This window comes from Flavobacterium sp. IB48 (assembly GCF_016405855.1).
Classification (GTDB): domain Bacteria; phylum Bacteroidota; class Bacteroidia; order Flavobacteriales; family Flavobacteriaceae; genus Flavobacterium; species Flavobacterium ginsengisoli.
The window spans coordinates 1-230,686 of the sequence record NZ_JAEFCA010000002.1; the positions used below are offsets into that span (position 1 = coordinate 1).

Consider the following 230,686-nt stretch of genomic DNA (forward strand, 5'->3'; position numbering starts at 1 on the left):
TATCCCAGTATGTTAAAATATTTGCCCGTCGCGGGCAGGTCGCAAAGCGAAAATTTCAAAGCCTGAAAGTGAAAACTTTAGACTTTATGACCTTCGGCTTTAGACTTAAAAACCTTAAGGTGGTTATTGCGGCGGGGCTCACCTCTTCCCATCCCGAACAGAGAAGTTAAGCCCGCCTGCGCAGATGGTACTGCAGTTATGTGGGAGAGTATGTCGTCGCCTTTCTTTTGAAAACCCTGTTTAAAAACGGGGTTTTTTATTCTAAATTTTGCTTATAGAAATATAAGCATTATGGTACCTTAGCTCAGATGGTAGAGCAATGGACTGAAAATCCATGTGTCCCTGGTTCGATCCCTGGAGGTACCACTTAATGCTCGGATGGTGAAATTGGTAGACACGCTGGACTTAAAATCCAGTGAACAGCAATGTTCGTGCGGGTTCAAGTCCCGCTCTGAGTACTGAAAACTTCAATTAACTTTTGTTAATTGAAGTTTTTTTTTGCATAAAATTGATATCAGAGATTAATTTTATATTTTTACTTCTCTATTCCTTATATTCTACAATACTTAAAAATTATGCAAAACGTTTTTCTTAAAGAAGATTGTGACCAATTTGTGAAGAGAATCAATCATCTTAAATCAGATACACAACCGCTTTGGGGTAAAATGTCTGTAGATCAGATGTTAGCTCATTGTAATGTTACGTATGAAATGGTGTATGATGATATTCATAAGAAGCCAAATGCGTTTATGAGATTTTTATTGAAATCATTTGTTAAGGATAAAGTAGTAGATGAGACTCCTTATCCAAAAAATATACGAACAGCTCCACAATTTATTATAAATGGTAATCGTAACTTTGAGCTTGAAAGACAAAGACTTATAGCTTATATCAATAAAACTTTAGAATTAGGAAAAGATAATTTTGAAGGAAAGGAATCTCTTTCTTTTGGAAAATTATCTTCTAAAGAATGGAATAATATGTTCGCCAAACATTTAGATCATCATTTTTCTCAGTTTGGTGTTTAATAATTTTATGACTATGAAAATTTATATAATTGTTTTTTTTCTTCTTTTTGGATTATCTGCCAATGCTCAAAAAAAAGAAGTTCAGCAATGTATTGAATCATTTTTCGAAGGATTTCATCAAAGAGATTCTATAAAAATAAAATTAGTTTGTTCTGAAAAAATGATATTGCAGTCTATTAGCGAAAGCACTGCAAAAGGGAATAAATTATCTAATGAAACTGCAAATGAATTTTACAAATCCATAGCATCAATTCCCTCAACTTTGAAATTTCAAGAAAAAATATTAAGTTATAATATTCAAATTGATGGATCAATGGCTCATGTTTGGGCTCCTTATGAATTTTATTTGAATGATAAGTTTAGTCATTCTGGTGTGAATACTTTTACTTTGTTTAAAGAGAAAGATTCTTGGAAAATTATTTATTTGATTGATACAAGAAGAAAATAATTAATTTTTGAGGATCTCAGTATTATAATACAAGCAAACATCATTTAGAAGGCATTCTGGACATTTTGGTTTAGGTCTGCAGATTTCACGCCCTAAAAAGGAAATTGCCATTCCTATTTCTGACCAAATATTTTTAGGTAAGACTTGCATTAAATCTTTTTCTACTTTATTTCCATCTTTAGATTCTTTAATTATTCCAATTCTTGGAGCAACTCGTATTACATGTAAATCTGCAATAATTCCTTCTGCAGGTTTGCCAGTTTCTCTTAAAATTACATTTGCAGATTTTCTACCAATCCCTTTTAATGCTGTTAATCCAGCCATTGTTAGAGGAATATCCTTATCCTCTTTTATAGTTGTTGCAATATCTAAAAGCCATTGAGCTTTAGTTCCGTGATTTCGAACTTTCGATATAAAAGGTAAAAAAGTTTCTAAATCGGTTTTTGATAAACTTTTAAGTGTAGGGAACTTTTCAAACAAAGCTGGTGCAATTGAGTTAATATTGGCATCAGAATCTTGAGCAGATAAAACAACCATAACCAATAATTGATATGGATTTTGATAATCTAATGGATGTTTTTTGTTTTTGTACTTTTTTAAAATGGGTTTTAATTTAGTTTCCCAGTTTGATGTTTCTCCAAATAGATCCATTTTAATCTCTTTTAAAGTAATATTGAAATAGTTATCTATAAAGTTAATTGATTTTGATGAATTCTAGAATTTTTTTGATAACATTTTGATTTCCAAGTATTTTTCTATGCCCCAATCCATCGGTTAAAAACAAAGTTCCATTTTTAAGGTTTTCGTGAATGTGTTTACCAGCTTTTACGGACACCTCAGGGTCATCATTATCATGGATAACTAAAACAGGAATATTAATTTTCTGAGCTGCTCTGTAAGCTGAAAAATCATCCATTTTTACTTGGTATTTTTCTTCAAAAGCATCTCTTAAACGATTGCTAATTTCTTTTTGCAAACCTAATTTAAAAGTAAATTCATCTAAAATATCTTGAACAATATCTCCACTTCCTATAATTACTGCCTTTTTTACTCGAAGCCCATCTTTAATTGCGTTTAGAACAGACATTCCACCTAAAGAGTGTCCGATTGCAATTTCAAAAGGTCCAAATTGCTTTTCTATTTCTAAAACAGAAGCAATAAACTCCGACATTATTGTTGTTTTACCTTTTGATTTTCCGTGTGCCGGCGCATCAAAGCTAACTGTGGAATACCCTTTTGCTAAAAGTTCGTCTGCAATTTTAAAAAGTTGTGTCCCTCTTCCAGACCAACCGTGAACCAATAATACTTTACGTTCACTTTGCCCATAAGTATATGTAACAACACTTTTATCAATTGCTGGAACATAAATTAATTCTTGAATGCTTTTGGCATCCATTTCTAATTCTCGTTTAGGAACTTTATGTTTTATTGGTGTTGTGAAAATCTTTGCAGCAAATTTTGTAACTAATTTTGTAGAAATAAAAGCGCAAATTTTCGCAGATATTATAATAATCTTAGGAATTTTTAATGATTTAGTAGGATTGATTGCCTTTTTTGCCATTTCAATAAAACTTATTTTAAGGAAGGATTTTGCTTGTTTTTTTGCTAAATTTAAAAAGCATAAAAGTAGTATATAAATTATTGCTTCTTATGATAATCATAAATTAATTTCTAAAATGGAAATATTTCATATTAGCGCAGAATGTTATCCTGTAGCAAAGGTTGGCGGATTAGGTGATGTTGTGGGTGCGTTGCCTAAATATCAACAATCTGCCGGTCATAATGTTAGAGTTGTAATTCCTTGTTATGACACTAAATTTAGAAAAGAAAATGATTTTGAGTGTGTTCATTGGGGTAATGTTAAATTAGGAAATTTTAATTTCCCGTTTAGTGTCTTAAAAGAGACAACAGACAAATTGGGTTTCGAACTGTATTTAATAGAAATTAATGAATTGTTTAATAGACCAAATGTGTATGGTTATGAAGATGATATCGAAAGATTTTTGTCTTTTCAGATAGCAACACTAGATTGGATAATCGCTAGAAGTGCAATTCCAGACATTGTTAATTGCCATGATCATCATACTGGTGTTATTCCGTTTATGCTGCAGTTTGCTTATAAATATGAAAGTTTAAAGAATGTAAAAACAACTATAACTATTCATAATGGTTTATATCAGGGGTGGTTTGGTTTTGATAAATTATATTATTTGCCAGAATTTAATCTAAAACATGTTGGGTTTTTAGAATGGAGCAATTCGATAAATTCATTGGCCGTTGGCATTAAATGTGCAAATGCCATAACTACTGTTTCTCCGAGCTATTTGAATGAAATTAATATATCAGCAAATGGATTAGAATCACTGTTTAATTCTGTAAGAAATAAATCGAAAGGAATTTTAAACGGAATTGACATCGAAGTTTGGAATCCTATGAAAGATCAAATGATTGCCGAAAATTATTCGATTGAAGATTTTGAAACGGGAAAAAGAAAAAATAAAGAAAAGCTATGCGAAGAATTTGAATTAGATCCGTCAAAACCATTATTTAGTTTTATTGGTCGATTGTTTGAAGAAAAAGGAGGTGATTTACTCCCACATGCTTCTGCTCTGGCATTGTCTGAACATTTCGAAGAAATTAATATTTTGATTTTAGGATCAGGAAATGCAGAAATTGAATCGCAGTTAACTCAACTGCGAAATGATTATAAAGGAAATTACAATGTTTTTATAGGTTATAATGAAGATTTAGCGCATTTGATTTATGCAGGTTCAGATTATATTTTAATGCCTTCTAGGGTTGAACCATGCGGGTTAAATCAAATGTATGCTATGCGTTACGGAACTATTCCGATTGTTAGAAGAACTGGAGGGTTAAGAGACACGGTTGTTGATTTTGGAGATGACGGAAATGGCATTTGTCATGATCAGGCTTCGGTAGCAGATATATGCTATTCAATAAATCGTGCTGTTAGGTTGTATGAGGATAAAATAAATTTCAATAAAGTTTTAACGAAAGGAATGTCAGCAGATCATTCCTGGGAAAGTGTTTGCCAAGAATATATCGAAATATACAACTTAATAATTCAGCAAAATGAAATTTAAAAAGAAAAATGTAGTTGCCATTATTTTAGGAGGTGGACAGGGTTCACGTTTATTTCCATTGACAGAAACAAGATCAAAGCCGGCAGTTCCTATTGGAGGAAAGTACCGTTTGGTCGATATTCCGATTTCGAATTGTATTAATTCTGATATTTTTAAAATATTTGTATTGACACAATTTAATTCTGCATCTCTAAATGCTCATATTAAAAACACTTTTAATTTCAGTATTTTTAGCCAATCTTTCGTTGATATTTTAGCTGCAGAACAAACTCCTGATAATCCGACTTGGTTTCAGGGAACTGCTGATGCAGTAAGACAATGTATGTCACATTTTTTAAAGCACGATTTTGACCATGCTTTAATTCTTTCTGGAGATCAGTTGTATCAAATGGATTTTAATGAAATGCTTGAAGCACATATTGCGGCTGATGCTGAAATTTCTATTGCAACTTTACCAGTAAATGCCAAAGATGCTCCAGAATTTGGTATTCTTAAAACAGATCATGAAAACAACATTCATGCGTTTATAGAAAAACCTCATGCTTCTTTATTGCCAGAATGGGAATCTGAAGTGAGTGAACAGATGCAAGAAAAGGGTAAAAAGTATCTCGCTTCGATGGGAATTTATATTTTCAATAAACCATTGCTAGAAGAATTAATGGCTGACCAAGAAACGAAAGATTTTGGAAAAGAAATTATTCCGCAAGCTGTTGGGAAGCATAAAATCTTAAGTTATCAATATGAAGGATATTGGACAGATATTGGAAATATTGAGTCATTTTTTGAGGCAAATATTGGTTTAACTGCAGATATTCCAGAATTTAATTTATTTGATAACGAAAACAAAATCTTTACTAGGCCAAGATTATTACCTCCTTCTAAATTTAGAAATTCGATTATCAATCAATCTTTAATTTCTGAAGGCTGTATTATTAATGCAAAAGAAATTAAAAGCTCTGTAATTGGTATTCGTTCTAGAATTGGCGAAGGAACTGTTTTGGAGAACTGTTACGTAATGGGTAATGATTTCTATCAGGATCTAGAAGAATTAAATCATGAAAGCAGTATTAATAAAATTCATGTTGGTATTGGAGAGAATTGTTATATCAAAAATGCTTTGGTTGATAAAAATGTTCGTATTGGAAACAATGTGCATATTTCGGGAGGAAAGCATTTAGACAATTTTACTAATGAATTATACAGCATAAAAGACGGAATTGTTGTTGTCAAAAAAGGAGTAACATTATCTGATAATTTTAGAATTGAATAATCTAAATTAAGTTCCAATAAAAATTCCGATAGCTATCGGAACCACCTTCAATTGTCTTAAAAAATAAATATGACTAAAATAATTGCACACTCTCTTTTTACCGATTTTGATATAGACTTATTCAAAGCAGGCAAACATTTCAGATTATATGAAAAACTTGGAGCTCATTTAATTGAAGTGAACGGAGTTAAAGGCGTTTATTTTGCTGTTTGGGCTCCAACGGCTCAAGCTGTTTCTGTAATTGGTGATTTTAATTATTGGACGCAAGGTGAACATAATTTAAATGTTCGCTGGGATTCTTCTGGAATTTGGGAAGGGTTTATTCCAGATATTTCAAAAGGAGCACTTTATAAATACAAAATTCAATCTAATATAAATGGCGTAATTACCGAAAAAGCCGATCCCTTTGCACGTTATTGCGAAAAACCGCCTCATACGGCATCTGTAGTTTGGGACTTGGATTATAAATGGAAAGATGATAATTGGATGCAAAACCGTCAGGATTTTAATGCTCTAGACAAACCCTATTCGGTTTATGAAGTGCATTTAGGTTCTTGGAAACGAGGAGATCATAATCGATTTTTAACCTATCTTGAACTTGCAGATGATTTAGTAAAATATGTAAAAGAAACTGGTTTTACGCATGTTGAGTTTATGCCAATTATGGAGTATCCTTATGATCCCTCATGGGGATATCAATTAACAGGATACTTTGCGCCAACTTCTCGCTTTGGGAAACCGCAGGATTTTATGGTCTTGGTAGATAAATTGCATCAGGAAGGAATTGGTGTAATTCTAGATTGGGTTCCATCACATTTTCCAGATGATGCGCATGGTTTAGGATATTTTGACGGCTCGCATTTATACGAACATCCAGATAGAAGAAAAGGATATCATCCAGATTGGAAAAGTTTAGTGTTTAATTATGGAAGAAATGAAGTTCGAGCTTTCTTAATAAGTAATGCTGTTTTTTGGCTTCAGAATTATCACATCGATGGACTTCGTGTTGATGCTGTTGCTTCGATGCTTTATTTAGATTATTCTCGAAAAGATGGTGAGTGGGAATCTAATATTTTTGGGGGAAGGGAAAATTTAGACTCAATTAGTTTTCTTAAAGAATTTAATGAAGTAATATATTCTAATTTTGATGGTATTCAGACTATTGCAGAAGAGAGTACTTCATTTCCTATGGTTTCAAGACCCACTTCTTTTGGAGGTTTAGGTTTTGGAATGAAATGGATGATGGGTTGGATGCATGATACTTTAAAATATTTCGAGAAAGAGACGGTTTATAGAAAATACCACCAAAATGAATTGACTTTTTCTATGACATATGCGTTTACTGAAAATTTCATGCTTCCATTTTCTCATGACGAAGTAGTTTATGGCAAAAAATCTCTGATTTATAAAATGCCTGGAGACGAATGGCAGCGTTTTGCAAACTTAAGATTGTTGTACGGCTACATGTTTACACATCCAGGAACAAAATTGCTCTTTATGGGTGCTGAATTCGGTCAGACAGGGGAGTGGAATTTCGAACAAAGTTTGGACTGGCATTTGTTACAATATGACTTTCATTCTGGAATAAAGAGATTGATTACCGATTTAAATCAATTGTATAAATCACAGCCTGCTTTGTATGAGAAACAATTTACTGGAGACGGTTTTGAATGGATCAATTATTCCGATCATCAAAATGCTGTTTTGTCTTATATCCGAAAAGGAAATAATCCAGATGATAATATTATTGTAGTGTGCAATTTTACTCAAGTTGTTCGAGAAAATTATAGAATTGGTATTCCTAGAAAAGGCAAACTGCAAGAAATTTTTAATAGCGATGCCAAATTATATGGCGGAAGTGGTATAGAAAATTCTAAAATTCTAAAAACAGATTCAATATCTTATGATGGAAGAGATTTTTCTGCCGAACTAGTTTTGCCACCTTTGAGCGTTACCGTATATATTTTAGTTTAATTTAAAATCTTGAAGTAAGATTTTGTTATTATATCGTTTCAAAATTATCAAATTGTTGATTTTTTGTTTGGTAATTTGTAACTCATTCAGAAAAAACGTTTTCGTGAATAAACCTTTTATTCATAGGGTGTTACAGACTTTTTTTGTATGTTTGAATGAAAGAAAATGTTATAAATTAATTCATTGGAGATATGATTACAAACACATCATTAGAATACAAAGGCGATTTATATCCATCAAAAATTGTCTCGTATGAACATGAAGGAGATTCTATTTTCTTTAATACGGATAATAAGGTAATTTTAAAAGTTACTATTCTTCGTGATAGTTTAATTCGATTCCGTTTTACTACAAAAGGCTATTTCAGCAACGATTTTTCATATGCCATTGATAAAACACAACTTCATGGCTACAACTTTTTGGAAGTTACTGAAGAAGAAACCTACTTTCAAATTAGAACTAGTAAAGTTAAATGTAAAATTCAGAAAGCAGATCTTCGTCTTGCGATTTACGATTTAAATGATTTTCTAATTCTTGAAGATGAACTTGGTTTTCATTGGGAAGAAAGCTACGAATATGGCGGGAATATTGTAAAAATGAGCAAATTCGCTAAAGATGGCGAATGTTATTACGGTTTAGGCGATAAAGCCACTCAAATGAATCTTAAAGGCAAAAGAGTAGAAAATTTTGCTACAGATCAATATGCTTACCAGAAAGATCAAGAACCGTTATATAAAGTGGTTCCTTTTTATATTGGACTTCATAACAAACAGTCTTATGGTATATTTTTCGATAATACTTTCAGAACTTTCTTTGATTTTTGTCAAGAAAGAAGAAATGTTACTAGTTTCTGGGCTGAAGGTGGCGAAATGAACTATTATTTTGTTTATGGTCCTCAAATGCAGGACGTTGTTACCACTTATACCGATTTAACAGGTAAACCAGAATTACCGCCACTTTGGGTTTTAGGATACCATCAATGCAAATGGAGTTATTATCCTGAAAGTAAGGTTAAAGAAATTACATCAAAATTTAGAGAGCTTCAGATTCCTTGTGATGCCATTTATTTGGATATCGATTATATGGACGGATTTAGATGCTTTACTTGGAATAAAAACTATTTTCCTGATCCAAAAAGAATGGTTTCTGAATTAGCAGAAGATGGTTTTAAAACTATTGTAATTATTGATCCAGGAATTAAAATTGATAAAGATTACTGGGTTTATAAAGAAGCTTTAGAAAAAGATTATTTCTGTAAAAGAGCCGACGGTCCTTATATGAAAGGAAAAGTTTGGCCAGGAGAATGTAATTTCCCTGATTATACAAATCCCATAGTTAGAGAATGGTGGGCTGGTTTATTTAAAGAATTAATTGCAGAAATTGGAGTAAAGGGAGTTTGGAATGATATGAATGAACCAGCTGTTATGGAGGTTCCTAATAAAACATTTCCCATGGATGTTCGTCATGTTTACGATGGAAATCCTTGTAGCCATAGAAAAGCTCATAATATTTATGGAACTCAAATGGCGAGAGCCACTTATCATGGTGTAAAACGATTTGCATATCCAAAACGTCCGTTTGTCATTACAAGATCGGCTTATGCTGGCGCGCAGCGTTATACATCATCATGGACAGGTGATAATGTAGCAACTTGGGAACATTTATGGATTGCAAATATTCAGGTTCAGAGATTATCTATTTCTGGAATGGGATTTACAGGCTCTGATATTGGGGGTTTTGCCGAACAGCCAACAGGAGAATTGTATGCACGTTGGATTCAATTAGGTGTTTTTCACCCTTTCTGTAGAACTCATTCTTCTGGAGATCATGGAAATCAAGAACCTTGGGCTTTTGATGAAGAAGTAATTAATATTACTAGAAAATTTGTGAGTCTTCGTTACCAATTGTTGCCTTATTTGTACACTATGTTTTGGCAATATATTGAGGAGGGAGTTCCTATGCTAAAGCCATTGGTTTATTATGATCAAGATGATACGCAAACACATTATCGCAACGACGAGTTTATCTTTGGAAACCAGATTTTAGTCTGCCCTATACTTGAACCTAATGCTGTAGGTAGACGTATGTATATTCCTAGAGGGGAATGGTATAACTATTGGACCAATGAGTTGTTTATCGGAGGAAGAGAAATTTGGATTGATACCAAATTTGATGAGATTCCTGTCTTTGTAAAAGCTGGAGCAATTATTCCAAAATATCCTGTTCAACAGTATGTAGGCGAATTAGAATTTGATGAATTAACATTGGATGTTTACTATAAAAATGGTAAAGAACAGTCGGCTGTATATGAAGATGCTCAAGATGGTTACGATTACAAAAAAGGACGCTACAGTTATTTGTCGTTCCGACATGTTGGAAAAGAAAAGGAATTGATTATTCAACTTCATAAAGAAGGGAAGTATATAACTCCTTACACTAAATATAAAATCAACCTTATTGGATTGCCTTTTAAAGTTGTAGAAATAGAAATTGACAACGAAAAGATTGAATTTGACAAAATTAGTTTTGAGCAAAATAATTTCTTAATAGTTGATAAAGAGTTTAATGAACTTCATATTGTTGGCGAATAGTTAAATTTTGATATTTTTTTATTTTAATGTATAAAATATTTTATTTTTTTTAATCGTATTTTTGTTATAAAAATAGCTCGAATTATGAAAAAATATATGTTTTTAGGAGTTTTTGGGGCGCTTGTTATGGCTTGTGCAACAAATCCAATTACTGGAAAACAAAATTTGAATTTTGTTTCAAATAGCGAATTGTTTCCAACTTCTTTTCAGCAATACAGTACTTTTTTGTCTGAAAATAAAGTTATTACAGGAACGGCAGATGCAAAACTTGTTGAAAATGTTGGATTTAAAATTAAGGCTGCTGCCGAAAAGTATCTAACATATTTAGGACAGTCACAGTATTTAAAAGATTATCGCTGGGAATATAAATTGGTTGATAATAAAGAAGTTAATGCTTGGTGTTTGCCAGGAGGCAAAATTGTTGTTTATTCAGGGATATTACCTGTTACACAAAATGAATCTGGTTTGGCAACAGTTATGGGGCACGAGGTTTCGCACGCTTTAGCCAATCACGGAGCACAAAGAATGAGCGCTGCGCAACTTCAGCAAATTGGGGGAGCCGTTTTAGATGCTGCTACAACAAATAAATCTGCACAAACAAGAGAAATATTTTCACAAGCTTATGGAATGGGAACTGAGGTAGGAGTAATGCTTCCTTTTAGCAGAAGCAATGAAAGCGAAGCAGATAAAATTGGTTTGACATTGATGGCAATTGCAGGCTATAATCCGGACGATGCAGTTGCATTTTGGACAAGAATGTCGTCAAAATCTGGTGGTTCTTCGACTCCAGAATTCATGAGTACTCACCCTTCTGATGCTACAAGGATTGCAAATATTAAAGCTTTAATTCCAGAAGCAAAAGCAATTGCACTAAAAGTAGGAACTATTAAATAAAATATATTTTTAGAACATCAAGAAAAGCTATTCATAACGAATAGCTTTTTTGTTTATAATTTATTAATGAACGAATTGGATAATTTCTATCTGATTATGATAAAAATTAGATAAATTCGTAGCCTATTAACAAAACCATTTCTATGAAAAACCTACAAAAAGGAGATAAGAAGCTTTTAAATGCTTGGGCATTTTATGATTGGGCAAACTCTGTTTATACTTTGACAATTGCTTCTGCTGTTTTTCCAATTTTTTACGAAGCTTTATTCAGTGATCGCGATCATTACATCGATGTTTTCGGAATGCATCTTAAAAATTCGGCTTTAATTAGTTTTATTACTGCAGCTGCGTTTTTAGTAGTTTCCTTCATTTCTCCATTATTATCAGGAATTGCTGATTACGTAGGAAATAAAAAATCCTTCATGAAGTTTTTCTGTTACATGGGAGCTTTATCCTGTATGGGATTATATTGGTTTGATCTGGATAATATATATATCGGATTAGCATTTTATTTTCTTGGGCTATTGGGATATTGGGGAAGTTTGGTTTTCTATAATTCATACTTGCCAGATATTGCTTTTGAAGAACAACAGGATGGAATAAGTGCAAAAGGGTATTCTTTAGGATACTTCGGAAGCGTTCTTTTGTTGGCTATCAATTTATGGATGATAATGGGAGCTGAAAATGATATTGCAAGAATGGAAGCGATGAAATATTCTTTTGTGATGGTGGGAATATGGTGGATTTTATTTAGTCAATATACGTATTATTATTTGCCAAAAGGAAGTAAAGAAACAGGACAGAAACTAACAAAAGCTGTTGTGTTTAATGGTTTTAAAGAACTAAAAAAAGTCTGGGCATTATTACAGGAAAATATTCCCTTAAAGCGTTACTTAGGAGGTTTCTTTGTTTCTAGTATGGCAGTGCAAACTGTAATGCTTGTTGCAACCTATTTTGGAGCACAGGAAATTCAATGGTCTTCAAAAGAAGAAAGTACAATAGGTTTAATAATTTGTATTTTATTAATTCAGATTGTTGCTATTTTTGGAGCACTTTTAACTTCTTATGCTTCTTCTAAGTGGGGAAATGTTCCCACTTTGATATTTATTAATGGAATCTGGGCTGTATTTTGTGCTTTGGCTTATTTCATAACATTACCTACACATTTTTATGTTATGGCAACCGTAGCAGGATTTGTAATGGGAGGAATTCAGTCTTTATCACGCTCTACATATTCAAAACTATTACCAGAAACAGAAGATACGGCATCATTCTTTAGTTTCTATGATGTTGCAGAAAAAATTGGAATCGTGATAGGAATGTGTGTTTACGGAATTATCGATCAAATTACAGGAAGTCCGCGTGCTGCAATTGTAATTTTGGCAATTTTCTTCGTTACATCAATATTTCTACTAAGAAGAGTACATAAAAAAGACGTTTCAAATTAATCGAAACGCCTTTTTATAAAACCAATATCACGAATTGCAAGGATTATTTTGATTGATGATTTTTTTTGTAATTCGTGATATTTTTTTGAATAATTAGCTTTTTGAAATAGTTCCTGATCCAGAAACTTTAGTATCTTTTTTTTCAGGATTACCAACATATCTAATATTTCCAGAACCAGAAACTCTAGCCGTTAAGCTTTCGTCGCAAGCAACTTTACTGTTTCCAGATCCCGAAACATTAGCCTCAACAACCTTCGATTTTAAATCGGCAGCATTAATATCTCCAGAACCAGAAAGTTTAGCTGAGAAATTAGTAGCAGTTCCTTTTAAACGTACATTTCCTGATCCGCTTACGTTCAGTTCTAAATTATTGGTATCAACCGGTAAAGTAAAATTTCCAGAGCCAGATAATTTGATTGAAAATTTATCATTTTTGATCACATCTTTTGATTGAATATCACCAGATCCTGCTAAGCTTAATTCAGAGATTTTTTCAAATGGAACGGTAACTTGAATTTTACCTGAACTTGTACGTATTTGAGTACCTTTCTCCACATAAATTTTTAATGAATTATCTTCAACTTCGACTTTGATAACAGCTAATAAATTTTCTTCTCCTTTGATAGTGATTTTCCCCTCTTTTCCAGACACTAAGTCCACATCAAAAGAACCTGCTACTTTAATACCATCGTAATCTCCAGTAGATCTTGTTTCAGTAACTATCTTTCCGTTACCTTGTACTTTGTTTTGTGCATTAACTGTGCTATTTGTAAAAAAAATAGCTAGCGCTAATAATAAAATTGATTTTTTCATTGTTTTGATTTTTAGATGATTAATTTTTTGTTAGCGAAATATTTCCGTAGTTCGAATTTATATTGATTTTATTCTGACCTTTTTTCTTATAGAAACCTGCAATTCTTTTGCTGTTGCTTTTAATCTCAGTAACAGAAACTTCTAATGAATTATCATGTTTAATGTTTGAATATCTTGCAGAAATATCAAAGTCAAAAGCATAATTGGGAACGTAACCAATTGTAATGTCTGTATATCCTGAGTTTATTGTGATATTTCCAGCTTTTTCTGTTACTGTTCCGATACTGATTTTACTGTAATTGGTATCGTAGCTAAAGTTGCTTGAAATTTCTCCAATAATAAAAGTCAAATAGTTTCCTGAACCACTCAAAGAATTGATTTTTTGAAATTTAAAAGTTCCATAGCTGCAATCAGCTTTAATATTCTGACCATCATTTAAATTAACATCTGTATAGTTTGCACTTAGATTCAAATTACCAGAATCATTAATCTTAAGATTAGAATATCGAGCATCAATATTTCCTGTTTTAATGTAATCTATACTTGAATTTTGGCAATATTGAATAGAGATTTGATTGTTTGATCCGTTTAGTTTGCCTAAAGCAACTTTTCCGTACTTACAGTCAATATCTGTAGAAGATTCTGCATTTGGAACCGAAATATTACCGTATTTATTGACCAATTTCATAGATCCATTTTTTGGAATTTTAATCACATAATTGATCTCAAAACTATTATTGCTTCCTTTACTTTTAACATTAGAGCTTCCAAGTTTTGTCACAGCAGAAACCAATCCCTTAAGAGCAGTAATATCAACGTCTATACTATTTAAACGTTCATTTACCCAATTTTCATTTGGTCCATTTACTTTTATAGTAATATCCAAATCAATTTTGTCTTCGTCCCAAGTTGTAACCGTTATGCTTCCATATTTGTTGTCAACATCTATTCCTGCATTTGAATTGACGATATAAGTTTTTTTGATGTTTTTTTGTTTAGTGATATAAGTGTCATCGTTTGAAAACCCTAATAAAGGAATCAAAAGAAACAAGATTAGTAAGTTATAGTGTTTTTTCATTAGAGTTGTTTTTTAGTTTTTCGTTGTCTTCAATTCTTTTCAGAACGGTTTGCAAAAAAGAAATACGCGTTTGAAGATTGCTAATCATGGCATATATAATTTGTTTGTTCTCACCATTTTTTTGCAGTTCATTTATAATTTTTTGATAATCAGCATCAAAAGTTTTCATCTGATTCATCGCATCATTAATAATCTGCTGATTTTCTGGCGAATTTTTCTCTTTGAGCTTAACCAGTTCGTTGTCAATTAGAATATTGAAAATAGAATCGGTGCGTTTAGTTTCTTTAGAAGCAAATTTGAATTCTTTTGGTTTTTCATTTTTATAAAAAAGCGATACTCCAAGCATCAATACGATCGAAGCGGCAATAGCTGTTGCGAACCAATATCTTTTCTTAGGCTCTTTTTTATTTAATTTTTGTAGAAAATCGACCTGATGATCAGAATTTAATTCCTGAATATCCCATTGGTTTTCAAATCTGTTGAATAATTCGTCTAAATTGTCTTTTTCATTTTTCATAATTCCAATTCATTTTATATCTCTTCCAATTTTTTTCTCAAACTGTCTTTGGCTCTGCTCAAGGTTGTTCTGCAATTTGCATATGTGATGTTTAAAATTTCGCAGATTTCTTCTTGATCATAACCTTCAATGTAAAAAAGCGTCAATACCATTCTGTAATTATCTTTCAGCTGTAAAATGGTATCTAAAACTTGTTTTACTTTAAGTGAGTTCAAGTCAATGTTTTCAGAAATAATTCCATCATTTTCTTCAATTTTATAAAGTTGTTTACTTAAATCTTCTACCTGAAAAGAGTTGTTTTTCTTGTAAAAATCGATGCTATAATTGATGATTATTTTTTTTAACCATGCGCCAAAAGCCACTTCTTGTTTATAGTCATTGATTTTTGTAAAAGCTTTTAAGAAACCTTCCTGCATGACGTCTTGTGCAAAATGTTCGTCTTTTACAATACGAAAAGCCACATTATACATCGCTTTACAATAGCGATTGTATATTTCAAATTGCGCTTTTTGATTGTTGTCTTTACAAAGCGCAATTAGTTCTTCGATATTTTGGTTGTTTATATTCAAGTAGTGGCTTTTGGTTTTTAGTAATGACTGTGCTTTTTTTGGTTTGTTACACTTTTATAAAATTAATTTTATTTTTTTTGAAATGAGTTGATAATTTTGACAATAATAGAGAGTAGGATTTTTATTTCATTTTATAAAATCTATATTTGCAGATAAAACGAATAGCTATGAAAAAAAAATATTTTTTGTTTCTCTTAATTTCCACAATCGGCTTTTTAAGCTCTTGTAATCAAGATTTTGATAGTGGCCTGGATTTTTCGAACTCTGAAAACAATGGAAATGAAAGTGCAGGCGAAAAAGCAATTTTTAGTGCCAAAATTGGAGACGAAGAATTTGTTGCAAATACTACAACTGCTGTTGTAACTGATGACTATGTATTAATAGCCGGGACTAGATCATCAAAAGGAGATTTAATTCAAATAATTTTGCCTAGTAATAAAGTCGGAACATATACATGGGCAGAAAACCAAGAAAATGCAGAAAAATTTGTTTTAGCGTATGTTCAAGGAGTAGATGGGCATGCATTTGTTAGTGCCTCAAACGAAGATGCGGCATTTTTAGGCGTAGAGAATTATACAGATACAGCAATCATTAAAATTACTGGAGTAAATAAAACTAAAAAAACAATTTCTGGCACATTTCAGTTTACAGGATTTAGTGATACAGAAGATGGTTCAACTGCGATAAAAGTTATTACAAAAGGTAATTTTGAAAATATACCTTATACAGATGATATTCCTGCTGAAGATTCTGATGATGTTTTGAAAGCAAAAATAGACGGAGTTGATTATACAAACAATAAAGTTGATGTAAGTAGTGTAATTGCAAGCGGCAGTAATCCGTATTATAGTATAGTAGGTAAAAACAACAATGATAATTCTAGCGTCGGTTTAATGATTAATAAATCATATTCTGTTGGAACCTATGAAGCTTCAAGCAATTTATCAGTTGAAGAAGGCGAGCTTGTAAATGTTATTGGCGCTTCTTACAGAACAAATGACCTTTTGTATAATTCTAAATCAGGGTCACTTACAATAACCTCAAAAACAGAAGAAAGAATGGAAGGGACTTTTAATTTTGTCGTTCATAATTTCACTACAGATGATGAAAAGACTATTACAGGTTCGTTTAGTATAGATATAAAGATTTAGAGCAAAGAGACTATCTACAAATTTAATCCGCCTTGTGCGGATTTTTTTTGGTAATGCAATTTGATTTTATTAGTTTGGCTAATTAAATAGATATCATATCTTCCATTCTTGGCATAGTGATTGTCTGTTTTAATAATATATCTTGCAAATTAAGCGTATAGTCTGTTTTTATTAGAAAAAATTGAATTTTAAACGTTAATTGCAAGTTGTATTAAACTTTTAATGACAAAACGACTTATATATTATTATGTCAAACCATAAAATACTTACTATTGACAATCTGTCACTTCAAGAATTTGACTCAGAGGCAGAATTAATTCCATTGTTGACTCCAGAAGACGAAGAGGAAATGAATAATGAAGAACTTCCTGTTTCGCTTCCAATTTTACCTTTACGTAATACTGTTTTATTTCCAGGAGTTGTTATTCCAATTTCAGCAGGAAGAGATAAGTCAATTAAACTGATTAATGACGCTAATGCAGGTGGAAAAATCATCGGTGTTGTATCTCAAATTAACGAAGAAGACGAAGATCCATCAAAAGATGATATTCATAAAGTAGGAACCGTTGCACGTATTTTACGTGTTTTAAAAATGCCTGACGGAAACGTAACAGTTATCCTTCAAGGAAAAAAACGTTTTGAAATTGACGAAGTGGTTTCGGAAGAACCATACATGACAGCAACTATTAAAGAAGTTACTGAGGAGCGTCCAGACGAAAATGATTCTGAATTTACTGCAATTTTAGATTCTGTAAAAGAATTAGCAATACAAATCATTAAGGAAAGTCCAAATATTCCTTCTGAAGCTACATTTGCAATAAAAAACATTGAAAGCCAGTCGTTTTTGATCAATTTTGTATCTTCAAATATGAATTTATCAGTAAAAGAAAAACAAGGCCTTTTATCGATAAATGGATTAAAAGAACGTGCTTTAGAGACTTTGCGTTACATGAATGTTGAACTTCAAAAATTAGAATTGAAGAACGATATTCAATCAAAAGTTCGTTTTGATTTAGACCAGCAACAACGAGAATATTTCCTTCACCAGCAAATGAAAACCATTCAAGAAGAATTGGGAGGTGTTTCTCAGGAAGAGGAAATGGATGAAATGGGGCAGAAAGCTAAAACAAAAAAATGGGACGAAAAAACGCAGAAACATTTCGAAAAAGAATTGTCTAAAATGCGTCGTATGAATCCGCAGTCTCCTGATTTTGGAATTCAAAGAAATTATTTGGAATTGTTTTTAGAATTGCCTTGGGGTGAATATTCTAAAGATAAATTCGATTTAAAACATGCTCAGAAAATTTTAGATAAAGATCATTTTGGACTTGATGAAGTTAAGAAAAGAATGATCGAGCATTTGGCAGTTTTAAAATTGCGAAATGATATGAAATCGCCAATTATATGTTTAACAGGGCCTCCAGGAGTTGGTAAAACTTCTATTGGGCGTTCTGTGGCGGAAGCTTTAGGACGTGAATATGTTCGTATTTCTTTAGGAGGTTTACGTGATGAAGCGGAGATTCGCGGACACAGAAAAACCTATATTGGAGCAATGCCTGGACGTATTATTCAGAGTTTAAAAAAGGCAGGAACATCAAATCCTGTATTTATTTTAGATGAGATTGATAAACTATCAAATGGCAATAGCGGTGATCCATCTTCGGCTTTATTAGAAGTTTTAGATCCAGAGCAAAATAGTGCTTTTTATGATAATTTCCTTGAAATGGGATACGATTTATCTAAAGTTATGTTCATTGCCACTTCAAATAATATGGCAGCAATTCAACCTGCTTTACGTGACAGAATGGAAGTAATAAAAATGTCAGGCTATACAATTGAAGAAAAGGTTGAAATTGCCAAAAGACATTTATTCCCAAAACAATTAGAAGCTCACGGTTTAACAGCAAAAGATTTGACTATTGGCAAAAAGCAATTAGAAAAAATCATAGAAGGTTATACAAGAGAATCTGGTGTTCGTAACTTAGAAACTAAAATTGCTCAAGTAATCAGAAATGCAGCAAAATCGGTTGCCATGGAAGAGGAGTACAACAAAAAAGTTACGGATGAAGATATCGTAGCAATTTTGGGAGTGCCAAGACTTGAGCGTGATAAATACGAAAACAATGATGTTGCTGGTGTTGTAACAGGTTTAGCTTGGACAAGTGTTGGAGGAGATATTCTGTTTATTGAATCTTTAATTTCTGAAGGAAAAGGTTCATTGACCATCACGGGAAATCTTGGAACTGTAATGAAAGAATCTGCTACAATTGCATTAGAATATATAAAAGCAAATGCTAAGAAATTAGATATTAGCACTGAACTTTTCCAGAAATATAACATTCACTTACACGTTCCGGAAGGAGCGACTCCAAAAGACGGACCAAGTGCTGGTATTGCAATGCTTACTTCATTAGTTTCGCTTTTAACTCAGAAAAAAGTAAAGAAAAACCTTGCTATGACTGGAGAAATTACACTTCGAGGAAAAGTACTGCCAGTTGGCGGTATTAAAGAAAAAATCTTAGCTGCCAAAAGAGCAGGAATTAAAGAAATTATTCTTTGTCACGAAAACAAAAGCGATATCGATGAAATCAAAGCAGAATACTTAGAAGGTTTGAGTTTTCACTATGTTAAAGAAATGAGCGAAGTTTTAGCTTTAGCTTTGACAGATCAGAAAGTAAAAAATGCTAAAGAATTAAAATAAAAATCTTTTAGTTACATATATAAATTCCAAATTCCAATTTAACGATTGGGATTTGGAATTTTTTTATTTGACTTTAATTTAAGTGTTATATAATTTTATATTTGCACTTGCGTTATTCCCATATAGTGCGACAAAAACAAATGCTCAAAAAAGTTGTTTTATTTTTTCTAATCTTAATCTGTTCGTGTTCTTTCGGACAAGTTGGAGGGCGCTACACTTATCAATTTTTAAACTTAACTACTTCGCCAAGACAAGCGGCATTAGGAGGAGACATTATTACAATATATGATGATGATGTTAATCAGGCGATGTCGAATCCTGCTCTTATAAATGCGGACATGGATAATCATTTGGCATTGAATTACGGAAGTTACTATGGTGAGGCTTCTTATGGTACTGGATCGTATGCTTATACTTACGATAGGCATCTTCAAACTTTTTATGCTGGAGTTACTTATGTTAACTATGGTACATTTGAAGGATATGACGAAAATGGCCAGGCAACTTCGAATTTTACAGGAAGTGAAGGTGCTTTATCGCTTGGATACGCATACAATGTTCCTTTTACAGATTTATACATTGGAGCAAGTGCTAAGCTTATAACTTCATCTTTAGAAACATATAATTCAATAGGAGGTGCGGTCGATTTGGGGTTTTTATATGTAGATGAAAAGAACGATTTGAATTTTGCTCTTGTATTTAGAAATATGGGAACTCAGTTTACTACTTATTCAGGGATTAAGGAGAATCTTCCGTTTGAAATTGTTGCGGGTATTTCGCAAGAATTAGAGCATGTGCCTATTCGTTGGCATCTTTCGGTAGAAAATATACAGCAATGGAATATCTCTTTTTCGAATCCTGTTCGCGGAGAAACTAATATCGACGGATCTACTAGTCCAGAGAAAGTCTCTTTTGTAAACAACGCTTTAAGGCACGTAGCTTTTGGAGTTGAGCTTTTTCCTAAAAAAGCATTCAATTTTCGCGTAGGTTATAATTTTAGAAGAGGCGAAGAATTGCGTGTAGAAGAACAGCGTAACTTTTCGGGAGTTTCGTTAGGGTTTGGTTTGAGAATGAATAAACTGAAATTTAATTACTCTTATTCAAGATATACATTAGCAGCAAATACAAGTCTTTTTGGTTTGACCTTAAATTTTCAATAATTGCTCTTGTTTGATTATTTATTCATCAAAAAACAAATAATTTTAATACTTCATATCCAGATAAAGATGGCTACATTTGCAGTAACTTTGATGCCGAAATCTCTATTATTGCGATAAAGTAGTCATAAAAAGAATAAAAATTAAAAAATAAAAAATTGAAAAAAATTACCATTGCTATCGACGGATTTTCATCTACAGGAAAAAGCACGCTTGCAAAACAATTGGCAAAAGAATTAGAATATGTTTATGTAGATACAGGTGCGATGTACCGTGCTGTAGCTTATTTTGCAATGCAACATACTTTAATTGGAGCTGATTTTTTCAAGAAAGAAGCTTTGATTGAAGCTTTATCTGGCATTAAATTAGAATTTAAGTTTAATTCGGATTTAGGTTTTGCAGAAATGTATTTAAATGGTGAAAACGTAGAGAAACAAATTCGAACTATTGAAGTTTCTAATTTTGTTAGTAAAGTGGCAGCCGTTTCAGAAGTTCGTGCTAAATTAGTAGAACAACAGCAAGAAATGGGAGCCAATAAAGCTATTGTAATGGATGGAAGAGATATTGGAACAGTAGTTTTTCCAAACGCAGAATTGAAAATTTTTATGACCGCAAGCGCTGAAACACGCGCACAAAGACGTTTTGATGAATTACAGCAAAAGGGAGACAATGTTTCTTATGAAGAAGTTTTGAAAAACGTAGTTGAAAGAGATCATATGGATACACACCGTGAAGATTCTCCTTTAGTAATCGCAGATGATGCAATTGAGATTGATAATTCTTACTTAAATAAAGAAGAGCAATTTGCCGCAGTTCTGGAATTAGTGAATGATGTTGTTAAAACAGCATAATTTTTTGCAGATATTATTTTAAATGGTAGTTTTACCGCTTCATTTTTACAAAAGAACAAATATATTATATGGGGATTAAAAATAGATTGATTTTAATGAGCTTTCTTCAATTTTTTGTTTGGGGAGCCTGGCTTATAACAATTGGAAATTATTGGTTTGGCACAAAAGCGTGGGAAGGAACTCAATTCGGGCTCGTTTTTGGAACCATGGGAATCGCTTCTCTTTTTATGCCTACACTTACAGGTATTATTGCCGATAGATGGATTAATGCCGAAAAATTATACGGTGCTCTACATATTCTTTACGCGGTAGTTCTATTCGGAATTGCGCAAGTTACTACACCAGATACTTTTATTATTGTAATGCTTTTGGCAATGTGCTGTTATATGCCAACAATCGCTTTAAGTAACTCGATATCTTATACTTCACTTAAATTAAACAACAAAAACATCGTAAAGGATTTTCCGCCAATTCGTGTTTGGGGAACTATCGGATTTATTGTTGCCATGTGGATTACCAATTTAAGCGGAAGTAAGGCAACTGAATATCAATTTTATATTGCTGGAGTTGGAGCTTTAATTCTTGGAATTTACGCTTTTACTTTGCCAAAATGTGAGCCACAGCGTTTGATTAAAGAAAATGCAACTTGGATAGAAACTTTTGGTTTAGAGTCTTTTAAATTGTTTGCAAACTATAAAATGGCTTTGTTTTTTGTGTTTTCTATGTTTTTAGGAGGAGCACTTCAGTTGACAAATGCTTATGGAGATGTGTTTTTGGATGAGTTTAAGCACTTTCCAAAATATGCCGATTCTTTCGTTATTCAATATTCAACTATTATTATGTCAATTTCTCAGGTTTCTGAGACATTGTTTATTCTTGCGATTCCGTTTTTCTTGAGACGTTTTGGAATCAAACAAGTAATGCTGATTAGTATGCTAGCTTGGGTTTTGCGTTTCGGATTATTTGCTTTTGGAGACCCTATAAATGGTTTATGGATGATTATCCTTTCTTGTATCGTTTACGGAATGGCATTTGATTTCTTCAATATTTCAGGTTCTTTATTCGTAGAAAGCAATACCGATTCTAAAATTCGTTCTTCTGCACAAGGTTTATTTATGATGATGACCAATGGAGTAGGAGCTGTTTTGGGAAGTTTGACTTCTGGTTGGGCAATTGATCGTTTCTTTACAAAATCGTTTGCTAATACAACTGAATTAGCGGGATTTTTACAAACGGACGCTTCAAATGAAAAGATGGCAGAATTTGTAAAAAGTCAAGGGAATTCAATTTCTACAGATGGAATTTTTGCAAATCCAGTTCTAATGAAAGATTGGCACACTATATGGCTTTCGTTTGCGCTTTATGCTTTGGTGATTGCGATTGCTTTTGCTGTTTTGTTTAAGCACAAACATGACCCAAAAGAGATAGAAAATTTAAGTCATTAATATTTTAGACTTATAAAAAAATCCCGTTTTCGATTTATTGAAAACGGGATTTTTTTCTTTATGTGTATATTTGAAATAATATTCTTAATTTTTAATATGCACCATCAGCAAAAAAAAATACTTCCTCCTTTTAGACCTGTTAGTTCAAAACCAATGCTTTTCTTAAATGCAGTTTTTGGTTTGTTTTGGATATTCTGTGCACTTTTCTTTTTGGGAGGAATTGTTTTTTTATCAATAAATTCTCGTGAAGAAACTGGACTGGATGAAAAAGGAACTCTTGCCTTATTTTGTATATTCTCTCTAATTATTCTAGCGATAATAGCCTTGATACTATATTCTAGAAAAAAGATGTACACATCAATTATAATTGACGAAAAAGGAATCCGCTATTTGAATGTATTCAATAACAAGGTTAGAAAAGAAATTCGCTGGAGTAATTTTGCGAAAAGAGAGAAGGTTGCTTATTTATTAGAACCTCCAAAATTTGATGTTTCTTATATTCGACAATCAAAATCTTTTTTTGACCAGTTTTTCTGGCCGGTCTTAATAAATAATAAAATAGAAGTTCATAGTGAAATGTTTTTAGGTAAACATTTTTTTGCAATGCTCTATGCAAATCGATTAGAATTGATTAGAACTTTTTTACTTGGATTGGCACATTACAGACCAGATATTACAATAAATCCGGAAATTTTTAGTAATCATTATATTGATAAGGAAAGTTATACTATTGATTATAGTCAACGCAGAAAAATTGGAATTATAGCAGGATTAGTTTGTGCCTTGATTTTTACAATTATATATTTTTTGGTTTTCTAAATAGTAAGCAGTTTTTTAGGATTACAATTTTTTCAATATTTTAGTGTTTTTAACGTCTATGAGCAGCCAAACAAAAAATCTTCCTCCATTTAATTCAGTAACTTCCAGCCCGTCTAAAATCAAAAATTATGGTTTAGGTTTTCTAATGTTGATTTCTTTTCTATTGGTTTTAGGGGTTTTCTTTTTTATTTTGTTTTTTCTGCCTTTTGAACAAAATATGATTTGCATATGCATTTTATTGATTCTTCCTACAATTCTTCAAGTCATTTATTTAAGAAAAACGATGAAGCATACCACTACGATTATTGATAATCGCGGCATTCATTATGTAAATAGATTTAATCATAAAATTGAAAATACAATATCATGGAATAGTTTTGAAAAGAGCACTAAATTTAAAGGAAAAATAACAGGAATTAATTCCTCATCTGAGTCAGATCTCTTGCTATATGATGTTTTTGCAAAAATGGTTGGAAGCGGCAAATATAGTCACGAAGCGTTTTTCTGGTTCATTTCGGCAAACGGAAATATAGAAGCTCACAAAGAAACATTTTCTGGGAATCATATTTTTAGTATGCTTTATTCAAACAAACTTGAATTAGTAAGAGGTTTGTTGTTAGGATTATCACACTTTAGACCTGACTTAAAAATTCATCCTAAAGCTTTTGGTGTGTATTATATAAATCCTGATACTTTTGCCGTAGAATATGAAAAAAGAAAAGAAGATATTAATTCAGCTCTTTTTATAACGGCACTTGTTATTATAGTTACAGTGTTTGTAATGCTTTTTGTTTTCTTTTAAATTTAATATCTATTATATTTAATATAAACGTTATAGGTTTTTGAAATCTACAGCGTTTATTTTTTATTTAATTTTTCCTGAAAAGAAAACTTTTATTTTACTTGGAAAACTTAATTTTAATTCAATTTTGCAGGTTATAGAATATATAGCAGTTAGCAATGAGTTGTCATGATTATTGCTAGATAAATAATAAGTTGCTTATCTGTTTGTAATTACAAAAAAATATATTAATTTTGCAGTCCTTTTGGCAGAGAAGAGTTTCCATTAGGAATCAACCATTTATGTAAAACAACTTCTGTATTTTCTATCGCATAAAGAAACTCAAGAAAAACAGAATACAAATTTTTTTATCAGCATGTCTGAACAAACAAAATCACAAGAAGAGTTTTTAGCAAATTTTAACTGGCACAACTTCCAAGAAGGAATCGATGCAGTAGATGAAAAAAACTTGCAAGAGTTTGAAGAACTAGTATCAAAAACTTTCATCGCTACAGATCAAGAAGAAGTAGTTGAAGGAGTTGTAGTTAGAATTACAGATAGAGACGTTATCGTTGATATCAATGCTAAATCTGAAGGTGTTATTTCTTTAAACGAATTTCGTTACAACCCAAACTTAAAAGTAGGTGACAAAGTAGAAGTATTAATTGACATCCGTGAGGATAAAACAGGTCAATTAGTATTATCTCACAGAAAAGCACGTACTATCAAATCTTGGGATAGAGTTATTGCGGCTAATGAAACTGGAGAAATCGTTAACGGTTTTGTTAAATGTAGAACTAAAGGAGGTATGATTGTTGACGTATTCGGTATCGAAGCGTTCTTACCTGGATCTCAAATTGACGTTAAGCCAATTAGAGACTACGATGTATATGTAAACAAAATGATGGAATTCAAAGTGGTAAAAATCAACCACGAATTCAAAAACGTAGTTGTATCTCATAAAGCTCTTATCGAGGCTGATATTGAAGTACAGAAAAAAGAGATCATCGGTCAATTACAAAAAGGACAAGTATTAGAAGGTGTTGTTAAAAACATTACTTCTTATGGTGTGTTCATTGACTTAGGTGGTGTTGACGGATTAATTCACATTACTGACCTTTCTTGGAGTAGAATCAACCACCCAAGTGAAGTTCTTGAATTAGACCAAAAATTAAACGTTGTAATCCTTGATTTCGATGATGAGAAAACAAGAATTCAATTAGGATTGAAACAATTAAACGCTCACCCATGGGATGCTTTAGATGCTAACTTAACTGTTGGTGATAAAGTTAAAGGTAAAGTAGTTGTAATCGCTGATTACGGTGCATTTATCGAAGTTGCTGAAGGTGTTGAAGGTTTAATCCACGTTTCTGAAATGTCATGGTCAACTCACTTACGTTCTGCTCAGGACTTCGTGAAAGTTGGAGATGTTGTTGAAGCAGTTATCTTAACTCTTGACAGAGATGATCGTAAGATGTCATTAGGTATCAAACAATTGTCTCAAGATCCATGGACTGACATTACTTCTAAATATCCAGTAGGTTCTAAACATACAGGTATCGTTAGAAACTTTACAAACTTTGGTATTTTCGTAGAATTAGAAGAAGGAATTGATGGATTAATCTACATTTCTGACCTTTCTTGGACTAAGAAAATTAAACACCCATCTGAGTTTGTAAACGTTGGTGAAAAACTTGATGTTGTAGTATTAGAATTAGATGTTGAAGGACGTAAATTATCTTTAGGTCACAAACAAACTACTGCTAATCCTTGGGATCAATACGAAGATTCTTTCGCTGTAGGAACTATCCACAACGGTGAGATTTCTGAAATCGTTGACAAAGGAGCTACTGTAGAATTCGGAGATGATATCGTTGCTTTCATTCCTACTCGTCACCTTGAAAAAGAAGACGGAAAGAAATTGAAAAAAGGTGATACAGCTGATTTCAAAGTAATTGAATTCAACAAAGAATTCAAAAGAGTAGTTGCTTCTCACACTGCTATCTTCAGAGAAGAAGAAGAGAAAAATGTGAAAGCTGCAACTGAAAATACTTCATCTAACTCTACTACAAATGCACCAGCTGCAACTTTAGGAGATAACAATGATGTATTAGCTGCATTAAAAGCTAAAATGGAAAAAACTGAGAAAAAATAATTCTTAGTTTTTTATAAATAGAAAGTCCCACAGCAATGTGGGACTTTTTTTTTATCCTTTTTTCTAAATTTTAAGATATTTTAACAAATAAAGTTGTGTTATTATCTTAAAAAGTTATTTTTGTATGAAAATACCACATATGAAAAAACTCTACTTTTTACTTTTATTATTTTGCTTCTTTAATCTAGGTAATGCCCAAATTATCAATATTCCGGATATTAATTTTAAAATGAAATTAATAGCACTTAATGTGGATACAAATTCTAATTTTCAAATAGAGGTTAGTGAAGCATTAAGTTTAAATTTTTTAGATTTAAGCAATTCAAACATTAGTTCTTTTGAAGGATTAGAGAATTTTGTCAATCTTGAGTATTTGAATTGTAGTAACAACCCAGTGAATAGGGATATTGATTTTAATGTTTTAAAAAAACTGGTTTATTTAAATTATTCTTCTATTCAATCAAAGAGGTATTTAAAAATTACAGATCTACCAAATTTAGCTACATTACGAATTGAAGGTCTCACAAACTTAGAATTTTTGGAATGCACAGGTAATCCTAAACTTGCAACATTAAGTGTAAATGGAGCTGTAAATCTAACCGAAATGTGGGCTTCAAATAATGCTTTGACATCGTTAGAGATTGAAGGATTGACAAGTTTAAAAAAAATGTATTGTCAAGTTAATAAATTAGCAACATTAAATATTGACGCTTTAACTAATCTTGAAGATTTAGAATGTGGTGGTAATTTATTAACATCACTAAATTTAACCCAATTAACGAATCTTAAAGGCCTAGCATGTAGTAATAATAAACTATTTAAATTAGATGCCAGCAATTTATCAAACCTTACAACATTAGATTGCAGTTTCAATGAAATTTTTGAGTTAAAATTGAATGGAATAAATAATCTTAAAAATCTAAATTGTCAGTCTAATCAATTGTCAACTTTAAGTTTGAATAATTTAATAAATTTAGAATCTCTTTGGTGCGGCGTAAATCAATTGCAACAATTAGATCTAAATGCTTTAACAAAACTTGTTGATTTAAGATGCGCTGCTAATCAATTTTCATCTTTAGATTTAAAAGGATTAACTAATATTACAATTTTTGAATGCTATCTTAATCAACTTAAAACTTTAGAATTAAGTGATTTAAAAAAAATCAAGCGCTTAAGATGTGATCAGAACCAGCTTAATACATTATTCATTAAAAATGGCAGTAATGAAACAGAGCTAAATTTTTCAAAAAATCCTGACTTAAAGTATATTTGTGTAGATGAAGGCCAATTGTCTCAAATTCAAGATCTTCTAGATAATTATGGTTATGCTAATTGCAATGTTAATACATATTGCTCTTTTAATCCGGTCGGAGAATATTATACTATTCAAGGAGATAATAGAGTAGATGAAGATAACAACGGTTGTGATACTCAAGATTTAAGTTTGCCAAATTTAAAGTTTAATCTATCTGATGGAACTAGCAGTTCTGGTTTTATAGCCAATGGAAATAATTATTCTATTTCTTTACCAACTGGGTCACATTCGATAACTCCTGTTTTAGAAAACCCTACATACTTTTCAATTTCACCATCAGTTGTAAATGTCGATTTTCCATCGCAGATAAGTCCATTGAATCAAAATTTTTGTATTACGCCAAACGGAACACATTCCGATTTAGAAGTTGTCATTTTGCAAATCAATGCTGCAAGACCAGGATTTAATGCTACATATAAAGTTATATATAAAAACAAAGGAAATACAATTCAATCTGGAACAGTAAATTTAACTTTTGATGATTCTGTTTTAGATGTGATTTCAGTAAATCCGTCTGCATCTTCTCAAACCACAAACGTTCTATTGTGGGATTTTTTGAATCTAAAACCATTTGAATCTAAGGAAATTACTTTAACAGTTAAAATAAGTTCACCAACAGAATCTCCTGCTGTAAATAATGGAGATATTTTAAAATTTACAGCTACTGTTTTATTGCAGGGAAATGATGAAACGCCAATAGATAATGTATTTACATTAAATCAAACAGTTGTTGGTTCTTATGATCCAAATGATAAAACTTGTTTAGAAGGTTCTGTGATTACCTCAAAACTAATAGGAGAATACGTGCATTACATGATTCGTTTTGAAAATACAGGAACATATGCGGCTCAAAATATTGTGGTGAAAGACATGATTGATCCAAATAAATTTGATATATCAACTTTAATTCCGACGAGTTCAAGTCATTCGTTCATTACTAAAATTTCAGAAGAAAACAAGGTAGAATTTATTTTTGAAGGAATTAATCTTCCGTTTGACGACGAAAATAATGACGGTTATATTGCTTTTAAGATAAAGACAAAACCAACATTAAAAGTAGGAGATTCGTTTACAAATGATGCAAACATTTATTTTGATTATAATTTCCCTATTTTAACTAATAAGGCTATTTCTACATTTAATTCAACATTATCAAGTGAAGATTTTAATTTTTCTAGATACGTAAGTTTATATCCAAATCCGGCAAGTCAGTTTTTAAATATTTCGCAGCACCAGAATATCGAGATACAATCGTTTGAAATTTACGATATTTTAGGGCAGTTGGTAATTGCAATTCCAAATGCAAAAACAACTTCGAATATTGATATCTCTAAATTAAAAACAGGCAATTATTTCATAAAAGTAAAATCAGATAAAGGAAATTCTAGTTCAAAATTCATTAAAATTTAAATAGAAAGTCCCACAGCAATGTGGGACTTTTTTTTGCTTCAAGTTTCAAGTTTTTTAGTTTGACTGAGTTGAAACCTTAAAATGATTTCTTTATTTCAAAGCTAATAATTTAGATTCTTGTGGTGTAAAATCATTTACAATTACATATGAACTTATATCTGCAATTGCCATTTCATCTAAAATATCAACTAAATTCTTAAAATTGCTTTTTTTGCTAGGTTTAATAATAACAACCATTCCTTGTCCTGGTCTTCCTAATTGAGCAGAATAATTAAGCATGTTTTTATTTTGTTTTAAAAGCTCTTGTCTTATTCCGTCCTTTCCGTATCCAAACTTTTTAGGAGCAACTTTGGGCACTTCTAGTAATCCCATATAAGACACTAATTTATTATCATCTCCCAGTAAAATTGTATAAGATCTATTTTCTCCACAGCCACCTGTCCAGCCACATGTATGTGCATCATAATCTGGCAGACTTAGATGCATAGCTTTGTTTTTTCGCAATTCTATTGTAACCATAAAAAATATAATTAGCAAAAAAGAGACACTAACCATTGCAGTTAAATCAACTCTTGAACTTAGCTTTTTACTTCTGACTTTTTGAGGTAGGTTTTTCATGATAAATTGGTTTTGAATTTAAATTTAAAAAGAAAAAGAATGCCAAAAACATCAGGTTAAAAAAAAAGAAAAATATAGCATTAAAGGCCTATTAATCAGTGTGAATTGAGAATTTTTCAATATTTTTTTTAATTATTTTAAATTTTCTTAAAACCAAAAGGAATTATTAGCCGTAAATGACATTATAACTTAAAAATTAATAATTATGAAAACTAGAAAATTTTTAGCCACTGCAGTTTTAGCTTTAGCATTCGGATTTACATCTTTTGCACAAAAATCAGTTATGGTTGGCGGTGCAGCGATGTACCCAAATAAAAATATAATTGAAAATGCCGTTAATTCAAAAGATCACACAACATTAGTAGCCGCAGTAAAAGCTGCCGATTTAGTTACAACTTTAGAAGGAAAAGGACCATTTACAGTTTTTGCTCCAACAAACGAAGCTTTTGATAAATTGCCAAAAGGAACAGTTGAAACTTTATTAAAACCAGAAAATAAAAAGAAATTGCAAACAATCTTAACCTATCACGTTGCTTCTGGAAAATGGAGTTCTGCTGATATCGCAAAAGCAATAAAAGACGGAAAAGGTAAAGCAACGATTAAAACAGTTAGCGGCGGAACTCTTACTGCATGGATGAAAGGCAAAGATTTATATATTACTGACGAAAACGGTAATAAAGCTAAAGTAACAATTGCAGATGTGAATCAATCAAATGGTGTAATTCACGTAGTTGATGCAGTATTATTGCCTAAAAATTAATAAAAATCTCCAGAATTAGATTTCCTACAATGAAAAGGCCCTGTAATTATTACGGGGCTTTTTTTATTTTTTAGCCGTTAATGTTGCTCCTGCAGAGGCTACAACAACGCAAACTACAGCAAGAATTTCGTGAAAACTTAAATTTTCATGAAGAAATATAAATGCGCAAATAGAAGCCGCTGCTGGCTCTAAGCTCATTAAAATACTAAAAGTACGAGGAGGAAGTTTTCCTAAAGCTTTCATTTCTAAAGTGAATGGAATCGCACTAGATAAAAGAGCAAGTGCAACACCCATTCCGAATAGCTTTGGCGTAAGATTATCTAATCCGCTTTCTAGAAAACCAAATGGCAAGACTAAAAGTGCCGCAAATAGCATTCCTGTTGAAACGGCGTAACCGTCATTCATTATTTTTGAAATTTTTCCTCCCAAAACAATATACGCACTCCAGAACGCTCCAGCCAAAAGCGCACATATAATCCCAATAGGATCTAATCGATCGTTTGTCCAAGGAGCGATAAGTAAAATGCCAATTGCTGCAAGCATAACCCAGCAATAATCAACTAAACGTTTTGAACCTGCTATAGCAAGCAATAACGGACCAACAAACTCTAAAGTCACGGCTAAACCGATTGGAATTTTTTCTATTGCGATATAAAAAATTAAATTCATGGCTCCTAAAGACAAACCATACGGAATTACAATTTTCCACTGTTGGAGAGTTATCGCTTTTAGATTTGGTCTATAAGCCAATAATAAAATTAATGCTGAAATACCAATACGCATAGATGCTGTACCAGCTGCGCCGATTGTAGGAAATAGTGTTTTGGCAATTGCAGCCCCACATTGCACACTAATAATAGCTAATAATACTGCTGGAACAGGAGGAAGGCTGATTTCTCTGTTTTTCATAAAAAATAGGACAGAATTATAAATGAGTATATTTCTGTCGGATAAATAAAATGTATTCTAAATTAATTGCCCAATGCTTTTTTTGTAACATAGGCGCGATAACCAATAATAGCCATTTGCCATTTCTTAGCCTTAGAAATATCTAGACCTTGTTTGGTAAAGCTCGGCAAAAGTAGTTTATTTAGTTTAGCTAATAATTTATACATAGTAGATTTGTTTTGGCAAAGATAAAAAAATAAAAGACTTTGTGATTGAAACAAAGTCTTTTGGGGAGTAAAATGTAAATGTATTTAAATTCTGAGAATCAGGTTTTCATCGCCATCAGTTTCACGATTTATTACATTTTTTGGAGCTTCCATCCATCCCGTTTTATTGATGACAAATTTAAAGAGATGCGTTTTATTTTTTTCAAACTGTGATTTAGGTACCGATAATTCAAATGTATTTTTGCTTTTCTGAATCATTTGAAAATTAGGATCGTTAGGATTCCATTTATCAAAAGAACCTGCAATTGAAACATTTTTAACCAATTTTGGATCTAAATTCTTGTCATGTTCGTACAAGAAGACAACATTGTCGTTAACAATTTTGTAACCGTAAATGCCAGATTGTTTTTTGTTTACACTTAATAAATCATTAGAAAGTCTAATAACGGCTTCACCAAGTGCATTGCCTGTATTTTCGTCACTTATATTTACAATAATTGAAATTCCTAAATGACGTTCGGGATAAATAACTAACATGTTTTGAGTTCCAAATGCACCACCATGTTTCCAGCAGTTTTTTCCGTTTTCATCAACTTGTATATAATCCCAAAAATATCCGTTCCAAGTTGTTTCGCTATTTAGGAGATTTCGTTGTGTTTCTTGAATAATTTTATTTTTTGTATTCAGTTCATAAGCAATAAATTTGGTCAAATCACCTAAACTAGATTTTAGCATTCCAGCAGCGCCCCAAAGATTATCTGAAATGTTTGGCATTAGAACACCTTTTAGATTATAGCCATTTGCAATAACTGCATTTGGATTTAAATTTATGGCACTTGATTGCATGTCAAGTTTTGAAAAAATATTTTCTTTCAAAAGCGTTTCATAACTTTTCTGATAGATATTTTCTAAAATATGAGCCGTAAGGTTGAGACTTCCGTTACTATATTTGAATTTAGTTCCAGGCAAAGTATCTAATTTGATCGTTTTAAGATCTTCGAAAAACTTTTCACGACTATACATTTCATCCATCTTTTTAAAAGCTAAATAACTGCTGTCATTTCTGTTTTTTCTTAATTCAGCATTATCTGGAAGATCTTTATCGAAACCAGTTCTAAAAGAAACCAAATCTTTAATAGTTATAGGCGTTCCATTATATTCTAGGTTTGGATAGGATCCAGTAATGTATTTTCTAATATCATCATCTGGATTTAATTTTCCTTCTACAACAGCTTGCGCAGTAAGTAATCCGGTAAATAATTTGGTTATAGAAGCAACTTCAAAAATAGTATTGTTGTTGGCAACGTTTTCTTTTCCTTTATCAATTTCTCCGTAATGTCTGGTAAAAGTTTTTCCATTTTTAACAACTCCAATTGAAATGGAATTGGCTTTTGACTTTCCCATTAAAAGTGAAGCAGTTTTGTCCATTGCAATGTAGATGTTCTTTTCTGCTGTATTCTTTTGTGCTAGAATTGAAAAGCTAAAACATAAAAACAAGACTATAATGAGCTTTTTCATTTTCGTAAATATGTTTTTTATTTATTAAAGAAGTTGAAATTACTTTGCTAGCATTTTATTAATTTTCTCCAGCATTTCTTTTGCATTATTGTTATCTGGAGAAAGGGCTAATGCTTTTTGATAATTTTCTTTCGAAAGCGTTAATTGATTGTTTCTAAAATAACCATCAGCCAAACTATCAAAAGCATTTCCAGATTTTGGATTCTCTTTAGCATTAAGTTCAAAAACTTTTAGTCCGTCATTCAATCTTCCATGATCCAATAAGCTATAACCAATGACATTCAATCGATATTCGAAATCCCAATCAGGGTGATTCTTTTTTATTGCTAAATAATTCTCTTTAGCTTTTGCAATGTTTGGTTTTAAAAAAACCTGATTGACTTTTTCTCCCGCCAAAAGAAAATCATCTGTAAGAGTTTTGTCTACAATCGAAGCAACATGGTTAATTACTTGACTTTGCACATACAAATTAGAATATTTATGACCATTAGACAAAAAGATTATCGTTAAATCACGATCGATGAATTTTCTAAAAGCAGTTTCATTGCCGCCAGTAAAACCATAAGAAAGGACTTTATTAACTGGTACGATTTCCCAACCGAAAGCAAAACGATCTGTGTTGTTAGCAAACGGAAACGATTTCCACATTTCATATTTGATTTCTTTTTGAAGATAAATGTCTTTGTCTAAATTTTCGTTCCAATAAATGAAATTCTGTAAAGAAATATTTAAACCATTGGCAGAATGAGTGTCGGTACCAAAGTTTGAAGTGTTTTTAACGTATTTTCTTGTTTGATCGTTATAATTGTATCGAAAAGCACTATTGGGTATTGCTTCACCAAAATTGGATGAAAAGTAAACACCAGATTTTATAGAAGAAAATTGATTTTGTAAAATATAATCTTCAAAAGTAAAACCAGTGATTTTCTCTACGATTTTGGCAAGAAACAGATAATTAGTTTGATTGTAACGATATTGATTACCTGTTGTAAAATCCATTGGCTTTTTAGACAGTAAAGCTATTTTTTCGGCAAGTGGCGCAGTTGTCGGAATTTCTTGAAACCTTATAATATCTGGGAGCCCAGAAGAATGAGAAAGAAAATTTTTGATTTTTACATCTTGCCATTCTATTGGAGTATTTTCTAGATATTTTGAAATAGGATCTTCAAGTGATAACTTTCCTTGCTCTATAAGTTGAAATATCCCTACATTGGTAATTAATTTGGTAGTAGAAAAAATTTTAAAAGCAGTGTTTTTATCCACTGCTTTATTATCTTCTATAGAAGCTTTTCCAAAATATTTTTCATAAACAATTTTACCATCTTTTATTACTGCCAATGCCACACCGGGAATTTCATTTATTGCTATTACTTCTTTTATATAATTGTCAATTTTTTGTTCTGTTGATTTGTCAGCTTTTTTTTGACTAAAAGATAAATTAAGAACGAATAGCAAAAAGACGGTAAGAAAGGGCTTCATATAGATTAAGCTTTTTTATTCTGCTTTTCCATTTCCTTCATGTCTTTTGCATGTTGTTTCATGTCCTTAGCATGTTGCTTCATATCTTTTGCATGTTGTTTCATATCAAGCTCATACTGTTTCATGTCTTGCTCATATTGCTTCATGTTGCTTTCGTAGTCTTTAGAGTCATCTCCAAAATCAAACTTAAAGTCATAGCTGAATTTTTCCATGTTAGCATTGAATTTTTCCATTGCTATTTCATATTTCGCCATTTCTTTTTCGTATACCTCTGCTCGTTGTGACATGATAGATTCAATTTGTTTTTCGTAAGCTTTCAATTGTGGCTCAAATGCTTCCATTTGTTTTCCGAAAGCTTCCATGTCTTTTTCAAATTTAGCCATTGCTACTTTGTCTGTTGGGTTTTTAGGAGCAACTGGAGGTTTTGGCATTTTTGACATATCAATTGGTGGAGCAGGAGGAATTGGTCCGCCAGGAAATGTTGGTGGAGTTGGAGGTACTGGTGCCACAACATCAGAATCTGCATGATTGCGAACCACAACTCTTTCGTTTCTGATTATTATTGGCATTCTAAGATTTCTATCAGTATTAATATTGATAGATTTTGCTCCATTCTCGTCTGTTCCAATAGCTAGTTCACAGTCTTTAATAGCGTCGTCACCATCGATTTTGATAGTTTGTTTTTTACCAGAATCTGATTTTACTTTGATTTGAATTGCAGTCAATTCTTCTTTTGTATTTCTTTTTACATCCGAAATTTCGACGTCAAGATTATGGTTTGACTTTAATTTTCCAGGCAATTCATTTAATTCTTTGTCAGTAGTATTTTTAGTGATTTTGATTGTTTCCTCAGCATCTTTTACTGTGTCTCTTTGGATTGTCGGAGTTTCGGTTTGTTTCTTTTCTTGTGCAATGGTCTTTATTTGAAATAAAAGAACAAACGCACCAAGAGCCGGAATTACTGCCGAATACTTCCAGTAATTTCTTTTGTTTGATTGATTTTTGTTTAACATGACAATTCGTTTTTTGATTAATGATTGATAAAAATGATTGGTGATTGCAACGCAAGTTTCATGCGTTGTTATTTTTAATAACGTGTATTGATACGCTTTTTTGTCGGCAATTTTTTTAGAAGCCTCACTGTCTGCAATGAATTCAAGGTTTTGCAAGATGGCTTTTTTATAAAGCCATATAATTGGGTTAAACCAAAATAGTATGCAAAAGATTCTCGAAATCAAAACGTCTATAGTGTGCTTTTGATCGCTATGCACTTTTTCATGTTCTAAAATGCTTTCTAATTCTGCTGAAGTATATAGTGATGAGTTATATACTATGTAATCAAAATAAGAGAAAGGAGCTATATTTTCATTTACATCTATAAATTTAAAATCTTCTTGCTGTTCAATTTTTTTTCCTTTTAGAATAGAATTCAGACTGTAAAAGTCGAGTGCAAACTTGATCATAAAAGCTAGAAAACCCATTCCGTAAGCTACTGCCAAAACCAAACTCCAGTTGATTTCAAAATTTTCTTCTTCAACAACAGATACCTTTGTAGGCGAGTAGTGATCTTGGTATGCGGCTACATTGCTATTAGAAAGTGGAATGTTTTTTACATCCGTTGTCGTAGTTGTGATTATTGGATCTGGTGTTGGCGCAGGTGGCGCTTCAACCCAAATTACTTTTGTGTATACTACAAAAGGCAATATTACAGAAGTAATTAATCCAGCAATTAAAAACCAGCGGCTACTGTTGAAAAAAGTTTCTTTACGAAGTAAAAAAATATAAGCAAAATAAAACATTGCTAATAACCCGCTCGATTTTAGTATAAAAATGAAAAGTGCTTCCATAACTATTTTTATTATTTGCCTTCTGTTGAATTTTCGATCATGTTTAAGATTTCACGTAATTCATCTGCTGAAATTTTTTCTTCTTTAGCAAAAAAAGAAACCATGCTTTTGTATGAGCTATTAAAATAATTATCTATTGCAGTGCTCATGAAACCTTTTCTATAATCTTCTATGCTTACTGCTGGATAATACTGATGTGTATTTCCGAAAGCATTGTGTGCAACATAACCCTTTTCTTCTAGATTGCGAACAATGGTAGATAAAGTGTTATAATGAGGCTGATCTTCTAAAATCTCTGCTTGAATCTCTTTCACAAAAGCTTTTTTAAGCTTCCATAAGATATGCATGATTTCTTCTTCTTTATTGGTCAGTTTTTGCATTTCGTAATTATTTAAAAGATTAAAACGTCTTTATTTCTTAGTTTTAATTTCGACTATGCCATTTTCACCTTTTTCACCAAAAAGAGCTACAGCATCAAGACTTCTATAAACCTTTACCGATTTAATGCTGCTAGGCGGAAGACTATTCATATCAAAATCAGAAGACATATCTATTCCGTCTAGAATTATAAGTGGCGAACTTGTTTTTACATTAGTTTTTGCAGCATTTGAAACAGCAACAGTTGTACCTGCATCAGTTGTTGTTATCACTTTAGTATTATTGTCTTTGTCAACAATTATAGTAGTGCTACTAGTAGATGAGTTAGTATTGCTACTAGTTTTTGTGCTAGTATTAGAATTAGTGTTAACATTGGTTTCTGAATTAGAAGTTAAATTTTTGTTTACCGCAGTTTTAGAAGCTTTGTTTTTTTTGTCATTTACGCTTACTTTCTTGCTTGTAGCGGTTTTTTCTTCAAAAGTTTTTATACCAGCTTTTATAGTGCCGTTTTTATTTAAGATTACAAGGATTCCAAAATCTTTGATGGCTTCATCTCCACTTTGTATAGATTGAGATTTTTGTGTTCCATAGACTACATCAACTTTAAGAGATGTTAATTGATTTTCTGAGTTTCTTTTGATATCAGAAACTTCTAAATCAATGTTGTAAGTTGATTTTAAATCCTTTTTTAGATCTTTAAACTCGGTGTCGGTTGTTTTTTTTGTGATTTTGAAAATATTCACCGATTTAATTTCGTTCGAAACTATTTCTAAATTTTGCTGTCTTTCTTTTGCAACTACTTCTACCTGAAATAAAATTACAAAAGCAGCCAAGGCAGGAATTACGGTATAATACTTCCATGAATTCCTCTTTTTTGATTGATTTTTGTTTAACATGACTATTCGTTTTTTGATTAATGATTGATAAAAATGATTGGTGATTGCAACACAATTTTCGTGCGTTGTTATTTTTAAAAGAGTGTATTGATACGCTTTTTTGTCTGTAAGTTTTTTAGAAGCTTCACTATCAGCAATGAATTCTAAGTTTTGGCTAATTGCTTTTTTGTAAAGCCATACAATTGGATTGAACCAGAAAATAATGCTGAAGATTCTAGAAATCAATACATCAAGAGTATGATTTTGATCGCTATGAACTTTTTCATGTTCCAAAATACTCTCTAATTCTGAAGCAGTGTACAGTGATGAGTTGTACACAATATATTCGAAATAGGAGAAAGGCGCGATGTTTTCGTTTATATCTACAAATTTAAAATCGGCTTGCTGTTTGATTTTTTTTCCTTTTATAATAGCATTCAAACTATAAAAGTCAATTGCTAGTTTTATTGTAAAGATTAGAAAACCAATACCGTATAATCCTAGAATAATATAATTCCAATTAAATTCTGCAGATTCATTTTGAGTAACACTTAATAATGTTGATTGAATATTTGTGTTTAAATCGGGAGCAGCATCAATCCAAATTACTTTCGTGTAAGTCAATAATGGTAAAATTATTGAGACAATCAAACCAGATAACAGAAACCATCTGTTGCTATTAAAAAATGTTTCTTTGCGAAGTAAAAAGTAATAAGCGCAATAAAACATAAGCATTAAACTGCTTGATTTTGCGATGTAAATGAAAACTGCTTCCATAACCGATTATTTTTTTTCGTTTTTATTTTCAATCATTGATAAAATTTCACGTAATTCATCTGCCGAAATTTTTTCTTCTTTGGCAAAAAAGGAAACCATGCTTTTGTAAGAACTATTAAAGTAATTATCAATTGCGGTTTTCATAAATCCTTTTCTGTAATCTTCAATTGCTACAATTGGAAAGTATTGATGTGTATTTCCAAAAGCGTTATGTCCAACATATCCTTTCTCTTCCAGATTACGAACAATTGTCGACAATGTATTGTAATGGGGCTGATCTTCGGTGATTTCTGCCTGAATTTCTTTTACAAAAGCTTTTTTAAGCTTCCATAAAATCATCATAATTTCTTCTTCTTTGTTTGTTAACTTCTGCATCTTCTCTAATTTTAATTCAAACTTACAACTATTTTTCTAGTTACGCAACTATAAAAATAGTTATTTAACTAAAAATTAAGTTTGCTTTCGGTTTTGAGCGCAAAAAGACCATTCAAATTTAATAGTAATAAATTGAATTATAAGGATTTAAAAAGTTAAAAGTTGTTTTTAAGAAATCTTCTCGTTGATTAGAGCATTCTTAATCCAGACGCAGCAGCCAGTTGCAACAACGCCAATACATGCCATGAAAAGCCAGTTGATTTGATAACCAAATCGGGTAATAATTTCAAACCCAAGTTTAGAACTAATAATATGAGCTAGACTAAAACTCATAGTGTATAGTGCCATGTATCTGCCTTCTTGTCCGCGAGGTGCACGACTTAAAGCAAAAGCATTAGAAAATGGAAAAGTAAGAACTTCACCAATAGAAATACATACCATACTTACAACCAAAATTCCTGCCCAGAAATTAATTAGTAATAAAAAGAAACTACTAGCCATTACAAAAGATCCTACAATAATAATTCTGATTTTTGGAAAAGCTTTTCGTTCTAAGAATCCAACAGTTGGCATTTCGAGAGTAAAAATCAATAATCCGTTTAAAGTCATTAATAAGCCTGTTTGAAACTCACTTAGACCAAACTTTTCATTATGATATAAAGGTAGAGTAGTAAATAGTTGGAAGAAAATCATTGCTGTAATGAAGCTTACAAATAAGAAAACCCAGAAAATTTTATCATGAAAAACAGATTTTATATCTGCAGCACTTTCTTCTTTATCATCGTGGGTAACTTTTTTCTTTTCTTTTACTAATAAAGCAAAAATGGAAATGGAAACAATACAAGAAGCTCCATCAACCCAGAAAAGACCAGAATAACCCATTCCCATAATAATTAAACCTCCAAGAGCTGGTCCTGCGGCAAAACCTAAATTTACAGCAAGACGTACAAGTGTGAGTGCACGAGTACGGTTTTCTGGTTTTGCATAAGCGCCAAGAGATACAAACATAGCAGGACGAAACATATCTGCAATTGTCATAAGAACAAACATTGCAGCACAAAGTGACCAGAAAGTGGTAATAAATTGCACAAAAAACAGAGAGACTCCACTGGTAAATAAACTGAAAATCATGATTTTATAAAAACCAATTTTGTCTGATAATTTGCCTCCAAGCCAAGAACCCAACATTGATCCTAATCCAAAAGCAACCATAATCCATCCGACTTGATTGTATGTAAAATGAAGATCTTCCTTTAAATATTTAGATAAAAAAGGAAGAACCATTGTTCCAGCGCGGTTAATAAAAGTGATGATGGCAAGGATCCAAACTTCTCTGGTGAAACCTCGAAAGTTGTTAATGTAATGAGTTAGTGCGGTTTTAAGCATTTTATGTGATAAATTATCGTCACAAAGTTAGCAAACTTTGTCTCGTTAAGTGGTTGTTGTTTTGTTACTTTTGAACTATTTTTGCAGAAAATTTCTAAGATGAAAACTATAAACGCCCTAGCTTTATTGTTGGTATTTAATTTTGGCTTTGCCCAAAAAAAGTTCAATAAAGCCGATGCTCAAAAATTCCAAAAGAAAATCAATGCAGAATATGCTGATCCTAAGACGAGTCCGTTGATGGCTGAAGATTTAAAAACTTTTAAAAGCTTAGATTTTTTTCCAATTTCTGAAACTTATTTTGTGAATGCTACTTTAGTAAAAGCAAAAGGCGGAAAAGTTTTTGAAATGAAAACTTCTGGAACGCGTACTCCTAAATATATCAAATACGGAACTTTAAACTTTAAGATAAACGGAAAAGCTTTTCAGCTTGCAGTTTATCAGAGTTTAGAACTTTTGGTTCAGGAGCAATATAAAAACCATCTTTTTTTGCCTTTTTCAGATTTAACAAGCGGGAAACAAAGTTATATTGGCGGTCGTTATATCGACTTAGAAGTTCCAAAAGGAAATACGATAGCAATCGATTTTAATCAAGCTTATAATCCGTATTGCGCTTATAATTATAAATATTCTTGTCCGCTTGTACCGCAGGAAAATGATTTAAAAATCGAAATTAAAGCAGGTGTAAAAGCTTTTCATTAATGGAATATTTTAATTTTCATACTCATCAATTTACCAATCAATCTAATATTTTAGAACTGGTTAATCAGTATCCAAAAGATTTTGATGCTGAAATTCCATTTTATTCTATTGGGATTCATCCTTGGTATATTGACGAAAGTCGAATTGATGAAGATTTGAAAATTATAGAAGAAAAATTACAAACTCAAAATTGCTTGGCAATTGGCGAATGTGGTTTAGACAAAAAAATTGAGGTTCCTTTTGATTTACAAGTTTCAGTTTTTGAGAAACAATTAGAATTGGCAGAAAAATACAGAAAGCCAGTTGTCATTCATTGTGTTGCCGCTTATCAGGAAGTAATGGCGATCAAGAAAAAAAGGAAAGTGACAGTTCCGTTGATTATTCATGGTTTCTCAAAGAATAATCAATTGGCAGAACAATTAATTACTGCCGGTTTTTTTCTTTCATTTGGAAAGTATTTGTTAAAGAATCCAGATTTGAAATCGGTTTTTCAAAACGTTCCAAACGATCGTTTTTTCTTAGAAACAGATACTATTGAAGAATCGATTCAGCAAGTATACGAATTGGCTTCAGAGTATAAAGAGTTAAATTTAATAGAATTAGAAGAAGTTATTTCAAGTAATTATAGAAATATATTTAAACAATAAAAAGAATAAAAAGTAGATAGTTTTGTGTTCAAAGTTTGTCACCCTGAGCGAAGTCGAAGGGCATTCCAATTAGAAGGGCTTCGACTTCGCTCAGCCTGACAACGGGGAAAAACTTGAAACATTAAACTTGAAACAAAAAATAAAAATCAACAAAAAAGAATATATGGCAGAATGGACAGAAAGAGCTGAGCTTTTGTTTACTAAAGAAGGATTAGAAAATTTACAAAAATCTAATGTATTAGTCGTTGGATTAGGAGGTGTTGGATCTTTTGCAGCAGAATTTTTAGCAAGGGCAGGTGTAGGAAATATGACAATTGTAGATGGAGACGTTGTAGATATTACTAATATCAATCGTCAATTGCCAGCTTTGCATTCAACAGTTGGTCAGCCAAAAATTAAAATTGTAGGTGATCGTTTAATGGATATTAATCCAGAATTAAATCTAACTCGTGTTCAAGAATTTCTTTCTCCAGAACGCGCTTTTGAGATTGTTTCTCCAGAATTTGATTATGTTTTGGACTGTATTGACAGCATTACTCCAAAATTAAATCTAATTATTGCTGCAAAGCGCAAAAGAGTAAAAATCATTAGCAGCATGGGGGCTGGCGGAAAAATGTTGGCTTCTAAAGTAAAAGTAGCTGATATTTCAAAAACTATAAATTGCTATTTTTCTAAAACAATCCGTAAGCGTTTAAAAGAAGTAAAAATTAACAAACTTAAAGTAGTTTTCTCTTCTGAAATTCAAGACGATAAGAGCTTAAAACTAACAGACGGGAAAAACTTCAAAAAATCATTCTACGGAACAAACAGCTATATGCCTGGATTATTTGGTTTACACGCTGCAGAAACAGTGATTAGATATTTGCTTAAAAAGTAAGGTTCTAAGATGCTAAGATTCTAAGGTGCTAAGTTTTTTGTAGCTGGTAGAGTGAATCTTAATTTTTTAGATCTTATAAATAGAACTTAAAGCAAGCTTTGTCAAAGTTTTAAACTTTGACAAAGTCAAATACAAAAAAGAGAAACCTTAGAATCTTAGTATCTCAGAATCTCAGAAACTTAAAAAAAATGATTAAAACAGTAATTTTTGATATGGATGGCGTAATTGTTGACACAGAGCCTGTTCATCGTTATGCCTATTATTTACAATTTTCAGAATTGAATATCGAAGTTCCTGAAGAAATGTATACCACATTTACAGGATTTTCTACTAGAAACACATTTCAAACTTTAAAAAGTTATTTTCCAAGTGTAGAGCAGGAGGTGGAAGATTTAATTCAGAGAAAAAGAACCATTTTTAATGATGCTTTTGATACTAAGGAAGATTTGCATCTTTTGGATGGTGTTGAAGATCTAATTAAAGACTTGTATAACAACGGAATGCAGTTAATTTTAGCTTCTTCGGCTTCAAAAGTAACAATTGATCGTGTTTTTACAAGATTCAATTTACATCAGTACTTTACACATATTGTAAGTGGAGAAGATTTTCCTCAGTCAAAACCAAATCCGGCGATCTTTATTCATGCAGCTTCACTTTCTGTTGCGCCAAAAGAAGAATGTATCATTATTGAAGACAGTACCAATGGCATAAAAGCAGCAAAAGGCGCAGGAATTTACTGTATAGGATATAACAGCGAGCATTCGCATCTTCAAGATTTGTCTGAAGCTGATTTAGTTATCGAACATTTTAATGAACTAAATGCTGAAAAAATATCACAGCTAAAGGGTTGAATTATAGAAAATTTAACATTTGTTCCCTGATTGAATTTGTAAATTTGAATAAAAATAAAACTTAAAATAATGAAGAAACTACTTATTGCTTTAGCCCTGATCTTAGCACCATTAGCATCAGAAGCACAAGTAAAAACGCCACAGGCAAGTCCAAAAGGATATATCAAGCAAACTGTTGGTTTAACCGATGTTGAAGTTACCTATTCAAGACCTGGAGCAAGAGGAAGAGCTGTGTTCGGAAATCTAGTTCCTTTTGGAAAATTATGGAGAACTGGAGCTAACGAAAATACAATCATCAACTTTAGCGATGATGTAGTAATTGACGGAAAAACGCTAAAGAAAGGAAAATATGCAATTTACACAGTTCCAAGAATCGAAAGCTGGGATATCATTTTTTACCTTTCTACAGACAACTGGGGATTACCAGAAAACTGGAGCGATGCTTATGTAGCTTTAAAAACTACTGTAAAAGAAGATGCACTTCCAACTCCTGTTGAAACTTTTACAATTGGCATTAACGGTTTAGATCCTAATTTTGGATATTTGGATATTTCTTGGGAAAACTCTCATGTAGCTTTAAAATTTGAAGTTCCAACAGCTAAAATTGCTGTAGCTAGTATTGATAAAGCTTTAGCTGGTCCAACGTGGAATGATTATTTCAATGCTTCTCAATATTTATTTCAATCAAACGGAAATATTGAAACGGCTAGAACTTATGTAGATAAAGCTCTTGATATGAGTTCAGATAAACCATATTATGTTTCAAGATTGAAATCGTTGATTCAAGCAAAACAAGGCGACAAAAAAGGAGCAATTGAAACTGCAAAAGCTTCTCTAGCATCTGCAGAAGCTGCAAATAACGCTGATTACGTAAAATTGAACAAAGATAGTATCGCTGAATGGAGCAGATAAGACTTTAAGTCTCATTTTATAAAATTTAAAAAATTCCAAAGCTTTCGGGTTTTGGATTTTTTTTTTGTTTTTTTTTTACCGCAAAGAGCGCAAGGTTTTTCGATTTGCTGTTCTTTAACGCAAAGTTCGCAAAGCTATAGTAAATAAACTTTGCGTAATCTTTTGCGTTCTTTGCGGTAAAATAATTTTAATTTAAACTAGGCGGTTCAGGAATTTTTACTGTTTTTTTAATTTTCTTTATTAAAAGATAAAAAGTAATTCCTCCAAGTATGATTAACAAAGCGATCTGAAGCTGGCCAAGTATATTATTTCTATTGTACATTGCATTTGCAGCGGCAAGTTTTGCTTTTCCTTCTTCAATCTGAATTTGCGATAGAGATTCAAGTGTTTTTAAAGCTTCGGCACTAGAATTGGCTATTTTATCCCAATTTTTGCTTTCTACCTGCTTGTTTATTTCTTTACAGGAAAGTAAAAAGGCATCAAAATATTGTTTTTCTTTATTGGTTAAAACCGTTTTAGCGTACAGATCATCAATTGTGTGAATAATGTTTAGCGTATGAATGATTTCATCTTTTTTAATATTATCACTTAGGTTCAATTTTTCGGCTTCAGCTTTTATAAAATGAAGTTCTTTAGAATATTGAAAAATGTAATGCGCTACTACCAATCGGTCTTTATAAATCGCATTAATATTATCGTTTACGTTTTTGGAATTTAGTAAAGTATTAAAATTTCCAAGTAAAATAATCAGCATTACGATTAATAGAATAAAAGCAGCTTTGGTTTTGTTGCTGTATTTTTTTGAATCTCTCATAATGACGATTTTTAGGAGTTAAAATAGCATTCTTGCGATAGACTAAAATAGTGTTTTTTTACTTAAAATAATGGAAACTCCGATCGCAATCTAAGTTTTCAGGATGTTGTTCACTGCATCTTTTGCTTTTCCTACAGTTATCTGATGTTGCTTTTATCGAGGCTAGGTTATGACGTTTTTTAATAGACGAAAAGGAATCTATTTTTAAAACCTATAGAATTTAATTTGTTTTCCATTTGCTTCAAAAATTAGCTCGTTTTTAAGCTGAAAATCAAACTTGTTTCCTTCCCATATATTTTCAAACTCATTTTTTGATGTTGGTTCAAGAAGAAAAAGTGACTGATTATTGAAATTTGCATATAACCTTTTATTATTAAGTGAAATAGTAATAACTTCCTGATTTTCGTGGTTTTTGTAAATACCAGTTATCATTTCTAAATCTTCCTTAACGGGTTCGTAAGCTTCAAAGTTGATTGCATAAGGTTTGTTGAAGTAGTTGCTTAATGCAGCAATTAAAATCTTTTTCTTATCATATATTGCACCGTTTGTAACTATAGCAATAGCTAATTTTTCATTTGGAAAATAGGATAGGAGCGAACTAAAACTATCTATTTGGCCACGATGAACAAAACCATTTTTGTTATAAAAAGGAAGTGCAAAAATTCCCATTCCATATTTGTCTTGAATCTGAGTCATCATTTTTAAACTCTCAGAACTAATAATTTTTCCTTGAAAAAGCTTTTCAATAAAAAAAGTCAAATCTGATGGAGTTGAAACAATTGCGCCTGCTCCTAAAGGAACTGACATATCTCCTTCAGAATCTTTTTCCCATTTATCAGAGAAATAGTAAGAGTAACACTCATTATTCTGAATACTAATTTTGCCACCAAAGTAGGTGTTTTTTAGTTTTAAAGGTTTTATTATTTGTTCTTGTAATAGTTCTGAATACGTTTTTTTATACGTTTTTTCGAGAATTAAAGTCAGCAGATAATAATTAGAATTGCTATAATCTGCTTTAGAATCAGGTTCAAAATCACTTGGAAATTTACTTATAATAGAGATCATTTCTTCTTGTGACTTTGCTTCGGTGTATCCATTGGCAAATTCGTCGGTTGCTAAAAGTTCATGAATTCCACTTCTGTGATTTAGTAAATTGCGGATGGTAATTTTTTGCGAATTTACAATTGTTGGGAAAAACGAATTAATAGTCTGGTCAAGACTAATTTTTTTTAATTCAACAGCTTTTAATACCAAAGCTGAAGTGAAAATTTTGGTTGTAGAACCAATACGAAATTTAGTATTCGCAGATAAAGATATGTTGTTAGCTATGTCTGTCTTCCCAATAGAATTGGAATAAATCTGATTTCCATTTTTAGAAATGCAAATGCTTCCCATAAATAGGTTTTTATCGTTTAAAGCTTTGAATAGGCTGTCAAGTTTTGCATTATTAAGTTTTTGCGATTGAACATTAGATACTGTAATTGCAAAAGCAAAAACAAGGCAAAATTTAATTTTCATTTTTCTCTATCAATTTAGAATTGAAAGATAGATTATTTTAATATTGGATAGTGTTATTTAGTACTTATTTTTTATGACAAAAAGGAAACAAGAACGAGAATGAAATTATTTTCTATTTAGTAAAATTAATCAGGGAAATAAAAAAGTCTTTTAGTAAAAACAAAAAATTCTTCTTTAATCTAAATTTTCTTCCTTCATTATAATCAAGAGGAAAATTAGGTCCTTTTATTCCAAAAGGGCCAGTACCTGTTCTGTTATAATAATACTCATCCTTATTATCACTATATCTTCCCGCACAAAGTAAATTAAATGTGGTGCTTTTTCTGCTTGATTTTAAAACACTAATATCAATCCAAACTGGGACTTTATTTTTTCGATACAGTAAGTCAACAACTTCTTTATCAGTTAAATTTAACTTTATTATGCCTTGATCTTCTGGATATAAATCAAATTGTGTTAAGTTTGAATCATCCGTTGTTGCGCTAAGAATTACATTGTACTTAAAATCTGTAACCAATTTATCTTTGACATATCTTTCAGCAAATTTTAAAGCTATTATGCTTGCTCCATTTAAATGAAATAAAAATTCTTCTTTTGTCATTTTACGCAAGTATTGAGTTTACAAATTACTTATTCAGATATCACTTCATTATCATCTGATTTTCCTTTAAAAAACAAAAACTGAATTAAAAGCGCCAATACAATCGTTAAAATAGCTCCAATAAAATTTAGCCATAAATAACCCAGTTTTTCTTGCCTGTAAATCATAAAATAATAGATTACAAAAATGGTAAGCTGACTTATAATCGCACTGATAAACATTGATTTTGCTTGAACTCGTTTAGTATAAAAAGCTACAAGAAATATCCCTAAAACGGTTCCGTAAAATATGGAACCAATAATATTTACCAGCTGAATTAAATTTTCAAATAATGTTCCAACGCAAGCAAAAAGTATTGCTACAACTCCCCAGAAAAGCGTAAAAAACTTAGTAACGTTCAAATAATGTTTCTCTGATTTTTCTTCTTTCTGATTTCGTTTATAAATATCAATCGCTGTTGTAGAAGCCAAAGCCGTCAATCCAGAAGCTGTAGAAGACATTGCCGCTGAAAGAATAACGGCCAACAACAATCCGATTAGGCCTTTTGGCAGATAGTGCAGAATAAAATGAAAGAAGACATAATCTTTATCATTTGTTTCTGAATTGCTATCGGCTCTTGAGATTATTTCTTTGGCTTTATCGCGAAGATCTTTTTCTTTGTTTGATAAAGCAACTAATTCTTTACGCAAAATAGGATTATCGTAATCTTGATTTAACTGATCTATATATAATAAATTAATAACTTTTTTATCTTCAGAAAGCTTAACTAGCTTTTCTTCCAAAACATGATATTCTTGCTTGTAAGCAGACTTCTCAATAGCTATTTTATTATTCGGATTAAAATTTAATGGAACTGGGTTGAATTGGAAAAATACAAAAACCATAACTCCCGTTAAGAGAATGAAGAACTGCATTGGAACTTTTAGAAGTCCGTTCATAATTAATCCCATTTGGCTTTCGCGAACTGATTTTCCAGATAAATAACGTCCAACTTGCGATTGGTCTGTACCAAAATAGGCGAGAGCTAGAAAGAAACCTCCTGTAATACCGCTCCAAAAAGTATATTTTTCTTCAGGGTCAAAAGAGAAATCAACGATATTCATTTTGTCATTGGCACCGGCAATATGCATTGCACTATTAAAAGTCATATCGTTTGGCAAGTAATGCAGAATCAAGAAAAATGTGATAAACATTCCAGACATGATTACAAACATCTGCTGTTTTTGCGTAACGTTTACTGCTTTTGTTCCTCCAGAAAAAGTATAAATAATTACCAACACCCCAATAATGATATTCATTACAGTCAAATTCCAACCTAAAAGAGCCGATAAAATAATCGCCGGAGCATAAATGGTCAAACCAGTTCCTAAACCTCTTTGCACTAAAAATAAGATAGCAGCAAGAGAACGTGTTTTGACATCAAATCTTTTTTCTAGAAATTCATAAGCGGTAAAAACTTTGCTTTTATGATATAATGGAATAAAGGTCAAACAAATGACAATCATCGCAATTGGCAAACCAAAATAGAATTGCACAAAACCCATTCCGTCATGATAGGCTTGTCCAGGCGTAGATAAAAACGTAATTGCACTTGCCTGTGTTGCCATTACAGAAAGTCCGACAGTATACCAAGGCGTTTCATTATTTCCTAGAATGAAATCTTCTACGTTTTTACTGCCTCGGGTTTTCCAAGAGCCATATCCAACAATAAATAATAATGTTACAATAAGTACGATCCAGTCAAATAGCTGCATAGGTTATGAGTATAATTGCATGATTAAGAAAAAAATAGCAATATAAATTGCGTTAGCTACCAAAACATAGGTGTAACTTTTTTTCCATTTTTTTGTCTTTTTAGCTTCCATATTTTATTGCTTTAAATCTTGTTTAGGAGCTTCAATTGGTTGTTTTAGAGAAATAATATTCGATAATAATCTGTATGCTCCAGAAACCCCTTCTGGCAATTCTCTAAAGAAACTCAAACCTGTGTAAATGTAATAACCTTTTCCGTATGGCGCGACAAGCAAAGCTCCATCTTTCGCAGATTCTCCTTTGTCGTGTGATGAAATAATAGGAGTGAAGGCAGGATCATATTCGTTTGGATAATATAGACCTTGTTCTTGTTTCCAGCCTTGAAAATCTTTTTCAGAGATTTTATTTGGTGTATTTAAAACAGGATGATTAGGTGCCAAGAAAGTGATTTTAGCATTTTCTTCTGTTACACGATCGTTCGATAATTTAAGCGGATATGGAGCAATTTTATCTGTTACTAATTTTCCGTTTGTGTTGTATTGAACGATCATATTTTTACCGCTTTTTACAAAATTGAAAAGTATATTTTGCTTGTTTGCCAAAGCATTTACGGTATTGTAAGCGCGAATTCCGGTAATTACAGTGCTGAAAGAATCTAATTTTTCAGGTGTAATTTCTTCAGGTTTTAAGATCGAAACTTTATATCCCATTTGAGTCAAACTCTCAGGAACTTCATCTCCTGCGCCCATAATGTAAGCAATAGCTTCACCAGAAATCTTTAAATCAATTCTAATACATTTTGACTCTGCTGGTTTTAAAACCATTTGTTTAGTGATGTGGCTGAATTCTATATTAGTTTGATCTTTATCAAAACGCTTATTGTCAACAATTGCGACACTTTTTGCGATAACCTCTTCTGGATTAACAGGCGGAGTCACTTCAAAATAAAAGATTTGCTCGTTACCTTTTTTGTCTAAAGTAAAAGGAATTTCTTTTGGAGAAACAGACCAGCTATTTGGCAATTCTAGTTGTAGATTTCCTTTTACATTATCTTTTCCAGCGCGAACTTTCACTGGAACCATTTTACTTTTGGTGTTTCCAAAAATTAAAACTTTTTCAAGAATAGAAGTAGTCACTTCTGGAACGATATCAAGAAAGTTATACATTTCGCCTTTTACGCCGTCATTGTATTTGTAGACAACAGTGCGCTCAAACGGAATTTCTACATCGTTGATTTTTACATTAAATACAACTTTTGTATCTCTTATAATATCTGGAGTGCCAATGATTTCTTGATTATAAACAATGTACATTCCAACAGTAGCTTTTTCTTTTAACCAATAAGGCTGTGTGTATTCGATATTGTTTGGAAGCTGTAATTGCAGATTGATTTTCTGGTCATCGTTGTTTTTTAAAACAATATTTTGAGCTGTTGTTCGGTTGTCTGGAAGTGTAGTAACGCTAATTAATTGCATTTCTGCAGCGCATCTGTTAATAGCCTCTAGGCTCAATTTAACGGTGCTTCCTGGAGTTGCTTCCTGCTCGTTGGCAACAGCTTCAAGATATAAACCAGAACAAGATGCAATAATATTTTTTATAGCAGCTAACTTAATAGTTTTCCAATGTAGATCGTCTAGAGTTTGAATCATAGAATACGCTTTAACCAAATCTGGAATACTGGCTGATGGATTGCTAAAATCGTATTTTGAAATAATTGACGAAATTAAATCTCCAACTGGTTTTCCGTTTTTAACGCGATTCCAGCTTGTATCAATTCCATCAAATAAACTATCTCGTTCTTTTGGAGTTTCTCCATTAATTAGCTCTAAATATTCTGTTTCTTCACCACGAACGCCTGTACTGCCAAAGCCTTGCGATTGATGACGGCTGCGGCTTAAAGCAGCAATTTCTTGATTTGACTTCCCAATTCCAGTGTAGTAAACCCCCGTTTCAATCTTTGTAAATTTTGATTTATTGGCTGCATCAAATTTTTCCTGACTTCCGTAAAACCACCAAGATGGATTGAAAAATTGACGTTTTACCTGCCAAGGTTTTGCATATTTTAATTGTTCGGGATAAACTTTAGGATCGTTTGTTAATTTGAAACTTTCAACGCTTAACATTGCAGAAGAAGTATGATGACCGTGTGTTGTTCCTGGCGAACGATGATCAAATCTATTGATGATAATATCAGGCTGAAATTTTCTAATAGTCCAAACCACATCGGCAAGTACTTTGTCTTTATCCCAAATATCTAAGGTTTCTGAAGGATTTTTTGAAAAACCAAAATCATTTGCTCTAGAAAAAAATTGTTCTCCGCCATCTATTTTGCGAGCTTCGATCAATTCTTGAGTTCTGATAACGCCAAGTAATTCGCGCAATTGCGGGCCAATTAAGTTTTGTCCGCCATCTCCTCTTGTAAGAGATAAATAACCAGTTCGGGCATTCATATCATTGGCTAAATACGAAATCATTCTAGTGTTTTCGTCATCAGGATGTGCTGCAACATACAAAACAGAACCTAAAAAATTTAATTTTTTGATTTGATTGTAAATTTCAACTGAATTTAGTTTTTGTGGCTGTTGCGCAAATGAAATTTGAAAACCTATAAAAAATAGAAGAAAGATTTGAGCCTGTACTTTTCGCATATTCTGGTTAATTGTTTTTTTGAAAGTGCATCAAAAATACTAATTATTTTATGGAACAGTATTTAAATGAAATGTTAATGATTGATTATTTGATTGATATTTTAAGAAATAAAATAGAAAAAGCTGCCAGATTATTTCTGACAGCTTTTCGAAAATATATATTTGATGCCGTTTACTGCTTATTTCAATTTGTTTTCTGTATCAACGTAGTTTCCTGTAATAGTTACGCCAGTATTTTTTGTAACTTTACCATAAACTGTAATTGACGATGTGTTGCCAACGAACTCAATTTGAGCGCCACTATTCAATGTCAAATCTCCCCAGATTACAACCGAACCTTCAACCACTAATTTTGCACCAGAGTTGATAATTAATTGTGTTGGAGTAGATTGTTGGTATTTACCTTGAGATAAACTTCCTCTCATATTGAAAGTACCACCACTATTTAAAGTTAAGTTATTAAGAATCGCAATAGAACCACAATGTGTTAAAACAGCTTTAGAGTTAATAATTGCCGAATTAATAGCTGTTGCTCCTTGGTAGGATTTTATATCATTAGAATTTAAAATCAAATCTTTACCTTGATTATACAAACCGTAAGTTAAACAGCTTGCAAAAGTGGTACTTGGTTTTTCCATTTTAATAATTTTCAAACCACCTGTTCCGCTTGCAACATAAATATAATCACCACTTGATTTTACATAGTTTGAAGAACCAGCAATTCCTACAGAACCTAATAAATTAAGTTGTGTTGTAGATTGGTAAACATTAAGACCTAATGCACCATTTGCAACAAAAGCATAACCGTCATTAAAAGAAACTGCATTTGTTACATTATCTTCGCCCGCAGTTGTGATTCCGATAGTCTGCAATTTTGATCCACTATTGATGTCGTAGACACCAAGACCATTTGGACCTTCAGAAACAAAAAGTTTTGTTCCGTCGATATCCATTGTTCTTTTTGCTCCACTTACATCATTAGATGTTGCAAAGCTTTTCTGTAAAGCTAGAGTAGACTGATTGTAAATGTTAACACCTTTAGTTCCGCTTAAAGTAACCACCTTATCGCTTGTTAAGGCAATAGAACGCAAATCTGCCAATGCAGCTTTTCCTGCTATTACTTTTGTAGAACTGTTTATTTTATACAAACTCCCGTTATCTCCTGTTACTGCAAAATAGTTAGAAGTATTGGCTGCAACATCTGTTGTAACTCTGCTTTCTAAATAATTTGTTTTTAGTTTATCCGTTAATAATCCTGAACTAAGCTCCATGTTAAACACAATTGCCGGATTTCCCGCAAGCTGAGTATCTTTATCGACATCTTTTGCAGCTCCGATAATTAAATTTGATCCTGAGAAAGTCAGAGAAGTAATATCAGTATTTGGAATTAAAGCAGAAGTAACCAATTTAGGTTTGTAAGGATCTGAAACATCAATAACGTCAATTGCTCCAGAATAAGCATCGCCTCTCATGATATAAGAAACATAAGCATAATTTCCGTTTACAGTAACGTGACTGGCTTGAAGTGTTCTTCCGATTGCATCAACTGGTGGTTTTACTTCGGCAATTTGAACAAGAGGGAAAGAAGTGTTGGTAGTCTCCGCAGATTTTCCTGTCAAAGCACCATTTTCGATCGAAATTACCCCAGAATTAGTTAAGTCAAGTCTTTTGTTTAAAGTAGATTGATCTGAGGTAATAGTAATGTTATTTGACGATTGTCCATCGTTTTTGTTGTCATTGTTATCGTCACAACCTATTAACAGTGACATTGCTAAAAATGAAAGCAAATAAACATTCTTTTTCATAAATTTCTTTTTTGGATTTTAAAATTCGGCGCAAATATATATCATAATTGTATTAATAAAGTGCTTTTTTTGACGAAACTTATTGCAATACAGTTATTTATGTTGAATATACAACATTTTAACAAAAGATGCAATTAAACAATTCATAAAAAAAGAGAGTATCAAAAAATTGATACTCTCTTATATTGATTGCTAATAATTTAGCATTATCTTCTTCCGTGACCTCTTCCATGATCATCATGCCCGTGATCGTCATGGTGTCTATCGTGTTTGTCATGCTTATCGTAATGTTTGTAGTCTTTACGATCGTAGTGACGACGATCATTGTAGCCATATACTGGTCTTGGTTTGTATGGTCTTTGTGGAGCTCCATGATATCCTTTATAGTATTTCACTCTGTGACGGTCGAAATAAGTATAAGGAGTTCTACCATGATAATCTGTCAATACTACTTTATAACCTCCATACAAATCATAGTTTCTATATTGTCTTGGCAAGTAACTTGCTCTTACCCATCTTCCTCCTCCGAAATAGATAAATTGAGACGCACGAACATCGTAATAAGCTTCAATATCTGGAAGATAATAATATTCCATTTCGGTATATCCGACTGGTCCCCAAGCAGGTGGGTTTCCTATATTCACGTTTATCGATACTTGGGCTTGTGTGGCGTTTGCAACCATTAGAAATAATCCGGCGATTGCTAATTTTATCGTTTTCATCTTTTGTTAATTTTATAATGTTAATCTTGAATAGGGATATTCATATACTGTGCCAAAAAATAAAAACAGATGTATTTTGTCGGATAAAAATGCATTTCAACGAGTAACCAAAACGTTATAAATACTTTAATTCGTTGGTTTTTAAAGTTTTATTTCATTTTCGAAATTCTTCAAAAAAAAAAAACAAAAATTACTTGTAATTGACAACTCTTGGTTTTGCAAGTTCAAAGCTTTGAAGTCCATAATCAGTCGTTTCAAAAGTATTTGTTTTAAAGACATTATCTCCTTGTTGTGGAATACTTGGATAATAAGAAAGCGAAAGCTGGAAAGAACTGAAAACCAAATAATCATTACTGATTAATAGTCCGATCGTTAATTTAGAATAAGGCTTGTTTTTGGTCATAGCGATTTCAGGACTTCCTAAAACCGCGATTGAATAATTAAAAAATGGATTTAAACGGAAACCTAATAAAGAATGTGGAGAATATGTCTGTGTTTGCAATGACAGAACAGCTTTGCTTGTTCCGTACAAATAACTATTAAATCCTGCCAAGCCATTTTGCCCGTTAATGTTTAATTGATCTCCAATAATATCGTCTCTATTTATTCCAATTACGACTTCCGGATTTACGAATTGTCTAATCTTCCATTTTCCTATGCTATATAACTTAGTAAAATAATTGGATTCAAACAAAAATGAGGTTTGATAGGTTTTCGACTGATGAAAGAATGTTCCCGCTTCAAAATTCATGCTCAGAAATCCCAAACGGTAATAATTTCCAAAAGAAAACTGGGCTCCAACATAGGGTCTCCAAAACGTATTTTTATATTGATATCCAAAAGTGACTCCATATATTCGTCCTATTGGAACGTCTTCAGTTTGTCCATTTCTAAAAATGTAGCTGTCTTTTATAAATTTTCGCGTATTTAACCCAATTCCGCTAAGAATTAATTTTTCAGAAGAATAAAAATGATTCGGGTCATAAATTTCCGAAGGCGTCTCACTATAATTTACATTTAGAAAACGTGCAGTCGTAATTAAATTCGTAATAGCTTTATTTTGGTCTTCGTACATTTTAAAAGCACGACCAACCCAAACATCTTGCGAAGTATATTTTTTAGGCTGATAGGCAAAAGTAGAATCGGGTGCTTGCAATGTGTCTCTCCTAAAGCTTTCGTCCACATAAAATCCTCCTGCCCATTTAGTCAAAGGAGAGTAGAAGTCTCTTTCAATATCTATACTTTTAATATAATTATTGTCTAAATCCATATTGTAATGAAGAACTGTTCCTATATAAGTATTTTTAATATTTGGGATTGTATAAGTTGCATCGTTGGCAGTTCGACCGTCATCAAAACGGTTGGTAAAACGATATTCTAATTGCTGTCCGCTTCCAAAGAAATCTTTTTCCTTAAAACCAATCGACATTTGATTACTAGAAATCGAAAATCTCGGAATGGTACTCCAGGAATCTAAAACGCGAATTGTTACATCTACAGAATCTGAGGCTTGTCCAACACTTTGATTGGAGATTCTAACAGCAGTTACATAGCGTTGCGCACGAATTAAACGTTCAGACTCGAGTACTTTATATGTATTGTAAGGAGTGTTTTTCTTAAAAAGCAATAAATTATAAATTGCTATTTTTTTCGTTTTTAAATGCATTCTATTACCCATTCTTTCTCCCCAATTTTTAGGCACTTGATTCGTATCAGCAACAGAATAGCCAAAAGGATCTAGAGTGATAATATTGATTTTTCTAATGATTTTGCCATCGTAATTGGTTGAATCAATAGGAACGAGCAATTCTTCTTTTTTCTTCGGTTTTTTAGATCTAAAGAATAATTTATGCATTGCCTGCGTAAATTTATTTTTCTTAGAATAATTTCTAATTCTAGTGTATATTTCTGTAGTGTCTTTTTGAGTTTTTGGCTCTTTTTTAGTTTGATCTACCTGCGCATATCCGCTTTGCAAACAAAAGCACAACAAAATAAAAATCAGTATTTTTTTTTGTAAAGACATTCGGTAGTTTTCTTCTAATAGTTTAAAGTTTTATGAATATAGGGAATAAACAAATGCTATGCTAGCATAACGTTCTTTTTAATTTTCTGTTGTAATTTTTCTTTTTCTCCAGACAAATTTCCTCGGAACATGATTTCCCATAAGATATCCCCAAGCAGAAAGCGAGTCAATTCGATCAAAAATAATTTTAAGAATTGCTAATAGCGGAATTGCTAAAAACATTCCCGCAATTCCGGCAGCGGCACCTCCAACAATAATTCCCATAATAGAAACAAAAGCATTTATTTCTACTTTAGTATTAATAATTAACGGAACAAGCAGATTGTTATCAATAAACTGAACAATAATATTTACAATTAGAATTCCGAGAATTACTGAAATTTCTCCAGATCCTGTTAACGATGCCAGCACTGTAATAACTCCAGCAATAAAAATTCCGATATAAGGAATCAGATTTAGAATTCCTGTAATCAATCCGAGAAGAATGAAATATTTTACGTCAATAATCCATAAACCTAAACCAGTTAATATCGATACCACGATCATTTCTATAATTAAACTTACAATATAATTATTGATAGAAACTTTAATCTGAGACAAAATATCCTGCAAAACCGCATGGTTCTCTTGTTTGATTAATTTGGCAAAAAACAATTTAAAATGTTCTTTATAAATTAAAAATAGAAAGGTGTAGACGATCATAATCGTGCTATCTAAAAGAACATCACTTATGGAAATGATAAATGACCCTAATTTAGCCTGACCTGTTTTAACAGAGTCTTTTGTAACAGAATCCAAATATTTTTTTTGATCGCCAATGCTTACCTCAAAATTTTCTCTGATAAATTTATGAATTTCAAGAATAAAAGAATTTGCATTTTTCTTTATCGTCTCAAAATCATTTGCCATATAAGTCGCTTGATAAGAAATGAAGACCAATACCGCCACAATTACAGATATAAAAATAGCGAGGCAAATAATTGCAGCGAGATGCCTTGGCAATTTAAGTTTTGTGTTAAAAAAAGTAAATATCGGAAGCAGTAAAACGGCAAATAAAAACGCCATTAAAACTGGTGTAAGAATATCTTTTCCGATGCAAAAAATAAATGCAAAACAAATTAAGGAAACAAGAATAAAGGAAAGTTTTGCATAAAAGGGTAGTGTTACAGGCCGAGTCATTTTAATTTTATTTAGCTGAATTTATAAAACAAATATTACACTTTATTTGTCTTTTTACGTTCTAGCTTTTCTCGTGCCCGTTATAAAATTCCCATTAGAATTTAGTCAAAAAACTCGCGTTCTTCATGCTTTGCAGGAATAATTGAAATTCCTTTCTGAAGTAGTAAATTGTTAGGGAAAATTATTTTTTCTCCTTCTTTTGTTTTTAAGCTTACATGAAAAGTATTAATGTCTTCTATTTCAGCTTCAATCGGAAAATCTTTATCATGAATTTTAATGGTGTCTCCAATCCTAAAAGGAAAAGAGAAAAACAGAACCATTCCTGAAGTAATATTGCTCAAAATAGACCATTGCGCAAACATGGCCACACCAATTACAGTTGCAATAGAAGAAATCGTAATAAAAATATCTTCTGTCTGAACTCCCCAGATTATTATCAAAATGGTTACAAGAAGTATATTCATTAAAATATTAATATACTTAATAACCAAATTGGTACGATGTTCAAATAATTGGCTTGTAGCCGCAAAACGCCTTATTAGTTTAGCAATTACTATACGCAATACAATCAAAACTCCAATAAGAATGATTGTTGCGATTATTTCTCGGCTATACTCTTTAAAAGAAAACATAAATAAATTTTTAGACTAATTTAGTCAAAAATTCGTAAACTTTGGCTGTCGGAAGCCCCATTACATTGGTATAAGAGCCTTCTACTTTTGCAACTGCCATAAAACCAAACCATTCCTGAATTCCGTATGCACCAGCTTTATCATAAGGTTTGTAGTTTTCGATATAATATAAAATAGCTTCGTCAGACAAATCGTTGAAAGTTACTTTTGTAATATCGTGCAATATAGTAGAAGACTGTGCTGTTTTAAAACAAACAGAAGTGATTACGTCATGCGTTGTATTGGACATCGATTTAATCATAGCAAAAGCTTCTTCAGCGCTTTTTGGTTTGCCTAAAGCTTTATTTTGATGCCAAACAATCGTATCGCTTGTTACCAAAATTTCATTTTCTAGTAATTCGCCTTCAAAAGCATTCGCCTTTAATTCGGCAAGATAATCAGTTATTTCAGCTGCTTTTAATTCTGGCGGATAAATTTCCTCGATGTCTTTTAAGCGAATTTCAAAATCAAGATCTAAATCCTTAAAAAATTGCTGTCTGCGAGGCGAACCCGAAGCTAAAATGATTTTATATTTTTTTAGTTTTTCTTTAAGCATTGTATTTGATATTTAAGGCAATAACCAGAATTGATAAAATTCCGAAGAACAAAATAAGTTTTAAAATGGTGCTCAAGTGATGAAATTCTTTTTGAGATTTTGCACTGAAAATTTTAACGATAAAATAAAGTAATGGTGCCAAAACTGTAGCAAAAGCATAAAATACAGCAATATAAAGCTTATTTTGCATAAGGTAAGTGTTGCAATAAAGTCCAGAGATAATAAACGCAACGATAGCAAAACCTAAAGCAATTTTTGCAGCTCTGCTTACCCCAATTGCAACAGGCAAAGTATTCATTCCCATATTATAATCGCCATTTACATCTTCGATATCTTTTACAATTTCGCGGATGAAATTAATTACAAAAGCAAATATGGCATAATCGCTTAGAATTGAGAATAGACTTGCCATTTGAGCTTGATTTTCGGCTGTTGTAGCAGGAAAAAGATCAAAAACACCAATTATTAGTACGCTTGCCGCTAAAAGCAAAGCCACAACAAAATTACCTAAAAGCATAATTTGCTTGAGACTTGTAGCATAAAAATACAAAAGTGAGGCAATTAAAATAAAAAGTGAAGCAAAAGTCGGTCTCATGATAATATTCGACAGAATAAAACCAATGGCGACTCCAGAAATATTCAAACCTATATAAATATTGTAAGCAGCAGATTCTGTGATTCCTTTACCAACAACAACATCATTTGGTTTGTTTATACTATCTGTTCCGACATCGAAAATGTTATTGATTACATAGCCTGCAGCAGCAAGAAGTACAGTGCTTAAAACTAACAATCCGTATTGCCAATCTGCCAATGCCAGCGGAACTTGTTGTTGTTTTAAAAAAGCATAACGAAAAAGCAACTGCATAAATGCAAGCATTAAAAGGTTTTTGTAACGAATAAGATTTAGGAATTTCATTTTTTTAGGTTCTGAGGGGCTAAGATTCTAAGATGCTAAGTTTTTTCAATTAACAATTTATAATTAACAATTCACAATTAGATTAATCGTGTTTTCCGTTAAAGTACTCCATCCATTTTCCTTGTACTTTCATTACTTGTTCGATAACATCTCTTGCAGAACCGCGTCCGCCTTTTACGTGCGAAATATAACGGCAGATATTTTTAATTTCTGGGCTTGCATCTTGCGGACAAGTTGGAAGTCCTACTAATTTCATTACATGAAAATCTGGAATATCGTCTCCCATATACAGTACATTTTCAGGTTTGATATTGTTTGACTCGCAATAAGCCGTGAAAGTTTTTACTTTATCAGGAGTTCCTAAATGAATGTCATTTATACCCAAATTACGAAGACGAATACGAACGCCTTCATTGCTTCCTCCAGAAATAATGCAAACATGATAACCGCTTTCAATTGCAGCTTTCATTGCGTAGCCATCACGAATATTCATTGTTCTTAACATTTCACCTTCATTGGTTACAAAAACAGAACCATCTGTAAGTACGCCGTCTACATCAAAAACAAACGTTGTGATGTCATTCATTATTTCTTTATAACTTTTTCCCATTATGCTGTATAGATTGTGTTAGGATTTTATAGATATTTTTTTTGTTTTCGTCTTGTAAAAAAGCCATGTGCGCATCAGTTGTAATAGAATCATGCCGTATTGCCGGTCCGGTTTGCGCATCAATAGGATCTAATGTATTGATTTTGTCTGCTGTTTCCTGAATTAAAGGTTTTAAAACAGCAAAAGGAACTTGATTTTCTTCACAAATTTCATGTCCTATTTGGTATAAATGATTCGTGAAATTGCTAACAAAAACGGCAGCAACATGAAGTGCTTTGCGTTGTTCTGAACTAATAGAATAAACTGCAGTCGAAACGCTTTTTGCAATGGTTTCCAATAGTTTAAAATCGGCTGTGTTTTCAGCTTCCAAACAAAAAGGAACAACAGAATAATCTAATGTTTTGTTCTTAGAAAATGTCTGCAACGGATAAAAAACACCACGGCGATTTTTCGGATTTAATAGTTCTATTGAGGATGTTCCAGAAGTATGAACAACTAATTGATTGTTAAAAGGAAGTTCATTTGAAACCTCTGTAATCGCATTGTCAGAAACTGAAACAATATGTAAGTCAGCAGGTTCTAAAGCTTTAAAATCTGTGACAATCTTTTCAGAATCAATCAAATGGAGAAGAGCTTCTTTCTTACGAGAAAAAACCTGTTTAATTTCAACAATTTTGCTGCCAGAAAAAGCTTTTATCAAATGTTGTGCGACATTGCCCGAACCTATTATTGTTATCTGAATCATGAAAGCAAAATTAGTATTATTTTTTTTAATGCTGTTGTGTATTGAGTATACATAAATGCTTTTTTGAAGTTTTTATTGTTCTCTATTTTTTGTTAGAATCCTAACACTTTCTATAAAAAAGACATTATTTAAAAATAACATCTTTGTTTTGTAAGTTTAAACTTTATATATTATCAATTTGTTTGAAAAATAGTCTTTATTTTTGGTTTTTATTAACAAAAGCCAAAGCCTGCTAATCAACATTTTTAAGTACTTTTGTCGCACTTTTATACAATGTAATCCCTAAGAAATGGATAAAAAAATATTCTCCTTTTTGTTTTCTACACGTTTAATGGCCGTTCTTTTTTTAACATTCGCAATTGCAATGGGTGTTGGAACTTTTATCGAAAGTAAATACAATACCGATACAGCCAGAATACTAATTTACAATACTTGGTGGTTTGAAGCGATTATGGCCATCTTTGTGATCAATTTCTTCGGAAATATCAAAAAATACCAATTGCATAAAAAAGAAAAATGGGCAAGCCTTTTATTGCACCTTTCTTTTATTTTTATCCTTTTGGGAGCTTTTATTACTAGATATATTAGTTACGAAGGAATGATGCCAATTCGCGAAGGAGCGGCAGAAAACCAAGTTTATTCAGACAAGACATTTATAACCATTTTTGCTGATGGTGAATATAAAGGCGAAATGAAAAGAAGGGTTTTTGAAAAAAGTCTTTTACTTTCTCCTGTTACCAATAATGATTTTAGTATTTCAGGAAAATTCGACGAAACTCCTTTTGAAGTTACCTATTCGAAATATATCATGGGAGCTAAAGAAGTGGTTAAGCCAGATCCAAACGGAACTTTATACCTTAAACTAGTTGAAGCCGGAGCAGGTGGAAGAGAAGAACATTACTTGAAGGAAGGTGAAGTTCAGAACATTCACAATGTTTTATTCGCTTTGAATAAGCAGACAGACGGTGCAATTAACATTAATACAACTGGAAAAGAATATACAATCCAGACTCCTTTTGAAGGGGAGTTTATGCGAATGGCAGATCAATTTAAAGGAAAAGTTACAAAAGATAATGTGCAGCCTTTAATGATGCGTTCGTTATACAGTATTGGAGATATTAGAATTGTATTTCCGGAGCCTCCAATGAAGGGAAAAGTAGATTATGAATCTCATAATGACTTTAAAGCAAAATCTCATTCTGACGCTTTAGTAGTTAAAGTAAAAGCAGAAGGGCAAGAAAAAGAAGTAATGCTTTTTGGTTCTAAAGGACAAGTGGGAGAGGCTAAAACAGTTAAAATTGGTAATATTGAGTATTCTTTATTCTACGGAAGTAAAGCTTATGTTTTGCCGTTTAAAATTCGTTTGAACGATTTTATTGCTGAGAAATATCCTGGAACAGAAAAAAGTTATTCTTCATACAAAAGTAAAGTAACCGTTCAGGATTCTACAGAAACCTTTGATGCAGATATTTTTATGAATCACGTTTTAGATTATAAAGGATTCCGTTTCTTCCAGTCTTCATTTGATCCAGACGAAAAAGGAACTGTTCTATCTGTAAACCATGATTTCTGGGGAACTAACATTACTTATTTTGGTTATTATTTATTATATATTGGTTTAATGGCAATTATGTTTACAAAGAATTCTCGTTTTGGCGATTTGAAACGTAAGCTTGAAGCTGTTAAAAAGAAAAAAGAAAAACTAATTACGATTTTAGTTTTAATGTTGAGTTTGAGCAGTTTTGCGCAACAGTCGCCACATGTTCACTCACATGATCATGATCACGAGCATTCTGCAGATCCTAATGATCACGCAAATCATGTTACTGCGCCGCCAAGTAAAAAGCAATTAGATTCTTTATTGAATATCTACAAAGCTCCGGAAGCTCATGCTGCAAAATTTGGACGTCTGATTATTCAGGATGCTGGAGGTAGAATGAAGCCAATTAATACGTTTTCATCTGAATTACTTCGTAAAGTAAGCCACGATGATAAGTATAACGGAATGAACTCTGATCAGGTATTTTTATCTATGACGCAATATGCTCAGGTTTGGATTCAGGTTCCTATTATTTACATCAACACAAAAAATGATAGTATCCGTAAGATCATTGGTATCGATTCAAAAGATAAATACGCACCGTTTGTGAAATTCTTTGATGAGCAGGGAAATTATAAACTATCACCATATTTAGATGCAGCTTATAAAGCAGCAAATCCAAATAGTTTTGAGAAAGATTTTGTGGAGACCGATAAAAAAGTAAACTTAATGGAATCGGCGTTAAGCGGTAGTATTTTAAGAATCTTTCCAATTCCTAATGATCCCAACCACAAATGGGTTTCTTATTTAGAGCGTGAAAGTGCTGGTTTTAAAGGAATGGATTCTACTTATGTGAAACAAATTCTACCTTTATATTTTAGTGCTTTAAATAACGGTTCTATCGAAAAAAACTTTGATACAGCTGATAATTTAGTAGAAAGTATTAATGGTTTTCAAAAGAAATTTGGTTCAAAAGTAAGACCAAGCGAGCAAAAAATTGATGCAGAGATTGCCTACAACAAATACGATGTATTTCAGAAATTACCATATTGGTATATTACAGCGGCAAGCTTTATGTTTATTTTTATTATTGTCAATATTTTCTTTGAGAAGAAATGGCTTCGTATTACAATAAATGCATTCCATATTATAATTGGATTATTATTTGTGCTTCATACATTAGGATTAATTGCACGTTGGTATATTTCTGGGCATGCCCCTTGGAGTAATGCTTACGAATCTATTGTATATGTATCTTGGTCAACTATGTTCTTCGGATTGGCTTTTGACAGAAAATCAAAATTAACGGTTGCTTCATCAGCCTTCGTTACAGCTATGATTTTAATGGCGGCATACTTAAACTGGATTGATCCTGAAATTGCAAACTTACAGCCAGTTCTTAATTCATATTGGTTAATGATTCACGTTGCAGTTATTGTGGGTAGTTATGGCCCGACTGCATTAGGAATGATTTTAGGTTTTGTATCATTACTATTGATTTTGTTTACAACCGAGAAAAACAAAGCTAGAATGGAACTGAACATTAAAGAGATTACGTATATCAACGAAATGTCTTTAACAATTGGTCTTATCATGTTGACTATTGGAAACTTCTTAGGAGGACAATGGGCCAATGAAAGCTGGGGACGTTACTGGGGATGGGATCCAAAAGAAACTTGGGCTTTAATTTCGATTATGATTTATGCTTTTGTAATTCACGCCCGTTTTGTTCCAGCTTTAAGAGGAAAATGGTTCTTTAATTTAATGAGTATGTATGCTTTTGTTTCGATCTTGTTTACCTATTATGGAGTAAATTTCCACTTAGTTGGTTTACACTCTTACGCAAGTGGAGAAGCACATTCATTAAACTGGATTTACTATTGCTTGATTACAATTTCTATAATTGGAGCGGTAACCTATCCAAAGTACCGTAAATACTATAAAACTAAAAAAGTTAAGAAATAAATAATTTACAATAATTATTAATTCATAAAAAAGGTTCAACATGATGTTGAACCTTTTTTTATATCAAATTTTAAAGTTTGCCAAAGAAGAGAAGTACAATCGCAGTTATTAGAAAAAAGCAAATTAGAAAAATAAGATGACTCAACAGAGTTAAGAAAAATGCTTTGATTTTAGACATTTTATTAAAAAACTGCATATTTGTCCAAAAGATTAAAATAATGCCAATAACATACATTACATTGTTGTACTGTGCTATATGTGAAGTATGATTTAGAAAAATCAATACTGGCATTGTTACTAATTGTACAGATATTCTTTGAGCCGCCTTAAAAGTATTGAGTACAAAAAGTTCAACAAAATTATACCCCTGTTTTCTAAAAACAAGATAAGTGCCAATAGTATAAATAGGAATTGAGCCTACTGTAACCCAAGAAAAATGCGTGGCAAACCATTCGTTTATATAATCAGAATCGATATTTGAAGTCTTTGCCGCTTCAAAAGTATTAATGTGAAAGTAATGATATAAAAGACCATAAAGCGTTGCAAGGACCACAACCAAAGATAAAGGCTTAAAATGATGAACTCTTTTTCCTTCAATAAATTCTCGGATAGAATGCCCAGGTCTGGTAAATAATTGTTTCAAAGAATACAAAATACCTTTATCAAAATGCAATAAACCATGCTGAATATCATGCCATAAAAAATGAGCATTAATTTTGTGCGTTTCTGCAGCCTGACCGCAGTTGTTGCAATAATGACCTTTAAAAATCTGATGACAATTTTTGCAAATGATTTCCATTAGAGCTCGGTATTGATTTTATAAATTATTTTTTTTGACGCCATTAGGATACATAATAGCCAATAATACTATTATCAGTAGAAAATTATATTCAACACCATTTCTTCCGCCTCCTACAACAAACCAGCCTTCTTTAAAATGCACTAAAACAATTCCCATTATGAGGACAAAAATGGTTACAAAACCAGCAAGTTTAATGTATTTATTAACCAATAAAAGAATGGCTGCAACTACATGTGACAATTTAATGCTCCAAGCAAGAATGACACCATAAGGAGCAAATCCAATTTGATTGAGAAAAAGATTTCCAAAATCATTAATGCCATTATTAAACATTCCGGAAACAGAATGGGTGAGGAGAATAATCGCCATTGCGATTCTCAAGAGTAAGTTTGCGTTCATAAATTGGTTTTTGGTGAATTAAAAATAATAAAAAAACGCATATTACTCTGAATATGCGTTTTAGCTTTTTATAAAAGATTAATTTTAAACTTTTCCTAAAGTATAAAGTTGTGTCATTGTTGGAGTTGGACTTCCGCCGGCTGGCTCTAAAGTAATTCCAAAAGCTTCTGCAGAATCGGTTTGACTTACAGCAAAGATTTTTTGTTTATTCCCTTCAAAATTATCCAATAAACCAATGCTTGTTGGTGTAAGAACAGGACTTAACTTTAAAGACCAAACCTGATAAACCATTCCTTTTGGAGGAGCTGGTAAACCTGCCGCATCGATATAAGTGGTTTTAGTCTGCTTATTCCAATATACTTTTGCAAAAGAAGTTGGCGAAACAGCCTGACCGCCAAGAGTTACACCAGTATTTTTAATATCTCTAACAATACTCAAGTTTTTCTCGGTTTGCTTATTCTGTTGATCTAAAAAGGCATATTCGCGCTGAATTTTGTTCTTTTCATTTCCAACAGTAGAAATCGCTTCTTTTGTTTTTGTCAATTCTAAAGTCTGATATCCTAACCCTAAAAGCAATAGCACTGCCGCAGCCCAGCCTACATATTGCGACCAGTTTGATGCTGGTTTCATGTCAACTACTTTTCCGTGTTTAAGTTCCAGACGAGCTTTAATTTTTTCGAAATTCTCTACAGAGTGGAAAGGAGAGAAGCTAGAAGAAAGCGCAATGACAGCCTTTTCTATCGAGATAATTTCCTGATCCATTTCTGGGTTCTTTTTTGCCATTTCGGCAATTTCGAGATTTTCTTTTTCACTTAATAGACCGTAAACATACAGCTCTAAAATTCCTGATTCTATATATTCTTGTGCTTCCATTATATCTTCAAATAATTACGTAAATCGTTAATACAGTTTCTGTTTTGTGTTTTGATAGTTCCCAGTGGCAGTGCCAATTCTTCTGAAGCTTCTTGCTGGGTATATCCTTTAAAGAACAATAAATTAATTATTTCGATACATTTTGGTTTTAGTTTTTTTACAAATTCCTGAATTCCAATTGCATCAAGTTTATGACTCAATTTATTGCTCTCGTCTAAGAGATTTACGAAATTATCTGATGAAAGGTTTTTTTGGCTGTTGTTGTAGTCTTTAGAACGAAGTTTATCTATCGAGGTATTCCTGGCTATATTTAAGATCCAAGTATAAAATCGGCCTTTGCCTTCATTGTAGGTGTCGATGTTTTTCCAGATTTTGACAAAAACATCTTGAAGCACGTCTTCTGCTTCTTCTCGATTTTTGATTAACACATGAATGACAGAAAACAGACTTTTTGAGTACATGTCGTACAAATGCGTAAAAGCTTTTTCGTCTTTTTTGTAAATTAAAACTAGCAGTTCTTCTTGACTCATAGATTTGGATTTTTAAGTTTAAACATTAAAAGTTAAGATGTTATTCGCTAACTGTTATAAAGATAATTTATTTTTTTCTGATATTTTTTATTTTTTTTAATAGCCAAAACCCTAAGAAAATAAAGGGTTTTAAAAAAAAGTGCATTTTTTTTCACTTTTTTTAAAACCAAAAACAATCCTATTACGTAAATGTATTTTATAAGGTCAGAATGATCTTATAGAAAGCCAAAAGTAAATTAGAAAATCTAGAAAGCTGTTGTTATAAAATTATTATAGAGAATATGGATAGCAAAATAATAATGAAAATATTAATAGTTGGATTAACAACAGTTTTGACATTGATCGTTTTTACTAAGAAGGATTTTTTAAAAGACATTTTGCCAAATAACAGTAATAATGCTGGGCAAATGCTGAGATAATAAAGAGAAAGCAAAAGATATTGAATAGTTGATGCACTCGGACTTCCAGACCGAAGATTTTTTTAATATGTCTTTCGGATATTTTAGGATTTAAATTTACATCAATACAAGCCATTTAAAGATATTTTTGAAAGCCATTTGACATATTGGGGGGAAAGAAATTTTCGAACACAACCGAGTCATCAACTATAATTTATAAAAGATTGCATAATAATTAATTCATGGTTTGATTTGTTTGTATGGGGGGAAGCCTAACGTCTGATTAACGTTAGGCTTCATTTTTTATTTAACTTTTGATTGGCAAAAATTAAAGCCTCAAAATAGTTTTTGTAAAATGGATTTTAGCTAATTTTATAAAAAATTATACGATGAAAAAAATACTATTTATACTATTTGGAGCTACAGTTTTGTCTGCGACAGGATTAAATGCTCAAACCAGTACAAACAAATTATCTAAAAAAGATAAAACCATGGCAAAAGAAACAATTTACCAATTTAAGGTTGAAGATTTATCAGGAGACACTTTTGACTTTGCTTCTTTAAAAGGCAAAAAAATCTTGATTGTCAACACTGCTTCAAAATGCGGTTTAACACCTCAGTACAAAGATTTAGAAGCAGTTTATAAAGAATATAAAGATAAAGGTTTTGTAATTGTTGGTTTTCCAGCAAACAACTTTGCATCTCAAGAACCAGGAACAAATAAAGAAATCGAAACGTTCTGCCAACAGAATTACGGAGTTTCTTTTCCGATGATGAGTAAGGTTTCAGTAAAAGGAAGTGATATGTGCGAAGTATATAAGTTCTTGACCGAAAAATCTAGAAATGGCTTGCAAGATTCTGAAGTAGAGTGGAATTTTCAAAAATACTTAATCAATGAAAAAGGTGAATTGGTTAAAGTAATTAAACCAAAAACTTTAGTTACAGAACCTGAAGTAATTAATTGGATTAAAAGCTAAAAAACATTAAAAAAGCCCAAATTTGCATCTTCAAATTTGGGCTTTTTTTTGTTCTAAAGTTTCAAAGGTACAGGGTTATAAATACTTTGCGTCCTTTGCGTAATTCATCGCGTCCTTTGCTGTTAAACTAAAATAAGTTGCATAAAAACCAAATCGAGCCAGTGATCAAATTTGTATCCAACTTCACGAATTGTGCCTGTAGCAACAAATCCGAATTTTTCATGAAAAGCAATACTTCCTGCATTATCGGCATCAATTGCACCAATCATAACATGATAACCTTGTTCTTTTGCCAAACGAATTAATTCTGTCAAAAGTTTAGAGCCAATTCCTTTTCCTATTATATTATCGACCACATAAACAGAATGCTCAATAGTATATTGATAGCCAATTTTTTCTCTAAACTGTCCGTAACTTCCAAAACCAACCACTTCGCCATCTAAATCGGCTACTATTACAGGAAGATTCTTAGCTGTTTTATCTTCAAACCATTTGGTCTGAACTTCTAAAGTTTGAATTTCATAACTGTAATTAGCAGTTGTATGCAAAATAGAATGATTTACAATTTCTAAAATCTTTTGCAAATCGTTTGGTGTTGCAGGTCTTAATATAATGCTCATTGGTAATTGTTGTCGTTTATTTGGTGTTGAGTTCAGCTAATAGGACGTCTACTTCCTTTGAATTCCAGTCCATTTCTTTGGCTATTGCTTTGGCATTTTTGGCATATTCTAAAGCTTTTTTCTTGTTTTTTAATTTATTGTAAAGTTTGGCCCCAAGTAAATTTCCGTCGTAAGAATAATTTAATTCTAGAGAACGATCTACCCAAGAGATAGCTTTTTTTAAACTTTCTGTGTCTTTAATATGCTTAAAATAAGTATTTCCGATGTCTTTTAAGAAACTAGCATCATTCCAAACCAATTTCTGAGTATCTTCAAGGGTTACTTTTTTATAAAAATCCCATTTCTCGGTTCTTTCTGCCAATGTCAGATCATATTTAAAAACTAAAGAATCTGTCTTTTGCAATCGAATTGATTTTGCAACTTCTCTTTGTTTATAGTAGTTTACAGTATCTAAATTGTCAACCAAAGGTCGAAGCAATTCATTTACAATACTTTCAATTTTACGATCAACACGACTTTGAGAAGCTACTGCAGCAAAATCTTTCTGATGATTTAAAACATATTGAAATTCTCGAGATTTAATATCAGTAACACCATTTGCAATAACACGCCAGTTTAACTCACTAACTAATTGTTTATCAGATTGTGTGTTCAAATAAATATGCGTTGGTATTGACAGCTCCGTTCTATCTTTTCCTTTTCTTAAAGTATTTAAATAATAAAAGAATTTATCTGAATTGCTAGGATCGGCAAGAAATTGTTTTTCTAGATGAGGCAATTGCATCTTGGGATTTAAAGCATTATTAAGCTCGTTAAGAAATTCTGGTTTCTTCAATTCGCCTTTTAAAGCATAAATTAAAGTTTCGTTACTATCGATAAATAAAAACGTAGGAAGCGATTTGGTGTTGAATTTCTCTTTTAAAGCAATTCCTTCTTCTTTTTCAATGTTTTTGTAAGTGCAGACAAAATTCTTATTCAAAAAATCTATTACAGCAGGATCACTCAAAACTTCTGTTTTCATTAAATTGCAATGTGGACACCAATCGGCATAAAGCATTACAAAAAGAGGTTTTCCTTCTTTTTTAGCACTTTCTAAGGCCGTTTTATATGGAACATCAACAGGAACAAATTGATTCTGAGAAGTAATGGTTTGAAAAGTAATAGATAAAAATAGTATAAATAAGAAACGCATATTAAGTCTGGCTTTTATTAATTATTCGATTTTACAAATATATTCCCTTTTTTGAGAAACAGCCTTAATATATTCCTAATTATAATATAAATCAAGTGCGAAGTTTGTAACTTTGTAAGCAAGATGAAGAAAAATTATATCAGGATTTTTCTTTAAAAAAATAGTAATACACGACCGGAATGATTTACCCCAAAATAGCGCTTGCACAAAGCATTATCGAAATTTTATCTGCCAAAGGCATTGTTAATATTATAATTTCTCCAGGATCTAGAAACGCACCGTTAACTATTGGTTTTGCTCAAAATCCAAATTTTACCTGTTACAGTATTGCAGACGAGCGATGTGCTGCTTTTTTTGCATTAGGAATTGCCCAGCAAACGAAACAGCCAACAGCAGTTGTTTGTACTTCAGGATCAGCTTTATTAAATTATTATCCGGCTATTGCAGAAGCATTTTACAGCCAGATTCCCTTGATTGTTATTTCTGCTGATCGTCCGCAGAGCAAGATTGATATCGGAGACGGACAAACCATTCGTCAGGAAAATGTTTTTGCCAATCATTCTGTTTTCAATGCCAATTTAACAGAAGAAGCATCAGAAGAAAATGATTTAAAGATCAATCTAGCTATTGAAACAGCTATTCTTAAAAGAGGCCCAGTTCATATCAATGCGCCTTTTGAAGAGCCTTTATATGAAACTACAGAAGAGCTTTCTGTAAAGCCAAAAATCACAAATCTTGAGTTTGAAAATTTTTCAAAAATTATAGAAAACAGCAACGAGTTTGTTTCGGTTTGGAATAATACAAAGCGAAAATTAGTTTTAGTTGGAGTAAATGAAGCTAATAGCATTGATCAAGAAATTATCGAAAATCTAGCCTCAGATCCTTCAGTTGTTGTGCTTACAGAAACTACTTCAAATCTTCATCATGAGAGTTTTATTAATTCAATAGATACTTTAATTACACCTTTTGATGATTTTGATTTTAAACAATTTAATCCAGAAGTTTTAGTGACTTTTGGTGGAATGGTTGTCTCAAAAAGAATTAAAGGTTTTTTAAGAAAATACAAACCAAAACATCATTGGCATATTGATACTTTACGTGCTTACGATACGTTTGGCGCTTTGACAAAACATTTTGAAATGCAGCCAAATGATTTCTTTAAAGATCTATTTTCAAAAACAGTATTTGTAAAGAGCAATTATTTCAAAAACATTGATACCGTTTATAAAGCAAGATTAGAGAAAAGAAAGGAATACTTAAGTAAAATTGAGTTTTCAGATTTTAAAGCTTTCGAAAAAGTTATACAATCGTTGCCTAAAAACAGTTTGCTGCAAATTAGCAATAGTTCTGCCATTCGTTATGCGCAATTAATTGATATTGATGATTCTATTGAAGTTTTCTGTAACAGAGGAACGAGTGGAATTGACGGAAGTACATCTACAGCAGTGGGTGCTGCGCTTGGAAACGAAAAACAAACTGTTTTTGTTACTGGAGATATTGGCTTTTTGTATGATAGCAATGCGCTATGGAATTCTTATATTCCGAAAAACTTCAAAATTATTTTAATTAATAATGCAGGAGGAGGAATTTTCAGGATTTTACCTGGACATCAGGAAAAACCTGTTTTCAATACTTATTTTGAGACATCACATAGCTTGACTGCCGAACATCTAGCAAAAATGTACGGATTGAATTACTTTGCGGCTCAAGATGTTCAGTCGTTAGAAAATGGAATAGAATCTTTGTATAATTCTAATGATGTTCCGTGCATTTTGGAAATTTTTACTCCAACATTTGAAAACGATAAAATCTTAAAAGAGTATTTTAAATCCTTATACTAAATTGAAGTTAGGTATTTGTTAATATAATTATTAATCATTTTTGTGGCTGTAACGTTGGTGCTATTCACTAAAAAGTTACTGACCCAGCACTTTAAAAAAAAAGCGTTTTTAAATAATTAAATTTCGCACATCGCAAAATCCCTTTATAACCCAATTCTATAAAGGGATTTTTTAATTTTTGCCTACAGTATAAGTTTTGTTAAATTAATTTCATAGTACCGCTTCAAACTTCGTACCTTTGCGGCTCAGAAACTTAGCAGTTGTACTGCTTAGAAATACATTAAAATGCTAGAAATAGGAAAATACAATACCCTAACTATATTACGTGATACCAAAGTAGGTTTATTTTTAGGTGATCCTGAAAATGATCCTGATGGAATTCACGATGTTTTACTTCCAAATAAATATGTTCCAAAAGTATTTGAAATTGGTGAAGAATTAATCGTTTTTGTTTACTTAGATCACGAACAGCGACCAGTTGCAACAACTTTAGTTCCGTATATTTTATTAAATGAATTTGCTCTTTTGAGAGTAAATTACATCAATAATGTTGGTGCTTTCATGGATTGGGGAATGGAAAAAGATATTTTGGTTCCGTTTAAAGAACAGGCACGTCCGATGGAAAAAGGAAAACGTTATTTGGTTTATTTATATATGGACAAACAAACTAATCGTTTAGTAGCTTCCAGCAAAACCAATCAATTTTTGAACAATGACCAGTTAACGGTAGAAAAAGGAGAAGAAGTTGACTTGATCGTTTCGCATATTACCGATATGGGAATCAATGTTATCATTAACGAGCGCCACAAAGGACTTTTATACAAAGACGAAGTTTATGATGATTCGATAAGAACCGGAAATAGAATGCGTGGCTATATTAAAAACATTCGTCCTGATAACAAAATAGATGTTGCGCTTCAGCCTCAAGGTGTTGAGAGTATAGAACCAAATGCCGAAAAAATATTAAGCGAGCTAAGAGCAAGTAGAGGCTTTCTTAGATTAAACGATAATTCTCATCCAGAAGATATTAAAACTGTTTTGAAAATGAGTAAAAAATCATTCAAAAAAGCAATCGGATCTTTATACAAAGAAAAACTGATTGAAATTAAAGAAGATGGAATATATCTTGTAAAAGAATAAAAATTGAGAAATTCTAATATGGAAATTCCAATTGATAATTGAAATCTATAATTTGACTTTAGCCTTTTGGAATTTGGAGTTCAAAATGTTGAAATTTATTTTGCGCTAGCAAAATTATTATAACACAAAAGGCTGCTCATTACAAGCAGCCTTTCGCTTTTTATTCAGTTTTAAAAAAAATTGTAATTAAAAAAAAACAGAAATAAAATAATTCGAATCCATCTCAGAACAATAGCTTTACGAATTTTAGAAATCGTCCCATTGACGGTATGTCTTTTAAATAATCAATGCACCTATCTTAAAAGCAAAAAAGAGAATTTCACGGCTCATCCATTGGTTTTATAATATAACTTTTAGAAAGTTGTGAATTAGTACTTTTTTCCTCTTTTCGTTATCATTTCTATACTAATTAATAGACAATTCTAACATTTAACCTTAGGTGTTACTTTTTTCTTTTTGAAGTTTCGACAAACACATAAATCATTTGCTCTTTTAATTGAGGTTTGTTACTTAAAACCCTAAAAAAATGAGCGACAAATTTTTTAAATTTTCTCAAAAAAATCATTTTTTAGGTTAATAAATCAGTGAAAGAAAATCAATCTAAAATCTTTGAAATAGTTTGTATCTCATTGATTTCTAGGGTGTAAAATTAATTATTATTTTTCTAAACTAATGTTAAAAAATGTTATTTTTTGTAGGTAAATACCAATTGTTAACATTAGAAGTCAATTTAGTAAAGACTTAAGACTGATTGAGTAGGTAAAGTAGTAAAAATGATTTATTTTTACCGTATAATTATTTTAAACAAAAAATCAAAATGGATTGGATTACAGCTAGAGAATTTGAGGATATAACTTATAAAAAATGCAATGGAGTAGCGAGAATAGCTTTTAACAGACCAAATGTTAGAAATGCATTCCGTCCAAAAACTACTTCAGAATTATACCAAGCTTTTTACGATGCACAAGAAGATACTTCAATTGGAGTTGTTTTACTTTCTGCTGAGGGACCTTCAACAAAAGATGGAGTTTACTCTTTCTGTAGCGGTGGAGATCAGAATGCACGTGGACATCAAGGATATGTTGGAGATGACGGACAGCACCGTTTGAATATTCTGGAAGTACAGCGTTTAATTCGTTTTATGCCTAAAGTTGTTATTGCAGTAGTTCCAGGATGGGCTGTAGGTGGCGGACATAGTTTGCACGTAGTTTGCGATATGACGCTTGCAAGTAAAGAACATGCTATTTTTAAACAAACAGATGCTGATGTAACTAGTTTTGATGGCGGTTACGGATCGGCATATTTAGCTAAAATGGTTGGTCAGAAAAAAGCTCGTGAAATTTTCTTTTTAGGTAGAAATTATTCTGCTCAAGAAGCTTTTGAAATGGGAATGGTAAATGCTGTAATTCCTCATGATGAGTTAGAAGCTACAGCTTATGAGTGGGCACAAGAAATTCTTCAAAAATCGCCAACTTCTATAAAAATGCTGAAATTTGCAATGAACTTAACAGACGACGGAATGGTTGGACAGCAAGTTTTTGCAGGAGAAGCCACTCGTTTAGCTTACATGACCGAAGAAGCTAAAGAAGGTAGAAATGCTTTCTTAGAGAAAAGAAAACCAAACTTCGGCGAAAATAAGTGGTTACCGTAAATAAGTTATAAAATAGTTTCAAGTTTCAGGTTTCAAGTTAAGAACCTGAAACTTGAAACCTGAAACTAAAAAAAAAACAAATAATGAAACATTGGATTGAAGCCGCAAGATTGCGCACATTACCTTTATCAGTTTCCGGAATTATAGTTGGAAGTATTTACGCTTTATCAAATCCAACAGAAACTATTAACACTCCAACAGAAGTATTTAGCTGGAAAGTTTTTGGTTTTGCTCTATTGACAACACTAGGATTACAGGTTTTATCCAATTTTGCAAATGACTATGGCGATGGAGTAAAAGGTACTGACAATGCTGATCGAGTAGGGCCACAACGTGCTATTCAGAGTGGTGTAATTACCCCTCAAGCAATGAAAAAAGCCATTATTATTACTTCGTTTTTGACTTTATTATCTGCAATTATATTAATTTATTTTGCATTCGGAAAAGACAATTTCGGGTATTCAATCTTTTTTCTATTGTTAGGAATCGCAGCTATTATTTCTGCAATTCGCTACACAGTTGGTAATTCTGCCTACGGATATAGAGGTTTTGGAGATTTATTTGTTTTCATTTTCTTCGGATTAGTGAGCACTTTGGGTGTAAACTTTTTATATGCAAAAGAAGTAGAACCGCTTTTAATTCTTCCAGCTGTTGCAATCGGATTATTGAGTGTTGGGGTTTTAAATCTTAACAATATGCGCGATCAGGAATCTGATAAAAAATCAGGTAAAAACACTATTGTAGTACAAATTGGAGCTCAAAAAGCTAAAAATTACCACTTCTTCTTGATTATTACAGCAATGATTTTAGTGGTTGTATTTGCTATTTTAAGCGATTATAACTTTGACCAATACTTGTTTTTATTGGCATATATCCCGTTGACCAAACATTTAATCACGGTTTACAAAAATCAAGATCCAAAATTATTAGATCCAGAATTAAAAAAACTGGCATTAAGCACGTTCTTGCTTTCTATATTACTTACAGTATGCATGATTTCTTTGATTTCAGACATTATTGTAAACCTCTTTTTAGGAGGAAGATAAAACAATGTTTAACTTAAATAGTGACAAAATGAAAATTACATACTACGGACACGCTTCATTAGGAATTGAAGTAGGAGGAAAACACATTATTGTGGATCCATTTATTACCGGAAATCCACAAGCTGGTACAATCAATCTGAGCACTATCAAAGCAGATTATATTTTATTGACGCATGCACACGCTGATCACGTTTTGGATGTTGAAGCTATTGCAAAAAATACAAATGCAGTTATTGTTTCTAATGCAGAAATTGCAAGCCATTATGCTAAAAAAGGATTCAATTCGCATCCAATGAATCACGGAGGAAGCTGGAAATTTGATTTCGGAAAAGTAAAATATGTAAATGCAATTCACTCAAGCAGTTTTCCTGACGGTTCTTACGGAGGAAATCCTGGAGGTTTTGTAATTGAAGGCGAACATAAAAATATCTACATCGCTGGAGATACAGCTTTGACTTACGACATGAAATTGATTCCGCTTCGCACAAAACTAGATTTAGTTATTCTTCCAATCGGAAACAATTTTACAATGGATGTTGAAGACGCTATTATTGCTTCAGATTTTGTAGAATGCGACAAAGTTTTAGGATATCACTATGATACTTTTGGTTACATCGAAATCAATCATGAAGAAGCAATTCGCAAATTTTTCGATAAAGGAAAAGATTTAATGCTTTTACCTATAGGAGATTCGATCGAATTATAAGAAGCTAATCCCGCTTTCGGCTATATCTTTTTAAGGCAAAGAAAAATTGCCTTAAAAAGGATAATGCCTCTATCGGGGCTAGGGCACTCAATTCCATAAGAAAGTTATTTGGCATAATCTATGTTAATTGAATTAAAGTTTTTTAAAGTAAAAATCATTTTAATCTGTGAAATCTGTGGCAATTAAAGCATCATCACAAAATACAACTTTCAAACAAATCCTTTTATTACTATTTATCGTAACTTCCTATAACGCTTTTGCACAAAAAGATGGTTATTGGGACAAAGAACGTGCAACAACTAAAGAAATCATGGTTCCCGCACGCGATAGAATTGCTATACCAACGGAAGATTTACCAGTTGGAACTACAGAAATTGTATACAGAATTACACTTTTAGATAAAAACCAAGAAATGGCCAATAGCTTGGTTTCGGTATTAAAAGCCATTCCAGACCCTACAGGTATAAGCCAAGGCTCTGCAGGTGCGGTTTTCTTAATGTCAAAAATTTCTGGAGAAGATAAATGCACCTATTCGATTTTTACATCTAATGAAAATGCTAAAAAGTATATTTCAGATGGTAAAATTGACAATGCCTGTTATTCTCAAGCAGAACCTGTAAGTAAAGATGCTAAACGATTATCTGTAAACAGATCTTCTTGCTTAAAAGAAAATATTAATACCATTTGGTTTGGCTTTGAAAGCAAAAACTGGTTGTTGAGCCAAAAAGTGGTCTTAGAAGTAGTGCCTTGGGTAGACACAAAACTAAATCGCGGTTGGAATCAAGACAACAAAAACGAAATTATAAGCTTGTGCAAAACTTCTACAATGGCACAAAAAATGGCAAACTCAGATGATTTTTGCGTTTGTATTTTAAATAAAATTATGAAGCAATATCGCTATGATGAGTTTCAGAAATTATTGGCTGTCGAAAAAACGAAAGTTTATAAAGATTTTGGAAACAGCTGTTATCAAGATGCTGATATATCTAAAAACGTATTCAACGATTTAAGAACTCAGGTAGCTTCTTTAATAAAGACGCAAAAATATAACGAAGCAATTCCAAAATTGAATACCATTGTAAGCGAAGGAAAAGCAACAGCTGTAGATTACAGTTATTTAGGCTATTGTTATATTTTGACCAAACAATATGCAAAAGCTTTAAAAGTTCTGCAAGAAGGCGAGAAACTTGATGATACAGAATTATTAATCAAATTAAACTTAGCACATACTTATTTAGTAAGTGATGACTACAGTGCGGCCAAAGCAATTTACAAAAAATATCAGACTCAAAACGTAACCGATAGTTTAAGCTGGATTATTAAAACAAAACTTGATTTTCAGGCTTTTGAAAAAGCGGGTCTGCCTTCAAAAGACTTTGAAAAAATCTTAAAATTATATAACTGAGAAACTTACTGGTGCAGAGCTATTTAAAGTTTTTTAAACTTAACATCTCAGTACTTAGAATCTTAGCATCAAAAAAAAAATGAAAGCATCTTATAATAAATATTTACTAGAATTTAAACGTCCATCTGGAACTTCTAGAGGAATTATGACCGAAAAAGAAACTTGGTTTATAATACTGGAAGAAAATGGCAAAAAAGGAATCGGTGAATGTGGAATATTACGTGGATTAAGTGCTGACGATCGTCCAGATTATGAAGAAAAATTAAAATGGGCTTGCGAAAATATCCATTTGGGAGAAAACGCATTATGGAATGCATTGCTAGAATTTCCTTCTATACAATTTGGAGTAGAAATGGCTTTTTTATCTCTTAAAAGCGAAAATCCATATATTTTGTTTCCATCAGATTTTACCACTAATTTAAGTTCAATAGCTATAAACGGATTAGTCTGGATGGGGGAATCTGCTTTTATGAAACAGCAGATAGAAGATAAATTAGCCGATGGTTTTAACTGTATAAAGCTTAAAATTGGAGCAATCGATTTCAACAAAGAATTGGAGTTATTGCAATTTATTAGAAGTCATTTTTCACCGGAAGAAATAGAAATTAGAGTAGATGCTAATGGTGCTTTTTCTTCAACAGAAGCTTTAGATAAATTAAATCAATTGAATAAATTTCAGCTTCATAGCATAGAACAGCCAATTAAGAAAGGACAGGTTGCAGAAATGGCTCAGTTGTGCAAACAGACACCATTTCCGATTGCTTTAGATGAAGAGCTTATTGGTGTATTTTCATTAGAAGAAAAAGAAAAATTACTGCAAGAAATAAAACCGCAATATATTATTTTAAAGCCAAGTTTTATTGGAGGTTTTCGTGGTACGCAAGAATGGATCACTTTGGCAGAAAAGTATAATATAGGCTGGTGGATAACCTCTGCATTAGAAAGCAATATAGGATTGAACGCTATCGCACAATGGACATTTACCTTGAATTCAGATATGCCTCAAGGTTTAGGAACTGGAGCTTTATATACTAATAATATAGATTGCCCTCTTGAAGTAAAAAAAGGCCAGCTTTGGTATAATATTTCTAAGAATTGGTCAAATTTCTAAGATTTTTTATGACATCTTAAAGTTTATTAAATCTCAACTTTTGTTTTTGAGACTTAGAATCTTAGCACCTTAGAAACTTAGTGTCTCCTTTTTACTCTTTTCCTCCCAACAAACTATCTTGCCAATCTTTCAATTCTTTCCACTTTCCTTGATAAGCCATTAGTGCTTGTTTTGCCCAAGTGCTTGGATTATGCATAGCGTAATTTTCTCCACCTGCATCCAAAATTGACTGTAGCTTTTCGGTAGAAGCTTGAGATAGATTTTGCCAAGTTTTTATTCCTGCTTCAACAAATAAAGACTCTATTTTAGGGCCAATTCCTTCTACTATTTTGAGGTCATTTTCTTTTATCTTTTTACCTAAAGCATTTTCTGCCAATCCTGGTTCAAAAGGAATTACGACTGGAGCAGTTGCTTTAGTTTTTACAGCAAGATCAGCTTCAAGTTTTAAGATTCTTGCATTCAAATTTCTCGTGTGAGCTTTGCAAACATCTAAGTCGGCTTGAAGAGCAGTTGAGAGAGAATTATCATTCTTAGAATTAATTTTTCCTAGTATGTAACCTAAAATCCCACAGATTACACCTAGTGCTATTGGTATTACAACATAAGGCACATTCATGATTTTTATATTTTAGAATTAAAATTACAGTCAATTTTATATTATGGCAGAAATGATTTCTACTCATAACCAGCTGTTTAATGAGGTGTTAGGTTCTATCAAAATTACTCAAAATACTAATTGCAACATGTTAACAATCAGTTATATTGAAGTTTTTTATTTCTAGTTTCATAGAATAAATTAACTTTTTTTCATTTTTTAGAAGTTCAAAGGCTAGATTAAAATGAGTAACTTGCATAAAAAATAATCTGCATTTAAGATGATCGAAATAGAAAGAAAGTTTCTAGTAAAATCTGATGATTTTAAGAAACAAGCTTTTGCTCAAAATGATATTGCTCAGGGCTATTTGAGTTCTGTACCTGAGCGCACAGTTAGGGTCAGAATAAAAGGACACAAAGGCTTTATAACCATAAAAGGAATAAGCAATACAGCAGGTATGTCTCGTTTTGAGTGGGAAAATGAGATTCCGTTAGACGAAGCTCAAGAGTTACTAAAATTGTGCGAAAAGGGTAAAATTGAAAAAACACGTTACGAAATAAAATCTGGCAAGCATGTGTTTGAAGTTGATGAATTTTATGGCGAAAATGATGGCCTAATAATGGCTGAAATTGAATTGAACTCTGAAGGCGAAACTTTTGAAAAACCTGAATGGCTTGGCGAAGAAGTAACAAACGATGAAAGATATTATAATGCTTATTTAAGCAAAAATCCATATAAAGATTGGCAAAAATAAAATGGCAGAATCAAAATACGACCTTATTATTGTGGGAGGAGGACCAATTGGCCTGGCTTGCGCAATAGAAGCTGAAAAGAAAAAATTAAATTATTTAATCATTGAAAAAGGAGCGATAGTTAATAGCATTTTTAATTATCCGTTATATATGACCTTTTTCTCTACTGCAGAAAGATTAGAAATTGGTGAGATTCCGTTTAATTGTCTTGCACCAAAACCTGGACGTCAGGAAGCTTTAGAATACTACAGAAATATTCATCGTTACTTTAAATTCAATATTAATTTGTTTGAAAGAGTTCTCGATGTTCAAAAGGAAAATACCATTTTCAAAATAAAAACAGATAAGCACAATTACGAAGCTACGAATGTTATAATTGCAACTGGTTTTTATGATATTCCGATTGAAATGAATGTTTTAGGCGAAAGTTTGCCAAAAGTTCGTCATTACTATAAAGAAGCACACGAATATGCTTTTAGAAAAGTTTTGGTAGTTGGAGCCAATAATTCTTCTGTAGACGCAGCTTTAGAATGTTGGAGAAAAGGAGCAGAGGTTACAATGGTAATTCGTAAAAACGAAATTAATAGCCGTGTAAAATATTGGGTGAAACCAGATATTGAAAACAGAATAGAAGAAGGAAGCATCAAAGCTTTTTTTCAATCGAATATTACTGAAATCCGAGAAGATGAAGTAGAAATTGAGACTCCAAACGGAAAAGTTACAATTGAAAATGATTTCGTTTTAGCTTTAACAGGTTATAAACCAGATTTGACCTTTCTTGAAAAAATGGGAATTCAGCTTTCTGATGATGAGTTGAAAATTCCAGTTTATAATTCTCAGACAATGGAAACAAATGTTGAAGGTTTATTTCTTGCAGGAGTAGTTTGCGGTGGAATGCAGACGCATAAATGGTTTATTGAAAACTCAAGAATTCATGCTAGTATGATTGTAGATTATATTACTGCAAAATAAAAAGTTTGCCACAGATTAAAAGGATTTTTAGGATTAATCATTTAAATCTTTTTAATCTGTGGCAAATAAATTTAAGAACTACAAGATAGCATAGAACAGCCAACCTTAGTTCTAGCCCAATCTGGGCGTTTTGCAAACCATTTTTCAAATTCTGGTTGTTCATCGTACGGATTTTTCAAAAGCTGAAATAATTCATCAACCAAAGAATAATCCTCTTTATCTGCAGCATCAATTGCTAATTGTGCCATATAATTTCTCAGAACATATTTTGGATTAATTTGATTCATTTTTAAAACTCTTTCTTCATCAGAAAGCAATTCAGAGTTTAATCTCTTTAAATAAACTGCAAACCATTTTTGCCAAGCATCGAGTACATTTCCTTTTATCTCTTCTGGAATATAAAATGCATATTCTACTTTTTCAAAAGCTTGTTCTACAGAATCATCTTTTTTAATCTTACTAAGATTTCTAAAAAAGATGGTCATATCAGTTTCTGACAATTGTAAAATTTCTTCTAAACCTTTAATTATTTTATCATCAGCTTCACTTGAAGTAAACAGACCTAATTTACTTAAGAACATTTCTTTATATTCAGACTCAAATTCAATTATAAATGAATCCAGAATTTTTTCTAAAGGAGCGGCTTCATTAATTAACGGATAAAGTGCATTGGCTAATTGAAACAAATTCCATTGTGCAACTTGCGGCTGATTTCCGAAACGATATCTTCTATTTTGTCTGTCTGTTGTATTTGGAGTCCAATCTGGATCATAGTTTTCCAACCATCCGTACGGACCATAATCAATAGTAATTCCATGAACTGACATATTATCAGTATTCATTACTCCATGAACAAATCCGACACGTTGCCAATGCAGAATCATTTCGCGAGTTGTATCGGCAACTTTCTGAAAGAATTGTAAATATTGTTCTTTTGGTTCTCCTTTTATTTCAGGAAAATAGTGTTGAATTGTGTATTCAACAAAGTGTTTCAAGTTTTTTAGTTCATTTCTAGCTGTTAACATTTCGAAACTTCCAAAACGAATAAATGAAGGAGCAACACGACAAACAATTGCACCTTTTTCGTATGCAGGATTTCCGTTATATAAAACATCTCTTAACACCTGATCTCCAGAAAGAACAAGCGAAAGCGATCGAGTAGTTGGAACACCCAAATGATACATTGCTTCGGCACATAAATACTCTCTTATAGAAGAGCGTAAAACTGCCAAACCATCTGCAGTTCTTGAATACGGAGTTTTTCCAGCACCTTTTAGTTGCAATGTATAAAACTGATTATTGTTTTCAACTTCAGTTAAATTGATTGCGCGACCGTCGCCCAATTGTCCTGCCCAGTTTCCAAATTGATGACCAGCGTAACACATTGCATAAGGTTGTGATTCTGGAAGAATTTCTTTTCCAGAAAATATATTTAGAAATTCTTCTGAGTGAATTTCATCTTTAGAAATCCCAACTAATTCTGCAACTTCTTCAGATGCATGAATCAATTTTGGATTTGAAGGCTTTACTGGATTTACATATGAAAACAGTGTGTTTTTAACCTGACGAACTTCGTTTGTCAAATCTGGATCTGCTGGTAGTTCGGCAGTAAATCGATTATTTATTCTAAGATTTTTCATTTTGTTTTCTTTCTATATGCCACAGATTACACAGATTAAAAAGATTTTTTTGTTTGCCACGAATTACACAAATTTCCACTAATTTTAGGTTTAGTTAGAATAACATTCGTGAGAATTCGTGTAATTCGTGGCAAATAGAGAATAAATAAAAATTTTTCAATCGATATAATCTGTGGCAAACTTAAATTTAGCCCATTAACATATCAGCGTACATTTTTTTAAGTTTTTGAATTTTTGGATCAATTACAACTTGACAGTATCCAGCTTCTTGATTTTCATTATAATAATTTTGATGATAATCTTCAGCTTCATAAAAAACTTCAAAAGGTTTTAATTGCGTTACAATTGGATCGCCATATGCAGGTTGTACTTCTTCAAATACTTTTTCTGCAATCTCTTTCTGTTCATCATTATGATATAGAATGATAGAACGATATTGCGTTCCACTGTCTCCGCCTTGACGGTTTAAAGTCGTTGGATCATGACTTGTCATGAATATAAAAATTAAGTCATGATATGAAATTATGTCAGGATTGAAAGTCACTTGTATTACTTCGGCGTGTCCAGTTCTTCCTGTACATACTTCACGATAAGCAGGATTCTTTATAAATCCGTCTGAATAACCCGATTTTATTGATTCGACACCTTTTAAACGCTGAATTACAGCTTCTATACACCAAAAACATCCGCCACCAAAGGTAGCTACAGATAAATTTTCCATAAATAATACTTTCTTTAAAGTTTAATGCCTATTAATTCGATAGGATATTATGATAATTTATTAAAAAAAAGTTGTTTTAACTAAAAATACCAAACGGTAATATAGTGTTTGAAGTTTACTATTGATAAATTCGCAATTTTATAAAAAACTATATATATTTGCAATCAAACACAAGGCACAACTAATGGATAGCAAAAATAGTACCATGACCCTGGAAACTTACTTTCAGGAATTTAGACAAAATATTGTCGGTATAAATCAAGAATTTACTTCGCCTTATGGCAGAAAATCAATAATTTACACAGATTGGACTGCCAGCGGAAGATTATATCGCCCAATTGAAGAAAAACTGCTAAATGCATTTGGACCTTTTGTAGCCAACACGCATACAGAAACGACTGTATCTGGTACTGCTATGACAAAAGCGTATCATCATGCAAGACATATTATTAAGCGTCATGCTAATGCAAATCATGATGATGTTTTGATTACAGACGGAACTGGAATGACGGGAGTTATCAATAAATTTCAGCGTATTTTAGGATTGAAAATTCCAGAAAACTTGAAAAGCTTTACAAATGTCCCTGCCGAGAAAAAGCCAATTGTTTTTATTTCGCATATGGAGCATCATTCTAATCAGACTTCTTGGTTAGAAACTATTGCAGATGTTGAAATTATTCCGTCTTGTGAAAAAGGACTTTTTAATTTAGAGAACCTTGAAACTTTACTTGAAAAATATAAAGATAGAACGATAAAAATTGCTTCTATTACAGCATGTTCGAATGTTACGGGTTTAAGAACGCCTTTTCACGAAGCAGCAAAATTAATGCATCAATATAATGGTGTTTGTTTTGTTGATTTTGCTTGTTCTGGACCTTATGTAGAAATAGATATGCATCCAGCAGACCCAGAATCTTATTTAGATGCTGTTTTTATGTCTCCGCATAAATTCTTAGGAGGTCCAGGAACATCTGGTGTTTTAATTTTCAATAAGAAATTATACAACAATATGATTCCTGATTGCCCGGGAGGAGGAACGGTAAGTTGGACAAATCCGTGGGGAGAACATAAATATATTGATAATATTGAAGATCGCGAAGATGGAGGAACTCCTGGTTTTCTTCAGGTTATCAAAACTGCTTTGGCAATTGAGCTAAAAGAAGAAATGGGAATTGAGAACATAATGGAGCGTGAGCACGAAATTGTGGATTATGTTTTCTCTCAATTAGAACCAGTTGAAAATATTAAAATTTTAGCAGGTCAGCATAAAGAACGTCTTGGTGTAATTTCATTTTTTATTGATGATCTTCACTTCAACTTAGGAGTTAAGATTTTAAATGATCGTTTTGGAATTCAGACTAGAGGAGGGTGCAGCTGCGCAGGAACTTACGGTCACTATTTATTGCATGTTGATCAAGAAACATCTAATAAATTGGTTAATGAAATTACGATTGGCGATTTAATCAAAAAACCGGGATGGATTAGAATGTCGATTCACCCGACAACTACTGATGAAGAAATTGCTTTTGTTTGCAGAAGTATAAAAGAGTTAGCTACAAATCATAAAGCTTGGGCTTTGGATTATTCTTATGATAAAGAGCGTAATGAGTTTATTCATAAAGATGCAACTTCTTTTGAAGATGAATTAGTAGAAAGCTGGTTTAAATCTTAAGCTCTAATACTTAAAAAGCTTATATTCTTTTAGCCACAGATTAAAAAGATCAAAGGATTTATAAAAAAACTGTCTGAATCTTTCTAATCTGTGGCTAGTTTTTTTAACGCAAAAAGAGCAAAGATTTTTATAGATTTTGTGTCATAATCTTTGTGTTTATAGAGGTCGAAAAGGAGAAAACATGACTTTTTTTACCAAAGTTTCAGAACTGTTGAGTTTGTTATTTCTTATGAAAACTAAACTTCTAATTTAGCCCCGATAGTAGTGGAAATCCTTTTGTGGTGGGGTTCACCACAAAAGATTGAAACGAATAGCAGGACTGGACGTCTTGAGAAAACGAATTTTTCTGCTTTTAAAAAATTACATAATCAATCGAACACCACCTAAATCGGCAACACGATAGGAGAATTTATTTCCTGGCGATCCGATAAACATAAAGTTTTTTGGGATTTTCCATTTTTCAGAAAGTTCATCAATGATTTCTGGACCAAATACACCGTCAATTTCTATGTATTCAATGTCTAGCCCTCCATAAGCACGATCTAAAACTTCTAAGTCTTTCTTTAGTACTTCGTTGTCTACAGTGTCTTTTTTAACATGAACAATTTTTAATTTCTTAGTTGTTTCGTTGTCTTCAACGTATTGCAAAACTTTATTTAAGATTGTTATATCGTCTCCTTTTGTAAAGAAAACAAATTCTTGCGAATTGATTTCAGAGCTAAGTTTCTCCAAATAACGATTACTGAGAATCACCATTTTACGTAGCGGCTGATAGAAATATTCTAAAGCTTCTATTAATAAACGGATTAAGGTAACGCGATTGAGCATAATTCCGATAAAGATTAAGGCCGGAACCATGTATTGCAAAAAAGTGTAAAATGAATTGATATTAAGAAGCATGTTTCCGAAGAATGCAGAAATCACCGAAGCTACTGCAATAACAACTGAAATACCACGAGCGCGCTCTGGTCTAGGAAGTTTTCTGCGTTTGTATTTTAAGAGTAAATTTCCAATTCCGAAAAGTGCCATTACAGCTAGGAAAGAAAAGGTATAAACTCCAGCTAAAGATTCTAAATGTCCGTTTGTTGCGAAAAGCACTGAAATACAAAGAATTAAAAAACTTAAAACAATTCTATAGTGAGAACCTCTTTTATTTTGTTTTAAAAAATAATTAGGTAAAATACGGTCTAATGTCATTCGATTTAAAAGCCCAGAAACTCCCACAAATGAAGTCAAAACGGCTCCGCAAAGTACCATTACAGCATCAATAGAAATGAGCCAAGCAAGCCATGAACCACCAGTGGTTTCTCCTAAATGTGCCAGAAGCGATTCCTTGTTTTCGCCTACTTCTGTAAGTGGAATTACACTTATTAACAAAATAGCAATTACTGGATTGAAGAAACTCACTATTCCCCACATGTTACGAAGTGTTTTTGGAAAAACGCCTTGTTCTTGTTCTTCTACAAAGTTGGCTGAGCTTTCAAAACCAGAAATTCCTAACATAGCTGCAGAAAAACCTAGAAAAAGAGCTGTTTCAATACTTCCAGCCGTAATTGGAGTTTGCCAATTAATATGAAAAGTATCTAAACCATGAGTCAAAACAAACCAGATTGATGCCAAAACAAGTAAAGCCAAGGTTCCAATATGCGTCATAAAAATAATAACAGCCACAAATGCAGATTCTCCGATTCCTAAAATAGCTAATCCTGTAAAAAGTACTAAAACTACCACCGTTGCTATAGTTACATTAAGATTCTCAAAGATTCCGTGTAGGTAATGCATTCCTTCAGAAGCTGAAATTACAGCAGTTGCCATATAAGATAAAACCGTTAACGTTGCAGCCAAGGAAGCTAAACGTTTTGTTGAAGTGTTTAATAAAACATTGTAAGCTCCTCCGTTTAAAGGAATTGCACCAACAACTTCTGCGTAAATTTTTCTGAAAAGAAACAATACTGCAGCAACAATTAAAAGAGAAATCCAAGCATATTGTCCTGCATATAAGATGGTCAAAGCTGAAACATATAGGCAAGAAGAGCTAATATCGTTTCCACAAATTGCAGTTGCCTGTAATTGATTTAATTTTTTGTGTACGATTTCTTTCATCAGTATTGATAATTAACACTTTTAATAAAATTTAAGTAACAAAATAATTATAATCCAACGTAGGCAGATAATGTATGAAATGCGAAAAATACTTTGTGTTGTTTTATTTGCTTTTTTGGAACTGTCTAAGCGCCGATAGTGCTTGTGCCTGAACTTTTTTCTGAAAAAATCCTGTCCATCCCAATAAATAACCGGTTAAGCCAAAGGCTTGTTTTGACCATTTCCAAACGTCAAAGTTATCAGTGTGTTTGATAATCAATCCGTCTTGAAAGATAAATTCGGCCGAGATTTTATTAATAACTTCTCTATTTGTTTTGCTAAAGTTATATGTAGCAGTCCAATTTGCCGAACCAGTTGAATCGTCTGCCTTTACGTTTGAAAATTCGATTTTTAGCTTGCCTTTACTTTTTAAAAGCAACATTTCCCACATTTTAGAAACCTGTTCTTCTTTTAATAAACCAAAAGCGGGATCAATAAAATGAACTTTCGGATGATAGCATTCACTCATTGTTTTAGCATCTGCATTTGCGAAAGCGGTATAGAATTTTGTTATTAAGGCTTCATTTGGATTCATAAAAAAATATTTATGTTAAATATAAGATTTATTAGATTAAAAAATCATTATAAAACACTAATTTCTTTAGCTGTATCAAATGTTTTTTTAGATTTATCAAATGCAGTTGAGAAATACTTCATTTTATTATAAGCTGTAAAATGACCGGTTAGATTTCCAGAAATGTCTGGCCCGCCAACAATTATAAATCGTACAGCATAAATATCTGTCTTTTTAAGTTTTAGCCATTCTGCAGCTGTAAAATAGTAATAAGCAGTTGTTGTTCCGTCTGCAGATTCTTTTACATTTTTGTCTGTACATGCAATAACATCAGCATTTGTCAGATCGACATAAACACCACCAGCTATTTTTGCTTTGTCACTTGCTGTAGAAATGGTTAGTTTTAAAACACCTCCTTTATCTGTTTTAGCTATTTGAACATTGATTTCGCCAGAGTAAGCATATTTATCACAGATAAAAGGGTATTCCTGCGTTGCAGGATAAGGTGCTGAACCTTTAACGCTTATGGTTTGCTGTGCTGAAGCAAAAGTTGAAACAAATAACAACAGGAGTAGTGGAAGTTTAAAATTCATATATATATAGTATTTATTGATCAGCTAATTTGGCATCAAATTTCTCATCCCAATCCATTGATTTTATGGCAGAAATAAGATTGTCTTCATTTACAAAAATGCGCAATTCTTTATTGGCCACTTTTTTGGTGTACAATGCATGATAGCGGTAAATGACTTCATGTTTGGTTTTGTAAACTCCGTCTAATTTTAAGTCTATGAAACTTCCATAGTATTGCCTAAATCTTTGGCAGGTTTTAGTTAAACGCTCTTCTGTAGTGTTTTCCATAACCGATTTAGTTACTTCAGTTTCATTAAAAGGTTTAAATTTTGAAGTGTTACAAGTTTCTAAAACTCTCTTTCCTAAATCATAGGCTTTTCGCTGCTGATTTGCACTTACTTCTTCTACAGAAACTTTTTTAATTTTTAAATCTTCCGTATCTCTACTTACTGTTTTCGATTTACATCCAATTAATAATAACAAACATATAATCAATCCTGCTTTCTTCATAACTATTTAAGTAATTTTTAATAATAAGTTAGGATCGGGACAATTTTCGATATAAAAGTTTAGGTCTTTTGTATTGCATACACCAGGATAATCTCCCCAGTAATCACCAATTTTATGGATAATCTGAAAGTGGACATGCGGCGCATAATCCCCATTTACTAAAGCGCTTCCTAAAGTCGCAATCTTTTCACCTTTCTTAAATTGGTCTCCGATATTTAAATTTTCTATACTTTCTAACGATAAATGTCCATATAAAGTATAAAATTTTTCATTTTCAACTTCATGCTCCAATATAATAGTAGGCCCATAGTCTCCCAATCCAATATTATTTTTAAAACTATGAACTGTTCCATCAAGTGCAGCAAGCACAACTGTTCCTTCTTCTGCCCAAAGATCTAGGCCAATATGAATATTACGTTCTGGTCTAGAAGCATCCAAAAAAATGGGGCTTCTTTGATATAGAAATCTTCCTTCTATATAACCGCCAAATGCAACTTTAGCGCTATTTTCTTTAAGAAAATTTGAAATGTATTTTTCAAAATCTTCTGAGGTATCTAATTTCTGACTTATTAATTCTTCATTTGAAACCGATAAATTTAACGGCGTATATTCTGAGATATTAATTGAGGCATCAATAATTTTAGTAGGTGGTAGAGAATTTAAGATTGAGGCTAGGGGTTTCATGAAATTTAAGCTACTTTATTAATTATTATTAATTCATTGTGGACTTCTATTCGGGGAAGCATTTTGGTTTGAAATAATTTAGGATTTACTTCTGCAACATACTTTCTATTTCTAATATTATGTGCTTCATCTAATATCATGGTATTGAATAAAATAAAACCATCATCTTTTAGAAGCGTACAGATTCTATCTACAAAAAACTTTTCAAACAAGAAATTCGGCATATGAGTGTCTTCAAAAATGTCAATTATAATAAGATCGTACTTATCTTTTGTTTTTAGAACAAATTCAAATGCATCATCAATAACAACTTCCAATTCCTTAATTTGGTAAAGATTAAAATACTTATTAGCAATTTGGATCATATCTGGATCGATTTCTACTCCAGTTATTTTTTCCTTGTATTCAATCTCATTTACTAATGTTTTAACGACACTTCCACCAGCAACTCCCAATAAAAGAATGTGCTCCATTTCTTTAATTTTCTGATAACCAATATTTCTAAGTCCGTATCTTAATATACGTTGCAAACTTCCGTATGAATAATTTGTGTTTTCAGTGTCTAATACTAATTCTCCATTTGCCCACGTGACCTCGATCATTTTGCTTCTGGCCGATTTTTTCTTAAATATTTTTATTGGAATTATGTAACTGAAAAATTTTTGAATCATTTTTTATGCTTTTACTCAAATTTACCATTAAATCTTTTATTTTGCACCAAATATTAAACCTTTAATGAAAAAACTATTATACAAATTCATATTTTTTAAGCTAATGGGCTGGAAAATAGTAGGTATAGAAAATGCCGAAGTAAAAAAATGCATACTAATGGTAATGCCACATACAAGTAATCATGATTTTTATATCGGACTTTTCACTCGCGGAATTTCGGGACTACAGATGAATTGGGTAGGAAAGAAGGAGTTATTTAAATTTCCTTTTGGTTATTATTTTAGAAATGTTGGTGGAGAACCTTTAGATCGCTCTGGAGGATTAAATAAAGTAGATTCTATTGCAGCTATTTTTGACAGAAAAGAAATCTTTCGTTTGGCGGTTGCACCAGAAGGAACTAGAAAAGAAGTAAAAGAAATAAAAACGGGATTTTATTTTATAGCGCTTAAAGCGAATGTGCCAATTGTTCCGGTAGCTTTTGATTGGGGTAAGAAAGAAGTAAATCTTGGAGCGCCATTTTATCCGACTGGAAATTATGAAGCCGATTTTGAAGTTTTGAAAAAACACTATATTGGTGTTCTAGGAAAAATTCCGCAAAATGGGGTAAAACTATAATTTTTGAGATTTTTTTCAAACGCGTGAGAATCGCGTATTTGAAAATTTTTTGAACAGAGAGTCAAATATGCGCTAAATTTTGCATTATGGTGCATAAGCTTTAAAAGTGCCATTTTTGTAAAATAAAACTATTTTTTCAATTTCATCATCTTCTAAATCAAAGTTTGCATTTTTAGGATTTGGTATTTTTTTTGTTTCCGTTTTTTCTTCTGCATTCACTTTTATAGTAGAAAACAAATCTGTGCTTTGATGTTGATTTTGTAAAATAGGAGCGGAGGTTTGCTGAACTTCCTCAACAGTTTGCTTATTGCTTTTTGGAAAAATTCCTTTTCCAATTAAAATCCAATACAGATCAACATCAGGGAAAACCTCCAGAATTTTCATTACAAAATCTAAACTAGGTTTGTTTCTTCCAGACAAGAGATGAGACATACTAGAACGCTGTACACCAATTTTATCAGCAAAGGCAGATGCATTTAAACTGTAATAATCCAATACGGTTTCGAGTCTTTTAACAAAATCATCGATGTTTACCATTGTAAATTTAGATTTTAATTTTTCGTATTTACAAATGTAAACAAAAACAAGCAATACTCCAATCTTGCTGTTGCAATTTTAAAAGTACTTTAGTTTTATGTTAAATATAAAATTTATATGATAACACATAAGTTATTGAAATTAATATAATTATGTCTTAAAAAGCAAACTAATTAGCTCTATTGAAACCAGTTGAAGCTTTAACTAATAAAAACTTTATAAAACTGTTTACAAATCTAAATTATTAAATACTTCTTTAATTTACAATTGTAAAAATAAAGATATTTACTTTTGTAAACTAATCGAAACACAATGAATTTAGAACAGCTTTTTATACAATACAAAGAAAAGTCCATATCTGGAAGATATCTTACTCTAGACCATATTAAACCGCTTTTGGATAAGTTGAATACAAATGGTCAAGTACAGATTATTGGCACATCTGTTTTAGGCGAACCTATATATAGTTACCAAATCGGAACCGGAAAGACACGTGCTTATTTATGGTCGCAAATGCACGGAAATGAAAGTACGACTACCAAAGCTTTATTTGATTTTATTAATTTATTAAATGATGACACGGATTTTGCAAAGCAAATGCGAGATACTTTTACATTTTACTGCATACCAATCCTTAATCCAGACGGCGCAAGACTTTACACTCGTGCAAATGCTAATGAAATAGACCTAAATCGTGATTCGCAAGACTTATCACAGCCAGAAAGCAAAGTATTGCGTGAAGTATTTGAGAAATTCAAACCTGATTTTTGTTTTAATCTTCATGACCAACGCACCATCTTTGGAGCAGGCACAACCGGAAAACCAGCAACAGTTTCTTTTTTAGCTCCATCTTATAATGAGGAAAGAGAAGTAAACGATAATAGATTGAAAGCAATAAATATCATTGCTGGAATCAATGAAGAGCTTCAGAAATACATTCCAGGACAAGTTGGCCGTTTTGATGACTCCTTCAATATTAATTGTATAGGAGACACTTTTCAATTTTTAGGAGTTCCAACTATCTTATTTGAAGCAGGACACTTTCCAGGCGACTACGAGCGCGAAATCACTAGGAAATTCATCTTTTTCTCGTTAATTTTAAGCTTCAAACTGATTTTCGAAAACGATTTAGTTGATAATAGATTTGGTGAATATTTGAATATTTCACAAAATAATGTGGTTTTTTATGATTTTATGTATAAAAATGTCAAAATAAATTATGATGGTATCGAAATTATTACGAATTTTGTCGCACAATACAAAGAAGAATTAATCGAAAATAAGATTCATTTTAATGCTTACATAGTTGAAGTAGGCGAGTTGGAAAATTATTTTGGACATTACGAATACGATGCAAAAGGCGCAGAATATTCCGACGATTTCCAAAATCTTCCTAAAATAGGTCAAAAAGCAAATTTTTATTTAAATAAAAATGTTAAATTTGTTAACGGATTAATAAAAAGTTAATTTTTATGTGAATTTGTTGTTTTTTATATATAATTTTATACTTTGTAATAGCAATTAGTAATATTAATTAAACAATTATGAGTAAATTTCGTTTAGATGAAGTAGATCACCAGATTTTAGATATGTTAATAGACAATACGAGAGTTCCGTTTACTGACATTGCAAAAAAACTATTGATTTCTGCTGGTACAGTACACGTTAGAGTTAAAAAGATGGAGGATGCCGGTATTATCATGGGATCTTCATTAGCCTTGGATTACGATAAATTAGGTTATTCATTTATTGCTTATGTTGGGGTTTTCCTTAACAATACATCTCAAACTAAATTTGTATTGGAGAGAATCAATCAAATTCCATTCGTAACTGTAGCTTCTGTAACTACAGGAAAATTCAACATCTTTTGCAAAATTAGAGCAAAAGACACTAAACACGCGAAAGAAGTTATCTTCATGATCGACGATATTGATGGTGTTTACAGAACAGAAACTATGATTTCATTAGAGGAAAGTATTAACGATAAGAAGCGTTTGATGCATACTATTTTCAAAAATATGTAAGAATTTCTCTTGAATGCTATATTAAAATATAACCTCAAGTTTATTCTTGGGGTTTTTTTATGACTAATTAACCAACCAACTATAACACGATTATGTATACGTTGCCAAAAATTGAGCGTTTTAATCAAGACGTTCTCTCAAAATACCACATTTATAATAGTGTTTTTATAACATTACCCTTTGATTCTATCGATAACACAGGAGTTTTACTCCCTTTATTTACAGAAACTTGCGAAACGGGCTTTAAAAAACAGGAAACTCCAAAAGAAATTGTAGATTTCTTCTCTAATAAATTCTTAAGTAACGCTTCTGAAGCTGAAAAAATCGACCTTATGTTTCGATTTATTCAATATATAGAGCGTCAAATTGTATTATTTGATGCTATTGAAGATGCTGCTTTTCCTGAAGTAAATAATATGGAAGGGCGTGGGTCTCTTCGTGACATTAAAGAAAAATCAGATGCCAAAGAAAAAGATGACGAATTAATTGAATTCTTAGAAAACTTCAACGTTCGTACCGTTTTAACAGCGCATCCAACTCAGTTTTATCCTGGACCTGTTTTAGGAATTATCAATGACTTGACAGAAGCAATTCGTAAAAATGATCTTTTGGAGATTAAACAATTGCTGGCTCAATTAGGAAAAACTCCTTTTATTCAGAAAGAAAAACCAAATCCTTACGACGAAGCGGTAAGTTTAATTTGGTACCTAGAAAATGTATTTTATGCTACAGCAGGAGAAATTGTACATTATCTGCAAAAAAATATTGCGGAAGGAAATCCGATTCAAAATCAGTTAATCAAACTTGGTTTCTGGCCAGGAGGTGACCGTGACGGAAATCCTTTTGTTACTACAGACATTACACTTAAAGTTGCAGATCGTCTGCGAACTTCAATTTTGAAGTGTTATTATGTAGAAATGAGAAATCTAAAACGTAAGCTAACTTTTTCAGGAGTAGACACTTTAGTAGCAGAACTTGAACATAAACTTTACCGTTCTGTATTCTACTCTAAAGGGGATATTTTTATCACTTTAGAAGAATTATCTACGCAATTAGAGAAAATCCGAACTATAATTATTGAGAAACATCAGTCATTATATTTGGATGAATTAGAAGCGCTTTTAGTAAAAATCAATTTATTTGGTTTTCATTTTGCAACTTTAGATATTCGTCAAAACAGCAAAATTCATAATGCAGTTTTCAAAGATGTAGTAAACTACTATCTGAATTCTGGTTCAGATATTTTCCCTAAAAATTATTTCGAATTAACGGAAGATCAAAAAATTGATGTTTTATCAAAAGTTAAAGGGAATTTAAATCCGGCTGATTTTGAAAGTGAAATTACAAGATATACTTTAGAATCTGTTCAAGCTATTAAAACCATTCAGCAAAATAATGGCGAAGAAGGAGCAAATCGTTATATTATTAGTAATAACGAAAGTGCCTTGAATGTGATGGAAACTTTTGCAATGATTCGTTTGAATAATTGGGAAAAGCCGACTGTAGATATTATTCCGCTTTTTGAATCTGTAGACGATTTACAAAATGCGCATTCTATAATGGAACAGTTGTATACTAATCCAGAATATGCTAAACATTTGAAATCTAGAGGATATAAACAAACAATCATGCTTGGATTCTCTGACGGAACTAAAGATGGTGGTTATTTAATGGCTAACTGGAGTATTTATCAAGCTAAAATTTCATTGACAAAAATCTCTAGAGAATACGGAATTAAAGCTATTTTCTTTGATGGACGTGGTGGACCTCCGGCTCGTGGCGGTGGAAAAACACATAAATTCTATGCGTCTCTTGGACCAAAAATCGAAAATAACGAAATTCAGATTACAGTTCAAGGTCAGACAATTAGTTCTAATTTTGGAACATTAGATTCTTGCCGTTATAATATTGAAAACTTGTTGAGTGCTGGTGTTACAAATCAAGTTTTCAGTAAAGAGAAAAATGAATTAACTGCAGATGAGACTCAAATTCTTACTGATTTGGCTAATTTAGGTTATGAAAAATATTTAAGTTTTAAGAATCATCCAAAGTTTATTCCGTACTTAGAAAAAATGAGTACGTTAAAATATTACTCAAAAACTAATATTGGAAGCCGTCCTTCAAAAAGAAGCAAATCTGAATCATTAGATTTTGCTGATTTAAGAGCAATTCCGTTTGTGGGTTCATGGAGTCAGTTAAAACAAAACGTTCCAGGATTCTTTGGAGTTGGTTCAGCTTTAAAACATTTTGAAGAATCTGGGCAATGGGATAAAGTAAGCGATTTGTATCATAATTCATTATTTTTCAAAACATTGCTTGAAAATAGTATGATGTCATTAGCAAAATCTTTCTTGCCATTGACAGCTTATATGAAAAATGATCCTGAGTTTGGTGAATTCTGGCAGATTATCTACGATGAATTCTCAGAAACAAAACGTCTTTTATTGAAAATTGCTGGACACAAAACCTTGATGGAAAATTATCCTGATGGTATTGCTTCAATTCAAATTAGAGAACGTATAGTTTTACCTTTATTGACAATTCAACAATATGCTTTATTGAGAATCAATGAGTTAAATAAAGAGCAAACTCCTGATGAAGAATTAATTAAAGTCTATGAGAAAATCGTAACAAGATCTTTATTTGGAAATACTAACGCAAGTAGAAATTCAGCTTAAAATATAAAAAATGAAAGCAGCAGAATTATTAGATAACGAATATTCAGGTCATTTTGGAACCTACGTCAAAGCGGCTGGAGAAGGAATTTTGATTGAAGAATTAGAAATTTCGCTTCACGAGTTTATCCGATTTGTGCAAAATATTCCGATGGATAAATTTGATTATCGTTACGCAGAAGGAAAGTGGACAATCAAAGATATTATCCAACATGTTATTGATACAGAAAGGATTTTTGCTTATCGTGCTTTGCGTTTTTCAAGAAACGATAAAACGCCTTTACCAAGTTTTGAAGAAAGCGATTATGCAGACAATACAGATTCAAACAAGAGAAGCATTCAAGATTTGCTTACTGAATTTTCAGCTGTAAGACATTCAACTTTATTGTTTTACAAAAGTTTGTCAGAAGAACAGTTGAAGAGAATTGGTACAGCGTCTAATAATCCAATTTCTGTTCGTGCTTTAGGTTTTGTAATGATTGGACATCAGAAACATCATCAAAAAGTATTTGAGGAAAGATATTTGTAAAAATTGAATATAAAAAAAGCTGTACTATTGAAGTACAGCTTTTTGCTTTTAGAAATAGAGCTTCGACTCCGCTCAGCCTGACACGCCAATAAACACTATTCATTGTCAGGCTGAGCGGAGTCGAAGCCTTTCTTTTATATCTTTTGATTCTTTCTCTCCAAAAAAGCCAAGCCGAATCGAATCTTATCATAAGACATCTTTTCTTCAAAATATTCGTAGTAAGGCCTTAAAGCGTTCGGATTTTCTAATTCAATTTTTGCTTTTTCAATTTTCAGAATTTCATCTTCAGATACAAATTGACTTAAATCGATATCATTTCCATCAATGTATAATTTAGCCAAATGAGAAATAATAGTAGTTTCTCCTAAATTTCGTTGTCCTGCGATCTCTTCAACAGAAAGCCCACCTTGAAATAATTCTAATGTTTTTTTATAAGTGTTATCTTTTTTTTCTTTTTTAACAACCGATTTGTTTCGCTGAAATTCAATTATTGCCTTTATGAAATCATCTCCATATTTTTCGAGTTTCACTTTACCAACACCTTCAACAGCAAGGAATTCTTCATCTGTTACAGGTTTTAGAATTTCCATTTGCCTTAAGGCAGCATCACTAAAAATAACATAAGCAGGTACTTCTTCTTCTTTGGCAATTTCGTAGCGCAATTTTCTAAGTGTTTCAAAAAGCGAGTTTTTCTCAGTCTTGACTTTCGTTTCTTTTATTTGATTCTTGTCAATTACCTTTTTCACAACAGTTGTCAGTTTTACTTGTTCACCTTCAAACAAAACTTTTTTTGCAAAAGAAGTAAGCAGAATTTTATTATGTTGATGAAAGGCAATTTCGCAATATCCTAAATTGATGAGCTGAATAAGATATTGATTCCAATCGTACCAAGAAACGTCGTGGCCAATTCCGTACGTTTTCAGCTCTTGATAATTTTTTTCGTAAATATACGCGTTTCTCGAGCCTCTCAAGAAATCGACAATAACAGCAAGTGGTTCAGATTCTTTTAAACGCACAATAGCAGACAAGGCCTTTTGCGCGAGAATCGTCCCGTCAAAAAAAGTTGGCGGATTTTTGCAAATATCGCAGTTTCCACAATTCTCCGTAACCAATTCACCAAAATAAGACAAAAGAATTTTTCTGCGACAGCTTACAGCATCTGCATATTGCTTCATACGATCTAACTTTGCAAGCTGAATATCGGAGTTCAATCCTTCGGAAGCAAATTTCTGCAATTGGATTACATCTGCGTAACTTTCAAATAAAACGGTTTCGGCTGGAAGACCGTCACGTCCAGCACGCCCGATTTCCTGATAATAACCTTCAATGTTTTTTGGTAAGTTATAATGAATCACCCAACGAACATTCGATTTGTCAATTCCCATTCCAAAAGCAATTGTAGCGCAAACTACTTGACAGTCATCATTTATAAATTGATCTTGAGTTTTAGCACGCGTTTCATTATCTAAACCAGCATGATAGGCTTTTGCTTCGATGCCATTCTTCTTTAATTTTTCAGCAAGTTCTTCTGTCGTTTTACGACTTAAGCAATAAATTATTCCAGACTCATTGGGTTTATTTTCAATAAAATCAATTATTTGTTTAACGCGATCCAAAGCTGGACGAACTTCTAAACTTAAATTTTTACGATCAAAAGACGCAATAAATGTCTTTGGATTCTTAAGATTTAATTGTTTAGATATATCTGTTCGCGTTGCTTTGTCAGCCGTGGCAGTCAAAGCTAAGATTGGAGTAGAAGGGAAGCGGCTTTTTAAATATCCTAAATTAGTATAAGCTGGTCTAAAATCATGTCCCCAAGACGAAATACAATGCGCTTCATCAATTGCTATTAAACTAATATTCAACTCATTGAAAGCCATATCTAAGTAAGAAAGACTTTCGGGAGCGATATAAACTAATTTAAAATGATTTGATTTTAAGTTGTCTATATAATATTGCTGTTCTTGTGATGATTGAGAACTATTAATGTAACAAGCTGATATTCCGTTGGTTTTCAAACTATCAACCTGATCTTTCATTAATGCAATCAAAGGCGATATTACAACTGTAATTCCTGGCAAAATTAGAGCCGGGAGCTGAAAACATATTGATTTTCCTCCTCCAGTTGGCATAATAGCCAAGGTATCTTGACCAGATAATATGGTATTGATTATAGTTTCTTGATTTGGTCTAAATTTTTCGAAACCAAAATTTTCTTTTAATGTGGTATGTAGAATTTCTGAAGTCATAGGCATATATTTTTATTCAAGATTTAAATGTAAAAATAATCCTATAAAAATAAAAATTTAAATTAGTTTTGTTATTGTGCGTATCATAAAAAAAGGAACCCCAAATAGAGTTCCTTTTATTTATTAAAAAGAAAATGAATTAATCTTCATCATCTTCGTCTTCTTCATCATAATCAGTGTCTGCTTTATCGTCATCATCGTCATCGTCGTCACCACCGTCAGTATCTGGTTTGTCATGATTATCGTCGTCGTCGTCATCGTCGTCGTTACTAATATCATCATCAAGATCCAAACCTTTAACTGGTGCAATTGCATCTACATCAACATCTAAATCGTCATCTTCATCGTAGTTTTCAATTCTGTCAGCAAGTTTAGTACTAATTTTTACTAAGTAAATAGTGTCTTCAGTACGAACTTCAACAGCTTCGACCAATTCGTTTTTAGCATTTCTAAAACGGATTACATCCGAATCATCATAACCATCAGGAAATTTTTCAACCAAAAGGTTTAAAATTTCGTTGGTAAGTTTAGCGTAGTCTACTATAACTCTTTTCATAAATTATCTTATAAATCTAATAAGTATGCAAAAATTAACGGAGCAACAATTGTAGCATCCGATTCAATAATAAATTTAGGGGTTTTGATGTCTAATTTACCCCAAGTGATTTTTTCATTTGGAACTGCCCCAGAGTAAGAACCATAACTAGTTGTTGAATCTGAGATTTGGCAGAAATAACTCCAAAATGGAACATCGTGCATTTCCATATCTTGATATAGCATTGGAACAACACAGATAGGGAAGTCACCCGCGATACCACCACCGATTTGGAAAAATCCAATTCCGTTTGAACTGTTTTTAGAATACCAATCCGCAAGGAAAGTCATGTATTCAATTCCAGATTTCATGGTAGATGCTTTTAAATCTCCTTTAATTACGTATGAAGCAAAGATATTACCCATTGTACTATCTTCCCATCCTGGAACGATAATAGGTAAATTTTTCTCTGCAGCTGCATACATCCAGCTATCTTTTAGATCAATTTCGTAGTATTCTTCTAAAACGCCAGACAATAACATTTTATACATAAATTCGTGCGGGAAGTAACGCTCACCTTTGTCGTCAGCATCTTTCCAAATTTTGTAAATATGTTTTTGTAAACGACGGAAAGCTTCATGCTCAGGAATACACGTATCTGTAACACGGTTTAGTCCTCTTTCCAATAAAGCCCATTCGTCTTCTGGTGTTAAATCACGGTAGTTAGGAACTCTCTCGTAGTGAGAATGAGCTACTAAATTCATGATATCTTCTTCTAAGTTTGCTCCAGTACATGAAATAATATGCACTTTGTCTTGTCTGATTACTTCGGCAAAAATTTTACCAATTTCTGCTGTACTCATTGCGCCAGCCATACTTACCAGCATTTTAGCACCATCAGCTAATTGATGCTCGTATGCCTTTGCAGCATCTACTAATGAAGCAGAGTTAAAATGCAAATAGTGTTTTTCAATAAACTGACTGATTGGTCCTTTCATTTTTTTTGTTTTTTTTGAATTAAAAAGTTTAACCTTTTTGGATGTTAATGCAAATTAAGAATTTTAAACAAATTTCTTTCACTTAATCTACCGTTTTTTATAACTTTTTTTTGTAGCCTAAAATCTTTAAAACATCGTCTGAAGTCTGTTGTTCTGAGAAAACCTCGGTTGCCAGAATTCCATTTTCATCACGATCAATTAAGATATGTTTTGGCTGTGGAATCAGACAGTGGTGTAAACCGCCGTATCCTCCAATTGTTTCTTGATAAGCGCCAGTATTAAAGAATCCGATGTATAATGGTTTCTCTTTGCTGTACTTAGGCAGGTAAATTGCATTCATGTTTTGCTCAGAGTTGTAATAGTCGTCACTATCACAAGTCAGACCTCCCAACAGTACCCGCTCGTAAGTATCATTCCAGCGGTTAATAGCCAGCATGATAAAACGTTTATTTATAGCCCAAGTATCTGGTAAAGTGGTAATGAAAGATGAGTCGATCATATTCCATTTTTCTCTATCATTTTGTTGTTTTTGATACAAAATCTGATAGATTGCACCACCGCTTTCACCTACTGTAAATGATCCAAATTCCGTAAAAATATTTGGAACATCAACTTCAGCTTCATCACAAGCAATTTTAATTTGATTGATAATTTCATCAATCATATATTGATAATCATACTCAAAAGCGAGTGAGTTTTTGATAGGGAAACCACCGCCAATGTTTAGTCCGTCTAGTGTAGGACATTCTCTTTTAAGAGCAATGTAAACTTTAATACATTTTACAAGCTCATTCCAATAATATGATGTATCGTTTATTCCGGTATTGATAAAAAAGTGAAGCATTTTAAGCTCTAATTTATCATTCTCCTGAATTTGTTTTTTATAGAAAGAAACTATGTTTTTATAACCAATACCTAATCTAGAAGTATAAAACTCAAATTTAGGCTCTTCTTCAGCAGCAATACGGATTCCAATTTTGAATTTTCCTTTAATTTCTGCTTGAAGCAAATCTAACTCTTCGTAATTATCAATAATCGGAATAGTATTTTTATGTCCGTTATTAATTAATCTTGCGATGTTATTAATGTACTCATCTCTTTTAAAACCATTGCAAATTACATATGTACTTTTGTTGATTTTACCATTTTCTAATAAATTCTCAACAATATTTACATCAAAAGCAGATGATGTTTCGATATGAATGTTATTCTTGAAAGCTTCATTCATAATGTATTCAAAATGAGAGCTTTTTGTACAATAACAGTAATAGTATTTTGCGTCGTATTTATTCTTTTCCATCGACTTTCTGAACCAAGCTTTTGCTTTGTTGATGTTTTCAGAAATCTGAGGCAAATAAGTAAACTTTAATGGCGTACCATACTGTTCTACCAATTTCATTAAATCGATATTGTGAAACAATAGGTTGTCTTTGTTTAATTTAAATTCCTCTTGCGGAAAGTAATATGTTTGGTTTATTAGATCAGAATATTTTGTATTCATTTATTTATCAATATTTTAGAGATTGTAATTTTATTTAATTTTAGGTTTTTGGGGACTTAATCTTAAATTCAAACTCTAATATTGGCAAATATAATAGGCAGTTTTTCATGCTCCGCTTTTGTACATTGGAAAACATCAAAACAAAATGGGCTTTTACTATTATAAAAACGATTCAACATTCTTAATAAAGAAGTGTTGAGCCTGTTTCTGTAAGAGCTAAAGTGCCTTTGCTGATTGTTTGTTTTCATGGGGCAAATGTAAAAAATAATATATACCAAATGCAATGCTTTTGATTAAAAAAAGTTTAAGATTTATAATCGTCAAACGCTTCTAGAATCAATTTATTTTCAACGGATTGGTTAATTTTTATTTTTCCGATTCCTTCAATCAATGCAAATTGAATTAAACCGTATTCATTTTTTTTGTCGTGAATTAACAATTCTAAGATCGGATCGATGTCTTTTTCCTCAAAAATCACATCGTCATAGATATCTTTAATAACTGCTTTAATTTCTCTATATTCTTCTTCAGAGATTAATCCTTTTTGTAGCGAAATATAACTTTCTAAAATCATTCCAACAGCAATAGCTTCTCCGTGCAGTAAAGTTGTTTTTTCTTCACTTTCTAGAAAGTATCCTTCAATAGCGTGACCTAGCGTATGTCCGAAGTTTAGAGCTTTACGTATATTTTTCTCAGTTGGGTCTTGAATAACGATTTCATTCTTAATTTCTACAGAACGATAAATCAATTGGTCTAATTCATCAAAAACAATTGATTTTAAATCTGAAAATTGTCTCCAATATGGCGCATCGTATATTAAACCGTGCTTTAGCATTTCTGCCAAACCAGAACGCATTTCGCTTTGAGGTAAAGTTTCTAGATATTGCGTATCAATTAAAACCATTTGCGGCACATTGATAACTCCGATCTGATTTTTAAGATTTCCTAAGTCAACACCTGTTTTTCCTCCAACAGAAGCATCAACCATAGATAATAATGTAGTTGGGATATTAATAAAGTCTACGCCTCTTTTAAAAGTAGAAGCAACAAAACCGCCTAAGTCTGTAACAACACCGCCTCCTAAATTAATAATAAGCGATTTTCTATCAGCTCCAAGTTCTGTCAAGATATTCCAGATCTCAATACAGGTTTCTATATTTTTGTTTGCTTCTCCAGCTTCAAATTCTATGATTTCTATTGCTAAATCAGTTTCTAAAAGCGGAATAAATTTAGATAAGCAATATTCATTAGTCTGATCATCAACAATTATAAATATATTAGAATATTTACTTTCTCTTAAATGTTTATTTAAAGCTTCGTAAGCATTCTCATTAAAATGCACGAGATAATTATTGGCTTGAATAGATTGCATAGTTCTTTTAGTTAATTTAAAGCGCAAAAATAAGGCATTTTTACCTTAATAATATTCAAACTTTAAGGCTAATTTGTGTAAAATGCGGGTTTGCTTCTTTAAAATTAAGATAAAATTCTTTTAAGTAGTAAACATTTACTTCATAAATTTATGCTTTTGACATTCTTATTAACAATATACAAAAATTTGATGCCGTTTGATAAAGAATATTCAAAACACTCTCTATATTTGCATAAAAAATAAAACTTAATGGAAAAGATATTCGACAACACTCAAGTTGCGTTTTCACTAAAAAGCGACACAGAGCTTGATAGAGCTTATTTCCTTTTCAAAATGATTGACAGCGAACCTCTTGTAAGAATTGGTACAGCTGTAACTAATTTTGCAATTAAAGCTCATTTACCAGTAGAAGGATTAATTCGTGCAACTGTTTTTGACCATTTTTGTGGTGGTGTAAACGAAAATGACTGTCTTACTGTTGTAGACAAAATGTTTACAAAAGGAGTTTCTTCAGTTTTAGATTATTCTGTTGAAGGAAAAGAAGAAGAAGAGCAGTTTGATGCCGCTTTAGAAATGACTTTAAGAACAATCGATTTTGCTAAAGAACGTTTGGCAATTCCATTTGCAGTTTTTAAACCAACTGGTTTAGGCCGTTTCGAATTATATGAGAAATTAGGAGAAAAACAAACTCTTAACCCAGCAGAACAAGCAGAATGGGATAGAGTAGTAGCTCGTTTTGATAAAGTTTGCAGTGAAGCGCATAAAAAAGATGTAGCTTTATTAATTGACGGTGAGGAAAGCTGGATGCAGGATGCTGCTGATGATTTGGTTACCGACATGATGCGTAAATACAATAAAGAAAAAGCAATTGTATTTAACACTTTACAAATGTACCGTTGGGATCGTTTAGATTATTTGAAAAAAATTCACGAAGTTGCAAAAACTGAAGGTTTCTATATCGGAATGAAATTGGTTCGTGGCGCTTACATGGAAAAAGAAAACAAAAGAGCAGAAGAAAAAGGCTATGTTTCTCCAATTTGCGTTTCTAAAGAAGCTACAGATGTAAATTATGATAATGCTGTACAATATATGTTAGAGCATATTGACAAAATGGCCATTTTTGCAGGAACTCATAATGAATTAAGTTCATACAAATTAATGGAAATGATGGCAGAGAAAGGAATCGCTAAAAATGATTCTAGAATCTGGTTTGGACAATTATATGGAATGAGTGATAATATTAGTTACAACTTAGCAGAAAACGGCTATAACGACGCTAAATACTTACCATTTGGACCTGTAAAAGATGTTATGCCGTACTTGATTCGTCGTGCAGAAGAAAACACTTCGGTTGCCGGACAAACAAGTCGCGAATTATCTATGATTAAAGCAGAACGCAAGAGAAGAAAAGGAAAATAATTTTTAGTTTTCTGATTTCTGTCTCAGTTTAGAGATAAAAAAAACTCCAATCTTTTTTGATTGGAGTTTTTTTTATCAATTAAGCAGAGTCTAGATCCTGTTTATGAATTACTAAACTGTAAATTACTCAAGTTTTTATAAATACCGTTTTCTAAGTTTATTAATTCTTGGTGCGTTCCTTCTTCTGAAATTTTTCCGTTGTCAAGAACTAGAATTTTATCTGCATTTCTAATTGTCGAAAGACGGTGAGCAATGATAATACTTGTTCTTCCTTCCATTAACACTTCTAAAGCTTCTTGAACAAGTTTTTCGCTTTCGCTATCTAAAGAGGATGTAGCTTCATCTAAAATCAAAATGCTTGGATTTTTAAGCAATGCTCTCGCAATTGCAATACGCTGGCGCTGACCTCCAGAAAGTTTAACACCACGTTCTCCAACCAAAGTTTCAAATTTTTCAGGAAAACCATCCACAAAATTATAAGCGTTGGCTTGTTTTGCGGCTGTGATAATCTCTTCTTCTGTAGCATTCGGATTTCCGTAAGCAATATTTTCTCTAATTGTTCCTCCAAATAAAATTACGTCTTGAGGAACGATACTCATATTTCCGCGAAGATCTTCTAAATCATAATCATGAATGTTTTTACCATCAACTAATATTTGTCCAGAAGTGATGTCATAAAAACGCAATAAAAGAGAAGAAATAGTAGATTTTCCCGCACCACTTGGTCCTACGATTGCAATTTTTTGTCCGAATTCGGCAGTAAAATTAACATCTTTTAAAACCTGAACTTCTTTTCTTGAAGGATAACTAAAAGCAACATTATTGAAAAAAACGTTTCCTTTAATTTTTTCAACTGCCGAAAGTCTTGGTTTAGCATTAATTTCTTCAGGAGTTTCTTCTAATAATTCAAAAACACGTTCTGTTGCACCAACTGCTTTTTGGATCTGCGCATACATTTCTGCAATTCCGCCAAAAGAAGCTCCAATAAAAGTAGTATACAATACAAACGAAATTAAATCACCAACACCTTCAACTTCTCCTTTAATTGTTAGTGTAATTCCGTACCAAACAACAGCAACAACACATCCGAAAAGGCAAAGAATAATAAATGAAGCAAAGTAACCTCTGTATTGACCACCTTTAATGGCAATTTTTACAATTTCTCTAATCTTGTTTTTATAGCGTTGAATTTCGTACCATTCGTTAGCAAATGCTTTTACATTGCTAATTCCTTGTAATGTTTCTTCAACAATAACTTGACTTTCAGCAACTTTATCTTGCGTTTTTTTTCCGTATTTACGAATGAATCTTCCAAAGATTACAGCAGCAACAGCCACAACAGGCACAATTGCTAACATCATTAAAGTTAATTTTGGACTAATGCTTCCTAAAATTATAAAACCTCCAATAATTAGAATAAACTGACGTAAAAACTCTGCAATAGTCGTACTAAATGTATCTTGCAATTGCGAAATATCTGCGCTTATTCTACTATTAAGTTCTCCAACGCGTTTTTGCGAATAAAATGACATTGGTAATTTTATCAAATTCTCATATAAAGCAAAACGAATGTTTGAAAGCGAGTTTTCGGTAAAATTCACAAACAATGAAATTCTAAAAAAAGAGAAAATAGCCTGAAGTCCTAGAATTGCCATTAAACCAAGAGCTATTTCATTTGCTTTTGAAAGGTCTTTATTGGTAACACAATCTACTAACATTCCCATTAATTTAGGAAAGGCTAGGGCAGTGGCACTTGTTAAGAATAAGAATATCAAACCAAGGAAGAATTTCCATTTATGGTTTTTAGCATATTTAAAAATTCGGAGAGCTTTTTGAAGGGAGTTAGAGTTTAATTTAGCTTTAGGTAAATCATTTTCTTGAAATCTTGCCATTTGAATATACAATTAAGGTACGCAAAGGTATAACTATAGCAAATGATTACAAAAAGAATATCCTCATTTAGTCTCAAGGCATTCAATTTTTAACTAAATTTTAAAAAACATACATTTTTACTTATTTTTAATTCATTGATAAATAGAATTCTAAAAATTTTATTAGATCTTTTTTTTACTTTTTTCAAAAAAAGACTTGGAAATATAAAATCTAGCTGTATATTTGCACTCGCAATCACAAACGATAGCAACCTAGTAAAATAGGGCGATTAGCTCAGCTGGTTCAGAGCACCTCGTTTACACCGAGGGGGTCGGGGGTTCGAACCCCTCATCGCCCACAAAACTCCTTAACTAATTAAGGAGTTTTTTTTTGATTTTCTTGAATGTAATGATTTATGCTTTACACTCAAATTTTGGGGAGATACTCAAGCGGCCAACGAGGGCAGACTGTAAATCTGCTGTGTGAACTTCGCAGGTTCGAATCCTGCTCTCCCCACAAAAACAATAAAGCCTGTAAATCTTAGGATATACAGGCTTTTATTTTTTAATAAGTTTATTTTATAAGCATAGTTACATATTTAATTTCTTTATCTCTTGATTTACAATAGAAATTAAAATACTGATTTTTAAAACGAGCAAATTATAGAATAGTTCCTATATTTAAACGAAAAAAAACTTATTTAAGTTTTCAACTTCAATCTGAAATCTAAATCTTGAACACAAAAATTGGCAAAACAAAAATCTAACCTAAACTGGTATTTTATATTTACAGGAATTTTAATATTGTATTTAAGTTTATCCTATAATCTGACATCTAAAAAAACAGAGTTACAAGAAATTAGAGTAGAACTAAAAAATGATATCGCCAGTGCAAAGGGCAGAGGTACTTCTGATTATAAATTTTGGACAAAAACCTTTGAGAATCGATTTAATATCTTGAATGCAAGTGTATCTAAAGAAAAACAGGATGTTGTATCAAATTTAAAACAAGGCCAAAAGGTCGATTTATTAATTAAATCATCAGATTTTAAAAAACTTTCTGAAGGCAAAGAAGATGTAACTGTAATCGGGCTTAGTTTAAATGGAAATTCATTAATGACGCAAGATGAATTTTATCATAATCGAGAATTATACAAAATTCGACAAAGAACAACAGCGTTTTTTTTAGCCTTTATGTTATTTTTAAACGGTTTGGCAAAAATTCCTCAGAAAGTGAATTATATTATCATTGGAGTTTTTATTGCTGTGATAATTATTATGCGATTTTTTGAAATAGGTATTTATTAAAATTATAAATGTTTTAAAAATAGTATAGACTTTAATTACTGATTGCTTTTTTCCTTTTAAAAACAAAATCATATTGATTGATTGTAGTTTTAAACCTATCATTTTCAAATTCATATATTGGCTTTTTGTATATAAGTTCATTGGTCTGAAAATGAAAATGATAAAAAAAGCCATTTTTTATCTGAACATTCGTTTCAAGAACGGTTATCAAAAAAGTTTCTTTTGTGTTATAATCCATTACAGTTGTTAAACAGATAAATTTGTAAATTTCATCATTAAACGGCTCAATTTTCAGTTCTATTTTAGAACCAATTGGCATCCAATCTGTCATATTGTAATTGATTCTTAACTGACCAGTTTCTTTAAGCGAAATCCAATCTCCAAGCAATTCGCCTGCACTTACAATGCTAGGCTCATAAAGGGTTTCGAATTTTAATCCGTTTAAAATTGCATTAAAAATATCTGTTACATAAATCTTATTTTCAAGTTGCTCATAGATTATTCGTCCAATTTTCTTGCGATCTTGATTTAAGAACAATTTTGATTGTAATACTTGATTAAAATCATTAGACACTAAATTAAATCTGTTAGAATTAATTGACTCAAATATTTTTATGAATGAAGCTTTGTTCTCCTGATTCAGAACGATGTTTAAATTTAATTCGTTAAAACTGCCATATCTGAGCTTTTCGTTAAATTCAGATAATAGTGTATTATATTCTAAAGGCATTAATTCTTCAAATTCAGGATGGTTTAGCAATTCGAATAGAATGAAAAATACAAATTTTCGTTCGGTAAATGTCTGGTCAAATATTCTTAATATGTTCATTTTTAGATTTTATGAAAGTAAATAATACTTGTGAATTTCTTTATTTAAAAAATGAATCAAAACTTTCTTTTTTCGCTTTTTGATACTTTTTGATATCAGTATTTAAAAATCCACTTTCTTTTAAAAATTGTAATGGATCTTTTATATTCAATATATCATCTATTGCCTTTTGCTTGTCTTTTTGTTTATTAAAATAAGATTCAATTATTTTATATCCAATCCAATATCCTAAATCATTTGGTCTGTCATCTTTTTTTGAAGTTCCATACAACCAATCTTGATAATCAGTATTTTTTAATCTTGTTACAAATTCTTGGCACAATTTATCTTGATTTTGCGCTCCATATTTATACGAAAACTGATTAATTGATTCTCCAGAAATAAGTTCGCCAATAAAATCTGCACCACCTTCCATCAAACACCATTTTAAGAGCATGTCTTTACCTGTTATGTTTTGCTGATAATGAATTAGTTCGTGCGCAATTAAGCCCGAAATTCCATCTAGATTTTGAAGCTTTTCAATTCCAATAATAACTCCTTCAGGAGCAGAGGTTCCGCCTGAATTAAATCTTCCGTAAACAAAATAAATAGGAGGGAATTTTGCTTTTGGATACCAATATTTTAATGAGCTGTAAATAGCTTTCACTCGCTTTTCTTTAGAAGAAAGACCATCTAAAACATTTCTCGAAGACTCATAATCTACTTTTCTTTTTTTTACAACTGTAAAAAGAGAGTCGGCATTAATAATTCTGTTTTCAGTAAAAGCCTTAACTCCAGGAGAACCTTTTTGAATGTACTCCACAAATGGATTGTCTTTTGATTTGTCCATTTTGTCAAAAGCTATCCAGAAATTATCTGAATCTTTAGTTTCAAATACTGCATCTAAAGGATTGTCTGAGAAATTACTTTGTCCAAAAACTGGAACTTGAATGTAAATTATGGCGAATAGAATAATAAATTTAAGCTTCATGGGATTTCTTTAAAGGAGTTATCTGTATTTTTCTAAAATTAAACACATCAGAAAAATATTCTTTTTCTTTATCTTCTAGAATTAGCAAACCGTTACAATACGTTATTTCAAATCGGGCACTTTTTAAAAATAAATGTTTTAATCTATAATTATAATCGAGTTCTTTTTCAATCGCGCTAATGATGTTTACAGATTCTTCTTGCTCAATTTTAAACCATTCAGCGATTTCTATTGTTTTTTTGATACTAAAAGGCAGTTCTACATCATCATATTTCCTTTTAAATAAACTCAAGCAAAAATGATAAACCGTTTCCTCTGGCACCAAAAGCGTTTTTTTATCAAAATGCAGATTATACGTAATTCTAAAATTCGTTTCATCTTCGAGCTGAACGCTAATTTTATTTACTTCATTCACAAAAATGGTTGAATTCGAGAAAGTATCAGATTTGTGATTGAAACACTCTGATAAAATTTTTAAATTTTCGATAATTGGTTTATCCATTACGCAGGAAGATTGATTTTTCGGAGCACTTCTTACAGCAAATTTTGGTTTGCTTTGATCTTATTTGTTTTTATCAAAATCATTGGGCCACAATCCAAATTTAACCATATTACCACGATATTTTTCTAACTCTTTCTCTTTAACCAACTTTTCCCATTCTTCATTTTCCATAGATTTTTGATAAAAAGAGGATACTTTTTGTGATTTTGAATAATTATTAATCTCAATCCTTTTATTGATTCTAACTTTTTGGTCGGAAGTTAAATTAACAGCAATCTGTTTCCACAAATCGGATATTGGATTTTTTTCAACAAGTTGGGCCAATAATTCTATTTCCTGATCATTCAGGTTTTTTGGAAAATCGTCCGGACTAAAATCTTTCATTAGATATTTCGTTTAATTCTCTATTGTTCATCAAAATATTCATAACCAGAACTTCCTAAATATCTTTTTCTAACGTCGGGTAATTCAAATCTGGTTTTTAAATTTATAAAACGTTTCTTTGCGTGGTAAAAGACTTGTATTTTAAATTTTTATCCTTAAAAATTAACGCTTTTATAGAAGTATTCATTGTAAAATAAGTAATACTTATAAAATCTCCAGTTTCGATTTTCTGGTAGTCTCTTTCATAAATAGAAACGTTTCTGTATTTCTCTTCAATTGGAGAATAAATTGTTATTTCATGAGAAATCGTATCCGAATCATAACCTTCATGAGTTACAATCTCTTTTTTTAAAACTTTCACATTTCCCTCTATCTTTTTTTGAAAATACAAACCTCGTTTTCTTTCTAAAACCGTTATCAATGCTTGGATCGTAATATAGATCCAGAAACCAAAAACTACCAATATCATCAAAATTGCAAATCCTTTATCTTCATTGTGTTGCTTTTGTACAGCTAAATAAATTAGATAAATTGGCAGAACTATAGAAAAGAGAGTTAAAAGAACTAACAAAATATATCCTTTTTTCAATTTTCGTTTAAGAAATTTTATATCCTCAGTATTTAATTCTTTAATTTCTAGAATTTCTTGCATTGAATAACTTACTATTTATATACGCTAATATAAGCGAAATCCTCTTACTAATATTTTAATATTTATAAAATAAAGCTTCATGTACTATTGCAGATTATTATAAAAAGCAATAAATTACATTCAATCAAAATTAAAATTATGGAACAACAAAAAGACTGGTCAATAGATGAAATTCAGAATGTTTGGAAACTGGTTTCGAAACTTCATGACGGACAAAAATATGGTGGATTTAATGAAGGCGATAGAGTAGAATATCTTAATCATATTGGAAGTGTTGTTTTTGAAGTTCTAAATGCTCTTCGATTTACAGAAAACATGAATGCTGATCTAGCCATTAAATGTGCGATGCTTCATGATACGATAGAAGATACAGAAATAAAATACGAAAAAGTAATGGAACTGTTTGGAAATGATGTAGCTTCTGGAGTACTTGCTTTAACAAAAAACGATAAAATTGAAGATTCTTCTGAAAAAATGATGGACAGTTTAAGAAGAATCAAACAACAGCCTAAAGAAGTTTGGGCAGTAAAGATGGCTGACAGAATTTCAAATCTATACCAACCGCCTTTTTATTGGAATGATGACAAAAAAATATATTACATTACTGAAGCAGAAATCATTCATAATGAACTAAAAGAAGGAAACGAATATTTAGCAAACCGATTGAAACTAAAAATAAATGAATATCATCGGTTTTTGAGTTCGAATCAAGTAATATAATAAAAAAAACTCCTCAATTTGCTTGAGGAGTTTTGTCTTACATGTTTATTCTTTTCTTAATTTCTTCTGCTATTACTTTTGCTGCAACAGGTGACCAATGAGTATCGCCAAAATAATATATATCTTTTTTATTCTTCATATTTTTTGACAATAGATCTTTTGAATCTATATAAATATAATTCTTATTAAACTTTTTTAAATTTTCAAAGAAAAGAGGTTTTTCAAATTTATTATTATTTTCAATATAAGAGTAATACATATCATACTTGTCCGGTGCTGGTAAAACTATTAGCTTTATTCCTTTTTGTTCCAGTTTCTTTGCTATAAAATTTAATTTATCATTAAGATTTTCTATGTTACTAACTAGATTATTTGTCTCTATCATACTAAGATCTTCACGATAAAAAAGCAATTTATTAGAATTATTGCTAAATGAATCTCTTGTATTAAGATCGACATTATAAACTAAATCATTAGATAAATAATTTTTGTTTAAAAAAAACTTTAAAAATAAAAAAGGAAATTTCAAAGTCGTCTTAGAAAACAATTCATAGTTATGCTTTTCATTCTTTTTATGATTATTTTCAATTAAGGAGTCAATCTCACCAATACATATCTTTTGACTTGAGTTGGCATTCTTTGCATTAGAAACAATTTTTCGTTCTATATTTTCGAGTATAACATAATCAATTTTATAGTTTGAAAAAAAATCTCCATTAACCATTTCAATTAAAGTTTGAATCTGATTTTCTCTAATGATTTTATCAACATTCAAAACACTAAAATTGCTGGCAAGTATATTATTATATCCAATAGCTCCACGATCAGAAAATGAATCTCCAATGGTAAGAATTTTAAACTCCCTCTTTCTAGTTTTTGATAAGAATTCAAATTTTACTTTTTCATTTGAATCAAAAGTTTTCATATATTCTTTATCAATATTTGGAATACAGCCTAAACGCAATAAATCCGGAGTCTCTGCATCAGAATAAAATAAAAATGTAATTATATATAAAATAAAAAAAGGCAGGGTAAAAGGCAATGTTTTTAGAATAAACTTTTTCATAACTTAAAATTGAAAATATATGAATTCTGACTCTGTTCCTCCAAACCAAAAAACTAAAATAATTATTGTATAATAGAAGGAGTATCTAAAAACCGGTTTCCATTTTAAACCTAAAGAAGCAATTGCATATTCTTTTTCTCTACCCAACCATTCTATAAGAATAAATAATATTAATAGAATGAATAATGATGTAGGTCTAATCGTTGGAATAGAGAACAATGAGCTCGAAAATATTTGTGATATGTAATGAAATGCATCGTTTAAGCTTTCCGCTCTAAAAAATATCCATGCAAATACAGTCAAGCTAAAAGTAATTGCAATAGAAAGAAAATCTTTAAAACTTGGAAGTGTTTTTCCTTTTGCCACAATATCTATATTATTTCTATTAGTATTGAACAATATTGAAGGCATAATATACAACGCATTTAATAAACCCCAGAATATAAAGGTCCAATTTGCACCATGCCAAAATCCGCTTACTATAAAAATGATAAAGACATTTCTAACTTTCATGAATATACTTCCTTTACTTCCTCCTAGCGGAATATAAAGATAATCTCGAAACCAACTTGAAAGCGAAATATGCCAACGGCGCCAGAATTCAGCTATATCTCTTGAAAAGTAAGGAAAAGCAAAGTTTTTTAAAAGATCTATCCCGAAAAGACGAGCAGTTCCTAGAGCAATATCTGAATAACCTGAAAAGTCTCCATAAATTTGAAATGCAAAAAAGATTGCTCCAAGCACATGATCGCTTCCAGAATGACTTATCGAATTATTGAAAATTTCATTTGCATGCTTCGCACATTGATCGGCAATTACTATTTTCTTAAACAGTCCCCATAAAATTTGTCTTAAACCGTCAACAGCATTATTATAATTAAAAAATCGTTCTTTTTTTATCTGAGGAAGAAGATGAGTTGCGCGTTCAATTGGCCCTGCAACCAATAAAGGAAAAAAGCTAACGAATAAAGAATAATCAATAAAATTTTTCTCTGCTTTGATACGATCTTTATAAATATCTATAACATAAGATAAACCATGAAACGTATAAAAAGAAATTCCGACAGGAAGAATAATCTTGAGCGTCCATAGATTGGTTTGCAAACCTGTATTTTTTAAAGCATCAGCTAAAGATTCTACAAAGAAATTATAATATTTAAATACACCTAGAAAACCTAAATTAATTGATATGCTTAACCAGAACCAAAACTTTTTTATGTTTTGATTTTCTGTATCAGCCATTTTAATTCCAGTGAAATAATCTAATAAAGTCGAAAAAATAAGAAGAAATAAAAATCTATAATCCCAACAAGCGTAAAAAAAATAACTCGAAATAAGTAATAAAATATTTTGAAATTTTAAATTTTTCTTGGCCAAAAACCAATATAGGAGGAAAATAACCGGTAAAAAAATGGCAAAGTTTATAGAGTTAAAAAGCATGTGCTATTCTAGATTTTTAATACATTTCTAATCTTAAATATTTATAAAATATTTTTTGGCGAATATAGAAAACTAACTTTTAAAATTGCTTCAATCAAACTCTATTTTCATTTAAGATTTAAATAAACATTTAGTCTTGTTCAAACATTCTCCTTACTCAACCTATCCAATTCTTTCAACAGAGTAGGAAATCTAAATTCTCCCGCCATACTCTCTACTTTTTTATATGCTTCTTCCAAATCAATTCCGATAGAGGTGATGTATAGCGGTTTCTTGCTGTCACCTCTAAAAAGTGCTTTTTTATTCTTTTCTATAGAAGCAAAATTGGTTTTCGCAACACCAATAATTGGAATTTCTTTATTTAGTTTTTCATACAAATAGCCGCCTAAACCATATTTGTTTTCATCGTTTAAATAAACAAATCCGTCAACTACAATAACATCAACAGTCGACAAATCAATTTGTTTTAATAAGCTCAAAATACAAGGTAGCTCTCTTTTATAGAACTCTCCAGGAATGTATTCTTCTACATTGTTTATGGTTTCAGAATAAATTTTAAAGTTTTTGTCTTCATTCCACTCTGCGAATTCAAGACAAATTGTTTTTGCTTTTTGGTCAAAATAATAAGTGTCAAAAGCTAAGATCATTTGGTGTAAAATATTTTAGTTTTAGCTAATATAGAAAAACCTTACAAGGAAATTGTCTGATCTTTAGTAATTAATTATAAACTTTCCGAAACATTTTTTTATGTCCTTCTAATTCAGACATAAAAGAAATTCTAAAATTTAAAATTCAGTTTTTGATAGCTTATCAAATAAATGTAGCTTAGCTAATATTTTTAAGAAACAAATCCAAAAAACAACATTAAAATGAAATGGATTACCAGAGAGAGGCCCAAAATAGATCGAATTGCCCGTCCTTGGCTGATTCGAAAGTTTGTAGATCTTGAATCTGAATTTATTTATGTTCCTTTTGATGACGTTATAACCAAAGCAAAGGAACTTGAAGCTATTCCGTTTGATATTCCAAATGTTGAGTTTACTCATTATAATGAAGAAAGCACTTTTGATTATATAGTCAAAAAATATGAAATTAAAGATCCAGCAATTAAGATTATTGCAGGAATTGTACGCGGCGCAGATACTGACCGACATCAAATTGCGAAAGAATCGGCTGGACTTTGGGCAATTTCTTCTGGGTTAGCTTATAACATTAAAGATGATTATGAGCTTTTAGAACAAGGCATGATTCTTTATGATGCTTTGTATAGCTGGGCAACACATTTGTATCAGCAGAATCATTTACAGAATAGTCCGTTTGAGAAATTATTGCATGAAGTTTATAACAAGTTTATTAAAGACAAAAAAACTTCTGGAAAAACGCCTTCTTGGGTTAAAGATTTAAAGGATATCATTCAAGATCAAATAGACACACAATTTACTTTTGATTTAAAGAAAATTTCAAACGAACTTAATTTGAATCCTTCCTATTTATCTCGAGAATTTTCTAAACATTTTGAAGATTTAAATTTTGGTGAGTATGTTAGAAAACTTCGTATTGAAAAAGCAATCATTCTTATTGAAAATTCGTCTCATACCTTAACCGAAATAGCTTATATGACGGGATTTTCAGATCAAAGTCATTTTACGAGAATTTTCAAACTTTATACGGGAAAAAATCCTTCTTCTTATAGAAAAAAAACAAAAAAGTAAACCAGATACAAAAGGTAAATTGAATTCTATTTTTTGAAAACCAATGCTCATAGCTTTGTTTATCAAATCAAAAACTAGAAACAATGTTATTTAAACGGATTTTATTTTTTACAGTGCTACTTATTGGTTTTACGTCTTTTTCTCAAACTACATATCCTAAAATAGGGGGATATTTTGGTATTATGCATCCAATAGTCACTATTAATGAAGATGAAACTACTGTAAATTTTAGAGATTATTATGCTGTTGGTTTTCCTACTGGAATAAATATCTGGAAAAACGAAAAAATCGGATTCTCATTTGAAGTCGTTCCCAATATAAAAGAAGATCAAGGAACAAGCAAAGTGACCAATTTGCTATTCCATCCAGGCGTTTTGGTCGCTTTAGGAAAAGGCTACACATTTGCTGGACGAGTCGCTTTTGAAAGTGGTGGAAGATATGGTTTTACGCCTGTTTTCAATAAAACAATTATAAAAAATACAAGCTGCAGTTACTACCTTGCTGTGCCATTGCCCGTTCGTTTTGGAAATGATCATCCTGCTAGTTTTACTGTAGGTTTTCAGTTTGGAATTGCTTTTTAAGGTTCTTAAACAGAATTAAATCAAGTGTTTGCCAAATTAATTGATTAATTTAGTTATCAATAAAAACTTAAGCTTATGAAAACTAAAATGATATGGGCCAACTTGGTTTCGAGCGATATACAGAAAACAATTCAATTTTACACTGCTCTCGGTTTTAAGCAAAACGGACAAGAAACGAAAGAATTGGTAAGTTTTGTTTTTGGAGAAAATGATTTTGTAATTAACTTTTTCACACCAAAAAGATTAGAAAATGCCATGAGAGGAAAACTCTCTAACACAGCTGTAGACAACGAAATTGTATTTTCTTTGTCTGCAAGTAGTGTAGAGGAAGTTGATCTTTGGTACAATAAAATAAAAGAAATCAACGGAACCATTTTCTCAGAACCTGAAAATTTTGAAGTTGGTTATACCTTTGGTTTTTCAGATCCAGACGGGCATAAATTTAATTTTCTGTACTGGCCGGGAATGTAGTTTTTTTGTCATATGGCAAATTCTCAATAAAAACTTATGCCTAACTTTCGTGTATGAAAGAATTAGTAAATTATATATTGCAATTTGGCAATTTAAATCAGCAACAGATTGATTTGATTTTAACGAAGGCCAAAGAAAAAGAAATCAAAAAAGAAGAATACTTTTCTGAAGCTGAAAAAATAGCTGCTGAAGTTGGCTTCATTATAGAAGGGATAATGCGCGTTTGCTACTACAATAACAAAGGCGAGGAAATCACAAAATACTTTATCGACGAAAATAATCTAGTGGTAGATTTAGAAAGTTTTGACAATAATATTTGCTCGTCTGCTTATGTACAAGCGGTTACAGATTGTAAAATTATTGTGTTTTCTAAAGCCAATTGGCAAGAATTACTAGACACAATTGTTGGTTGGGACACGGTTGTGCATAAAATCATTTCGAAAGCATTAATTCAGAAAGTGGCTAGAAGAAGTCCCTTGGTTTCAGAAGATGCTACAACTCGTTATTTATCTTTTATGGAAATGTTTCCAAAAGTAATTAATCGAGTTCCGCTTTCGTATTTGGCTTCCTATCTCGGAATAACACAATCCTCTTTAAGCAGAATTAGAAAAAATATCCGTTAAAATCGCTTTTTGCCATATGGCAAATGTTTTTGTTTTTAATCGGTGGAACTTTGCTTCAGATAATTTAAAAATTTAAAAAATGAAAACAGTATTAATTACAGGTGCAAATAGGAGCATTGGTTTAGAAACTACTAAACAGCTTTCAGAAAAAGGATTATTTGTTTATTTAGGAGCGCGTGATCTTGCAAAAGGAGAAGAAGTAGTAAAAGAATTGAACAAAAAAGGATTCCAAAACATTAAAGCTATTCAAATTGATGTTACCAATGCAGAAAGTGTTTTAGAAGCAAAAAACATCGTTGAAAAAGAAAAAGGTAAATTGGATATTCTGATTAATAATGCCGGAATTTTAGGAGATATTCCGCAAAGTCCTTCGGCAACTTCTATAGAAAACATTCAAAAAGTTTTTGACACGAATTTCTTCGGAGTGATAACTGTAACGCAGGCTTTTCTTGATTTGCTAAAAAGATCTGAAAATCCAAGAATTAGCAATATTACATCAGGACTTGGTTCTCTCACTTTACACAGTGATCCAACTTGGAAATATTATTCGATAAAAGCAATTTCATATGTCTCTTCTAAAACTGCTTTAAATGCATTTACAGTGACTTTAGCTTACGAATTAAAAGATCTTCCATTCAAAATAAACTCAATTGATCCAGGTTACACAGCAACCGATTTTAATCATCACAATGGCCCCGGAAGTGTTGAAAGTGCAGCGAGTTTCATTATAAAACATACTTTATTGGATGAAAATGGACCAACTGGAAAATTCTTCAGCAACGATATTGAAGACGAAAGCGAGGAAAGTCCTTGGTAAAAAGTTAAAAACCTTTCAAAGTCATTGATTTTGGAAGGTTTTTAGCATTTTAATAACGATTCATCTTGTAGAAAAGTGGTAAATTTAGACCGTTATTAATTTTAAGAAACAAAACAATGTCTATTACAACCGAAGCAGAATTAGCAGGAATGAAAAAAATAAGTGAAGCTGTAGCTTTTACTTTAAAAGAAATGAGAAAATTTGCCAAACCTGGAATATCGACAAAAGAATTAGACGATTACGGAGGACAAATTTTAAATGATTTAGGAGCGAAATCTGCGCCATATTTAACTTACGGTTTTCCAGGTTGGACTTGCATTAGTGTTGACAATGAATTTTGCCACGGAATTCCTTCTGAAAAAAGAATTTTGCAAGAAGGTGATTTAATTAATATTGATGTTTCTGCTGAATTGGATGGATTTTGGTCAGATAACGGAGGTTCTTTTGTAATTGGTAATGATATAAATGAGCATCAAAAGTTAGTGGAAGCTTCTAGAGATATTTTGCATAAAGCCATTCACAATATAAAAGGTGGCGTTCGTATTTCTGATATTGGTTTTCTGATTGAAACAGAAGCTAAAAAACGTGGTTACAAAGTAATCAAAAACCTAACAGGGCATGGAGTAGGAAGAAGTCTTCATGAAGCGCCGCATGAAATTGCCAATTATAGAGACCGTTTTAATCAAACAAGATTTAAGAAGAATTCTGTTGTAGCAATTGAAACTTTCATTTCTACCAGTTCTACATATGCCGAAACCTTAAAAGATGGTTGGACAATGGTTGGAAACAAAGGCGGTTTTATGGCGCAACACGAACATACTATTGTGGTAACAGAAGGAAAGCCAATTATTTTAACAGAAATGAATGAAATTTGGAATTAAAATTCTATTTAAACAAAAAGCCTCTATTATTTCTAATAGAGGCTTTTTGTTTTATTAAATAATGCCATTTTGTTTGTTAAACGCTGTAATCAAATTTTTATTGACTTCTATCATTTTCTGAAAATGAATCATATTGGAGTTAAATATTAAATCATAGTTTTCGTCTTTTGGTTTAAATTTATTTACTCCAAAAGCTATACTATTTGGCGGAATGTCTTTTGTAATAATAGAACCCGCACCAATAACCGAATTTTCTCCAATTACGATTGGTCCTAAAATTTTGGCACCATCGGCAATAATAACATTTTTAGCAATAATCGGGTTGCCAATATTTTCCCATTCCTTACTAATTTTATTGTATTTTAAATTTGCTCCGATAGATACGTTTTGAAATATGACAACATTCTCACAAATTTTAGCTGCTACAATGGTGCATCCACGGCCGTGATGTGCAAACAAAACGCTTTTGTCCATTTCCACACAGTTTATTTCGCAACAATAAAATTTCTCTAGCAAATTGCTCGCAATTAGTTTTAAGAATTTATTTTTTGAATGGCAATTGATTTTAACTAATGTATTAAACATATAATTTTAAGTATTTTTAGATATTTGACATTTTAAAAGAATGTCTAATTAAATCCCATCATTCGTTAACTCAACGAGATTCCCAAAGCTCGATTTTATTGCCTTCAGCGTCCATAATATGAACAAATTTACCATAATCGTAAGTTTCTATATTGTCTAAAATTGTCACGCCATTTTCTTTTAATTGTTCCACCAAACCTTCAATGTTCTGCACACGATAATTGATCATAAAATCCTTTTTTGAAGGTAAAAAGTAATCATCTCCTTTTGGAAACGGACTCCATTGCAGCGAATTTATTTGGTCTGGATTATCTAAATCTCTCGAATCAAAGCTTGAAGAGCCCCACGCATTTATATCAAATCCTAGATTTTTAGCGTACCAATCTTTTGTTTCTTTTGGATTATCCGAATAAAAGAAGATGCCGCCAATTCCGATTACTTTAGGTGTTTTATTATCTTGATTTTCCATAGAAATAACTTTTAAAAATTCCTTGACTTTTTGAAACTCTAAGGTATTAAATATTGTTTGTATTTTTATTCTAACAGCTTTTGATTTATATTTACATAACTGCATTTCTAGCAAAATGATACTACAATGAAAACAGAAAGAATTTACAAAATACTATTTTCTAGCGTTTATCCTTTATATATTCAAAAAGTCGAAAAAAAAGGAAGAACAAAAGAAGAATTAGATATCGTAATCAAATGGCTTACAGGATATAGTGACGAGCAAATTAAAGCACAAATTGAAAAGAAAGTAGATTTTGAAACCTTCTTTGCCGAAGCTCCAGAAATCAATCCGAATGCATCCAAAATCACTGGAGTTATCTGCGGATATCGAGTAGAAGAGATTGAAGATCCTTTAATTCAAAAAATACGATATCTAGATAAATTAATTGATGAAATTGCTAAAGGCAAAAAAATGGAAAAAATTTTAAGAGAATAAAAAAAGTCCTTCAAATTACTTGAAGGACTTTAATTTTAAATTCTTAACAAACCACGAAAACCTCTCGCGGCATAATAAGAATCGGCACCATTATGATATACAAAAACAGTATTATATCTGAAATCTGAAAAAATTGCTCCTCCCAATTTTCGTATTTCTGATGGAGTTAAAATCCAGCTTGAAGTTTTGGCATCAAATTTTCCTAGCTTTTGCAAATCTTTATATTGTTCTTCATTTAAAATTTCTATTCCCATTTCGTGCGCCATATTTATAGCGCTGTCTGCAGGTTTGTGTTCTTTTCTTTTTTCCAACGCTTCATGATCATAGCAAATGCTTCTGCGTCCTTTTGGACTCTCTGCAGAACAATCTACAAACAAATATTCATCCGTTTTTTGATCATAGCCAATAACATCTGGTTCGCCTTCCGTTCTTTCCATTTCATCAAGCGACCATAACTTTGACGGATTTGCCTTTAATTTGATTTCTATTTTTGACCAATCTAGATTTTCATGTCTACTTTTATTTTTCTCAAAACGTTTTTCAAGAATGCTTAAAAGTTCTTCTTGTTGGTTTGCTGTCAGTTGTTTTTTCATGATTTTGACTTTTTAGTTAGAAGTGCATCTTCTGCTTTCTGGTCTAAAATACCAAGAAACTACAGTAAGAACAATTAATAATATTGGTCCGAAAAGTGTTGAAGCATCTTCTTTTACAGCCAAATGCGAAACAACAGCTCCAGACATCGCAAAAAAGAAGCCAGCATAAGCCCATTCTTTCAATAAACCAAATTTAGGAATCAAAATAGCAATTACACCCAAAAGTTTCCAAACCCCTAAAAGAGTCAAGAAATAAAGAGGATACCCCAAACGCTGTATCATTTCAGCTTCTTCTTTCATTGGTATAAGCTGTACGATTCCTGTAGAAGTCATTCCTAAAGCCAGCCAAAGTGTGGCAATCCAATAAATAATTTTATTACGTTTTGTCATGATTACTTTATTTAAGTTTAGTTACAATTTCTTCTAATCTATTATGCGCGATATTTAATCCTTGCGCAAATGGCATTTTTAATTGTGTGGCTCTATGCTCAATTGATTTGTAAATAATCTGCATCGTTAATCTACTGGTATCATCAGTTAGTTTTTCAAACTCTAAAAACTCCAATTGAGGTGCAAAATTGATATTTTCCATTTCAAACGTGCGTACTATTTTTTGATTTGGAACAAAATCATGAATCACGCCATTAGCTTTAAAAACTACATTACCGTTGGCATCACTAGTTTCAAACTCCCATCCTCCATATTTTTTATTTTCAAGCTTCAGAACTTTTGTTCCCATCCATTGCGCTACAATTTCAGGATCTTCATAAGCTTTAAATAATAATTCTACAGGCAAATCAAATTCTCTTGTAATTACAAGATCATGTCGGTCGTCTTCAGCATGAATTTTGGTTTTCTTTTCCATGGTTTATTTTTTATAGTTTTTCATAATTGATTCTAACTTATTAAAACGATCATCCCACATTTTTCTAAATGGCTCGATGAATTTGTCAATTTCTTTCATTTTTTCTGGATTTAAATGATAATAAATTTCTCTACCGTTTTGTGTTTGATGCAACAATTCACATTCGCTTAGAATTTGAATATGCTTTGAAATCGTCTGTCTTGACGAATTAAAATTCTCGGCAATTGCCCCAGGAGTCATAGCCTGAATGGCAACCAAACTTAAAATAGCTCTTCGAGTAGGATCGGCTATTGCTTGAAAAACGTCTCTTCTAATTTCCATTATGCAGTTATTTGACTGCAAATATAATGAAGTCATTTGACTGCGCAATATTTTTTTTGATTTATTTTCAAAAAACAAACCCTTCAAACTTTTCAATTTGAAGGGTTTAACTGTATTTTTGATTAACCTTAATCAAGTCCTGCAAACTGAAAAGGCTTTGTTTCCTTGAAATTTAGTAGTGAATCGCCTGCATAATTCTCATTATTAGCCAAACTTAATTTCTTGATTTTCCCTTTTTCACTAAAATCAATTTTACTGAATTCAACCCAAATCACATTTGGATTCAGAACATTATCAAAATAATAAACCAAGTTTTTTTGGTCAGCAACTGTTCTCCAGCGAGTAGAGGAGATGTTCGGTTCGGTTTCAGACGAAATTCCTAGCGGAACAGAACAGTTTCTAATTACTCCAAAAACACTTGCCAAAGCTGTTCTAGTGTTATCTGTTTTCGGAATGGCATCGATATAATAAGAAGCTCTTACAAAACGATCAGCCGCACGATTGGTTCCGGGAAGCATAATAGTGCCAGGAATTCCTTTCCAATACGCGTTAATTGCCAATTGCTGATCAAAAATTGGAGAATTAGTCATCGTTACATACTTTCTGTCGTGATGAATAACCAGTTTGCCGTTTATATATTCGAAAATAGCATTGTCTCCACTAGAATCAGAAATAGATAAATGTACAGTAGCAAAAATGTTAGTTCCTGGAATATGAGAAGAAGTAATCACAAAATCGTTCTTGTCTAATGCTGATACTGTTTCTGCAACTGTCGAAAAATTATCTAAAACATATTGGAGCCATAACGAAACCGCCAAACCTTTTACTTTTCCATTTTTTTCAAATGCAGGATATTGCGATTCTACAAGCCACAAAAGATTGCCTACAAGTCCTTTTTCGTTCATTCCATCAGAAGAGGCAATATCCCACGAACTTGTAATTACACTTCCATATTTAGATTTCCATTTGATAGAACTGGTTCCAACTTCTCCGGCTCTTTCAATTCCACGAGGAAAGATCCACAAATTGGCCGGAATTTCACCTTTCCAATCCATAGAACGTGCAGTAATAATTGTTCCGCTTAAACCTTCATAAACGACTCTCGTACAAGGCAAGACAGTTTCAGTTATTAATAATGTAAAAGCAAGTAGGGCAGGAAGAATTCTGTTTTTTAGTTTCATAAATTTAGACATTTAATTAAACGTTAAGTTCTGATTTTCAACAGTGTATTTTAAAGAGAAATAGCTTTATAGAAAGCTTCTCTGCAATTTACTGATTTTATGTAAAAAATTGGCTATAAATTATTTAGTATAAAATCGCTGAGTATTATTTAGAATAATTATAAATAATTTTGAATTAGAGCAAAAATAGGTTTACTTTTGGAGCTTACAGCAAGTATTCTAAAAAATATAAAATGATAAAAAATATATTCAAAATCTTAAAAATAGCATTCATATCATTTCTAGTTTTAATTTTTATAGGATTTTTATTTGAACAAATTGCACGCTTTTACTTTGACAGTAAACGTCCTGATAATAATGAATTTGCAAAAATAGATGGCCGAAATATTCATTACAAAAAGCAAGGAAATGGTTCTTGTACCATAATTTTTGAATCTGGTTTAGGTGGAGATTATCTGCATTGGCAGGAAATCCAAAAGAAACTTTCTAAAAAATACACCACAATTTCTTATGATAAAGCTGGAATTTTATGGAGTGATCCTTCTAAAGAAATTTCATTAAAAAGATATTCTAGCGATTTAGAAGAATTACTGAAGCTGACCAATTGTCCAAAACCATACATTTTAGTTGGACATTCCTTTGGTGGAATTACTTCAAGATTTTTTCTTCAAAAAAATAAAAAAGATATGGCAGGAATTGTTTTTGTTGATGTAACACATCCAAAGCAGTTAGAAAAATCGTCAGAAGCATTGAGAAATTCGGTTCAACCTCCGCCAAGAATACTTTTAAGTTTTTTGAACGAAATTGGCGTTATTAGAATCCTTTATAGTAATACTGGTTTTACAACCGTTGTTCCTAAAACGCATTGGTTCAATCAAAATGTAAAAAAATATTTTTATCGCATTTTTGACGGAATGATGACAGAACTTGAAAATGATAAAAAACTAATGAAGGAAGCCTCGGCAATAAATGGTTTTGGTTCGGTTCCATTAACAATAATCACTGCAAAATATCCTGACGGAGTAGAAGGAATGAAGGATAAAAAATTAGAAAAAGAATATTTGGCTATACATAACACATTGCAAATAGATTTACTGCAATTGTCATCAAATAGCAAACAGATTTTTGCAGAAAAAAGTGGTCATTATATTACACTTCAAGAACCAGATTTAATTTGCAATGAAATTGAAAAATTAGCGCCGAGATAATTCTCAGCGCTAACTGTTTTGTTTAAAGTAAAATACTTTTTTCAATATTAATCTGTTCCAAAAACGATTGATCGTGTGAAATCACAATTAAAGTGCCTTGATATTCGTTGATAGCCGAAGTCAATATTTCTATATTTTGAATATCCAGATTATTTGTTGGTTCATCTAAAATTATAATTTCAGGCGATTCATTGCTAATCGTTAAACAGCATAACATTAAGCGCATTCTTTCGCCACCGCTCAGTGCATTGCAAGGTTTGTCCCAATCATTTCTAGAAAATAAAAAGCGATTCAATCTCATTTTGATTTCATGCTCTTCTAAACCGCAATCATTGAAAACCTGCGCTTGTTCGTAAATTTTAAGATTTTGGTTTAATAAAGAATAGTCCTGGTCTATATAAATTGCTTTTTTGTCCAAACAAGTTATTTGTCCTTGGGTTGGATTTAATTCTCTAAGAATAATTTTAATTAAAGTTGTTTTTCCAGAGCCATTTAATCCTTTTACAGCCAAACGATCTCCTGACAGAATTTCAAAATTTAGATTTTCATTCCAAAGATTCCTTTCACCATAATTGTAATTGATTTCTGAAGCCTTAAAAAGAATTTTTCCTTTAAGAAAAGAAGAATTATTAAAACCAAATTTCATTTGATCTATTGCAGGAAGTGATGATCGAAGTTGTCGCAAATCTTCAGAAATTCCACTAATTTTCTCAGCATGAACATCTTTAATCTTAGAACTGCTATTTTCGGCTTTATTTCTGAGCGTATTCATCATAATTCTGGCAACACCCGATTTCTCTTGTTTCTTTTTGCCTCTCGAATCTAGTTTATTTTGACGTTCAATACTCTCTCGTTCTTTTTCTTTGGCTTTTTTCAATGCCTTTTCCTTGCTTTGAACATCTTGTTCTAAGGCATTATTTTCAACTTTTTTCTGTTCACTATAAAAATCATAATTCCCTCCATAAACAGAAATTTCATTTTTGGTCATTTCCAGCGTCTTACTCAAAAGATTGAGCAATGTTCTGTCGTGACTGACAATAAGTAATGTACTAGAGGTAGATTTTATAAAATCATACAGTAACGTTCTGCTGGCAAAATCTAGATGATTACTAGGCTCATCTAATAAAACCAAGTCGGGTTGATGAATCATTATTCCGGCTAGAAAGACTTTTGTTTTTTGTCCGCCGCTTAAAGTTTCCATTTTCTGGTTCAAATCCAAATCATGCAATTGCCAATAAGACAAAGCTTCATTACAGCGTTCTTCAATCGTCCAGTCGTCATCTAACAATTGAAGATTTTCTTCAGTCACAATACCTTCAAATATTTCTTTAAGTGAACTTATTTTTTCCTTTATGTGCAAAGCTTCAGCAACCGTAAAATCGTTAAACTGACCAAACAATTGTGGAACAAAATAGGGCTTAGAATTCTGAATTATCTGTCCTGAAAAAGGCTGTAATTCACCAGCAATAATTTTTAAAAGTGTAGATTTTCCAACACCATTATTTCCAACCAAAGAGGTTTTATCGTGATTGTTTAGCGTAAAGCTAATGTTTTGAAACAGCATGTCTTTATTCTCATGCTGATATGAGATATTTTGAAGAATAAGCATAATTCCTTTCTTTTAAAGATAAATAATCTAGCAGCCACAAAGTTGTGGTCGCTTACTACATTTTCCTGAAAGAAATTATTTTTCACATATGCCAGTACTTATTTTAAGAAGTGCAAAGATATTTATTTTAACTTTAAAAATCAAAAAACCATTCTTTACAATTGTAGCGAATGGTTTTTGTACTGAATTACGATGTAATTATTATTTAAATTTTATCAAATGTTAGTTTGGCTTCTTTGGTGTCTAAAATTAACTTATCATCTGTTATAGTACTTTCACAAACGTAAGGCGTGCCAACTTCGTCTTTTATAACTAGTTTTTTACCTTTTTCTGTTAGCGCATAAGTTCCGTCTGTGATTTCACGAAGCAAATATCCTGTTACATGCCCATCTTCAGTAAAAGTAAGCATACCGTTGGTTAAAATTGCGTTTTTTGTAGAATCAGAAACAGTTTCTTTTGGTTCTACAGCAGTAACTTTCCATGAATTCACAAGCTTGTCTCTTTTACGATGGCATGAAACAATTAATACGACGACAGCAATGGCAATTACGAGGGTAAATAATTTAGAGTTTTTCATGATTTTGTGATTAAAAGTTAAACAGGAAAAAGTTACAAAAAAAAATAACATTAAAATATTCGGAATCAAATATTTATAAAGATTTTTTTTACTTCTTAAATCGAATAGCTTTTAATTTGAAAAGTCTTTGTTTTTGGGACTTTTACTGATAACCAACCACTTAAGTATTGACTATTGTAGCAATAAAAAATTAGAAAATAGACACTTTGAGACAGGTTAATTAAGAGTCAAAGCTCCCAAAATTTCCTCATACATAAAAGGGCCACCAGGATAAGTTGCAGTATAATCTAGATTCATCCAGACTTGTCCACGTTCGTCTATGTGGTAGTGTAATTTTTTGCCGTAGCTTTCTTTTACAAAAAGAACATTTTTGATCAAATAATTGACTTTTTCGAGATCAATCATTGAACCAATTAAAATTTCGGGATAAATATGTCCTTTGGTATGAATAAGGCGAGGAGTTCCGCCAATTGCTCGTACAGCTGCCGCCATCAAAATAGAGTGATCATCGCAATCGCCTGAAAAATATTCAAGAGATTCGCTGGCAGTTGCGATGTAATCACCTTCTTTTGGATCGTTTACATAATTCCATCTGCTGTTTATTTCTTTAAAAACTGCAAAACACTGAATTATAGTTCGATAATCTGAATAGCCTCTAATCTTTTTAAAATGCTTTGTAGTCGCCATAATGGCAAAATTTCGCACTTTAGGATTTTGGTATTCTATAGCATTTATAATCTTTGATTTATTAGGAAACGGAAGCAGTTTTGCTACAATAATGTCCTGCGGATAAGGATTATCAGACATGGTGTAAATCATAGAATTGTAATCTTCTGAGATTTCGCTAAAACCATAATTTCCAATAACCGATCCGTAAAATAGAATTATCAAGTAAACGGCAACACATAAAATAATTATTGTTCTGAGATACATCAGAAGAAAAAATATGGCTGCAAAAACAAAAATAAAGATGAATACGCGATCGAGATTGAACGCCCATTCTAAATCTATTAAATTTTGATGCAGAATGATGAAAATCGGAATTGTAATTAAAAGACTTAAAATCGAAATAATAATCCTGTCCCACGGTGATTTCACCTGTAGCTTGGATTTTAAATACGGTAAGTCAATTTTAGGGAATTTCATCATACGAATCAAAAAGCAGTATTACAATGCTTTTACTGTTTCTACAAAAATACTTTTTTTATCAATAATTCCCAGATCAAATAATTGATTTTGAATTTTATTAAAAGATTTTTCTGTCAAATTTTTTTGTGACCACTGAGTCAATTTTAGCCATTCTTTAATATCTTCTGCTTTTTGATTAAAAAGCTTTGATAATTTCTTGTCGATTTCTGGAATCTCTTTAAAATCAACTGTTGTTTTGTTGATTATTTTGAGAATCATTTCTACTGTTTTGGCGTTCTTTTTTAAAAACTCATCACGGCCTACAATTATAAATGAAGGCCAAGGAGTAGGGCAGTCGTCAATTCTTCTAAAAACTCCTTTATCTACAAGAGGTTTTGTCATAAAACGTTCCCACATAAAATAATCGGCTTTCTTGCTCGTTAAAGCATCCACAGCGCCATCAATAGTATTTACAATTTCAAACTCAAGATCATCCATTTCCCAGCCTTGTTCATTTGCATTTACATAAGCCATCAATTGTGATCCAGAACCAATTCTCGAAATTGCCACTTTTTTATTTTTAAGATCTTTTAAGGTCTTAAAATCAGATTTTGCATCAACGTGAATTCCCCAAATTAAAGGAGATTGCACATAAATCTGAACAATTTTACTCGGATTTCCAGCCGAAATATCTTTTAAAATTCCTTCGGTCAAAATAACAGCAAGATCTGTTTCTCCATCACGAAGCATTTGGCACATTTTACCCGTTCCTTCGGGCACATTTGTCCATTGTAAGTCGATGTTCTCTTCTTCAAATTCACCATTTTCAATGCATAGATGCCACGGCAAATTGAAGTGTTCTGGAACACCCGCAATTTTGACAGTTTTCATTTATTTTAAGTTTAAGTTAAGTTGATTGGTATGCGTAATCTTATCGTTATTAGTTTAGTTTTTTAATAAATCTGCCCTATGTTTTTCTGAAAGGCAAGGTTCTGCAAATTCAATGATATCTTGTGATTCGTATTCACTCAATAGATTTCTTACCAAAGAATAATCTACATCTTTGGCTATTTCTGCTGCAAAAAAAGTTTCATTTAATCCTTCAGACAAACAATTTATTGCTTTTAATTTTTCGCGAATAATTTCTTTATCAAAACCTTTTTCTAAAACAGCAATCTGAACAATCGAATTTCCAGAGTTTTGAATCGTTTTTCTATGCATGAAACGTTCTTCTGTTTCGTCATATTCTGCATAAAAAATATCATCAGTAGCAATTAAAGGGCCGAAAAAAGGGATATTATCCAACTTAAAAAGTCCTTTTTCTAAATCTATAATTTCTGCCCACATCGTTTCAGAAACTACTTCGTCTAGATAATCACTGTAGTATTTAAATAATATTTTCTTGTGAGTTTCTTGTTCCATTATTCAATTTCGCTGATTACAGCTTTTAAAGGTGATATTACGATTCTATAGCCATCTGGATCCTGAATCATTTTTCCATTTTCATTCCAAAACGGATTCAGTGCATGTATAACTGCAATATTATACTTTGGTAATTTATTTACTAATTTATCGTAATCTGCAATAGTTTTAGGGTATAAAACCATTACATCATCTTCATCAAAAGTATGCTTGGCCGCTACTTCAGATTGTGTAAACTCAAAATGCCAGTCTAAGCCCGGTTTTCCTATGAAAATACCATCATAATTATTATGATTCTCAAACCCGCCCAATCGTTCAAAGCCGAGTACATCTACATAAAAATTCTCAATTTTCTCTAAATCATTTGTATGTCGCGCAACTCGTAAAAACATAATTTTATGACTTTATTTGATTAATATGATGCTCTAAATGTTCTACATAATCGGTCATTATAAACCGTAAATCAGCTAGAGATCCATCGCCAAAATCAATTTCATACTCTAAAGCTTTTGGATCAACTGTTTTCATCAGTCTTACAAGCTGTTTATTTATGACAAACCATAATTGCGTAAGCTCCTCAATATCCATTGTCTGATACTTATTTATATCTACTAAAGCATCTGGATCATAAGTTCTTCTTTGATAAGGTTTGTCAACATAATTAATTTCTGTAAAACGGACAAGATTATGAACGGCTGAATCTACCAAATGACCTATAATTTCTTTCTTAGACCATTTTTTAGGTTTTCTTTCTTCTAAAATTTTCTGGTCTATTATTGGAAAATAATGTACATTTTCGTTCAATAATTTTTCAAATTTGAGAATAACACTTTCCATCAATTTGCCAATTAATTAGTTTCCTGCCAATTTATTTAATGTGTAAGCAATCAATTCATCTACAGCTTTGTACGGATCCTCACTAAAAGTTCCGCTAGCACGATTTGCAATAATAGCGTTAAGTGATAATGCATTGTGTCCTAATAGCGCAGAAAGACCATAGATTGCTGCTGTTTCCATTTCTAAATTAGTGATTTTAGTTTCATTAAAACTAAAATTATCCATTTTATTATTCAATTCTTCGTCTTGAATATTTAAACGTAAAACCCTTCCTTGCGGACCGTAGAATCCACCGGCTGTTGCGGTAATGCCTTTGAAAATTCGATCTGATTCGATTAATTTTTCTAATTTTTCAGAACATTGTGTAACATAAGGTTTCCCTTTTTTAGGATCCCAATTGGTATGTTTTACAAATGCATCTTCAATTTCTGTAATAGAAACATCATCAATTAAATAGGAGCGAAGCATATTGTCTAATCCTAACCCGAACTTTGACATCACGAAACTGTCTACAGGAATATCTTCCTGCAAAGAACCTGACGTTCCTATTCTGATAATATTTAAAGAAGTTAATTTTTCTTTTGGCTGACGCGTTTTTAAATCAATATTTACTAAAGCGTCTAATTCGTTTAATACAATATCAATATTATCAGGTCCAATTCCTGTAGAAACTACAGAGATTCTTTTTCCCTTGTAAATACCGGTTTGAGTCTTAAATTCTCTTTTTTGAGCTGAATGTTCGATTGAATCGAAAAATTGAGTGATTTTTTCAACTCTGTTTTGATCACCAACAAAAATAATGTCGTGTGCTATATGTTCTGGACGAAGGTTTAAGTGGTAAACACTTCCGTCTGGATTTAATATCAATTCTGAAGATTGTATCATTTTTTTTTTAGTTGCTAAGGTTCTGAGATACTGAGGCTCTAAGTTTTTTTCAATGTTTCAGGTTAGTCGAATAACTTGAAACCTAAAACTTTTTAGCCCCCAACTCGTTTCGTTTTGAATCCTTTTTCTTTAAGGATTGCCATTATTTTATCTCGGTAATCGCCTTGAATTATAATCGAATCGTCTTTAAAAGTTCCGCCAACACTTAATTTGGTTTTGATTTCTTTGGCTAAGATTTTAAAATCTTCATCTGAGCCTTCGTAACCTTCAATTATAGTTGTTGGTTTTCCTTTTCTTTTTTCAAATTTACAAATCATAGGTTCTTTCTGAACGTACAAAACATGATCTTGTTCTTCAACTTGCTCAGGTTCATTTGTTTCTACGTGATCTGGAAATAGATTCTTTAATTGATCTTTTAAGTCCATATTTTTTTTATTCTAAAAATAAATTCCAAGCATAAAGATATTTAAAAATTAAATTCCAAACCCCAAGAAAAGCTCGGAATTTGGAATTTTAATTTTAAAAATTATGTAAGTCTATTTTTTGATTAAACCTAGCTCTACTAAACGTTCGTATAAGAATTCGCCCGCAGTAATATCTTCGTATTTCTTTGGGTTTTCAGCATCAATACAATTTTCAAGACAATCTAAGCGCATATCGCTAACAGGGTGCATAAAAAATGGAATTGAATAACGTGAAGTTCCCCACAATTCTCTTGGAGGATTTACCACTTGGTGAATTGTAGATTTTAATTTATTGTTGGTGTGTCTAGACAACATATCACCAACATTGATTACTAATTCATCATCTTCAGCAATAGCATCAATCCAGTCGCCATTATGATTTTGAACTTGTAAACCTTTACCCTGAGCTCCCATCAACAAAGTAATTAAGTTGATATCGCCGTGAGCAGCTGCGCGAATCGCATTTTCTGGCTCAGAAGTAATAGGAGGATAGTGGATTGGTCTTAAAATTGAGTTTCCTTCTTTTGCATAATTATCAAAATAAAACTCATCTAGACCTAAATGTAAAGCCAAAGCTCTTAAAACATAAACACCTGTTTTCTCCAATTTTTGATACGCTTCTTTACCAACTACATTAAAACGTGGTAATTCGGTAACTTCAACATTGTCTGGGTATTCTGAAGCCCATCTTGAATCTTTGTCAACGTATTGGCCAAAGTGCCAAAATTCTTTTAAGTCTCCTTCTTTACGTCCTTTAGCATGCTCTTTTCCAAAAGAAACATAACCTCTCTGTCCGCCGATTCCAGGAATTTCATATTTATGCTTAGTTTCTATTGGCAAGGCGAAAAAGTTTCTAATTTCACCATAAAGTTCGTTTACCAATTGATCATCAAGGAAATGACCTTTTAAGGCTACGAAGCCAATATTTTCAAATGCACTGCCGATTTCATTTACAAATTTTTGTTTACGTTTCGGGTCGTCCGAAAGGAAATCACGTAAGTCTACACTAGGAATGTTTTGCATACTTTACATTTTTTATTTTAAAGAAAAAAGGTGTCATAAGCACCTTTCGCTAACAAAGGTAGATAATATTTTAGAAAATAATCTTAAGCTCAGGCATTAAAAGCTGATTTCTGATTAAAATTAATTTTAAAAACCAATAAAATTGATGCAATTTGTTATATTTGAAACACTAAAAAACAAAAAATTACATGATTTTTTACCGACAAAACCTTTCTGACACTGAATTATTAGATTTATATAAAAAAATATTAAAGCCTAGATTGATTGAAGAAAAGATGCTAATCTTGATTCGTCAAGGAAAAGTTTCTAAATGGTTTTCTGGAATAGGGCAAGAAGCTATCGCTGTTGGTGTAACGGCTGTTTTAGATCAGTCAGAATACATACTCCCAATGCACCGAAATCTTGGTGTTTTTACAACTAGAGAAGTTCCGCTTCATCGTTTGTTTTCGCAATGGCAAGGAAAGGCAAATGGTTTTACAAAAGGACGAGACAGAAGTTTCCATTTTGGAACACAAGAATACAATATTATAGGAATGATTTCGCATTTGGGTCCACAATTAGGAATTGCTGACGGAATCGCACTTGCAAATAAACTTCAAGACAATAAAAAAATTACGGCTGTTTTTACGGGAGAAGGCGGAACAAGCGAAGGTGATTTTCATGAAGCATTGAATATTGCTGCTGTTTGGAAACTTCCGGTAATGTTTATTGTAGAAAATAACGGTTACGGACTTTCGACACCAACTAACGAACAATATGCTTGCGAAAACCTTGCTGATAAAGGAATTGGCTACGGAATTGAAAGCTGGATCGTTGACGGAAATAATATTGTTGAAGTCTACAATAAATTGTCTAAACTTAAAAAAGAAATGCAGGAAGATCCACGCCCAATTTTGTTGGAGTTTAAGACTTTTAGAATGCGAGGACACGAAGAGGCAAGCGGCACAAAATATGTTCCTCAAGATTTAATGGATCAATGGGAGCTTAGAGATCCTGTTACAAATTACAGAAAATATTTGACTGAAATTGGAATTCTAACTGCTGAACAAGACGAACAATTTCATGCTGAAATAAAACAAGAAATTGATGAAAATTGGGCATTGGCAAATGCTGAACCTGAAATCGAACCAACTTATAGTGGAGAATTAGATGATGTTTATAAACCATTTCAATATGAAGAATATACCCATAATTCTGATTCTACAAATATTCGTTTTATTGATGCTATTCGTAATGGTTTAGAACAATCTATGTGGCGCCATAAAAACTTGGTTATTATGGGACAGGACATTGCTGAATATGGCGGAGCATTTAAAATTACAGAAGGTTTTGTTGATGCTTTTGGAAAAGACCGTATACGGAACACGCCAATTTGCGAAAGTGCTGTAATTTCAACAGGAATGGGATTATCTATAAACGGATACAAAGCAATTATAGAAATGCAATTTGCCGATTTTGTTTCTACTGGATTTAACCCGATTGTGAATCTATTAGCAAAATCTCATTATCGCTGGGGCGAAAAAGCAGATGTTGTCGTTAGAATGCCTTGCGGAGGCGGAACTCAAGCTGGGCCATTCCATTCGCAGACCAATGAAGCTTGGTTTACTAAAACTCCAGGTTTAAAAGTAGTTTATCCAGCATTTCCATACGATGCAAAAGGCCTTTTAAATACTTCGATTAATGATCCAAATCCAGTTTTATTCTTCGAACATAAATTATTGTACAGAAGTATTTATCAAGATGTTCCAACTGACTATTATACTATTCCTTTAGGTAAATCTGCTTTAGTTAAAGAAGGAAGATCGGTAACTATTATTTCATTTGGAGCTGCAGTTCATTGGGCTTTAGACACATTAGCGAAACATCCAGAAATTGATGCCGATTTAATAGATTTAAGAACTTTACAGCCTTTAGACACAGAAACAATTTTCACTTCAGTTAAAAAAACAGGAAAAGCTATAATTTTTCAAGAAGACACACTGTTTGGTGGAATCGCAAGTGATATTTCGGCTTTAATTATGGAAAATTGCTTCGAATATCTAGATGCTCCTGTAAAACGTGTGGCAAGTTTAGATTCACCAATTCCTTTTACTAAAGCACTAGAAGATCAGTTTTTACCAAGAAATAGATTTGAGGAAGTTTTACTTGAGATTCTAAGATACTAAGATACTAAGGTTCTGAGTCTGAAAAAACTTAGCCACGATAGCTATCGGGGTAGCAACTCAGAACCTTAGAAGCTTTAAACAAGAACTACCAAACGCTTTCCATCGGGAACTTCTGCATTCCACATTTTCTCAATATCTGATAAATGAACGGTTTCAATATTTACTTTTAGTATATTTTTAGATGCCAAAAGAAACATTTCGGGAAGGATTTCAGAAAATAACAATTTCACTTCTTCTTTTGTCCAACTTCCTAATCCAGAACCAGATAATTGAAGATCAACACTTCGTAAAATCTGTGCAGACAATTGAATGGTATCTCCAGCCATAGAACCTACAGAAACATACCTAGTTCTATGCGTAAAATTTCCGTTTCCTTTTAAAATTGAAAGAATAAGCTCTGCTGAATGTCCCCATAAATAGTCAATTACAATATCAATTGGAGTGTTTTTATGGATTTCTCTTAGCTGAGAAATAAAAGATTCATCATTCTGTTTTAAGGATATAATTTGATCTGCACCTAATTCTAAAAGGCTTTCAAGCGCTTTTTCATTTCTTCCTGTAACAATTATCCTTTTAGCTCCGTAATGTTTTGCAATTTGAACAGCCATTTGTCCCGTAAAACCAGTGGCTCCATTTATTAAAACTGTTTCTCCAGGTTTTATTGTTGCTCTAAAACGAAGTGCCATTGCCGAGCCTGCAACTGCGTTTGGCATCGCTGCAGCTGTTGCATCATCAATTCCGTTTGGCAAAACAACCATTCGTTTTTTCTCTACTAAAGCCTTTTCTGCGATTGTTCCTGAGATTCCGCGGGCGTAAACTCTTGTTCCATTTTTTAGAACTCCAATTCCGTCGCTTCCAACTACAAATCCGTTTTGATTTTCTTTTTCCGAAGAATAATGATCTCCGCTTGCAATTCCTTTATCCAGATTTGTAATGGCTACGGCTTTTACCGAAACCAAAACTTCATTTTCATTTGATGCAATTGGCTCTTCAAATTCTGCATATTTTGGCAATTCGCCTTTTTTATAAACTACTGCTGCTTTCATAATTATTAAATTTTATGAAGCAAAATTACAGAGCCGTTTATGGGGAGACGATAACATTTGTTATCAAATTTCTCCTTAAACCATATAAGTTATATAAGCTAGTTTAAGCTTGGCTTATATTAATAGGTCAATTATTCTTATTTACTAATTTGTTTTTTAATCTGCTTAAATGTACAGTTGTAATGCCTAAGTAAGAAGCGATATAATGTTGCGGAACTCGTAATATTATTTGAGGTCTTTGTTGAATTAAATTAACATATCGCTCTGCAGGGGAATCTTTTATAAACGAAACAAAATACTTCATATAATCAAAAGTACGCTCAAAAAGCTTATTAATGAGACTATCTCTCAATGCTGGTATTTCTTTGATTTCTTCGAGAATTTTATCCAGATCATTTTTATGAATCCACCACAAAACCGAAGGCTCAATGGTTTCTATATTTGTCGGACTCGGAAGTTTCTTCATAAAACTTTCGATAGAAGCAACGCTCTCATTTTCAAAAAAGAATTGCGTAGTGAGATCTTTTCCGTTATTGTTAAACCAAACCCGAATACAACCTTTTTCGATAATATAAAGTTTTTTTGAAACTTCGCCTTCTTCTAAAAGTGTCGTTTTCGTAAGAACTTCAATTCGATTGAAATAACCGATGTATTCATTCCATTTTTCATCAGTTAAAGGGAATCTGTTTCGGAATTGGCTGAACATTTATTTTAAATATAAATTTATTGCATTAGAATTTATTTTCAAATCTCTTTAAAACATGTCTATCTGAAAAAACATCTTTCCACATTTCAATTCTATAATAATCCTTAGGTGCTTCAGAATATGCAGATTCTAAATTACCATAATAGACACGAACTCTATAATTCCCAGTTTCAATTTTTTCTTCTAAAATAAGGGTCGTTAACGGACAATCATTTATTTGTACGAAACCAGTTTTTATTTCTAAACTAGCTTCTACAACATGATCAAAATCACTGAAATCAGAAATTAAACTTTTAGAATCTAAAAATTCAAGTTCACATTTTACAATTCCGTCACTATTTTCAATAGAAATCCCTAAAATCCCTTTCTCTACAGCAAGTTTATCATTAAAAGCTTCATTAGACCAAAAACTTTCGCTTTCAGTATCTCCTTCATCATCTTTTTCATTTAAATAAAATTGACCATAATCTGTTGTAAAATCTAAACTAAATTTCATCTAAACTAAAATTGCATGCTTTTTTATTATTAATTTGATTCCACTTCAAACAATTGCACCTGATTTTTCAATCGGTCAATCAGTAAATTCATCATTCGTTTATTTAAATCAGAAGAATTTTGGATATAAGTATTGTATTCATCAACCGTAAAAAGCGCCATTACAATTCCTTTTAAAGAATTTCTGAATTTAATGTCTTTTTGAATAGAGTTTTCGATTGTTTGGAGTTTCTTTTCAACCGAGTAAGAATAAAAATCAGGTTTATTCTTGTTTACGTAATTCAAAAAAACAGCTATAAATAAATCGTTTTGAAGCTTTAAAATTGGTCTGATCGTTTGGTTTTGAAAGATCTCATCTGCTGAAGATTGAGCACTTACGGTTCCTAAAGTTTCGCCTCTGAATTCTTTTAAAAAAGTGTCTCTATCTTCCATGGGGTTTTGTTTTAAGTTTTTCTTAAAGTTAAAGAAATAATCCCATAGTAAAAACCTATTTTTGTTTTTCTAAAAATAAATTATGCGATTATTTCTGTTTCTCTGCTTATTATTAGCTTCTTGCAATTCTAAAGAAGACAAAGAAAAATATAACCATCAATTATATCGTGCTGTAAATAACAAAGACACGGCCGTTTTTGATATTCATATAAACGACAAACGTTTTTATGGCCGTTACGAAATTTCGCATTATGGAACCGGAAAAGATTCTGGCGATGTAAGAGGAGATTTAAGAGGTGATACGCTTAGAGGCGATTATCATTATATTTCTTTTGGCGGAGCTTGGAAAAGAGTTCCTTTGGCTCTTCTAAAGAAAGACAATAAACTCTATTTAGGAAAAGGAGTAATCGGGACTTATTTTAATCTTCCGTGTTATGTTCCAGAAGTTCCAATTGAATATAATAATCCTGAGTTTCTTTTTGAGAAGATAGAGGAGAAGTAAATATTATAAAATTCCAAATTTCAAATTTTAAATTCCAAACTTGAATTACTTTGTGTACCGCAAAGCACGCAAAGTTTTTTTATTAGTTAGACTTACTAAAAATGCAAAGTTCGCAAAGCTTTGTGTAAAAACTTTGCGAACCTTGCGTAATTCTTAGCGCTCTTTGCGGTTAAAAAAACTCTATTCTAATTTTCCAATTTTCGAAGGAAGTTCAAAAATTTCAAGATCAAAATATTGCACAGAAGCCATTACGTGATCGAAAATATCGGCCATAATGTATTCGTAGTTCGCCCAGCGTTTGTCACTAGAAAAAACATAAATTTCTAATGGAACTCCGTGCGCAGTCGACTGCAATTGTCTACACATAATATGCATGTCTTTGTTTAACCCTGGATGATTTACTAAATACTGAATGATGTATTTTCGAAACAATCCTAGATTAGTCATATTTCGGCCATTCAGCGAAAGCGTTTTATCAATTCCTCTAAGATCATTGTATTTATCAATCTCCGCTTGACGGCTGTCAATATAAGAAGTGATAAGCTGTATTTTTCTTAATTGCTGCAAATCCTCTTCATTTAAAAAACGAATGGTACTGCTTTTTATTAAAACGTGCCTTTTGATACGTCTTCCATCAGATTTCTGCATTCCGCGCCAATTCTGAAATGAATCTGAACTTAAAGCATAAGTCGGAATTGTGGTAATGGTATTATCGAAATTTCGAACTTTTACCGTTGTCAAATTGATTTCGATAACATCTCCATCGGCACCAAATTTATCCATCGTAATCCAGTCTCCAATGCGAACCATATCGTTTATAGCAACCTGAACACTCGAAACAAAACCAAGGATTGTGTCTCTGAAAATTAAGATGATAATGGCCGAAAGTGTTCCTAAGATCGTTAGCAATTCGCCTTTTTTGATTCCGAATAAAGTCGAAATAATCATGGCAACTCCAAAAATCCAAAGCACAATCATAATAACCTGAACGAAGCTGTCAATTGGTTTGTCGCTGTATTCTGGTTTTTGTTTTAAATAATCTCGTAACGAATTAAAAACAGTTCTAACGATCCATAATCCCAATAATACAATATAAACTCCAACGATTTTTCCGAACATGGATTCCCAATATTCATATTTATCTAAAATAACCGGAACTGCTTTGTAGATAAAGAAAAACGGAATTAAATAAGCCGTATATCTAGTAGTTTTATTTTGAATTAAATAATCGTCAAATTTCGTCTTAGTTCGTTGAGCGAAAACGGCAGTCAAAGTGACTAAAATAAATTTGGCAACATAATATATAACGTATGCCAATGCTATTAAAATAGCGATATTAAAGAATAGGCTTGTATAAGACGCAACATTGCGGCTCATTCCCCAATCTCTGAAAACAGGATATAAAAAATTAAATATTTTCTCCAAAAGCTTATGCATTTGCTTTAGTTTCTAAATATTTTTTCTCAATATAAAAAGTTCCAAACGGAATAAGAGAAGCGATTAGAATGATTGCAAATGTTTTTAAATCCCAATTCATTGATTTTTTTAATAAAAATGCCAAAACAATGTATCCGATAAATAAAACACCATGTGTCATTCCTAACGGACGCAATAATGTATGATAAAGTTCAGGATTATTATTTTTGATAATCAACATATTAGCAAATAACACTAAATAAGAAATTCCCTCTAAAATGGCAGTAACTTTGAAAATCTTGAGCATGTATATAATTTTTAAGTTTAATAGGCGCAAAATTAAGTATTATCGTTGGTTTTTGAGGTATTTATAAAGAAAGTAATTTACTTTTGTAATCTTAAGTTTTGAGAATGAGCAAAAGAGATTTAAAAAAATATTTAGGCGAATTAACCAAAGAGCAATTAGAAGAACAATTGATAGAATTGTATGAGAAATTTGCTCCTGTAAAAGTGTACTATGATTTTGTTTTTAATCCAAAAGAAGACAAATTACTTCAGGATGCAAAGGTCAAAATCTCACATGAATATTTTCCAATTAAAAAACCTGGAGCAAAATGGCGTCCGAAAGCCAAGATGCGAAGATCGGTTGCGCAAAAATTGATTAAGCATTTTATGATGCTAGGTGTAGATTCATATGTTGTTGCCGATATTATGCTTTATAATATTGAAATCGCGCAAACGTTTTCTTCTCAAAATTTCATCAAGCAGGAATTGTTTTACAAAAGCATCTTAAATTCTTTTGAGCAAGCAACAAATTTTATTGTTTCAAACGGAATTTTTAACGATTTTAAATTGCGAATTAACGCTATTCATAAAGAAACTGTAGAGCAAAAATGGAAAAATAAGTACGATTTTGAGGCAATTTTGGAAAAAATCGACTACTAAAACCGTTTCTCATAAAAAATCTTTATTTAAAAAAAACATTTATTTTAAGTTAAAAGAAGATGAATAACTGTTTTTTCGGTGTATTTTTGCAAAAATCCAAAAATAAACAATGTCTCAAAACACTTTAGAAATACAAAGAGAAGAGAAAAAAGAACTGTATGCATACCAAAAAGGCGATATTGACGCCATTTTTGACCGTTTAGACAATGCTCCTCCAAAACACCACTTACTGTATCAGCTTCCAACAGGAGGAGGAAAAACAGTAATATTTTCTGAAATCGTTCGCCGCTATTTATCTCATAACGATAAAAAAGTGGTTGTTTTAACGCACCGTATCGAACTTTGTAAACAAACTTCAAAAATGTTAACTGGTTTTGGTGTTACAAACAAAATAATTAACAGTAAAGTAAAAGAATTGCCTGATCAGAATGATTTTTCTTGTTTCGTGGCGATGGTTGAAACTTTAAAAAACCGTATTAATGATGAAAAACTTCATTTAGACAATATCGGTTTAGTTATTATTGATGAGGCACATTACAACTCATTTAGAAAGTTATTAAACTCATTTAAAAATGCTTTTATTCTTGGAGTAACTGCAACACCTTTGAGTTCTAATATAAAATTACCAATGCACCAAAGCTACAACGAACTTATCGTTGGTGATACTATCGGTTCATTGATTGAAAAAGGTTTCTTGGCAAAAGCTACAACTTATAGCTACGATGTTGGTTTGACTTCGTTAAAAGTTGGTATCAATGGAGATTATACAGTAAAATCTTCAGACGATTTATATACCAATACTTTAATGCAGGAAAAACTGCTTCATGCATATACAGAACGTTCTTTAGGAAAGAAAACGTTGATTTTCAATAATGGTATTCATACTTCTTTATATGTATATGAGACGTTTAGAGAAGCAGGTTACGACATCAGACACTTAGATAACACTAGTAGTTCTGAAGAACGTAAAGACATTTTACAATGGTTTAAAAAGACTCCTGACGCAATTTTAACTTCTGTCGGAATCTTGACAACTGGTTTTGATGAGCCAACCGTAGAAACAATTATTTTGAACAGAGCAACAAAATCGTTGACATTATATTTCCAAATGATTGGTCGTGGTTCTCGTAAATTACCTGGAAAAGATGAATTTACAGTTATCGATTTAGGAAACAATGCCGCACGTTTTGGTTTATGGAGCGATCCTGTTAATTGGCAACATATTTTTAAATCACCAGAATTTTATCTTGAAAACTTGCGTGATGATCACGAAATTGAATTGTTCTTTAAATATAGCATGCCACCAGAATTACGAGCAAAATTTAGTAAAACTGCCGAAGTTAATTTTGATGTAGATGAAGAGCATAAATTAATCATTAAACAAAATCTTCGTTCTAAAGTTGTTTTAGACAAATCTCTAGATCAGCATGCTGCAATGTGTGTAGACAATACTGAAACACTTCAAGAAGCAAAAATGTTAGCTAAAGAATTAGAAGATGATATTGAAGATCGTATCAAACGTTATTCAAAATGCTTAAGCCAATGTAGTAAAAACTACCGAGAATGGCTAGTTGACGATTATAAGCAGAGATTAACTTTATTAATTGGTAAAAAGTATCGTGAGAAAATCATGAACGAACCAGATTGATAATTTAAAAGTTAAATTGTTTCAGGTTTCATGTTTCAAGTTATTGGAATCTAAAATAGTATCATAATTTATAAAAGGAGAAATAGCATTTCAAAGTAAATGTGATTTCTCCTTTCAACTTATTAAGTTTTTGGTGTAACTTGAAACCTGAAACTTTAAACAAATTAAAGAACATGTCTAAACCATTCTCAACATTAGGAATCTCGACTCCAATTTTAAAAGCTTTAAGCGAATTAAACATTGTTGAACCAACAGAAATTCAACAAAAAACAATTCCGTTATTTTTGAGTGAAACTCACGATATAGTTGGTTTAGCTAAAACAGGAACAGGAAAAACTGCTGCTTTTGGATTGCCTTTATTACAATTAGTAAATTCAGAATCTACTGAAGTCCAAGCTGTAATCTTAGTTCCAACAAGAGAATTAGGACAGCAGATTTTTAGAAATTTAGAAAGTTTTTCAAAATATATTCCTAATATATCTATTGCCTCAATTTGTGGAGGAACTCCAATAAAACCTCAAATAGAGAGATTAAAAGAAGGCGCTCAGATTGTTGTCGCAACTCCAGGACGTTTAATAGATTTGATTCAGAGAAAAGCAATCGACATTAAAAAAGCTGAATATTTAGTTTTAGATGAAGCTGATGAAATGGTTACGATTCTAAAAGAAAGTTTAGATGAAATTATTGCTGAATTACCTAAAAAACATCGTACTTTATTGTTTTCAGCAACACTTCCTGGAACAATTAAACAATTGATTCAGAATTATTTGAACAAAAATGTCGTTCAGATAAGTGCCAATATGGAAACTGTTGGAAATGAAGGAATAGACCATGAGTATATTGTGGTCGATCCAATTGAAAAGTTAGAAGTTTTAATGCATTTCTTGAATTCTAGAGATGGCGAAAGAGGAATTATTTTCTGTAAAACTAAAGCTGCTGTAAACAAATTAGCCAAAAACTTAGCTATCAATAAGTTTTCTTCTGGAGCACTTCATGGAAGCTTGTCGCAAGGAATTCGCGATAGAATTATGGAACAGTTTCGTGAAGGCCATATCAACATTTTAGTTGCAACCGATTTGGCAGCGAGAGGAATCGATGTGAAAGAAATCTCGTATGTAATTAATTATCATTTGCCTGACACTTACGAGAACTATGTTCACCGAAGCGGAAGAACTGCAAGGGCAGGAGCAAAAGGACTTTCTTTGACTGTTTTACAGCAAGAAGAAGTTTTTGAAATTGCTGATTTCGAAAGAGAATTAGGAATTAAATTTTCTGAGTTTAAAAAACCTTCTGCAGCAAGTCTGGAAGAAAATAATATGCTTTTATGGGCAAAACAAATCTTCAAAACAAAACCAAATCATGAGCTTTCTCAGGATCTAAAAACACGAGTAAAAACCGTTTTTCATCATCTTACAAAAGATGAATTAATCGAGAAATTAATGGCAAGTTATGTCTTACAGAACAAAATCGATATAGTTGAAAAACCTGTTAAAAAATTCAAAAACAAATAAGCATGACAATTGTCATTGCATATTAAAGTTGTATATTTATAAGGAATTATTTTATAATCCTACTTAATACAACATATATGAAAATAGTCATTATTGGAGGTGGGTTTGCAGGACTTAATCTAGCAAAAGAGCTTGTAAATCAGCCTCAAATACAAGTAACACTTGTAGACAAGAATAATTATAACTTTTTCCCTCCACTTATATATCAAGTTGCAACAGCATTTTTAGAGCCATCGAGCATTAGTTATCCGTTTAGAAAATTCTTTGCTGGCAAAAAAAATCTGCAATTTCGCTTAGGCGAATTATTATCTGTTTCTCCAGCCGAAAAGAAAATCACTTTGAGCAACGGAGAATTAGATTACGATTATCTAGTTTTTGCAACTGGAGCAGAAACCAGCTATTTTGGTATGGAAAACGTTATGAAAAACGCTATTCCGATGAAAACTTTAAATGATGCCATCGAAATGCGTAACGCGCTTCTTAAAAATCTAGAAAAAGCTGCAATTTGTAAAGATATGCGTAAACGACGTAAATTATTGACAATTGTGGTGGCCGGAGGCGGACCAACTGGAGTGGAAGTTTCCGGAATGTTTGCAGAAATGCGAAAAAACATTCTCTTAAAAGAATATCCAGAATTAGACACTTCTGTAAGCAACGTTTATTTAGTTGATGGAGGAGACGCTCTTTTAGCTCCAATGAGTAAAGATTCACAAAAAGATACTTTAGAAGCTTTAACCAAATTAGGCGTTGTCGTAAAATTAAACAGTCGTGTAACCGATTATGTTGATGATACTGTTCATTTTGAAAATGGAGAAACCATTAAAACTAAAAACCTTATCTGGGCTGCCGGTGTAACTGCAAAGATTTTTGAAGGAATGCCAAAGGAAAGCTACGGACGTGGACGCAGAATGGCAACTGACGTTTATAACAAAGTAAATGCTGTAGATAATATTTATGCAATTGGTGATACTGCAATTTTAGCTGGTGACACAAATTTCCCTGACGGGCATCCGCAAGTTGCACAAGTTGCAATTCAGCAAGGATTAAATTTAGCTAAAAACTTTAAAGCAATGGTAGCCAATAAACCGTTAAAACCATTTGCTTACAAAGACAAAGGCTCAATGGCAATTATCGGAAAAAACAAGGCTGTCGTAGATTTACCAAGTCCGAAATGGCATTTTAAAGGATTTTTTGCTTGGTTTATCTGGCTATTTGTTCACTTAATTTCATTGATAACCTATCGCAACAGGTTAAATACCTTCTGGAATTGGATGGTAGCTTATTTTGCAAAAGATCAATCACTTAGAATGATCATAAGACCTGAAAAAAGACAGCAAAGCTAAAACTTTCTGAAAATTCTAAAATTGGAAAATTTTTAAATACTAAAAAGCCTAAATCAATGATTTAGGCTTTTTTATTAGAATTTGGAATTTCTTCTTTGGCATTTAAAAAATTAATGCCCAATCATAACATCATCACTATCTGATAATTCCACTTTTTCTTTAATAAAACGCTTTCCGATATTTAAAATAATAAAGGCTGTAATCGTAGTTGTTGTCATAATGGCAACCATAGGCGCTACAGAATCTTTTACAAAGACACCAATTGCAAATGATGCCAATGCACCAATTCCTAATTGAATAGCTCCCATTAAAGCAGAAGCACTACCTGTATTTTTAGCGAAAGGAGCAAGCGTTAATCCTGCCGTATTTGGGTTTGAAATTCCTAAACAAGCAAGAAATAAAAACAACATTCCGATCGTTTGATACAATCCTAAAAGATCATTTAAGGCTAGAATTAAAAATATAATACTTATAATAGACTGCGAAATTAAAGCGCCATAGATCATTTGTTCGCTCGAAAATCGTTTTAACAGCATAGAATTCAACTGGCTAGAACCAATAAAACTAACTGACATAAGAGCAAAAATCCATCCATAAGTTTTAGCGTTAACATTATAAATATCCATAAAAACTAGAGGAGAAGCCGCTACATAAGAAAACAAGCCAGAAAATGCGACTGCTCCAGTAAATGCATAGGTATAAAATTGAGGTTCTTTTAAAACCATTACAAAATTTGATATGATTGGTTTTGGTTTTAGCGAAATTGAATTATCTGGTTTATAAGTATCCGGAAGTCCGAATTGTGAAGCTGCTAAAATTACGATTCCCATACACATAAGAATAAAAAACACAGCGTGCCAACCTAAATCTTCTGTAACATAACCACCAATAGTTGGCGCCAACATAGGAGAAAGTCCAACAACAAGCATTAAAAGCGAAAACACTTTTGGAATATCTTTTACAGGAAATAAATCACGAACCATTGCTACAGAGGCAACAGTTGCAGCACAACTTCCGATGGCTTGAATAAAACGAAGCAATATGAAAGCATCAATATCAGCAACATAAATACATCCTAAAGAGGCAAGAATATATACTAGAAGCCCAATAAATAAAGGTTTTTTACGCCCAAAACGGTCTAATAAAGGCCCATAAAGCAATTGTCCAGCAGAAATTCCGATGAAATAACTGGATAAACTCATCGAAACTTTTGCTACAGAAGTATTTAAATCTTTTGCAATTCCTGAGAAACCAGGCAGATACATATCAATAGAAAAAGGACCAAGTGCAGTTAACGAACCTAAAATAAGGATTAGCTGGATATATTTTTTTGTTGTCATTATCTTAAAAAACGGCTTATAATTTTCTGCAAAGGTAAAGATTTCATATCTTGTTATATAACTTGAAGAAGTTTATAACAATAAATTAAAGTAATTGCCAACATTATTTAGTGTAACTATTTATTAATCTTTAAATTAGAAAAAAAATTATGAAAAAGTACCTTTTGTTATTAGCAGTTTTATGCACATCAATTACGTTTGCGCAAACCATTACATCTAAACAAGAAGAAGCCAGTGTTGCGCAGTACGAACTTCTTAAAAAGGTTAACGAGTATTATCCGGATATTACATTAAGTAAATCGGTCACCAATTTTTATGCAGACGGAAACATTATCGATTCACAACAAGATTTCGATTTAAGAGGAACAAAATTTTCAAGTTACAAGCTAGGAATTGAACCAGGAAACAAAAAAGTAAAGTTTGATTATGTTTCTACTGAAACTGGACACGTATACGGCGACGTTACGATTTTTAACGGAAACGCTTTGAGAACAACTTTTAACGAAAAAACGAATCAAATTGACGTGTCGTTAAACGGAAAATCAGTTTATTTGAAAAAATTATAGATTTAAGAAAACTTAAAAAAAGCATCGCAAATATGTGATGCTTTTTTGATTTATATTTGATTCAGATTTTAATACAACAAACTACAATGAAAAAATTTCTTTTACTGGCATTTTTAATTTCGTTACAATCATTTGCGCAGCAAAATAAATTCTCAGGAACTTGGGGAAACAAAAAATGCAAAGACTGCAAAAAAGAATACATTTTTACAATTACGATTGCTCAGTCAAATTATAAAATTTTTGGAACCGCTGAAGTTACTAGCGATCATAAAGAATTAAATTCTGGAGTTTTAGAAGTTACGGGGCATGTGTATCCGCATGGCGATAAAGCTCAAATAAAATTTAAAGATCAAAACGGAAATACATCCAGCGCAGTTTTATTTGTAGAAGATTCAGTAATACAGTTTACTAAAAATGGTGGAAGCGATATTGTACCAAAAGAGATGATTTTGAATAAATTATATGAATAAACTCCTCTTCGGAGTTATTTCAATTTGAACTATAATTTATATTATGTAAAATAGAATATTTTAGAAACTGCCCTATAAATCTGTTATACGGCTTTTTGCGTAAAGTATTTTTATCTGCGATAAATTTACCATCCTTGCTTCTAATTTTTTTTGTTTGAGAACTTTTGTTTTATAAAACTACATCTCTCATAAATCTACTGTATGATTTTTATTTTCGAAAAAACTCAAATATTCAAAATTTAGCTTACTGGATTATTACAGTTTATTTTCAAAAGCATTTTACTTAAATTCAAATCGCTTAAAATGCACTGTATCATTTTTATTTTTGAAAATTTCCAAATATTCAAAATTTAGCTCGCTAGATTTACATACAGTTTGTTTTCTAATCAAAACATTTTCCTTATATTCAAATGTTCATAAATGCGCTGTATGATTTTAGATTTAAAATATTTTCAAATATCGCAGTATTTATCAATCTAGTTTTTGCCAATGTTTTTTTGTAAACATAAATCGTCTCTGTGCCAATCGTAAATATTCAATTTTTTAAAACAGAAAAGTTTTTGCAAGTCTTATTGTCATTATCTTTTAACATTTCTTTAAAATAGTTAGATTCTACTAAAGAACTTTCATTGTAAGAGTTTATTTTACTATTTTTACATTCGATACTTTAAAAATAAATTATCACATATATGAATACAGTTGCTGAACATATTGCAGATTTTTTAAAAGAATACAAACCGTTTGATAATTTAACTTTCCAGGAATTATCAGATATTGCTACGAATATTCGTGTCATTAATCTAGAAAAACATGCGGTATTATTTCAAAATAACGATCCGCTTCATGAAAACTTTTATGTTGTAGCTTCTGGCGTCATTAATCTTACAACTATTGCCGATGCTGAGGAAACAATTATAAATAAGTGTCACGAAGGCGATATTTTTGGTTTACGTCCGTTTTTTGCCAAAAACAACTACATGATGACGGCAAAAGCACGTGAGGAAAGTATTGTATATGCTATTCCGATTGCTGTTTTCAGACCTTTTGTGGCAAATAATTCAGATGTATTAAACTTTTTATTAGAAAGTTTTGCTGTAAATTCTCGTCATACTAAAGACAGTATGAACTCTAACGGCAAATTAGTTTCAGATTCTGATTATATAGATCAGCAGACAGAAATGCAATACATTCAGTCTCTTAACTATAACAATTCTCCTTTAACAACACAGGCAAGTTCTATAATTAAAGACGTTGCAATTTTAATGACAGATTCTATGGTAGACAATATCATAATCTGTGGCGAAAAAAATCATCCAATTGGTATCGTTACCAATGCAGATTTATCATCAAAAATTGCAACAGGACGCTTTCCTATTAGTGAAACTATTGATAAAATTATGTCGTCTCCAGTTGTTACAGTTTTAGAAAATGTATCTTTGGCTGAAGCTCAACTATTGATGCTAAAACACAACGTAACTCACTTATGTGTTACAAAAGACGGTACAAGCAAATCTGTAGTAAAAGGAATTATTTCTGAACACGATCTTATTGTAGCACAAGCTAGTAACCCAGGTGTATTAATCAAAGAGATTAAGCGTTCTCAGCTTCCAAAAGACTTAAAACAAATACGCGATCGTCTATCAGATTTGATTCAGAATTCGATTCAAAAAAATATTCCAATTTCACATGTCAGCAATATTGCAAGTGAGATCAACTTGGCAATTATTAAAAGAGCGGTCGAATTATCGATTTTAGATTTAGGCTCCCCTCCTGCACGTTTTGCATGGTTAAGCATTGGTAGTCAAGGACGTAAAGAACAATTATTACTTACAGATCAAGATAGTATTTTAATTTTTGAAGATGTTACGCCTGAGAAATATAGAGAAGTAAAAGATTATTTCTTGAGATTGGCAAAACGTACAACTTCTATATTAGAAAAAGTGGGCTACGATTATTGTCCAAATGGACATATGGGAAGCAATATGCTTTGGTGTAAATCCTTGAGTGATTGGACTAAACAATACAACAGTTGGATGAATACTCCAGGTGAAAACAGTAATGATTTGAGTAGTATTTTCTTTGATTATGAAATTGTTTTTGGAGAACCAAAAATTGAAGAAGCAATTGAAAATGTGATTTTCAAAAATGCCGTTAACAATACTTTATTCTTTGACTTTTTAGGAAACGATGCTTTAAAGAGAAACTCACCTTTAAGTTTCTTTAAAAAATTCATTGTTGAAGAAGATGGTCCGAATAAGGATAAATTTGATATTAAAACAAGAGCTTTAATGCCATTAATTGATGGAGCGCGTTTATTAATTTTAAATGCAAACATTAAAGGAATTCAAAATACCTATTTAAGATTCAAACAATTAGCAATCACAGATTCTAAAAATGCTGAAATTTATTTAAGTTGTGCGGAAGCTTTTTTAACGCTTTCTAAATTTAGAACTGTTGAAGGATTAAAAAACGACGACTCTGGCCAATATATTAACCTAAGAGAAATGTCAAAAACTGACAAAGAGAAATTAAAAAATGCATTGTCCCCAATGAAAGACCTGGAGGAACTGATAAAGAGTAAATTTCAATTGACACAATTCTCATAAAACATGCTAGACTGGTTAAAAAACATTAATAAAGACTATCCAGATTTCTGGAAAGACTATTTAACGAAATTCGAAACCAAACCTAATAAGTTTGTTGTTTTATCGACCGAAACTTCTGGTTTAAATCCGGACAAAGATGTTATTTTGTCTCTTGGAGCTTTTTCGGTTATTGATGACAGTATTGTTATTAAGGAAAGTTTCGAAACAGTTTTATTACAATACAAATATCTTCAAGATAACGGGCTTTCAAATGAATTTATCATTGAAAGCAAAATGATGAAAATGCCTGAGCCTGATGCGCTTGAAGCTTTTGTAAATTTTATAGGAAACTCAATTCTAGTTGGGCATCATATTAATTTTGATATCGAAATGCTAAATGCAGCTCTAGAACGTTTAGATTGCGGCCGATTGAAAAATGAGGCTTTAGATGTAGATGTCATGTACAGAAAACTTACAGATATAAATGACAAGCAATTTTCGCTTGACGATTTATGCGGGATTTATAAAATTCCAAAAAGCGATAGAAATTCTTCTTCTGAAGATGCGTATAGAATTGGACTTTTATTCTTAAAATTAAAATCTAGATTAGGAATCAAATAAATTAAAAAAAAAAAAAACAATTTTTAAAGTACCAAGTTCTAATCAGTATCATATTTAAAAAGCCTCTTAACTTTAAGAGGCTTTTTTTTTGTCATTCTATTTATGAATTAACAGAAAATTACTAATTCAATGGTTTTTCAAATTAAGTAAAATTGTAATTTTATATTAATTAAATGAAATTAGAGACAAACCCTTTCTAAAACTAAAATTCTATGAAAAAGCTACTATTTGTTCTGTCCTTTCTGTTTTTTGTTTCAGTGATTTTTGCACAAAATCAAGATCCTTCATCTAAACGTATTTTAGGAAATTGGTATTCTAAAACAAATACAAGTACAAAATGGGTCTTTACTCAGGATGGAAAAGCTTACAATTACAACAATAACCAAATGAAGGTAATGTACAAATATACTATTTCAAATAGTTGTCAGAACTTTTCAGATGATACGGCTGAGTTTGTAACTTTTCGAGATAAAGACGGAAATGAGTTTTGTTTTAGAATAAATGGAATTAATGAAAATAAAAATGGAATTCTGTCACTTACCAACTTAAGTAATATGCAACAGCTTATTTTTGTAAATGATGCAGGTTTAAAAAACAACCAATAAATACCATAAAAAAAGCCTCGTGTTAAGAGGCTTTTTTAGAATTATATTTTTAATTAAGAAATTCTTTCTTTCATAATTTCTTCAACAACTTCTGGATTTAATAAAGTTGAAGTGTCTCCAAAATTAGAGAAATCACCTTCAGCTATTTTACGTAAAATTCTACGCATAATTTTTCCAGAACGAGTTTTTGGCAAACCAGAAACAAATTGAATTTTATCTAACTTAGCGATTGGTCCAATGTGATCTGCAATATATTGGTTTATCTCTTTAGTTAGATTCTCTTTATTTCTAACTTCTCCTGTTTCTTTAAGAATAACAAAACCATATAACGCATTTCCTTTAATATCGTGAGGGAATCCAACAATTGCAGATTCTGCTACAGCTGGATGTTCGTTGATCGCATCTTCAATAGGAGCTGTTCCTAAGTTGTGTCCAGAAACAATAACAACATCATCTACTCGACCGGTAATTCTGTAGTATCCAACTTCGTCTCTTAAAGCACCGTCTCCTGTAAAGTATTTTCCAGGGAAAGCAGAGAAATAAGTTTCTTTGTAACGTTCGTGATTATTCCAGATAGTTCTAGCGATTCCCGGCCATGGAAATTTAACACATAAACTTCCAACTACTTGGTTTCCTTCAATTTCATTACGTTTTTCATCCATCAAAACAGGTTGGATTCCAGGTAATGGCAATGTTGCATAAGTAGGTTTTGTTGGGGTTACAAAAGCAATTGGCGAAATCATGATTCCTCCTGTTTCTGTCTGCCACCAAGTATCTACAACTGGACATCTCTTATCTCCTACGTGGTCATTAAACCAGTGCCAAGCCTCTTCGTTAATTGGCTCTCCAACAGATCCGATAACTTTAAGTGATTTAAGAGGATATTTTTGAATATAATCTAAACTTTCTTTTGCCAATGAACGGATTGCCGTTGGTGCAGTATAGAATTGTGTAATTTTATGTTTTTCGATAATATCCCAAAAACGGCTAAAATCTGGATAAGAAGGAACTCCTTCAAAAATTACAGTTGTAGCTCCGTTTAATAATGGACCATACAATATATAAGAGTGACCAGTGATCCATCCAATATCTGCTGTACACCAGAAAATATCATTGTCTTCGTAGTTGAATACATTTTTGAAAGTATACGCAGTGTATACCATATAACCAGCAGTAGTATGAACCATTCCTTTTGGTTTTCCTGTTGATCCTGAAGTATATAAGATAAACAAAGGATCTTCGGCATCCATAATTTCAGCAACACTATTATCTAAAGCTGCATCTAATAATGGTTGTAACCAAACATCACGACCATCTTTCATTTTTACATTAGTATTAGTTCTTTTTGCAACTAAAACTTTTGTAACAGAAGGGCAAGTTTCTAGAGCTTCGTCTACAATTCCTTTAAGATCAATTGTTTTGTTCCCTCTATATCCTCCATCAGATGTGATTACCATTTTGCATTCGCAATCGTTGATTCTTGCAGAAACTGCAGAAGCAGAAAATCCAGCGAAAATAACAGAGTGAATTGCTCCAATTCTAGCACAAGCTAAAACAGAAACAGCCAATTCTGGAATCATTGGTAAATAAATACAAACTCTATCTCCTTTACGAACACCTTGCTCGCGAAGAACGTTTGCCATTTTTGAAACTCTCTCGTATAATTCATTATACGATATATGTAAAGCCTCTTCAGAAGGATCATTTGGCTCAAAAATAATTGCCGTCTTCTCTCCTCTTTTGCTTAAATGTCTATCGATACAGTTTTTTGTAATGTTAACTTTAGCGTCTGTAAACCATTTTACTTCTGCCTCAGCCATATTAAAATCAACAACTTTCTCCCATTGCTGGTACCATGTGAAATTCTCCTCAGCTATTTTTCCCCAAAATTTTCTTGGCTCCCTTATTGACTTATTGTAATGTTTAAAGTATTGTTCTAAATTTTCAATTTTGTAATAGCTCATCGTTTGTTGAATTTTTTTATAAATGTATTAAATCTGAACGTATTCTTGAAATAATTTAATTCATAAATTTTATCAAAAAAAACTTTTATTTAATAAAATATGATAATTATTTGCAGTTGTCTTAAAATTTTATTTTTTAATGCAATTTAGAAAGGGCAAAAAAGGCATAATAAATAGATATTATGCCTTTTTTAATTTAACAAATTTCAATAACAATTAATTTTGTAAATCGCACTGCGAGACTTTTCTCTATTTTGAAAATAGCAGCATCTTTATTAATTAAAACAGAAATTTCAACAAGCATATTTTTTTCAAAATATACCCCATTTTAGGGATCCGCTTCACTTAACTCTCTCACTGAAGTTAAGTGAATGCAATATGCATCTATATCTATTATCTTAATAAGTGCTTACTAATTCAAAATATTACAAATCATTGATACAGTGCAAATCCCGCAAAATCGAATTCTGCGGGAATTCCCAATTTTTTAATTATCCAATTTTTTTCATTGCTGTCATAGATTCTCTCAACCAAGCTCCTACTTCTTCAATAGGGTGTTGACGAATTTCTTTATTAACAGCGATTAGTACCGCATTGTCTACTCCGTTTGAAGTTGAGAATGGTTTACCAATAATGTTAGTTTCCACTTTTTTCATGAATTCAGTCAATAATGGCTTACATGCATGATCAAATAAGTAGCATCCGTACTCAGCAGTATCAGAAATTACGCGGTTCATTTCGAACAATTTCTTTCTTGCGATTGTATTTGCAATTAATGGCAATTCGTGTAATGACTCATAGTAAGCAGATTCTTCGATGATTCCAGCTTCAGTCATTGTTTCGAAAGCTAATTCAACACCAGCTTTTACCATTGCAATCATTAATACACCATTGTCAAAATATTCTTGCTCTGAGATTGGAGCTTCTTGTGGAGCTGTTTTTTCGAAGTTAGTTTCTCCTGTTGCAGCTCTCCATTTCAATAAGTTAACATCGTCATTGGCCCAGTCGATCATCATAGTTCTAGAGAATTCTCCAGAAATGATATCGTCTTGATGTTTTTGGAATAAAGGACGCATAATGTCTTTCAATTCTTCAGCTAATTCGTAAGCCTCGATTTTTGAAGGATTGTTTAAACGATCCATCATATTTGTAATACCACCGTGTTTTAAAGCCTCAGTGATAGTTTCCCATCCGTATTGGATTAATTTAGAAGCGTAAGCAGCATCGATTCCTTTTTCAACCATTTTATCGAAACATAAAATAGATCCAGTTTGCAATAAACCACAAAGAATAGTTTGCTCACCCATTAAATCTGATTTTACTTCAGCTACAAAAGATGATCTTAAAACTCCCGCTCTATGTCCTCCAGTTGCTACAGCGTAAGCTTTTGCTTGATCTAAACCAAATCCATTTGGATCGTTTTCTGGGTGAACTGCGATAAGAGTTGGAACTCCAAATCCTCTTTTGTACTCTTCACGTACCTCAGAACCTGGACATTTAGGAGCACACATAATAACAGTGATGTCTTTACGAATCTGCATTCCTTCTTCTACGATGTTGAATCCGTGAGAGTAAGATAAAGTAGAACCTTGTTTCATTAATGGCATAATAGCAGTTACCACAGCTGTATGTTGTTTGTCTGGTGTAAGGTTACAAACTAAATCTGCAGTTGGAATCAATTCTTCATAAGTTCCTACTTTGAAACCATTTTCAGTTGCATTTTTATAAGAAGCTCTTTTTTCTGCAATTGCATCTGCACGCAATGCATAAGAAATGTCTAAACCAGAATCTCTCATGTTTAAACCTTGATTCAAACCTTGTGCTCCACAACCAACAATTACAACTTTTTTTCCAGCCAATGCTGCAATTCCGTCTGCAAATTCTGATTGCTCCATAAATTCGCAAACTCCTAATTGTTCTAATTGTAATCTAAGTGGTAATGTATTGAAATAATTTGCCATTTTTGTTTTAATATTTAATGAAATGAAATTTTAATATTGATATATATATAACTAAGATTTTATTATTTAAAGGATTCTAATAATGTAGAAATCTCCATTTTTTGTTTAGAAACCGATATTCTTCCCGAACGTACAAACTGCATAATTCCGTATGGTTTGAACTTTTGGTATAATTCCTCAATTTCAGAACGTCTTCCTGATTTTGAAATCACAAAGAAATCGCGAGAAACTGTCACAATTGTAGACTGGCTCTCTTTAATAATATTCTGAATTTGTTTCTCGTCAAACAACAAACTTGAAGCAATTTTAAACAAAGCATTTTCTAAGAAAATAGTCTCTTCATCTGTGTGATAAAATGCTTTTATAACTTCAATTTGTTTTTCAATTTGTCCAACAATATTCTGAACCCATTTTTCTGTCGTATTTACTACGATGATAAATCTTGAAACATTCTCAATCTCTGATTCTGAAACATTTAGACTTAATATATTAATGTGACGCTTTAAGAATATTCCTGATATCCTATTTAATAAACCCACATTATTTTCTGAATATACCGATATGGTAAATGTTTTATCTTCCATTTGTTTTTTTAGTTTTATTTTCCCGATAGCTATCGGGATTGAAACTTTTCTTAACTTAATCTAATTTCTGATACACAAGCTCCTGTTGGAATCATTGGGAAAACGTTGTTTTCTTTTTCGACTACAACTTCTAAGAAATATGAATCTTTTGATGCTAGCATCTCAGCGACCGCTGCATCTAAATCTTCACGCTGTGTAACTTTTTTAGACTTGATATGATATCCTTCTGCAATTGCAATGAAATTTGGATTAATCATTTTTGTCGAAGCATATCTATTATCAAAGAATAATTCTTGCCATTGGCGAACCATTCCTAAGAATTCATTATTTAAAATAACAATCTTCACTGGAACCTGAGTTTGAAAAATTGTTCCAAGTTCCTGAATTGTCATTTGGAAGCCTCCATCACCAATAATCGCTACTACTTCACGTTCGGGTTTTCCCATTTTTGCTCCAATCGCAGCAGGCAATGCAAATCCCATAGTTCCTAAACCTCCTGAAGTAATGTTACTTTTAGTCGAATTGAATTTAGCATAACGACAAGCAAACATTTGGTGCTGACCAACATCTGAAACAATGATTGCGTCTCCTTTTGAGTGTTTGTTGATCATTTCGATAGTTTCTCCCATCGAAATTCCTTTACCGTTTGTTGGATTTAATTCTTCTTTTATTACTGAATCATATTCAACTTTGCTTAACTCTTTAAATTCATTGTGCCAAGCATCATGAGATTTTGCATCTAATAATGGCAATAAAGCAGCTAAAGATTCTTTCACATCTCCTAAAACAGCTACTTCTGTTTTCACGTTTTTATCAACCTCTGCAGGATCAATTTCGAAGTGAACTACTTTTGCCTGTTTTGCATATGTGCTTAATTTACCTGTAACACGGTCGTCAAAACGCATTCCGAAAGCAATTAAAACATCGCATTCGTTTGTTAGTAAATTTGGCGCATAATTTCCATGCATTCCAAGCATACCAACGTTTAGAGGATGATCTGTTGGTAAGGCTGACAATCCTAAAATTGTCCATGCTGCTGGAATTCCAGATTTTTCAACCACTGCTTTAAATTCTGCTTCTGCCTGCCCCAAAATAACTCCTTGTCCAAAAACAATAAACGGTTTTTTTGCACTATTGATTAAAGCTGCAGCTTCGGCAACTTTATCTAAATTTAATTTTGGAACTGGAACATAACTTCTAATTCCTGTGCATTTTTCGTAGCTAAATTCGAACTCATCAAACTGAGCATTTTTAGTAATATCAACCAATACAGGCCCTGGACGTCCAGAACGAGCAATGTAAAATGCTTTTGCAATAATTTCAGGAATCTGAGAAGCTTCAGTTACCTGAAAATTCCATTTTGTAACCGGAGTTGAAATTCCGATAATATCTGTTTCCTGAAATGCATCAGATCCTAATAAATGTCTTCCAACTTGTCCAGTAATACACACTAACGGAGTTGAATCTATTTGAGCATCTGCGATACCAGTTACTAAGTTTGTAGCTCCTGGCCCAGAAGTAGCAATGGCTACTCCTACTTTTCCTGTAGCTCTTGCATAACCTTGAGCTGCATGCGTTGCACCTTGTTCGTGACGAACTAAAACGTGGTGTAACTGATCTTGAAATTTATATAATTCGTCGTAAACTGGCATTATAGCTCCACCTGGGTAACCATAAATTAAATCTACTCCTTCTGCTAATAAACATCTTATAACGGCTTCTGCCCCTGATATTTTCATAGTATATTTTTTTTATCAATTTCAATTTTGCTGAAATTGATTTTTGATTTTTTTATAATTAATTATCGGTTACACATCCTGTTGATGCACTCGAAACCGACTTAGCGTATTTAAGTAAAACCCCTCTGTCAACTTTTAATTTCGGCTGAACCCAAGCCGCTTTTCTTGCTGCAAATTCTTCGTCAGATATCTTCAGGTCGATTGTATTTTTCACAGCATCGATAGCAATTAAATCTCCATCTTTTACTAGTGCAATACCACCACCGTCATATGCTTCTGGTGTAACGTGACCTACCACGAAACCGTGCGAACCGCCCGAGAATCTACCGTCTGTGATTAGTGCACAACTGCTTCCTAATCCAGCTCCAATAATCGCAGATGTAGGCTTCAGCATTTCAGGCATTCCCGGACCACCTTTTGGCCCACAACCCCTGATGACGACTACATTACCTGGTTTAATTTTTCCGGCTTGAAGACCTGGGATTACTTCAAATTCACCTTCAAATACAACAGCTGGTCCTTCGAAATATTCTCCTTCTTTACCGCTGATTTTTGCTACAGCACCTTCAGAAGCTAGATTTCCGTATAATACCTGAATATTTCCTGTTGGTTTTAGTGCTTTTTGAATTTCATGAATTACTTCTTGTCCGTCTTGTAAATCTGGAGTTGAAGCTAAGTTTTCAGCCACCGTTTTTCCTGTTACAGTTAAACAGTCTCCGTGAATAAGTCCAACTTTCAATAAGTATTTCATAACTGCTGGAATACCTCCAACTTCGTGAATGTCTTCCATCATATACTTACCACTTGGCTTCATGTCTGCCAATACTGGTGTTCTATCATTAATCGCTTGGAAATCATCTAAAGTGATTGTAATTCCAACTGAATGTGCCATTGCAATTAAATGCATAACTGCATTTGTAGAACCACCTAAAACAGCTACAATTGTAATAGCATTTTCGAAAGCCTTACGAGTCATAATGTCTCTTGGCTTGATATCTTTTTCTAATAATATTTTGATTGCTTTTCCAGCTTCAAAACATTCGTCTCTTTTTTCTTGGCTTAAAGCAGGGTTTGAAGAACTATAAGGCAAGCTCATTCCTAAGGCTTCAATAGCAGAAGACATTGTGTTTGCAGTGTACATACCACCACAAGCACCAGCTCCTGGACAAGCATTCTGAATAACACCTTTAAAATCTTCTGGAGTAATTTCGCCTTTTACTTTTTTTCCTAATGCTTCAAAAGCAGAAACAATGTTTAAAGATTCACCTTTCCATTTCCCAGAATGAATAGAACCGCCATAAATCATCATAGAAGGACGATTTAATCTTCCCATTGCGATTAATGCTCCAGGCATATTTTTATCACAGCCAGGAATTGCAATAATACTATCATACCATTGTGCTCCGGCAACAGTTTCAATAGAATCTGCAATTACATCACGAGAAACTAGTGAGTAACGCATACCTTCAGTTCCGTTAGAAATACCGTCACTGACACCAATAGTATTAAAAATAAGTCCGACAAGATCTGCATCCCAAACACCTTTTTTAACATCTTTTGCTAAATCGTTCAAGTGCATGTTGCAAGTGTTACCATCGTAACCCATGCTCACAATACCAACCTGTGCTTTCTTTAAATCTTCTTCAGTTAAACCAATTCCGTACAACATCGCTTGCGCCGCAGGCTGTGTTTGATCTTGTGTGATGGTCTTGCTGTACTTATTTAATTCCATTATTGCTTTTTATTTATTTTAATTTTTTATTCAAAAAAAAACCTTCCAGTATTTGGAAGGTTTGTAATATAGTCTTTCAATTATATTTATAACATTCCCGATGCAGATGTGTGAATCACATTGACAACAACGACAGAAGTAATAATAATTGAGATTTGCATCATTTATTTTTTTGGTCTCACAAAAGTAAGTAAACTTCTGGAAGTAAAAAAATAAAATCTCAACATTTCAAAGACTTCTTGTTATTATATTCACATTTTAACAAAAAATATTAAACAATTGTTGATTGCCCAATACTTACATTATCATTATTAAAATACAGCAAATCATCTTTGCTGAAAATAAAATTAGAAACGAACTCTCCTACTTCGTTTGTTCCAAATTTTGAATCTGGTTTCAAATCAACTGTAACTACCTTGTATTCAATTGCTTTTTCTACCGCTTTATAAATTACATGAGCTTCTTTAGTTAATCCAAAATGTTCTAACAAAAGTGCTGCCGCTAAAATCGAAGCAATCGGATTAGCAATGTTTTTTCCTTTTGCCTGCGGATATGATCCGTGAATTGGCTCAAACAAAGCGTTTTTTTCTCCTAAAGACACAGATGGCAATAAACCTATTGAACCTGTAATTACACTAGCTTCATCAGATAAAATATCTCCAAACAAGTTTTCAGTCAAAATCACATCAAACTGCTTTGGATTTAAAATCAACTGCATTGCTGCGTTATCCACAAATAAGAAATCAAGCTTAACATCTGAATACTCTTCGCTCACTTTCTGAACTACTTTTCTCCATAATCTCGAAGTCTCCAAAACATTTGCTTTATCAACCATTGTAAGTTTTTTACGTCGTTTTTGTGCCGACTGAAAAGCTAAATGTGCAATTCTGGTAATTTCTTCTTCTGAATATTCACATAAATCTGAAGCATGTGTTCCTTCTTCATTAAGTGTTTTTGTACCAAAATAAGCTCCACCTGTTAATTCTCTAAAAATGGTAAAATCAGCTCCTTCAATAATTTCTCTTTTTAAAGGAGAAGATTCAATTAAGGCCTTATAAGGTTTTATAGGACGAATATTAGCAAACAATCCTAATTCTTTTCGCAGTTTTAATAATCCTTGTTCTGGACGAACCTTTGCATTTGGGTTGTTATCGTATTTAGGATCTCCAATTGCACCAAGTAAAACTGCATCAGTGTTTAAACACAGATTTAAAGTTTGCTCTGGTAACGGATTTCCTGTTTTATCGATAGCAACCGCTCCCATCAGCGCTTCTTCAAAAACAAATTCATGATTATACACTTCGCCAACGGCGTACAAAGCTTTCTTAGCTTGTAAAATTACTTCAGGTCCAATTCCATCTCCTGGTAAAACTGCTATTTTTAAATTCATAATCTCTCGCTATTTATGTCTTTAAATCCTTATTGTTCCTTAAATTTTTATATTGAAATATTAGTTTCTGATTAACTCTCCTTCTATTTTAGAAGCTTCTATAATTTGGTGGATATCTGCGTCTACAACTTCTTTTTTAATGTCAGCGAATTTCAAGAATTCGATGTAAACGATATCTAATTGTGTTTTTGTCAATTCGTAACCTACTTTTTTAGCACGGTAAGCCAAAGCTGCTCTTCCGCTTCGTGCAGTCAAAATGATTGAAGATTCATTTACTCCGACGTCTAACGGATCCATGATTTCATAAGTTGCTCTGTTTTTGATTACACCGTCTTGGTGAATTCCAGAACTGTGTGCAAAAGCATTTGCTCCAACAATCGCTTTATTAGGCTGTACAATCATTCCCATACTTTCAGAAACCAAACGGCTCATTTCGTTCAATTCTCTTGTATTGATGTTTGTATCTAAATTTAAGTAAGGATGTTGTTTGAAAATCATAACCACTTCTTCAAGTGCAGTATTTCCAGCTCTCTCTCCAATACCATTAATAGTACATTCTATTTGTCTTGCTCCATTTATAGCTCCTGCGATTGAGTTTGCAGTTGCCATTCCTAAATCATTATGACAATGACATGAAAGGATTACGTTTTCGATTCCTTTTACGTTTTCTTTTAAGTATTTAATTTTTGCTCCGTATTCTTCTGGAAGACAATATCCAGTAGTATCAGGAATATTCAATACAGTTGCTCCAGATTTAATAACTTCTTCACAAACTTTAGCTAAGAACGCATTGTCTGTTCTCCCAGCATCTTCTGCGTAGAATTCTACATCTTCTACATAAGATTTAGCATGTGATACAGCAAATTTTGCTCTTGCAATAATATCTTCAGGCGTAGTTTGTAATTTGTGGAGTATATGAGATTCCGAAGTTCCGATTCCAGTATGGATTCTAGGTTTCTTAGCGTGCTTTAAAGCAGCTGCTGCAACATCAATGTCGTTTTTAACGGCTCTTGTAAGTCCGCAGACGGTTGCATTTTCTACAATTTTACAAATCTCAGAGACCGATAAAAAATCGCCCGGACTTGACACAGGAAAGCCTGCTTCGATAATGTCAACTCCCATTTTGTCTAGTCGTTCTGCAATAACTAATTTTTGCTTAGTATCTAACTTACATCCTGGAACTTGTTCACCATCTCGCAATGTGGTGTCAAAAATTTGAACTTTCTCTCTATTCATATTCATTTATTTAATGTAATTTCACATCTTGATAACAAATATATATTGTACTATTACAGTATGAAATTCATTTTAATGAAATTATACTGTTTATAAAACGATTTATCACACACTAACTAACTCACAATCAATAAGTTATATTATTATTTTTTACAATGGCTAACCATCAAAAAGATTTCTTATTTGTTCTAATCAAATCACTTTCGAAATCAGAAAAAAGGCAGTTTAAAATTTTTGCAAGCCGATTAGAAACGAGTTCAAATACAAAATTTATCGAATTATTCAACATTTTAGATAAATCTGAAGTTTATGATGAAAAACTCATTCTTAAAAGTGGTGTTATCCAAAAAGTACAGTTATCTAACTTAAAATCATACTTATACAAACAAATTCTAGTAAGTATAAGGCTAAATATTCCGAGCCAAAACATTCGTTATCAGCTTCGAGAGCAAATGGATTTTGCTGTTATTCTTTATAATAAAGGATTATACAAGCAGAGTTTGAAAATTTTAGATAAAACAAAACAGCAAGCTCTTGAAAATGATGAAAAATATATGGCGTATGAAATTGTTGAGTTCGAAAAATTAATCGAATCACAATATATTACACGAAGTATTCAAGGTCGCGCCGACGAATTGGTTGTTCAAGCCAAAGAATTAAATTATAGAAACACAATTTCAAGTAAACTTTCGAACTTATCGCTTCAGCTGTACGGAATCATGCTAAAAACAGGATATGTAAAAAGTGATGCCGAATACAAATACATAGACGACTATTTTAATAGACATATTTCTAAACTTGATGAAAGTAAATTTGGCTTTCGCGAAAAATATTGGTTTTACAATGCTAATTTATGGCGAAGCTTCTTGGTTCAGGATTTCTTAGCGAGTTATAAATTTGCTTATAAATGGGTGCAGCTTTTTTATGATAATCCAAATATGATTTATCTGAATCCTGTATTTTTCTTAAAAGGAAATCATTATTTCTTAGAATCGCTTTATATGTTAAAGTATAAATCAAATTTCAAAAAGTACTTAAATCTTCTAGAAGAAACTATTGCAGATCCAAAATTTCCTTCAAATGATAATCTTGCTTCATTGTCTTTCTTATATGTATATAACAATAAATTGAATTTACACATACTAGAAGGTACTTTCGCAGAAAGCGAATATTTGATTCCTGAAATTTTAAATAAACTGAAATTACACAGCGAGCATCTTGATGAGCATCACGAAATGTTGTTTTTCTATAAAATTGCTTCTATTTATTTTGGTAACGAAAAATACAATGAATGCATTAATTACTTAGATAAAATCATCAACAACAAGAACTTGACCATGCGCGAAGATTTAATGTGCTTCGCGAGATTATTATCGCTGATTGCACATTACGAACTTGGAAAAGATTATTATTTAGAAAATCATCTAAAGAGCACCTATAAGTTCTTATTGAAGATGAACGATTTGCATGAGGTTCAAAAGGAGATTATCAAGTTTTTAAGAAACCTAAACAACTTCTACCCTGCTGATATTAAAAAGGAATTCAAGAAAATGCACGCTCGTTTCGTAGAACTTGAAAAGAACACTTACGAAAAAAGAGCTTTCTTGTATCTTGATATTATTTCGTGGCTGGAAAGTAAAATTGAGAATCGAAAAATTGCGGATATAATTAAGGAAAAGGCGAAATTGAACAATCGTTAAGATTTAAATTCTAATAAAAAAAATCCAAATTCCAATAAAAAGCCTTTAAATTCAAGTCTTTTTGTCATTTCGACGAAGGAGAAATCTTCGCAAGTAGCTCCGTAATGAGAATCCAATCTTTGTGGAGTTTCTTGTGGAGATTTCTCCCTTCGGTCAAAATGACATACTAAACACTAAAAACAACAAACCCGACAGGTTTTTAAAACCTGTCGGATTAACAACCATAAAAAAATCCCAAACTCCGATAATTGGAATTTGGGATTTAAAAAATTGAAAATTATCGAATTTTTATTCGACTATATTAGAAGTCGTAACATAGAAATCTTTATCAACTTCTAGTTTTCTATCTTCGTTTGTTGTTTTAACCGATTGCCATTCTGTAGTTGGCTTCAACCATGTTTCAACGCCGTTTAATTTCACTCTTACCGGCATATCAAATTTCGCTACACAATTTGTCCAATGATATCCGAACGTTCCATTTTTAAACATATATTCAAAAACCGGAATTTGAGTTGTAGTTAAATATTGAGCAAAAACTCTATTGAAGTTAATTCCAGATTGCTCATTAATATAATCTTGAATTTGTTTTCCGGTAACCGTTTGGTGATAGAACGTTTTGTTCATGCCTCGTAAAATCGATTTCCATTTTGCATCATCATTGATAACTTGACGAATCATATGAAGCATTGAAGCTCCTTTTGGATACATATCTCCAGATCCTTCATTGTTTACATCATAATGTCCAATAATTGGTGTGTCATTTTTAATGTTTTTTCTACATCCAATTACATACTCAGCACCGGCTTCTTTACCATAGTAGTATTCCACAAAAAGACTTTCTGAATAATTGGTAAAACTCTCGTGAACCCACATATCTGCGATATCTTTATAAGTAATATTGTTAGCATACCATTCATGACCTGATTCGTGAATAATGATAAAATCAAACTTTAATCCCCAACCTGTTCCGCTTAAATCACGTCCTAAATAACCATTTTTGTATTGATTTCCATAAGTTACAGAACTTTGGTGCTCCATTCCTAAATACGGAACTTCAACCAATTTATAACTGTCTTCGTAGAAAGGATAAGGCCCGAACCAGTTTTCAAAAGCTTTAAGCATTCTTGGAGCATCTTTAAACTGCTCTTTTGCTAAAGCTAAATTATCTTTTAACACATAATAGTTGCAATCTAAATTTCCCTTTTCACCTTTAAAAACTTCAGAGAAATTAACGTAATCTCCAATGTTGATGTTTACACCATAATTATTGATCGGATTGGCAACATACCAATTGAAAGTTTTAGTTCCGTCTTTTTCTTTCTTTACGCTTTGTAATCTTCCGTTAGAAACCTCAGTTAAATCTCCAGGAACATTAACGCTTATTAGCATATTCTCTACTTCATCGTACATATGATCCTTACAAGGCCACCAAACGCTAGCGCCTAAACCTTGACAAGAAGTAGCAATAAAATCTTTTCCGTTTTTATCTTTTTTCCAAGAGAAACCACCATCCCAGGGAGCTCTAACAGCTTCTTTCGGTTTTCCTTCAAAAAAAACTACGATTTCTTTTACTGCACCAACTTTTTGTTTTTCGTTTAAAGTGATGAAAAACGCGTTTCCATCTCTTTCAAATTTTAATTCTTTACCATTTTGCGTTACTTTGGTAATTTTCATTGGTTCTTGCAAATCAATCTGCATGCGGTTGTTTTCTGTTAAAACAGTATAACGAACGGTGTTTGAACCTGAAATAAATTTTTCAGCAGGTTTAACCTTTACATCAAGGTGATAATATTTTAAATCCCACCAAGCTCTTTCTTTTGTGATGCTTCCGCGTAAAGTGTCTTGATGTGTAAAAACGGTTTCTGACTTGTTTAAAAGTCCCTGAGCATTGGCAGTAAAACCAATTAGAAAAGCACCTAAAATGCTTCCAAAGTAATTTTTCATTAGTTAGAATTATAAAATAAATAAAGTATTCGAACTTAATCTGTCACAAATGTAAACATTCGAATTAAGAATTCTAAAATTTTATGATTTCTTCATAAAAAACAAACCCAATAAATAAGAAATTTATTGGGTTTCAGTTTTTAAACTAATTACAAAGATTAATTTGTGATATTAGATTCAATAACATAAAAGTTTTCATCTACAGTTAAAGCTGTTTTTTCGCTATTTAAATCTTTGGCTTGCCAGTCTGTTGTTGGTTTTAGCCAAGTTTCTTCGCCGTTTAAAGTTACCTTTAAAGGAAGATTAAAGTTCTCCTGACAATTAATCCAATGATAAGCTAATTTTTTATTTTTAAAATAATATTCAAAAACAGGTACCTGAGGCGTTCTCAAATACTGATTAAAAATGGGGCTAAAATCAATTCCAGATTCTTTACTAATATAGTCTTCAATTTGTTTTGTGGTAACGGTTTGATGATAAAACGTTTTGTTCAATCCACGAAGAATCGATTTAAACTTCGCATCATCATTAATAACCTGACGAATCGTATGAATCATGTTGGCGCCTTTTGGATACATATCTCCAGAACCTTCTCTGTTTACATCATAATACCCAATAATAGGCTCTTTATTAGCAATCATTTTTCTAATTCCTCTCGCGTATTCATTTGCAGCATCTTTTCCGTAATAATATTCTATAAAAAGAACTTCTGAATAAGTGGTGAAGCTTTCATGAATCCACATATCGGCAATGTCCTTATAAGTAATATTATTAGCAAACCATTCGTGACCCGATTCGTGAATAATGATATAATCAAACTTCAATCCCCAACCAGTTCCGCTTATATCGTGGCCATTGTGTCCGTTTTGATAGTTGTTCCCATAAGTTACAGAACTTTGGTGCTCCATTCCCAAATACGGAACTTCGACCAATTTATAACTGTCTTCGTAAAACGGATAAGGTCCAAACCAGCTTTCAAAAGCCTTCAGCATTTTTGGCGCATCTTTAAATTGCTCTTTTGCTTTAGTTAAATTGTCTCTCAAAACATAGTAATTACAGTCTAAATCACCTTTTTCTCCTTTAAATTTTTCTGAGAAATTAACATAATCTCCAATATTGATATTTACGCCGTAATTATTAATCGGATTGGCAACATACCAGTTAAAAGTTTTTGTTCCATCCTTTTGTTTTTTAACACTTTGAAGCCTTCCATTTGAAACATCAGTTAAATCTCCAGGAACATTTACACTAATTAGCATATTCTCTACTTCGTCGTACATATGATCTTTGCAAGGCCACCAAACACTAGCTCCTAATCCCTGACAAGATGAAGCTATAAAATCTTTTCCGTTTTTATCTTTCTGCCAAGTTATTCCTCCATCCCAAGGCGGACGAACAGCTTCTTTTGGAACACCGCCAAACGATACAATAATTTCTTTTGTATCGCCCACTTTTTGATTTTCATTCAAAGTAATAAAGAAAGCATTTCCATCTCTTTCAAACTTTAATTCCTTTCCATTCTGTGTAACTTTTGTGATATTCATTGGTTGCTGAAGATCAATCTGCATACGATTGTAATCCGTTAAAACCGTATAACGAACAGTATTGGTTCCCGAAATGGTTCTGTCTGCCGGATTCACCTTAATATCAAGGTGATAATATTTCAAATCCCACCAAGCTCTTTCTTTGGTAATGCTTCCGCGTAAAGTATCCTGATGCGTAAAACCTGTTTCTGATTTACTTAAAAGGCCTTGAGCATTGGCAGTAAAACCAATTAGAAAAGCAACTACAACACTTTTAAAGTATCTTTTCATATCTATAAATTAAGTTTTGAATTAGTTACAACATTAGTATATATTTTCAATTTATGTTACAAAATTTATAATCATATATCATATTGTTTTTTATTTTAGCTAAAATTTTCCTGTTTTATGAAATTTAGCTCATTTGCATACCTTTTGATATTTTTATATTCAATAAATAACTATTCGCAGACATTTCCTGTTTATAAAACATCTGAGAAAATAACAATTGATGGAGATTTAAAAGAGTGGAAAACGCCTTTTATTGGCCCTTTCGTAATTCATAATTCTGGAGAAAAAGCTTTGCAAAATACTTTTGTTTCACTTTCGTGGAATAATAAAAACTTATACTTAGCCTACAAATGCACTGATTCACAAATCATTGGATCACCGCAAAAAAAAGATTCTCAGATATTTAATACTGATGATTTAGTCGAAATATTTCTTGATCCAGATGGAGACGGTCAGAATTATATTGAAATTGGAGTAAATGCATTTTCTACAAATTATGATTTGCTTTTAAAATGCATTTCGCCAGAATGTGGCGGATGGAATACTGCAATGGATTTTGATATAAAAGGTTTAGAATCTGTAAGCAAAGTGACTCCAGAAGGCTATACAGTTGAAATTAAAATTCCGTTTTCTAGTCTAGAAAATATTGAAAACGGCGGTTTTTCGAAACCTAAAGTTGGAACAAAATGGAAAGGAAATACTTTTAGAATTGATTACGGTAATACAACTGAATATCTTGCTTTACAACCTTATAAGAGTTTAATTTTTGGTTTTCATCAGCCACAAGAGTTTGCAGTTTTTGAGTTTGTGGAATGATTTGTTTTTGCTTAACTGTTTATTTGTATAATTGCTTAATTGTGTCATTTCGACCGAAGGGAGGAATCACACTCATAAATCGACAAAGATTGAAGATATTCTTTGCGGAATTTCTAGTGTGATTTCTCCCTTCGGTCGAAATGACAAGCTTTACTTCTGACGTTTCTTCAAAACTTCGACAACATCATTTAACTGATATCCTTTCGCTTGAAGCAGAATCAAATAATGAAACAATAAATCGGCGCTTTCGCTAAGAAACAAATCATCGTTATCATCTTTTGCTTCAATCACCACTTCTACTGCCTCTTCTCCAACTTTTTGAGCAATTTTATTGATACCTTTTGCAAATAAAGAAGCTACATAACTCTGTTCAGAATCAGCATTTTCTCTGCGGGTTTTGATTGTATTTTCTAATTGCGAAATAAAACCGTAATTCGCATCATTTGGTTCCTGCCAGCAAGTATCTGCGCCTGTGTGGCATGTTGGCCCAACAGGTTTTGCCTGAATTAAAAGCGTATCGCCGTCACAATCATTTTTAATGCTTACCAGATTTAAAAAGTTACCACTCTCCTCACCTTTTGTCCAAAGTCTTTGTTTGGAACGGCTAAAGAAAGTCATTTTTTGTGTTTCTATTGTTTTTTGAAGCGATTCTTCGTTCATATAACCCAACATCAAAACATTTTTTGTTTCTGAATCTTGGATTATAGCAGGAATTAATCCGTGTGCGCTTTTGATATCGATTTCCATAATTTTAGTCTAAAGTTGTAAAGTCCAAAGTCTTAAAGTCAAAACTATAATCGAACTTCTATATTATTATTTCTTAATTCTTGTTTCAACGCCTTGATTTCGATTTCTTTAAAATGAAAAACACTTGCTGCCAAAGCGGCGTCTGCTTTTCCTTCTTTAAACGAATCTACGAAATGCTGTATGTTTCCAGCGCCTCCCGAAGCAATAATTGGAATATTTACTAATTCGGATAGTTTCGCCAAAGCCTCATTTGCAAAGCCATTTTTAGTTCCGTCATTATCCATTGAAGTAAAAAGGATTTCTCCTGCACCTCGTTCTGCAACTTCAACGGCCCAATCGAATAAATTCAACTCAGTTGGCACTTTTCCTCCAACTAAATGTACAATCCATTGTCCGTCAATTTGTTTAGCATCAATTGCTACGACAACACATTGACTTCCAAATTTCTGAGCCAAATCATTAATTAACTGCGGATTTTTAACTGCCGATGAATTAATTGAAACTTTATCAGCTCCATTATTTAATAGAATATCAACATCTTCAACAGATGAAATTCCGCCACCAACCGTAAACGGAATATTGATTTTTTCTGCCACGCTTCGTACCATATTTACAAGCGTTTTACGTCTTTCTTCTGTTGCCGAAATATCAAGAAAAACCAATTCGTCTGCGCCTTCTCTCGAATAAATTTCAGCCAATTCTACAGGATCTCCTGCATCACGCAAATCAACGAAATTAACGCCTTTTACAGTTCTTCCGTTTTTTATATCCAAGCAAGGTATTATTCTTTTTGCTAACATTTATTTAATGTGTTAATTAGATAATTAGTCAATTAGATAATTTTCTGCATTTGCTAAATCATTATCTAATTATCAAATTTTCTCATTTACTAATTATATAGTTTTCCAACTGTTTCAAGGAAATTCTTCCCTCGTAAATTGCTTTTCCGATAATAGTTCCTTCACAGCCTAATTCTGCAAGTTTTGGTAATTCGTCGAAAGTTGAAATTCCTCCTGAAGCGATTAGTTTTACTCCTTTTGCTTCCGCTAAAATTTTACTGTACAAATCAAAACTTGGTCCTTGAAGCATTCCATCTTTTGCAATATCCGTACAAATAACGTACTGAATTCCTTTATTTTGATAATCCTGAATAAACGGAACTAAATCTTCATTTGAATCTTCTAACCAACCCGAAACCGCTATTTTTTCATCTTTTGCATCAGCTCCTAAAATGATTTTTTCGGAACCATATTTAGAAATCCATTTTTCGAAAATCGCTCTGTTTTTTACGGCAATACTTCCACCTGTAATTTGGTTTGCACCACTTTCAAAAGCAATTCTTAAATCATCATCGGATTTTAATCCGCCTCCAAAATCAATTTTTAAGCTTGTTTGCGTCGCGATTTTTTCCAATATCTTATAGTTGACAATTTTACTCGATTTTGCACCGTCAAGATCTACTAAATGCAGGTATTCAATTCCGTGTGCTTCAAATGATTTTGCCACTTCAAGCGGATTTTCATTGTAAATTATCTTAGTATCATAATCACCTTTGGACAAACGAACGCATTTTCCTTCAATGATATCTATGGCTGGTATTATTCTCATTTTAATTTAGTCTTAAAGTTTGAAAGTCTAAAGTCATAAAGCCTTTTTGATTTTCAAAATTGATAATTTGATTGATATTTGAGTTTTTACATTTTTAAAAAATTACCTAGAATCTTTTCTCCGACATCACCGCTCTTTTCTGGGTGAAATTGTGTACCGTAAAAATTATCTTTTTGTAATGCCGATGCATATTCTACATCATAATTGGTTGTAGCAACAGCATATTCGCAATTTGGTGCGTAAAAACTGTGAACTAAATACATGAATTCATTTTCAGAAATTCCTTTGAATAAATCGGTTTTTAAATCATAAATCTGATTCCAACCCATTTGTGGCACTTTTACGTTGTTTGAAAATTTTACAACATCAACATCAAAAATGCCTAAACCTTTGGTATTTCCTTCTTCTGTTTTGTTGCACATTAACTGCATTCCTAAGCAAATTCCTAAAACTGGCTGTTTTAATTCTGAAATCAAACTGTCTAAACCACTTTCACGAAGTTTTGCCATAGCCGAACTCGCTTCGCCCACGCCAGGAAAAATCACTTTATCTGCCGATTTGATTTCATCTGGATTATTACTCAGAACAGCTTTAAAACCTAATCTTTCAATAGCAAACATTATGCTTTGTATATTTCCTGCTCCGTAATTTATAATTACTATTTTCATTTAATTTTAGTCTTAAAGTCTAAAGTCTAAAGTCTTAAAGTCGTTTTAAATATCCGTTATTTAGGAAACTTTCGACTTTATGACTTTCCACTTTTGACTCAATTAAAGCATTCCTTTCGTTGAAGGCAAAATCATTTTTTCAGTATCTCTTTTTACGGCTACTTTTATTGCTTTCGCGAAAGCTTTAAAAATTGCTTCAATTTTATGATGCTCGTTGATTCCTTCCGCTTTAATGTTTAAGTTAGCTTTTGCACCGTCTGTGAATGATTTGAAGAAGTGATAGAACATTTCAGTTGGCATTTTTCCAACCATTTCACGTTTAAATTCGGTTTCCCAAATCAGCCAATTTCTTCCTCCAAAATCAATTGCCGCTTGCGCTAAACAATCATCCATTGGAAGACAGAAACCATAACGTTCAATTCCTAATTTATTTCCTAAAGCTTTTGCGAAAACTTCTCCTAAAGCAATTGCTGTATCTTCGATTGTATGATGTTCATCAACTTCTAAATCCCCTTTTACAAGAATCTCCAAGTCCATTTGACCGTGACGCGAGATTTGATCTAACATGTGGTCAAAAAATGCAATTCCGGTGTCGATTTTGCTTTTTCCTGTTCCGTCAAGATTTAAATTAATATAAATATCCGTTTCGTTCGTTTTTCTTGTAATAGAAGCCGAACGCGCCTCTAATTTTAAAAACTCATAGATTTTCTTCCAATCCATTGACTGCAAAACAATGGTATCGTTCAATTCTTCACGTTTAGATGAAATTTCAGTACTTCCTGCTCCATCTGTGTTGTTCATGAAAATTGCTTTTGCACCAAGATTTTTAGCCAATTCAACATCTGTCAAACGATCTCCTAAAACAAAAGAATTTTCAAGATCATATTGCGGATTGTTCAAATATTTGGTTAACATTCCAGTTCTTGGCTTACGTGTTGGTGCATTTTCTTCTGGAAAAGTTCTGTCTACAAAAATTTCATCAAAAACAACTCCTTCGTTTTCAAAAGCTTTTAAAATGAAATTTTGCGTTGGCCAAAACGTATCTTCTGGAAAACTATCCGTTCCTAATCCGTCCTGATTGGTTACCATTGCTAATTCGTAATCTAATTCGTTGGCAATTTTAGCCAAATACTGAAATGCTTTTGGATAAAATTCTAGTTTATCTAAACTATCTAATTGGTAGTTTTCAGGTTCTAAAACAATCGTTCCGTCACGATCGATAAAAAGTACTTTTTTCATGTTTTTTTGTTTTGCCACAGATTTCACAGATTAATATGATTTTTTTGCCACGAATTCACGAATTTCTCCAATTTAATTCGTGCTAATTTGTGTAATTCGTGGCTAAAAATCACACACAGAAAGAAATCATTTTAATCCTTCTAATCTGTGGCTATATTTTTTAATTCAACAACTTCAATTCTCTAATTACAACAGCGTTTTCTTCTTTTGTTCCAATTGTAAAGCGAAGACAATTTTCGCATAAAGGTTGTGTCGTTCGGTTTCTAATTACAATTCCTTTTTCGATCAATTGATCGTATCTTTTGTTCGCATCATCCACTTTTGCTAAAATAAAATTAGCTTCCGTTGGATATACTTTTCCAACAAAACTCACTTCAAGTAAAACTTTAAGCAATTCTTCTCTTTGCTCAACAATAGAAGCTATTTCTTGTTTAATTTTATCAAAATCCTTCAAACGTTCGATTGCTCTTTGTTGCGTTAATTCGTTTACATTATAAGGCGGTTTGATTTTATTTAAAATTGAAATTACAGCTTCAGAAGCATAGCAAACTCCTAAACGAATTCCTGCTAAACCATAAGCTTTAGAAAGTGTTTGCGTAATCACTAAATTTGGATAGGCATCTATTTCTGCCAACCAGCTTTCCTTCTCCGAAAAATCAATATATGCTTCATCAATTACTACTAAACCTTTAAAGTTTTGCAATAATTTCACTACACTTTCATCTGAAAAAGAATTTCCTGTTGGGTTATTTGGTGAGCATAAAAAAATAATTTTTGTATTCTTATCAACCGCTTCTAGAATCTTTTCTACTTGTGGCTGAAAGTCTGTTGATAGCAGAATTTCTCTGTTTTCAACCGCATTAATATTAGCCAAAACACCATACATTCCGTATGTTGGTGGCAACGAAATGATATTGTCTTTATTTGGTTCGCAGAAAGCTCTAAAAAGTAGATCTAAAACTTCATCGCTTCCGTTTCCTAACAAAATCTGGCTTTGTTTAATTAAATTGTTTTTAGCCAAAATTGCTTTAACCGAATTCTGTTGTGGATCTGGATAGCGGTTTACACCATTTTGAAACGGATTTTCATTAGCATCTAGAAAAATCATTTCGGCTGTGTCAAAATCTTCAAACTCATCTCTTGCAGAAGAATATGGTTTTAAGGATTTTACGTTTTCACGTGTTATTGTATTTATATCGAAAGTATTCATTGTTTTATTTTTTTAAGAAGCAAGAACCAAGATGAAAGACTTTAAAAAAAATCTTGCTTCTTTGCTCTTTCTTCTTCCTTTGTCTTTTATTCTAAACTCTTCAATCTTAATGTTACAGCATTTTTGTGTGCTTGCAATCCTTCAGCTTCAGCCATTCTTTCAATAGCGTTTCCAATATTCTGAATCCCTTTTTCTGATATTTTTTGGAATGTCATCGATTTCATAAAGCTGTCCAAATTTACACCACTGTAATTCTTAGCGTAACCGTTCGTCGGCAAAGTATGATTGGTTCCAGATGCATAATCTCCAGCACTTTCTGGCGTATAATTCCCAATAAAAACAGAACCTGCATTTACGATTCCATTACAATAGAAATCATCATATTCAGAACAAATAATAAAGTGTTCTGGTCCATATTCATTGATTAAATCTAAAGCGATTTGATCGTTTTCAACAAAAATTAGCTTTGAATTCTCAATGGCTTTTTCTGCAATTGCTTTTCGCGGAAGCACTTGTAATTGAGTCTGAACTTCTTTTTCTACTTCGTCAATTAATTTTTTTGAAGTCGAAACCAAAATTACCTGACTATCTGTTCCGTGCTCTGCTTGAGATAGTAAATCTGAAGCTACAAAAGCAGGGACTGCGCTATCATCTGCGACAATTAACAATTCTGAAGGGCCAGCAGGCATATCGATTGCTACTCCAAACTGAGTTGCCAACTGTTTTGCTACGGTTACAAACTGATTTCCTGGTCCGAAAATTTTATATACTTTCGGAATAGATTGTGTGCCGAAAGTCATTCCTGCAATGGCTTGAATTCCGCCAACTTTCAAAATTTTAGTTACTCCACATAAATTCGCAGCGTACAAAATTGCTGGATTTATTTTTCCTTTTTTATCTGGTGGCGAACACAAAACAATCTCTTTACAACCCGCAATTTCAGCCGGAACAGCAAGCATTAAAACAGTTGAAAACAATGGTGCTGTTCCTCCTGGAATATATAAACCAATTTTCTGAATTGGTCTTTTTTCTTGCCAGCAGTTTACCCCTTCAATCGTTTCAACAGAAACACGATCTGTTTTTTGAGCGTTATGAAAATTATAAATATTGTTTTTTGCTAATTCGATCGCTTCCTTCAATTCAATCGGAATCAGACTAATTGCTTCTTCAATTTCTGCTTGAGAAACTTCATAATTGTCTAACGAAATTCCGTCAAAAATCGAAGTGTATTTTGCAACCGCTTCATCTCCTTTTCTCTGAACCTCTTTAAAAATCTCTTTTACTGTAACTTCAATATCATCAACAGTTTGTGTTGGTCTCTTTAATATTTCTGACCAGATTTCTGGTTTTGGATTGTCTATTTTATTCATAATATTTTCAATATTAAATTCCAAATCTCTAAAATTCCAAATTCCAATTCTTTATTTTAAAAATTAACGATAAGTTTGGAATTTGGAATTTAAAAATTGAAATTTCTTTTATAGTACCATTTTCTCAATTGGGCAAACCAGAATTCCTTCTGCTCCAACTTCTTTTAATTGGTCGATTACGTCCCAGAAAGTATCTTTGTCAATTACCGAGTGAACACTGCTCCAGCCTTCCTGTGCTAATGGCAAAACGGTTAAACTTCTTAAAACTGGAAGAATTTTTCCAACTGCATCAATTTTATCATTTGGAACGTTCATTAAGATATATTTTGAATTTCTAGCTCTTAAAACGGCTTGAATCCTGAATTTTAAAGTGTCAATGTGTTTTTGAATTTCTGGAGAAACTTTTGGAGAAACAGCTAGAACTGCCTCACTTTTCAAAATAACTTCAACTTCTTTTAAATTGTTTTTGAATAAAGTGCTTCCGCTTGAAACAATGTCTACAATAGCGTCAGCAAGACCAATGTTTGGCGCAATTTCTACAGAACCCGAAATCTGGTGAATATCAACACTTAAACCAAATTTACTGAAATATTCGTTAACTGTATTTGGATAAGAAGTAGCAATACGAAGTCCAGCTAAATCCTGAACCGAATTGTATTCGAAAGTTTTAGGAACTGCTACTGAAACTTTACATTTTGAGAAACCAAGTTTTTGAACTACTTCAATTCCTTTTCCTTTTTCTACCAAAAGATTGTCGCCAACGATTGCTAAATCTACTACTCCGTCAATCAAGTATTGAGGAATATCTGAATTTCTAAGGTATAAAACTTCAAGAGGAAAATTTGAAGCTTCAGCTTTTAATTGGTCGATTCCGTTATTGATTGAAATACCGCAATCTTTAAGAATTTGGATACTGTCTTCGTTTAAACGACCTGATTTTTGAATTGCAATTTTTAAAGTACTCATTTTTTTAGTTGTTGTTTGATTAATAGTTTGAGTACAAAGAATTGGTATAAAAAAACCCGTTTGATGTACTCAAACGGGTTTTAAAATATGATGATTTACACACATACCATTAACACATCGCTTGAGAGCAATAATGAAAATGATGATGATGTAATTGATTTGAAATCATTGTTTGGTTTGTTTTATAATTCTTTGATTCGGTTGCAAATATACTAGATAAAATAATTAAAAAACAATTTTTAATTTAACTTAACGATAGTTTATTGTTAAAAATCGTTTTAGGCCACATTTTTTGCAATGATTTTAAAATTACTTTAACGAATTATCATATTCTTCAAAAACCAATAAAACACTAGTTCCTTTTCCTATTTCACTTTCAATTTTAAACTTAACCTGAAGTAAATCTGTCATTCTTTTTACAATAAATAATCCAAGTCCTGTTCCTTTAATTTCTGAGTGATTGAGAGAATCTGATCTAAAAAACGGATTTAAGATAGATTCCAAATCCTTCTTAGCAATGCCGATTCCTTGATCTACAATAGTACAAATAACTTTATCATTTTGTCTAGACAATGAAATTCGAACTTCGCTATTACGTTTTGAATATTTAACAGCATTAGAAATGATATTTCGAAGAATCGTGACGGTTAAATAATTATCAGAATAAATATAAAACTCTTCTGAAGCATCTAAAACTACATTTATTTGTTGTGATTTAATCTTATCTGCATTCAATGTCAAAACATCTAAAACTACTGCATTTAGATAAATATTTTCTTTGTTTATATTTTGTTTTTGATTCTCAAAACGAGCCATCAAAAGAAGCTGATCTACAAGAGAATTTAAGTGATCTACTTCATTAATACAATAATTAATTTTTTCTTCGTATTCCTTACTATCCCTAGGTTTACGTATAAGCACTTCAAGTGTTCCTTTAATTACAGTAAGAGGTGTTCTTAACTCGTGTGAAGCGTCAGATGTGAACTGTTTTTCACGTTCTATGGCGTCTTCAATTCGATTCAATAAATTATTAATTGTTTTTGAAAGCGTAAACAATTCGTCTCTTGTTTTTGGCAACGGAATCCTTGCTTTTAGGTTGTCTTTTGTAATAATTTTAGAAGTCTGAATAATATTATTTATTGGCCTAATACTTCGTCCTGCAAAGAATCTTGCCAAAAAAAACAAAATCAAAAGAATAATTGGAAATGCAATCATTAATGTATCTAACAGGTTTTGCAAGACTTTTGACGAATCTGAAAGCGACATTGCAATAATCAAATATCCAATTTTTTTAGTTCCAATATGCAGTGGAACTTGAATTTGACGAATTTTATTACCTAGCAGTTTGGTATCATAAAGCTCAAAATGATCTTTATTTTTATGAAAAATAAGCTTCTCATTTTTAAGATTGGGAGACTTTTCAATTATGTTTTTATTCAAATCTAAAAATTGGACAAAAACAGGATTTACATCAACAGAATTATGTTCTCTTTCTTCCCATTCTTCGCTATCCATAAAAACAACAACACCATTCTCAATTCTTAATTCTTTTAAATGATCTTGAACTTCTATGTTTAAGTTTTCATCAATATGATTGTAAACCGTCAGTTTTACAATGAAATAAATTGCAGAAAAAACCACTAAAACAAGAAGCCCTGTTCCTACAATATAGTTTAATGCAATTCTATTTTTAAAGGAGAGTGATGTCATTTTGCTAATCATTGGCAATATACCCAATACCACGAATGGTTTTTATATAATCTTCTTCAATTTTAAGATTTAGTTTTTTTCGAATTGCATTCATAAAAACATCAATAACACCAGTATCGTACTCAAAATTAATTTCCCATACATCTCTCAAAATTTGATTTCTTGTGCAGACTTTTCCTTTGTTTTGAATTAAATATGCCAACAATTCAAACTCTCGTTGTGTAAGCGAAATTTCTTCTTCTCCTTTTAAAACAATATGTCTGGATAAGTCCATTGTAATGTTTCCTAGAGTCAAAGTTTCAATTTGCTTTTTATTTCTAAAATGAACTTTAATTCGTTCAACCAATTCCTCAAAACTGAAAGGTTTTTTGATATAATCGTTTGCGCCCGCTTTCAATCCTTCAATCGTCTCTTGCACAGTATCTTTTGCTGTTAAAAAAATAATTGGCGTAGTTTGATCCTTAATTCTAATGGCTTTACACAGATCAAGTCCGTTGATTTTTGGCAACATCCAATCCAAAAGAATCAAATCAAATTTTTGTTCTTGAACTAGTTCAAAACCTTTTGAACCATCGGCAGCAGTAGTAATTTGATAACCTTCCTCGAGCAAGCCTTGTTTTAGAAATTGAACAATTCCTACTTCGTCTTCAACTATTAAAATATGCATTTATCGTATCTGATTAAAATTTGAATTTCTTTTTGCAATCCAAAGATAAATAATTTAGCTCTCAGAAATGACCTACACTATCAATTAATAAAGAAAACCAGAATCTTAAGTAAATATTAAGCTAATGTTAAGTAAGGTAAAAGTCGAACTTAATCTGACGTTAATGATTCGTAAGTAATTTTGTAAAAAAATAACTGATGAATTTTTTCAAAAAACTTTCGCCGTTTTACAATCTGGCACTGCTTTATTTTGTTGTAAGTTTCACACTTAGAATTGTTTTACTTTTTCACCCAATTACTCAAAGCTCTTTCTCATTTATCGAGAGCTTAAAGATATTTTCGCTGGGTTTAGTTTCAGATTTTTTTGTTTTCTCGATAGCATTAGCCTTCTTATGGCTTTATCTTATTTTTATTTCAAATTCAAAATACAATAAACCTTACGGATATATTATACTGGCAGGTTTTTTGGCTCTTTTAATTTATATAGCGTCAGGAAAAAGCATTTTTGACGAGTATGGAGGTGCTTTGCCAAAAATCGTTTTGATTTTTGTTTCGCTAAAAACACTTTTGTTTGCGCTTTTTCTTTTCTTGCCAAAGCACAGAAATAAAATCAGATACTGGCTTTTTGCATTTGTGATCTTTCTTTATGTTTTACTAATTCTTCAGAATGCAATTAGCGAATTTTTCTTCTGGAATGAATTTGGCGTAAAATACAATTTTATAGCTGTCAATTATCTGATTTACACAAATGAAGTTATTGGAAACATCATGCAGTCTTATCCTGTAATTCCAATATTCTCTACTTTGTTTGCCATTACAGGAATTATAACCTATTTTATTATCAAGAATTCTAGAAATTATATTGATGAAATTCCAAGTTTTAGCGAAAAAATAAAAATCACAGCACTTTATGCAGTGTTATTTATTACTGCTTTAGTAGCCGTTCCTGGATTAGCCAAAACAGAAAATTCTAAAAATGTTTTTGTAAACGAATTACAATCTAACGGAATCTACAAGTTTTATTTAGCCTTCCAAAATAACAAATTGGACTATTACAAATTCTATAAAACGATTCCTAATGAGAAAGCATTTGCCATTTTAAAACAAGAATTGCCTGCTATTTCTGGAAAAAATACACTTAGAGAAATAAAAGAAGATTTGTTAGAACAACGAAAAAATGTGGTTTTAATTACGGTTGAAAGTTTAAGTGCCGATTTCATGAAAATGTACGGAAACGAGCAAAATATTACTCCATTTTTAGATAGTCTTGCTCAAAAAAGTTTACTTTTTACAAATGTTTATGCTGCAGGAAACAGAACTGTACGTGGTCTTGAAGCTGTAACCTTGTGCCTTCCTCCTACAGCTGGCGAAAGTGTTGTAAAAAGAGAAGACAATAAAAATAAGTTCTCAACTGGATCTATTTTTCTTCAAAAAGGCTACAATGTAAAGTTTATGTATGGTGGAGATGCTTTTTTTGACAACATGCAGGACTTTTACTCAGGAAACGGATATCAAATTGTTGACAAATCAAGCTTCGCTAAAAATGAAGTCACTTTTTCTAACGTATGGGGAGTTTGCGATGAAGATATGTACAATAAAGCTATTAAAATCATGAATGCTGAAGCAAAGGAAAACAAACCTTTCTTTAACCATATCATGACAGTTAGCAATCACAGGCCGTTTACTTATCCAGACAATAAAATTGATATTCCTGGAAATATTAAATCTCGTGATGGTGGCGTAAAATATACTGATTATGCACTTCGTCAATTTTTTAAGCAAGCTGAAAAACAACCTTGGTATAAAAATACTGTTTTTGTAATTGTAGCCGATCATTGTGCTTCAAGTGCAGGAAAAACAGAACTTCCATTAGACAAATATAGAATTCCAGCATTAATTTACACACCAGGTGCAAAACCTGAAAAGTTCAATAAATTAATGTCACAAATCGATGTTATGCCAACATTATTTGGACTTCTAAATTTTGATTATCATAGTAAATTTTTTGGTTGTGATGTTCTTAAAACAGACTATCAACCTCGAGCTTTTATAGCTACTTATCAGGATTTAGGTTTAATAAAAGATAATGTTTTAACTATACTTTCTCCTAAACAACAGATACAACAGTTTCAGTTAAAACTTAACGAGAAAACTGGAATTTCTCCTGAATTTCAAATTTATTACGATGAAATTCCATTAAAATCAAAGAATCAAAGTTTAATCGAGCAAACTATTTCTTATTACCAAGCTGCTTCCTATGTCTTGAAAGAAAAAGAATATCAGTTTAAAGAAATTGCAAATAAGAATAAAAAATTATACGCAAACGTTCGTGACTAATACAAAAAGAAACCCGGCATCTGCCGGGTTTTCTTTTTATAAATCTTTTTATTTGCAGCTGTTTTTTAATCGCAGAGAATGCTAAGATTTTTTAGAAGCTATCTTTTCCTTGTGTGATTAGTGAAACCAAAGCTGTTTTTTTCGATATTTATATTATAAAAACAAACCCGACAGGTTTTTTAAACTTGTCGGGTTTAGTTTTATTTTAAGGATTTCATAGAAACTAGAAAACTTAAACTATGAAATTTGAAATCAACATTTAATCATTTTGATTTTTCATTCCAAACAAATCACCTTTTTGAAACAATTTCAAATCATCTTGTAAAGCTTGATAATTTCTTTGTGTAACCGCTGGAGCATCTAAATCGCTCAAATCTGGTTTTCCAGCATTTATCCATGCAGTATACCAAAAACTTGCAGTTGCAGCAATAGCTTTTTTCATTTGGCTTTCAACCATTCCGTTTAATTGTTCGTGAAGCTTTTTAGCATAATCCTCAGAAAAAACAGCAGTATTGTATCTCGTTTTCATTACATTTCCTTCTGCATCCAATTTAAATACTTTGTCTTGAGGAGTTGCAGTTCTCAATTTTTTATCGATATCCAATAAAGGTTGCGCCAAGCTATGAGTATCGTTAATCAAGTCCCAAATTGCTTTGTGAACGTCTGGATAATACTGTGCTTCAGGAACATTTAATTTATAATTTTTAACAAACAACTCTGGTAATCTACTTTCCCAAAGTGAGTGAATTCCTTTTTGATCTGTTAATTGTCCGTCGTGATTTGCAGAAGTATGCAATGGCATGTGTGCATCACCAACATAATGTCCTAAATCTGCAGCAAGGAATAAGATTTCAGCTTTATTTTTATCTTTAAAAGCTTTTGTCAATTTTGCCATCATATCTTCCATGTACCATGGTAAGATTCCGTTATCCGATAAGAATTTAGCATCGTATTTTTGTTTTGCTTCTTCTAATGTTTTCGGATAAGTGTCTGCAGGGCCAAAGTTCTCCATGTCAAAATAATGTCTTGGTCCTTCTTCTTTATAGTTTAAAGCATACTTACGGATATCTGGAACCGAAGCTTCTTGGGTAATAAAATCAATGTGATTGTAGAAAAATATCTGCAATTGTTTTGGTAAAGCCATTACAGCAGCTTTGTTAATACGTTCATGGCCTACAGTTCCCCATGATAACATAATAAAGCCAATAACTAATACACCGAAAGCGATTAATTTTGGTCTCATTTGGATTTTTTTCATTTGTTTTTTTATTAGAGGGAGCAAATTTAGTTTTAATTAAAGAATACGCAAAAAATACTATCAATAAGATTCTGTAATTTTAACTTTTTGAGATTTTACCTCGTAAAAACAGCATAAGTTCATATTAACAATAATTTTCTTTATACATTTGCTTTACCATCAAAATTCAATTTTATGCGCCAAATTACTTTAAATTTATTTCTATTAATTTCTGCCTTTTGCTTTGCACAAGAAACTGATTTGAAATTAAAAAACGTCAGTGACACCATATTAAATCAAAAAAGAGTCCTTAAGGTATCTGATCCTTTGAATGGTGAAAAAACAATGCAAAAATTGTTTCCAGGTAATTTATATCACCTTTCCGATAAAAATACTTTCATAAGCTGGAAATGTAAATCCTGCAAACCTTCGTCTTTTGTTGATGTAAATGGCGTAGAAGGAGATCAAATGTTTCCTTATAGCGAAGGTGTAGCCACAAGACTTTTGGCTAATATTGATTATAGCGATTCTAAAGGAAATCAGTTTAAAATTTTAGTTTTCAATCATTCTGTTCATGATGAAGACGGCTTGCAAACAGGACGTTTTTCTGGCGGATTATTAGGCGTGGCAAAATTCGAAAAGAACAGTAATGTTTGGGAAATGAAATCTTTTCAACCTGCAGTTGCTGCTTTTGGATCTTTTGCACAATGTCCAACTCCTAAACTAGTTGAAATTGGAGAAGATCAATTTGCTTTATCACTTGTTCATGCCAATGGTGGCGCAGGTGCTCCATATAACGGTTATTTATACCTAATCGCCGGATTTGATGGAAAATATCAGCCTCTAATGGAAATTGATTATTACTCTCTTTTCAATAGCATTAGCTCAGAATGGTCAAGCACTTATACTGTCGTTACAGATAATAATAAAAAATTCTTCAGAGATTTTAAAATCGTAACAAAAGGTTCATACAAAAAAGCAAAAGGTACAGAAGATGATTTCGAAATTGATTTACCGGCTGAACTTGCAGAAATGGCAAAAACCAAAAAGCAATTTAATTTTGTAATTGAAAGACATTACTCATTCAAAGGGAAATTTTACAAAATGATTGACAAACCAATTGTAAAATTCTCCAATGTAAAATAATGACATTATCCTAAATAAAGTATTGATAATAAAGCTAAAACAGCTATAAAAATCCATAGAAAAACACCTTGAAGCAAAGGCTTTACTCCTACTGCTTTTAAAGTGGCAAAGTTTAGCGTTGCACCAATTAGAAACAAAGTTATAGTTAAACCAATTTTAGCAATACCAACAAGATGTGCTGTAAAAATGGTTGTTGACGGAATATAGGTATTCACTAACATTGCAACAACAAACAAACCAATGAAATAAGGAATTTTAATTTTTGAGTTCTTGCTTTTAAACAAGAAAGCAGTCAAAATTGAAATTGGAATAATCCATAAAGCTCTGGCTAATTTTACTGTTGTTGCAACCTGAAGCGCTTCTGCACCATATTTATTTGCCGCACCCACAACAGAACTGGTGTCGTGAATGGCAATTGCACACCAAAGCCCAAAGTCTTTTTGAGACAAATCTAATTGATGTCCGATAAAAGGAAAGACAAACAGAGCGATTGAGTTTAGTATAAAAATAACTCCTAAAGCTATTGAGGTCTGATTTTCGTTCGATTTGATTACAGGGGAAATAGCGGCAATCGCGCTTCCTCCACAAATTGCTGTTCCGCAAGAAATTAAATGAGAAGTCTTTTTCTCTGTCCTAAGCCATTTCCCTAATAGAAATCCGAAAATCAAAGTGCTGAATATTGAAAAGACAGTTAAAACAAATCCTTCTTTTCCCGCTGAAACTGCGCTATTTGCGTTCATTCCGAATCCTAAACCTACTACAGAGAATTGCAATAAAAATGTAATTGCTTTGTGATTGAATTCTACAAACGGATTTCCAAAAAGGTTCACAATTAAAACACCCAATAAAAGTGCTACTGGAGGAGAAATAATCGAAAATAAACATACAAGAATTACAACAAGAAAAAGTACTTGTTGAAGTGATTGATTAATTTCAAATAATTGTGCTGATGTTTGTTGTTTTGTTTTCAAAATAAAAGTAATTGATATTTACTCTGCAAAGTTCTATCGTTTATCTTAAAAACGCTAATCGTAAATTGCAATTGGCTATAACTTCAAGTTATAATGAGATGCTAAATTTTGAATAAACAATTCTGATAATGAGTCTGACTTTCCTTGTAAAGTTATGATGTAAAAATATCTTTCAATTGCTAATTGCTCTACATCCAAAACGATTAATTCTTTATTTTTCAACTCTTTACTTACAGCATGAATAGACATAAAAGCAAAACATTCTGAATTTAACAAATATGATTTTATACTTTCTGTACTTCCTAATTGCATCTCGATTTGCAAATCTGCTAGTTTTAAGTTGGCTTTTTTTAATGCAAATTCTATAACTTCAAGTGTTCCAGAACCGCGTTCTCGAGTTATAAATTTCATTGATTTTAAATCAGTTATTGAAATTTCATTTTGTTGCACCAACGGATTTTTACTGCTGCAGACTAAAACCAATTCATCTTTTAAAAACGGAATGTATTTTATGGATTGATTTTTAGATTGTCCTTCAACAATTCCGATTTCGATTTCTTTATTGATTAAAGCATTTTCAATTTGTTCTGTATTTCCATTCAACAAATTGACTTTTATGTCTTTTTGCTTTTGATGAAAAGTAGCCAAAACTGGAGAAATAATATATTGCGAAATAGTTGTACTTGCTCCTAGTCTAAGCAAACCTTGACGTTCTGCATTAAAAGAACTCATTTCAAAGTCTATTTCGCGATAAATATCAAAAATACTTTTAGTATATTTTAGAAGAATTTTACCTGCTGGAGTTAAGGCAATTTTGGAACCGTTTCGCTCGAAGAGTTTGGTTTTATAGGTTTCTTCTAATTCTTGAATATGTTTAGAAACTGCTGGCTGCGTAATATATAATTCTGTTGCCGCTTTAGTAAAATTAAGGCGGAGCGCAACGGTGTAGAAAACTTTTAGCCTGAAGTCCATTTTTTATATCTTAAAAATCAATTAATCTTCTTGTATTTTTCCTCTCAAATACTCCATTATTTTAATGATTCCATTTGCCAAACCTTGATAATAATTTCCCTTTTTAAATTCTGGAATAAAATCATTTTCAATAATTTTCGAGGTGTCTTCATTTGAAAATATTTTTTCAATTCCATTTCCATTTTGAATTCTGATATTTTTATATCCCTTAGAAAATGCAATAAGAATTCCGTTATCTTTTCCTTTTTTACCAACTCCCCATGTTTTAGCGATATGCAATGATAAAGCTTCAAAATTGTTTTCCGCCACTTTGATTGTATCAATTGTTACAATTGCGATTTCTATTGAAGTTTCCCTTTCGTATTTAGAAATTAAACTATCTAATTTTTTTTCTTCATTATCAGATAGAATCTTTTCATAATCATTAACCCAACCTTTTTGTTTAGGCAGAGCACTCCAATAAACCTCTCGATATGTTTTTACAATTTCCTGTTTTAAAGAATCACTTTGTTTTTTACTAATAGTTTGGCTAAAGGAAATATTGATTAGAAAAAATAAAAAAAGTAAAATTAAATTTCTATCCATTCAAAAAATATTAATTTTTAAAATTTACTTAAAGCAACCCGTTATACTTTCTAACAAACCATTCTGTAGTCAATAAGGCAGCAATCAAAATCAATAACCAAACCCAGTCAATAATCGGGGTTTTGCTTGAGATATTTTTTTCGATTGATTTGTATTCTTTGTTTTCTAAAAGTGTATTAATCAATTGATCGGCTTGATCTTCGAAGAACGCTTTTCCTCCTGTTTGTTGTGCTAATTGCTGTAATTTAATTACGTCAGGATTTACGAATTGCTTTTCGATATCAAAATCTAAGATTTCAAAATGGCTTGCGTATGAAGTATTTGAATTTAATTCTTTTACTGTAAAATTATACTTTCCGGCTGGAAGTCCTTCTAAGTTAGCTGAAAAAGAATTACTTCCTTTCAGTAAATCGTAATTTTTAGTTTGTTTGGTCGCAGCATTTACAACAGTAATTGTAAGTCTGGCTTTTTCGTCAAACTCATAATTTTTATTGAAATATTGTGCATTTATGATAATTTCTTCTCCAGAGTTATAAAAACTTTCGTGTGTAACTACCAAAGATTTTTTTGAAGTCGATGACGCTAGATATTGAACTATTTTATCAATAAAAACATCATACTTTTCAAATGATTGATTATCAACATGACTTTGCAAACGCCACTTCCAGCTGTTTTCTCCAAGAAGAAAAGCGGTTCTTTTTCCTTGATTTTCGGCAAAAGCCAACAATGGAGCATTTGTAGAAACGTTTCGAATTTTCGAAGAAAGTAAAACAGATACATTTCCGTTTGTACTTATATTTCCGAATGGATTTTGCAAAGGCGGGAAATTTTCAAAACCGATATCATCGATTGCAAACAGATTAAAGTCTGGATGGAATTCGCTAAGAAAATCTTCTCGCTGATTGCTCATTTTAAAAATCAGATTGTTCTGTTGCTGATTTAAAAAATTGAAATCGGTATTGTTTCCTGTTATAATAAAACTATTTGTTCCTTTTAATTTATTATTGTCAAATATTGGTTTGAAAGCTGTTGTTGGCTGATACAAAACTAAAACAGAAATATCATCTAAATTATTAATTTCGTTTGGCTTAACTAATACCACTTTACGCTGTGCATTAACTTCAATTGAACGTTTTAATGCAGCAATATCTGGGTGGTTTATAGCTGAAACAATTGCAATAGTAGACTTTTGATCGATAATTTCAACAGCAAAATTTTTGATGTTATTGTAACTGTTTTTCTCTTTTGCTGAGGATTGTATGCTGGCCTTATAAATTTGTAATCCAATTTTATCTGCTGGCAATAATAGATTTAAAGAAGCTGTTTTTTTTGATGGCGAGAAAGAAAGTTTCTCTTTTGCTACAACAGTATTTCCTTGCGAAATAGTAAATTCTGCATTGGCAGTTTTGTCCCCAGCATATTGTAAAAAAACTTCGACGGGAAATTTATTTTTATGAAAAGCGTATTTATTTACGTTGAGCTGATTGATTTTTAAATCGAAAAAAGTGGTTGTATCTCCCACAACCAAAGGATAAACTTTATTGACAGGATCGAATCTATAAACATAGTCGTTTCCTGTAGTCTGATTTCCGTCTGTAATAATTACTGTTGGGAAAATCAGGTTTTTATTGATGCTTTTTAAATTCTTTGCAACTTCGTCTAAATTGGTTTGATTTCCTTTGAAATCAAATTTGTCTGAAGTTTTAAAATCATTGTCAAATTGATAAGTGTGAATATCAAATTTTTCTTTTAAAGCAGGATTTGAAACCAGTTTTTGGTATAATTCAACTGCTTTTTTATCTGATTTTAGTGCCACAATAGAACTCGAATTATCTACCACAACGGCTAAAGGCGTTTTGGTAATTTCGAGAGAATTTTTAGAAATAATCGGATTTATCAATAAGACCAACAACCCGAAGATGGCCAAAAAACGTAAAAAAGCCAAAAGTATTATCACATTGGATTTACTTTTGGCTTTAAAAAAATATTGAAAATACGATAAACCACCAGCAATTACTAAAGAAAGCAATAATAAAAGAATCGTGTTTGTCGTCATATTTATTTAGTATTCAGTAATCAGTTTGCTGTAAGCGGCTAAAATATTGTGTTTTGTTCCTGAGTCAGCTTAAAAACTTAGTTGCTCAGAATCTTAGCAACTTAGAATCTTATGTAAGCATTCCTCCGCAAACATTAAGAACTTGTCCTGTAATGTAACCGCTCATGTCTGATGCAAGGAATAAACAAGCATTTGCTACATCTTCTGGAGTTCCTCCACGTTTCAACGGAATACCTTCTCTCCATCCTTTTACTACATCTTCTGATAATTTTGCAGTCATTTCAGTTTCGATAAAACCTGGAGCGATTGCGTTGCAACGAATGTTACGAGAACCTAACTCAAGAGCTACAGATTTTGTAAATCCGATTGCACCAGCTTTAGAAGCTGCATAGTTTGTCTGACCTGCGTTTCCAGAAACTCCAACAACAGAACTAATGTTAATGATAGATCCTGCTCTTTGTTTTAAGAAAGTTTTCTGAATCGCTTTTGTCATATTAAAAACCGATTTCAAATTCACATCAATTACTTGGTCAAAATCTGCCTCAGACATACGCATTAGCAAATTGTCTTTTGTAATTCCAGCATTATTGATTAAGATGTCAACAGTTCCAAAATCTGCTAAAACAGCATCAACAAAAGTCTGAGCTTCGTTAAAATCTGCTGCATTAGATTGGTATCCTTTAGCTTTTACTCCTAAACTATTTAATTCTGCTTCTAAAGCTTCTGCAGATGCAGCAGATGAGCTGTATGTAAAAGCAACGTTTGCTCCATGTTTAGCAAAAACTTCAGCAATTCCTTTTCCAATTCCACGGCTTGCACCAGTAATAATTGCAACTTTTCCTTCTAGTAATTTCATATTAAGGTATTCGTTTTTATTTTTTGAATTACAAATATAGATTATTTGAGCATTTAATAAAATTTGTAATCCAAAAATTGGCTTAAGAATTTTAGATGTTGCTAAAACAAAAAAAACAGCTCATAAAATGAGCTGTTTCCCCCAAAATAAAAAAACAAAACTAAAAGCTTAAATATGATTTTGTTTCGATTTAAGAAACATACTAAGTTTTAATGGTAATAGCTTAAAAATTGTTTCTTAATATATCTATTCTTCTTTATTCTTTTCAATCTTATCATAGACTATACAACCAAGCGCGATTATTATTGACAGATATAGATAAGGTCTTAAATATTCATAGTAGTATTGATTTATAATAAGTAAACCTATACCCCAAAACAATATCGCAATAGTTGCGGGTGTAAATATTTTTTTAATCATAATATCTAGAAATAAGAAGTTTATTATTTTGATTCAGAAATTATGTTTGGTAAAAGCAACTCACAAGAGTGAGTTGCTTTTTATATCTTATTGAAGCTTCCAAGTTGTCATTCTAAACGGACTTGAAGCGCTTGTAAATGTATATACAGGATCTGAGTAGTATAATCTGAAGCTTTCAGCTTTCACATAAAGTCCTTCAGGATCCATGAAATATTTATCTATACTCGCCAAGAAAGCCGGTGTTGCTACTGTAGTATTTCCGTTCCATGATTTATGTTTCAGAATTACTTTTTTACCATCTGCATCTTCTTCAGCAGTTACGTGATGCTGTAAAGGATTTCTTCCCACGAAAGTGTAATAAATAAAAGTACCGATAGAGTGATTCGCATATATCTGAATAGATGCTATACTTTGTCCAGCTGGTAACATTGCATTAACTTTTTCTAATTCAGCATATAACAATGGTGAGTTAGCAGGAGAATCTATTGTGTAATCATCTACAAAGAATCCAAACCATGAAAGTGGCTGTCCAGCAAGTAAATATTTATAATCGTCTGTAAGGACTAAAGGCTTCGTTGTATATTTTATCACAGCAGATACGCCACCTGTTCCTGTTGCTGTAAAGCTTCCGTCAGCGTCATTATATGTAAAATTTGATAATTTTTGTCCGCCTACTTCAACCGCAGGACTTACTATTATACCTGTTGGAGTATATCCAATTCCTAAATCGTAACTTACAGAATAACCGCTTTCAATAGAATTTGATGTTGCAAAACGAGTTGCAGCCGCAAATGAAAAATCAAATTTATGAGTGGTTGTTCCATCGTTAGTTTCAAGAAGTCTAAAAAGCGGTCTTTCTTCTCCTCCAATAACATTTTGCTCCATTACAAGGTTTTTAGGCAAATCTGCCCAATCTTCTGCAGTAGCTTTTACAAAACGCAATTCTTGATTGTTTCTATTGGTTCTAAAGATAATCTCGCCATTTTCTTGTCCGTAGTACAAAAATTGAAAATCTCCTAAATAACCTTTAGCTCTCAAAGCTGGAATAGGATAATTGTTTGAATCTGATAAAAGGTGAATTCTATTTTTTGTAGTAAAAGTTAAACTTACTGTACTTCCTACTTGAATAGCATATTCACTTTTATGCGCATCTGTATCCGAATCAAAATCTGATGCCATAACTACAGTTCCGTCTGCAGCAAATCTAAACAAGTGTGTATATCCTCCTAAAACAGTGTTATCAGTAAAATAAACCGCTTTCCATCCTTGTGGAGACGAAAGCAAAGCCTCACTTAATTCTGTTTTTTGATTATTTAGACGAGTTGTAGGCGTTTCATTAAAAAGTTGTTCTGCATCTGTATTATCATTACAGGCGATCAATTGCAGTATTAAAACAGCTGCAAATAAGTACTTATATAGTTGTTTCATTTTCATAATGCTTGTTTTAATTAATTACAGATGTTGTATTTTTTTCTGCTTCATCTCTTAAAGCATAAAAATCCATATTGAATGCCTCTTTAAAATATTTCACCACAATGGCTTCTTTTGCTTTTAAGGCTTGAAGCGCAAATGGACTTTGAATTCCTGCTAAAAAGTCAGCATATTCGTCTTTTGAATAAATTAAAATCATAGAAGCCGTTTCTGCAAAATCTTCATTGATATTTGATCTTGCGTAACTTGTAATAAATCCTAGTTCATTTGATTCTGGAATTTCATAATTGTACCAATCGGCAGTATAACCACCTGGCGTCAATGTTTTCCAAGTTTTTTCGTCAAAAGGTTTGTTCTGATTTAGAATGTGAATGTACTCATGCTGAATTGTATGAATAAACTCTGATACGTTTGCACGATTTGTTTGATCGATATAATCTGTTTCAAACAAAGTAACTCTTTGTCCTCCTTCAGCCAAACCTAAAGTTCTCGTTCCTACACTATTTAAGTTAACTCCTCCAACCAAAACAATTTCTCTTGGCGCTATTTTCTTTACGAAATCTGGACCTCCAATTGCAGCATAACTTTTTAGCCATATTGTTTGAACTATTTCTAGTGCTGGTTTCACTTTATCAATTTCTGGCGGGAACAAATAACGGCTATTGTCTACTGTATTTTGGTTCCATTTATATTGCACATTAATATTGTATTGATCTAAGTAAATTCCATCAATCCAATTATCTAAAGCTGTTTTTTCAGGTTGTGTAAAATCTAATTGGCTTTCTCCTGGCAGGTCATCGCTTCCACATGAAAATAGAGTTATCGAAACTAGAGCTAAAACCGCAATTTTATTATATTTTAATAATTTCATAATTTTCATTTTTTAAGATTATCTAGGATTTAGTTCTAAACCAGTGTTTGAAGCGTGCAACGGAATCTGTAAAGCTCTTCTGTTGTCGTCTTTTACTAGTATATTAGCTGGTTTGTTTGATGTTTCATGTTTTACCACAATGTTAAAACGTTTAATATCAAACCATCTAAGTCCTTCGTGTATAAAATCTCTTCTTCTTGTTTCTGCAATAGCTTTAATATAAGAAGTTTGTACTGGCGTCATGCTGTAGAATGGAGTGTATTCGTCTGGAACAACAGGAAACATTGCTACTACTCTTGCTTCAGTTAATTTATCTGTTGCTGGATTATAAGTTGGAGTTCTCGTTGCTAAAAAGTATTCTAATTCGTCATTAGCCAAATCAATTTGTCCTTTCATAACGTGAGCTTCCATTCTGTTTAAGAAAAACTCGTCGTTGCTTAACAAAACTTCTGCTACATAAGGATCTCCAATACCAGCTGTTACGTTAGAATATTTAAAGTATTCATAGAACTTTGGAAGAAATAAAGTTATACTTCCATTAGAAGAATAAAAGTTATAATAATACGCTTTTCCAAAAAGGTTTGTACTTGTTCCAAAAATCTCTGGACGACGTAAGCCTGATAAATTGAAACGATTTGTAGAATATAATCTTCCGACAATAGTATTTGCTGAAACAATTAATAAATTGGTTTCTACATCGCTCGCGCCATATCTCAACATTTGATCTTCTACACCAAGAGGTTCATAAGTAGAGAAATCTCTCAATCCTGCTGGCTTATTGCCTAAATCATCAGATAATGAAATTACTTTATCCCAGTTTCCTTTTACTAAATAAAATCTACTGGCAAAAGCTTTTGAAGCTGCTACAGTAAAGTGAAATCTTGGCTCTTTGTAATCGTTTGTCACTAATTTTAAACCTTCTTCAATGTCTTTTTCAAGAAAATCAAAAACTTCAGCAACTGTATTTCTTTTGTATTTAGTAATTAATTCTGTTTCTGGTTTTGTTACATACGGAATACCTAAATCGGACTCAGCTGTTGCTGGATTGTAACGTTTTGCCCATAATGAAACCAACATAAAGTGTGAATACGCTCTCGCCATTAAAGCTTCACCTCTTTGAGGATTTAAGCTTGCTGGGCTTCCTAATTGCTCAATTGCTTCTAATGCTTTGTTTGCATGCGCAATTGCTTTATAACAAGCATCCCAGTAATACGCTTGAGTATCAATATCAGTTGCTTCTGTATTGATTTCCCAATTGTAATTTTGCTCGTTTCTGATTAATGTTGTAGGTAATCCGGTGTCAAAAACATTATCAGACATCGTTTCTGCAATCTCAAAATAACTCATTTGAGGATAAGCTTCTACCAATAATTCTTTTATTTTTTCTGGTGTATCTATTTCTGTTCTATTATCTGGTTTCTCCGATAAGAAATCATCACAGCTAGTAATACAAATAAGTATTAATAGGGATAATGCTATTTTTAAGTTTTTCATGATCTTGACTATTATAATGAAAGGTTTAAAGTAAATGTATATTGAGTTGTCACTGGGAAAGCAACTCCTCCAGTATTACGGAACTCAGGATCTTGTCCATTTAATCGTTTATCAGAATAAACTAACCAAGGATTTACTGCTGAACCTTTTAATGTAAAAGTGCTCACCCCAATTTTCTTCTTGAAATCTGCAGGAAATTCCCAGCTTAATGAGATATTCTTTAATCTAACAAAATCTCCATCGGCAATACGAACATCAGAATAGTTATAAGTATTATAAGCTCTTGCCAATGTACGATCTCCTCCATAATTAGCATTTAAACGTCTGTCTGCAATAACAGGAACATTTGTATAATTTTCATCTCCAGGATTAATCCAACGGTTTGTAAAGTCTTTTGTAAATACCGTTAAGTCATCATAAGTACTATCGTATACAGGATTTAAACGAACTTTATTTCCTCCTGAACCTACAAAGAATATATAAAGAGACAGATTTTTGTATGTAAATGTATTTGCAAAACCAAATGATTTATTAGGCTCAATTGACCCTTCGTATTTCAAATATTTTGTCACATTTAAGTTATCCTGAAAATTAGCCTCTGTAATATTGTTTTCTGCACCATCTTGTAATATAAATGTTGGAAGACCTTGATTATTCAAACCTGTAAATTGATATGAATACAATGAATTTCTTGGGTGTCCAACTGTATTTCCACCATTTGAATCAACTAAATCAAAAGCTGTTGGCGTATTTTGCAGTTTTGTAATTTCTTGATGATAAACAGAAAAATTAAGATTTGTTGACCATTTAAAATCTTTAGTATCAATATTTTTAGTAGTAAAAGCAACCTCTAAACCTTTTGTTTCCATATCGGCATTGTTACCTTGTCTAATTCTTTGACCTCCAATACCTGATGTAATTACATAATCAACAAGATCAAAAGCTTTACGACGGTAAACATCTGTTGTAAACTGAACTCTGTTATTAAACATTCCAAGATCAAGTCCAATATTAGTTTCAAACTGCTTTTCCCAAGTTAAATTTCCGTTTTGTAATTCTTCAATTCTAATGGCTGATTCTCTATCATCAAGTCCGAAACGGTCTGTAATAGCACTTTTGTAAATAGCCAAAGAGTTTGTTGCAGGTCCTGCAGTAGCTGTTAAACCGTATGACGCTCTTAATGCTAAAGTATTAACTGATTGAACATTTTTCATGAAGCTCTCTTCAGCAACATTCCATTTTCCACTAAAAGTATAAGTTGGCAACCATCTAGAAGAATCGCTATTTCCTTGTCTGTTAGATCCATCATAACGTCCTGTAACAGAACCCGTATAACGTCTATCATAAGTGTAACCTACTTTACCAAAGAAACCTACTGTTCTTTCTTTTTCTTCATTAAAACCATAGTAAGAATCACCAGCGTTAATTATTTTTTCAATAATTCTTGGATCTGTAAAAGCAGTCAAACCTCTATCGTATTGTAAACCTGCAGCTGTAAATTGATCGCTAGTTCTATCTACAACTCTCATTTCAGTACCAAAAAATCCTTCTAATTCATGCTTCTCAGCAAATACATTTCTATAAGTAACACTATTTCTTAAGTTATAAGATGTCATGTCATTTGTAAACTTTCTCAAGAATCCACCATTTGGCAATACAGATTCTTTTGGCGCCGTTAAGTCATTTGGATCTTGATATAAAAAGATATTTTGATCTCTTACTAACGTATTTACTCCATCTTCACCAATTGCTGTTCCTGCTCTATATGCTCCAACAACGTTTGAACCTTCTAAAATTTTGTGCTCACGGCTTGTGTTTGCATAACGAGCTGAACCAGTTAAATTATAAGTTAAGTGAGGATTAATTTTATAATCTAAATCTAATTGAAAACGAATATCTTTTACTTCAATTTCCATGAAATTGTTAGCCAATTCGTTTATAATATTCATTTTAGCCCAGTTATTTCTATAGTATTCTAAGTTTCCATTATCGTCATAAGGACGTAAAGTTCTACTTGTATTTAATACATAATTAAAAGGGTTGATATCAAAATCACGTGTCACTTTACCAAAAACAACATCTTTCTCGCTTTCGTAAGTTCCAGGCGCACCTTGATCTCTAATAGATGCCAGTGTAGATAAAGTAACATTTAATTTATCATTGACATAAAAAGTCCCTTTAATATTACTAGAAATCTGTTTTACATCGTCTGCAATAGTCCATCCTGGATCTGCATAATACCCCAATGAAGCATAAAATGTATTATTTTTACCCCCTCCAGAAAAACTTAAAGAGTGATTTTGCGTAATAGATGGTCTAAACAAAACATTGAACCAGTCTGTATTTGCCTGCTCATATTTTTTCAAAAAATTATTACGGCTTACAGGGTCATTATTAACCAAGTACGTTCCAGTTTCTGAATTATAAGTATTTATTGCTCTTCCTAAAATATTATAAGCTCCACCGTATCTTCCATTTACAGTACTTGGTAAATCTAAATAACCTTTAGCTTCCATTTCTTTAAAAATACTCATAGATTCCTGAGAATTTAGAATATCAAATTGGCTATAACTTGGAACTGTTCTTACAGTTTGCTCCAATCCGTATGTAATTTTCAGCGGAGAATCTCTACGTCCTTGTTTTGTTGTTACAACCACAACTCCGTTTAATGATCTAGATCCATAAATTGACGTAGCCGATGCATCTTTAAGAATTTCAATACTTTGAATATCGTTTGCACTTAAACCAGCTACAGATGAACTTAATAATGTCTCTGAATTTCCAGATGCTAAATCAGCAAACGACATATTAATAATATCTTCTTGAACAACACCATCAATAACCCATAATGGTTTCGTATCTCCAAAAATTGAAGAAGATCCACGAACGGTTATCTTAGGAGCAGTACCAAAAGTACCTGTAACGTTTTGCACTGTAACCCCCGCCGCTTTTCCTTCGATCATTCGGCTTACGTCAACTACACCATCAATTTTTAATTCTGCGCCAGAAATTTTACTAATAGCTCCAGTAAATGTTCTTTTTGAAGTTTTTTCATATCCAGTCGTAACTACCACCTCTTTAAGGTTTTGGCCAGCTTCAGTCAATACAATTGTTGGAGAAGTATTATCGATTCCAATTTCTTTAGACTCCATACCCACATAAGAAATAACCAAACGATCTACATTAGCAGGTACTTCAATAGTAAAGTTTCCATCAAAATCTGTTAAAACAGCAGTTTTTGTGCCTTTTGCCATAATTGTTGCACCAGGTAACGGACTACCGGTTTGGTCAGTAACTTTTCCTTTAATGATTGGCCCAAAAGTTAGAACCTCAAATAAAGAATCGTGATTACTGGCATACGAAAAAGAATCAATAGTATTCTTTTGCAGCACAATCTGATTGCTTACTTCTGAAAAAGTAATATTAAAAGGAACCAATACTCTGCTAAGTACACTCGACAGAGTTTCTTGGTTTGCTTCTATACTAACCTTCTCTCCTAGTTGAGGAAGTCTTGAGTTATAAGAAAATTTTACATGAGCAGACTTTTCAATTTTTGATAAAGCATTGTCTAAAGTTAGGTTCTCAACTGTAATAGTTACTTTAGTATCTAATTTTTTCTGCCCATTTACATTATTTGCGAGAGTAACACTTGAAAACACAAGCGCTAACACAAACTGAAACAGCGTTATTTTCATGATTTGGTGAAGTAATCGTTGCTTGACAACAGGTTTTTTCATAATTTTGGTTTGTTTTGATTAATACTATTCGAGTGTATTTTAAGAAACATCATAAATTACCCTTTACAGAGAGTGATTTATTCAGATTTAAGTGTCGTTAATGTTACAGCATTCTCGGCACTTTTTTTATGCATTCGGTTTTTACATAGGCATTTACAAATTGTTTTTTTTTAGTTTTTTAATAGCTTCATTTTGGATTTTTAATTTTTTATTTTTTAATCGAATTTCGAAGTCTAGTTACAGCCAGAAGTCGTAATTACAATCTGATTTCCATTCATTTCATAATTTGTATCGTTGCCAATGCTTTTACAAATTATTTTCAGCTTTTCTGCCAATGGCTGATCACTTAAAGAAGTCGTCAATCGGCAGTCTTTTAATTTTTCGTGAGGAAAATCAATATCTACTAAATAAGCCTGTTCTATAGTTTCAAGAATTTGTGCAACAGGAATATCGGTAAACTCAAAACTTAACTGCTCGATATTTCTAACACTATTTACTAAAATCGGATCTTCAGTAATATTGGTTATTTTATTAAACACTAATTCTTTACGAGCAAAACGCAATGCTTGATTAGGAAGCAAAACAATTTCTTTGTTTTCAGTAGTGCGAACCAAATCATTAGATTTTACCTTTACTTTACCGGTGCGAACAAGAACTTCAACATTTTGCTGATCTGGATAAGCCTTTATTCTAAAGCTTGTTCCAACAACTCTAGTGACAATCTCATTAGCATAAACAAAAAAAGGCTTTTTAGGATTTTTACTAATTTCAAAGAAACCTTCGCCGGATAAATACACCTTTCTTTCGTTCCCGGTAAAGATTTTAGGGTAACTTAATTTACTATTGGGCTGTAATAAAACAGAACTTCCATCAGATAAAGTAATTATCTGTGATTTTTCAGAATTATTGGTTTGTTCAACCAAACCTTCATTATTATCCTGAACTAGTTCGTTGTAAGTAACTACATTATCATTTGCAGTAATTTCACTTCTAAAAAACCATGTAGAAAAAATACCAATCAAAATAGCGGCGGCTACACCACTAATCCAATATCTACGTATTTTAAGTTTTTTAATTTTTGAAGATTGTTGAGAAAGCTCTTCTCTATGTTCAATTTTTCGCCAAGTTTCCTGTAAAGCTTCATGAACTTCGTTTGAAGACAATTTAGACTCTGGAACCCGCATGGCCAAAAGTACAAGCCTTGCATCTTCAACAAGTTTGGCTCTTTGAAGATTCTCGAGAGTCCATTCTTCCCACGCTTGCTCATCAACTTTAGATAAAATCCATAATTGAAAAGATTCATCAGCTAAGAAGTCTTCAATTTCTATATAATTGTTACGTTTTTGCATCTTATTATTAAGGTTACAAAAACATAGAGGACAGTTTTTTTATTATATACTCACCGATTTAAGATTTTTTTTTGATTTTTTCTTAAATTTTTAAAAAACCCCTGAAGATATAAGCACTAGAAGCGGAATACTGCCTGTCCATTCTTTCCTAAGACTCAGTAAACCGCGATGTAGAAGATTACTAGCCGACTGATAATTCACATCTAATAAATCTGCTATTTGATCTACGCTTAATCCTTGGTGATAACGCAAATACAAAGCTTCCTTCTGACGACCTGGAAGATCATTCAATAATTTATTCAAAAGAAGAACACGTTCAGCAGTAACTTCGTCTTCTACCAAACGATTTTCTATAGAAAAATCAAAAAGAAATTCTAAAACATCTGTAGTAGTAGTTTTTCTAAATACATGATCTCTCTCGTGCAAACGAGCAATTCTCTTTCTAACACTAGAAAGCAAATATGCCTTAACAATAACATTATCTTGAAGAGAGTCGCGATAAAGCCAAATATCAGCAAAAACATCTTGAATACAATCTTGTACTTTTTCTTCATACGAACAAAGCGAATTGCCGTAACTGATTAAGTCTCTATAGTATTTTTCAAAAAGTAACGAAAATGATTTCTCATTACCATTCTTCAAATTATTCCACAGAATAAAATCGTCTAAAACCTTGTTTTTTAAAATTTGGCTCATATAAAAAAGCTTTGGGGCGCAAAATCCGATTATCTAAGTTATTACTAAAACAATAGGATTACTACATAGATTAATATGAAATAAATTTGATTTCTTTTTAAGTTAAAACTGATAAACAAAACATCTAATTTAACAAAAATTAAACAAGTGTTTTACATTTCAATTAATTTATAAGATACAAAAAGAATCGAATTTTAACATTATTTTTTGTTTTTGTGTGATAAATATAGAAAAGCAAATAATCAAAACCCAATTAATTACAAAAAAAATAAACTTTTTTCTAAATTCATCAGTATTGCGCCTTGTTTTTTGATTAAACTTAAATTTACCATAATTTAAATTTTAATTAACTAAATCGAACCTTACAGTTTTTTTGTTCATCATTGATTTACGACACCAGAAAAAAAGACATAAAAAAAAGCCTTATTTAAAATAAAGCTTTCTAAGTATAAAAAAATAGACCGTAAATAGATTTTTTTTTTTGCTATTTATATTTTTAAAAATTAAAACCTACATCTCACAAAAAAACCTTACCAATTAAATCAGTAAGGTTTTTTGATAATATTCAGATTGAAAGGAACTTAAAAAGCTACATTCCATCTTGGTAATTTACCATTTTCATCTAAGAAGTTTTGCAAAACTTGCCCTTCAACAGCAGTAGGAATTGCTTTTACATCGCCTGCAAACGTTTCGTACCAAACTACTTCTAATGCTTCGATGTTCTCTAATTTCATTTGTGCTGGCCAAGAATATTTTCTTCCCGTTTTAGCAAACTGATGTCCATTGACGATTTTGTCGTAAAGTCCACCATTTTTACTCTTTAAAGTTCCGTCATTTTGAACAGTTCCTGTAGAACCAACCATGATCAATTCTTTTTCATCACCTTCAACCGCATAAACAACAAAGATTCCTGCACTTCCTTCTGGAGCATTGCAAGTTTCTTCTAAACTATCATTTACAGTAAAAGTAAAACTGTTTGTTGCTTTAAATTTTTCTAATTCTTTGTACATATTTCTTCTTTAAGCTTCTAAGATACTGAGGTTCTAAGATGCTAAGTTTTTTTTCATTTACGCCTCAGCCTTTAAAATGTAAAAAAGTCTCAACAGGATATTGAGACTTTTTTGGAATTTATAATTTTGAAACTTGAAAATTATCCAAGTACTTCTTTTACTTTTTTACCAATTTCTGCTGGTGAATCAACAACGTGAATTCCATTGTCTCTCATAATTTGTTTCTTAGCAGCAGCTGTATCATCAGAACCACCAACAATAGCACCTGCGTGCCCCATTGTTCTACCAGCAGGAGCAGTTTCTCCAGCGATAAATCCAATAACTGGTTTACGGTTACCGTCAGCTTTTACCCATCTTGCAGCATCAGCTTCTAATTGACCACCGATTTCACCAATCATGATGATAGCTTCAGTTTCTGGATCGTTCATTAATAATTCAACAGCTTCTTTAGTTGTAGTTCCAATAATTGGATCTCCACCAATTCCGATAGCTGTAGTAATTCCTAAACCTTGTTTTACAACTTGGTCAGCAGCTTCGTAAGTTAAAGTTCCTGATTTAGAAACGATACCAACTGTACCTTTTTTGAAAACGAAACCTGGCATAATACCAACTTTAGCTTCACCTGGAGTGATAACACCTGGACAGTTCGGACCAATTAATCTTGAATTTCTTTCTTTAACATAATTATTTGCTTTAATCATGTCTGCTACAGGAATTCCTTCTGTAATGGCAATAATTACTTTAATTCCAGCATCAGCAGCTTCCATAATTGCGTCAGCAGCAAAAGCTGGCGGAACAAAAATGATAGAAGTATCAGCACCAGCTTGATCTACAGCATCTTTTACTGTATTAAAAACTGGACGATCTAAATGGCTTGTACCACCTTTTCCTGGAGTAACACCTCCAACAACGTTAGTACCGTACTCAATCATTTGAGAAGCGTGGAAAGTTCCTTCACTTCCTGTAAATCCCTGAACAATTATTTTGGAATCTTTATTAACTAAAACACTCATGATATATATTTTATGTAGTTTTTAAATTTGTGTTGCAAAAATAAGGTTTTGTAATGTATTTTGCCTCTTTTATTGTCAAAAAAATATTAAGAAAATTGACTCATTTGATAACCTCTATAAAGTTTATCATCTTTTATCTGCCAAATGGTTGCAAAATGCGCTAAAAGCATTTCTTCTCTAGGATTCTCGATTGTTTTTACAAAATGAGAGTAACGTACTGATACTAAATCATCTTCGCTAATAATATGACTAATTCTAACCTTAGAACGTACATAAGCACGACTAAGCTCATTGGCCATTTCAATTATCGAATCATAATCCATTTGAATAAAACCTTTACTGCTGTTCCATTCAAGAATAACATCAGGATGCAGATATGTTTTTAAAATTTCGCTATCAATTAAGGCATCTGACTTATAAAATTTCTGAACAAATTCTTTAATAGACATATTACTTCAATTTACTTAAAATTTCAGGAATCTTCTTGATATTGGCTAATTGCTTCAATTTTTCTCTAGACTCTTCAATTGGAGTACCAAAATATGATTTTCCGCCTTCAACTGACTTCGTAACACCTGTCTGCCCCATTACAACAGCTTTTGCACCAATTGTAATACCGCTAGTAGTTCCTACTTGTCCCCATAACGTTACTTCATCTTCTATAATCACACAACCTGCAATACCAGTTTGAGAAGCGATCAGACATTTTTTTCCAATCACTGTATCATGGCCAACATGCACTTGATTATCTAATTTTGATCCTGCACCAATTGTTGTATCTCCAGTAACACCTTTATCGATAGTACATAAAGCTCCAATACCAACATTATCTTCAATAACAACTCGACCACCAGAAACCAACTGATCGAATCCTTCTGGACGTTTTTTATAATAAAAAGCATCCGCACCTAAAATAGTTCCGGCATGTATAATTACATTATCTCCTATTATAGTATGATCGTAAATAGATACATTAGAATGTATTAGACAGTTTTTACCAATTTTTACATTGTTTCCAACAAAACTATTAGGCTGAATAACAGTTCCTTCTCCAATTTCTGCCGATGGAGCTATAGCAACATTAGCAAATTGAAACGGTTTAAAATGTCTGGTTAAAATATTAAAATCTCTAAATGGATCATCAGAAATCAAAAGAGCTTTACCTTCTGGGCACTCAACTTCTTTGTTTATTAAAACAATAGTAGCCGCCGATTGCAAAGCTTTATCATAGTATTTTGGATGGTCAACAAAAACAATATCACCAGGCTCTACAACGTGTATCTCGTTCATGCCTAAAACTTGAAAGTCTTTGTCTCCGATAAATTTGCAATTAAGCAAATTAGCAATTTCTTGTAAAGAATGACTCTTTGGAAATTTCATATAGTATAATTAGAAAACTTGTAAATTAGAAAATGAGTCAATTAGAATGTGAATATACAAAATTATGTCGATTCACTTATTATCTAATTGACTCATTGTCAAATTATCTTAATTAAAATAACTACTCTTTTACACGCTCCATGTAAGAACCTGAAGCTGTATCGATTTTAATTTTATCGCCTTCGTTAATAAACAAAGGAACATTTATGTTCGCTCCTGTTTCTACTGTAGCATTTTTAGTAGCGTTTGTTGCTGTGTTTCCTTTTACACCTGGCTCAGCATAAGTAACTTCAAGAATTACAGATGCAGGCATATCTACTGATAATGGCAAATCTGTTTCTGTATTAATCTGTACCATTACGTTTGTTCCTTCCTTTAACAAATCTGGAGCATCCAAAATGTTTTTGTTTAAAGAAATTTGCTCAAACGTTTCAGCATTCATGAAGTGAAATTCATCACCTTCTGGATATAAATATTGAAATGTATGTGTTTCAACACGGATAACGTCAATCTTGTGACCAGCAGAAAATGTATTATCTAATACTTTTCCAGAAGTCAAACTTTTCAATTTAGTTCTAACGAAAGCTGGACCTTTTCCAGGTTTTACGTGAAGAAATTCAATAATTTTATAGATATCGTGATTAAATTTAATACACAATCCGTTTCTAATATCTGATGTAGATGCCATTTGTATTTGTTTTATTTTTTTGTTTAATCGTTTAACCGTTTAACTGTTTTTTCGATTAAACGATTAAACAAATAAACAATTAAACTCAATTTTTAATAATTTCCTGAGTAACCTTTCATAATTCCTCGAGAAGAATTTCTAATAAAATCTAGAATTTCATCTCTTTCTGGAGTCGCTTCCATTTCAGCTTCAATAATGCTTAAAGCTTGCGTTGTATTGTAATTCTTTTGATACAATATTCTATAGATTTCCTGAATTTCTCTAATTTTTTCAGTACTAAAACCTCTTCTTCGTAAACCAACAGAATTAATTCCTACATAAGACAAAGGCTCTTTTGCTGCCTTTGTAAATGGCGGAACGTCTTTTCTAACCAAAGATCCTCCAGAAATCATAGCGTGATCTCCAATATGAATAAACTGGTGAATCGCCGCTAAACCTCCAATAACTGCATGATTTCCAACAACTACGTGTCCAGCTAATGCAACACCATTTACAATAATTGCATTGTTTCCGATCTCACAGTCGTGCGCGATGTGAGCATAAGCCATTACCAAACAATTGTTTCCAATTACAGTTTGGCCAGAAGCAATAGTCCCTCTATTAATAGTTACACATTCTCTAATTGTACAATTATCGCCAATAATAGCAAGAGAATCTTCACCTCCAAATTTTAAATCTTGTGGCACCGCAGAAATTACTGCTCCTGGGAAAATATTACAATTTTTTCCAATTCGAGCACCTTCCATAATGGTCACGTTTGAACCAATCCAAGTACCATCACCAATAACAACATTATTGTGAATTGTTGTAAATGGCTCTATTACAACGTTTTTAGCGATTTTCGCGCCTGGATGAACATATGCTAATGGTTGATTCATCTGTATGTTTTATATTTTTAATTAAAATATTCTAATTTGAAGCAACAAACCTAAACAATAAATTTGATAATTTATTATTGTTTTCTTGCTATTTGTGCCATTAATTCTGCCTCGGTTACTAATTTACCATTTGCATAAGCATTTGCTTGCATATGGCAAATTCCTCTTCTGATAGGAGAAATTAACTCACATTTAAAGATTAAAGTATCACCTGGCAATACTTTGTGTTTAAATTTAACATTATCAATTTTCATGAAATATGTCAAATAATTTTCAGGATCTGGAACAGTACTTAACACTAAAATTCCACCTGTTTGAGCCATTGCTTCAACAATTAATACACCTGGCATAACTGGAGCTTCTGGAAAGTGACCAACGAAGAAATTCTCGTTCATGGTAACATTTTTCAATCCTACTACGTGACGATCAGACATTTCGATAATTCTGTCAATTAACAAGAATGGAGGTCTGTGAGGCAGCATAGACATGATTTTATGAATATCCATCAATGGTTCTTGATGCAAATCATAAGTAGGAACATGATTTCTCTGCTCTATCTTGATAATTTTTGCTAATTTTTTAGCAAACTGAGTGTTTACAAAGTGTCCTGGTTTGTTAGCAATAATTTTTCCTTGGATACGAACTCCAATTAAAGATAAATCTCCAATTACATCTAGCAATTTATGTCTTGCTGCTTCGTTTGGATAGTGCAAAGTCAAGTTATCTAAAACTCCGTTTGGTTTAACTGAAATCTCTTCTTTACCAAACGCTTTCTTTAAATTCTCCATTGTAGACTCAGAGATTTCTTTATCTACATACACAATTGCATTGTTTAAATCTCCACCTTTAATAAGTCCGTGCTCTAACAAAGACTCTAATTCGTGAAGGAAACTAAAAGTTCTAGAACTCGCAATTTCAGATTTAAAATCTGCTAAACTTTTTAAAGTAGCATTTTGAGTACCTAAAACTTTAGTACCAAAATCTACCATAGTTGTTACTTGATATTCGTCGCTAGGCATAACAAGAATTTCGCTTCCAGTAGCTTCATCTGTAAAAGAAATTACTTCTTTAACTACGTAAACATTTCTGCTTGCATCTTGTTCTTCAATTCCAGCTTTCTCTATCGCTTCAACAAAATATTTTGATGAACCATCCATAATTGGTAGTTCAGAGGCATTCAATTCAATAATAACATTATCCAAATCACAACCAACCACTGCAGCCAAAACGTGTTCTGGTGTTTGAATTTTTACACCAAGTTTCTCAAGATTTGTTCCTCTTTGAGTATTAACAACATAATTAGCATCAGCTTCAATTACTGGTTGACCTTGCAAATCTACTCTTACAAAAGTGAAACCATTATTAACGGGTGCAGGTTTAAAAGTCATTGTAACTTCTTTTCCAGTGTGTAAACCAACTCCTGTTAGCGAAATTTCATTTTTGATGGTCTTCTGTTTAACCATTATTTCCATTTTTTGGGTTTATTATTTGTTTTTTTAATTCTTCAACTTCAGCCACAATTTTAGGCAGATTCTTAAAATGAACATACGATTTATTAAAATCACTATATCCAAGTGATGGCGAACCTTGTAAAACTTCACCATCTTTAATGTTTCTTGAAACGCCAGACTGTGCCTGAACTCTAACATTATTGCCAATTGTTAAATGGCCTACTATACCAACTTGTCCTCCAATCATACAGTTCTCGCCAATTTTTGTAGAACCTGCTACCCCACTTTGAGCAGCTATCACAGTATTTTTTCCAATTTCTACATTGTGAGCAATCTGAATTTGATTGTCTAATTTAACCCCTTTTCTAATTATTGTAGAACCAAGGGTTGCTCTGTCGATTGTAGTATTTGCACCAATATCTACGTTATCCTCAATAATAACATTACCAATTTGTGGTACTTTACTATATTCTCCATCTTCATTTGGAGCAAATCCAAAACCATCAGCACCGATAATAACACCAGAATGAACAGTACAATTGTTTCCTATTACAGTTTCTGAATAGATTTTTGCACCAGCAAAGATGAATACATTATCACCAATAGTAACATTGTCACCAATAAAACTATTTGGATATATTTTCACATTATTGCCCAAAACTACATTTTGTCCAATATAACTAAAACTTCCCAAATATAAATTTTCTCCATATTTGGTTCCTTCAGACATAAATGACTGAGGCTCGATACCTGTTTTATTTAATTTTACTTGATTATAAAAATGTAAAAGTTTAGAAAACGCTGCATAAGCATCTTCCACTTTAATAAGTGTAGTAGTAATTTCCTGTTCTGGAATAAAGCTATCATTAACAATTGTTACTGTCGCTTTTGTAGTATATATATAATTGATATACTTTGGATTAGCCAAAAAAGTAAGCGACCCTTCGTCCCCTTCTTCGATTTTAGAAAGCTTAGAAACTTCTGCATTGGGATTCCCAACAACTTCTCCTTCTAAAATTCCTGCTATTTGTTCTGCTGTAAATTTCATCGCGACAAAAATATAAAAAATAGGTTTTAAATGTTAATTTTATATAAGTTGTTTTGGGAAACAGATATAATATTTTGTCACCAATTTAGATAACGATTTCAAATTCAGTTGGTCAGAAGCTTCAACAACATCTTCAATTGTTTTATCTTTTTTCAAAATACGAATAGGTTCTGCTTCCTTACTATAGGCTTGGTTTTTAATTTTACCTCTAAAAATAAAATATCCTGCATCTAATTGCGAAATATGATGCTTATTAGCAAACTGCTCTTTTAAAGATTGAGATTCTTCCATAGAAACTTTCTCAGCGCTCATTTTAATTTTAAGCAAATCTCTGTTAATTATCATTTTGCTTAAAGTGCTTAAAACGAAATCGTCTTGTCTCTGCCAAGCTTTTAAAGCGCTAATAATATCAAAATCATCCAATTGAGAAAACAAGTCGAGCTTTTCGGCATCAAAATTTTCTAGAGTTATTTTATTATGCATAAAATAAGAAAGAGGCTCACTGCAAGGAAGATCTAATCCTTTCAAAACCAATTCTTTTGCTCTTTTTAAGACTTTCATTAAAATCAATTCGGCAACCAAACTTGTTTTATGCAAATAAGCTTGCCAGTACATTAATCTCCTAGAAAGCAGAAATTTTTCTACAGAATAAATTCCTTTTTCTTCAATTACTAAAACATCATTTTCAACATTCATCATCTGAATCAATCGTTCAGAGTTTACATTTCCTTCAGCAACACCTGTATAAAAACTATCTCGTTTCAAGTAATCCATTCGATCCATATCCAACTGACTTGAAATCAATTGCAACATGAATTTTCTATGGTATTCACCTTTAAAAACCTGAATCGCCAAACTTAATCTTCCGTCAAATTCTTCATTTAACTGATTCATAAATAATAGTGAAATGGCTTCGTGGTGCACATCTTCAACAATACTTTTTTCCATCGCATGAGAAAACGGCCCATGCCCTATATCATGAAGCAAAATTGCTATTAAAAGCGCATTTTCTTCTTCTTCAGAAATCACAACCTCTTTAAAACGAAGCGTGTCAATAGCTTTTTTCATCAAATGCATACATCCTAATGCATGATGAAAACGAGTATGATTCGCTCCTGGATACACCAAATACGATAATCCCATCTGTGAAATACGTCGTAGACGCTGAAAATAAGGATGCTGAATTAGATCGTAAACCAGCTCATTCGGAATCGTAATGAAGCCATATATAGGATCGTTGAATATTTTTAATTTATTGATCTGAGTCACAGTCTCGTTATTTTTTTGGTCAACAAATATAAGTAAATAAGTATAAAGAGCTCGGTGTTTTTTATTTAAAAATCACACTCTAAAATATGATGATTATCAATAAAATACATTAAAAAATGTTAAATTTCAAAATAAAATCATGGTTTAACTTTGGTAATTTTATACTATTTTTAATACTTTTTAAGTTCTATAACTTTAAATTGCAGTAAAATTAAATTGATTTATGGATAAGATAAAGATACTTTGGGTCGACGATGAAATCGATCTTTTAAAACCCCACATATTATTTCTAGAAAAAAAGAATTACGAAGTTACTACTTGCAATAACGGCCTTGATGCGATTGCGTTGTTTGAAGAAGATAATTTTGATATTGTTTTTCTAGATGAAAACATGCCTGGAATGAGCGGATTAGAAACGCTTTCTGAAATGAAAGAAAAAAAATCAGCGATTCCGATGATTATGATCACCAAAAGCGAGGAAGAATACATTATGGAAGAAGCCATTGGTTCTAAAATCGCCGATTATTTGATTAAACCCGTAAATCCGAACCAAATTCTATTGAGTTTGAAGAAAAATCTAGATGATTCGAGATTAATCACCGAAAAAACCACTTTAGATTATCAGAAAGAATTTAGAAAGATTTCGATGGAATTGGCAATGGTTAATTCATACGAAGATTGGATTGAATTGTACAAAAAATTGCTTTTTTGGGAATTAAAACTAGAAGACATCAATGATACAGCGATGATCGAAATTTTAGAATCCCAAAAAGTTGAAGCGAATTCGCAATTCGGAAAATATATCGAAAGAAATTACGAAGATTGGTTTGCACCAAAAGCAGATAAACCGATTCAATCTAATACTTTGTTTAAAGAATTAGTAGTTCCAGAAATTAAAAAGAAAGACAAACCAATCCTTTTTGTTGTAATTGATAACCTTCGTTACGATCAATGGAAAGCTTTTGAAGGTGTAATTTCAAACTATTACAAACTAGAAAAAGAAGTTCCGTACTACTCCATTCTTCCAACAGCAACTCAATATGCTAGAAATTCTATTTTTTCTGGTTTAATGCCTCTAGAAATGGAAAAACAATTTCCTGAATATTGGAAAAACGATGTAGAAGACGGAGGAAAAAACCTTTATGAAGCAGAGTTTTTATCGGCTCAGTTAAAACGTTTAGGTTTAAACATTAAAGAAGATTATTTCAAAATCACCAATTATGCTGGCGGAAAAAAGTTAGCCGAAAACTTTAAAGCTTTAAAAGGAAATGACTTAGTAACTGTTGTTTACAATTTCGTTGATATGCTTTCGCATGCTAAAACCGAAATGGAAGTAGTAAAAGAATTAGCTTCTGATGATAAAGCGTATCGTTCTTTAACCTTAAGCTGGTTTAAAAATTCTCCTTTATTAGAAATTATCCAACAGGCACAACTTTTAGGCTTTAAACTTATCTTAACAACAGACCACGGAACAATTAATGTAAAAAATCCGTCGAAAGTTGTGGGTGATAAAAATACAAGTCTAAATTTGCGTTATAAAACTGGACGTAGTTTAACATACGAGCAAAAAGATGTTTATGTAGTAAAAGAGCCTAAAACCATTGGCTTACCTGCAATAAACATGAGCAGTTCGTTTATTTTTGCCAAAAATGATTTTTTCTTGGCTTACGTAAACAACTACAATCATTATGTGAGCTATTACAAAAACACCTACCAACACGGAGGAATTTCGTTAGAAGAAATGATTATTCCGTTTTTGGTATTTAACCCGAAATAAAAGCTTTAAGTCGCAGTTTTCAATTTTGAATTTAAATAAAATAATTCTTGCCACAGATTTTACAGATCAATATTGATTTGAAAATCCTTTTTAATCTTTTAATCTGTGGCATTTAAAAAATAATTCGCCAAAATTTGCGAAATTCGTGGCAAAAAAACAAACAACAATGAACATCGTTTTTTCATTAGATCAAATTCAAGAAGTTGCCGAGCAGATTATAGCTTCAAACCCTAAAAAAATCATTCTTTTTAATGGTGAAATGGGAGTTGGGAAAACTACTTTAATCAAACAACTATGCAAAAGTTTAGGAGTTCAAGATGCAACAAGCAGTCCGACTTTTTCTCTTGTAAACGAATACAAAACTTCTAGTAATCAAACCGTTTATCACTTTGATTTTTATAGATTAAACAAAGAAACCGAAGCGCTAGATATGGGCGTTGACGATTATTTGTATTCTGGAAATTGGTGTTTTATCGAATGGTCTGAAAAAATTGCGAGTCTAATCCCAGAAGAACATTCTACAATAAACATAGAATTGCTTGCTGATGGAAAAAGAGAACTAAATTTAGTTTAAAACCTATATAAATAATCGTAAAAAGAAAAATTCACCTCTTTATTGACAGGTATAATATTTCTTAACTTTTATCTTTGAGTATTAGCAGAATTTTTACATTAATTTTAAAACTTTTTACGTAATTTGTACTCTTAATTTTTTGCATTATCCATGTCAATCACGTTAACTCCATTTACAAAACAACAATTAATACCGCAGGAAGAAAAACTTGAGGTTGGTCGTTTTAAAAGAGAACTTTTTATAGGAATTCCTAAAGAAACAAGTTACCAAGAACGTCGTATCTGTCTCACGCCCGATGCTGTAAATTCCTTAACTTACGCAGGTCACCGCGTTATGATTGAATCTGGAGCAGGAGAATGCTCGAGTTATACAGACAAAGAATATGCAGATGCAGGAGCAGAAATTACAAAAGACACCAAAAGGGTTTTTGGTTGTCCATTTCTACTAAAAGTAGAACCTCCAACTTTGGCTGAAATCGAAATGATAAATCCCGAAACGGTTATTATTTCTGCGATTCAGCTAAAAACTAAAAAGAAATCTTACTTCGAAGCTTTAGCTCAAAAGAAAATTACAGCATTAGCTTTTGAATATATTAAAGACGAAGACGGATCTTATCCTGCTGTAAAATCTTTAAGCGAAATCGCCGGAACTGCCTCAATACTTATTGCTGCAGAATTAATGATCACAGATGAATTTGGAAAAGGACTTTTATTTGGAAACATTACAGGCGTTCCTCCTACCGAAGTTGTGATTTTAGGAGCTGGAACTGTTGGCGAATTTGCAGCAAAAACCGCTATTGGATTAGGCGCAAATGTTAAGGTTTTCGATAACTCAATTACAAAACTACGTCGTCTTCAAAACAATTTAAATCAAAGAATTTTCACTTCTACCATACAGCAAAAAGGTTTATTAAAGGCTTTAAGACGTTGTGACGTAGCGATTGGAGCAATGCGTGGAAAAGAGCGTTGTCCGATTGTTGTGAACGAAACAATGGTAGAACATATGAAAAAAGGCGCTGTAATTGTTGACGTTAGTATTGATACTGGTGGCTGTTTCGAAACTTCAGAAGTAACTACTCATGAAAAACCAACATTTATAAAAAGCAATGTTTTACACTATTGTGTGCCAAATATACCATCTCGTTATTCCAAAACTGCTTCATTATCAATAAGTAATATCTTAACACCTTACCTGCATCAGATAGCCGAAGATGGTGGTATTGAAAGTGCAATTCGATGCAATAAAGGCCTTAAAAATGGCATTTATCTTTATCACGGAATTCTAACAAATAAAGCAATTGGCGACTGGTTCGATTTGCCAGACAACGATATTAATTTACTTGTATTTTAAGGGAACTTTAATGTACCTTTGCAAAAATTTTATTTCATGAAGTTCGTACACCGTTTTGCATATTACCTGATTGGTCTCGTTATGGGATGTTTTATTGTATCAGGATTTTTTATCGGAAAAGATACCCGATGCAATTATTTTCCAAATGCCAGAGTTTTAAACAATCTTAGAACAAAACCTTTTCAATATTCTCCAAAAGCCGTTCAGACTTTAAGTGAAAAATGGGTTGACACGGCAGATGTCAAAAACACATTAACTTATGGAGATGTCGATTTTGACCAAAGCAATGTTCCATTCAAAAAAGGAAAGCTTTATATTATTGAAGGAAAAACAGTAAAAAATCAGGAAATTATTCTAAAAGTGGTGAATTACGAAAACAAAGCCGTTTTAGAAGAAATTGTAAAAAAATAAAAAAATAAAAATCTTTTGTTTCTCGCAGATTTTGCAGATCCAAAAGATTTTTTTTACCCTCAAATATTTCTCGCAAAGTCACAAAGACACAAAGTAAAAGCTTTGCACCTTTGTCACTCTGAAACTTTGCAACTTTAAAAAATTACCATTCAATTTCTTTCAATCCTTTAGATTTCAAGAATTCATTTGTTTTGCTAAAATGTTTATTTCCAAACCAGAAACCTCTATTGGCACTTAACGGAGAAGGATGTCCCGATTTTAAAATATGATGTTTTGAAGCGTCAATTAAAGTCGCTTTCTTTTGAGCAAAACCTCCCCAAAGTAAAAAGACAACATTTTCTTTTTCAGCAGAAATTTGTTTGATCACGGCATCAGTGAATTTCTCCCAACCTTTTCCTTGGTGGCTCCCTGCTTCAGATTGTCTAACAGTTAAAGTAGCATTTAAAAGAAAAACGCCTTGATCTGCCCAACGCTCTAAATTACCCGTATTAGGCATTGGTATATTGAAATCATCCTGAATTTCTTTAAATATATTTTGAAGCGATGGCGGAAACGGAATTCCATCATTTACAGAAAAACATAATCCATTTGCTTGATTTGGCCCATGATAAGGATCTTGCCCGATAATAACCACTTTAACTTCATCAAAATGACAATGGTCAAAAGCTGAAAAAATTTGACTCCCTTTTGGATAACAAACTTTTGTTGCGTATTCCGTTTTTACAAATTCAATTAAATCGTTGAAATATGGTTTTTCGAATTCTTCATTCAAAACTGGTTTCCAAGAAGAATGCATTTTTACGTCCATAATTTTTTTTATGCGAATTTCAGAAATTATTACTTAAAATCATATTTACTAAAAAGAAAAATATCAAAAGTCAAAAAACAAAAATTAAAACGATAGCAAAGAAAAAAACTCATAATTCATAATTCATAATTCACAATTGATGAATGTTTTCGTACTTTTGCTTTTGCTTTCATAAAGAAATTAAATGATCAGTATTACAGAAAAAACATTACAAGACTTACAATTTCCAACTGTATTAGAAACCATTTCAGATGGTTGCAACACCGACATTGGAAAAGAAAAGGCTTTACAAATAAAACCATTTAGAGATAAAGAAGAATTAATGCAAGCTTTGATGCAAACATCAGAGTATGTGTCTTCTTTTCAAAATAATAACGCAATTCCGAATCACGGATTTGATGCCATTACGCATGAAATTAAGTTTTTAGCAATCGAAGACAGTTTTCTTGAAGTAGGAAGTTTTAGAAAAATCGCTAACCTTTCAGCGACAACAAATGTCTTATTGAACTTCTTAAAAAAATTCGATGACTACTATCCGAATCTAAATGCAAGGGCTTCTAGAGTAGAACTAACAAAAGACATTATCTCTGCAATTGATGCAATAGTTGATAAATATGGAGAAATAAAAGACAATGCTTCTCCTGCTTTAGCCGGAATTCGTCAGAATATGAATTTGGTTCGCGGAAAAGTGAATCAAAGTTTTGGCGTGGCTTTAACTCAATACAATAGCTTGGGTTATTTGGACGATATTAAAGAAAGTTTCGTGCAAAACCGTAGAGTTTTAGCTGTTTTAGCTATGTATCGTCGTAAAGTAAAAGGCTCAATTTTAGGAAGTTCAAAAACTGGAAGTATCGCATACATTGAACCAGAAGCTACTTTAAAATATTCTAGAGAATTAGCTAATTTAGAATACGAAGAAAAAGAAGAAATAACGCGAATCTTAAAAAATTTATCGAATGTCATTCGTCCTTTTCTTCCTTTACTAGTTGAATATCAAGATTTTTTAAGTGATATTGATGTAGTTGCTGGAAAAGCTAAATATGCAAATCGCATTAATGGAATCCTGCCAACAATTACCGAAGAAAGAAGATTGTTCTTTAGAGAAGCGTATCATCCAATTTTGTATTTGAACAACAAACAAAAACAAGAAGTTACGCATCCGCAAACCATTGAGCTAAAACAAGAAAACAGAATTATTGTAATTTCTGGACCAAACGCTGGAGGAAAAACTATTTCCTTAAAAACGGTAGGTTTATTGCAATTAATGTTGCAATCTGGAATTTTGATTCCAGTTCATGAAAGAAGCGAAACTTTCTTATTTGATAGAATTTTAACAGATATCGGAGATAATCAATCTATTGAAAATCATCTAAGTACATATAGCTATAGATTAAAAAACATGAATTACTTTTTAAAGAAATGTAATAAGAAAACCATGTTTTTAATTGACGAATTTGGTACAGGTTCTGATCCTGAATTGGGTGGAGCTTTGGCTGAAATTTTCCTAGAAGAATTTTATCACCGTGAAGCTTTCGGAATTATCACAACGCATTATTCTAATTTGAAAATTTTAGCAAACGAATTGCCATATGCAACGAATGCGAATATGATGTTTGATGAAAAATCTTTAGAACCGATGTACAAACTGGCTTTGGGTCAGGCAGGAAGCTCATTTACGTTTGAAGTCGCTCAGAAAAATGGAATTCCGTTTGGATTGATTAATCGTGCGAAAAAGAAAATCGAAGTTGGAAAAGTTCGTTTTGATAAAACCATCGCAACACTTCAAAAAGAAAGATCGAAACTGGAAAAAACTTCTTTAAATTTAAAAGAAGAAGAAACCAGAGCGCGTGAAGAGAGTAAGAAGATGGAAAACATCAATACGAGAATTCAGCAAAAATTAGAAAGCTATCAAGAATTGTACGACAGTAATCAAAAGATAATTTACATTGGACAAAAAATTGATGATATTGCTGAAAAGTATTTTAACAACAAAAACAAAAAAGAACTTATTGGTGAATTTTTGAAAATAGTTGAGATTGAAAATTCAAAACGTAAAAAAGCAACTCCAAAAGAAACTAAAGAAAAAGTTGAAAAGCAAAAAGAAATTATTGCTGAAGTAAAGGTAAAAGTTGAAGAAATACGAAAAGAGAAAAAAGAGAAAAAACTTAAACCAGTTGTTGAAAAACCAAAACCGATTTTAAAAATTGGTGATCGAGTAAGAATGCTTGACGGGAGATCTGTTGGAAGTATAGATGCTATCGAAAAAAATAAAGCGACAGTAAATTATGGTATTTTTACTTCTAAAGTAAGTTTGGATGAATTGGAATTGGTAGAAGCAGTTAAGAAATAAGTTTTCAGTCCTTAAAAATTGGTAAAAAAAATAAAAATAAAAATAAAGCGATTTAAGGGACGATTTTTATTTTTACATAAAAGAACATTCCTATTTTTTAAAAATAGATTTAAACTAATTTACTGATGTCGTTTTTGATTTCTAAAATTTATTAAAAAACAAAAATCAATAGACATTATAAATACAAGCAAAAACATATTAATTCCTGTTTTATTTATTTCAATTAAGAATTGAAATATAAAACTTGAAATACAAATTATAAAATGGAAAGTCTTCCAAAAAATAAAAAAATAGTTCTTTTTGACGGAGTTTGTAATCTCTGCAGTTCCGCTGTACAGTTTATCATCAATAACGACAAAAAAGATATTTTTAGATTTGTTGCACTGCAGTCTGATTTAGGAATTTCTATCTGTAAACATTTAGGAATTAGCTTTTCTAAAATGGATAGTATTATTTTATACGATCCTGGAACAGCATATTTTTACAAATCTTCTGCAATTCTTGAAATCGCTAAAAACTTTGGAGGCATTTGGAAATTAACTCCTATTTTTAGAATTGTGCCAATTTTTGTAAGCGATAAAATTTATGATTATGTTGCAAAAAACAGATACAATTGGTACGGCAAAAAAGAAAGTTGCATGATTCCAACTCCAGAATTGAAATCTAAGTTTTTGTAGAAAATTCCAATGTAAAAATTCCAAATTCCAAAAAGTAAAACTTCAGTGAACGTAATATTGTCATTTCGACGAAGGAGAAATCTTCGTGAGAAACTCGACAAAGATTGGATTCTCGTTGCGGAGTTACTTGTGAAGATTTCTCCTTCGTCGAAATGACAAACTTAACGTAAAAACCTATAAAATATAAAAATCCCAAGCTCCGATAAATTTGGAATTTGGGATTTTTTATTTGAAATTTATTAAAAAAATTATCTAATTAATTTTCTATATTTCAAACGTTTAGGAGTTAAATCACCGCCAAGACGTTTCTTTTTGTTTTCTTCATAATCAGAGAAACTACCTTCGAAGAAATAAACTTCAGAATCTCCTTCGAAAGCTAAGATGTGTGTACAAATTCTATCTAAGAACCATCTGTCGTGAGAAATAATTACAGCACAACCTGCAAAATTTTCTAAACCTTCTTCAAGTGCACGAAGAGTATTTACATCAAGGTCATTCGTTGGCTCATCCAGTAAAAGTACGTTTCCTTCTTCTTTCAAAGTCATTGCCAAGTGCAAACGGTTACGCTCTCCACCAGAAAGCATTGAAACTTTTTTGTTTTGCTCGCCGCCCCCAAAATTAAAACGAGATAAATAAGCTCTAGAATTTACTTGCTTTCCTCCCATCATAATCAATTCTTGACCATCTGCAAAGTTTTCCCAGATTGATTTATTTGGATCAATGTTCGAGTGTGACTGATCTACATAAGCAATTTTTACTGTGTCTCCAACAGAAAATTCTCCACTATCAGTAGCTTGTTCGCCCATGATCATTTTGAAAATAGTCGATTTACCAGCACCGTTTGGTCCGATAATTCCAACAATACCAGCTTGAGGCAAAGTAAAATTCAAATTATCATATAATAATTTATCACCAAAAGCTTTTGCAACATTTTTAGCTTCAATAACATTTGTTCCTAAACGTGGTCCATTTGGAATGTAGATCTCTAATTTTTCGTCTAGTTGTTTTTGATCTTCGTTTAATAATTTGTCGTAGTTCTGTAAACGTGCTTTTTGTTTTGTCTGACGACCTTTTGCTCCTTGACGAACCCACTCCAACTCACGCTCTAAAGTTTTTCTACGTTTAGAAGCCACTTTTTCTTCTTGAGCCAAACGGTTTGATTTTTGATCCAACCAAGAAGAATAATTTCCTTTCCAAGGAATACCTTCTCCTCTATCTAGCTCTAAAATCCATCCAGCAACATTATCTAAGAAATAACGGTCGTGTGTTACTGCAATTACAGTTCCAGAATATTGTGCTAAATGTTGCTCTAACCAAAGAACTGACTCAGCATCAAGGTGGTTGGTTGGCTCATCCAATAGCAATACATCTGGTTGTTGCAATAACAAACGGCATAAAGCTACACGACGACGCTCACCTCCTGAAAGGTTTTTAATTGGCGTATCTCCTTCTGGAGTACGCAATGCATCCATTGCGATTTCTAATTTTGTATCGATTTCCCAAGCGCCAAGAGCATCAATTTTGTCTTGCAATGCTGCTTGACGGTCCATCAATTTATCCATTTTGTCTTGATCTTCGTAATATTCTGGAAGACCGAACAAATCATTGATTTGATTGTATTCTTCTAAAACTGCCATAGTTTCGGCTGCTCCTTCACGAACAATTTCGATAACTGTTTTAGAATCGTCAAGAATTGGTTCTTGCTCTAAATATCCTACTGTATAACCAGGCTGGAATACTACATCTCCTTGGTAGTTTTTATCAACTCCAGCAATAATTTTTAAAAGTGAAGATTTACCAGAACCATTAAGTCCCAAAATACCAATCTTAGCTCCGTAGAAGAAACTAAGGTAAATATTCTTAAGAACTGGTTTGTCTGCTCCTTGATAGGTTTTACTCAATTTCTGCATTGAGAAAATTACTTTCTTATCGTCTGACATTTTTTATTTTTTATTATATTATTTATTTTTTTTGAATTCTGACATCTTAAACTCTACCTTTCAGAGCATTGAAAACCCAAGCATTAGCAAGGAAACCTACTCCAACAGCACCAAATCCCCAACCTGAAACATCGCTGTATCTAAAGATTCCAAGACCTATAAGCAAAAATCCCATAAGTACCATTATTAAAGTGGCCCATCCTAAAATGGTGTTTTTATTCATTCCCATAATTATGTAAATATTAATAGTGTCAAATTTTTAGAAAGGCAAATATCGTGAATTTTAATGGCTTAATTAAATATTTTATAAAGCATTTCTTTTAACAAATCTGATTGAGGTAAAGCATTAGCACCCACACCTTTACTTTTAATATCAATATCGCGTAAAGCGCCAACAATCTGACTTACTTTTCTCATTGGATAATTTTTGACCGCCAAATCATATTCTTTTAAAAAATACGGATTTACTCCAAGTACCGATGCAACGTTTTTAGGATTTTTATCTTTTAATCCATGATACTTTAGAAGCTGAACAAAAAAGCCAAATACCAAACCTGTAGTCATAACTAAAGGATATTCTTTAGGATTATGAGCAAAGTTTTCTGCTATCTTATAAGCTTTCAATTGATTTCGTTCTCCAATTGCTTTTCGAAGTTCAAATACATTATAATCTTTGCTAAAACCAATATTTTCTTCAATGTGTTCTGCTGTGATCATAGTGCCTTTCGGTAAAATAATCTGCAGTTTTTCTAGCTCATTATTGATTTTACTCAAATCTGTACCTAAAAATTCAACTAACATGGCATTAGCTTTTGGATCAATGGTGTATTTTTTTCCAGCTAAAACACGCTTTATCCAATCTCCTACCTGATTTTCATATAATTTTTTACTTTCGTAAACAACGCCCTTCTGTCCTAATAGTTTGGTAACTTTTTTACGTTTATCTAGTGTCTTATATTTATAGCAAATAACCAAAACGGTAGTTTGCATTGGATTCTCTACATACGATTCGATTTTATCAATTGTTCTTGATAAATCCTGCGCTTCTTTCACTATAACAACTTGACGTTCAGCCATCATAGGATAGCGCTTGGCCGTTGAAACAATATCATCTACAGAAACATCTCTTCCATATAAAACTGTTTGATTAAAGCCTTTTTCTTCTTCAGCTAAAACATTCTGTTCAATATATTCCGATAACTTATCTATATAATAAGGTTCTTCACCCATTAAAAAATAAATCGGTTTAATATCTCCGGCTTTGATATCGTTAACAATTTTTACTACTTCGTCCATTTATACTTGTTTCAAGTTTAAAGTTTCAAGTTACTTTGAAACAAAAAACTATTTTATATTTTTGCTTTATGCTTAAACTTAATTTCCCTGCTTATAGTTTCCGATTCAAAAATAGCGAAAATAAAGTGTCTATTTTTGATGAAATCAGGAAAAAATTTATAATTCTTACGCCAGAAGAATGGGTTCGACAGCACGTTGTTCATTTTTTAATGCACGAAAAAAAATATCCAAAATCGCTTATCAACGTAGAGAAAGTTTTAACTGTCAACGGATTACGAAAACGATACGATGTTGTTGTATTTAACCCTAATGGCTCTATACATATATTAGTAGAGTGCAAAGCACCAGAAGTTAAAATCTCTCAGGCAACTTTTGATCAGATTGCCCGTTACAATATGACAATGCAGGCACGGTTTTTGAATGTGACAAACGGACTAAACCATTTTTATTGTCAAATGGATTTTGAAAACGAGAAATATGAGTTTTTAAGAAGCCTTCCTGACTATAAAGAAAATCATTAACAAAGAATAAATAATTGAGTACTTTTGGATAAAATAGCAGTTGTCATTTTAAATTGGAACGGAGTAAAATTGCTAGAGCAATTTTTACCATCTGTTATTCAGTATTCAGAAGGAGCAACAATTTATGTTGCAGACAATGATTCTACGGATAACTCTATTGCATTTATTGCAGAACAATTTCCAACCGTAAAAATTGTAAAAAACTCAGGCAATCATGGCTTTGCAAAAGGCTACAATGACGCTTTACAACATATTGATGCAGAAATATATGCATTGGTAAATTCAGATATTGAAGTCACAGAAAACTGGCTTCAACCCATTCTTGACACTTTTGAAAAAGAACATCAAACTGCTATTATTCAGCCAAAAATTCTGGATTTTAAAAATAAAGAATATTTTGAATATGCAGGTGCTGCCGGCGGTTTTATTGATAAATATGGATTCCCTTTCTGTAGGGGAAGAATATTCGACACAATCGAAAAAGACAATGGACAATACGATACTAATATTGAATTATTTTGGGCATCGGGCGCTTGTTTTTTCATTAGGAAAAATATTTTTCATGAATTAGGAGGTTTTGACGAAAGTTTCTTTGCACATCAAGAAGAAATAGATTTATGTTGGCGTGCTGCTAACGAAGGCCATGTTATAAAATATAATTATCAGTCTGTTGTTTACCATGTTGGTGGCGCAACATTACAACAAGGAAATCCTAAAAAAACTTATTTGAATTTTAGAAATTCATTGTTAATGCTAGTTAAAAATCTTCCTTCAAAAGGTTTATTTTTTGTGATTTTTTTCCGCATGGTTTTAGATGGAATTGCTGGCATACGCTTTTTCACACAAGGCAAGTTTGGACATACTTTTGCTATTTTAAAAGCGCATTTTTCTTTTTATTGCCTATCTTTAAAATACTTAAAAAAGCGAAAAGATTTTCAATTACAGCAATACTATACAGTAAAAAGCATCGTTTTCCTTTATTATATCAAGAAATTGACCTTATTTAAAGAAATCTTTAACAGTATTCAAAATATTAAAAACTAAATTTGTAATCAAGTCTAATTAAAATTAAATTTATGAGAAAAATAGTTATCGCACTATCAGTATTAATGGCCCTGACATCTTGTGTTTCTAAAAAGAAATATGCAGAGTTAGAAGCTAAAAACAAAGAGACTCAAGATTTGTTAAACTCATGTACTGTAAAATTAAATTCGTGCTTAGAAGAAAAAGCTGGATTAGCTGCAACAGCTGAAAGCTACAAACAACATAATCAAGATCTAATTAATAGTTCTAAAGATTTAACTATCTTAACTACTAAAGGTGCTGAAAACCTTGAAAAATCTCTTGAAAGTTTAAAAGAAAAAGATTTGAAAATCTCTAGACTTCAAGATGCTTTAACTAAAAAAGACAGTGTTACTTTAGCATTAGTTACAAGTTTAAAAGGTGCAGTTGGAATCAACGATCCAGACATCGAAATCAATGTTGAAAAAGGAGTTGTATTTATCTCTATCGCTGACAAATTATTATTCAAAAGCGGAAGCTATGATGTAAGTGATAAAGCTAAAACTGTTTTAGCTAAAGTTGCAAAAGTTGTAAACGACAAACCTGACTTTGAGTGTATGGTTGAAGGACACACTGATGATGTACCTTACAAAAGCAACGGAATTATCTTAGACAACTGGGATTTAAGTGTTAAACGTTCTACTTCTATCGTTCGTGTATTGACAAACGATCTTGGAGTTAACCCAGCTAAATTAATTGCTGCAGGTAGAAGCTCTTATGTACCATTAGTAGCTAACGATTCTCCTGAGAACAAAGCTCGTAACAGAAGAACTCGTATCGTAGTTATGCCAAAAATCGATCAATTCTATGATATGATTGAAAAAGAAATGAAGAAACAACAAAAATAATTAGAGTTTCACATACTTATAATACAGAAAAAGCAGGTCAATAGACCTGCTTTTATGTATCCTTAATTTTTTTTAATAACCAATTAAATATAAATCAAGAATAGCATTATTTTTAAGTAACTAACTAAATTTTAACATAATAAAGTTACTCATAATTTCTATACTTTTATACTTTTAGTGTATTTTTTTACAAAATGCCAATATCTCCCTTACCTTCTCTGACGATAACTGGCTCATGCTCAGAAAGATCTATAATTGTAGACCCTATATTATCTCCATAACCACCATCTATCACCAGATCTACAAGATTTTGCCATTTTTCAAAAATCAATTCTGGATCGGTAGTATATTCTATAACATCGTCTTCATCACGAATAGAAGTTGAAACAACGGGATTTCCTAACTGACGAACAATCTCTAGGATGATATTATTGTCAGGAACACGAATACCCACTGTAGTTTTCTTTTTAAATTCTTTAGGAAGATTATTATTTCCAGGCAAAATAAAAGTATATGGGCCTGGCAAAGCTCTCTTTAATATCTTAAAAGTCGATGTGTCTATCTGTCTCACATAGTCTGACAGATTACTTAAATCGCAACAAATAAATGAAAAGTTTGCCTTTTCTAATTTTACTCCTTTTATTCTAGCGATTTTTTCTAACGCTCTCGAATTGGTAATATCACAACCTAAACCATAAACAGTATCTGTCGGATAAATTACCAAACCACCATTCTGAAGCACTTTTACCACTTTTGCAATAGCAGCTTCACTAGGTTTATCTGGATATATTTTTATAAATTCTGCCATAATTTTTTTAGTTTATTTTGTTTTATTTCCAAAGTTTCAAGTTGCTTGATGTAACGCATGAAGCTTGAAACAATAATTCTTATCCTACTACATCTAATTTAGCAAATCTTAGCAACAATTTCTTGATTCCTCCAACTTCAAATCTAATTTCTGCTTTTCGATCTGCTCCAACACCTTCAAGATTTATTACCTCCCCTCTACCAAAACGTTCGTGCATTACAACATTTCCAACCGTCAATTTACTGTCAAATAAATTGGAGTTTCCACTGCTTGGTGCATTTCCAGAAACAGGTTTTAATTTTCGAATATTTAAATCTGGTTTCGGACTATTGTCTGTAATATGTTTAGGAGGAGTTCCTCCAACTGGTTTTGCTAATCGCAATTTTGATTTATCTACATCGCCAAAAATATCACCATCAATAGGAGATTTATAACGATAGTTTGTTTCTGCTGGCGTTAAATATTCTAAATATTGATCTTCAATTTCTTCAATAAAACGAGAAGGCTCACTATCAGTTAATTTCCCCCAACGATAGCGAGAATTCGCATAAGTCAAGTACGCCTGATGTTCTGCACGAGTCAATGCCACATAAAACAATCGGCGTTCTTCTTCTAGTTCACTTCTTGTGCTCATACTCATAGCACTTGGAAACAAATCTTCTTCCATTCCCACTACAAACACGTGCGGAAACTCTAGTCCTTTTGCCAAGTGAATCGTCATTAAAGCTACACGATCTTCATCGTTGGTATCTTTATCTAAATCTGTCGCCAAAGCTACATCTTCCATAAACTCAGAAAGCGCACCTCTTGCTCCGTCCACTTCTCTCTGTCCTTCGGTAAAATCTTTAATACCGTTTAAAAGTTCTTCGATGTTCTGAATTTTAGCCATTCCCTCTGGAGTAGCATCTTTTTTCAGTTCCTGAACCAAACCAGTTTTCTTTGCAACGTGATCTGTGATATAAAATGCATCCTGATTCTGATCGATAACCTGAAAACTCTGAATCATTGTTACAAAGTCTTTCAACTTATTTTTAGTACCTGCATTCAGTTTTAAATCGATTTTATCGATATTCACCATTACTTCCCAAATCGAACGCTTGTAATGATTGGCTGCAATAGTCAGTTTTTCAATTGTTGTATCTCCAATTCCACGAGCTGGATAATTGATAACGCGAATCAAAGCTTCCTCATCTTTCGGATTCAGAACTAAGCGCAAATAACATAAAACGTCTTTAATCTCCTTACGTTGATAAAAAGATAATCCGCCATAAATTCTATACGGAATATCACGTTTTCTTAAAGCATCTTCCATTGCACGAGATTGCGCATTGGTACGATACAAAATTGCAAAAGCACCATTATGCAATTGATTTTGCATTTTCTGTTCGAAAATTGTGCTCGCAACAAAACGCCCTTCTTCGGCATCAGTCAAACTTCTATGAACTTTAATTTTCGGTCCAAATTCATTTGCGGTCCAAACCACTTTATCCAGTTTGGTTTTATTGTGTTCCATTACAGTATTTGCGGCTTCAACAATATTTCGAGTTGAACGATAATTCTGCTCTAAACGAAACATAACTACACCTTCGTAATCCTTTTGGAAATTCAAAATATTATTAATATTCGCTCCACGGAAAGCATAAATACTCTGAGCATCATCTCCTACTACACAAATATTCTGAAATCTGTCCGATAAAGCTCTAACAATCAAATACTGAGAGTGGTTAGTATCTTGGTACTCATCAACCAATATATAACGGAAACGATCTTGATACTTAGCTAAAACTTCTGGGAATCTAGTAAGTAATTCATTGGTTTTCAACAACAAATCATCAAAATCCATTGCGCCTGCCTTAAAACAGCGATCTACATACTGCTGATAAATTTCACCCAATCTTGGTCTTTTCGCCATTGCATCAGCTTCAACCAACTCTGGATTATTAAAATATGCTTTTACCGTAATCAAGTTATTCTTATATCCAGATATACGTCCTAAAACCTGTTTTGGTTTGTAAACATCACGATCAAGCTGCATTTCTTTGATAATCGAAGAAATTAATCTAGCGGAATCTTGAGAATCATAAATGGTAAAATTGGAAGGATATCCCAAATGATCTGATTCAGCACGAAGAATACGCGCAAAAATCGAGTGAAAAGTTCCCATCCAAAGATTTTTCGCTTCAGATGCGCCCACAATATCCGAAATCCTGTGTTTCATCTCGCGAGCTGCTTTATTAGTAAAAGTTAGCGACAAAATATTGAAAGAATCAATACCTTGAGCCATCAAATACGCAATCCTAATTGTCAAAACACGTGTTTTTCCCGAACCTGCACCAGCAATAATAATCATTGGCCCGTCTTTCTTTAAAACAGGCGCTCTTTGCGCTTCGTTGAGCTGGTCAATATATTTCTGCATGTAATTTTCTCCTTTTATGCAAAATTAAGAATTTAAAAAGAAAGTTCCTAAGATGCTTTTGAAAGGTTCTAAGTAGCTAAGATTCTGAGATACTAAGTTTTTTTTAGATTCTAAGTTTCTAAGTTGCTGAGTTTTTTTATAGGCAAAAGCGAGAAAACTCAGCAACTTAGAATCTCATTTAAAAAACACATCGTAAGCAAATCGGATCAACGTTCCGACAACTACAATTAAAAAGAAAATTCTAATAAAACCGTTTCCTTTATTGATGGCAAGTTTTGCGCCAAGCCATCCACCAAGTCCATTACTTATTGCCATCGGGATTGCAATTGCCCAAATGATTTTTCCTTTAATCATAAACAGGCAAATCGAACCAAAATTCGTTGCCAGATTTACCATTTTAGCATTCGCGGAAGCATGAAGAAAATCGAAACCTAGAAGCGCAATGAAAGCCACTACAAAAAAACTTCCTGTGCCAGGCCCAATAAATCCGTCATAAAATCCAACAATCATACTTATCACAACTGCGTAAAATATTTGTCTTGCAGGAGAATGGTCTTTTTCTTCATGCTGTCCAAAATTTTTCTTAGCATAAGTATATACAAACAACAAGGACAAAACCACTAATAAAAGCGGTTTCATAAAATCATTGCTGACCATAGTTAAAACTGTTGAGCCTAAAAATGCCGACGGAACTGCCAAACACATCATGATAATTAAAACTTTCCACTGAATAACAACTTTTTTTAAATATTGAAAAGCTGCAAAAGCAGTTCCGCTAAAAGCTGGAATTTTCAAAGTGCCAATTACAGTCGAAACAGGAAGATTTGGCAATAAAATTAATCCCATAGGTGTCTGGATTAATCCGCCGCCGCCTACAATTGCATCAATAAATCCTGCAGCAAAAGCGGCCAAACAAAGAAAAAATAGTAGATATAAATCCATTAAAAATACATTTCAGTCATGGTAAAACAAGTTGTAAAAATACATCTTCCTTTTTGTTTATTACTATAAATTTAAAGTTGATTTCTCATCAAAAAGTATATTTTTGCTAAAAAATTAACCCAATGGATTTTACAAGAATTATAGAATTAGCCAGTTATACTTTACCTGCAATTGTTACTGGATTTGTTGCTTACAGTTTTTTTGAACTGCATATTAAAAACAACGATAAAAAACGTGCTTTTTTATTAAACAAACAGGCACACAAAGAGTCGTTGCCAATACGTTTGCAAGCTTACGAACGTATGACTTTATTTTTAGAGCGTATTAACTTGACAAAATTGCTAATCAGAATTTCTCCTATTTCTCAAAACAAACACGATTACGAAAATTACCTAATCGACCAAATCGAACATGAATTTGAACATAATTTAACCCAACAGATTTATATGTCTGAAGAATGCTGGACAATCATTTCAACTGCAAAGAACGCAACAATCCAAATGATTCGTAAAGCAGCAATGAGCGAAAAAGTTGAAGATGCTGATAAGCTTCGTGAAGTAATCTTGAATGATTTATTAGAAAAACAATCTCCAAGCAATGCAGCGTTAGGATTTATTAAAAATGAGGTAGCTGAACTTTGGTACTAAAACTTTAGATAGATTTTAAAATTGTCTGGGTCCAATTTTCATCTGTTTCAGAAATAATTATGGTTTTAAATCCATATTTTTCTCCTTCCATTTTCACACCTTGTGAATCATCTATATGGATATCAATATGAAACATAGGAGGAAATTTAGAACAATTGAAATCTAAATTCTTAATTTTTCTTTGGTGTTTCTGCTGATTTATGATGTAATCAACAGAAACACCATAAATATAAAATGTCCATTTAATTCTTAAAACACTTCTATAAGAAGTGGTATAAATATAAATTTTATGCTTTTCGTTTTTTAATTTTTTGAATAAATCAACGGTACCTAAACGAATACATTCAAGACCAAATAATCGCTGAAATAAAATTGGCTTTTCTAATCTGAATTTATTTTTGGAAATAAGCGTATCATCCAAGTCAAACGAAATTATCATAGAGCATTTTTTACATCTTCCTATTATCACTCATAACTTCAGATTTATTCTGCGCATATTCGTAACCTTGCTCCCACCATTCTTTCATCACTTCTTTATTAAAAATCAGCGCGTTATCTGTTAATTTTATTGGAGTGTAATATAAATTAAGTTTTACATCTTTAGTATTTGCCATAAGTTTTCCTATAGCAATATCGTGTTTTTCGACTTGATCTAAAGCAATTCTGAACAAATCGATCATTAATGAAAACGGATTTTTTCCAATTACTGTTTTAGTAGTATTAACTTCTGTTTCCAATACAATCACATCTATTTCCGTCGCCCCACGGTTAATAGCTTCACGAATTGGAACCAAACTAGAAAATCCACCATCACCATATTCAAAGTTGTTTTTCTCAACCAAACTCATAAACGGAACATAATTACTCGAGATCCAAGACCATTCGCAAAACTCTTCATATGTGCAATCTTTTGCCAATTTGTATTCTGATTCGTTTGTGGTAAAATTGGTTACTGTTACGACAACATCTGTCTTAAGTTTTTTTAGTTTATTAAAATCGGAAAGTGAAAAATTATTCTGAATATATTTCTTTAAACCTTTACTTTCTCCAAAAGTTCGTTTTCCTTTAAAAAATTGGCGTATTACATTAAAGTGATTAATTGTCACAATATCGACTCCGTCTTTGGTTTTTACCACAAACGGACAAATGTTGAAGATACTCGACATCGTAACATTGGTGTATACAGAATGTATTTTTTTGATATGACCGAGAGCTAAGTGCGGAATTAACAAACTTCCTGTAGAAGTTCCTATAAACAAATCGTATTCATGTTTTTTTTCTTCTATTAAATACTGGGCAACACCGCCAGCAAATGCGCCTTTACTGCCACCACCTGAAATAACCAATGCTCTCATAAATTGTAATGTAGGTTTTATTTTTTGGGATATTTTTATTAGAGAATATAGAGAAAAGAAGCAAGAACCAAGATTATTTTTAAAATCCTTTACTTTGAATCTTGCTTCTTCCCTCTCTTTCCACTCTAATTTACTCTTTCAATAAACGATTTAATTGAAATTGTTCATCGGGTGTCAAATTAGGTAAAATTCTATTAAATGAAGCACGCATTTCAGGATTTTTTAACAGAAGTCTTATTGTATCTCTTCCAAATTTAGAAAACTGCCACATGTGATGTGTAGTAGCACTAACTAAATTACTCAAAACCTGATCGTTAATAATTTTAAAAGCAATCAATTTTTCTAAAGCATTTTGTCGTGTTGTAGCTTCATATTTTGTAGATGAAAATGCAATAAGTTCACTTGTCAAAGAATCTATATCACTATTGTAATTTGGTGTTGACAATACCAACGAAAGCCATAAAGTTCTTAAGTTATAATCGTTAAAACCGATCCAATTTTTAGATTTATCCAAATATTCTTTTCTATGATCGGGAAAGTTTCTCCACAGCCAATAAAGTGCTATTTCTTGGGTTTGATACGATTTATCATCCAAAAGCGTTTCGTAGTTTGTTCTAAAATCTTCTGGAATTTTAGTTAGAGATCCTGCTAAATTTTGACGAACATTAATATTATTAGTCTGCAGTGCTAAAAGCAAAAGAGGCTTTTTTTCTTCGTATTTTTCATTTTCTAATTGATCAACAACAGCTTCTTTTACAGATTGATACACATCAGATTCTAAAGTACTTTTTAAGATATCTATTTTATCTTTTAAAGGTGTTTTTTTCAATTTATCGATTTCTAATCGCTTTTGAATTGTTTTGTTTTTACTCAATAATTCATTTGCAGTTGGAGTATCAAAAACAGTTGATTCTAGCCATGTTTTTTGGAATTTATCCAAATCAAAATCAGAAACTTTTTTAATTTCATCGAAAAAATTCTGTGTATTTACCGTTTGATAAGCGTACTTATTCAGATAATTTTTAATTGCTTTTTTAAAGGCTTTATCTCCAATAGATTCATGTAACACAAACAATGCCCAAGCCCCTTTTTCGTAAAATGTAAGCGAACTTGCTTTTGCATTTAAAACTGGAATCGTGTCAGTACGAGACGCAAACTTTATTTGCTGTGCTGTATTGTATAGTTTAGAGTAAAAATAGTCATCTCCATAAATATCTTTTTCTGCAAGCAAAGCAAAATAAGTTGCAAACCCTTCCTGAAGCCAATGATGAGTGCTGCTTTCGGCTGTAATAAGATCTCCAAACCAATGATGTGCCAATTCGTGAGCATCTACATTTGTATAATTTCGATCGCAAAAACCAATTGAATCTACTACATAACGTGTTGCAAAAAGTGTTGAAGTAGTATTTTCCATTCCGGCATATAAAAAGTCTCTAACTGGAATCTGTCTATTAATTTTCCAAGGATATTTTACACCAATTTCTTTTTCAAGGAAATCAAAAATTCGTTTCGAATAGCGATAAGTTGGTTCAAAACGATCGGCATCTTTTGGTTCGTAATAATATTCTAAAGGTATTCTGCTTCTAGATTTAAATTCTCTTTTATCATATTTCCCAATCGCCAGCATCAACAAATACGAACTCATTGGTTTTTCCATTATAAACTGCCAATGATTTAGATTTCCGTTGTTTGTTTTTTCCTTTAAAACTCCATTAGAAACTACCTGATAATCTTTATCATAAGTAATTCCTAAATTAAAAACTAGCTTTTCATTGACATCATCAAAACTCGGAAACCAATTGCTAGTATATCTTCCTTGGCCTTGTGTCCAAATCTGCACTTCATCGTTTTCCATATCAACAAAATACAAGGCTTGTTTTGGTTTTACGCTATAATTAAAAGTTAGATTATTTTCTCCTTTTTTAAAAGGGAAAACCAATTTTAACTGTTTAGTGGTATTGATAAAAATGATTTCTTTTTCATTGATTTTCACATTCGAAAATTCCATGTTTTTAGCGTCAAGCGAAATAGTATCACAATCCTTTAAAACCTCAAATTGAAAATCGACAGCACCTGAAATTGTTTTTTCTTTTGAATTTAAAGACAATTGTCCTGAAACCGATTTAAAATCGACGAATTGAGTTTGTTGCGCAAAAAGAAAAGTGGTAAATAATAAAAAAATGTATTTCATTGAAAATTTTATTTTAAAGAATCTGTTTCCCAAGATATCGGATTATGTTTTATGTAATCATAAATCTTTTCGAACGTTTTGTAATTTCTGACAATATGATCGTGGTAGTTCGCCTGCCAAATCGATTCGACTCCATTTATCTGTTTAGTTGTGATTGATTTAAAAGTAGCAACAAATGATGAAATAGAATTGGATTTTCTAGAAAATTTAGACTCAGGTTGGTTTTGTAGAGACGCACTGCAGTGCGTCTCACGTCCGTATGTCGACAAAGATTTTTCCGTAATATTATTTTCTGTTGTGGATATGCTGGGCGTAGACGCACTGCAGCGCATCTCTACGATATGCAGGGTGTCTTGAATTTCGATTAGCAAATGAATATGATTTGGCATAATAACCCAGTTATGAAAAAACCAATTTTCACGAATCTTAATCGATTTTAAAAGCTCTTTTTCAATAATTTTTCCACTTTCATTTAAAATCATTTTTTCTTCTTCAATACTCCCAAAAATAGATATCCTATTTTTAGTCACAATAGTAATAAAATAAACAGCTTCACTAGAATAATCCCAGTTTTGCAATCTATTTGAATTAATT

At 32.0% G+C, this 230,686-nt stretch carries 211 protein-coding genes, 4 tRNA genes and 1 rRNA gene; 81 read left to right on the top strand and 135 right to left on the bottom strand.

Going from position 1 to position 230,686, the window contains the following annotated elements; genetic code table 11:
• Positions 1–115 precede the first annotated feature (115 nt).
• The 5 genes from rrf (at position 116) to JC605_RS07125 (ending at position 1,476) form a co-directional block, all read left to right on the top strand.
• Positions 116–225: ribosomal RNA gene (rrf, locus tag JC605_RS07105) — 5S ribosomal RNA — on the top strand.
• A 68-nt stretch (positions 226–293) separates the two neighbouring features.
• Positions 294–366: transfer RNA gene (locus JC605_RS07110), tRNA-Phe, on the top strand.
• 6 nt (positions 367–372) lie between these two features.
• Positions 373–458: transfer RNA gene (locus tag JC605_RS07115), tRNA-Leu, on the top strand.
• Between the two features lie 117 nt (positions 459–575).
• The gene (locus tag JC605_RS07120; RefSeq protein ID WP_198855537.1) at positions 576–1,028 is read left to right on the top strand and encodes a DUF1569 domain-containing protein; all 453 of its coding nucleotides are present in this window, start codon (positions 576–578) and stop codon (positions 1,026–1,028) included.
• A gap of 13 nt (positions 1,029–1,041) precedes the next feature.
• Complete coding sequence (locus JC605_RS07125; RefSeq protein WP_198855538.1) at positions 1,042–1,476, top strand: nuclear transport factor 2 family protein; 435 nt, start codon at positions 1,042–1,044, stop codon at positions 1,474–1,476.
• Here the strand turns inward: JC605_RS07125 and nth are convergent, their stop codons facing one another.
• Positions 1,477–2,127, bottom strand: a complete 651-nt coding sequence (nth, locus tag JC605_RS07130; RefSeq protein WP_198855539.1) for an endonuclease III — start codon at positions 2,125–2,127, stop codon at positions 1,477–1,479.
• Positions 2,128–2,170: 43 nt separating this feature from the next.
• Positions 2,171–3,037 (bottom strand): alpha/beta hydrolase, encoded by an 867-nt coding sequence (locus JC605_RS07135; protein WP_198855540.1) that lies wholly within the window; start codon positions 3,035–3,037, stop codon positions 2,171–2,173.
• A gap of 115 nt (positions 3,038–3,152) precedes the next feature.
• Between JC605_RS07135 and JC605_RS07140 the strand changes: the two genes are divergently transcribed.
• The 6 genes from JC605_RS07140 (at position 3,153) to JC605_RS07165 (ending at position 12,757) form a co-directional block, all read left to right on the top strand.
• Complete coding sequence (locus JC605_RS07140) at positions 3,153–4,580, top strand: glycogen synthase (protein ID WP_198855541.1); 1,428 nt, start codon at positions 3,153–3,155, stop codon at positions 4,578–4,580.
• Positions 4,570–5,850, top strand: coding sequence for a glucose-1-phosphate adenylyltransferase (locus tag JC605_RS07145; protein ID WP_198855542.1), 1,281 nt, complete (start codon positions 4,570–4,572; stop codon positions 5,848–5,850). The genes JC605_RS07140 and JC605_RS07145 overlap by 11 nt, the downstream gene beginning before the upstream one ends.
• A 69-nt stretch (positions 5,851–5,919) precedes the next feature.
• Positions 5,920–7,824: a 1,4-alpha-glucan branching protein GlgB gene (gene glgB / locus JC605_RS07150; protein WP_198855543.1), complete on the top strand. Its 1,905-nt coding sequence runs from the start codon at positions 5,920–5,922 to the stop codon at positions 7,822–7,824.
• A gap of 191 nt (positions 7,825–8,015) precedes the next feature.
• Positions 8,016–10,415: a glycoside hydrolase family 31 protein gene (locus JC605_RS07155; protein WP_198855544.1), complete on the top strand. Its 2,400-nt coding sequence runs from the start codon at positions 8,016–8,018 to the stop codon at positions 10,413–10,415.
• An 84-nt stretch (positions 10,416–10,499) separates the two neighbouring features.
• A complete protein-coding gene (locus JC605_RS07160; RefSeq protein WP_198855545.1) occupies positions 10,500–11,309 on the top strand; it encodes a M48 family metallopeptidase in 810 nt (269 codons plus the stop codon).
• A 143-nt stretch (positions 11,310–11,452) separates the two neighbouring features.
• Entirely contained in the window at positions 11,453–12,757 is a 1,305-nt protein-coding gene (locus JC605_RS07165; RefSeq protein ID WP_198855546.1) for an MFS transporter, read from the top strand.
• A gap of 93 nt (positions 12,758–12,850) precedes the next feature.
• On the opposite strand, the gene JC605_RS07170 is transcribed toward JC605_RS07165, so the two are convergent.
• From JC605_RS07170 to JC605_RS07185, 4 genes are read right to left on the bottom strand one after another with little or no spacing between them, the layout of a single operon-like run.
• On the bottom strand, positions 12,851–13,570 hold the full coding sequence (locus JC605_RS07170) for a head GIN domain-containing protein (protein WP_198855547.1): 720 nt from the start codon (positions 13,568–13,570) through the stop codon (positions 12,851–12,853).
• Between the two features lie 19 nt (positions 13,571–13,589).
• The gene (locus tag JC605_RS07175; RefSeq protein WP_198855548.1) at positions 13,590–14,648 is read right to left on the bottom strand and encodes a hypothetical protein; all 1,059 of its coding nucleotides are present in this window, start codon (positions 14,646–14,648) and stop codon (positions 13,590–13,592) included.
• Positions 14,632–15,165: an anti-sigma factor gene (locus JC605_RS07180; protein ID WP_198855549.1), complete on the bottom strand. Its 534-nt coding sequence runs from the start codon at positions 15,163–15,165 to the stop codon at positions 14,632–14,634. Before JC605_RS07180 ends, JC605_RS07175 begins: the two co-directional genes overlap by 17 nt.
• Positions 15,166–15,179: 14 nt before the next feature.
• A complete protein-coding gene (locus tag JC605_RS07185; RefSeq protein ID WP_198855550.1) occupies positions 15,180–15,734 on the bottom strand; it encodes an RNA polymerase sigma factor in 555 nt (184 codons plus the stop codon).
• 167 nt (positions 15,735–15,901) lie between these two features.
• Here JC605_RS07185 and JC605_RS07190 point away from each other — a divergent pair, with 167 nt between their 5' ends.
• From JC605_RS07190 to JC605_RS07230, 9 genes are all read left to right on the top strand, one after another.
• Positions 15,902–16,885, top strand: a complete 984-nt coding sequence (locus JC605_RS07190; protein WP_198855551.1) for a DUF6252 family protein — start codon at positions 15,902–15,904, stop codon at positions 16,883–16,885.
• A gap of 247 nt (positions 16,886–17,132) precedes the next feature.
• A complete protein-coding gene (gene lon / locus JC605_RS07195) occupies positions 17,133–19,586 on the top strand; it encodes an endopeptidase La (RefSeq protein WP_198855552.1) in 2,454 nt (817 codons plus the stop codon).
• Between the two features lie 140 nt (positions 19,587–19,726).
• Positions 19,727–20,746, top strand: coding sequence for a type IX secretion system protein PorQ (gene porQ / locus JC605_RS07200; protein WP_198855553.1), 1,020 nt, complete (start codon positions 19,727–19,729; stop codon positions 20,744–20,746).
• A gap of 155 nt (positions 20,747–20,901) precedes the next feature.
• Positions 20,902–21,594, top strand: coding sequence for a (d)CMP kinase (cmk, locus tag JC605_RS07205; protein WP_198855554.1), 693 nt, complete (start codon positions 20,902–20,904; stop codon positions 21,592–21,594).
• Between the two features lie 68 nt (positions 21,595–21,662).
• Positions 21,663–23,039 carry a nucleoside permease gene (locus JC605_RS07210; protein ID WP_198855555.1) on the top strand — a complete coding sequence of 459 codons (1,377 nt, stop codon included), beginning with the start codon at positions 21,663–21,665 and terminating at the stop codon, positions 23,037–23,039.
• Between the two features lie 210 nt (positions 23,040–23,249).
• The gene (locus JC605_RS07215; protein ID WP_233074052.1) at positions 23,250–23,858 is read left to right on the top strand and encodes a hypothetical protein; all 609 of its coding nucleotides are present in this window, start codon (positions 23,250–23,252) and stop codon (positions 23,856–23,858) included.
• Positions 23,859–23,916: 58 nt separating this feature from the next.
• Positions 23,917–24,660, top strand: coding sequence for a hypothetical protein (locus tag JC605_RS07220; RefSeq protein WP_198855557.1), 744 nt, complete (start codon positions 23,917–23,919; stop codon positions 24,658–24,660).
• 355 nt (positions 24,661–25,015) lie between these two features.
• A complete protein-coding gene (gene rpsA, locus JC605_RS07225) occupies positions 25,016–26,794 on the top strand; it encodes a 30S ribosomal protein S1 (RefSeq protein ID WP_198855558.1) in 1,779 nt (592 codons plus the stop codon).
• A gap of 229 nt (positions 26,795–27,023) precedes the next feature.
• Positions 27,024–29,519: a T9SS type A sorting domain-containing protein gene (locus tag JC605_RS07230; RefSeq protein ID WP_233074053.1), complete on the top strand. Its 2,496-nt coding sequence runs from the start codon at positions 27,024–27,026 to the stop codon at positions 29,517–29,519.
• 90 nt (positions 29,520–29,609) lie between these two features.
• On the opposite strand, the gene JC605_RS07235 is transcribed toward JC605_RS07230, so the two are convergent.
• Complete coding sequence (locus JC605_RS07235) at positions 29,610–30,137, bottom strand: biopolymer transporter ExbD (RefSeq protein ID WP_198855559.1); 528 nt, start codon at positions 30,135–30,137, stop codon at positions 29,610–29,612.
• Positions 30,138–30,342: 205 nt separating this feature from the next.
• Here JC605_RS07235 and JC605_RS07240 point away from each other — a divergent pair, with 205 nt between their 5' ends.
• Complete coding sequence (locus tag JC605_RS07240) at positions 30,343–30,897, top strand: fasciclin domain-containing protein (protein ID WP_198855560.1); 555 nt, start codon at positions 30,343–30,345, stop codon at positions 30,895–30,897.
• A 63-nt stretch (positions 30,898–30,960) separates the two neighbouring features.
• Here the strand turns inward: JC605_RS07240 and JC605_RS07245 are convergent, their stop codons facing one another.
• The 9 genes from JC605_RS07245 to JC605_RS07285 form a co-directional block, all read right to left on the bottom strand.
• Positions 30,961–31,806, bottom strand: coding sequence for a DMT family transporter (locus JC605_RS07245; RefSeq protein ID WP_198855561.1), 846 nt, complete (start codon positions 31,804–31,806; stop codon positions 30,961–30,963).
• Positions 31,807–31,868: 62 nt separating this feature from the next.
• Complete coding sequence (locus tag JC605_RS07250) at positions 31,869–32,012, bottom strand: SsrA-binding protein (RefSeq protein WP_111368963.1); 144 nt, start codon at positions 32,010–32,012, stop codon at positions 31,869–31,871.
• 84 nt (positions 32,013–32,096) lie between these two features.
• Positions 32,097–33,530, bottom strand: a complete 1,434-nt coding sequence (locus JC605_RS07255; RefSeq protein WP_198855562.1) for a serine hydrolase — start codon at positions 33,528–33,530, stop codon at positions 32,097–32,099.
• A gap of 39 nt (positions 33,531–33,569) precedes the next feature.
• Complete coding sequence (locus JC605_RS07260; RefSeq protein ID WP_198855563.1) at positions 33,570–35,009, bottom strand: serine hydrolase domain-containing protein; 1,440 nt, start codon at positions 35,007–35,009, stop codon at positions 33,570–33,572.
• A 5-nt stretch (positions 35,010–35,014) separates the two neighbouring features.
• Positions 35,015–36,856, bottom strand: a complete 1,842-nt coding sequence (locus JC605_RS07265) for a M56 family metallopeptidase (protein WP_198855564.1) — start codon at positions 36,854–36,856, stop codon at positions 35,015–35,017.
• A gap of 11 nt (positions 36,857–36,867) precedes the next feature.
• Positions 36,868–37,236, bottom strand: a complete 369-nt coding sequence (locus tag JC605_RS07270) for a BlaI/MecI/CopY family transcriptional regulator (RefSeq protein ID WP_198855565.1) — start codon at positions 37,234–37,236, stop codon at positions 36,868–36,870.
• A gap of 30 nt (positions 37,237–37,266) precedes the next feature.
• Complete coding sequence (locus tag JC605_RS07275) at positions 37,267–38,886, bottom strand: M56 family metallopeptidase (protein ID WP_198855566.1); 1,620 nt, start codon at positions 38,884–38,886, stop codon at positions 37,267–37,269.
• Between the two features lie 6 nt (positions 38,887–38,892).
• Entirely contained in the window at positions 38,893–39,261 is a 369-nt protein-coding gene (locus JC605_RS07280) for a BlaI/MecI/CopY family transcriptional regulator (protein WP_095931146.1), read from the bottom strand.
• A gap of 168 nt (positions 39,262–39,429) precedes the next feature.
• On the bottom strand, positions 39,430–40,647 hold the full coding sequence (locus JC605_RS07285; RefSeq protein ID WP_198855567.1) for an MFS transporter: 1,218 nt from the start codon (positions 40,645–40,647) through the stop codon (positions 39,430–39,432).
• Positions 40,648–40,746: 99 nt separating this feature from the next.
• Here JC605_RS07285 and JC605_RS07290 point away from each other — a divergent pair, with 99 nt between their 5' ends.
• The 5 genes from JC605_RS07290 (at position 40,747) to JC605_RS07310 (ending at position 44,633) form a co-directional block, all read left to right on the top strand.
• The gene (locus tag JC605_RS07290) at positions 40,747–41,346 is read left to right on the top strand and encodes a DUF1684 domain-containing protein (protein WP_198855568.1); all 600 of its coding nucleotides are present in this window, start codon (positions 40,747–40,749) and stop codon (positions 41,344–41,346) included.
• Positions 41,346–41,993: a TatD family hydrolase gene (locus JC605_RS07295; RefSeq protein WP_198855569.1), complete on the top strand. Its 648-nt coding sequence runs from the start codon at positions 41,346–41,348 to the stop codon at positions 41,991–41,993. The genes JC605_RS07290 and JC605_RS07295 overlap by 1 nt, the downstream gene beginning before the upstream one ends.
• Positions 41,994–42,156: 163 nt before the next feature.
• Positions 42,157–42,870, top strand: coding sequence for a ThiF family adenylyltransferase (locus tag JC605_RS07300; RefSeq protein WP_198856182.1), 714 nt, complete (start codon positions 42,157–42,159; stop codon positions 42,868–42,870).
• A 188-nt stretch (positions 42,871–43,058) separates the two neighbouring features.
• A complete protein-coding gene (locus JC605_RS07305) occupies positions 43,059–43,721 on the top strand; it encodes an HAD family phosphatase (RefSeq protein ID WP_198855570.1) in 663 nt (220 codons plus the stop codon).
• Positions 43,722–43,790: 69 nt separating this feature from the next.
• On the top strand, positions 43,791–44,633 hold the full coding sequence (locus tag JC605_RS07310) for a DUF2911 domain-containing protein (protein WP_198855571.1): 843 nt from the start codon (positions 43,791–43,793) through the stop codon (positions 44,631–44,633).
• A gap of 187 nt (positions 44,634–44,820) precedes the next feature.
• Here the strand turns inward: JC605_RS07310 and JC605_RS07315 are convergent, their stop codons facing one another.
• The 14 genes from JC605_RS07315 to JC605_RS07380 all read right to left on the bottom strand — a co-directional run bounded on the left by JC605_RS07315 (position 44,821) and on the right by JC605_RS07380 (position 61,196).
• Complete coding sequence (locus JC605_RS07315; RefSeq protein ID WP_198855572.1) at positions 44,821–45,447, bottom strand: MCP four helix bundle domain-containing protein; 627 nt, start codon at positions 45,445–45,447, stop codon at positions 44,821–44,823.
• A 204-nt stretch (positions 45,448–45,651) separates the two neighbouring features.
• Positions 45,652–46,965 (bottom strand): serine hydrolase, encoded by a 1,314-nt coding sequence (locus tag JC605_RS07320; protein WP_198855573.1) that lies wholly within the window; start codon positions 46,963–46,965, stop codon positions 45,652–45,654.
• Positions 46,966–47,077: 112 nt separating this feature from the next.
• Positions 47,078–47,566 carry a hypothetical protein gene (locus JC605_RS07325; protein WP_198855574.1) on the bottom strand — a complete coding sequence of 163 codons (489 nt, stop codon included), beginning with the start codon at positions 47,564–47,566 and terminating at the stop codon, positions 47,078–47,080.
• Positions 47,567–47,595: 29 nt separating this feature from the next.
• Positions 47,596–49,320, bottom strand: coding sequence for a sodium:solute symporter (locus tag JC605_RS07330; protein ID WP_198855575.1), 1,725 nt, complete (start codon positions 49,318–49,320; stop codon positions 47,596–47,598).
• Between the two features lie 114 nt (positions 49,321–49,434).
• Positions 49,435–51,966 (bottom strand): PIG-L family deacetylase, encoded by a 2,532-nt coding sequence (locus JC605_RS07335; RefSeq protein WP_198855576.1) that lies wholly within the window; start codon positions 51,964–51,966, stop codon positions 49,435–49,437.
• A gap of 179 nt (positions 51,967–52,145) precedes the next feature.
• Positions 52,146–53,771, bottom strand: a complete 1,626-nt coding sequence (locus JC605_RS07340) for a hypothetical protein (protein WP_198855577.1) — start codon at positions 53,769–53,771, stop codon at positions 52,146–52,148.
• 206 nt (positions 53,772–53,977) lie between these two features.
• Complete coding sequence (locus JC605_RS07345; RefSeq protein WP_198855578.1) at positions 53,978–54,493, bottom strand: hypothetical protein; 516 nt, start codon at positions 54,491–54,493, stop codon at positions 53,978–53,980.
• Positions 54,494–54,683: 190 nt separating this feature from the next.
• A complete protein-coding gene (locus JC605_RS07350; protein WP_198855579.1) occupies positions 54,684–56,516 on the bottom strand; it encodes a hypothetical protein in 1,833 nt (610 codons plus the stop codon).
• Positions 56,517–56,594: 78 nt separating this feature from the next.
• Entirely contained in the window at positions 56,595–57,695 is a 1,101-nt protein-coding gene (locus tag JC605_RS07355; protein ID WP_198855580.1) for an AI-2E family transporter, read from the bottom strand.
• A gap of 101 nt (positions 57,696–57,796) precedes the next feature.
• Positions 57,797–58,327, bottom strand: a complete 531-nt coding sequence (locus JC605_RS07360; RefSeq protein ID WP_198855581.1) for a mechanosensitive ion channel domain-containing protein — start codon at positions 58,325–58,327, stop codon at positions 57,797–57,799.
• A 10-nt stretch (positions 58,328–58,337) separates the two neighbouring features.
• Positions 58,338–58,922 carry a Maf-like protein gene (locus JC605_RS07365; RefSeq protein WP_198855582.1) on the bottom strand — a complete coding sequence of 195 codons (585 nt, stop codon included), beginning with the start codon at positions 58,920–58,922 and terminating at the stop codon, positions 58,338–58,340.
• Positions 58,915–59,841: a geranylgeranylglycerol-phosphate geranylgeranyltransferase gene (locus tag JC605_RS07370; protein WP_198855583.1), complete on the bottom strand. Its 927-nt coding sequence runs from the start codon at positions 59,839–59,841 to the stop codon at positions 58,915–58,917. Before JC605_RS07370 ends, JC605_RS07365 begins: the two co-directional genes overlap by 8 nt.
• 82 nt (positions 59,842–59,923) lie before the next feature.
• On the bottom strand, positions 59,924–60,451 hold the full coding sequence (locus JC605_RS07375) for an HAD family hydrolase (RefSeq protein ID WP_198855584.1): 528 nt from the start codon (positions 60,449–60,451) through the stop codon (positions 59,924–59,926).
• Positions 60,435–61,196 carry a Rossmann-like and DUF2520 domain-containing protein gene (locus JC605_RS07380; RefSeq protein ID WP_198855585.1) on the bottom strand — a complete coding sequence of 254 codons (762 nt, stop codon included), beginning with the start codon at positions 61,194–61,196 and terminating at the stop codon, positions 60,435–60,437. The genes JC605_RS07375 and JC605_RS07380 overlap by 17 nt, the downstream gene beginning before the upstream one ends.
• A gap of 289 nt (positions 61,197–61,485) precedes the next feature.
• On the opposite strand from JC605_RS07380, the gene ccsA reads away from it, so the two are divergent.
• Positions 61,486–64,701, top strand: a complete 3,216-nt coding sequence (gene ccsA, locus JC605_RS07385) for a cytochrome c biogenesis protein CcsA (protein WP_198855586.1) — start codon at positions 61,486–61,488, stop codon at positions 64,699–64,701.
• A 70-nt stretch (positions 64,702–64,771) separates the two neighbouring features.
• On the opposite strand, the gene JC605_RS07390 is transcribed toward ccsA, so the two are convergent.
• From JC605_RS07390 to JC605_RS07405, 4 genes are all read right to left on the bottom strand, one after another.
• On the bottom strand, positions 64,772–65,500 hold the full coding sequence (locus JC605_RS07390) for a DUF3667 domain-containing protein (protein WP_198855587.1): 729 nt from the start codon (positions 65,498–65,500) through the stop codon (positions 64,772–64,774).
• Between the two features lie 18 nt (positions 65,501–65,518).
• Positions 65,519–65,902 carry a DoxX family protein gene (locus JC605_RS07395; RefSeq protein ID WP_198855588.1) on the bottom strand — a complete coding sequence of 128 codons (384 nt, stop codon included), beginning with the start codon at positions 65,900–65,902 and terminating at the stop codon, positions 65,519–65,521.
• 84 nt (positions 65,903–65,986) lie between these two features.
• A complete protein-coding gene (locus JC605_RS07400; RefSeq protein WP_198855589.1) occupies positions 65,987–66,775 on the bottom strand; it encodes an anti-sigma factor domain-containing protein in 789 nt (262 codons plus the stop codon).
• Positions 66,775–67,305 (bottom strand): RNA polymerase sigma factor, encoded by a 531-nt coding sequence (locus JC605_RS07405; protein WP_198855590.1) that lies wholly within the window; start codon positions 67,303–67,305, stop codon positions 66,775–66,777. Before JC605_RS07405 ends, JC605_RS07400 begins: the two co-directional genes overlap by 1 nt.
• A 787-nt stretch (positions 67,306–68,092) precedes the next feature.
• Between JC605_RS07405 and JC605_RS07410 the strand changes: the two genes are divergently transcribed.
• The gene (locus JC605_RS07410; protein ID WP_198855591.1) at positions 68,093–68,680 is read left to right on the top strand and encodes a glutathione peroxidase; all 588 of its coding nucleotides are present in this window, start codon (positions 68,093–68,095) and stop codon (positions 68,678–68,680) included.
• A 122-nt stretch (positions 68,681–68,802) separates the two neighbouring features.
• Here the strand turns inward: JC605_RS07410 and JC605_RS07415 are convergent, their stop codons facing one another.
• A complete protein-coding gene (locus JC605_RS07415; RefSeq protein WP_198855592.1) occupies positions 68,803–69,300 on the bottom strand; it encodes a GNAT family N-acetyltransferase in 498 nt (165 codons plus the stop codon).
• Positions 69,301–69,316: 16 nt separating this feature from the next.
• Entirely contained in the window at positions 69,317–70,492 is a 1,176-nt protein-coding gene (locus JC605_RS07420; protein ID WP_198855593.1) for a thioredoxin fold domain-containing protein, read from the bottom strand.
• Between the two features lie 179 nt (positions 70,493–70,671).
• Here JC605_RS07420 and menD point away from each other — a divergent pair, with 179 nt between their 5' ends.
• From menD to JC605_RS07455, 7 genes are all read left to right on the top strand, one after another.
• Complete coding sequence (gene menD / locus JC605_RS07425) at positions 70,672–72,333, top strand: 2-succinyl-5-enolpyruvyl-6-hydroxy-3-cyclohexene-1-carboxylic-acid synthase (RefSeq protein ID WP_198855594.1); 1,662 nt, start codon at positions 70,672–70,674, stop codon at positions 72,331–72,333.
• A gap of 285 nt (positions 72,334–72,618) precedes the next feature.
• Positions 72,619–73,473 (top strand): S1 RNA-binding domain-containing protein, encoded by an 855-nt coding sequence (locus JC605_RS07430; protein ID WP_198855595.1) that lies wholly within the window; start codon positions 72,619–72,621, stop codon positions 73,471–73,473.
• Between the two features lie 817 nt (positions 73,474–74,290).
• Positions 74,291–75,124 (top strand): 1,4-dihydroxy-2-naphthoyl-CoA synthase, encoded by an 834-nt coding sequence (locus JC605_RS07435; protein ID WP_012024845.1) that lies wholly within the window; start codon positions 74,291–74,293, stop codon positions 75,122–75,124.
• An 83-nt stretch (positions 75,125–75,207) separates the two neighbouring features.
• The gene (menA, locus tag JC605_RS07440; protein ID WP_198855596.1) at positions 75,208–76,170 is read left to right on the top strand and encodes a 1,4-dihydroxy-2-naphthoate octaprenyltransferase; all 963 of its coding nucleotides are present in this window, start codon (positions 75,208–75,210) and stop codon (positions 76,168–76,170) included.
• Positions 76,171–76,198: 28 nt separating this feature from the next.
• Complete coding sequence (locus JC605_RS07445) at positions 76,199–76,876, top strand: metal-dependent hydrolase (protein ID WP_198855597.1); 678 nt, start codon at positions 76,199–76,201, stop codon at positions 76,874–76,876.
• A 166-nt stretch (positions 76,877–77,042) separates the two neighbouring features.
• A complete protein-coding gene (locus JC605_RS07450) occupies positions 77,043–78,281 on the top strand; it encodes a hypothetical protein (RefSeq protein ID WP_198855598.1) in 1,239 nt (412 codons plus the stop codon).
• Between the two features lie 79 nt (positions 78,282–78,360).
• Positions 78,361–79,392: an o-succinylbenzoate synthase gene (locus tag JC605_RS07455; RefSeq protein ID WP_198855599.1), complete on the top strand. Its 1,032-nt coding sequence runs from the start codon at positions 78,361–78,363 to the stop codon at positions 79,390–79,392.
• A 91-nt stretch (positions 79,393–79,483) separates the two neighbouring features.
• Here the strand turns inward: JC605_RS07455 and JC605_RS07460 are convergent, their stop codons facing one another.
• Positions 79,484–80,008 (bottom strand): hypothetical protein, encoded by a 525-nt coding sequence (locus JC605_RS07460; protein WP_198855600.1) that lies wholly within the window; start codon positions 80,006–80,008, stop codon positions 79,484–79,486.
• A gap of 259 nt (positions 80,009–80,267) precedes the next feature.
• Between JC605_RS07460 and JC605_RS07465 the strand changes: the two genes are divergently transcribed.
• Positions 80,268–80,741, top strand: coding sequence for a CYTH domain-containing protein (locus tag JC605_RS07465; RefSeq protein WP_198855601.1), 474 nt, complete (start codon positions 80,268–80,270; stop codon positions 80,739–80,741).
• A gap of 1 nt (position 80,742) precedes the next feature.
• Positions 80,743–81,711 carry a YpdA family putative bacillithiol disulfide reductase gene (locus JC605_RS07470; RefSeq protein WP_198855602.1) on the top strand — a complete coding sequence of 323 codons (969 nt, stop codon included), beginning with the start codon at positions 80,743–80,745 and terminating at the stop codon, positions 81,709–81,711.
• Between the two features lie 71 nt (positions 81,712–81,782).
• On the opposite strand, the gene JC605_RS07475 is transcribed toward JC605_RS07470, so the two are convergent.
• Positions 81,783–83,351 (bottom strand): YdiU family protein, encoded by a 1,569-nt coding sequence (locus JC605_RS07475; RefSeq protein WP_198855603.1) that lies wholly within the window; start codon positions 83,349–83,351, stop codon positions 81,783–81,785.
• Positions 83,352–83,538: 187 nt separating this feature from the next.
• Positions 83,539–84,072, bottom strand: coding sequence for a peptide-methionine (S)-S-oxide reductase MsrA (msrA, locus tag JC605_RS07480; protein ID WP_198855604.1), 534 nt, complete (start codon positions 84,070–84,072; stop codon positions 83,539–83,541).
• A gap of 184 nt (positions 84,073–84,256) precedes the next feature.
• On the opposite strand from msrA, the gene JC605_RS07485 reads away from it, so the two are divergent.
• Complete coding sequence (locus JC605_RS07485; protein WP_198855605.1) at positions 84,257–85,744, top strand: aminotransferase class V-fold PLP-dependent enzyme; 1,488 nt, start codon at positions 84,257–84,259, stop codon at positions 85,742–85,744.
• 360 nt (positions 85,745–86,104) lie between these two features.
• Here JC605_RS07485 and JC605_RS07490 read toward each other — a convergent pair whose 3' ends face one another.
• The 6 genes from JC605_RS07490 to JC605_RS07515 form a co-directional block, all read right to left on the bottom strand.
• Positions 86,105–87,847 carry an APC family permease gene (locus JC605_RS07490; RefSeq protein ID WP_198855606.1) on the bottom strand — a complete coding sequence of 581 codons (1,743 nt, stop codon included), beginning with the start codon at positions 87,845–87,847 and terminating at the stop codon, positions 86,105–86,107.
• Positions 87,848–87,950: 103 nt separating this feature from the next.
• Positions 87,951–88,421, bottom strand: coding sequence for a nuclear transport factor 2 family protein (locus tag JC605_RS07495; RefSeq protein WP_198855607.1), 471 nt, complete (start codon positions 88,419–88,421; stop codon positions 87,951–87,953).
• A 47-nt stretch (positions 88,422–88,468) separates the two neighbouring features.
• Positions 88,469–88,993 (bottom strand): hypothetical protein, encoded by a 525-nt coding sequence (locus JC605_RS07500; RefSeq protein WP_198855608.1) that lies wholly within the window; start codon positions 88,991–88,993, stop codon positions 88,469–88,471.
• Positions 88,994–89,006: 13 nt separating this feature from the next.
• Positions 89,007–89,483 carry a hypothetical protein gene (locus JC605_RS07505; protein ID WP_198855609.1) on the bottom strand — a complete coding sequence of 159 codons (477 nt, stop codon included), beginning with the start codon at positions 89,481–89,483 and terminating at the stop codon, positions 89,007–89,009.
• Positions 89,484–89,489: 6 nt separating this feature from the next.
• Positions 89,490–90,167, bottom strand: a complete 678-nt coding sequence (locus JC605_RS07510; protein ID WP_198855610.1) for a peptidoglycan DD-metalloendopeptidase family protein — start codon at positions 90,165–90,167, stop codon at positions 89,490–89,492.
• Positions 90,168–90,172: 5 nt separating this feature from the next.
• Entirely contained in the window at positions 90,173–90,838 is a 666-nt protein-coding gene (locus JC605_RS07515; protein WP_198855611.1) for a spermidine synthase, read from the bottom strand.
• 64 nt (positions 90,839–90,902) lie between these two features.
• Here JC605_RS07515 and JC605_RS07520 point away from each other — a divergent pair, with 64 nt between their 5' ends.
• Positions 90,903–91,454, top strand: coding sequence for a 1-acyl-sn-glycerol-3-phosphate acyltransferase (locus JC605_RS07520; RefSeq protein ID WP_198855612.1), 552 nt, complete (start codon positions 90,903–90,905; stop codon positions 91,452–91,454).
• An 84-nt stretch (positions 91,455–91,538) separates the two neighbouring features.
• Here JC605_RS07520 and JC605_RS07525 read toward each other — a convergent pair whose 3' ends face one another.
• On the bottom strand, positions 91,539–91,991 hold the full coding sequence (locus JC605_RS07525; RefSeq protein ID WP_198855613.1) for a helix-turn-helix transcriptional regulator: 453 nt from the start codon (positions 91,989–91,991) through the stop codon (positions 91,539–91,541).
• 312 nt (positions 91,992–92,303) lie between these two features.
• Between JC605_RS07525 and JC605_RS07530 the strand changes: the two genes are divergently transcribed.
• From JC605_RS07530 to JC605_RS07545, 4 genes are all read left to right on the top strand, one after another.
• Positions 92,304–93,458: a M14 metallopeptidase family protein gene (locus JC605_RS07530; protein ID WP_198855614.1), complete on the top strand. Its 1,155-nt coding sequence runs from the start codon at positions 92,304–92,306 to the stop codon at positions 93,456–93,458.
• A 77-nt stretch (positions 93,459–93,535) separates the two neighbouring features.
• Entirely contained in the window at positions 93,536–94,015 is a 480-nt protein-coding gene (locus JC605_RS07535) for an Lrp/AsnC family transcriptional regulator (protein ID WP_008468989.1), read from the top strand.
• 92 nt (positions 94,016–94,107) lie between these two features.
• Positions 94,108–96,693: a phosphoenolpyruvate carboxylase gene (locus tag JC605_RS07540; protein ID WP_198855615.1), complete on the top strand. Its 2,586-nt coding sequence runs from the start codon at positions 94,108–94,110 to the stop codon at positions 96,691–96,693.
• 10 nt (positions 96,694–96,703) lie between these two features.
• Complete coding sequence (locus tag JC605_RS07545; RefSeq protein WP_198855616.1) at positions 96,704–97,219, top strand: DinB family protein; 516 nt, start codon at positions 96,704–96,706, stop codon at positions 97,217–97,219.
• A gap of 134 nt (positions 97,220–97,353) precedes the next feature.
• Here JC605_RS07545 and recQ read toward each other — a convergent pair whose 3' ends face one another.
• The 5 genes from recQ to aroB form a co-directional block, all read right to left on the bottom strand.
• A complete protein-coding gene (recQ, locus tag JC605_RS07550; RefSeq protein ID WP_198855617.1) occupies positions 97,354–99,468 on the bottom strand; it encodes a DNA helicase RecQ in 2,115 nt (704 codons plus the stop codon).
• Positions 99,469–99,607: 139 nt separating this feature from the next.
• Positions 99,608–100,024, bottom strand: a complete 417-nt coding sequence (locus tag JC605_RS07555; protein WP_198855618.1) for a DNA primase — start codon at positions 100,022–100,024, stop codon at positions 99,608–99,610.
• 8 nt (positions 100,025–100,032) lie between these two features.
• A complete protein-coding gene (locus tag JC605_RS07560; RefSeq protein ID WP_198855619.1) occupies positions 100,033–101,001 on the bottom strand; it encodes a deoxyhypusine synthase family protein in 969 nt (322 codons plus the stop codon).
• 97 nt (positions 101,002–101,098) lie between these two features.
• Positions 101,099–102,502: an arginine decarboxylase gene (locus JC605_RS07565; RefSeq protein WP_198855620.1), complete on the bottom strand. Its 1,404-nt coding sequence runs from the start codon at positions 102,500–102,502 to the stop codon at positions 101,099–101,101.
• 304 nt (positions 102,503–102,806) lie between these two features.
• The gene (gene aroB, locus JC605_RS07570) at positions 102,807–103,874 is read right to left on the bottom strand and encodes a 3-dehydroquinate synthase (RefSeq protein WP_198855621.1); all 1,068 of its coding nucleotides are present in this window, start codon (positions 103,872–103,874) and stop codon (positions 102,807–102,809) included.
• A gap of 249 nt (positions 103,875–104,123) precedes the next feature.
• On the opposite strand from aroB, the gene JC605_RS07575 reads away from it, so the two are divergent.
• Complete coding sequence (locus JC605_RS07575) at positions 104,124–105,293, top strand: proline dehydrogenase family protein (protein WP_198855622.1); 1,170 nt, start codon at positions 104,124–104,126, stop codon at positions 105,291–105,293.
• Positions 105,294–105,394: 101 nt separating this feature from the next.
• On the opposite strand, the gene JC605_RS07580 is transcribed toward JC605_RS07575, so the two are convergent.
• Positions 105,395–107,185, bottom strand: coding sequence for an ABC transporter ATP-binding protein (locus JC605_RS07580; protein WP_198855623.1), 1,791 nt, complete (start codon positions 107,183–107,185; stop codon positions 105,395–105,397).
• Between the two features lie 263 nt (positions 107,186–107,448).
• Here JC605_RS07580 and JC605_RS07585 point away from each other — a divergent pair.
• From JC605_RS07585 to JC605_RS07595, 3 genes are all read left to right on the top strand, one after another.
• Positions 107,449–107,523, top strand: a tRNA-Val gene (locus tag JC605_RS07585).
• 77 nt (positions 107,524–107,600) lie between these two features.
• A tRNA-Tyr gene (locus JC605_RS07590) sits at positions 107,601–107,681 on the top strand.
• A gap of 230 nt (positions 107,682–107,911) precedes the next feature.
• Entirely contained in the window at positions 107,912–108,472 is a 561-nt protein-coding gene (locus JC605_RS07595) for a hypothetical protein (RefSeq protein WP_198855624.1), read from the top strand.
• Between the two features lie 31 nt (positions 108,473–108,503).
• Here JC605_RS07595 and JC605_RS07600 read toward each other — a convergent pair whose 3' ends face one another.
• The 5 genes from JC605_RS07600 to JC605_RS07620 all read right to left on the bottom strand — a co-directional run bounded on the left by JC605_RS07600 (position 108,504) and on the right by JC605_RS07620 (position 111,809).
• Positions 108,504–109,301 carry a hypothetical protein gene (locus JC605_RS07600; protein WP_198855625.1) on the bottom strand — a complete coding sequence of 266 codons (798 nt, stop codon included), beginning with the start codon at positions 109,299–109,301 and terminating at the stop codon, positions 108,504–108,506.
• A 40-nt stretch (positions 109,302–109,341) separates the two neighbouring features.
• The gene (locus JC605_RS07605; RefSeq protein WP_198855626.1) at positions 109,342–110,271 is read right to left on the bottom strand and encodes a DUF2268 domain-containing putative Zn-dependent protease; all 930 of its coding nucleotides are present in this window, start codon (positions 110,269–110,271) and stop codon (positions 109,342–109,344) included.
• Positions 110,261–110,773 (bottom strand): hypothetical protein, encoded by a 513-nt coding sequence (locus tag JC605_RS07610; RefSeq protein ID WP_198855627.1) that lies wholly within the window; start codon positions 110,771–110,773, stop codon positions 110,261–110,263. The genes JC605_RS07605 and JC605_RS07610 overlap by 11 nt, the downstream gene beginning before the upstream one ends.
• A gap of 60 nt (positions 110,774–110,833) precedes the next feature.
• Positions 110,834–111,157: a hypothetical protein gene (locus JC605_RS07615; protein ID WP_198855628.1), complete on the bottom strand. Its 324-nt coding sequence runs from the start codon at positions 111,155–111,157 to the stop codon at positions 110,834–110,836.
• 103 nt (positions 111,158–111,260) lie between these two features.
• Entirely contained in the window at positions 111,261–111,809 is a 549-nt protein-coding gene (locus tag JC605_RS07620) for a hypothetical protein (RefSeq protein ID WP_198855629.1), read from the bottom strand.
• A gap of 138 nt (positions 111,810–111,947) precedes the next feature.
• On the opposite strand from JC605_RS07620, the gene JC605_RS07625 reads away from it, so the two are divergent.
• The gene (locus JC605_RS07625; protein WP_198855630.1) at positions 111,948–112,529 is read left to right on the top strand and encodes an HD domain-containing protein; all 582 of its coding nucleotides are present in this window, start codon (positions 111,948–111,950) and stop codon (positions 112,527–112,529) included.
• 37 nt (positions 112,530–112,566) lie between these two features.
• Here JC605_RS07625 and JC605_RS07630 read toward each other — a convergent pair whose 3' ends face one another.
• The 3 genes from JC605_RS07630 to JC605_RS07640 all read right to left on the bottom strand — a co-directional run bounded on the left by JC605_RS07630 (position 112,567) and on the right by JC605_RS07640 (position 115,682).
• Complete coding sequence (locus tag JC605_RS07630; protein WP_198855631.1) at positions 112,567–113,595, bottom strand: hypothetical protein; 1,029 nt, start codon at positions 113,593–113,595, stop codon at positions 112,567–112,569.
• Between the two features lie 3 nt (positions 113,596–113,598).
• A complete protein-coding gene (locus tag JC605_RS07635; protein ID WP_198855632.1) occupies positions 113,599–115,035 on the bottom strand; it encodes an MBOAT family protein in 1,437 nt (478 codons plus the stop codon).
• Between the two features lie 140 nt (positions 115,036–115,175).
• Entirely contained in the window at positions 115,176–115,682 is a 507-nt protein-coding gene (locus JC605_RS07640; RefSeq protein WP_198855633.1) for an endonuclease V, read from the bottom strand.
• Between the two features lie 222 nt (positions 115,683–115,904).
• On the opposite strand from JC605_RS07640, the gene JC605_RS07645 reads away from it, so the two are divergent.
• The 6 genes from JC605_RS07645 (at position 115,905) to map (ending at position 120,120) form a co-directional block, all read left to right on the top strand.
• On the top strand, positions 115,905–116,747 hold the full coding sequence (locus tag JC605_RS07645; protein WP_198855634.1) for a chromate resistance protein ChrB domain-containing protein: 843 nt from the start codon (positions 115,905–115,907) through the stop codon (positions 116,745–116,747).
• An 83-nt stretch (positions 116,748–116,830) separates the two neighbouring features.
• The gene (locus tag JC605_RS07650) at positions 116,831–117,328 is read left to right on the top strand and encodes a hypothetical protein (protein WP_198855635.1); all 498 of its coding nucleotides are present in this window, start codon (positions 116,831–116,833) and stop codon (positions 117,326–117,328) included.
• A 75-nt stretch (positions 117,329–117,403) separates the two neighbouring features.
• Positions 117,404–117,799 carry a VOC family protein gene (locus JC605_RS07655; protein WP_198855636.1) on the top strand — a complete coding sequence of 132 codons (396 nt, stop codon included), beginning with the start codon at positions 117,404–117,406 and terminating at the stop codon, positions 117,797–117,799.
• A gap of 53 nt (positions 117,800–117,852) precedes the next feature.
• Positions 117,853–118,422, top strand: a complete 570-nt coding sequence (locus JC605_RS07660) for a Crp/Fnr family transcriptional regulator (protein WP_198855637.1) — start codon at positions 117,853–117,855, stop codon at positions 118,420–118,422.
• 79 nt (positions 118,423–118,501) lie between these two features.
• Complete coding sequence (locus tag JC605_RS07665) at positions 118,502–119,239, top strand: SDR family oxidoreductase (RefSeq protein WP_198855638.1); 738 nt, start codon at positions 118,502–118,504, stop codon at positions 119,237–119,239.
• 116 nt (positions 119,240–119,355) lie between these two features.
• On the top strand, positions 119,356–120,120 hold the full coding sequence (map, locus tag JC605_RS07670) for a type I methionyl aminopeptidase (RefSeq protein WP_198855639.1): 765 nt from the start codon (positions 119,356–119,358) through the stop codon (positions 120,118–120,120).
• A gap of 54 nt (positions 120,121–120,174) precedes the next feature.
• On the opposite strand, the gene JC605_RS07675 is transcribed toward map, so the two are convergent.
• Complete coding sequence (locus JC605_RS07675; protein WP_233074054.1) at positions 120,175–120,594, bottom strand: serine O-acetyltransferase; 420 nt, start codon at positions 120,592–120,594, stop codon at positions 120,175–120,177.
• Between the two features lie 181 nt (positions 120,595–120,775).
• The gene (locus JC605_RS07680; protein WP_198855641.1) at positions 120,776–121,174 is read right to left on the bottom strand and encodes a VOC family protein; all 399 of its coding nucleotides are present in this window, start codon (positions 121,172–121,174) and stop codon (positions 120,776–120,778) included.
• A gap of 126 nt (positions 121,175–121,300) precedes the next feature.
• Between JC605_RS07680 and JC605_RS07685 the strand changes: the two genes are divergently transcribed.
• Positions 121,301–121,651 carry a DUF2200 domain-containing protein gene (locus tag JC605_RS07685; RefSeq protein WP_198855642.1) on the top strand — a complete coding sequence of 117 codons (351 nt, stop codon included), beginning with the start codon at positions 121,301–121,303 and terminating at the stop codon, positions 121,649–121,651.
• Between the two features lie 35 nt (positions 121,652–121,686).
• Here JC605_RS07685 and JC605_RS07690 read toward each other — a convergent pair whose 3' ends face one another.
• The 5 genes from JC605_RS07690 to JC605_RS07710 all read right to left on the bottom strand — a co-directional run bounded on the left by JC605_RS07690 (position 121,687) and on the right by JC605_RS07710 (position 124,611).
• Positions 121,687–122,244 (bottom strand): DUF4256 domain-containing protein, encoded by a 558-nt coding sequence (locus JC605_RS07690; RefSeq protein WP_198855643.1) that lies wholly within the window; start codon positions 122,242–122,244, stop codon positions 121,687–121,689.
• A 12-nt stretch (positions 122,245–122,256) separates the two neighbouring features.
• A complete protein-coding gene (locus JC605_RS07695; RefSeq protein ID WP_198855644.1) occupies positions 122,257–122,634 on the bottom strand; it encodes a DoxX family protein in 378 nt (125 codons plus the stop codon).
• A gap of 7 nt (positions 122,635–122,641) precedes the next feature.
• Positions 122,642–123,109 carry an SRPBCC domain-containing protein gene (locus JC605_RS07700; RefSeq protein WP_198855645.1) on the bottom strand — a complete coding sequence of 156 codons (468 nt, stop codon included), beginning with the start codon at positions 123,107–123,109 and terminating at the stop codon, positions 122,642–122,644.
• A gap of 3 nt (positions 123,110–123,112) precedes the next feature.
• Positions 123,113–123,430: a helix-turn-helix transcriptional regulator gene (locus JC605_RS07705; RefSeq protein ID WP_198855646.1), complete on the bottom strand. Its 318-nt coding sequence runs from the start codon at positions 123,428–123,430 to the stop codon at positions 123,113–123,115.
• A 128-nt stretch (positions 123,431–123,558) separates the two neighbouring features.
• The gene (locus JC605_RS07710) at positions 123,559–124,611 is read right to left on the bottom strand and encodes a linear amide C-N hydrolase (RefSeq protein ID WP_233074055.1); all 1,053 of its coding nucleotides are present in this window, start codon (positions 124,609–124,611) and stop codon (positions 123,559–123,561) included.
• Between the two features lie 233 nt (positions 124,612–124,844).
• Between JC605_RS07710 and JC605_RS07715 the strand changes: the two genes are divergently transcribed.
• Positions 124,845–125,819 (top strand): alpha/beta fold hydrolase, encoded by a 975-nt coding sequence (locus JC605_RS07715; protein ID WP_198855648.1) that lies wholly within the window; start codon positions 124,845–124,847, stop codon positions 125,817–125,819.
• 22 nt (positions 125,820–125,841) lie between these two features.
• Here the strand turns inward: JC605_RS07715 and abc-f are convergent, their stop codons facing one another.
• The 10 genes from abc-f to JC605_RS07765 all read right to left on the bottom strand — a co-directional run bounded on the left by abc-f (position 125,842) and on the right by JC605_RS07765 (position 133,764).
• Complete coding sequence (gene abc-f / locus JC605_RS07720) at positions 125,842–127,428, bottom strand: ribosomal protection-like ABC-F family protein (protein WP_198855649.1); 1,587 nt, start codon at positions 127,426–127,428, stop codon at positions 125,842–125,844.
• A gap of 205 nt (positions 127,429–127,633) precedes the next feature.
• Positions 127,634–128,005: a hypothetical protein gene (locus tag JC605_RS07725; RefSeq protein WP_233074056.1), complete on the bottom strand. Its 372-nt coding sequence runs from the start codon at positions 128,003–128,005 to the stop codon at positions 127,634–127,636.
• A gap of 216 nt (positions 128,006–128,221) precedes the next feature.
• Entirely contained in the window at positions 128,222–129,154 is a 933-nt protein-coding gene (locus tag JC605_RS07730) for a transglutaminase (protein ID WP_198855651.1), read from the bottom strand.
• Between the two features lie 18 nt (positions 129,155–129,172).
• Entirely contained in the window at positions 129,173–130,024 is an 852-nt protein-coding gene (locus JC605_RS07735) for a substrate-binding domain-containing protein (protein WP_198855652.1), read from the bottom strand.
• A 54-nt stretch (positions 130,025–130,078) separates the two neighbouring features.
• Positions 130,079–130,555, bottom strand: coding sequence for a DUF4265 domain-containing protein (locus JC605_RS07740; protein ID WP_198855653.1), 477 nt, complete (start codon positions 130,553–130,555; stop codon positions 130,079–130,081).
• Positions 130,555–130,947 (bottom strand): VOC family protein, encoded by a 393-nt coding sequence (locus tag JC605_RS07745; protein WP_198855654.1) that lies wholly within the window; start codon positions 130,945–130,947, stop codon positions 130,555–130,557. The genes JC605_RS07740 and JC605_RS07745 overlap by 1 nt, the downstream gene beginning before the upstream one ends.
• A 4-nt stretch (positions 130,948–130,951) precedes the next feature.
• Positions 130,952–131,392, bottom strand: a complete 441-nt coding sequence (locus JC605_RS07750; RefSeq protein ID WP_198855655.1) for a DinB family protein — start codon at positions 131,390–131,392, stop codon at positions 130,952–130,954.
• Positions 131,393–131,407: 15 nt separating this feature from the next.
• Complete coding sequence (locus JC605_RS07755; RefSeq protein ID WP_198855656.1) at positions 131,408–132,277, bottom strand: nucleoside phosphorylase; 870 nt, start codon at positions 132,275–132,277, stop codon at positions 131,408–131,410.
• Positions 132,278–132,369: 92 nt separating this feature from the next.
• Positions 132,370–132,702 carry a translation initiation factor gene (locus JC605_RS07760; protein WP_198855657.1) on the bottom strand — a complete coding sequence of 111 codons (333 nt, stop codon included), beginning with the start codon at positions 132,700–132,702 and terminating at the stop codon, positions 132,370–132,372.
• 111 nt (positions 132,703–132,813) lie between these two features.
• Positions 132,814–133,764: an isopenicillin N synthase family oxygenase gene (locus JC605_RS07765; RefSeq protein WP_198855658.1), complete on the bottom strand. Its 951-nt coding sequence runs from the start codon at positions 133,762–133,764 to the stop codon at positions 132,814–132,816.
• 188 nt (positions 133,765–133,952) lie between these two features.
• Here JC605_RS07765 and JC605_RS07770 point away from each other — a divergent pair, with 188 nt between their 5' ends.
• Positions 133,953–135,929 carry a thiamine pyrophosphate-dependent enzyme gene (locus JC605_RS07770; RefSeq protein ID WP_198855659.1) on the top strand — a complete coding sequence of 659 codons (1,977 nt, stop codon included), beginning with the start codon at positions 133,953–133,955 and terminating at the stop codon, positions 135,927–135,929.
• 74 nt (positions 135,930–136,003) lie between these two features.
• Here JC605_RS07770 and JC605_RS07775 read toward each other — a convergent pair whose 3' ends face one another.
• The 4 genes from JC605_RS07775 to JC605_RS07790 form a co-directional block, all read right to left on the bottom strand.
• Positions 136,004–136,975 carry a zinc-binding alcohol dehydrogenase family protein gene (locus JC605_RS07775; protein WP_198855660.1) on the bottom strand — a complete coding sequence of 324 codons (972 nt, stop codon included), beginning with the start codon at positions 136,973–136,975 and terminating at the stop codon, positions 136,004–136,006.
• A gap of 127 nt (positions 136,976–137,102) precedes the next feature.
• Positions 137,103–137,681, bottom strand: coding sequence for a Crp/Fnr family transcriptional regulator (locus JC605_RS07780; protein ID WP_198855661.1), 579 nt, complete (start codon positions 137,679–137,681; stop codon positions 137,103–137,105).
• Positions 137,682–137,706: 25 nt separating this feature from the next.
• Entirely contained in the window at positions 137,707–138,177 is a 471-nt protein-coding gene (locus JC605_RS07785) for a hypothetical protein (RefSeq protein ID WP_198855662.1), read from the bottom strand.
• A 29-nt stretch (positions 138,178–138,206) separates the two neighbouring features.
• Complete coding sequence (locus tag JC605_RS07790) at positions 138,207–138,608, bottom strand: glyoxalase (RefSeq protein ID WP_198855663.1); 402 nt, start codon at positions 138,606–138,608, stop codon at positions 138,207–138,209.
• Positions 138,609–138,690: 82 nt separating this feature from the next.
• Between JC605_RS07790 and JC605_RS07795 the strand changes: the two genes are divergently transcribed.
• Positions 138,691–139,110: a hypothetical protein gene (locus JC605_RS07795; RefSeq protein ID WP_198855664.1), complete on the top strand. Its 420-nt coding sequence runs from the start codon at positions 138,691–138,693 to the stop codon at positions 139,108–139,110.
• Positions 139,111–139,290: 180 nt separating this feature from the next.
• On the opposite strand, the gene JC605_RS07800 is transcribed toward JC605_RS07795, so the two are convergent.
• Together JC605_RS07800 and JC605_RS07805 are read right to left on the bottom strand one after the other, a co-directional pair.
• Entirely contained in the window at positions 139,291–140,547 is a 1,257-nt protein-coding gene (locus JC605_RS07800) for a mechanosensitive ion channel family protein (protein WP_198855665.1), read from the bottom strand.
• Positions 140,540–140,833 (bottom strand): DUF3817 domain-containing protein, encoded by a 294-nt coding sequence (locus tag JC605_RS07805; RefSeq protein ID WP_198855666.1) that lies wholly within the window; start codon positions 140,831–140,833, stop codon positions 140,540–140,542. Before JC605_RS07805 ends, JC605_RS07800 begins: the two co-directional genes overlap by 8 nt.
• Before the next feature lie 104 nt (positions 140,834–140,937).
• On the opposite strand from JC605_RS07805, the gene JC605_RS07810 reads away from it, so the two are divergent.
• The 4 genes from JC605_RS07810 (at position 140,938) to JC605_RS07825 (ending at position 145,973) form a co-directional block, all read left to right on the top strand.
• On the top strand, positions 140,938–141,471 hold the full coding sequence (locus tag JC605_RS07810; RefSeq protein ID WP_198855667.1) for a DUF6155 family protein: 534 nt from the start codon (positions 140,938–140,940) through the stop codon (positions 141,469–141,471).
• 109 nt (positions 141,472–141,580) lie between these two features.
• Positions 141,581–143,119, top strand: a complete 1,539-nt coding sequence (locus JC605_RS07815; RefSeq protein ID WP_198855668.1) for a DEAD/DEAH box helicase — start codon at positions 141,581–141,583, stop codon at positions 143,117–143,119.
• Positions 143,120–143,292: 173 nt separating this feature from the next.
• Positions 143,293–144,630: a DEAD/DEAH box helicase gene (locus JC605_RS07820; RefSeq protein WP_198855669.1), complete on the top strand. Its 1,338-nt coding sequence runs from the start codon at positions 143,293–143,295 to the stop codon at positions 144,628–144,630.
• A gap of 77 nt (positions 144,631–144,707) precedes the next feature.
• Positions 144,708–145,973, top strand: coding sequence for an NAD(P)/FAD-dependent oxidoreductase (locus tag JC605_RS07825; RefSeq protein WP_198855670.1), 1,266 nt, complete (start codon positions 144,708–144,710; stop codon positions 145,971–145,973).
• 110 nt (positions 145,974–146,083) lie between these two features.
• On the opposite strand, the gene JC605_RS07830 is transcribed toward JC605_RS07825, so the two are convergent.
• The gene (locus tag JC605_RS07830; RefSeq protein ID WP_198855671.1) at positions 146,084–147,313 is read right to left on the bottom strand and encodes a multidrug effflux MFS transporter; all 1,230 of its coding nucleotides are present in this window, start codon (positions 147,311–147,313) and stop codon (positions 146,084–146,086) included.
• Positions 147,314–147,462: 149 nt separating this feature from the next.
• On the opposite strand from JC605_RS07830, the gene JC605_RS07835 reads away from it, so the two are divergent.
• The 5 genes from JC605_RS07835 (at position 147,463) to JC605_RS07855 (ending at position 152,160) form a co-directional block, all read left to right on the top strand.
• Positions 147,463–147,879, top strand: coding sequence for a hypothetical protein (locus tag JC605_RS07835; protein ID WP_198855672.1), 417 nt, complete (start codon positions 147,463–147,465; stop codon positions 147,877–147,879).
• A gap of 86 nt (positions 147,880–147,965) precedes the next feature.
• Positions 147,966–148,349: a hypothetical protein gene (locus JC605_RS07840; RefSeq protein ID WP_198855673.1), complete on the top strand. Its 384-nt coding sequence runs from the start codon at positions 147,966–147,968 to the stop codon at positions 148,347–148,349.
• 689 nt (positions 148,350–149,038) lie between these two features.
• Positions 149,039–150,955 carry a DUF294 nucleotidyltransferase-like domain-containing protein gene (locus JC605_RS07845; RefSeq protein ID WP_198855674.1) on the top strand — a complete coding sequence of 639 codons (1,917 nt, stop codon included), beginning with the start codon at positions 149,039–149,041 and terminating at the stop codon, positions 150,953–150,955.
• A gap of 3 nt (positions 150,956–150,958) precedes the next feature.
• A complete protein-coding gene (locus tag JC605_RS07850; RefSeq protein WP_198855675.1) occupies positions 150,959–151,555 on the top strand; it encodes a 3'-5' exonuclease in 597 nt (198 codons plus the stop codon).
• Positions 151,556–151,767: 212 nt separating this feature from the next.
• Positions 151,768–152,160, top strand: a complete 393-nt coding sequence (locus JC605_RS07855; protein WP_198855676.1) for a hypothetical protein — start codon at positions 151,768–151,770, stop codon at positions 152,158–152,160.
• 53 nt (positions 152,161–152,213) lie between these two features.
• Here JC605_RS07855 and acs read toward each other — a convergent pair whose 3' ends face one another.
• From acs to JC605_RS07890, 7 genes are all read right to left on the bottom strand, one after another.
• Entirely contained in the window at positions 152,214–154,124 is a 1,911-nt protein-coding gene (gene acs / locus JC605_RS07860) for an acetate--CoA ligase (protein WP_198855677.1), read from the bottom strand.
• A 491-nt stretch (positions 154,125–154,615) separates the two neighbouring features.
• Positions 154,616–156,085 carry a ketol-acid reductoisomerase gene (ilvC, locus tag JC605_RS07865; RefSeq protein WP_111291079.1) on the bottom strand — a complete coding sequence of 490 codons (1,470 nt, stop codon included), beginning with the start codon at positions 156,083–156,085 and terminating at the stop codon, positions 154,616–154,618.
• 62 nt (positions 156,086–156,147) lie between these two features.
• Positions 156,148–156,669, bottom strand: a complete 522-nt coding sequence (gene ilvN / locus JC605_RS07870) for an acetolactate synthase small subunit (RefSeq protein ID WP_095929307.1) — start codon at positions 156,667–156,669, stop codon at positions 156,148–156,150.
• A 50-nt stretch (positions 156,670–156,719) separates the two neighbouring features.
• Entirely contained in the window at positions 156,720–158,408 is a 1,689-nt protein-coding gene (gene ilvB / locus JC605_RS07875) for a biosynthetic-type acetolactate synthase large subunit (RefSeq protein WP_198855678.1), read from the bottom strand.
• A 58-nt stretch (positions 158,409–158,466) separates the two neighbouring features.
• Positions 158,467–160,140: a dihydroxy-acid dehydratase gene (gene ilvD, locus JC605_RS07880; RefSeq protein WP_198855679.1), complete on the bottom strand. Its 1,674-nt coding sequence runs from the start codon at positions 160,138–160,140 to the stop codon at positions 158,467–158,469.
• A 271-nt stretch (positions 160,141–160,411) separates the two neighbouring features.
• Positions 160,412–161,530 (bottom strand): 3-isopropylmalate dehydrogenase, encoded by a 1,119-nt coding sequence (leuB, locus tag JC605_RS07885; protein WP_198855680.1) that lies wholly within the window; start codon positions 161,528–161,530, stop codon positions 160,412–160,414.
• A gap of 60 nt (positions 161,531–161,590) precedes the next feature.
• Entirely contained in the window at positions 161,591–162,766 is a 1,176-nt protein-coding gene (locus tag JC605_RS07890; RefSeq protein WP_198855681.1) for a 2-isopropylmalate synthase, read from the bottom strand.
• Positions 162,767–162,921: 155 nt separating this feature from the next.
• Here JC605_RS07890 and JC605_RS07895 point away from each other — a divergent pair, with 155 nt between their 5' ends.
• Positions 162,922–164,466, top strand: coding sequence for a hypothetical protein (locus JC605_RS07895; RefSeq protein ID WP_198855682.1), 1,545 nt, complete (start codon positions 162,922–162,924; stop codon positions 164,464–164,466).
• A 288-nt stretch (positions 164,467–164,754) separates the two neighbouring features.
• Here the strand turns inward: JC605_RS07895 and JC605_RS07900 are convergent, their stop codons facing one another.
• Complete coding sequence (locus tag JC605_RS07900; protein WP_198855683.1) at positions 164,755–166,410, bottom strand: M1 family metallopeptidase; 1,656 nt, start codon at positions 166,408–166,410, stop codon at positions 164,755–164,757.
• A gap of 158 nt (positions 166,411–166,568) precedes the next feature.
• Positions 166,569–168,224, bottom strand: a complete 1,656-nt coding sequence (locus tag JC605_RS07905) for a M1 family metallopeptidase (protein WP_198855684.1) — start codon at positions 168,222–168,224, stop codon at positions 166,569–166,571.
• A 117-nt stretch (positions 168,225–168,341) separates the two neighbouring features.
• Here JC605_RS07905 and JC605_RS07910 point away from each other — a divergent pair, with 117 nt between their 5' ends.
• The gene (locus JC605_RS07910; protein WP_198855685.1) at positions 168,342–169,040 is read left to right on the top strand and encodes a carbohydrate-binding family 9-like protein; all 699 of its coding nucleotides are present in this window, start codon (positions 168,342–168,344) and stop codon (positions 169,038–169,040) included.
• A 150-nt stretch (positions 169,041–169,190) separates the two neighbouring features.
• On the opposite strand, the gene hisIE is transcribed toward JC605_RS07910, so the two are convergent.
• The 10 genes from hisIE to JC605_RS07960 all read right to left on the bottom strand — a co-directional run bounded on the left by hisIE (position 169,191) and on the right by JC605_RS07960 (position 179,225).
• Positions 169,191–169,787 carry a bifunctional phosphoribosyl-AMP cyclohydrolase/phosphoribosyl-ATP diphosphatase HisIE gene (gene hisIE / locus JC605_RS07915; protein ID WP_198855686.1) on the bottom strand — a complete coding sequence of 199 codons (597 nt, stop codon included), beginning with the start codon at positions 169,785–169,787 and terminating at the stop codon, positions 169,191–169,193.
• A gap of 44 nt (positions 169,788–169,831) precedes the next feature.
• Entirely contained in the window at positions 169,832–170,587 is a 756-nt protein-coding gene (gene hisF / locus JC605_RS07920; protein WP_198855687.1) for an imidazole glycerol phosphate synthase subunit HisF, read from the bottom strand.
• An 82-nt stretch (positions 170,588–170,669) separates the two neighbouring features.
• Positions 170,670–171,395, bottom strand: a complete 726-nt coding sequence (gene hisA, locus JC605_RS07925; protein ID WP_198855688.1) for a 1-(5-phosphoribosyl)-5-[(5-phosphoribosylamino)methylideneamino]imidazole-4-carboxamide isomerase — start codon at positions 171,393–171,395, stop codon at positions 170,670–170,672.
• An 86-nt stretch (positions 171,396–171,481) separates the two neighbouring features.
• On the bottom strand, positions 171,482–172,063 hold the full coding sequence (hisH, locus tag JC605_RS07930) for an imidazole glycerol phosphate synthase subunit HisH (protein WP_198855689.1): 582 nt from the start codon (positions 172,061–172,063) through the stop codon (positions 171,482–171,484).
• A gap of 102 nt (positions 172,064–172,165) precedes the next feature.
• On the bottom strand, positions 172,166–173,302 hold the full coding sequence (gene hisB, locus JC605_RS07935) for a bifunctional histidinol-phosphatase/imidazoleglycerol-phosphate dehydratase HisB (RefSeq protein ID WP_198855690.1): 1,137 nt from the start codon (positions 173,300–173,302) through the stop codon (positions 172,166–172,168).
• A 160-nt stretch (positions 173,303–173,462) separates the two neighbouring features.
• Positions 173,463–174,512: a histidinol-phosphate transaminase gene (gene hisC, locus JC605_RS07940; RefSeq protein WP_198855691.1), complete on the bottom strand. Its 1,050-nt coding sequence runs from the start codon at positions 174,510–174,512 to the stop codon at positions 173,463–173,465.
• Between the two features lie 86 nt (positions 174,513–174,598).
• The gene (gene hisD / locus JC605_RS07945; RefSeq protein WP_198855692.1) at positions 174,599–175,882 is read right to left on the bottom strand and encodes a histidinol dehydrogenase; all 1,284 of its coding nucleotides are present in this window, start codon (positions 175,880–175,882) and stop codon (positions 174,599–174,601) included.
• Positions 175,883–175,990: 108 nt separating this feature from the next.
• Positions 175,991–176,848: an ATP phosphoribosyltransferase gene (hisG, locus tag JC605_RS07950; RefSeq protein WP_198855693.1), complete on the bottom strand. Its 858-nt coding sequence runs from the start codon at positions 176,846–176,848 to the stop codon at positions 175,991–175,993.
• 309 nt (positions 176,849–177,157) lie between these two features.
• Positions 177,158–178,558, bottom strand: a complete 1,401-nt coding sequence (locus tag JC605_RS07955; protein WP_198855694.1) for a HAMP domain-containing sensor histidine kinase — start codon at positions 178,556–178,558, stop codon at positions 177,158–177,160.
• Between the two features lie 4 nt (positions 178,559–178,562).
• Positions 178,563–179,225, bottom strand: a complete 663-nt coding sequence (locus JC605_RS07960; RefSeq protein ID WP_198855695.1) for a response regulator transcription factor — start codon at positions 179,223–179,225, stop codon at positions 178,563–178,565.
• A gap of 197 nt (positions 179,226–179,422) precedes the next feature.
• On the opposite strand from JC605_RS07960, the gene JC605_RS07965 reads away from it, so the two are divergent.
• The gene (locus tag JC605_RS07965) at positions 179,423–181,561 is read left to right on the top strand and encodes an LTA synthase family protein (protein ID WP_198855696.1); all 2,139 of its coding nucleotides are present in this window, start codon (positions 179,423–179,425) and stop codon (positions 181,559–181,561) included.
• Between the two features lie 259 nt (positions 181,562–181,820).
• Here JC605_RS07965 and JC605_RS07970 read toward each other — a convergent pair whose 3' ends face one another.
• Positions 181,821–182,819 carry a zinc dependent phospholipase C family protein gene (locus tag JC605_RS07970; RefSeq protein ID WP_198855697.1) on the bottom strand — a complete coding sequence of 333 codons (999 nt, stop codon included), beginning with the start codon at positions 182,817–182,819 and terminating at the stop codon, positions 181,821–181,823.
• A 324-nt stretch (positions 182,820–183,143) separates the two neighbouring features.
• Here JC605_RS07970 and JC605_RS07975 point away from each other — a divergent pair, with 324 nt between their 5' ends.
• Complete coding sequence (locus JC605_RS07975) at positions 183,144–183,944, top strand: hypothetical protein (protein ID WP_233074057.1); 801 nt, start codon at positions 183,144–183,146, stop codon at positions 183,942–183,944.
• A 5-nt stretch (positions 183,945–183,949) separates the two neighbouring features.
• Here the strand turns inward: JC605_RS07975 and JC605_RS07980 are convergent, their stop codons facing one another.
• From JC605_RS07980 to JC605_RS08075, 20 genes are all read right to left on the bottom strand, one after another.
• Entirely contained in the window at positions 183,950–184,915 is a 966-nt protein-coding gene (locus tag JC605_RS07980) for a YeiH family protein (protein ID WP_198855699.1), read from the bottom strand.
• 75 nt (positions 184,916–184,990) lie between these two features.
• The gene (locus JC605_RS07985; protein ID WP_198855700.1) at positions 184,991–185,887 is read right to left on the bottom strand and encodes a LysR family transcriptional regulator; all 897 of its coding nucleotides are present in this window, start codon (positions 185,885–185,887) and stop codon (positions 184,991–184,993) included.
• 21 nt (positions 185,888–185,908) lie between these two features.
• Complete coding sequence (locus JC605_RS07990) at positions 185,909–186,472, bottom strand: YgcG family protein (protein ID WP_198855701.1); 564 nt, start codon at positions 186,470–186,472, stop codon at positions 185,909–185,911.
• A gap of 28 nt (positions 186,473–186,500) precedes the next feature.
• A complete protein-coding gene (locus JC605_RS07995) occupies positions 186,501–188,528 on the bottom strand; it encodes a hypothetical protein (protein WP_198855702.1) in 2,028 nt (675 codons plus the stop codon).
• 109 nt (positions 188,529–188,637) lie between these two features.
• The gene (gene fabG, locus JC605_RS08000) at positions 188,638–189,384 is read right to left on the bottom strand and encodes a 3-oxoacyl-[acyl-carrier-protein] reductase (RefSeq protein ID WP_111369193.1); all 747 of its coding nucleotides are present in this window, start codon (positions 189,382–189,384) and stop codon (positions 188,638–188,640) included.
• A gap of 507 nt (positions 189,385–189,891) precedes the next feature.
• Positions 189,892–191,232, bottom strand: coding sequence for a DUF4302 domain-containing protein (locus JC605_RS08005; RefSeq protein ID WP_370569051.1), 1,341 nt, complete (start codon positions 191,230–191,232; stop codon positions 189,892–189,894).
• A gap of 16 nt (positions 191,233–191,248) precedes the next feature.
• Positions 191,249–192,106: a substrate import-associated zinc metallohydrolase lipoprotein gene (locus JC605_RS08010; protein ID WP_198855704.1), complete on the bottom strand. Its 858-nt coding sequence runs from the start codon at positions 192,104–192,106 to the stop codon at positions 191,249–191,251.
• Between the two features lie 18 nt (positions 192,107–192,124).
• Positions 192,125–193,600: a RagB/SusD family nutrient uptake outer membrane protein gene (locus JC605_RS08015; protein ID WP_198855705.1), complete on the bottom strand. Its 1,476-nt coding sequence runs from the start codon at positions 193,598–193,600 to the stop codon at positions 192,125–192,127.
• A gap of 11 nt (positions 193,601–193,611) precedes the next feature.
• Entirely contained in the window at positions 193,612–197,337 is a 3,726-nt protein-coding gene (locus JC605_RS08020; protein WP_198855706.1) for a SusC/RagA family TonB-linked outer membrane protein, read from the bottom strand.
• A gap of 233 nt (positions 197,338–197,570) precedes the next feature.
• Positions 197,571–198,686: a FecR family protein gene (locus JC605_RS08025; RefSeq protein WP_198855707.1), complete on the bottom strand. Its 1,116-nt coding sequence runs from the start codon at positions 198,684–198,686 to the stop codon at positions 197,571–197,573.
• Positions 198,687–198,776: 90 nt separating this feature from the next.
• Entirely contained in the window at positions 198,777–199,382 is a 606-nt protein-coding gene (locus JC605_RS08030) for an RNA polymerase sigma factor (protein WP_198855708.1), read from the bottom strand.
• 581 nt (positions 199,383–199,963) lie between these two features.
• On the bottom strand, positions 199,964–200,392 hold the full coding sequence (locus JC605_RS08035) for a hypothetical protein (protein WP_198855709.1): 429 nt from the start codon (positions 200,390–200,392) through the stop codon (positions 199,964–199,966).
• Positions 200,393–200,532: 140 nt separating this feature from the next.
• Positions 200,533–201,405 carry a succinate--CoA ligase subunit alpha gene (sucD, locus tag JC605_RS08040; protein ID WP_057118027.1) on the bottom strand — a complete coding sequence of 291 codons (873 nt, stop codon included), beginning with the start codon at positions 201,403–201,405 and terminating at the stop codon, positions 200,533–200,535.
• A gap of 86 nt (positions 201,406–201,491) precedes the next feature.
• Positions 201,492–201,854, bottom strand: a complete 363-nt coding sequence (locus JC605_RS08045) for a nuclear transport factor 2 family protein (RefSeq protein WP_198855710.1) — start codon at positions 201,852–201,854, stop codon at positions 201,492–201,494.
• 1 nt (position 201,855) lies between these two features.
• Positions 201,856–202,785 (bottom strand): UDP-3-O-(3-hydroxymyristoyl)glucosamine N-acyltransferase, encoded by a 930-nt coding sequence (locus tag JC605_RS08050; protein ID WP_198855711.1) that lies wholly within the window; start codon positions 202,783–202,785, stop codon positions 201,856–201,858.
• A 121-nt stretch (positions 202,786–202,906) separates the two neighbouring features.
• On the bottom strand, positions 202,907–203,473 hold the full coding sequence (gene efp, locus JC605_RS08055) for an elongation factor P (protein ID WP_095929274.1): 567 nt from the start codon (positions 203,471–203,473) through the stop codon (positions 202,907–202,909).
• A gap of 92 nt (positions 203,474–203,565) precedes the next feature.
• Positions 203,566–204,351, bottom strand: coding sequence for an acyl-ACP--UDP-N-acetylglucosamine O-acyltransferase (gene lpxA / locus JC605_RS08060; RefSeq protein WP_095951251.1), 786 nt, complete (start codon positions 204,349–204,351; stop codon positions 203,566–203,568).
• Between the two features lie 74 nt (positions 204,352–204,425).
• The gene (locus JC605_RS08065) at positions 204,426–205,814 is read right to left on the bottom strand and encodes a bifunctional UDP-3-O-[3-hydroxymyristoyl] N-acetylglucosamine deacetylase/3-hydroxyacyl-ACP dehydratase (protein ID WP_198855712.1); all 1,389 of its coding nucleotides are present in this window, start codon (positions 205,812–205,814) and stop codon (positions 204,426–204,428) included.
• Entirely contained in the window at positions 205,807–206,850 is a 1,044-nt protein-coding gene (gene lpxD, locus JC605_RS08070) for a UDP-3-O-(3-hydroxymyristoyl)glucosamine N-acyltransferase (RefSeq protein ID WP_198855713.1), read from the bottom strand. The genes JC605_RS08065 and lpxD overlap by 8 nt, the downstream gene beginning before the upstream one ends.
• Positions 206,851–206,889: 39 nt before the next feature.
• Complete coding sequence (locus JC605_RS08075) at positions 206,890–208,119, bottom strand: HD domain-containing protein (protein WP_198855714.1); 1,230 nt, start codon at positions 208,117–208,119, stop codon at positions 206,890–206,892.
• Between the two features lie 223 nt (positions 208,120–208,342).
• Here JC605_RS08075 and JC605_RS08080 point away from each other — a divergent pair, with 223 nt between their 5' ends.
• From JC605_RS08080 to JC605_RS08095, 4 genes are all read left to right on the top strand, one after another.
• Positions 208,343–209,896, top strand: coding sequence for a bifunctional response regulator/alkaline phosphatase family protein (locus JC605_RS08080; RefSeq protein ID WP_111369214.1), 1,554 nt, complete (start codon positions 208,343–208,345; stop codon positions 209,894–209,896).
• Positions 209,897–209,999: 103 nt separating this feature from the next.
• Entirely contained in the window at positions 210,000–210,470 is a 471-nt protein-coding gene (tsaE, locus tag JC605_RS08085) for a tRNA (adenosine(37)-N6)-threonylcarbamoyltransferase complex ATPase subunit type 1 TsaE (protein WP_255562390.1), read from the top strand.
• A gap of 150 nt (positions 210,471–210,620) precedes the next feature.
• Entirely contained in the window at positions 210,621–211,820 is a 1,200-nt protein-coding gene (locus tag JC605_RS08090) for an alanine dehydrogenase (protein WP_198855716.1), read from the top strand.
• 36 nt (positions 211,821–211,856) lie between these two features.
• Entirely contained in the window at positions 211,857–212,231 is a 375-nt protein-coding gene (locus JC605_RS08095; RefSeq protein ID WP_198855717.1) for a DUF4258 domain-containing protein, read from the top strand.
• A gap of 142 nt (positions 212,232–212,373) precedes the next feature.
• On the opposite strand, the gene JC605_RS08100 is transcribed toward JC605_RS08095, so the two are convergent.
• Entirely contained in the window at positions 212,374–213,039 is a 666-nt protein-coding gene (locus JC605_RS08100; RefSeq protein WP_198855718.1) for a uracil-DNA glycosylase, read from the bottom strand.
• A 184-nt stretch (positions 213,040–213,223) separates the two neighbouring features.
• Between JC605_RS08100 and JC605_RS08105 the strand changes: the two genes are divergently transcribed.
• Positions 213,224–215,389, top strand: coding sequence for a DNA mismatch repair protein MutS (locus JC605_RS08105; RefSeq protein WP_198855719.1), 2,166 nt, complete (start codon positions 213,224–213,226; stop codon positions 215,387–215,389).
• A gap of 263 nt (positions 215,390–215,652) precedes the next feature.
• Positions 215,653–216,066, top strand: a complete 414-nt coding sequence (locus tag JC605_RS08110; protein ID WP_198855720.1) for a thiol-disulfide oxidoreductase DCC family protein — start codon at positions 215,653–215,655, stop codon at positions 216,064–216,066.
• A 248-nt stretch (positions 216,067–216,314) separates the two neighbouring features.
• On the opposite strand, the gene ettA is transcribed toward JC605_RS08110, so the two are convergent.
• The 3 genes from ettA to holA all read right to left on the bottom strand — a co-directional run bounded on the left by ettA (position 216,315) and on the right by holA (position 219,302).
• A complete protein-coding gene (gene ettA, locus JC605_RS08115; RefSeq protein WP_198855721.1) occupies positions 216,315–218,006 on the bottom strand; it encodes an energy-dependent translational throttle protein EttA in 1,692 nt (563 codons plus the stop codon).
• A gap of 46 nt (positions 218,007–218,052) precedes the next feature.
• Positions 218,053–218,235 (bottom strand): CAL67264 family membrane protein, encoded by a 183-nt coding sequence (locus JC605_RS08120; RefSeq protein ID WP_198855722.1) that lies wholly within the window; start codon positions 218,233–218,235, stop codon positions 218,053–218,055.
• A gap of 62 nt (positions 218,236–218,297) precedes the next feature.
• Positions 218,298–219,302, bottom strand: coding sequence for a DNA polymerase III subunit delta (gene holA / locus JC605_RS08125; RefSeq protein WP_198855723.1), 1,005 nt, complete (start codon positions 219,300–219,302; stop codon positions 218,298–218,300).
• Between the two features lie 68 nt (positions 219,303–219,370).
• Between holA and JC605_RS08130 the strand changes: the two genes are divergently transcribed.
• The 3 genes from JC605_RS08130 to JC605_RS08140 are packed head-to-tail and all read left to right on the top strand — an operon-like array spanning position 219,371 to position 221,733.
• Complete coding sequence (locus JC605_RS08130) at positions 219,371–219,823, top strand: type I restriction enzyme HsdR N-terminal domain-containing protein (protein ID WP_198855724.1); 453 nt, start codon at positions 219,371–219,373, stop codon at positions 219,821–219,823.
• A 24-nt stretch (positions 219,824–219,847) separates the two neighbouring features.
• Positions 219,848–220,867: a glycosyltransferase gene (locus tag JC605_RS08135; RefSeq protein ID WP_198855725.1), complete on the top strand. Its 1,020-nt coding sequence runs from the start codon at positions 219,848–219,850 to the stop codon at positions 220,865–220,867.
• A 32-nt stretch (positions 220,868–220,899) separates the two neighbouring features.
• Positions 220,900–221,733, top strand: coding sequence for an OmpA family protein (locus JC605_RS08140; RefSeq protein ID WP_198855726.1), 834 nt, complete (start codon positions 220,900–220,902; stop codon positions 221,731–221,733).
• 187 nt (positions 221,734–221,920) lie between these two features.
• Here JC605_RS08140 and JC605_RS08145 read toward each other — a convergent pair whose 3' ends face one another.
• The 3 genes from JC605_RS08145 to JC605_RS08155 form a co-directional block, all read right to left on the bottom strand.
• On the bottom strand, positions 221,921–222,541 hold the full coding sequence (locus JC605_RS08145) for an L-threonylcarbamoyladenylate synthase (RefSeq protein WP_198855727.1): 621 nt from the start codon (positions 222,539–222,541) through the stop codon (positions 221,921–221,923).
• Between the two features lie 79 nt (positions 222,542–222,620).
• Positions 222,621–224,957, bottom strand: a complete 2,337-nt coding sequence (locus JC605_RS08150; RefSeq protein ID WP_198855728.1) for an ATP-dependent helicase — start codon at positions 224,955–224,957, stop codon at positions 222,621–222,623.
• A 174-nt stretch (positions 224,958–225,131) separates the two neighbouring features.
• Entirely contained in the window at positions 225,132–225,899 is a 768-nt protein-coding gene (locus tag JC605_RS08155) for a TSUP family transporter (RefSeq protein WP_198855729.1), read from the bottom strand.
• Between the two features lie 122 nt (positions 225,900–226,021).
• Between JC605_RS08155 and JC605_RS08160 the strand changes: the two genes are divergently transcribed.
• The gene (locus tag JC605_RS08160; protein WP_198855730.1) at positions 226,022–226,546 is read left to right on the top strand and encodes a hypothetical protein; all 525 of its coding nucleotides are present in this window, start codon (positions 226,022–226,024) and stop codon (positions 226,544–226,546) included.
• A 4-nt stretch (positions 226,547–226,550) separates the two neighbouring features.
• On the opposite strand, the gene JC605_RS08165 is transcribed toward JC605_RS08160, so the two are convergent.
• The 4 genes from JC605_RS08165 to JC605_RS08180 all read right to left on the bottom strand — a co-directional run bounded on the left by JC605_RS08165 (position 226,551) and on the right by JC605_RS08180 (position 230,670).
• Positions 226,551–226,985: a hypothetical protein gene (locus JC605_RS08165; protein ID WP_198855731.1), complete on the bottom strand. Its 435-nt coding sequence runs from the start codon at positions 226,983–226,985 to the stop codon at positions 226,551–226,553.
• A gap of 10 nt (positions 226,986–226,995) precedes the next feature.
• Positions 226,996–227,901, bottom strand: coding sequence for a patatin family protein (locus JC605_RS08170; RefSeq protein WP_198855732.1), 906 nt, complete (start codon positions 227,899–227,901; stop codon positions 226,996–226,998).
• Positions 227,902–228,031: 130 nt separating this feature from the next.
• Positions 228,032–230,092 (bottom strand): M1 family metallopeptidase, encoded by a 2,061-nt coding sequence (locus JC605_RS08175; RefSeq protein WP_198855733.1) that lies wholly within the window; start codon positions 230,090–230,092, stop codon positions 228,032–228,034.
• 8 nt (positions 230,093–230,100) lie between these two features.
• Complete coding sequence (locus JC605_RS08180) at positions 230,101–230,670, bottom strand: transposase (RefSeq protein WP_198855734.1); 570 nt, start codon at positions 230,668–230,670, stop codon at positions 230,101–230,103.
• Positions 230,671–230,686 lie beyond the last annotated feature (16 nt).

Bases quoted from the DNA above. Each gene is read 5' to 3' on its own strand.
- JC605_RS07120 (WP_198855537.1), top strand. From the start codon at position 576: ATGCAAAACGTTTTTCTTAAAGAAGATTGTGACCAATTTGTGAAGAGA.
- JC605_RS07125 (WP_198855538.1), top strand. From the start codon at position 1,042: ATGAAAATTTATATAATTGTTTTTTTTCTTCTTTTTGGATTATCTGCC.
- nth (WP_198855539.1), bottom strand. From the start codon at position 2,127: ATGGATCTATTTGGAGAAACATCAAACTGGGAAACTAAATTAAAACCC.
- JC605_RS07135 (WP_198855540.1), bottom strand. From the start codon at position 3,037: ATGGCAAAAAAGGCAATCAATCCTACTAAATCATTAAAAATTCCTAAG.
- JC605_RS07140 (WP_198855541.1), top strand. From the start codon at position 3,153: ATGGAAATATTTCATATTAGCGCAGAATGTTATCCTGTAGCAAAGGTT.
- JC605_RS07145 (WP_198855542.1), top strand. From the start codon at position 4,570: ATGAAATTTAAAAAGAAAAATGTAGTTGCCATTATTTTAGGAGGTGGA.
- glgB (WP_198855543.1), top strand. From the start codon at position 5,920: ATGACTAAAATAATTGCACACTCTCTTTTTACCGATTTTGATATAGAC.
- JC605_RS07155 (WP_198855544.1), top strand. From the start codon at position 8,016: ATGATTACAAACACATCATTAGAATACAAAGGCGATTTATATCCATCA.
- JC605_RS07160 (WP_198855545.1), top strand. From the start codon at position 10,500: ATGAAAAAATATATGTTTTTAGGAGTTTTTGGGGCGCTTGTTATGGCT.
- JC605_RS07165 (WP_198855546.1), top strand. From the start codon at position 11,453: ATGAAAAACCTACAAAAAGGAGATAAGAAGCTTTTAAATGCTTGGGCA.
- JC605_RS07170 (WP_198855547.1), bottom strand. From the start codon at position 13,570: ATGAAAAAATCAATTTTATTATTAGCGCTAGCTATTTTTTTTACAAAT.
- JC605_RS07175 (WP_198855548.1), bottom strand. From the start codon at position 14,648: ATGAAAAAACACTATAACTTACTAATCTTGTTTCTTTTGATTCCTTTA.
- JC605_RS07180 (WP_198855549.1), bottom strand. From the start codon at position 15,165: ATGAAAAATGAAAAAGACAATTTAGACGAATTATTCAACAGATTTGAA.
- JC605_RS07190 (WP_198855551.1), top strand. From the start codon at position 15,902: ATGAAAAAAAAATATTTTTTGTTTCTCTTAATTTCCACAATCGGCTTT.
- lon (WP_198855552.1), top strand. From the start codon at position 17,133: ATGTCAAACCATAAAATACTTACTATTGACAATCTGTCACTTCAAGAA.
- porQ (WP_198855553.1), top strand. From the start codon at position 19,727: ATGCTCAAAAAAGTTGTTTTATTTTTTCTAATCTTAATCTGTTCGTGT.
- JC605_RS07210 (WP_198855555.1), top strand. From the start codon at position 21,663: ATGGGGATTAAAAATAGATTGATTTTAATGAGCTTTCTTCAATTTTTT.
- JC605_RS07220 (WP_198855557.1), top strand. From the start codon at position 23,917: ATGAGCAGCCAAACAAAAAATCTTCCTCCATTTAATTCAGTAACTTCC.
- rpsA (WP_198855558.1), top strand. From the start codon at position 25,016: ATGTCTGAACAAACAAAATCACAAGAAGAGTTTTTAGCAAATTTTAAC.
- JC605_RS07230 (WP_233074053.1), top strand. From the start codon at position 27,024: ATGAAATTAATAGCACTTAATGTGGATACAAATTCTAATTTTCAAATA.
- JC605_RS07235 (WP_198855559.1), bottom strand. From the start codon at position 30,137: ATGAAAAACCTACCTCAAAAAGTCAGAAGTAAAAAGCTAAGTTCAAGA.
- JC605_RS07240 (WP_198855560.1), top strand. From the start codon at position 30,343: ATGAAAACTAGAAAATTTTTAGCCACTGCAGTTTTAGCTTTAGCATTC.
- JC605_RS07245 (WP_198855561.1), bottom strand. From the start codon at position 31,806: ATGAAAAACAGAGAAATCAGCCTTCCTCCTGTTCCAGCAGTATTATTA.
- JC605_RS07250 (WP_111368963.1), bottom strand. From the start codon at position 32,012: ATGTATAAATTATTAGCTAAACTAAATAAACTACTTTTGCCGAGCTTT.
- JC605_RS07255 (WP_198855562.1), bottom strand. From the start codon at position 33,530: ATGAAAAAGCTCATTATAGTCTTGTTTTTATGTTTTAGCTTTTCAATT.
- JC605_RS07260 (WP_198855563.1), bottom strand. From the start codon at position 35,009: ATGAAGCCCTTTCTTACCGTCTTTTTGCTATTCGTTCTTAATTTATCT.
- JC605_RS07265 (WP_198855564.1), bottom strand. From the start codon at position 36,856: ATGGAAGCACTTTTCATTTTTATACTAAAATCGAGCGGGTTATTAGCA.
- JC605_RS07270 (WP_198855565.1), bottom strand. From the start codon at position 37,236: ATGCAAAAACTGACCAATAAAGAAGAAGAAATCATGCATATCTTATGG.
- JC605_RS07275 (WP_198855566.1), bottom strand. From the start codon at position 38,886: ATGGAAGCAGTTTTCATTTACATCGCAAAATCAAGCAGTTTAATGCTT.
- JC605_RS07280 (WP_095931146.1), bottom strand. From the start codon at position 39,261: ATGCAGAAGTTAACAAACAAAGAAGAAGAAATTATGATGATTTTATGG.
- JC605_RS07285 (WP_198855567.1), bottom strand. From the start codon at position 40,647: ATGCTTAAAACCGCACTAACTCATTACATTAACAACTTTCGAGGTTTC.
- JC605_RS07290 (WP_198855568.1), top strand. From the start codon at position 40,747: ATGAAAACTATAAACGCCCTAGCTTTATTGTTGGTATTTAATTTTGGC.
- JC605_RS07295 (WP_198855569.1), top strand. From the start codon at position 41,346: ATGGAATATTTTAATTTTCATACTCATCAATTTACCAATCAATCTAAT.
- JC605_RS07300 (WP_198856182.1), top strand. From the start codon at position 42,157: ATGGCAGAATGGACAGAAAGAGCTGAGCTTTTGTTTACTAAAGAAGGA.
- JC605_RS07305 (WP_198855570.1), top strand. From the start codon at position 43,059: ATGATTAAAACAGTAATTTTTGATATGGATGGCGTAATTGTTGACACA.
- JC605_RS07310 (WP_198855571.1), top strand. From the start codon at position 43,791: ATGAAGAAACTACTTATTGCTTTAGCCCTGATCTTAGCACCATTAGCA.
- JC605_RS07315 (WP_198855572.1), bottom strand. From the start codon at position 45,447: ATGAGAGATTCAAAAAAATACAGCAACAAAACCAAAGCTGCTTTTATT.
- JC605_RS07320 (WP_198855573.1), bottom strand. From the start codon at position 46,965: ATGAAAATTAAATTTTGCCTTGTTTTTGCTTTTGCAATTACAGTATCT.
- JC605_RS07325 (WP_198855574.1), bottom strand. From the start codon at position 47,566: ATGACAAAAGAAGAATTTTTATTTCATTTAAATGGAGCAAGCATAATA.
- JC605_RS07330 (WP_198855575.1), bottom strand. From the start codon at position 49,320: ATGCAGCTATTTGACTGGATCGTACTTATTGTAACATTATTATTTATT.
- JC605_RS07335 (WP_198855576.1), bottom strand. From the start codon at position 51,966: ATGCGAAAAGTACAGGCTCAAATCTTTCTTCTATTTTTTATAGGTTTT.
- JC605_RS07340 (WP_198855577.1), bottom strand. From the start codon at position 53,771: ATGAAAAAGAATGTTTATTTGCTTTCATTTTTAGCAATGTCACTGTTA.
- JC605_RS07345 (WP_198855578.1), bottom strand. From the start codon at position 54,493: ATGAAAACGATAAAATTAGCAATCGCCGGATTATTTCTAATGGTTGCA.
- JC605_RS07350 (WP_198855579.1), bottom strand. From the start codon at position 56,516: ATGTCTTTACAAAAAAAAATACTGATTTTTATTTTGTTGTGCTTTTGT.
- JC605_RS07355 (WP_198855580.1), bottom strand. From the start codon at position 57,695: ATGACTCGGCCTGTAACACTACCCTTTTATGCAAAACTTTCCTTTATT.
- JC605_RS07360 (WP_198855581.1), bottom strand. From the start codon at position 58,327: ATGTTTTCTTTTAAAGAGTATAGCCGAGAAATAATCGCAACAATCATT.
- JC605_RS07365 (WP_198855582.1), bottom strand. From the start codon at position 58,922: ATGCTTAAAGAAAAACTAAAAAAATATAAAATCATTTTAGCTTCGGGT.
- JC605_RS07370 (WP_198855583.1), bottom strand. From the start codon at position 59,841: ATGAAATTCCTAAATCTTATTCGTTACAAAAACCTTTTAATGCTTGCA.
- JC605_RS07375 (WP_198855584.1), bottom strand. From the start codon at position 60,451: ATGGGAAAAAGTTATAAAGAAATAATGAATGACATCACAACGTTTGTT.
- JC605_RS07380 (WP_198855585.1), bottom strand. From the start codon at position 61,196: ATGATTCAGATAACAATAATAGGTTCGGGCAATGTCGCACAACATTTG.
- ccsA (WP_198855586.1), top strand. From the start codon at position 61,486: ATGGATAAAAAAATATTCTCCTTTTTGTTTTCTACACGTTTAATGGCC.
- JC605_RS07390 (WP_198855587.1), bottom strand. From the start codon at position 65,500: ATGGAAATCATTTGCAAAAATTGTCATCAGATTTTTAAAGGTCATTAT.
- JC605_RS07395 (WP_198855588.1), bottom strand. From the start codon at position 65,902: ATGAACGCAAACTTACTCTTGAGAATCGCAATGGCGATTATTCTCCTC.
- JC605_RS07400 (WP_198855589.1), bottom strand. From the start codon at position 66,775: ATGGAAGCACAAGAATATATAGAATCAGGAATTTTAGAGCTGTATGTT.
- JC605_RS07405 (WP_198855590.1), bottom strand. From the start codon at position 67,305: ATGAGTCAAGAAGAACTGCTAGTTTTAATTTACAAAAAAGACGAAAAA.
- JC605_RS07410 (WP_198855591.1), top strand. From the start codon at position 68,093: ATGAAAAAAATACTATTTATACTATTTGGAGCTACAGTTTTGTCTGCG.
- JC605_RS07415 (WP_198855592.1), bottom strand. From the start codon at position 69,300: ATGAGCATTATATTAAGACCTGCAACACCAAACGATTTGCAAAAGATT.
- JC605_RS07420 (WP_198855593.1), bottom strand. From the start codon at position 70,492: ATGCGTTTCTTATTTATACTATTTTTATCTATTACTTTTCAAACCATT.
- menD (WP_198855594.1), top strand. From the start codon at position 70,672: ATGATTTACCCCAAAATAGCGCTTGCACAAAGCATTATCGAAATTTTA.
- JC605_RS07430 (WP_198855595.1), top strand. From the start codon at position 72,619: ATGCTAGAAATAGGAAAATACAATACCCTAACTATATTACGTGATACC.
- JC605_RS07435 (WP_012024845.1), top strand. From the start codon at position 74,291: ATGGATTGGATTACAGCTAGAGAATTTGAGGATATAACTTATAAAAAA.
- menA (WP_198855596.1), top strand. From the start codon at position 75,208: ATGAAACATTGGATTGAAGCCGCAAGATTGCGCACATTACCTTTATCA.
- JC605_RS07445 (WP_198855597.1), top strand. From the start codon at position 76,199: ATGAAAATTACATACTACGGACACGCTTCATTAGGAATTGAAGTAGGA.
- JC605_RS07455 (WP_198855599.1), top strand. From the start codon at position 78,361: ATGAAAGCATCTTATAATAAATATTTACTAGAATTTAAACGTCCATCT.
- JC605_RS07460 (WP_198855600.1), bottom strand. From the start codon at position 80,008: ATGAATGTGCCTTATGTTGTAATACCAATAGCACTAGGTGTAATCTGT.
- JC605_RS07465 (WP_198855601.1), top strand. From the start codon at position 80,268: ATGATCGAAATAGAAAGAAAGTTTCTAGTAAAATCTGATGATTTTAAG.
- JC605_RS07470 (WP_198855602.1), top strand. From the start codon at position 80,743: ATGGCAGAATCAAAATACGACCTTATTATTGTGGGAGGAGGACCAATT.
- JC605_RS07475 (WP_198855603.1), bottom strand. From the start codon at position 83,351: ATGAAAAATCTTAGAATAAATAATCGATTTACTGCCGAACTACCAGCA.
- msrA (WP_198855604.1), bottom strand. From the start codon at position 84,072: ATGGAAAATTTATCTGTAGCTACCTTTGGTGGCGGATGTTTTTGGTGT.
- JC605_RS07485 (WP_198855605.1), top strand. From the start codon at position 84,257: ATGGATAGCAAAAATAGTACCATGACCCTGGAAACTTACTTTCAGGAA.
- JC605_RS07490 (WP_198855606.1), bottom strand. From the start codon at position 87,847: ATGAAAGAAATCGTACACAAAAAATTAAATCAATTACAGGCAACTGCA.
- JC605_RS07495 (WP_198855607.1), bottom strand. From the start codon at position 88,421: ATGAATCCAAATGAAGCCTTAATAACAAAATTCTATACCGCTTTCGCA.
- JC605_RS07500 (WP_198855608.1), bottom strand. From the start codon at position 88,993: ATGAATTTTAAACTTCCACTACTCCTGTTGTTATTTGTTTCAACTTTT.
- JC605_RS07505 (WP_198855609.1), bottom strand. From the start codon at position 89,483: ATGAAGAAAGCAGGATTGATTATATGTTTGTTATTATTAATTGGATGT.
- JC605_RS07510 (WP_198855610.1), bottom strand. From the start codon at position 90,167: ATGAAACCCCTAGCCTCAATCTTAAATTCTCTACCACCTACTAAAATT.
- JC605_RS07515 (WP_198855611.1), bottom strand. From the start codon at position 90,838: ATGATTCAAAAATTTTTCAGTTACATAATTCCAATAAAAATATTTAAG.
- JC605_RS07520 (WP_198855612.1), top strand. From the start codon at position 90,903: ATGAAAAAACTATTATACAAATTCATATTTTTTAAGCTAATGGGCTGG.
- JC605_RS07525 (WP_198855613.1), bottom strand. From the start codon at position 91,991: ATGGTAAACATCGATGATTTTGTTAAAAGACTCGAAACCGTATTGGAT.
- JC605_RS07530 (WP_198855614.1), top strand. From the start codon at position 92,304: ATGAATTTAGAACAGCTTTTTATACAATACAAAGAAAAGTCCATATCT.
- JC605_RS07535 (WP_008468989.1), top strand. From the start codon at position 93,536: ATGAGTAAATTTCGTTTAGATGAAGTAGATCACCAGATTTTAGATATG.
- JC605_RS07540 (WP_198855615.1), top strand. From the start codon at position 94,108: ATGTATACGTTGCCAAAAATTGAGCGTTTTAATCAAGACGTTCTCTCA.
- JC605_RS07545 (WP_198855616.1), top strand. From the start codon at position 96,704: ATGAAAGCAGCAGAATTATTAGATAACGAATATTCAGGTCATTTTGGA.
- recQ (WP_198855617.1), bottom strand. From the start codon at position 99,468: ATGACTTCAGAAATTCTACATACCACATTAAAAGAAAATTTTGGTTTC.
- JC605_RS07555 (WP_198855618.1), bottom strand. From the start codon at position 100,024: ATGAAAAGAGTTATAGTAGACTACGCTAAACTTACCAACGAAATTTTA.
- JC605_RS07560 (WP_198855619.1), bottom strand. From the start codon at position 101,001: ATGAAAGGACCAATCAGTCAGTTTATTGAAAAACACTATTTGCATTTT.
- JC605_RS07565 (WP_198855620.1), bottom strand. From the start codon at position 102,502: ATGAATACAAAATATTCTGATCTAATAAACCAAACATATTACTTTCCG.
- aroB (WP_198855621.1), bottom strand. From the start codon at position 103,874: ATGCAATCTATTCAAGCCAATAATTATCTCGTGCATTTTAATGAGAAT.
- JC605_RS07575 (WP_198855622.1), top strand. From the start codon at position 104,124: ATGGAAAAGATATTCGACAACACTCAAGTTGCGTTTTCACTAAAAAGC.
- JC605_RS07580 (WP_198855623.1), bottom strand. From the start codon at position 107,185: ATGGCAAGATTTCAAGAAAATGATTTACCTAAAGCTAAATTAAACTCT.
- JC605_RS07600 (WP_198855625.1), bottom strand. From the start codon at position 109,301: ATGAACATATTAAGAATATTTGACCAGACATTTACCGAACGAAAATTT.
- JC605_RS07605 (WP_198855626.1), bottom strand. From the start codon at position 110,271: ATGAAGCTTAAATTTATTATTCTATTCGCCATAATTTACATTCAAGTT.
- JC605_RS07610 (WP_198855627.1), bottom strand. From the start codon at position 110,773: ATGGATAAACCAATTATCGAAAATTTAAAAATTTTATCAGAGTGTTTC.
- JC605_RS07615 (WP_198855628.1), bottom strand. From the start codon at position 111,157: ATGAAAGATTTTAGTCCGGACGATTTTCCAAAAAACCTGAATGATCAG.
- JC605_RS07620 (WP_198855629.1), bottom strand. From the start codon at position 111,809: ATGCAAGAAATTCTAGAAATTAAAGAATTAAATACTGAGGATATAAAA.
- JC605_RS07625 (WP_198855630.1), top strand. From the start codon at position 111,948: ATGGAACAACAAAAAGACTGGTCAATAGATGAAATTCAGAATGTTTGG.
- JC605_RS07630 (WP_198855631.1), bottom strand. From the start codon at position 113,595: ATGAAAAAGTTTATTCTAAAAACATTGCCTTTTACCCTGCCTTTTTTT.
- JC605_RS07635 (WP_198855632.1), bottom strand. From the start codon at position 115,035: ATGCTTTTTAACTCTATAAACTTTGCCATTTTTTTACCGGTTATTTTC.
- JC605_RS07640 (WP_198855633.1), bottom strand. From the start codon at position 115,682: ATGATCTTAGCTTTTGACACTTATTATTTTGACCAAAAAGCAAAAACA.
- JC605_RS07645 (WP_198855634.1), top strand. From the start codon at position 115,905: ATGAAATGGATTACCAGAGAGAGGCCCAAAATAGATCGAATTGCCCGT.
- JC605_RS07650 (WP_198855635.1), top strand. From the start codon at position 116,831: ATGTTATTTAAACGGATTTTATTTTTTACAGTGCTACTTATTGGTTTT.
- JC605_RS07655 (WP_198855636.1), top strand. From the start codon at position 117,404: ATGAAAACTAAAATGATATGGGCCAACTTGGTTTCGAGCGATATACAG.
- JC605_RS07660 (WP_198855637.1), top strand. From the start codon at position 117,853: ATGAAAGAATTAGTAAATTATATATTGCAATTTGGCAATTTAAATCAG.
- JC605_RS07665 (WP_198855638.1), top strand. From the start codon at position 118,502: ATGAAAACAGTATTAATTACAGGTGCAAATAGGAGCATTGGTTTAGAA.
- map (WP_198855639.1), top strand. From the start codon at position 119,356: ATGTCTATTACAACCGAAGCAGAATTAGCAGGAATGAAAAAAATAAGT.
- JC605_RS07675 (WP_233074054.1), bottom strand. From the start codon at position 120,594: ATGGACAAAAGCGTTTTGTTTGCACATCACGGCCGTGGATGCACCATT.
- JC605_RS07680 (WP_198855641.1), bottom strand. From the start codon at position 121,174: ATGGAAAATCAAGATAATAAAACACCTAAAGTAATCGGAATTGGCGGC.
- JC605_RS07685 (WP_198855642.1), top strand. From the start codon at position 121,301: ATGAAAACAGAAAGAATTTACAAAATACTATTTTCTAGCGTTTATCCT.
- JC605_RS07690 (WP_198855643.1), bottom strand. From the start codon at position 122,244: ATGAAAAAACAACTGACAGCAAACCAACAAGAAGAACTTTTAAGCATT.
- JC605_RS07695 (WP_198855644.1), bottom strand. From the start codon at position 122,634: ATGACAAAACGTAATAAAATTATTTATTGGATTGCCACACTTTGGCTG.
- JC605_RS07700 (WP_198855645.1), bottom strand. From the start codon at position 123,109: ATGGAAAAGAAAACCAAAATTCATGCTGAAGACGACCGACATGATCTT.
- JC605_RS07705 (WP_198855646.1), bottom strand. From the start codon at position 123,430: ATGGAAATTAGAAGAGACGTTTTTCAAGCAATAGCCGATCCTACTCGA.
- JC605_RS07710 (WP_233074055.1), bottom strand. From the start codon at position 124,611: ATGAAACTAAAAAACAGAATTCTTCCTGCCCTACTTGCTTTTACATTA.
- JC605_RS07715 (WP_198855648.1), top strand. From the start codon at position 124,845: ATGATAAAAAATATATTCAAAATCTTAAAAATAGCATTCATATCATTT.
- abc-f (WP_198855649.1), bottom strand. From the start codon at position 127,428: ATGCTTATTCTTCAAAATATCTCATATCAGCATGAGAATAAAGACATG.
- JC605_RS07725 (WP_233074056.1), bottom strand. From the start codon at position 128,005: ATGAAAAACTCTAAATTATTTACCCTCGTAATTGCCATTGCTGTCGTC.
- JC605_RS07730 (WP_198855651.1), bottom strand. From the start codon at position 129,154: ATGATGAAATTCCCTAAAATTGACTTACCGTATTTAAAATCCAAGCTA.
- JC605_RS07735 (WP_198855652.1), bottom strand. From the start codon at position 130,024: ATGAAAACTGTCAAAATTGCGGGTGTTCCAGAACACTTCAATTTGCCG.
- JC605_RS07740 (WP_198855653.1), bottom strand. From the start codon at position 130,555: ATGGAACAAGAAACTCACAAGAAAATATTATTTAAATACTACAGTGAT.
- JC605_RS07745 (WP_198855654.1), bottom strand. From the start codon at position 130,947: ATGTTTTTACGAGTTGCGCGACATACAAATGATTTAGAGAAAATTGAG.
- JC605_RS07750 (WP_198855655.1), bottom strand. From the start codon at position 131,392: ATGGAAAGTGTTATTCTCAAATTTGAAAAATTATTGAACGAAAATGTA.
- JC605_RS07755 (WP_198855656.1), bottom strand. From the start codon at position 132,277: ATGATACAATCTTCAGAATTGATATTAAATCCAGACGGAAGTGTTTAC.
- JC605_RS07760 (WP_198855657.1), bottom strand. From the start codon at position 132,702: ATGGACTTAAAAGATCAATTAAAGAATCTATTTCCAGATCACGTAGAA.
- JC605_RS07765 (WP_198855658.1), bottom strand. From the start codon at position 133,764: ATGCAAAACATTCCTAGTGTAGACTTACGTGATTTCCTTTCGGACGAC.
- JC605_RS07770 (WP_198855659.1), top strand. From the start codon at position 133,953: ATGATTTTTTACCGACAAAACCTTTCTGACACTGAATTATTAGATTTA.
- JC605_RS07775 (WP_198855660.1), bottom strand. From the start codon at position 136,975: ATGAAAGCAGCAGTAGTTTATAAAAAAGGCGAATTGCCAAAATATGCA.
- JC605_RS07780 (WP_198855661.1), bottom strand. From the start codon at position 137,681: ATGTTCAGCCAATTCCGAAACAGATTCCCTTTAACTGATGAAAAATGG.
- JC605_RS07785 (WP_198855662.1), bottom strand. From the start codon at position 138,177: ATGAAATTTAGTTTAGATTTTACAACAGATTATGGTCAATTTTATTTA.
- JC605_RS07790 (WP_198855663.1), bottom strand. From the start codon at position 138,608: ATGGAAGATAGAGACACTTTTTTAAAAGAATTCAGAGGCGAAACTTTA.
- JC605_RS07795 (WP_198855664.1), top strand. From the start codon at position 138,691: ATGCGATTATTTCTGTTTCTCTGCTTATTATTAGCTTCTTGCAATTCT.
- JC605_RS07800 (WP_198855665.1), bottom strand. From the start codon at position 140,547: ATGCATAAGCTTTTGGAGAAAATATTTAATTTTTTATATCCTGTTTTC.
- JC605_RS07805 (WP_198855666.1), bottom strand. From the start codon at position 140,833: ATGCTCAAGATTTTCAAAGTTACTGCCATTTTAGAGGGAATTTCTTAT.
- JC605_RS07810 (WP_198855667.1), top strand. From the start codon at position 140,938: ATGAGCAAAAGAGATTTAAAAAAATATTTAGGCGAATTAACCAAAGAG.
- JC605_RS07815 (WP_198855668.1), top strand. From the start codon at position 141,581: ATGTCTCAAAACACTTTAGAAATACAAAGAGAAGAGAAAAAAGAACTG.
- JC605_RS07820 (WP_198855669.1), top strand. From the start codon at position 143,293: ATGTCTAAACCATTCTCAACATTAGGAATCTCGACTCCAATTTTAAAA.
- JC605_RS07825 (WP_198855670.1), top strand. From the start codon at position 144,708: ATGAAAATAGTCATTATTGGAGGTGGGTTTGCAGGACTTAATCTAGCA.
- JC605_RS07830 (WP_198855671.1), bottom strand. From the start codon at position 147,313: ATGACAACAAAAAAATATATCCAGCTAATCCTTATTTTAGGTTCGTTA.
- JC605_RS07835 (WP_198855672.1), top strand. From the start codon at position 147,463: ATGAAAAAGTACCTTTTGTTATTAGCAGTTTTATGCACATCAATTACG.
- JC605_RS07840 (WP_198855673.1), top strand. From the start codon at position 147,966: ATGAAAAAATTTCTTTTACTGGCATTTTTAATTTCGTTACAATCATTT.
- JC605_RS07845 (WP_198855674.1), top strand. From the start codon at position 149,039: ATGAATACAGTTGCTGAACATATTGCAGATTTTTTAAAAGAATACAAA.
- JC605_RS07850 (WP_198855675.1), top strand. From the start codon at position 150,959: ATGCTAGACTGGTTAAAAAACATTAATAAAGACTATCCAGATTTCTGG.
- JC605_RS07855 (WP_198855676.1), top strand. From the start codon at position 151,768: ATGAAAAAGCTACTATTTGTTCTGTCCTTTCTGTTTTTTGTTTCAGTG.
- acs (WP_198855677.1), bottom strand. From the start codon at position 154,124: ATGAGCTATTACAAAATTGAAAATTTAGAACAATACTTTAAACATTAC.
- ilvC (WP_111291079.1), bottom strand. From the start codon at position 156,085: ATGGCAAATTATTTCAATACATTACCACTTAGATTACAATTAGAACAA.
- ilvN (WP_095929307.1), bottom strand. From the start codon at position 156,669: ATGGAAGATAAAACATTTACCATATCGGTATATTCAGAAAATAATGTG.
- ilvB (WP_198855678.1), bottom strand. From the start codon at position 158,408: ATGAAAATATCAGGGGCAGAAGCCGTTATAAGATGTTTATTAGCAGAA.
- ilvD (WP_198855679.1), bottom strand. From the start codon at position 160,140: ATGGAATTAAATAAGTACAGCAAGACCATCACACAAGATCAAACACAG.
- leuB (WP_198855680.1), bottom strand. From the start codon at position 161,530: ATGAATTTAAAAATAGCAGTTTTACCAGGAGATGGAATTGGACCTGAA.
- JC605_RS07890 (WP_198855681.1), bottom strand. From the start codon at position 162,766: ATGAATAGAGAGAAAGTTCAAATTTTTGACACCACATTGCGAGATGGT.
- JC605_RS07895 (WP_198855682.1), top strand. From the start codon at position 162,922: ATGGCTAACCATCAAAAAGATTTCTTATTTGTTCTAATCAAATCACTT.
- JC605_RS07900 (WP_198855683.1), bottom strand. From the start codon at position 166,410: ATGAAAAATTACTTTGGAAGCATTTTAGGTGCTTTTCTAATTGGTTTT.
- JC605_RS07905 (WP_198855684.1), bottom strand. From the start codon at position 168,224: ATGAAAAGATACTTTAAAAGTGTTGTAGTTGCTTTTCTAATTGGTTTT.
- JC605_RS07910 (WP_198855685.1), top strand. From the start codon at position 168,342: ATGAAATTTAGCTCATTTGCATACCTTTTGATATTTTTATATTCAATA.
- hisIE (WP_198855686.1), bottom strand. From the start codon at position 169,787: ATGGAAATCGATATCAAAAGCGCACACGGATTAATTCCTGCTATAATC.
- hisF (WP_198855687.1), bottom strand. From the start codon at position 170,587: ATGTTAGCAAAAAGAATAATACCTTGCTTGGATATAAAAAACGGAAGA.
- hisA (WP_198855688.1), bottom strand. From the start codon at position 171,395: ATGAGAATAATACCAGCCATAGATATCATTGAAGGAAAATGCGTTCGT.
- hisH (WP_198855689.1), bottom strand. From the start codon at position 172,063: ATGAAAATAGTAATTATAAATTACGGAGCAGGAAATATACAAAGCATA.
- hisB (WP_198855690.1), bottom strand. From the start codon at position 173,302: ATGAAAAAAGTACTTTTTATCGATCGTGACGGAACGATTGTTTTAGAA.
- hisC (WP_198855691.1), bottom strand. From the start codon at position 174,512: ATGAATACTTTCGATATAAATACAATAACACGTGAAAACGTAAAATCC.
- hisD (WP_198855692.1), bottom strand. From the start codon at position 175,882: ATGAATAAAATAGACAATCCAAAACCAGAAATCTGGTCAGAAATATTA.
- hisG (WP_198855693.1), bottom strand. From the start codon at position 176,848: ATGAGTACTTTAAAAATTGCAATTCAAAAATCAGGTCGTTTAAACGAA.
- JC605_RS07955 (WP_198855694.1), bottom strand. From the start codon at position 178,558: ATGACATCACTCTCCTTTAAAAATAGAATTGCATTAAACTATATTGTA.
- JC605_RS07960 (WP_198855695.1), bottom strand. From the start codon at position 179,225: ATGCATATTTTAATAGTTGAAGACGAAGTAGGAATTGTTCAATTTCTA.
- JC605_RS07965 (WP_198855696.1), top strand. From the start codon at position 179,423: ATGAATTTTTTCAAAAAACTTTCGCCGTTTTACAATCTGGCACTGCTT.
- JC605_RS07970 (WP_198855697.1), bottom strand. From the start codon at position 182,819: ATGAAAAAAATCCAAATGAGACCAAAATTAATCGCTTTCGGTGTATTA.
- JC605_RS07975 (WP_233074057.1), top strand. From the start codon at position 183,144: ATGCAAAAATTGTTTCCAGGTAATTTATATCACCTTTCCGATAAAAAT.
- JC605_RS07985 (WP_198855700.1), bottom strand. From the start codon at position 185,887: ATGGACTTCAGGCTAAAAGTTTTCTACACCGTTGCGCTCCGCCTTAAT.
- JC605_RS07990 (WP_198855701.1), bottom strand. From the start codon at position 186,472: ATGGATAGAAATTTAATTTTACTTTTTTTATTTTTTCTAATCAATATT.
- JC605_RS07995 (WP_198855702.1), bottom strand. From the start codon at position 188,528: ATGACGACAAACACGATTCTTTTATTATTGCTTTCTTTAGTAATTGCT.
- fabG (WP_111369193.1), bottom strand. From the start codon at position 189,384: ATGAAATTACTAGAAGGAAAAGTTGCAATTATTACTGGTGCAAGCCGT.
- JC605_RS08005 (WP_370569051.1), bottom strand. From the start codon at position 191,232: ATGAAACAACTATATAAGTACTTATTTGCAGCTGTTTTAATACTGCAA.
- JC605_RS08010 (WP_198855704.1), bottom strand. From the start codon at position 192,106: ATGAAATTATTAAAATATAATAAAATTGCGGTTTTAGCTCTAGTTTCG.
- JC605_RS08015 (WP_198855705.1), bottom strand. From the start codon at position 193,600: ATGAAAAACTTAAAAATAGCATTATCCCTATTAATACTTATTTGTATT.
- JC605_RS08020 (WP_198855706.1), bottom strand. From the start codon at position 197,337: ATGAAAAAACCTGTTGTCAAGCAACGATTACTTCACCAAATCATGAAA.
- JC605_RS08025 (WP_198855707.1), bottom strand. From the start codon at position 198,686: ATGCAAAAACGTAACAATTATATAGAAATTGAAGACTTCTTAGCTGAT.
- JC605_RS08030 (WP_198855708.1), bottom strand. From the start codon at position 199,382: ATGAGCCAAATTTTAAAAAACAAGGTTTTAGACGATTTTATTCTGTGG.
- JC605_RS08035 (WP_198855709.1), bottom strand. From the start codon at position 200,392: ATGTACAAAGAATTAGAAAAATTTAAAGCAACAAACAGTTTTACTTTT.
- sucD (WP_057118027.1), bottom strand. From the start codon at position 201,405: ATGAGTGTTTTAGTTAATAAAGATTCCAAAATAATTGTTCAGGGATTT.
- JC605_RS08045 (WP_198855710.1), bottom strand. From the start codon at position 201,854: ATGTCTATTAAAGAATTTGTTCAGAAATTTTATAAGTCAGATGCCTTA.
- JC605_RS08050 (WP_198855711.1), bottom strand. From the start codon at position 202,785: ATGAAATTTCCAAAGAGTCATTCTTTACAAGAAATTGCTAATTTGCTT.
- efp (WP_095929274.1), bottom strand. From the start codon at position 203,473: ATGGCATCTACATCAGATATTAGAAACGGATTGTGTATTAAATTTAAT.
- lpxA (WP_095951251.1), bottom strand. From the start codon at position 204,351: ATGAATCAACCATTAGCATATGTTCATCCAGGCGCGAAAATCGCTAAA.
- JC605_RS08065 (WP_198855712.1), bottom strand. From the start codon at position 205,814: ATGGTTAAACAGAAGACCATCAAAAATGAAATTTCGCTAACAGGAGTT.
- lpxD (WP_198855713.1), bottom strand. From the start codon at position 206,850: ATGAAATTTACAGCAGAACAAATAGCAGGAATTTTAGAAGGAGAAGTT.
- JC605_RS08080 (WP_111369214.1), top strand. From the start codon at position 208,343: ATGGATAAGATAAAGATACTTTGGGTCGACGATGAAATCGATCTTTTA.
- JC605_RS08090 (WP_198855716.1), top strand. From the start codon at position 210,621: ATGTCAATCACGTTAACTCCATTTACAAAACAACAATTAATACCGCAG.
- JC605_RS08095 (WP_198855717.1), top strand. From the start codon at position 211,857: ATGAAGTTCGTACACCGTTTTGCATATTACCTGATTGGTCTCGTTATG.
- JC605_RS08100 (WP_198855718.1), bottom strand. From the start codon at position 213,039: ATGGACGTAAAAATGCATTCTTCTTGGAAACCAGTTTTGAATGAAGAA.
- JC605_RS08105 (WP_198855719.1), top strand. From the start codon at position 213,224: ATGATCAGTATTACAGAAAAAACATTACAAGACTTACAATTTCCAACT.
- JC605_RS08110 (WP_198855720.1), top strand. From the start codon at position 215,653: ATGGAAAGTCTTCCAAAAAATAAAAAAATAGTTCTTTTTGACGGAGTT.
- ettA (WP_198855721.1), bottom strand. From the start codon at position 218,006: ATGTCAGACGATAAGAAAGTAATTTTCTCAATGCAGAAATTGAGTAAA.
- JC605_RS08120 (WP_198855722.1), bottom strand. From the start codon at position 218,235: ATGGGAATGAATAAAAACACCATTTTAGGATGGGCCACTTTAATAATG.
- holA (WP_198855723.1), bottom strand. From the start codon at position 219,302: ATGGACGAAGTAGTAAAAATTGTTAACGATATCAAAGCCGGAGATATT.
- JC605_RS08130 (WP_198855724.1), top strand. From the start codon at position 219,371: ATGCTTAAACTTAATTTCCCTGCTTATAGTTTCCGATTCAAAAATAGC.
- JC605_RS08140 (WP_198855726.1), top strand. From the start codon at position 220,900: ATGAGAAAAATAGTTATCGCACTATCAGTATTAATGGCCCTGACATCT.
- JC605_RS08145 (WP_198855727.1), bottom strand. From the start codon at position 222,541: ATGGCAGAATTTATAAAAATATATCCAGATAAACCTAGTGAAGCTGCT.
- JC605_RS08150 (WP_198855728.1), bottom strand. From the start codon at position 224,957: ATGCAGAAATATATTGACCAGCTCAACGAAGCGCAAAGAGCGCCTGTT.
- JC605_RS08155 (WP_198855729.1), bottom strand. From the start codon at position 225,899: ATGGATTTATATCTACTATTTTTTCTTTGTTTGGCCGCTTTTGCTGCA.
- JC605_RS08160 (WP_198855730.1), top strand. From the start codon at position 226,022: ATGGATTTTACAAGAATTATAGAATTAGCCAGTTATACTTTACCTGCA.
- JC605_RS08165 (WP_198855731.1), bottom strand. From the start codon at position 226,985: ATGATAATTTCGTTTGACTTGGATGATACGCTTATTTCCAAAAATAAA.
- JC605_RS08170 (WP_198855732.1), bottom strand. From the start codon at position 227,901: ATGAGAGCATTGGTTATTTCAGGTGGTGGCAGTAAAGGCGCATTTGCT.
- JC605_RS08175 (WP_198855733.1), bottom strand. From the start codon at position 230,092: ATGAAATACATTTTTTTATTATTTACCACTTTTCTTTTTGCGCAACAA.